At 70.3% G+C, this 230686-nt stretch carries 183 protein-coding genes and 5 pseudogenes (2 of these 188 only partly in view); 94 read left to right on the top strand and 94 right to left on the bottom strand.

Annotated features, from left to right (window positions below; genetic code table 11):
* Nucleotides 1–1692, top strand: the 3' portion of a protein-coding gene (locus LBW94_RS04965) for an ArnT family glycosyltransferase (RefSeq protein ID WP_225058694.1). It extends 324 nt beyond the left edge of the window; the window shows 1692 of its 2016 coding nt (coding positions 325–2016); its start codon lies off the left edge, out of view; the stop codon is at nucleotides 1690–1692.
* 49 nt (nucleotides 1693–1741) lie between these two features.
* Here the strand turns inward: LBW94_RS04965 and lexA are convergent, their stop codons facing one another.
* Nucleotides 1742–2404, bottom strand: a complete 663-nt coding sequence (gene lexA / locus LBW94_RS04960) for a transcriptional repressor LexA (protein WP_225058693.1) — start codon at nucleotides 2402–2404, stop codon at nucleotides 1742–1744.
* A gap of 234 nt (nucleotides 2405–2638) precedes the next feature.
* Between lexA and LBW94_RS04955 the strand changes: the two genes are divergently transcribed.
* From LBW94_RS04955 to ligD, 3 genes are all read left to right on the top strand, one after another.
* The gene (locus LBW94_RS04955) at nucleotides 2639–3349 is read left to right on the top strand and encodes a TetR/AcrR family transcriptional regulator (protein ID WP_225058692.1); all 711 of its coding nucleotides are present in this window, start codon (nucleotides 2639–2641) and stop codon (nucleotides 3347–3349) included.
* Nucleotides 3350–3458: 109 nt separating this feature from the next.
* On the top strand, nucleotides 3459–5297 hold the full coding sequence (locus LBW94_RS04950; protein ID WP_225058691.1) for an LCP family protein: 1839 nt from the start codon (nucleotides 3459–3461) through the stop codon (nucleotides 5295–5297).
* A gap of 32 nt (nucleotides 5298–5329) precedes the next feature.
* A complete protein-coding gene (gene ligD / locus LBW94_RS04945; RefSeq protein WP_225058690.1) occupies nucleotides 5330–6289 on the top strand; it encodes a non-homologous end-joining DNA ligase in 960 nt (319 codons plus the stop codon).
* 281 nt (nucleotides 6290–6570) lie between these two features.
* Here the strand turns inward: ligD and LBW94_RS04940 are convergent, their stop codons facing one another.
* On the bottom strand, nucleotides 6571–7455 hold the full coding sequence (locus LBW94_RS04940) for an alpha/beta hydrolase (RefSeq protein WP_225058689.1): 885 nt from the start codon (nucleotides 7453–7455) through the stop codon (nucleotides 6571–6573).
* Nucleotides 7456–7556: 101 nt separating this feature from the next.
* Here LBW94_RS04940 and LBW94_RS04935 point away from each other — a divergent pair, with 101 nt between their 5' ends.
* The 3 genes from LBW94_RS04935 to LBW94_RS04925 all read left to right on the top strand — a co-directional run bounded on the left by LBW94_RS04935 (nucleotide 7557) and on the right by LBW94_RS04925 (nucleotide 9442).
* On the top strand, nucleotides 7557–7907 hold the full coding sequence (locus tag LBW94_RS04935; RefSeq protein WP_225058688.1) for a winged helix-turn-helix transcriptional regulator: 351 nt from the start codon (nucleotides 7557–7559) through the stop codon (nucleotides 7905–7907).
* 153 nt (nucleotides 7908–8060) lie between these two features.
* Nucleotides 8061–9089, top strand: a complete 1029-nt coding sequence (locus LBW94_RS04930; protein ID WP_225058687.1) for an LLM class flavin-dependent oxidoreductase — start codon at nucleotides 8061–8063, stop codon at nucleotides 9087–9089.
* A 62-nt stretch (nucleotides 9090–9151) separates the two neighbouring features.
* On the top strand, nucleotides 9152–9442 hold the full coding sequence (locus LBW94_RS04925; protein WP_225058686.1) for a DUF1330 domain-containing protein: 291 nt from the start codon (nucleotides 9152–9154) through the stop codon (nucleotides 9440–9442).
* Between the two features lie 46 nt (nucleotides 9443–9488).
* On the opposite strand, the gene LBW94_RS04920 is transcribed toward LBW94_RS04925, so the two are convergent.
* The gene (locus LBW94_RS04920) at nucleotides 9489–10067 is read right to left on the bottom strand and encodes a TetR/AcrR family transcriptional regulator (RefSeq protein WP_225058685.1); all 579 of its coding nucleotides are present in this window, start codon (nucleotides 10065–10067) and stop codon (nucleotides 9489–9491) included.
* Nucleotides 10068–10181: 114 nt separating this feature from the next.
* Here LBW94_RS04920 and LBW94_RS04915 point away from each other — a divergent pair, with 114 nt between their 5' ends.
* Together LBW94_RS04915 and LBW94_RS04910 are read left to right on the top strand one after the other, a co-directional pair.
* Entirely contained in the window at nucleotides 10182–10778 is a 597-nt protein-coding gene (locus LBW94_RS04915; protein ID WP_225058684.1) for a class I SAM-dependent methyltransferase, read from the top strand.
* 6 nt (nucleotides 10779–10784) lie between these two features.
* Nucleotides 10785–11156 (top strand): DUF2218 domain-containing protein, encoded by a 372-nt coding sequence (locus LBW94_RS04910; RefSeq protein WP_225058683.1) that lies wholly within the window; start codon nucleotides 10785–10787, stop codon nucleotides 11154–11156.
* A gap of 50 nt (nucleotides 11157–11206) precedes the next feature.
* Here LBW94_RS04910 and LBW94_RS04905 read toward each other — a convergent pair whose 3' ends face one another.
* The 4 genes from LBW94_RS04905 to LBW94_RS04890 form a co-directional block, all read right to left on the bottom strand.
* On the bottom strand, nucleotides 11207–11416 hold the full coding sequence (locus LBW94_RS04905; RefSeq protein WP_225058682.1) for a hypothetical protein: 210 nt from the start codon (nucleotides 11414–11416) through the stop codon (nucleotides 11207–11209).
* Between the two features lie 204 nt (nucleotides 11417–11620).
* Entirely contained in the window at nucleotides 11621–12946 is a 1326-nt protein-coding gene (locus LBW94_RS04900) for a delta-60 repeat domain-containing protein (protein ID WP_225058681.1), read from the bottom strand.
* A 206-nt stretch (nucleotides 12947–13152) separates the two neighbouring features.
* Entirely contained in the window at nucleotides 13153–13596 is a 444-nt protein-coding gene (locus LBW94_RS04895) for a hypothetical protein (RefSeq protein ID WP_225058680.1), read from the bottom strand.
* A 234-nt stretch (nucleotides 13597–13830) separates the two neighbouring features.
* A complete protein-coding gene (locus tag LBW94_RS04890; RefSeq protein ID WP_225058679.1) occupies nucleotides 13831–14919 on the bottom strand; it encodes a TerD family protein in 1089 nt (362 codons plus the stop codon).
* A gap of 229 nt (nucleotides 14920–15148) precedes the next feature.
* Between LBW94_RS04890 and LBW94_RS04885 the strand changes: the two genes are divergently transcribed.
* The gene (locus LBW94_RS04885) at nucleotides 15149–15637 is read left to right on the top strand and encodes a DUF2599 domain-containing protein (RefSeq protein ID WP_266269888.1); all 489 of its coding nucleotides are present in this window, start codon (nucleotides 15149–15151) and stop codon (nucleotides 15635–15637) included.
* Nucleotides 15638–15844: 207 nt separating this feature from the next.
* Here the strand turns inward: LBW94_RS04885 and LBW94_RS04880 are convergent, their stop codons facing one another.
* Entirely contained in the window at nucleotides 15845–16957 is a 1113-nt protein-coding gene (locus LBW94_RS04880) for a hypothetical protein (protein ID WP_225058677.1), read from the bottom strand.
* A gap of 376 nt (nucleotides 16958–17333) precedes the next feature.
* Between LBW94_RS04880 and LBW94_RS04875 the strand changes: the two genes are divergently transcribed.
* The 5 genes from LBW94_RS04875 (at nucleotide 17334) to LBW94_RS04855 (ending at nucleotide 23840) form a co-directional block, all read left to right on the top strand.
* Nucleotides 17334–18593, top strand: a complete 1260-nt coding sequence (locus LBW94_RS04875) for an aminotransferase class V-fold PLP-dependent enzyme (protein ID WP_225058676.1) — start codon at nucleotides 17334–17336, stop codon at nucleotides 18591–18593.
* The gene (locus LBW94_RS04870) at nucleotides 18590–19957 is read left to right on the top strand and encodes a heavy-metal-associated domain-containing protein (RefSeq protein WP_225058675.1); all 1368 of its coding nucleotides are present in this window, start codon (nucleotides 18590–18592) and stop codon (nucleotides 19955–19957) included. Before LBW94_RS04875 ends, LBW94_RS04870 begins: the two co-directional genes overlap by 4 nt.
* Nucleotides 19954–21420, top strand: a complete 1467-nt coding sequence (locus LBW94_RS04865; protein WP_225058674.1) for an alanine racemase — start codon at nucleotides 19954–19956, stop codon at nucleotides 21418–21420. The genes LBW94_RS04870 and LBW94_RS04865 overlap by 4 nt, the downstream gene beginning before the upstream one ends.
* Nucleotides 21420–22748 (top strand): pyridoxal-phosphate dependent enzyme, encoded by a 1329-nt coding sequence (locus LBW94_RS04860; protein WP_225058673.1) that lies wholly within the window; start codon nucleotides 21420–21422, stop codon nucleotides 22746–22748. The genes LBW94_RS04865 and LBW94_RS04860 overlap by 1 nt, the downstream gene beginning before the upstream one ends.
* A 240-nt stretch (nucleotides 22749–22988) precedes the next feature.
* Nucleotides 22989–23840, top strand: coding sequence for a hypothetical protein (locus LBW94_RS04855; RefSeq protein ID WP_225058672.1), 852 nt, complete (start codon nucleotides 22989–22991; stop codon nucleotides 23838–23840).
* A 26-nt stretch (nucleotides 23841–23866) separates the two neighbouring features.
* Here LBW94_RS04855 and LBW94_RS04850 read toward each other — a convergent pair whose 3' ends face one another.
* The 4 genes from LBW94_RS04850 to LBW94_RS04835 form a co-directional block, all read right to left on the bottom strand.
* Entirely contained in the window at nucleotides 23867–25198 is a 1332-nt protein-coding gene (locus tag LBW94_RS04850) for a nitrate/sulfonate/bicarbonate ABC transporter ATP-binding protein (protein ID WP_225058671.1), read from the bottom strand.
* Nucleotides 25199–25216: 18 nt separating this feature from the next.
* Nucleotides 25217–26953 (bottom strand): ABC transporter permease, encoded by a 1737-nt coding sequence (locus LBW94_RS04845; protein ID WP_225058670.1) that lies wholly within the window; start codon nucleotides 26951–26953, stop codon nucleotides 25217–25219.
* 154 nt (nucleotides 26954–27107) lie between these two features.
* A complete protein-coding gene (locus tag LBW94_RS04840) occupies nucleotides 27108–27821 on the bottom strand; it encodes an MgtC/SapB family protein (protein WP_225058669.1) in 714 nt (237 codons plus the stop codon).
* 591 nt (nucleotides 27822–28412) lie between these two features.
* On the bottom strand, nucleotides 28413–29102 hold the full coding sequence (locus LBW94_RS04835) for a TetR/AcrR family transcriptional regulator (protein WP_225058668.1): 690 nt from the start codon (nucleotides 29100–29102) through the stop codon (nucleotides 28413–28415).
* Between the two features lie 956 nt (nucleotides 29103–30058).
* Here LBW94_RS04835 and LBW94_RS04830 point away from each other — a divergent pair.
* Entirely contained in the window at nucleotides 30059–31423 is a 1365-nt protein-coding gene (locus LBW94_RS04830; protein WP_225058667.1) for a condensation domain-containing protein, read from the top strand.
* 18 nt (nucleotides 31424–31441) lie between these two features.
* On the opposite strand, the gene LBW94_RS04825 is transcribed toward LBW94_RS04830, so the two are convergent.
* Entirely contained in the window at nucleotides 31442–33310 is a 1869-nt protein-coding gene (locus LBW94_RS04825) for a Na+/H+ antiporter (protein WP_266269883.1), read from the bottom strand.
* Between the two features lie 141 nt (nucleotides 33311–33451).
* Here LBW94_RS04825 and LBW94_RS04820 point away from each other — a divergent pair, with 141 nt between their 5' ends.
* Both LBW94_RS04820 and LBW94_RS04815 read left to right on the top strand, forming a co-directional pair.
* Nucleotides 33452–33970, top strand: a complete 519-nt coding sequence (locus tag LBW94_RS04820) for a hemolysin XhlA family protein (protein ID WP_225058666.1) — start codon at nucleotides 33452–33454, stop codon at nucleotides 33968–33970.
* A gap of 169 nt (nucleotides 33971–34139) precedes the next feature.
* Nucleotides 34140–35597 carry an FtsW/RodA/SpoVE family cell cycle protein gene (locus LBW94_RS04815; RefSeq protein WP_225058665.1) on the top strand — a complete coding sequence of 486 codons (1458 nt, stop codon included), beginning with the start codon at nucleotides 34140–34142 and terminating at the stop codon, nucleotides 35595–35597.
* A gap of 8 nt (nucleotides 35598–35605) precedes the next feature.
* Here the strand turns inward: LBW94_RS04815 and LBW94_RS04810 are convergent, their stop codons facing one another.
* Both LBW94_RS04810 and LBW94_RS04805 read right to left on the bottom strand, forming a co-directional pair.
* On the bottom strand, nucleotides 35606–35914 hold the full coding sequence (locus tag LBW94_RS04810; RefSeq protein ID WP_225058664.1) for a hypothetical protein: 309 nt from the start codon (nucleotides 35912–35914) through the stop codon (nucleotides 35606–35608).
* A gap of 168 nt (nucleotides 35915–36082) precedes the next feature.
* Nucleotides 36083–36814, bottom strand: coding sequence for a TetR/AcrR family transcriptional regulator C-terminal domain-containing protein (locus tag LBW94_RS04805; protein WP_225058663.1), 732 nt, complete (start codon nucleotides 36812–36814; stop codon nucleotides 36083–36085).
* Nucleotides 36815–36869: 55 nt separating this feature from the next.
* On the opposite strand from LBW94_RS04805, the gene LBW94_RS04800 reads away from it, so the two are divergent.
* On the top strand, nucleotides 36870–38342 hold the full coding sequence (locus LBW94_RS04800; protein ID WP_225058662.1) for an MFS transporter: 1473 nt from the start codon (nucleotides 36870–36872) through the stop codon (nucleotides 38340–38342).
* A 111-nt stretch (nucleotides 38343–38453) separates the two neighbouring features.
* Here LBW94_RS04800 and LBW94_RS04795 read toward each other — a convergent pair whose 3' ends face one another.
* A complete protein-coding gene (locus LBW94_RS04795) occupies nucleotides 38454–39992 on the bottom strand; it encodes a DHA2 family efflux MFS transporter permease subunit (protein WP_225058661.1) in 1539 nt (512 codons plus the stop codon).
* Nucleotides 39993–40165: 173 nt separating this feature from the next.
* Between LBW94_RS04795 and LBW94_RS04790 the strand changes: the two genes are divergently transcribed.
* From LBW94_RS04790 to LBW94_RS04770, 5 genes are all read left to right on the top strand, one after another.
* Nucleotides 40166–40414, top strand: a complete 249-nt coding sequence (locus tag LBW94_RS04790) for an NfeD family protein (protein ID WP_225058660.1) — start codon at nucleotides 40166–40168, stop codon at nucleotides 40412–40414.
* A 20-nt stretch (nucleotides 40415–40434) separates the two neighbouring features.
* Nucleotides 40435–41535, top strand: a complete 1101-nt coding sequence (locus tag LBW94_RS04785) for an SPFH domain-containing protein (protein WP_225058659.1) — start codon at nucleotides 40435–40437, stop codon at nucleotides 41533–41535.
* A 37-nt stretch (nucleotides 41536–41572) separates the two neighbouring features.
* Nucleotides 41573–41965, top strand: coding sequence for a cold-shock protein (locus LBW94_RS04780; protein ID WP_225058658.1), 393 nt, complete (start codon nucleotides 41573–41575; stop codon nucleotides 41963–41965).
* Nucleotides 41966–42084: 119 nt separating this feature from the next.
* Nucleotides 42085–43167: an ATP-dependent DNA ligase gene (locus LBW94_RS04775; RefSeq protein ID WP_225058657.1), complete on the top strand. Its 1083-nt coding sequence runs from the start codon at nucleotides 42085–42087 to the stop codon at nucleotides 43165–43167.
* Entirely contained in the window at nucleotides 43164–44225 is a 1062-nt protein-coding gene (locus tag LBW94_RS04770) for a DNA polymerase domain-containing protein (protein WP_225058656.1), read from the top strand. The genes LBW94_RS04775 and LBW94_RS04770 overlap by 4 nt, the downstream gene beginning before the upstream one ends.
* A 234-nt stretch (nucleotides 44226–44459) precedes the next feature.
* On the opposite strand, the gene LBW94_RS04765 is transcribed toward LBW94_RS04770, so the two are convergent.
* The 3 genes and pseudogenes from LBW94_RS04765 to LBW94_RS04755 form a co-directional block, all read right to left on the bottom strand.
* Complete coding sequence (locus tag LBW94_RS04765; protein WP_225058655.1) at nucleotides 44460–45086, bottom strand: TetR/AcrR family transcriptional regulator; 627 nt, start codon at nucleotides 45084–45086, stop codon at nucleotides 44460–44462.
* 28 nt (nucleotides 45087–45114) lie between these two features.
* A pseudogene (locus LBW94_RS04760) lies at nucleotides 45115–45904 on the bottom strand (acyl-CoA dehydrogenase family protein).
* A gap of 88 nt (nucleotides 45905–45992) precedes the next feature.
* Nucleotides 45993–46670, bottom strand: coding sequence for a TetR/AcrR family transcriptional regulator (locus tag LBW94_RS04755; protein WP_225058654.1), 678 nt, complete (start codon nucleotides 46668–46670; stop codon nucleotides 45993–45995).
* Nucleotides 46671–47068: 398 nt separating this feature from the next.
* Here LBW94_RS04755 and LBW94_RS04750 point away from each other — a divergent pair, with 398 nt between their 5' ends.
* The 3 genes from LBW94_RS04750 to LBW94_RS04740 all read left to right on the top strand — a co-directional run bounded on the left by LBW94_RS04750 (nucleotide 47069) and on the right by LBW94_RS04740 (nucleotide 50082).
* Nucleotides 47069–48529 carry an SDR family NAD(P)-dependent oxidoreductase gene (locus LBW94_RS04750; protein WP_225058653.1) on the top strand — a complete coding sequence of 487 codons (1461 nt, stop codon included), beginning with the start codon at nucleotides 47069–47071 and terminating at the stop codon, nucleotides 48527–48529.
* Nucleotides 48530–49041: 512 nt separating this feature from the next.
* Nucleotides 49042–49689: an HAD family hydrolase gene (locus LBW94_RS04745; protein WP_225058652.1), complete on the top strand. Its 648-nt coding sequence runs from the start codon at nucleotides 49042–49044 to the stop codon at nucleotides 49687–49689.
* An 18-nt stretch (nucleotides 49690–49707) separates the two neighbouring features.
* Complete coding sequence (locus tag LBW94_RS04740) at nucleotides 49708–50082, top strand: DUF2784 domain-containing protein (RefSeq protein WP_225058651.1); 375 nt, start codon at nucleotides 49708–49710, stop codon at nucleotides 50080–50082.
* On the opposite strand, the gene LBW94_RS04735 is transcribed toward LBW94_RS04740, so the two are convergent.
* Together LBW94_RS04735 and LBW94_RS04730 are read right to left on the bottom strand one after the other, a co-directional pair.
* Nucleotides 50067–50240, bottom strand: a complete 174-nt coding sequence (locus tag LBW94_RS04735) for a hypothetical protein (RefSeq protein ID WP_416276848.1) — start codon at nucleotides 50238–50240, stop codon at nucleotides 50067–50069. The two genes, LBW94_RS04740 and LBW94_RS04735, sit on opposite strands and share 16 nt — an antisense overlap.
* A 132-nt stretch (nucleotides 50241–50372) precedes the next feature.
* On the bottom strand, nucleotides 50373–51344 hold the full coding sequence (locus LBW94_RS04730) for a squalene cyclase (RefSeq protein ID WP_225058650.1): 972 nt from the start codon (nucleotides 51342–51344) through the stop codon (nucleotides 50373–50375).
* A gap of 198 nt (nucleotides 51345–51542) precedes the next feature.
* Between LBW94_RS04730 and LBW94_RS04725 the strand changes: the two genes are divergently transcribed.
* From LBW94_RS04725 to LBW94_RS04710, 4 genes are read left to right on the top strand one after another with little or no spacing between them, the layout of a single operon-like run.
* Nucleotides 51543–52415 (top strand): DUF2306 domain-containing protein, encoded by an 873-nt coding sequence (locus LBW94_RS04725; protein ID WP_225058649.1) that lies wholly within the window; start codon nucleotides 51543–51545, stop codon nucleotides 52413–52415.
* Nucleotides 52416–52443: 28 nt separating this feature from the next.
* A complete protein-coding gene (locus LBW94_RS04720; protein ID WP_225058648.1) occupies nucleotides 52444–55461 on the top strand; it encodes a non-ribosomal peptide synthetase in 3018 nt (1005 codons plus the stop codon).
* A gap of 15 nt (nucleotides 55462–55476) precedes the next feature.
* Nucleotides 55477–56700: a cytochrome P450 gene (locus LBW94_RS04715; RefSeq protein ID WP_225058647.1), complete on the top strand. Its 1224-nt coding sequence runs from the start codon at nucleotides 55477–55479 to the stop codon at nucleotides 56698–56700.
* A 58-nt stretch (nucleotides 56701–56758) separates the two neighbouring features.
* Nucleotides 56759–60064, top strand: a complete 3306-nt coding sequence (locus LBW94_RS04710; protein WP_225058646.1) for a condensation domain-containing protein — start codon at nucleotides 56759–56761, stop codon at nucleotides 60062–60064.
* 98 nt (nucleotides 60065–60162) lie between these two features.
* Here the strand turns inward: LBW94_RS04710 and LBW94_RS04705 are convergent, their stop codons facing one another.
* The 5 genes from LBW94_RS04705 to LBW94_RS04685 are packed head-to-tail and all read right to left on the bottom strand — an operon-like array spanning nucleotide 60163 to nucleotide 68961.
* A complete protein-coding gene (locus LBW94_RS04705; RefSeq protein ID WP_225058645.1) occupies nucleotides 60163–61314 on the bottom strand; it encodes an alpha/beta fold hydrolase in 1152 nt (383 codons plus the stop codon).
* Complete coding sequence (locus LBW94_RS04700) at nucleotides 61311–61541, bottom strand: acyl carrier protein (protein WP_225058644.1); 231 nt, start codon at nucleotides 61539–61541, stop codon at nucleotides 61311–61313. Before LBW94_RS04700 ends, LBW94_RS04705 begins: the two co-directional genes overlap by 4 nt.
* The gene (locus LBW94_RS04695) at nucleotides 61538–66781 is read right to left on the bottom strand and encodes a non-ribosomal peptide synthetase (RefSeq protein WP_225058643.1); all 5244 of its coding nucleotides are present in this window, start codon (nucleotides 66779–66781) and stop codon (nucleotides 61538–61540) included. Before LBW94_RS04695 ends, LBW94_RS04700 begins: the two co-directional genes overlap by 4 nt.
* Nucleotides 66781–68697 carry a non-ribosomal peptide synthetase gene (locus LBW94_RS04690; protein ID WP_225058642.1) on the bottom strand — a complete coding sequence of 639 codons (1917 nt, stop codon included), beginning with the start codon at nucleotides 68695–68697 and terminating at the stop codon, nucleotides 66781–66783. The genes LBW94_RS04695 and LBW94_RS04690 overlap by 1 nt, the downstream gene beginning before the upstream one ends.
* A gap of 54 nt (nucleotides 68698–68751) precedes the next feature.
* Complete coding sequence (locus LBW94_RS04685; protein ID WP_266269870.1) at nucleotides 68752–68961, bottom strand: MbtH family protein; 210 nt, start codon at nucleotides 68959–68961, stop codon at nucleotides 68752–68754.
* A gap of 129 nt (nucleotides 68962–69090) precedes the next feature.
* On the opposite strand from LBW94_RS04685, the gene LBW94_RS04680 reads away from it, so the two are divergent.
* From LBW94_RS04680 to LBW94_RS04645, 8 genes are all read left to right on the top strand, one after another.
* Nucleotides 69091–69492, top strand: a complete 402-nt coding sequence (locus LBW94_RS04680; protein ID WP_225058641.1) for a type II toxin-antitoxin system VapC family toxin — start codon at nucleotides 69091–69093, stop codon at nucleotides 69490–69492.
* 19 nt (nucleotides 69493–69511) lie between these two features.
* Entirely contained in the window at nucleotides 69512–70675 is a 1164-nt protein-coding gene (locus LBW94_RS04675) for an aminotransferase (RefSeq protein ID WP_225058640.1), read from the top strand.
* 55 nt (nucleotides 70676–70730) lie between these two features.
* Nucleotides 70731–72356: an amino acid adenylation domain-containing protein gene (locus LBW94_RS04670; RefSeq protein WP_225058639.1), complete on the top strand. Its 1626-nt coding sequence runs from the start codon at nucleotides 70731–70733 to the stop codon at nucleotides 72354–72356.
* Nucleotides 72292–72567 carry an acyl carrier protein gene (locus LBW94_RS04665; RefSeq protein ID WP_225058638.1) on the top strand — a complete coding sequence of 92 codons (276 nt, stop codon included), beginning with the start codon at nucleotides 72292–72294 and terminating at the stop codon, nucleotides 72565–72567. The genes LBW94_RS04670 and LBW94_RS04665 overlap by 65 nt, the downstream gene beginning before the upstream one ends.
* Before the next feature lie 44 nt (nucleotides 72568–72611).
* The gene (locus tag LBW94_RS04660) at nucleotides 72612–73574 is read left to right on the top strand and encodes a chlorinating enzyme (RefSeq protein ID WP_225058637.1); all 963 of its coding nucleotides are present in this window, start codon (nucleotides 72612–72614) and stop codon (nucleotides 73572–73574) included.
* Entirely contained in the window at nucleotides 73571–74806 is a 1236-nt protein-coding gene (locus tag LBW94_RS04655) for an alpha/beta fold hydrolase (RefSeq protein ID WP_225058636.1), read from the top strand. Before LBW94_RS04660 ends, LBW94_RS04655 begins: the two co-directional genes overlap by 4 nt.
* Nucleotides 74807–74868: 62 nt before the next feature.
* The gene (locus tag LBW94_RS04650; RefSeq protein WP_225058635.1) at nucleotides 74869–75624 is read left to right on the top strand and encodes a thioesterase II family protein; all 756 of its coding nucleotides are present in this window, start codon (nucleotides 74869–74871) and stop codon (nucleotides 75622–75624) included.
* Nucleotides 75625–75643: 19 nt separating this feature from the next.
* Entirely contained in the window at nucleotides 75644–84994 is a 9351-nt protein-coding gene (locus LBW94_RS04645) for a non-ribosomal peptide synthetase (RefSeq protein WP_225058634.1), read from the top strand.
* A gap of 130 nt (nucleotides 84995–85124) precedes the next feature.
* On the opposite strand, the gene LBW94_RS04640 is transcribed toward LBW94_RS04645, so the two are convergent.
* From LBW94_RS04640 to vioC, 3 genes are all read right to left on the bottom strand, one after another.
* Nucleotides 85125–86465 carry an MFS transporter gene (locus tag LBW94_RS04640; protein WP_225058633.1) on the bottom strand — a complete coding sequence of 447 codons (1341 nt, stop codon included), beginning with the start codon at nucleotides 86463–86465 and terminating at the stop codon, nucleotides 85125–85127.
* A gap of 10 nt (nucleotides 86466–86475) precedes the next feature.
* Nucleotides 86476–87822 (bottom strand): MFS transporter, encoded by a 1347-nt coding sequence (locus LBW94_RS04635; RefSeq protein ID WP_225058632.1) that lies wholly within the window; start codon nucleotides 87820–87822, stop codon nucleotides 86476–86478.
* 82 nt (nucleotides 87823–87904) lie between these two features.
* Nucleotides 87905–88933, bottom strand: a complete 1029-nt coding sequence (vioC, locus tag LBW94_RS04630) for an arginine beta-hydroxylase, Fe(II)/alpha-ketoglutarate-dependent (RefSeq protein ID WP_225058631.1) — start codon at nucleotides 88931–88933, stop codon at nucleotides 87905–87907.
* A gap of 185 nt (nucleotides 88934–89118) precedes the next feature.
* Here vioC and LBW94_RS04625 point away from each other — a divergent pair, with 185 nt between their 5' ends.
* From LBW94_RS04625 to LBW94_RS04615, 3 genes are all read left to right on the top strand, one after another.
* Nucleotides 89119–90249 (top strand): aminotransferase class I/II-fold pyridoxal phosphate-dependent enzyme, encoded by a 1131-nt coding sequence (locus LBW94_RS04625; RefSeq protein WP_225058630.1) that lies wholly within the window; start codon nucleotides 89119–89121, stop codon nucleotides 90247–90249.
* 18 nt (nucleotides 90250–90267) lie between these two features.
* A complete protein-coding gene (locus LBW94_RS04620; protein WP_225058629.1) occupies nucleotides 90268–91500 on the top strand; it encodes a cytochrome P450 in 1233 nt (410 codons plus the stop codon).
* A gap of 220 nt (nucleotides 91501–91720) precedes the next feature.
* Entirely contained in the window at nucleotides 91721–92104 is a 384-nt protein-coding gene (locus tag LBW94_RS04615; RefSeq protein WP_225058628.1) for a hypothetical protein, read from the top strand.
* 4 nt (nucleotides 92105–92108) lie between these two features.
* On the opposite strand, the gene LBW94_RS04610 is transcribed toward LBW94_RS04615, so the two are convergent.
* The 11 genes from LBW94_RS04610 to LBW94_RS04560 are packed head-to-tail and all read right to left on the bottom strand — an operon-like array spanning nucleotide 92109 to nucleotide 108095.
* A complete protein-coding gene (locus LBW94_RS04610; RefSeq protein WP_225058627.1) occupies nucleotides 92109–93137 on the bottom strand; it encodes a MupA/Atu3671 family FMN-dependent luciferase-like monooxygenase in 1029 nt (342 codons plus the stop codon).
* Between the two features lie 10 nt (nucleotides 93138–93147).
* Nucleotides 93148–97845 (bottom strand): non-ribosomal peptide synthetase, encoded by a 4698-nt coding sequence (locus LBW94_RS04605; protein WP_225058626.1) that lies wholly within the window; start codon nucleotides 97843–97845, stop codon nucleotides 93148–93150.
* Entirely contained in the window at nucleotides 97842–98975 is a 1134-nt protein-coding gene (gene vioD, locus LBW94_RS04600) for a capreomycidine synthase (RefSeq protein ID WP_225058625.1), read from the bottom strand. The genes LBW94_RS04605 and vioD overlap by 4 nt, the downstream gene beginning before the upstream one ends.
* 38 nt (nucleotides 98976–99013) lie before the next feature.
* Nucleotides 99014–99772 carry a thioesterase II family protein gene (locus LBW94_RS04595; RefSeq protein WP_225058624.1) on the bottom strand — a complete coding sequence of 253 codons (759 nt, stop codon included), beginning with the start codon at nucleotides 99770–99772 and terminating at the stop codon, nucleotides 99014–99016.
* Nucleotides 99769–101049, bottom strand: a complete 1281-nt coding sequence (locus tag LBW94_RS04590) for a cation:proton antiporter (RefSeq protein ID WP_225058623.1) — start codon at nucleotides 101047–101049, stop codon at nucleotides 99769–99771. The genes LBW94_RS04595 and LBW94_RS04590 overlap by 4 nt, the downstream gene beginning before the upstream one ends.
* Nucleotides 101046–101837, bottom strand: a complete 792-nt coding sequence (locus LBW94_RS04585; RefSeq protein WP_225058622.1) for a PhzF family phenazine biosynthesis protein — start codon at nucleotides 101835–101837, stop codon at nucleotides 101046–101048. Before LBW94_RS04585 ends, LBW94_RS04590 begins: the two co-directional genes overlap by 4 nt.
* Nucleotides 101818–102936 (bottom strand): fatty acid desaturase, encoded by a 1119-nt coding sequence (locus LBW94_RS04580; RefSeq protein ID WP_225058621.1) that lies wholly within the window; start codon nucleotides 102934–102936, stop codon nucleotides 101818–101820. The genes LBW94_RS04585 and LBW94_RS04580 overlap by 20 nt, the downstream gene beginning before the upstream one ends.
* 11 nt (nucleotides 102937–102947) lie before the next feature.
* Entirely contained in the window at nucleotides 102948–103628 is a 681-nt protein-coding gene (locus tag LBW94_RS04575; protein WP_225058620.1) for a TenA family transcriptional regulator, read from the bottom strand.
* A gap of 4 nt (nucleotides 103629–103632) precedes the next feature.
* Nucleotides 103633–104499: an aspartyl/asparaginyl beta-hydroxylase domain-containing protein gene (locus tag LBW94_RS04570; RefSeq protein WP_225058619.1), complete on the bottom strand. Its 867-nt coding sequence runs from the start codon at nucleotides 104497–104499 to the stop codon at nucleotides 103633–103635.
* Between the two features lie 4 nt (nucleotides 104500–104503).
* Nucleotides 104504–105391 carry a chlorinating enzyme gene (locus LBW94_RS04565; protein WP_225058618.1) on the bottom strand — a complete coding sequence of 296 codons (888 nt, stop codon included), beginning with the start codon at nucleotides 105389–105391 and terminating at the stop codon, nucleotides 104504–104506.
* Nucleotides 105375–108095 (bottom strand): amino acid adenylation domain-containing protein, encoded by a 2721-nt coding sequence (locus LBW94_RS04560; RefSeq protein WP_225058617.1) that lies wholly within the window; start codon nucleotides 108093–108095, stop codon nucleotides 105375–105377. Before LBW94_RS04560 ends, LBW94_RS04565 begins: the two co-directional genes overlap by 17 nt.
* 195 nt (nucleotides 108096–108290) lie before the next feature.
* On the opposite strand from LBW94_RS04560, the gene LBW94_RS04555 reads away from it, so the two are divergent.
* Nucleotides 108291–110543, top strand: coding sequence for an amino acid adenylation domain-containing protein (locus tag LBW94_RS04555; protein ID WP_225058616.1), 2253 nt, complete (start codon nucleotides 108291–108293; stop codon nucleotides 110541–110543).
* Here the strand turns inward: LBW94_RS04555 and LBW94_RS04550 are convergent.
* Complete coding sequence (locus tag LBW94_RS04550) at nucleotides 110527–111309, bottom strand: phytanoyl-CoA dioxygenase family protein (RefSeq protein ID WP_225058615.1); 783 nt, start codon at nucleotides 111307–111309, stop codon at nucleotides 110527–110529. The two genes, LBW94_RS04555 and LBW94_RS04550, sit on opposite strands and share 17 nt — an antisense overlap.
* Before the next feature lie 678 nt (nucleotides 111310–111987).
* Between LBW94_RS04550 and LBW94_RS04545 the strand changes: the two genes are divergently transcribed.
* Nucleotides 111988–112677: a response regulator transcription factor gene (locus LBW94_RS04545; protein WP_225058614.1), complete on the top strand. Its 690-nt coding sequence runs from the start codon at nucleotides 111988–111990 to the stop codon at nucleotides 112675–112677.
* Nucleotides 112678–112882: 205 nt separating this feature from the next.
* On the opposite strand, the pseudogene LBW94_RS04540 reads toward LBW94_RS04545, so the two are convergent.
* Nucleotides 112883–114016 (bottom strand): annotated as a pseudogene (locus LBW94_RS04540) (IS701 family transposase); the annotation flags it as partial.
* A gap of 112 nt (nucleotides 114017–114128) precedes the next feature.
* Here LBW94_RS04540 and LBW94_RS04535 point away from each other — a divergent pair.
* Nucleotides 114129–115438, top strand: a pseudogene (locus tag LBW94_RS04535) (IS701 family transposase).
* Here the strand turns inward: LBW94_RS04535 and LBW94_RS04530 are convergent.
* A pseudogene (locus LBW94_RS04530) lies at nucleotides 115409–116777 on the bottom strand (IS701 family transposase). The pseudogenes LBW94_RS04535 and LBW94_RS04530 sit on opposite strands and share 30 nt — an antisense overlap.
* 114 nt (nucleotides 116778–116891) lie before the next feature.
* Nucleotides 116892–122546: a non-ribosomal peptide synthetase gene (locus LBW94_RS04525; RefSeq protein ID WP_225061737.1), complete on the bottom strand. Its 5655-nt coding sequence runs from the start codon at nucleotides 122544–122546 to the stop codon at nucleotides 116892–116894.
* Between the two features lie 174 nt (nucleotides 122547–122720).
* On the opposite strand from LBW94_RS04525, the gene LBW94_RS04520 reads away from it, so the two are divergent.
* A complete protein-coding gene (locus tag LBW94_RS04520) occupies nucleotides 122721–123587 on the top strand; it encodes an ATP-grasp domain-containing protein (RefSeq protein ID WP_225061736.1) in 867 nt (288 codons plus the stop codon).
* A 48-nt stretch (nucleotides 123588–123635) separates the two neighbouring features.
* On the opposite strand, the gene LBW94_RS04515 is transcribed toward LBW94_RS04520, so the two are convergent.
* Nucleotides 123636–124682, bottom strand: coding sequence for a lipocalin family protein (locus LBW94_RS04515; RefSeq protein WP_225061735.1), 1047 nt, complete (start codon nucleotides 124680–124682; stop codon nucleotides 123636–123638).
* A gap of 394 nt (nucleotides 124683–125076) precedes the next feature.
* Between LBW94_RS04515 and LBW94_RS04510 the strand changes: the two genes are divergently transcribed.
* On the top strand, nucleotides 125077–126090 hold the full coding sequence (locus tag LBW94_RS04510; RefSeq protein ID WP_225061734.1) for an alcohol dehydrogenase catalytic domain-containing protein: 1014 nt from the start codon (nucleotides 125077–125079) through the stop codon (nucleotides 126088–126090).
* 216 nt (nucleotides 126091–126306) lie between these two features.
* Here the strand turns inward: LBW94_RS04510 and LBW94_RS04505 are convergent, their stop codons facing one another.
* Together LBW94_RS04505 and LBW94_RS04500 are read right to left on the bottom strand one after the other, a co-directional pair.
* Entirely contained in the window at nucleotides 126307–127221 is a 915-nt protein-coding gene (locus LBW94_RS04505) for a LysR family transcriptional regulator (protein ID WP_225061733.1), read from the bottom strand.
* 69 nt (nucleotides 127222–127290) lie between these two features.
* Nucleotides 127291–128223 carry a fumarylacetoacetate hydrolase family protein gene (locus LBW94_RS04500; protein ID WP_225061732.1) on the bottom strand — a complete coding sequence of 311 codons (933 nt, stop codon included), beginning with the start codon at nucleotides 128221–128223 and terminating at the stop codon, nucleotides 127291–127293.
* A gap of 309 nt (nucleotides 128224–128532) precedes the next feature.
* On the opposite strand from LBW94_RS04500, the gene LBW94_RS04495 reads away from it, so the two are divergent.
* The 5 genes from LBW94_RS04495 to LBW94_RS04475 are packed head-to-tail and all read left to right on the top strand — an operon-like array spanning nucleotide 128533 to nucleotide 133698.
* The gene (locus tag LBW94_RS04495) at nucleotides 128533–129519 is read left to right on the top strand and encodes a cyclase family protein (RefSeq protein WP_225061731.1); all 987 of its coding nucleotides are present in this window, start codon (nucleotides 128533–128535) and stop codon (nucleotides 129517–129519) included.
* A 52-nt stretch (nucleotides 129520–129571) separates the two neighbouring features.
* The gene (locus LBW94_RS04490) at nucleotides 129572–130702 is read left to right on the top strand and encodes an FAD-dependent monooxygenase (RefSeq protein ID WP_225061730.1); all 1131 of its coding nucleotides are present in this window, start codon (nucleotides 129572–129574) and stop codon (nucleotides 130700–130702) included.
* A 39-nt stretch (nucleotides 130703–130741) separates the two neighbouring features.
* Nucleotides 130742–131710, top strand: coding sequence for a VOC family protein (locus LBW94_RS04485; protein ID WP_225061729.1), 969 nt, complete (start codon nucleotides 130742–130744; stop codon nucleotides 131708–131710).
* Nucleotides 131711–131713: 3 nt separating this feature from the next.
* Nucleotides 131714–132496, top strand: a complete 783-nt coding sequence (locus LBW94_RS04480) for an SDR family NAD(P)-dependent oxidoreductase (RefSeq protein WP_225061728.1) — start codon at nucleotides 131714–131716, stop codon at nucleotides 132494–132496.
* A gap of 35 nt (nucleotides 132497–132531) precedes the next feature.
* Nucleotides 132532–133698 (top strand): alpha/beta hydrolase family protein, encoded by a 1167-nt coding sequence (locus LBW94_RS04475; RefSeq protein ID WP_225061727.1) that lies wholly within the window; start codon nucleotides 132532–132534, stop codon nucleotides 133696–133698.
* A gap of 162 nt (nucleotides 133699–133860) precedes the next feature.
* Here the strand turns inward: LBW94_RS04475 and LBW94_RS04470 are convergent, their stop codons facing one another.
* The 6 genes from LBW94_RS04470 to LBW94_RS04445 form a co-directional block, all read right to left on the bottom strand.
* Nucleotides 133861–135117 (bottom strand): hypothetical protein, encoded by a 1257-nt coding sequence (locus tag LBW94_RS04470; protein ID WP_225061726.1) that lies wholly within the window; start codon nucleotides 135115–135117, stop codon nucleotides 133861–133863.
* 117 nt (nucleotides 135118–135234) lie between these two features.
* A complete protein-coding gene (locus tag LBW94_RS04465; RefSeq protein WP_225061725.1) occupies nucleotides 135235–136038 on the bottom strand; it encodes an SDR family oxidoreductase in 804 nt (267 codons plus the stop codon).
* A 15-nt stretch (nucleotides 136039–136053) separates the two neighbouring features.
* Nucleotides 136054–137409: a cytochrome P450 gene (locus LBW94_RS04460; RefSeq protein WP_225061724.1), complete on the bottom strand. Its 1356-nt coding sequence runs from the start codon at nucleotides 137407–137409 to the stop codon at nucleotides 136054–136056.
* 186 nt (nucleotides 137410–137595) lie between these two features.
* The gene (locus LBW94_RS04455; protein ID WP_225061723.1) at nucleotides 137596–138489 is read right to left on the bottom strand and encodes an amidohydrolase family protein; all 894 of its coding nucleotides are present in this window, start codon (nucleotides 138487–138489) and stop codon (nucleotides 137596–137598) included.
* A 17-nt stretch (nucleotides 138490–138506) separates the two neighbouring features.
* Nucleotides 138507–139154, bottom strand: coding sequence for a TetR/AcrR family transcriptional regulator (locus LBW94_RS04450; protein ID WP_225061722.1), 648 nt, complete (start codon nucleotides 139152–139154; stop codon nucleotides 138507–138509).
* Entirely contained in the window at nucleotides 139147–139515 is a 369-nt protein-coding gene (locus LBW94_RS04445) for a hypothetical protein (protein ID WP_225061721.1), read from the bottom strand. Before LBW94_RS04445 ends, LBW94_RS04450 begins: the two co-directional genes overlap by 8 nt.
* 155 nt (nucleotides 139516–139670) lie before the next feature.
* On the opposite strand from LBW94_RS04445, the gene LBW94_RS04440 reads away from it, so the two are divergent.
* Nucleotides 139671–140318 carry a TetR/AcrR family transcriptional regulator gene (locus LBW94_RS04440; protein ID WP_225061720.1) on the top strand — a complete coding sequence of 216 codons (648 nt, stop codon included), beginning with the start codon at nucleotides 139671–139673 and terminating at the stop codon, nucleotides 140316–140318.
* Here LBW94_RS04440 and LBW94_RS04435 read toward each other — a convergent pair whose 3' ends face one another.
* Entirely contained in the window at nucleotides 140319–141509 is a 1191-nt protein-coding gene (locus tag LBW94_RS04435) for an amidohydrolase family protein (RefSeq protein WP_225061719.1), read from the bottom strand.
* A 506-nt stretch (nucleotides 141510–142015) separates the two neighbouring features.
* Here LBW94_RS04435 and LBW94_RS04430 point away from each other — a divergent pair.
* The gene (locus tag LBW94_RS04430) at nucleotides 142016–142438 is read left to right on the top strand and encodes an SRPBCC family protein (RefSeq protein ID WP_225061718.1); all 423 of its coding nucleotides are present in this window, start codon (nucleotides 142016–142018) and stop codon (nucleotides 142436–142438) included.
* A 96-nt stretch (nucleotides 142439–142534) separates the two neighbouring features.
* The gene (locus tag LBW94_RS04425; RefSeq protein ID WP_225061717.1) at nucleotides 142535–143854 is read left to right on the top strand and encodes an LLM class flavin-dependent oxidoreductase; all 1320 of its coding nucleotides are present in this window, start codon (nucleotides 142535–142537) and stop codon (nucleotides 143852–143854) included.
* A gap of 191 nt (nucleotides 143855–144045) precedes the next feature.
* Here the strand turns inward: LBW94_RS04425 and LBW94_RS04420 are convergent, their stop codons facing one another.
* Genes LBW94_RS04420 through LBW94_RS04410 form a run of 3 tightly spaced genes read right to left on the bottom strand, consistent with a single transcriptional unit; the run spans nucleotide 144046 to nucleotide 147829 of the window.
* A complete protein-coding gene (locus tag LBW94_RS04420) occupies nucleotides 144046–145374 on the bottom strand; it encodes an FAD-dependent oxidoreductase (protein WP_225061716.1) in 1329 nt (442 codons plus the stop codon).
* Nucleotides 145371–146594 (bottom strand): cytochrome P450, encoded by a 1224-nt coding sequence (locus LBW94_RS04415; protein ID WP_225061715.1) that lies wholly within the window; start codon nucleotides 146592–146594, stop codon nucleotides 145371–145373. Before LBW94_RS04415 ends, LBW94_RS04420 begins: the two co-directional genes overlap by 4 nt.
* Complete coding sequence (locus tag LBW94_RS04410; RefSeq protein WP_225061714.1) at nucleotides 146591–147829, bottom strand: cytochrome P450; 1239 nt, start codon at nucleotides 147827–147829, stop codon at nucleotides 146591–146593. The genes LBW94_RS04415 and LBW94_RS04410 overlap by 4 nt, the downstream gene beginning before the upstream one ends.
* A 259-nt stretch (nucleotides 147830–148088) precedes the next feature.
* Between LBW94_RS04410 and LBW94_RS04405 the strand changes: the two genes are divergently transcribed.
* From LBW94_RS04405 to LBW94_RS04380, 6 genes are all read left to right on the top strand, one after another.
* Complete coding sequence (locus tag LBW94_RS04405) at nucleotides 148089–149756, top strand: AMP-binding protein (protein WP_225061713.1); 1668 nt, start codon at nucleotides 148089–148091, stop codon at nucleotides 149754–149756.
* 34 nt (nucleotides 149757–149790) lie between these two features.
* Nucleotides 149791–150579: a ferritin-like domain-containing protein gene (locus LBW94_RS04400; RefSeq protein WP_225061712.1), complete on the top strand. Its 789-nt coding sequence runs from the start codon at nucleotides 149791–149793 to the stop codon at nucleotides 150577–150579.
* Nucleotides 150580–150583: 4 nt separating this feature from the next.
* Nucleotides 150584–151120 carry a PaaI family thioesterase gene (locus tag LBW94_RS04395; RefSeq protein ID WP_225061711.1) on the top strand — a complete coding sequence of 179 codons (537 nt, stop codon included), beginning with the start codon at nucleotides 150584–150586 and terminating at the stop codon, nucleotides 151118–151120.
* Nucleotides 151117–151374, top strand: coding sequence for an acyl carrier protein (locus LBW94_RS04390; RefSeq protein WP_225061710.1), 258 nt, complete (start codon nucleotides 151117–151119; stop codon nucleotides 151372–151374). The genes LBW94_RS04395 and LBW94_RS04390 overlap by 4 nt, the downstream gene beginning before the upstream one ends.
* 77 nt (nucleotides 151375–151451) lie before the next feature.
* On the top strand, nucleotides 151452–152276 hold the full coding sequence (locus tag LBW94_RS04385) for an SAM-dependent methyltransferase (protein ID WP_225061709.1): 825 nt from the start codon (nucleotides 151452–151454) through the stop codon (nucleotides 152274–152276).
* A gap of 21 nt (nucleotides 152277–152297) precedes the next feature.
* Complete coding sequence (locus LBW94_RS04380) at nucleotides 152298–153140, top strand: acyl-ACP desaturase (RefSeq protein WP_225061708.1); 843 nt, start codon at nucleotides 152298–152300, stop codon at nucleotides 153138–153140.
* Nucleotides 153141–153285: 145 nt separating this feature from the next.
* Here LBW94_RS04380 and LBW94_RS04375 read toward each other — a convergent pair whose 3' ends face one another.
* Nucleotides 153286–153531 carry a hypothetical protein gene (locus LBW94_RS04375; RefSeq protein ID WP_225061707.1) on the bottom strand — a complete coding sequence of 82 codons (246 nt, stop codon included), beginning with the start codon at nucleotides 153529–153531 and terminating at the stop codon, nucleotides 153286–153288.
* Between the two features lie 93 nt (nucleotides 153532–153624).
* On the opposite strand from LBW94_RS04375, the gene LBW94_RS04370 reads away from it, so the two are divergent.
* Nucleotides 153625–153771, top strand: coding sequence for a hypothetical protein (locus LBW94_RS04370; RefSeq protein ID WP_225061706.1), 147 nt, complete (start codon nucleotides 153625–153627; stop codon nucleotides 153769–153771).
* A gap of 134 nt (nucleotides 153772–153905) precedes the next feature.
* Here LBW94_RS04370 and LBW94_RS04365 read toward each other — a convergent pair whose 3' ends face one another.
* The 3 genes from LBW94_RS04365 to LBW94_RS04355 form a co-directional block, all read right to left on the bottom strand.
* Entirely contained in the window at nucleotides 153906–154919 is a 1014-nt protein-coding gene (locus tag LBW94_RS04365; RefSeq protein WP_225061705.1) for an Rpn family recombination-promoting nuclease/putative transposase, read from the bottom strand.
* A 147-nt stretch (nucleotides 154920–155066) separates the two neighbouring features.
* Nucleotides 155067–156755 (bottom strand): cytochrome P450, encoded by a 1689-nt coding sequence (locus tag LBW94_RS04360; protein ID WP_225061704.1) that lies wholly within the window; start codon nucleotides 156753–156755, stop codon nucleotides 155067–155069.
* 68 nt (nucleotides 156756–156823) lie between these two features.
* On the bottom strand, nucleotides 156824–158035 hold the full coding sequence (locus LBW94_RS04355; protein WP_225061703.1) for a cytochrome P450: 1212 nt from the start codon (nucleotides 158033–158035) through the stop codon (nucleotides 156824–156826).
* A gap of 154 nt (nucleotides 158036–158189) precedes the next feature.
* On the opposite strand from LBW94_RS04355, the gene LBW94_RS04350 reads away from it, so the two are divergent.
* Together LBW94_RS04350 and LBW94_RS04345 are read left to right on the top strand one after the other, a co-directional pair.
* Entirely contained in the window at nucleotides 158190–158978 is a 789-nt protein-coding gene (locus tag LBW94_RS04350) for a methyltransferase domain-containing protein (RefSeq protein WP_225061702.1), read from the top strand.
* Between the two features lie 179 nt (nucleotides 158979–159157).
* The gene (locus LBW94_RS04345; protein ID WP_225061701.1) at nucleotides 159158–159742 is read left to right on the top strand and encodes a dihydrofolate reductase family protein; all 585 of its coding nucleotides are present in this window, start codon (nucleotides 159158–159160) and stop codon (nucleotides 159740–159742) included.
* Here LBW94_RS04345 and LBW94_RS04340 read toward each other — a convergent pair.
* Nucleotides 159727–159984, bottom strand: a complete 258-nt coding sequence (locus LBW94_RS04340) for a hypothetical protein (RefSeq protein WP_225061700.1) — start codon at nucleotides 159982–159984, stop codon at nucleotides 159727–159729. The two genes, LBW94_RS04345 and LBW94_RS04340, sit on opposite strands and share 16 nt — an antisense overlap.
* Before the next feature lie 150 nt (nucleotides 159985–160134).
* Here LBW94_RS04340 and LBW94_RS04335 point away from each other — a divergent pair, with 150 nt between their 5' ends.
* From LBW94_RS04335 to LBW94_RS04300, 8 genes are all read left to right on the top strand, one after another.
* A complete protein-coding gene (locus LBW94_RS04335) occupies nucleotides 160135–161091 on the top strand; it encodes an acyl-CoA desaturase (RefSeq protein ID WP_225061699.1) in 957 nt (318 codons plus the stop codon).
* Nucleotides 161092–161102: 11 nt separating this feature from the next.
* Nucleotides 161103–161357: an acyl carrier protein gene (locus LBW94_RS04330; protein WP_225061698.1), complete on the top strand. Its 255-nt coding sequence runs from the start codon at nucleotides 161103–161105 to the stop codon at nucleotides 161355–161357.
* 1 nt (nucleotide 161358) lies between these two features.
* On the top strand, nucleotides 161359–162255 hold the full coding sequence (locus LBW94_RS04325) for an SAM-dependent methyltransferase (RefSeq protein ID WP_225061697.1): 897 nt from the start codon (nucleotides 161359–161361) through the stop codon (nucleotides 162253–162255).
* Entirely contained in the window at nucleotides 162252–163502 is a 1251-nt protein-coding gene (locus tag LBW94_RS04320) for a cytochrome P450 (RefSeq protein ID WP_225061696.1), read from the top strand. The genes LBW94_RS04325 and LBW94_RS04320 overlap by 4 nt, the downstream gene beginning before the upstream one ends.
* A complete protein-coding gene (locus LBW94_RS04315) occupies nucleotides 163499–165730 on the top strand; it encodes an AMP-binding protein (RefSeq protein WP_225061695.1) in 2232 nt (743 codons plus the stop codon). Before LBW94_RS04320 ends, LBW94_RS04315 begins: the two co-directional genes overlap by 4 nt.
* Nucleotides 165731–165748: 18 nt before the next feature.
* Entirely contained in the window at nucleotides 165749–166957 is a 1209-nt protein-coding gene (locus LBW94_RS04310; protein WP_225061694.1) for a cytochrome P450, read from the top strand.
* Nucleotides 166958–167003: 46 nt separating this feature from the next.
* Entirely contained in the window at nucleotides 167004–167864 is an 861-nt protein-coding gene (locus LBW94_RS04305; RefSeq protein WP_225061693.1) for an alpha/beta fold hydrolase, read from the top strand.
* Nucleotides 167865–168133: 269 nt separating this feature from the next.
* The gene (locus LBW94_RS04300) at nucleotides 168134–168493 is read left to right on the top strand and encodes a hypothetical protein (RefSeq protein WP_225061692.1); all 360 of its coding nucleotides are present in this window, start codon (nucleotides 168134–168136) and stop codon (nucleotides 168491–168493) included.
* Nucleotides 168494–168706: 213 nt separating this feature from the next.
* On the opposite strand, the pseudogene LBW94_RS04295 reads toward LBW94_RS04300, so the two are convergent.
* A pseudogene (locus LBW94_RS04295) lies at nucleotides 168707–168958 on the bottom strand (dihydrodipicolinate reductase); the annotation flags it as partial.
* A 100-nt stretch (nucleotides 168959–169058) separates the two neighbouring features.
* Here LBW94_RS04295 and LBW94_RS04290 point away from each other — a divergent pair.
* The gene (locus tag LBW94_RS04290; RefSeq protein WP_225061691.1) at nucleotides 169059–169508 is read left to right on the top strand and encodes a nuclear transport factor 2 family protein; all 450 of its coding nucleotides are present in this window, start codon (nucleotides 169059–169061) and stop codon (nucleotides 169506–169508) included.
* Between the two features lie 161 nt (nucleotides 169509–169669).
* A complete protein-coding gene (locus tag LBW94_RS04285; RefSeq protein WP_225061690.1) occupies nucleotides 169670–170707 on the top strand; it encodes an NAD-dependent epimerase/dehydratase family protein in 1038 nt (345 codons plus the stop codon).
* Between the two features lie 58 nt (nucleotides 170708–170765).
* On the opposite strand, the gene LBW94_RS04280 is transcribed toward LBW94_RS04285, so the two are convergent.
* From LBW94_RS04280 to LBW94_RS04265, 4 genes are read right to left on the bottom strand one after another with little or no spacing between them, the layout of a single operon-like run.
* A complete protein-coding gene (locus LBW94_RS04280) occupies nucleotides 170766–172556 on the bottom strand; it encodes an acetyl/propionyl/methylcrotonyl-CoA carboxylase subunit alpha (protein WP_266269825.1) in 1791 nt (596 codons plus the stop codon).
* Nucleotides 172553–172741, bottom strand: coding sequence for an acyl-CoA carboxylase epsilon subunit (locus LBW94_RS04275; protein WP_225061167.1), 189 nt, complete (start codon nucleotides 172739–172741; stop codon nucleotides 172553–172555). The genes LBW94_RS04280 and LBW94_RS04275 overlap by 4 nt, the downstream gene beginning before the upstream one ends.
* A 34-nt stretch (nucleotides 172742–172775) precedes the next feature.
* Nucleotides 172776–174320 (bottom strand): acyl-CoA carboxylase subunit beta, encoded by a 1545-nt coding sequence (locus LBW94_RS04270; RefSeq protein WP_225061166.1) that lies wholly within the window; start codon nucleotides 174318–174320, stop codon nucleotides 172776–172778.
* A gap of 28 nt (nucleotides 174321–174348) precedes the next feature.
* Nucleotides 174349–175296, bottom strand: coding sequence for a PDR/VanB family oxidoreductase (locus LBW94_RS04265; protein WP_225061165.1), 948 nt, complete (start codon nucleotides 175294–175296; stop codon nucleotides 174349–174351).
* 189 nt (nucleotides 175297–175485) lie between these two features.
* Between LBW94_RS04265 and LBW94_RS04260 the strand changes: the two genes are divergently transcribed.
* Entirely contained in the window at nucleotides 175486–176016 is a 531-nt protein-coding gene (locus LBW94_RS04260; RefSeq protein WP_225061164.1) for a PaaI family thioesterase, read from the top strand.
* Nucleotides 176017–176030: 14 nt separating this feature from the next.
* Nucleotides 176031–176948: an alpha/beta fold hydrolase gene (locus LBW94_RS04255; protein ID WP_225061163.1), complete on the top strand. Its 918-nt coding sequence runs from the start codon at nucleotides 176031–176033 to the stop codon at nucleotides 176946–176948.
* Nucleotides 176949–177128: 180 nt separating this feature from the next.
* Here the strand turns inward: LBW94_RS04255 and LBW94_RS04250 are convergent, their stop codons facing one another.
* From LBW94_RS04250 to LBW94_RS04235, 4 genes are all read right to left on the bottom strand, one after another.
* The gene (locus LBW94_RS04250) at nucleotides 177129–179678 is read right to left on the bottom strand and encodes a beta-hydroxydecanoyl-ACP dehydratase (protein ID WP_225061162.1); all 2550 of its coding nucleotides are present in this window, start codon (nucleotides 179676–179678) and stop codon (nucleotides 177129–177131) included.
* Nucleotides 179679–179710: 32 nt separating this feature from the next.
* Nucleotides 179711–186628 carry a type I polyketide synthase gene (locus LBW94_RS04245; protein ID WP_225061161.1) on the bottom strand — a complete coding sequence of 2306 codons (6918 nt, stop codon included), beginning with the start codon at nucleotides 186626–186628 and terminating at the stop codon, nucleotides 179711–179713.
* A gap of 83 nt (nucleotides 186629–186711) precedes the next feature.
* Complete coding sequence (locus LBW94_RS04240) at nucleotides 186712–187326, bottom strand: GDSL-type esterase/lipase family protein (protein WP_225061160.1); 615 nt, start codon at nucleotides 187324–187326, stop codon at nucleotides 186712–186714.
* Nucleotides 187327–187342: 16 nt separating this feature from the next.
* Nucleotides 187343–188551, bottom strand: coding sequence for an NAD(P)/FAD-dependent oxidoreductase (locus LBW94_RS04235; RefSeq protein WP_225061159.1), 1209 nt, complete (start codon nucleotides 188549–188551; stop codon nucleotides 187343–187345).
* 313 nt (nucleotides 188552–188864) lie between these two features.
* Here LBW94_RS04235 and LBW94_RS04230 point away from each other — a divergent pair, with 313 nt between their 5' ends.
* Complete coding sequence (locus LBW94_RS04230) at nucleotides 188865–189341, top strand: PaaI family thioesterase (RefSeq protein ID WP_225061158.1); 477 nt, start codon at nucleotides 188865–188867, stop codon at nucleotides 189339–189341.
* Nucleotides 189342–189363: 22 nt separating this feature from the next.
* On the opposite strand, the gene LBW94_RS04225 is transcribed toward LBW94_RS04230, so the two are convergent.
* The 3 genes from LBW94_RS04225 to LBW94_RS04215 all read right to left on the bottom strand — a co-directional run bounded on the left by LBW94_RS04225 (nucleotide 189364) and on the right by LBW94_RS04215 (nucleotide 193987).
* On the bottom strand, nucleotides 189364–191112 hold the full coding sequence (locus LBW94_RS04225; RefSeq protein WP_323137791.1) for an AMP-dependent synthetase/ligase: 1749 nt from the start codon (nucleotides 191110–191112) through the stop codon (nucleotides 189364–189366).
* Nucleotides 191109–192683, bottom strand: coding sequence for a PfaD family polyunsaturated fatty acid/polyketide biosynthesis protein (locus LBW94_RS04220; protein ID WP_225061157.1), 1575 nt, complete (start codon nucleotides 192681–192683; stop codon nucleotides 191109–191111). The genes LBW94_RS04225 and LBW94_RS04220 overlap by 4 nt, the downstream gene beginning before the upstream one ends.
* 176 nt (nucleotides 192684–192859) lie before the next feature.
* Nucleotides 192860–193987, bottom strand: coding sequence for a LysR family transcriptional regulator (locus tag LBW94_RS04215; RefSeq protein WP_225061156.1), 1128 nt, complete (start codon nucleotides 193985–193987; stop codon nucleotides 192860–192862).
* A gap of 162 nt (nucleotides 193988–194149) precedes the next feature.
* Between LBW94_RS04215 and LBW94_RS04210 the strand changes: the two genes are divergently transcribed.
* From LBW94_RS04210 to LBW94_RS04195, 4 genes are read left to right on the top strand one after another with little or no spacing between them, the layout of a single operon-like run.
* Complete coding sequence (locus LBW94_RS04210) at nucleotides 194150–195274, top strand: ABC transporter ATP-binding protein (RefSeq protein ID WP_225061155.1); 1125 nt, start codon at nucleotides 194150–194152, stop codon at nucleotides 195272–195274.
* A 34-nt stretch (nucleotides 195275–195308) separates the two neighbouring features.
* Nucleotides 195309–196685 carry an ABC transporter substrate-binding protein gene (locus LBW94_RS04205; protein ID WP_225061154.1) on the top strand — a complete coding sequence of 459 codons (1377 nt, stop codon included), beginning with the start codon at nucleotides 195309–195311 and terminating at the stop codon, nucleotides 196683–196685.
* Nucleotides 196682–197644, top strand: coding sequence for a carbohydrate ABC transporter permease (locus tag LBW94_RS04200; protein WP_225061153.1), 963 nt, complete (start codon nucleotides 196682–196684; stop codon nucleotides 197642–197644). Before LBW94_RS04205 ends, LBW94_RS04200 begins: the two co-directional genes overlap by 4 nt.
* 29 nt (nucleotides 197645–197673) lie before the next feature.
* On the top strand, nucleotides 197674–198492 hold the full coding sequence (locus LBW94_RS04195) for a carbohydrate ABC transporter permease (RefSeq protein WP_225061152.1): 819 nt from the start codon (nucleotides 197674–197676) through the stop codon (nucleotides 198490–198492).
* Between the two features lie 46 nt (nucleotides 198493–198538).
* Here the strand turns inward: LBW94_RS04195 and LBW94_RS04190 are convergent, their stop codons facing one another.
* From LBW94_RS04190 to LBW94_RS04180, 3 genes are all read right to left on the bottom strand, one after another.
* Nucleotides 198539–199384, bottom strand: coding sequence for an MBL fold metallo-hydrolase (locus LBW94_RS04190; protein WP_225061151.1), 846 nt, complete (start codon nucleotides 199382–199384; stop codon nucleotides 198539–198541).
* Nucleotides 199385–199756: 372 nt separating this feature from the next.
* The gene (locus LBW94_RS04185) at nucleotides 199757–200509 is read right to left on the bottom strand and encodes a thioesterase II family protein (RefSeq protein WP_225061150.1); all 753 of its coding nucleotides are present in this window, start codon (nucleotides 200507–200509) and stop codon (nucleotides 199757–199759) included.
* A 62-nt stretch (nucleotides 200510–200571) separates the two neighbouring features.
* A complete protein-coding gene (locus tag LBW94_RS04180; protein ID WP_225061149.1) occupies nucleotides 200572–201138 on the bottom strand; it encodes a TetR/AcrR family transcriptional regulator in 567 nt (188 codons plus the stop codon).
* Nucleotides 201139–201241: 103 nt separating this feature from the next.
* On the opposite strand from LBW94_RS04180, the gene LBW94_RS04175 reads away from it, so the two are divergent.
* The 3 genes from LBW94_RS04175 (at nucleotide 201242) to LBW94_RS04165 (ending at nucleotide 204589) form a co-directional block, all read left to right on the top strand.
* Entirely contained in the window at nucleotides 201242–202444 is a 1203-nt protein-coding gene (locus LBW94_RS04175; RefSeq protein WP_225061148.1) for an FAD-dependent monooxygenase, read from the top strand.
* Nucleotides 202445–202656: 212 nt separating this feature from the next.
* Complete coding sequence (locus tag LBW94_RS04170; protein WP_225061147.1) at nucleotides 202657–203697, top strand: nucleoside hydrolase; 1041 nt, start codon at nucleotides 202657–202659, stop codon at nucleotides 203695–203697.
* A 10-nt stretch (nucleotides 203698–203707) separates the two neighbouring features.
* Entirely contained in the window at nucleotides 203708–204589 is an 882-nt protein-coding gene (locus LBW94_RS04165; RefSeq protein ID WP_225061146.1) for an amidohydrolase family protein, read from the top strand.
* 27 nt (nucleotides 204590–204616) lie between these two features.
* On the opposite strand, the gene LBW94_RS04160 is transcribed toward LBW94_RS04165, so the two are convergent.
* From LBW94_RS04160 to LBW94_RS04145, 4 genes are all read right to left on the bottom strand, one after another.
* A complete protein-coding gene (locus tag LBW94_RS04160) occupies nucleotides 204617–204766 on the bottom strand; it encodes a hypothetical protein (RefSeq protein WP_225061145.1) in 150 nt (49 codons plus the stop codon).
* Between the two features lie 9 nt (nucleotides 204767–204775).
* On the bottom strand, nucleotides 204776–205798 hold the full coding sequence (gene meaB / locus LBW94_RS04155; protein WP_225061170.1) for a methylmalonyl Co-A mutase-associated GTPase MeaB: 1023 nt from the start codon (nucleotides 205796–205798) through the stop codon (nucleotides 204776–204778).
* Nucleotides 205799–206391: 593 nt separating this feature from the next.
* Complete coding sequence (gene scpA / locus LBW94_RS04150; RefSeq protein WP_225061144.1) at nucleotides 206392–208659, bottom strand: methylmalonyl-CoA mutase; 2268 nt, start codon at nucleotides 208657–208659, stop codon at nucleotides 206392–206394.
* A 2-nt stretch (nucleotides 208660–208661) separates the two neighbouring features.
* Nucleotides 208662–210521, bottom strand: coding sequence for a methylmalonyl-CoA mutase family protein (locus LBW94_RS04145; RefSeq protein WP_225061143.1), 1860 nt, complete (start codon nucleotides 210519–210521; stop codon nucleotides 208662–208664).
* 401 nt (nucleotides 210522–210922) lie between these two features.
* Between LBW94_RS04145 and LBW94_RS04140 the strand changes: the two genes are divergently transcribed.
* Nucleotides 210923–211618 (top strand): TVP38/TMEM64 family protein, encoded by a 696-nt coding sequence (locus tag LBW94_RS04140; RefSeq protein ID WP_225061142.1) that lies wholly within the window; start codon nucleotides 210923–210925, stop codon nucleotides 211616–211618.
* Here LBW94_RS04140 and LBW94_RS04135 read toward each other — a convergent pair.
* The 7 genes from LBW94_RS04135 to LBW94_RS04105 form a co-directional block, all read right to left on the bottom strand.
* A complete protein-coding gene (locus LBW94_RS04135) occupies nucleotides 211615–211941 on the bottom strand; it encodes a hypothetical protein (protein WP_225061141.1) in 327 nt (108 codons plus the stop codon). The two genes, LBW94_RS04140 and LBW94_RS04135, sit on opposite strands and share 4 nt — an antisense overlap.
* A gap of 16 nt (nucleotides 211942–211957) precedes the next feature.
* The gene (locus LBW94_RS04130; protein WP_225061140.1) at nucleotides 211958–212188 is read right to left on the bottom strand and encodes a CopG family transcriptional regulator; all 231 of its coding nucleotides are present in this window, start codon (nucleotides 212186–212188) and stop codon (nucleotides 211958–211960) included.
* A gap of 24 nt (nucleotides 212189–212212) precedes the next feature.
* Entirely contained in the window at nucleotides 212213–213259 is a 1047-nt protein-coding gene (locus tag LBW94_RS04125) for an alpha/beta hydrolase (RefSeq protein ID WP_225061139.1), read from the bottom strand.
* 168 nt (nucleotides 213260–213427) lie between these two features.
* Nucleotides 213428–213769, bottom strand: coding sequence for a transglycosylase family protein (locus LBW94_RS04120; RefSeq protein ID WP_225061138.1), 342 nt, complete (start codon nucleotides 213767–213769; stop codon nucleotides 213428–213430).
* Between the two features lie 554 nt (nucleotides 213770–214323).
* On the bottom strand, nucleotides 214324–214575 hold the full coding sequence (locus tag LBW94_RS04115) for a hypothetical protein (protein WP_225061137.1): 252 nt from the start codon (nucleotides 214573–214575) through the stop codon (nucleotides 214324–214326).
* A gap of 505 nt (nucleotides 214576–215080) precedes the next feature.
* Nucleotides 215081–216334 carry an SPFH domain-containing protein gene (locus tag LBW94_RS04110; protein WP_225061136.1) on the bottom strand — a complete coding sequence of 418 codons (1254 nt, stop codon included), beginning with the start codon at nucleotides 216332–216334 and terminating at the stop codon, nucleotides 215081–215083.
* Complete coding sequence (locus LBW94_RS04105; protein ID WP_225061135.1) at nucleotides 216334–216765, bottom strand: NfeD family protein; 432 nt, start codon at nucleotides 216763–216765, stop codon at nucleotides 216334–216336. The genes LBW94_RS04110 and LBW94_RS04105 overlap by 1 nt, the downstream gene beginning before the upstream one ends.
* Nucleotides 216766–216844: 79 nt before the next feature.
* On the opposite strand from LBW94_RS04105, the gene LBW94_RS04100 reads away from it, so the two are divergent.
* Complete coding sequence (locus LBW94_RS04100) at nucleotides 216845–217663, top strand: DUF3097 domain-containing protein (RefSeq protein ID WP_225061134.1); 819 nt, start codon at nucleotides 216845–216847, stop codon at nucleotides 217661–217663.
* Here the strand turns inward: LBW94_RS04100 and LBW94_RS04095 are convergent.
* The 6 genes from LBW94_RS04095 to LBW94_RS04070 form a co-directional block, all read right to left on the bottom strand.
* Nucleotides 217644–219353, bottom strand: coding sequence for an MFS transporter (locus LBW94_RS04095; protein WP_225061133.1), 1710 nt, complete (start codon nucleotides 219351–219353; stop codon nucleotides 217644–217646). The two genes, LBW94_RS04100 and LBW94_RS04095, sit on opposite strands and share 20 nt — an antisense overlap.
* On the bottom strand, nucleotides 219353–219790 hold the full coding sequence (locus tag LBW94_RS04090) for a MarR family winged helix-turn-helix transcriptional regulator (RefSeq protein WP_225061132.1): 438 nt from the start codon (nucleotides 219788–219790) through the stop codon (nucleotides 219353–219355). The genes LBW94_RS04095 and LBW94_RS04090 overlap by 1 nt, the downstream gene beginning before the upstream one ends.
* Before the next feature lie 72 nt (nucleotides 219791–219862).
* Nucleotides 219863–220954, bottom strand: a complete 1092-nt coding sequence (locus tag LBW94_RS04085) for a sucrase ferredoxin (RefSeq protein WP_225061131.1) — start codon at nucleotides 220952–220954, stop codon at nucleotides 219863–219865.
* Complete coding sequence (locus tag LBW94_RS04080) at nucleotides 220951–221898, bottom strand: TIGR03619 family F420-dependent LLM class oxidoreductase (RefSeq protein WP_225061130.1); 948 nt, start codon at nucleotides 221896–221898, stop codon at nucleotides 220951–220953. The genes LBW94_RS04085 and LBW94_RS04080 overlap by 4 nt, the downstream gene beginning before the upstream one ends.
* Complete coding sequence (locus LBW94_RS04075; protein ID WP_225061129.1) at nucleotides 221895–223361, bottom strand: aldehyde dehydrogenase; 1467 nt, start codon at nucleotides 223359–223361, stop codon at nucleotides 221895–221897. Before LBW94_RS04075 ends, LBW94_RS04080 begins: the two co-directional genes overlap by 4 nt.
* Before the next feature lie 42 nt (nucleotides 223362–223403).
* On the bottom strand, nucleotides 223404–224165 hold the full coding sequence (locus LBW94_RS04070; protein WP_225061128.1) for an SDR family NAD(P)-dependent oxidoreductase: 762 nt from the start codon (nucleotides 224163–224165) through the stop codon (nucleotides 223404–223406).
* Nucleotides 224166–224394: 229 nt separating this feature from the next.
* Here LBW94_RS04070 and LBW94_RS04065 point away from each other — a divergent pair, with 229 nt between their 5' ends.
* The 8 genes in view from LBW94_RS04065 to LBW94_RS04030 are tightly spaced (at most 37 nt apart) and all read left to right on the top strand, a layout consistent with a single transcriptional unit that may run on beyond the window.
* Nucleotides 224395–225375 (top strand): thiamine pyrophosphate-dependent dehydrogenase E1 component subunit alpha, encoded by a 981-nt coding sequence (locus tag LBW94_RS04065; RefSeq protein WP_225061127.1) that lies wholly within the window; start codon nucleotides 224395–224397, stop codon nucleotides 225373–225375.
* Between the two features lie 5 nt (nucleotides 225376–225380).
* A complete protein-coding gene (locus LBW94_RS04060) occupies nucleotides 225381–226367 on the top strand; it encodes an alpha-ketoacid dehydrogenase subunit beta (RefSeq protein ID WP_225061169.1) in 987 nt (328 codons plus the stop codon).
* Nucleotides 226364–226630: a biotin/lipoyl-containing protein gene (locus tag LBW94_RS04055; protein ID WP_225061126.1), complete on the top strand. Its 267-nt coding sequence runs from the start codon at nucleotides 226364–226366 to the stop codon at nucleotides 226628–226630. The genes LBW94_RS04060 and LBW94_RS04055 overlap by 4 nt, the downstream gene beginning before the upstream one ends.
* On the top strand, nucleotides 226627–227490 hold the full coding sequence (locus LBW94_RS04050; RefSeq protein WP_225061125.1) for an SDR family NAD(P)-dependent oxidoreductase: 864 nt from the start codon (nucleotides 226627–226629) through the stop codon (nucleotides 227488–227490). The genes LBW94_RS04055 and LBW94_RS04050 overlap by 4 nt, the downstream gene beginning before the upstream one ends.
* The gene (locus LBW94_RS04045) at nucleotides 227487–227837 is read left to right on the top strand and encodes a nuclear transport factor 2 family protein (RefSeq protein ID WP_225061124.1); all 351 of its coding nucleotides are present in this window, start codon (nucleotides 227487–227489) and stop codon (nucleotides 227835–227837) included. The genes LBW94_RS04050 and LBW94_RS04045 overlap by 4 nt, the downstream gene beginning before the upstream one ends.
* Nucleotides 227838–227874: 37 nt before the next feature.
* On the top strand, nucleotides 227875–229323 hold the full coding sequence (locus tag LBW94_RS04040; RefSeq protein WP_225061123.1) for an amidohydrolase family protein: 1449 nt from the start codon (nucleotides 227875–227877) through the stop codon (nucleotides 229321–229323).
* Nucleotides 229320–230480, top strand: a complete 1161-nt coding sequence (locus tag LBW94_RS04035; protein WP_225061122.1) for an aromatic ring-hydroxylating oxygenase subunit alpha — start codon at nucleotides 229320–229322, stop codon at nucleotides 230478–230480. The genes LBW94_RS04040 and LBW94_RS04035 overlap by 4 nt, the downstream gene beginning before the upstream one ends.
* Before the next feature lie 5 nt (nucleotides 230481–230485).
* A protein-coding gene (locus LBW94_RS04030) for an SDR family NAD(P)-dependent oxidoreductase (protein WP_225061121.1) crosses the window boundary here: on the top strand, nucleotides 230486–230686 show its beginning. The gene runs 675 nt beyond the window's last position; only the first 201 of its 876 coding nucleotides appear in the window; its start codon is at nucleotides 230486–230488; the stop codon falls past the right edge of the window.

Here is a 230686-nt window from a genome sequence, read left to right as displayed (position 1 = left end):
GCGAGCATGCTGGTGCCCGAGGCGCTGATGGCCGTGGTGGCCGTCGCGCTGCTGTACTCGTCGGTCACCGGGGTGACCGGCAGCCGCGGCGCCGGGCTGCTGGCCGGGCTCGCGCTCGCGGTGACGCCGGTCGCCGCGCTGATGTTCCGGTTCAACAATCCCGACGCCGCGATGGTGCTCGCGATGACCGCCGCCGCCTGGTGCACCACCAAGGCGCTGCCTAAGGCGAGCGTGCGCTGGCTGATGTGGGCCGGTGTCGCACTGGGTTTCGCCTTCCTGGCCAAGATGCTCGAAGGGCTGATGGTGCTGCCGGCGCTGGCGCTGGCCTATCTGCTGGTCGCGCCGACCACCCTCGGTAAGCGGGTGCTGCACCTGCTGGCCGCCGCCGCGGCGCTGATCGTCTCCTCGGGCTGGTATGTGCTGCTGACGATTCTGTGGCCGTCGTCCTCGCGGCCGTATCTGGCCGGGTCGACCAACGACACGTTCATGGATCTGGTGCTCGGCTACAACGGTTTCGCGCGCTACCTGGGCCACAACCACCACGGCCGCAATCTGTTCCAGGCGCCGCCGGGGTACGAGTTCCCGCGCTTCGGGGGCGGCGGTGGCGGTTTCGGCGGCAACGGGACCGGTCCGACGCGTATGTTCGCCGGGGAGATCGGCTTCGAGATCTCCTGGCTGCTGCCCGCCGCGGTGGTGGCGTTCCTGGTGGTGCTGGTGCTGCGGTGGCGCACGCCGCGCACCGACCTCGTGCGCGGCGCGGCCGTGCTGTTCGGGTTGTGGCTGCTGATCGACGCGGTCGCGTTCTCGGCGATGCAGGGCGGGATGCACGCCTACTACACGCTGGCGATCGCGCCCGCGGTGGCGGGCAGCGTGGCGCTGGGCGCGTTCGAGGCGTGGCGGCGCCGGGGCGACGCGCTCGGCCGCGGCGCCGGCGCGTTGCTCGTGGCCGCCGCGGGCGGCTGGGCGTTCGTGCTGCTGCACCGCAATGCCGACTGGCAGCCGTGGCTGCGCTGGACGATTCTGGCGGTGACGGCAGTGGCGGTGGTCGTACTGCTGGCCACGACGGTGCCGCCGGTGGGCCGGCGGGTGCCCGTGCGGGCCACGGCGGTGCTGCTGGCGCTCGGGCTGGTCGGCGGCCTCGCCGGATCCACCGCGTACGCCGCGGCGACGCTGCCGGAGTCGCACACCGGCGGCGGGCCCTCGGTGGGCCCGGCCCGGCCGGACGCGCAGTCCGGGGTGTTCGCGATGTTCCGCAAGCAGTTGATGGTGATGATGGGCGGCAGCGACTACGACCCGCAACTGGTGTCCCAGTTGCAGGCCACCCGGACCCGCTGGGCGGCGGCCATCGACCGATCCGGCCCGGCCGCCGGTCTGGAACTGGCCGGCCACATCCCGGTGATGGCGATCGGCGGCTTCACCTCCGAGGATCCGACCCCGACCCTGGCCCGGTTCCAGGACCTGGTGCACACCCACCAGATCTCCTACTATCTGGCCGCCGAGGTGAAGCTGCCGGACGCGTGGCGCACCGACAAGAGCGCGGCCGCGAAATCCGATGCGGCGCCGTACAGTCCGGCCGCCGGCTGGTGGCATCCGGTGGGCGACACCGAGATCTACGACTGGGTGTCGGCCCACTACCCGGCCCGGCACCTGGACGGCCTGGTGGTCTACGACCTGACCGCCGACCCGCACTGAACCGGATGGCTCGTGGGTACCGGTGTGTCCCACCGGTACCCACGGCCGGCTACACCCGCCGCATCACCGACACCACCTTGCCGAGCACCTGCGCGCGATCGCCGTCGATGACCGGATAGGCGGGGTTGCGGGGTTCGAGGTGGACGTGACCGTTGCGGCGGCGGTACACCTTCACCGTCGCCTCGCCGTCGATCATGGCCGCGACGATGTCGCCGGAGTGGGCCTCGTGCTGCTGGCGGACCACGACCAGGTCGCCGTCGCAGATGGCGGCGTCGATCATCGAGTCGCCGCGCACCCGCAGCCCGAACACGGTGCCGCGGCCGACCAGGCTGCGGGAGACGGTGAGCAGATCGTCGGTGTGCTCCTCGGCGAGGATCGGGGTGCCGGCGGCGATGTCGCCGACCACGGGGACCGACACCGCCTCGCCGTCGTCCGCGCCGCGGGACCGCTCGGGTGCGGACCGCAGGAACAGCCGCACGTCGATCGGCCGGGTGAGGCTGTCGCTGCGGCGCAGGAAACCCTTGTCCTCCAACGCCTTCAGGTGTCTCGACACGGTGGCCGGCGAGCGCAGCCCGACCGCGTCGGCCAGTTCCCGGGTGCTGGGCGGGTAGCCATGGCGCACCACCCAGTCGCGAATCACGCCGAGGATGCGCTGTTGCCGCGGCGGCAGGATGCTGGTGTCGAGGTGCTCGAACGCGTCGTATCCGGTCACCCGGAAATCCTAGTCACACACGGTGATCGGGTCCGGCGGCGGGACGGCCGGACGAGCGGCGGGTGGGCGGCGGCCAGAGCGGACCGGCCGAGCAGGCGTGAGCCGACAGGCGGCGGGAGAGCGGACCGGCCGCGCGGGCGTGAGGCGGGCGGACAGGCGTCGGGCCGGGAGCGCCCATCCCGAGGAGCGGTGATCACATTTGCACGCAGTGCTCTCGGATGGCACCCTGGGAGGATGGCGACCAGTACACCCCGGGCCCGCGCCCGCGCCCGCACCATGGAAGACATCGTGCGCATCGGCCGCGAGCACCTGGCGGTGCACGGCGCGGCGGCGCTGTCGCTGCGGGCGGTCGCCCGCGACCTCGGGGTGGTGTCCTCGGCGATCTACCGCTATGTCCGCAGCCGCGACGAGTTGCTGACCCTGCTGGTGGTCGACGCCTACACCGAACTCGGCGACGCCGTCGACGCCGCGCTGGCGGCCACGCCCGCGGGGCCGCAGCAACGGCTGCGGGCGCTGGGCCGGGCGGTGCGGGAGTGGGCGCTGGCCGAACCGGCCCGCTACGGCTTGCTGTTCGGTAGCCCGGTGCCCGGTTACGAGGCGCCCGCCGAGCAGACCGTGCCGCCGGGCACCCGGGTGATCGTGGCGCTGCTGGGCATCGTCGAGCAGGCCGCGCGCGACGGGCTGCTGGTCGCGCCCGTCGCGGCGGCGCTGCCGCAGTCGCTGATCGCGGACATGGCCGCGATCAGGGCCGAGATCGGCCTGGACCTGCCGGACTGGGCGCTGGCCCGTGCGCTGCCGGTGTGGTCGGCGCTGTTCGGTGCGGTGAGCTTCGACATATTCGACATGTACGGTGCCGACACCTTCACCGACCGGGCCGCGGTCTTCGAATATCAGCTGGATACGCTGTGCCGGATGCTGGGTTTCGCCGCCGCGACCTCGGGCTGAACGGCCTCGCGGATGTGCATTCCAGGCCGAGATCGGGCAGGATGTCACAATCTGATGACGACAACTCTCAGCATATCCACAGCCCAGTGATGTGAGACTGTACGGCGAGATGAACGACGAAACCCAACCGATACCGGTCGTGGCCGACCCGCGACCGGGAGGTCGCCACACTCGGCCCGAACGGGCGGAGCAGGCGCCGGCCGGTGGTCCGGCCGAGGCGAAGCACGGCGCCCGTGCCGCATCCGCGAGCCGGTCCGGGGCCCGCGCCGAGCGGGCCGCCGGGGCCCGGGGTGAACGGGCATCCGGCACCCGCGGCGAGGCCGCCGCCGATGCCGACAGGCCGACCGACCGGTTCGTTCCGGCGGTGCCGACGTCCCCGCGTCGCGCCGCGCGCCGGGCGAAGCAGCCGTCGCAGCGGCGCGCCCAGCGCCGGGCCCGGCTCAGCGGCCGCATCCTGGCCGCGGCCAGCGCGGTCATCGTCGTCACCGGCACCGGTTTCGCGTACTACACCGAACGCAGCGTCGACGGCGGTTTCACCCGGTCGAAGGCGATCAGCGAGCAGGACGCCGCCGCTCTCGACGGCGATCTGAACATCCTGCTGATCGGCCTGGACACCCGCAAGGACCGCAACGGCAACGATCTGCCCAAGGACATCCTCGACCAGTTGCACGCCGGTGACGGCACCGAGGGCGGCTACAACGCCAATTCGCTGATCCTGGTGCACATTCCGAAGGATCTGAAGCAGATCACCGCCTTCTCGATCCCGCGCGACGACTATGTGCCGGTCACCGGCATTCCAGGCTACGACCACGCCAAGATCAAGGAGGCCTACGGCCTGCGCAAGGCGTACCGGGAACAGCAGCTGATGAACCAGGGCGTGAAGGATCCGATCGAGCTGGAGCAGCAGGGCCGCGAGGCCGGCCGCGAGTCGATCGTGAACACCGTCAAGGCGTTCACCGGGGTGCCGATCAACCGGTTCGCCGAGGTGTCGCTGGTCGGCTTCTACGACATCGCGAATCTGCTCGGCGGCATCGACGTGTGTCTCAACCACGCCGTCGACGACAGCTACTACTCCGGCGCGGTGTTCCCGGCCGGTCCGCAGCACCTGGACGCCTCCGACTCGCTGGCGTTCGTGCGGCAGCGCCACGAACTGGAGAACGGCGACCTCGACCGCACCCATCGGCAGCAGGCGTTCCTGACCGCGGCGGCGAAGAAGCTCAAGGACGGCGGCACGCTCACCAACATCGGCGGGCTGCAACGGCTGATCACGCTGGCGCAGAACGACATCGTGCTGTCGCAGGGCTGGAATCTGGTCGACTTCGCGCAGACGATGGGCCGGGCCGGGTCGATCCCGATCTCGTTCCAGACCCTGCCGGTGCTGCGGTACGACACCGTCGACGACCAGGACGTCAACGTCGTGGATGCGCCCGCGATCAAGCGGATCGTGCGCGCGGCGTTCGGCGTGCAGACCGCGCCGGCCCCGAAGGCCACCCCCACCAGCACCGTCGACGTGGTCAACGCGGGGGCGCCCAGCGGGATGGCCGCGAAGGTGTCGACGTCGTTGTCCGCCAAGGGTTTCCCGCAGGGCAGCACCGGCAACGCCGGGTACGCCGACGGCTCGAGCTCGGTGGTGTACTTCGGTTCCGGCGCCGACACCGACGCCACCCAGGTCGCCGATGCCCTCGGCGGCCTGCCCACCGCGGCCTCCAAGAACGTCGACGCCGGGCATGTGAAGGTGGTCATCGGCACCGATTTCAACCTGCCCGACGAGCTGACCTCGAGCACCTCCGGCAGCACCGCCACCACGGCCACCGGCACGGCCGGTTCCGCCACCGAGGCGGGCAGCACCGGCTCGGCGGCCGCCACCACGACCCCCGCCGACGGACTGCCCGATTCCGGTAAACCGGTCACCACCAGCATCGGCTCCGACATCCCCTGTGTGAACTGACGCACAGTATTTGCTGACGGTATGCTGCCCTGGTGGGGCGCACGCCGGCACCGATGCTGGCGGCCGTGGGACCGCGGCCGCACACGCTGGGCCGCGACTGGGCCGTGGAGATGAAATGGGATGGCGTCCGGGCGATCTCGCACTGCCATCCCGCGAAATGCCGAATCTACAGCCGGAACAGCCGGGAGATCAGCGCCCAGTACCCAGAGTTGGCCGAATCGTTGCTGAATGCCGCGAACGGTCGTGATCTGATCCTCGACGGGGAGATCGTGGCGCCGGGCCCCACCGGCGCCCCGGTCTTCGAACGCCTCCAGCGCCGCATGCATGTCACCCGCGTGAGCCCCGCGCTGATCGCGGCGGTCCCGGTGCGGTATTTCGTGTTCGACCTGCTGACCCTCGACGGCGAGCCGATCCTGCACCACCCCTACCTCGAGCGCCGCCGCCTGCTCGAGGCTCTGCACCTGGACACAGACCTGATCCGCGTGCCCCCGTACTGGCTGGACGCCGACCAGGACCGGATGCTGGCGGCCGCCGCGGAATCCGGTCTGGAGGGCATCGTCCTCAAACGCACCGACGCCGGATACTCCCCCGGCCGCCGCTCCCCGGCCTGGATCAAGGTACCGCTGCGCCGCAGCACCGATGCGGTCGTGATCGGCTTCCAAGCCGGAACCGGCTCCAACACGGCCACTTTCGGCTCCCTGGTGCTGGCCGCACACGATCCGCAGGGCCGGTTGCGTTTCCTCGGCTCGGTCGGCACCGGGTTCACCCGCCCGGCCCGGCAACGCCTGCGCGAAGTCCTCGACCGGTTGCGCCGCGACGATCCGCCCTTGGCCGACCCGCCGAAACTGCCCGCCGCGGTGACCTGGGTGCGGCCGCTGCTGGTGGCCCTGGTCGAATATCGCGAACTGACCGGCGACGGTGTGCTGCGCCAGCCCTCGTTCCTGGGGCTGCACTCGGACCGGTCGGCGGATTCGGTGGTGCTGCCCGAATAGCTCCGGCCTGCACCGGTTTCGGCGACGACCGGTAGGTCAGCGGCGGCTGTGCTCGTGCGGCCGTGGTGCGGCGACCAGATCCGCTCGGCGCGGCGGGCGGCCGCCGCGGTGAAGTAGTCGCCGGTCTCGAGGTCCCGCCACCCGTCCGGCCCTGGTCACCGAGGCACCGAGGCACCGAGGCACCGAGGCACCGACCAACGGTTTACCCGTTGTCAACTCCGAGGTGCACCGTGCGGTGACCTCGCCGGCCGCTTCCCGCCGAGCCCGACGCGGACCGGCTGCTACCGGATCGCTGCGGCGAAGAGTTCCGCGGCGGCATCGGCGGCCGGTTCGATCAGCCGGTGGTCGTCGTAGAAGTCGATCTGCCCGGCCGACTCCAGCCACAGTTGCGACTTCGGCGCGGTCACGGCGGCGTGGAACTGCCGGGCCCACGCGGGTGCGAGGGCATGGTCCGAATGGACGATCAGGACCGGGACCCGCAGCCGGGCGGCGGCCGTCATGGCGTCGAAACCCGCGGTGTGCTCGAAGGATTCGACGGCGAACCGGTTGACGTAGTGCGGGACCGCGCCGCGCGCGGTGCCGTAGTACTCGAACGCCTCGGTCAGTGGCATCGCCACGTCCCCGTTTCCGGCCGCGACCGCCGGGATGGTCTCGACGAAACCGTCGGCGAGCCGGCGTCGCCGGGCCGCGCGACCGCGTTCGAGTGCCGCCGGATCCGGCGGTGCGGCAACAGGATCCGGGTACACCCCCGCCACCCCGGCGAAGGCGCGAATCCGGTCGTCGCCGGCGACCGCGCGGGCCATGTATCCCCCACCGGCGCACACCCCCAGCGCCACCACCGGCAATCCGGCCGTGGCCGGATCGTCGCGCAGCGCCGTGACCGCCGCCCGGATGTCGGCGACCTTGCCCAGGGGATCCTCCAATTGTCGTGGTGTTCCGCCACTCTCGCCGAAGCTCCGGTGGTCGAACGCCAGCGCCGCGAATCCGCGCCGGGCCAACGCGGCCGCGTACACCCCGGACGCCTGCTCCTTGACCGAGGTCAGCGGCCCGGTGGTGACCACCGCCGCGATCGGCGTTCCCGCGGGCAGATGGAGCGTGCCGACCAGTTGATCACCGTCGCGGGTGAAGGTGTAGCGGGTCGATTCCCGCTCGGTCGCACTGATCATGGTGAAACTCCCTCCGATGGTGTGCAATCGACGGTAGGGCCGGGGAACGGCCTGCGACAGAAGGCACTGCGAGGTGCCTTTCGGCATCCGGAGGCACACCGATGACGCTCACGATCCCGGACGTGCTCGAGGAATCGTGCGCGACCCGGCAGGCCCTGGAACGGCTGGCCGCGAAATGGCGGATCCTGCTGATCTACGCGCTGCTGGACGAACCCGCCCGCCCTGCCCGCCTGCGCAAGCGCCTGCCCGGCATCACCCAGAAGGTCCTCACGGAGACGTTGCGCGCCATGGAGGCCGACGGGCTGGTCCACCGGCAGGTCCACAAGCAGACCGCTCCCGCGCACGTCGAATACTCGCTCACCGCACTCGGCCGCTCCCTGGAGACTCCGCTGGCCGCGATCTGCCGGTGGGCCGTGGAGCATCCGGGCGATCCGCACCCCGCGCCGCAGTGAGATCCGCCGGACCCGCGCCGGCGAACGCTGCCGACGAGACTTCTTTTTGGTATTGCGATGCTGTGTGTACGGTGCTGTGGAGGGTGATACGGCCCGGGACGGCAGGAGGCTGCGGGTGACCGCCTCGCGCCGCCGCGGAGCCGGAGTTCACCGGTGGCTGGAGGTCTGGTGGAAAAATTGTCGTTCGGTTATCTCTACGACTTCAGAAATCCCGCGCAATGGTACCGGCCGCCGGCCGACCTCTACGCGGAGATACTGGAGTTCGTCACGTGGAGCGAGGGCGCCGGTTTCGCAGGAGCCTGGATCCCCGAGCACCACGGCGCCGACGACGGCTACATGCCCTCGCCGCTGGTCGCGCTCGCGGCTGTCGCCGCGCGTACCACGACGATGAGGATCGGTTCGGCGATCGCGCTGGCGCCGCTCTATCATCCGGTGCGGTTCGCCGAAGAATGCGCGGTGCTCGACATATTGTCCGGCGGGCGGCTGGAAATGGCGCTGGGAATCGGCTACCGCCGGCGCGAGGCCGACGGTTACGGGGTCGATTTCACCACTCGCGGCCGCCGTACGGACGAGTTCCTGGACATCGTCACGAAACTGTGGTCGGGCGAGCGCGTCTCGTATGCGGGAAAGCATTTCACCGTGGCGAACGCGACCGTCACCCCGCCACCGCCCCGCGGGCACATTCCGCTCTACCTGGGAGGTTTCACCGGCCGGGCGATCGAACGGGTGGCGCGATACGGTGACGGGTATTTCGGCAATCCGGAATTCGTCGGCCTGTACCGGGAGAAATTGGTCGCGGCCGGTAAGGATCCGGACAGTGGGCGGGTGCGAATCCAGGGTCTGTTCACGGTCGTCGCGGATGATCCCGAACAGGCGATGCACGAACTCGCGCCCTACTACCATCACGTGAACAACACCTACGGGCAATGGCATGCCGAGGAACGGGAATCCACCGGCATGAGCGAGGACACCCGGCTCGAACCCATGACCCTGGAAGAATTCGCGACCAGCGGCACGTTGTCGATACTGACCCCCGGCGAGGCCATAGCGATGTTCCAGGACATGCGCGCCGCGGCGCCGGTCGAGCATTTCATGATGATGCTGCCGCCCGGTATGCCGCCGTCGGCGTTCGTGAAATACGCGGAAATCTTCGCGCGGGAAGTGATTCCGGCCTTCCGCTGACCACCCCGCATCCCCGCAACCGGTCTCGCGTCCTCGACGCCCGTTCGAACAGGAACCTCCCCATGCCCAAGGCATATGTCATCGTCACCGAAGCAATCAGCGACCCGGCCGGTATGGAGGCGTACAGTCGCGCGGCCGCACCGTCCTTGGCCGCCGGTGGCGCGAAGGTCCTCGCGGTCGACAGCCGGCCGCAGGTCCTCGAAGGCGGGTGGCACGGCGACAAAACCGTGGTCCTGGAATTCGAGTCGCCGGAGGCGGCACGCGCCTGGTACGACTCGGAGGGCTACAGCCGGGCAAAACCCTTGCGGCACGCCGCGGCCGACAGCAACGCGGTGATCATCTCCGGCTTCTGACCGGCCACGGGTGCGGCGCGGACGGTGGGTGCCCGTGCCGCTCGGGTCACGACCCGGGTGCGCGCAGTCCGGTGCGGGTGAGGTCGATCAGGCGGGTGACGGCGGCGGGGTCGGTGAGGGTGGCGGCGGCGGTGAGGGCGTGCAGGCAGTAGTTGGCCAGTTCGGTGGGGTCGATGTCGGCGCGGAGGTGGCCGGTGCTGGCTCCTTCGGCGATGAGGGTGCGGATCAGTTCGCGCAGGTGTTGCTGGGCATCGACGATCTGCTGGTCGGGGTGCAGGAATTTCACCAGTTCGGTGTCGTGGCTGCGGGTTTGCTGCACGATATGGGCGTAGCTGGTCAGGACGGCGGTCAGGCGCTGGGCCGGGTCGCCGGTGCCGTCACGGACCGCGGTCAACTGCCGGAGGTGCTCGCCGATCTGGCGGCCGTGCCAGGCGTGCAGGATCGCGTCGACGTCGGGGAAGTACTTGTACAGGGTTGCTCGGCCGATGCCGGCGCGCTCGGCGATCTGCGCCATCGTGACCGCCCGCAGGCCCTGCTCGAACACCAGGGCGGCGGTGGTGTCGAGGATCGCGTCACTCACCTGGGAGCGATGCGAGGCGATGGTGTCGTTCCACAGCTTCGGCACCAGCACACGATACACGAGTTCCCTACTCGAGACATTGGGTCTTGCATAGAGACACAGTGTATGGATAAATTCGGCGGCGACAGCTCGACACCGTCCTTCGAGGAGAGATCGCCGATGTCCGCACCTTCCCCGGACCACCGCCCCGACACCCGGTACGCCACCACACCGCCGTGGGACATCGACCGGCCGCAGCCGGTGTTCCTGGCGCTGGCCGAATCCGGCGCGCTCACCGGCCGGGTACTCGACGCCGGGTGTGGCACCGGCGAGCACGCGCTGCTGGCCGCGCGCCTGGGGCTGGACGCCACCGGCGTGGATCTGTCCGCGGAGGCGCTGGCCGGCGCGGCGGCCAAGGCGCGCGAGCGGGGGCTGACGGCCCGGTTCCTGGAGTACGACGCCGGTCGGCTCGGTGAGCTGGGTGAAACCTTCGATACGGTGCTGGACTGCGGGCTGTTCCATCTGTTCACCGGGGCCGCCCGGCAGCGATACGTGCGGGCGCTGGCGGCGGTGATCCCGTCCGGTGGCCGGTTCTTCATGCTGGGGTTCAGCGACGCGCAGCCGGGTTCGTGGGGACCACACCGGTTGAGCCGGGCCGAGATCGACGCGGCCTTCGCGGACGGGTGGCAGGTGGATGCGCTCGAGGCGGCCACGCTCGAGATCGCGGTGGGCGCCGGGGCGGCCGCGGCCTGGTTCGTCCAGCTGACCAGGCGGTGATCGACCATGCCCGTACTGCACGCCCGCATCGCGACCGACCGGGCCGCACGCTATCTGGCACAGTTCTGCCGGCACGCCACCGCCATGGGTGACGGGCGCGGTCACCGCATCCGCCGTCACGGTGGTGCGGGCGCGCGGCCCGCGGCGGTGCGGGTGACCGAATTCGGCGACACCCGTGGTGTGGTCGAGTTCGAGCCGTGGGGACGGGCGGAGTTCACGGCGGAGCCGGCGCTGCTGTCGATCCGTCTCGACGCCGCCGACGCGGCCGCCGCGGCGCGACTGTGCGCCGTGATCGGTGACGATCTCCGCCGGTTCGGCCGCCTGGACGTCGAATGGGTTGCCGCCGAACCGGAGTCGGCACCGGGAGATCCGCGATGAGAACGGGCGGGTGTCCGGGCGGGCAGCAGCGTGGCTGGTGGTGTCGGCCGTCACCGTCCACTTCCTGTGGCGCCACCGCCGATCCGGCAGGCGATCCGGTGGAACAACCGCATCACCTCCATGTCGCCGGGGCTGATCCACCGGCCGTCGTAGAACACCTCGTCGCACACCGGGCACCGCAGCCGCGACCAGCCATGGCGGAAAACGAATACAGGATCTGCGGCAGCAGCGGCACGCATGGCTGCGGCATCGTCGGTCACGAAACCCTCCGTCCTCGGCCCCCGGACAGTCTTCGGAGCAGACGCCGGCAAGGATTCCGACCGCCCGGCTCGCACCGGCCGCCGAAACGGAAGAAGCGGCCCCACCCGCGGTACGGGTTGGGCCGCTTCTCGATTCGCTCCGGCGCTGCCACACCGGCGGTACGGATGCCCGGAATCGGGGCTGCTCGGCGGCGTCGCCGCGGCTCAGGCCCGGTAGCGGACCAGTGCGAAGCTGTCGCCCAGGGCCGGGTCGTGGGTGACACCGGCGATGACGATCCGGCCGTCGGCCTGTACGGCGATCGCCCGGCCCTGATCGGCCTTCTTGCCGAATTCGGTGGTGGCCTGCCCGGCGCGGCCGAAACCGTTGTCGAGGGTGCCGTCGCGGGTGTAGCGGGCCACCGCGATGCGGTCGCTGTCGTCGGCGCCGTGGCTGGTGCCGGCGACCACGATCTTGCCGCCGGATTCGATGCCGACGGCGTTGGCGACGTCGGCGGCGCCGCCGAAGTCGGTGGCGACCACGCCCGACTTGCCGAAGCCGGGGTCGAGCTTCCCGTCGGTGGTGTAGCGGATCAGGACGAAGTTGTCGCCCTGCACCGTGTCGTGGGTGGAGCCGGCGACGAGGATCCGGCCGTCGGGTTGCAGGGCGACGGCGTTGCCGTGGTCGGCTTTGGTGCCCAGATCCGTCGAGACCCGGCCCCCGTCACCGAAACTCGGGTCGGGAGTGCCGTCGGGGTTGTAGCGGGCGACGGCGATGTTGTCGCCGGTGGTGGTGCCGTGGCTGGTGCCGACGGCGAGGATCCGGCCGTCGGGCTGCACCACCACCGCGTTCGCGGTGTCGGCCTTGCCCGCGAAATCGGTGGCCACCACCCCGGCGGAGCCGAAGCCCGGATCCGGTTTCCCGTCGGTGGTGTAGCGGATCAGGACGAAATCGTCGCTGCCGGCCACGTCCCGGGTGGAGCCGGCGACGATCAGCTTGCCGTCGGGCTGCAACGCGGCGGCGTTGCCGTGGTCGGCCTGTGTGCCCAGATCCGTCGAGACCCGGCCGCCGTCACCGAAATTCGGGTCCAGCGTGCCGTCGGAGTTGTAGCGGGCGACGGCGATGTTGTCGCCGGTGGCGGTGCCGTGGCTGGTGCCCACGGCGACGATCCGGCCGTCCGGCTGCACCACCACCGCGGCGGCGACATCCGACTTGCCGTCGAAATCGGTGGACACGATGCCCTTGACACCGAAGGTCGGATCCTCGGTACCGTCCGGCAGATAGCGGACGACCGCGAAATTGTCGCCCTCGACCGCGTCGTGCACGGCGCCCGCGGCGACGATCCGCCCGTCGGGCTGTACCGCGACGGCGCGGGCGCGGCTGTCGGTACCCACCGACGACCACACCTTGCCGTGCGCGCCGAAAGCGTTGTCCAGTGTGCCGGCCGCGGCGGCGTGCGCGGGCGAGCAGGCCGTCAGCGCCGCCAGCGCGGTGACCCCCATCCCCACTCGCCACCGGGGAACCCGGACCGGAACCTGTCGTGCACCCAACATCCGAACTACCTCGATTCAGAAGAAGAAGGGGTAGAGCATTGTTCGGCAAATCCACGAAAAGCCCGGCCAGTATGACGGCATGCGGGCAACCCGGCCGCGAACGGCGCGCGCGGCGGCGGCACCGGAACACGAACCGGCCGTCGTGGCGCGTGTCGACACGCCCCGCGGCGGTGTGTCGTCGTCGCGGGGGTGCGGTGCGGGTGCGGTTACTGTGCGGAGATGTGGGCGAAGCCCATCGGGGAGGTGGGCGGGGGCGCGTTGGTGATCGGGGCCCGGAACTCCTGGAGGTCGGCGAGGACGTCCACGTGCCGGCCGGCGTAGCAGCGCACCTGTGGCAACGCGTGGGCGACCTCGCTGCGTTCCAGCGGTTCGGCGTCGATGTAGCCGACGGCGTCCAGCGGGATGCCCAGGTGGGTGGCGATGCGGGTGATGGCGGCCGATTTCCGGCCCCAGCCGACCTCGACGGTGCCGAAGGCGGCGTGCAGTCCGTGCCGTTGCAGGGTGTCGGCGGTCCAGGACCATTCACCGCGGCTGGCGACCGCGTGCAGGATGCCGCGGCGGGTCAGGGTGCGCAACGCCCGTAAGGCGTCCGGCCGTAGCAGCCCGTTGGTGGAATCGCAGACCACACCGTCCCACAACGTGTTGTCCACTTCCCAGACAAGACATTTCACGGCCGGTGCTGTCATCTCGCCCCTACGGTCGACTCTCCTGCGGGATCCGGCCCACCGCGGGGAGCGCGGTCGGCGGGACACACCGCTACCATCCAGGTACCGCTCGCGGGAGGCAAGCCCCTAATTCCCGGGATGTTCCCGCGAGAGGCCATAGTAGAGTTGGCAGCCGCCGAGCACCAGCCGGGCAATCCTCGGAGCACTCGTCCGCGCAGCTCACAGGTACGGTGTCACATGCGGGACAGCCTCGACCGGATGGCCGGCCTGGATGGGGGCGCCGATGGCGGTCAGCCGCCAGGAGGCGCCGTCGCGGTCGACCTTGGCCACGACCATCCCGGTGTGCGAGCCCCCGGCGCGCAGATTGCCGCGGGCCAGTTCGGCATTGGTGCTGCCGTCGACCATCCGCCAGTAGGCGTTGCGGACCCGTTCGAAGGTGTGCCCGGCGTAGGAGCTGACCACGAACACCACGCTGCTGATCTGCGGTGGCAGCCGGGCCAGGTCCACGGTGATGGTCTCGTCGTCGCCGCGGCCCTCACCGGTGAGGTTGTCGCCGGAGTGCCGCACCGATCCGTCGCGGGACGAGAGTTGCTGGTAGAAGGCCACATCGACGAGGTTCTGGCCGATGAACAGCAGCGCCGACGCGTCCAGGTCGATCTCCAGATCGCGCAGGCCGCGCGGGCCGTGCACCCGCATCGGGTCCCAGCCCAGCGCCATCTTCACCAGGGCCAGGTCGCCCTTGCGGATGTCGGCCAGCGACACCTGCTGCCCCGGATCCAGCACCGCCGGGCCGCGATAGCCGTACTCCACCACGGGCCCGCCGATCGGCACGCCGTGCGCCCGCACCATCTCGGCGAAACCGGCGGGGTAGCCGTAGCCTTGGGTACGGACCTGCCAGCCGCCGCCGACGCGGTCCAGATCGAAGGCGATCACCGTGGATTCGGCGCCGAGCCCGTCGATGACGTACTCGTACACCGGGTTCTGCGCGCTGTCCTCGATGCGGATCTGCGGCGGCGGGTAGTCGCCGAAGTGCCCCTGCGGGTCGGCCAGCGACAGCACCACCCGCACGTGCTCGACCGCGGCGGGCAGCGCCCGCAGCCCGATCTGCAATCCGGGCTGCCCGGACGCCAGCCGCACGCCCGGTCCGGTGGGCTGGTTGTAGAAGACCAGGTCCCCCTGGCCGTTCACCCGCCCACCCGAATTCAGCAGTAACGCCGACACGTCCACGGGCTCGCTGTGCCGGACGGACACCGTGATGTCGTCGACGGCCAGCCGGTCCACTTGTCCCTTGGTCAGTTGAGCGGCCACCTGTCCACTGTACGTGGACCGCGGCGACATGGCGGGCAGGAACGATCCGCCCCCGGTGTCGCGCGGCCACAGCGCTTCCGCGGGAACCGCCACGGGATCACCGCCGCGCGCCGGCGGCGGGGCCGCCGGGTACCGTGTCAGGGTTCGCCCGGCGCCCCGCGGTACCGGGTCATCCGACGGAAGGGGTATCGGGGTGGGGAGACACGGGTCGCGGCGGGCCGGGGGGCCGATGGCATTGCTGCTGGTGGCGGTCGCGGCGAGCGGCTGTGGCGCGGCGGACGAGTCGGCTCCGGTGGCGGTGGGGCCCGCGCCGGCGGCGACCTCCCCGGCTCCGGTTCCGCCGCAACCTGTTTCGATGGCGGCGCCGATCGCCGGCGGCCCGGCCGGCGACCGGTTCGCCGGCCAGCCGCTGATCGATCACACCGAGTGGACACAGGACCCCGACGGCAGCCGCCTGCACGTCTACCCGACCGCCGCCGGCCGCACCGACTGGGTGCCCACGGCTCTGGACCGGGCGTGGGGCGAGGTGCTGACGATGGCCCCCGACGCCGACACCCCCGGCATGTACGACCAGTTCACATGCCATTGGCAGTGGGCGCGCCTGGCGGCCCCGTCGAAGCCGAGCTGGAACCTGGAACCGTGGCGCCCGGCGGTCGGCTACGAGGCCACCGTCGCGGCGAGCTGCAATCCGGGCGGGCCGGATCCGGCCGGTAACTGAGCGGCCGCACATCCTCCGGCCCCGAGGGGGCCGCGCCGGGGGCGAGCGTTCGAGGCGCTGACGCGGCGCCGCCGGATCGAGGCCCGCGATCGGGTCGCCACCGCCGAAAAGGCCGTGTCGGCCCTATCTCCGTGGTGGCCACGGCAATCGAATGCCGGTCGGCGCCGCCGGGGCCGGGGACGGCATCGTGATCGGTGCGGCCCTGGATCAGCGCAGGCCGACGGGGTCCGGATCGTCGGGAGCCAGTGGGCCGGTGACCGGTTCGGGCGAGGCGGCGGGGGCGGGCAGCATCAGCGCGGCCAGCAGCCAGGCCAGGGCGGCGGTGACCACGGGTGCGCCGATCCACATGCCGGGTGTGTCCGGTACCCGTCCGGCGGCCGCCGCGGCGACGCCGATGTACAGCGACCAGGTGAAGAACGCGGCGCCGGTGGCGAAGGCGCGGTAGGCGGCGGGGCGGGCGGCGCAGGGGTCCAGGCACAGGGCCAGCAGGTCCACCACGACCGCGGCGATCGCCAGCGCCACCAGCACACTCAGGTTGCCGCCGCCGGTGCCGGCCGCGGACACCGCGATCGGGGGCGCGGTGGACAGCGTCGCGGCCCCGAACGGGATCCGCCAGCGCCGGGCCAGGTACAGCAGCGGGATCAGCAGCACGGCGGCGCTGATCACCAGCGCCGACGCCAGGCCGCGCACCGCGGGCCCGTCCGGCTGGGACAGCAGGTCCACGATGGTGGCCGCGGGATAGGTGATCGCGTTGGCGTATCCGAGACACAGCAGAACCAGGGCGGTGACCGTGCCGGTCGACAGCAGCGCCGGCCACAGCTGCCGCAGCGGCACCGGCTGCCCGGGCAGCGTGCGCGCGGCCGCGGCGCGCACGGACGCCGAGGCGATCACGAACAGGGCGGTCGCCAGCCCCACGTGCCCTGGTTCGAACAGGGCGGCCAGACCGGTGTCGGTCCCGAATCGGCTCCGCCACAGCACATCCGCGGCCAGGCACACCGGGATCACCGGCAGCGCCGCCAGGGCGCCGCGGTAACCGGCCGGGATCACCGCGGCGCCGGCGCGCCGCCGGGCGACGGCCAGGCCCAGCAGCCACAGCGCGGTGAGCAGGTAGCCGGCGCCGAGCACGGTGTGCCACGGGATGCCCCAGGGGCCCGCGACCGGCTGCCACGGACCCGGTGGCGGTTGCGGCCGGGCCCAACCGGCCAGCCCGGTGATCAGGATCGCCGACACCACGGCGGTGACCGCGTCGGCGGCGGTGCCGGTGTGCGGGCCGGGCGGGGCCGCCGCACCGGCCGCGGCCGGGCGGCGGGAACTGTTCATCGGCGACACCGTACCGATTGCGGGCGCGGCCCGCACCCCCGTGCGGCATCTGCTCGCGACGCATCCGCGCCACCGCGGAGACCTCGAATCGGCGCTCTCACAGCGGGTTTCCGCCCCGCATTGCCGATTTCCGCGAGTGTCGCGCCGCGACCTGGCCGGAAGCTCCGGCTTTCGACACGCCGATGTTGAAACCCGTTGCCCGCGAGAAGCTTCCAACCACCCCGCAAAAGTGCGTATCGTTACCTCATGAGCGGCACCGCCGCGGAGTCGGTGTCCGAGCGTACGACCCGGAGGGAGCGTCGCGATGCGGTCACCTGCACCATGTCCCCCATCGGTACGGCCCGATTTCGCGTCGGCGGCGACCGATCCGCGGGCGGTGGCGACCAGGCGTGGTCCGGTGCGCCCGGAGGCGTTGCGCGCGTTGTTCCCGGCCCTGGCCGAGGCCACCGAGGTGTATCTCGACAGCGCCGCCACCACACAGAAGCCGGTGCCGGTGATCGAGGCATTCGACCTGTATCACCGGTCGCGCACCGCCAATGCCGGGCGGGGTACCTATCCGTGGGCGACGGGGTGGACGCGGGAGCTGGATCGGGTGCGGGAGCGCACCGCGGGGTTCCTGGGCGCGGCTCCCGACGAGATCGTGTTCACCCCCGGGGCCACCGCGGGGCTCAACGCGGTCGCGCTGTCGTGGGGGCTGGCGACGCTCGACGACGGTGACGAGATCCTCTACAGTCCGCGCGATCACGCGTCCACGGTGCATCCGTGGCGGCAGTTGCAGGCGACGCTGGCCCGGTTCGGGCGGCGGCTGCGGCTGGTGCCCTACCGGGTCACCGCGTACGGGGAGGCCGATACCGCCGACATCGCGGCGAAGGTCACCGGCCGTACCCGGCTGATCGCGGTGACCCATCTGCATCACGTGTTCGGTGCGCTGACCACGCTGGAGGAATTGCGGGGGCGGCTGGATCCGCGGATCCTGCTGTGTTTCGACTGTAGTCAGAGCGGCGGGCATCTGCCGGTCGACGTCGGGGAACTGGGTGCGGATTTCGCGGTGCTGGCCGCGCACAAGATGTTCGGGGCGCCCGGCACCGGCGTGCTGTACTGCCGCCGTCGCGTCCACGATCAGCTCACCGCATTCCTGCCGGGTGGGAATTCCGGTGTGGCGGTGACGGATTCGGGTCTGCTGCCCGCGGCGATGCCGGAGCGGATGGAGGGCGGCACCCCCAACATCCCCGGCATCCTCGCCCTCGGCGCGGCGCTGGACGTGCTCGACGACCTCGGCCGCGCAGCCATCGCCGAGCACAACCGGCGGTTGACCCGGCAGCTGATCGAGGGCCTGCGCCCGCTGCCCGGGCTGGAGTTGCTGCCGGGCCCGGCGCACGCTCCCTGCGAGGCGGGCTACGGCATCGTGTCGTTCACCCTGGCCGGAATCGCCGCCACCGACCTGGGTTTCGTCCTGGCCGAGCTGGGTTTCCTGGTCCGCACCGGCACGCACTGCGTCCCGCCGCGCGACGCGGCCGACGAGGATTCGGTGCGGGTCAGCACACACGTCTACACCAGCGCCGAGGACATCGACCGGTTCGTCGGGTGCGTGGCCGCGCTCGCCGCCGAGCTGGCGCCGACCAGGGAGGTCCGATGAGTTCCGACCCGATGCCGCCGTACGATCGGCGCGCGGCCTCCCGGATCCTGGCCGACCTCGCCCGGCCCGGACTGCTCGGTCCGACCACCTCGGCCACCACCGCCGGATCCTCGGCCCGCGCGCGGCCCGGCCTGCTGGACACCGCGCGCGCGACCGCGGCGGCCCCGATCACCTACACCGCCACCGCGATGCGGACCGAGCCCAACAGTCATCTCACGTTGTCGCAGCGGCTGTATCTGGAGCGGTACATGCGCCCGTGCCGCCCGGATCAGGTGACCGGCGCGACCCATCGCATCACCTGGACCGACAGCGACGGCATTCCCAACACCGGTCATGTCCGGGCGGGCGGGCTGGGCCCGATCGTGCCGATCGCGATGCGGGAAACCGTGCTGGCGCTGTGGCATTCGCTGGCCGAGGACACGGCGTTGCAGGACCGGATCGCCGCGCTCGGCGCCGGGGACCGCGCGGTGCTGGCGGGCACCACCACCGACGGCGACCCGAACGACATCTTCCGGGTCGGGATCGAGGCCACCGGCCGCGCACTGGCCCAGCACGCGCTGCTGTCCGGTTCCACGCCGTATCGCAGTCCGGCCGAATTCGCTTGCGGTATGCGCGATTCCGGCATCTTCGCGGCGGTGGCGACCCGCTGGTACTGGGAGTTGCAGGCGTCGAGTTACCGGCGGGGCATGATCCCGGTCGCCTTCGCCGTGCAGCCCGACGGCACCGTCCGCTACACCACCGAGACCATCGCGACGCTGCGCGCGATGAAGGACGCCACCATCGCCGACGCGCACGCGGTGATGCGTCGCGCCACCACCGCCGAGGGCCTGCCGGTGGCGGCGGCGATCGAGAAGTACCACGACGAGCTGGATCTGATCTCCCGGCAGTACGCGATGCTGGCGCCGGGCAGCCGCCCGGCCTGCCTGGCCGCGATGCCGCATCAGGGCGACGGCGGTCATTACACGCTGTTGCCGGTGGTGGTGGACCGGTTCGTGGCGGTGTTCGCCGCGATCACCGGGACGCTCACGGTGGCCGGCAGCCCCGGCGGCGACGATTCCGACGGCGGTGCGCTGACCGCCGACGACCATGTGTTCTATGTGCCGGACATGAACTGCAAGCACTGTGTGCGCACCATCGGCGGGGTGCTGGAGTCGATGCGGATCACCGTCGGCGAGATCGACCTGATCGGTAAGCGGGTGGTGGCCGAGTTCCGCAGTCCCCGCAACCGGCATCGGGCCTTCGAGGCGTTGCGCGACAGCGGGTACAACCCGACGGTGCTGCCGCCGGCGCCGCGGCGTGGCACCGCCGCCACGCTGCCGCCCACCGCCGCCGTGCACACGCGGCTGCCGGAAACCACGCGATGAGCCCGCGGCCACCCGCGCTGCCGGCGAAGCTCCATCCGCTGGTGCGCGGCTTCCTCGACACCCCGGGCGCGGCCGCGGCGGCGGTGCACCGGTTCGGGTCGCCGGCGCATCTGCTGTTCCCGCAGGTGTTCGCCGACAATCTGCAACGGTTACAGGGTGTGCTCGACGCGCAGCTGCGCCGCTATCGGATCTGCTACGCGCACAAGGCCAATCGCTCGCGAGCGTTGCTGCGCCGCGCCGAGCACGCCGGGATCGCCGTCGACGCCGCCTCCCCGCAGGAGCTGGCCGCCGCCGTCGGCGCCGGATTCACCGCCGACCGTATCGAGGTGACCGGCCCCAAGGGGGAGACGTTCCTGCGGCAGCTGGTCGGCAGCGGGGTCACCGTCAACGTCGACAATCTGTGGGAACTGCATCGCATCGCCGAGCTGGCGCGCGGGCACACCCGGGTGCCGGTGCTGTTGCGGGTGTCCGGATTCCCGGCGGCGGCGGTGAGCCGGTTCGGGGTGCCGCTGGCCGAGGTGGAGGCGGCGCTGACGCTGCTGGCCGAGCAGCGGGCGTGGATCGCGTTCCGCGGCTTCGCCTTCCACCTGGACTCCGGGGAGCTCGGGGAGCGGGTGGCGGCGGTGCAGGAATGCCTGGCGCTGGTCGAACGCGCCTACGCGCGGGAGCTGTCGCCGTCGGTGCTCGACATCGGCGGCGGGTTCCGGCAGGTGTTCACCGCCGACGCCGACCTTTTCGACGGGTATGTCGCGGCGTTGCGGGAGTCGCTGCGCGGGCGCGGTGAGCCGATGGCGTGGGGCGGCAACACCTTCGGTTTCCATCTCGACGACACCGGTGTGCACGGCACGCCGGTGTTCCACAAGTACGCCAACACCGTGCCGGCCACCGGCATGCTCGCCGATCTGCTGGCCGCGCCGCTGGACGCGCACGGCAGCCGCACCGTCGCACAGGTGGTCGCCGAGAATCTGCTGGATGTGTGGCTGGAGCCGGGGAAGGCGCTGGTCGATCACGCCGGGATCACCGTGGCCCGGGTCGAATTCGTCAAGCGCGCCGCCGACGGCAGTGTGCTGGTGCATGTCGACCTGTCCCGCGACACGGTCACCCCGGCCGATCAGGAGGTGATGGTCGATCCGCTGCTGCTGCCCGGTCCCGGTGCGCCCGCGTCCGGCGGCGACCCGGTCGGGGTGTTCTTCGCGGGCCGGTTGTGCCTGGAACGCGATCTGATCACCGCGCACAAGGTGTGGCTGCCGTACTGCCCGTGTCCCGGGGATCTGGTGGTGTTCCCCAATACCGCCGCCTACCACATGGATCTGTCGGCAGCGTCGGCATCGATGCATCCACTGCCACCGAAGCTGGCGGTGATCCACCACGACGGCGGCTACCGGGTGTGCCGCGACCTCGACTACGAGCCGGCCGCCGGGATGGCCGAGGCCGACCGCGCCCTGCCCGGCGGGAGGCTGTGATGCGCTACGACCACGTCACCGACCTGATCGGCAACACCCCGCTGCTGCGGCTGGATCCGGCGGTGCACGGACTGCCGCGAGTCGAGTTGTACGCGAAACTGGAGTACTACAACCCGTTCGGCTCGGTGAAGGACCGGGTCGCGTGGGGCATGTTGCGCGATGATCTGGACGGGATCGTCGCGGCGGGGCGGACGCTGATCGAGGCGTCCAGCGGCAACACCGCCAAGGCGCTGCGCATCCTCGGCGCCCTGCACGGGGTGGGGCTGCGCGCGGTCACCAACCGGATCAAGGTCGCCGAGGTGCGGGAGTTGTTGCAGCTGTTCGGCACCGAGATCGAGGAGTTGCCGGGCCTGTCGGAATGCCCGGATCCGACCACCCCCAACGACGTGTACTCGGTGATCGAGGCGACGATGGCCCGCTCCCCGGGCGCGTATCACCATCTGTCGCAGTACACCAACGAGAAGAACATCGAGGCCCACTATCACGGCACGGGCCGGGAGATCCACGAGGATCTCGCCGATGCGGGCGGCGCCGACTATCTCATCGGCGGGCTGGGCACCACCGGCTCCACCCGCGGCACCGCCACATATCTGCGCAAACACAATCCGGAGCTGCGGACGATCGCGGTGGTGTCGGAGCGTTCGGATTTCGTGCCCGGGATCCGCTCGGAGACCGAGTTGTGGGATGTGGGCCTGTTCCAGCCGGATTTCTACGACCGGATCGTGCCGGTGACCGCGGTGCGCGCGGTCGAGGCGACCGTGGAATTGGCCACCGGGCACGGTGTGCTGGCCGGGCCGACCAGCGGCGCCGCGTATGCCGCCGCGCTGGAGGTGCTGGCCGAGGAGACGGCCGCGCGCACCGGGGCGCCGGTGGTGGCGGTGCTGATCGTCTGTGACCGGCTCGAACCGTACCTGTCGTATCTGCGCAAACGCCGCCCGGATCTGTTCGGCCGCACCGCCACCGGGGTGCCGGCGGCCACCGCCGCGGAGCTGGCCGCGGTCCCGGCGCTGTCGCCGGACGAGTTGGAGACCCTGGACGCCACGGCCCGGCCCACCGTGGTCGACACCCGCGGCGCCATGGCGTACCGGATCGGGCACGTCCCGGGGGCGGTGAACATCCGCGACGATCAACTGGACGACATGTTCGCCCAGGGTATCCCGTTCCCGCGGTCGCGGCCGCTGGTGTTCGTGTGCCCGGTCGGCGATACCTCCACCCGGTTCGCCGCCCTGGCCCGCCGCGCCGGTTTCGACGCCGCGAGCCTCGCCGGTGGGGTGGTCGCCTGGCGGGACGCGGGCAAACCGCTGGAGTCGGCGCCGCCGCCCGGGTGAGCCGTGAGCTCCCGGCCGTTGCGGTTGCGCGGGCCGCTCGGACCTTGCCGCGGTTGGGAGGCCGGCGCGGCAGCGAGTGCGCCACAGTCCGGCTCTATCATGTGCTCGGACAGCACGAGCGCGGGCCGACATCGGGGGATTCGCCGGATGCCGCTCGTCGAGTGATGCAGTTGGTGGTCGATCCGGATCGGTTTCGGGCGGAAACGGCAGGTGTTGTTGATCCGCTCGTTCGGGGACGTCATGACTGCGCTCAGGGAACGTCTCACCACCGCCATTGCCAGAACCGGTGAATACCGCGGCGGGCTTCCGCCGGTCACCGGCGAACTCAGGACCGGGCTGGGTGCCCGCGAACTGGCCGACGCCTCCGGGGATTTCACCGAATTCCCGACCGCATCGCCGACGGGGCGGACCGAGACGATCCGGGCGGCACCGGAGTCGACCTACGTCCCGGGACGCGATCTTTCCGGCACCATGGACGTTTCCGATATTCGCAGCAGAATCAGCGGCGATCCGGAGAGTCTCACCGATCCCGCCCTGGGTGAGATCTGCCGGTTGCAGGGCTACGACCGCACGCCCCTGCTGACCGACGCTCAGGGGGTGGATTCGGTTGTCGCAGCCGGAGGTCGCGAGTTCTTCCGCGGCGTCACCGATCCGCGTTTCGCCGAGGAATTCAAGTCCGGCCCCTACTTCCCGGGGCGCGCGAGCTGGGGGATCGCCTCCGGCAACGGCACCTATGTGACCACGGCGCGCGAGGTCGCGCAAGGCTACGCCGACGGCGATCCGGCCGGTGTCATCCGGATGGCGCTGCGCCCCGACGCCCGAATCACTCACTACGACGCTCTGGCCGGCGAGCACGCCGACTGGGTGTCGCGGATGAGCGATGAGTACGAGCAGCTCGAGGCAATGGGGAAGACCCCCGGCGTCGCCGCCCGTCTACAGGAATTGGACGACCAGTGGTGGATCAACGAGGATATCGGCCGGTTCGCGGCGTCGCGCGGCTACGACGCCTACGACACCGGCCGCGGCTACCCCGGTGGAGGCGACCGGCACTGGGTGGTGCTGAACCGCAGCGCTCTGGTGGTCGAACGGTGAGCCCGTGATGCGTGGTGGCCCAGGCGTCACCAGCCGTCGCGGACGTCGGCGAATTCCGCGGCCGCCTCGTCGGCGGTGATCTCGTCGTCGTCGGCGTCGTAGTCGTACAGTTCGGCGTACCGGCCCCAGGCGATGGCGGTGTCCAGTTGCCGCTGGGCGTCCTCGCGGGAGAAGCCGCGCCGCAGCAGGTCCAGGAAGAAGCTCGCGCGCAGGGTGCCGTCGGTGCTGCCGCGCAGGCCTTGGCAGATGGTGCGGACCAGCGGCGCGCGGTGGCGGACCTGTTCGGCGAAGATCTGTTTCGACGCCTGGATGTCGGCGGAGGTGAAGCGGGCGCCGATGTCGGTGAGGGTGACCTCGCCGGAATCGACGGTGAGGAAGCCCAGCAGGGCGGCGGCGTCGACCAGAGGCAGCAGATCGTCGATCTCGAAGTTCAGGTCGTCGGCGACATCGGCCAGGTCCACCCGGCCGCCGGAGGTGTACACCAGTTCCACCAGGCCGGCCAGCCCGCCGACCGACGCGTCGGGCAGCGGGGTCGCCGTCGGGGTGGACTTGTCCGGTTCGGGTGCGGCGCGGGCGGTGTCGCGGCCGGTGAGCAGGCCGTAGATCTGGTCGACCAGCAGTTCGAAACCGGGTGCGCGGCGGTCGCGCGGGCGGTCCATCGGGACCGCGATATCGGCGATGATGCGGCCGGGGTTGGCGCCGAGCACCACCACCCGGTCGGCCAGCAGCACCGCCTCCTCGATGTTGTGGGTCACGATGCACACGCATTTGGTGGGGAAATCGTCGGTCTCCCAGAGGTTCACCAGTTCGGTGCGCAGGTTCTCCGCGGTCAGCACGTCCAGCGCGGAGAACGGCTCGTCCATCAGCAGCAGGTCCGGTTCCAGCACCAGGGCGCGGGCGAATCCGACCCGCTGCCGCATCCCGCCGGACAGTTCCTTGGGATAGGCGGTCTCGAAACCGTCGAGACCGATCAGGTCGATGGCGGCCAGCGCCTGCCGGGACCGCTGCCGCGGCGGCACCCCACGCGCGACCAGTCCCAGTTCGACGTTGTCCTGCACGGTCAGCCACGGCATCAGCGCGAACGACTGGAAGACCAGTGCCGCACCGGGATTGGCGCCGTCGAGTTCGGTGCCGCGGTAGCGGACGTGCCCGGAGGTGGGTGCGATCAGTCCGGCGATGGTGCGCAGCAACGTCGACTTGCCCGAGCCGGACCGTCCGAGCAGCGCCACGAACTCACCGTCGCGCAGGGTCAGGTCGATGGCGTCGAGCACGCGCAGGGTGTCGCCGGCGGCGCCGGTGAACGACATCCCGACCCGGTCGACCTCGAGCAGCACAGCGCCGGTGCCGGTGCTGGTCATGGGTTCTCCCGTCCTCGATCACAGCGAATACCGGCGTCGGGCCAGCGCGTACAGTCGCCGCCAGCACAGGCGGTTGATGCCGACGACGTAACTACTCATCACCACCACGCCGACGAGGAGGCGCGCCCAGTCCCCGTGGGCGGTGGCGTCGGCGATGTAGGCGCCCAGTCCGGCCGCGGTGAGGGTGGTGCCGTGATAGGTGACCACCTCGGCGACGATCGACGCGTTCCAGGCGCCGCCGGCGGCGGTGATGGCGCCGGTGACGTAGCTGGGGAAGATCGCGGGCAGGATCAGCCGCCGCCACCACAGCGACCGGGTCAGCCGCAGATTCGCGGCCGCCTCGCGCAGATCGTTGGGCACCGCGCTGGCGCCGGCGATGACGTTGAACAGGATGTACCACTGCGACCCCAGCGCCATCAGCACGGTGCCCGCCCAGTTCAGGCTCGCACCGGTGGCCACCAGCACCGCTGTCACCAGCGGGAACAGGAAGTTCGCCGGGAAGGAGGCGAGCACCTGCACCACCGGTTGCGCGAAGCGGGACACCGTGGGGTTCAACCCGATCCACACTCCGATCGGCACCCAGACGAGGCTGCACACGACCAGCAGGACCAGCACCCGCAGCAGGGTCAGCGCGCCCAGCCCGAACGCGTGCCCCACCTCCCCGAATCCGCAGGTGTCGCGCACGTAGGCGACGGCCCGGTAGCCGCCCACGCCGATCGCCGCCGCGAGCGCCGCGGCGAAGACGACGTCACCGGCGCGGCGGCGTGCCGCGGGTACCCGCAGCCGATGCTCGGCCAGCCCGAACACCCGCGTCGCCCGGTCCAGCGGGTACACCAGCGGCCCCAGCACCCGGGCGGCCGGTTCGGGAATGTGCGAGCGCCGCAACAGGTCCAGTGTGATGCTGCGTGGCGCCTGCGCCGGTTCGGAATCCTCGAACCGGAAACGTTCGGCGAAGGCGGTCAGCGGCCGCCAGAACACCACGTTCACGCCGATCACCAGCGCGATCATCACTGCGATCGCCGACAGCACCTTGCCGGTGTCGCCGTCGTCGGTGGCCGCCGCGACATAGGAACCGAGGCCCGGCAGCGTGTACCGGTGGTTGTTCACGCTGATCGCCTCGGACGCGACCAGGAAGAACCAGCCCCCGCCGAAACTCATCATCGCATTCCACACCAGCGGCACCATGCCGCTGGGCACGTCCACCCGCCAGAACCGCTGCCACCGCGACAACCGCAGAGTGCGCGCGGCCTCGTCGATCTCCCGCGGCTGCGACACCAGGCTGTGATGGAACGCGAAGGTCATGTTCCACGCCTGCGAGGTGAAGATCGCGAAGATCGACGCGCATTCCAGGCCCAGCGTCGATCCCGGGAACAAGGCGATGAACGCGGTCACCGTCACCGACAGGAACCCCAGGATCGGCACCGACTGCGCGATGTCGAGCACCGGCAGCAATACCGCGCTCGCCCGCCGCAACCGCGCCGCCGCGGTGGCGTAGGCCAGCGCGAACGTCACCGACAACCCCAGCGCCACGAACATCCGCAGCAGCGACCGCGCCGCGTAGGAGGGCAGTCGCGCGGCATCGGTGGGCACCGCCGCCGCGGGCGCGTTCTCCTGGAACTGCCCCGTGAGCCCACCGGAGATCCGCACGATCCCCCAGATCAGCACCGCGGCCCCGGCGAACACCACGACATCGGCGACCCGCGACCGCGGCCGATCCAGCGCCCCGCGCGAGGGATAGGAACGCAGCGCCGTCACCGCGCCCACCCCACTGCGCGTATGTTCCGAATCCTCGTGTCGCAGTGCACCATCGGCAGACTGCGGCCGGTGCTCCACCGTAGCCCGGGGCCACCGCCGCCGACTGCGGCAGTCCCGTTGCCGCAGTTCGCTTCCGGAACCCCGCGGTCGCCGCTCATTCGCGCGACTCCGCGCCGCTGATTTCCGGGGTGCTCCAGCCCACGCTGGTCACCGACGGCTCCAGGCTCAACCGGCTGACCGCGGATTCCATCTGGCGGTCGTCGCGATGGTCGCCGGACAGTTCCGCGCGCACCTCGACCAGTCCGGGTCCGCTGTTGCGGCTGGCGATCGACAGCAGCCGGAAGTCGGTGCGCGACAACGCCTGTACCAGCAGCGCCCGCACGTGCGGTTCGTTCGCGTCGTCGGTGACCGCGGTGAACAGGTAGCTTGCCTGTTGCTCACCACCGGACTCCGGATGCCGGTCGACGGTCCGGCCCACCCAGCGCAACGCGGTGTTGACGGCGACGATCGCCACCGTCCCCGCGACCGCGGTCGGATACATCCCCGCCCCGGCCAGCGCGCCGACGGCCGCCGAGCACCACAGCGTGGCGGCGGTGTTGAGCCCGCGCACGCTCAGCCCCTCCCGCATGATCACACCCGCTCCGAGGAACCCGATCCCGGAGACGATCTGCGCCGCGACCCGCGTCGGATCCGCGGAGCCTCCGTGGAACCCGTTCGCCGACAACAAGACGAACAGGGTCGCGCCGGTGGACACCAGGGCATTGGTGCGCAACCCGGCCATCCGCGCGCGATACTGCCGCTCCAGACCGATCAGCACACCCAGCCCGACCCCGGCGGCCAGCCGGAGCAGCATGTCCACACTCGTCATGACACCCTTCCGGGTTCGCCGCCTCCGCGCCGCAAGCTACCGGAAGACGCCGGGACAGCCGCGCCGGTCACCGCTACCCACAGCGAATTGTTGGCAAATTGGCATGGACGGGCCCTTCGGACACTTCCGGCTCGTGGACACCGCCGGACATATGCCGGGCGAACCGGACCGGTTCCGGGTACCGCGGCCGTGCCGATGTCCGGCCGGTACCGCACCGAGGGCCGGTCCGGGCTCGGCGACCGACGTCTGCGTCACGGCACCGGCTGCGCTGCTGCGGCGGTGGGGTCGCACCGAATCGGCAGCCGCGCCCGGCGCCATCGGCGAGCCGACGCCCGGCCACGGCGCTGGGCGCGAGGGGGGCACGCGCTCGCCGCACCTGCCCCGGCCGACGACCGGAGGCTTCCCGTCCGCGCCGGTCAGCGCCGTGCTCGGGACGAACACTCGGCTCGATGCCGGACAGCCCCCGTTCGCGCGGCGAGCGGCGGCACCGTCGGCATCATGCTGCTCGACGACGGCCGATCGAGACCGTGCTCGGCGGCACGCGCGAACAGGCGCCTCGACGTCCGGGTGGGGTCGGCATCGTGTTCCGGATCAGGCCCGGTACATCGCCCGGTATGCGGCCAGCACGGCCACGATGTGTTCGATGACCTGGGCCCGGGTGGCCTTCAGCGATCCGTTGAGCCAGGCGGAGAACATGCCCGCGTTCCCGGCGGCCATGGTGACCGCGGCCAGCCGCCGCCGTTCCGGGTCGGCGATGTGACCGAACAGGTGATCTTGCAGCAACCGGGTGAAGGCGGGCATCACCGCGATGGTCGTCTGCCCCAGTCCGGTCGACGAATAGGGCTCGACCAGGAACAGCCGGGACTTGCGGGGGTCGTCGAGCACCTTGTCCACCAGGGCCGCGGCGACCCGGCGGTCCCGGTCGGGGTCTTCGCCGGCGGCGAAATCGGTCATGGGGTCGAGGAATTCCTCGGCGACCTGCCGATAGAGCGTGTCGAGCAGATCGTCACGGCCGGTGAAGCTCTCGTAGAAGTACCGGTCGGTCAGCCCCGCTCGCCGGCACACGGCCCGCATCGTGACCGCCGCGGCCCCGGCCTCCCCGATCAGATCCAGCGCCGCCTCCAGCAGCGCCGCGCGCCGCGCCTGCCGCCGCGCCGCCAGCGTGGTCCCGCCCCACAACCGCGACCCGGTCCCGGCTCCAGCACCGTCGACGCCGTCCTCCGGCTCCGCCTCGGCCCTGTCCTCCGGCTCGGTCCCGGCCCTGTCGTGAAGCGCTGCCACTGTCCCGTTCCCGAGACCTGTCCTCATGTCGTTCCCTGCGTCTGATCCGGCCCTGTCGGTAGTGGCTCCGAGGGTGTTCTCGGTGCCGGTGGGATCCTGACCGCTGTGCACCAGCCCACAGTAATGCCCCGGGAACCGGGCTTCCCGCCCCGTCTCGGCAGGCGGGCCGGACGGCGCCGCGCCGGCCGTCGGCGGCCGCCTCCGCGGCGGTGGTTTCCCGGGAAGTGGTCGCGCCGGGTCGGTGGCGCGCGGTGACGGGCTGTTGCGGTGTTCGGCCGCGTGGCTGGGCAGGCCGCCGGGATGGAGCCGTGCTCGCGGTCGGTAGCCGCCTGGCCGGCGGTTGGTCCCAGGCAGTGGGTTCGCGCCGGGCCGGTGTCGCCGGGTGGCCCGGCGGTGCCGGTGTCGGGCCGGATGGGCGCGGAAGTCATCGGTTGGTGGCACCGGCGGGGGCTGCGCGGAGACCGTGGGCCATCGGAGCCGTCCGGCATTACCCGGAACGCGAGTTGCTCGCAGTCTCAGCCACTTCGGAGGCTCCCCGGGAGGCCGGTGACAGGCGTGCGCCGCTGTGGTCGCGGTCCGGGACCTGCCGGTGGTGCGGCGGGGCGCAGCCGGGACGGTCGGCCGGGTGGTGTGGTGCGGTGCGGTGGGCTGGCGCAGCGGGGTTGTGCCGGGACGGTCGGCCGGGTGGCGGTGTCGACTCCAGCTGGGCGGAGGCGGTCGTGTCGCGGCCGTGACCTGCGGCCTGGGTGGATCGGTACCGAACGCGTGCTCTTGATTTGTTTGCGACCAGGTGGTAACCAAAGCGTTATATCGGAAACTTAGCTTCCGGAACGTTGATTGTGGCGTTGTGGCGGGAAGGGATCGGCACTGTGTTCAACCCCAGGACGGGGCTCCGCGCGGGGGTTGCCATGCCGGAGGCGCCCGCGACGGCCCGGCCGGTTGCACCGACTCGGCCCGTGCTGCTCGAACGGCGGCCGCGGCCGGAGCATGTGCCGCTGGCCCCGGCGCAGGAACGCATCTGGGACGATTCGCATCGTGGCCGGTCGATGGACTGGAACATGGTGCGCGCCTACCGGATTCGTGGTCTGGCGATCGATGCGGCGGCGCTGGTGGCGGCGGTCGGGGATGTGGTCGTGCGGCATCTGCCGTTGCGGACGCTGCATCCGCTGACCGAGCGTGGTCCCGCGCAGGTGGTCGTGGACACGCTGCCCGAGGTGCCGGTGACGGCGACGACCGAGGCCGAACTCCCGGCCCGGCTGGCCGCGTTCGCGTGTCACGATTTCGATCTGGCGACCGAGACGCCGATCCGGGCGGAGGTCCATCTGCTCGGCGAGCAGGACGCGGTGCTGGCGCTGGTGGTGCACCACATCGCCCTCGACGGTGCGTCGATCCAGCCGCTGCTGCGGGATCTGGTGACGGCGTATCTGGCGCGGGCGGCCGGGCAGGCGCCGGCCTGGACGCCGCTGCCGGTCGACTATCCCGATTACACGTTGTGGAAGCACGAGTCGCTCGGTGACCTCGCCGATCCGTGGAGCCGGGCCGGGCAGCAGCTGCGGTACTGGTCCAATGCGCTGGCCGGGCGGCCGAGCCGGTTGCCGATGCCCTACGACCGGCCGCGGCCGGTCGACCGCGACATCCGTGGTGACAGTGTCGCGGTCGCGTTCGACGCCGAGACGCACCGGCTGCTGCTGGACCGCGCGCAGCGGGTGCGCGGGAGTCTGTTCATGTTGTTGCAGACCGCGTTCGCGCTGGCGCTGGGTGAGTTCACGGGGTGCGCGGATGTGACGGTGGCGACCGCGGTCGCCGGCCGTGATCAGCGGGCGCTGACCGATCTGGTGGGTAATTTCTCCGACGATGTGCTGATGCGGGTGCGGCTGGATCGCGCCCTCGATGTCGACGATCTGATCGATCAGGTGCGCCGGGTGAGCCTGGCCGGGTTCGCGCATCCGGACACGCCGAATCCCCGGCTGCTGCGCTGCCTGCCCCAGGATGCCGAGCATCCGCTGTTCCAGGCGACGCTGATCCTGCAACGCGGCGCGGCGGAGACCGGTCACGAACCCGACGGGCTGTCGATCACCGAGGTGCCGATCGGGGTGCGTTTCGCCAAACACGATTTCGAGTTCGGCCTGGCCGAGCGCTACGACGCCGCCGGTGCACCCGCCGGGATCGACGGTGGCCTGTTGTATCCGGTCGTGCTGTTCGATCGCGAGACCGTGGCCGGATTCGTGGACCGCTTCGCCGAGTTCGTGCGGCAACTCGCCGACGGCTGCCCGCGCCCGCTGCCGGCGCCGCTCGGCGAGACCGCCGCCCGGCGCCGGTAGCGGCGACCGGCCGGTGGTTCAGCCGAGGATCTCGTCGATGTAGCACCACCGCCACGACTCCCCCGGTTCGACGCTGCGCATCACCGGGTGGCCGGTGCTGTGGAAGTGCCCGGTGGCGTGGTTGCCCGGCGAGGAATCACAGCAGGCGACGTGGCCGCAGGTCAGGCACATCCGCAGATGGACCCAGACCAGCCCGGCGGCAACGCATTCCGAGCACAGGTCGGGGGTGTCGGGGACACGGACCTGCGCGGCCGCGCGCAGATGGTCGCAACCGACGGCCAACGGTGCGGCCAGCAGGTCGGGGACCTCGACCTCGTCGGCCTCGACGACCCGGTCGACGATGGATTCCTCCATGTCCAGCTGGGCCATCACGTATTCCAGCACCTCGTGGTCGACGGCGCCGGAATCGCGTACCTGCAGCACGGTTTCGCGTTCGGCGCGCAGCATCGCCAGTCGTAGCCGCCGGTATTCACCGCTGGGGGTGATGCGCAGCGATTCCGAGCGGCCCAGTTGTTCCCAGGCGGTGTTGGCCCGGCGGGTGACCCGGTCCTTGAGCGCCGTCACGATTTCCGGCGGGGTCTCCGGCACGATCTCGGCCTCGAGCGCGGCCAGTCCGGCGGTGGTGGCCTGTTGCAACAGGTTCGCCTGTTGCAGGGCGTCCTCGGCGCGGCTGGGCCCGCGCAGCCGCAGCAGCCGGATCAGCCACGGCAGCGAGATGCCCTGCAACAGCAGGGTGCCGCCGACGACGACCAGCGCCAGCAGTTTCAGCGTGGCCAGCTGCGGGGTGTCCGACGGCAGCAGCAGGGCGCCGGCGAGGGTCACCACGCCGCGCATGCCCGCCCACGACACCACCGCGGGCGCGGTCCACGCGGGCCGGGGTTTGCCGCGGGGGCGGGATTCGACGAACCAGGCGAAGTAGGTGGAGGGGAAGCACCAGATCGGCCGCACGACGATGACGGTGGCCAGGACCGCCAGGCAGGTGAGCCCCAGGGTGAGGTGCGACAGTCCGCCGTGCCAGGCGTCTTCGAGGATGTGCCGCACCTGCAGGCCCATCACCAGGAATACCGCGTTCTCCAGGATGAACTGGATGGTGCGCCAGTTGGTGCGCTCGGCGATCCGGGAGGCGGCGGTCTGCCACACCGGCGCTCCCTGGCCGAGGATCAGCCCGCACACGACGCCGGCGATGACGCCGGAGGCGTGCACCGCTTCGGCGGGCAGGTAGGCGGCGAACGGGGCCACCAGCGACACGCTGGTGTCCAGCACCGGATCCACGATGCGCAGCCGCAGCACCGCCAGCACCGCGGCCGCGACGCCGCCGATCAGCGCGCCGCCGATGGTGGCCCACAGGAAGTTCGCGCCGGCCTGCCAGATGCTGAACGCCCCGGCGGAGGCGGCGACCGCGGTGCGCAGGGCGACCAGGGCGGTCGCGTCGTTGAACAGGGCCTCGCCCTCGAGCAGGGTCACGATGCGCCGCGGCATGCCGACGCGGCGGGCGATCGCGGTGGCGGCGACCGAATCCGGTGGCGACACCACCGCCCCGATCGCCACCGCGGTCGCGAACGGCACGGCCAGCATCTTCCACACCACCAGCGCGACGGCGAACGTGCTGAACAGCACCAGCCCGACCGACAGCAGAGCGATCGACACCTTCTTGGGCCGGAACTCCACCAGCGAGGTGCCGATGGTGGCGGTGTACACCAGCGGCGGCAGCAGGCCCAGGATCACGATCTCCGGGTTGATGTCGATGCGGGGCACGAACGGCAGGTACGACGCCACCACCCCCGCGACGGTCAGCAACAACGGCTCGGCCACCCCCAGCCGTCGCGCCAGCGCGGCCAACGCCACCGCCACCGCCACCAGCAGCACCAGCCCGACTGCGATCTCCACCTGACGTATCGTGCCAGCGCCAGCGCCCGAGGGCACAATCACGGCCGCCATCACAGACCACCTTCGGTGATCACACATCCCCCATCGCGGGCACGCCGAATCACGGTGCGGCCACGGGACGGTCACGGATAGGATCGCGACATGTCGGCCACCGTCCCCGAGCCAGAGACCCGAATACCCGAGCCGGCGGCCGAGCCGGCCGGTCACGTGGCGGCCACCACGGCACTCGCGTCCACCACCGCCGAACCGGCCACCCGCGGCAGCGAAACCGGCAGCGTCGGCGCCGGTAGCAGCGCCGGGGCGAGCGTTCGGGTGCCGGGCGCTGCCGAGGCGACCCTCGACACCCTGGTGGCCGCCACCGCGAGCATCGGCGCACGGGTGGACGGCCTCGCCGAGCGACTGGATCGGCACGGGAGACGATTCCACGAGATCGAGGCGCGGCCGGCCGGGTCCGGCGCGCACTCCGCCGAGCGTTTCCAGCATCTGATGACGGCGATCAACATCCTCGGCGCGCAGACCCGGGAGCGGCTGGATCGGCAGGAACTGCGCCTCGAGCGCATCGAGCAGAAGGTGCAGGAGACCGACGCCCGCAGCCGTTCGGTGGAGGAGAATCTGGCCGAGATCCGGGACATGCTGCTTCGAGCCCTCGAGCGCGGATGACCGGCCACCGGCCCGTATCGGCACGTGGCGCACACGTGCAGTCACTGCCATTTCCGTCATACCGGTGGTGTGCCCGTCGCCCGCCTCGGGTGGAGATCACGAACATTGCAGTTCGTGCGGGCAGCCGGGGGTCGGCTGCGCATGACACTCATATCGGGCACGCATACTGATGGGCGTGAGCGCGTTTCGGGACAGTTCGTCATCGGGGCCGATCGGGCCCATCTCCGGTCCGATAGGCAGGCCACGGCCCCGGCGCAGTGAATTGGTGCTGTGCGTGGCGGCGGTGGCGCTGGTGGTGCTGGCCGGGCTGGGGATGTCGTCGTCCACCGGGGGCGCCGGATCGCTGCGGTGGGCGCTGGCGGTGTTCGCCGGGCTGGTGCTGCTGGCGCATCTGGCGGTGCGGGTGCTGGCGCCGAAGGCCGATCCGGTGATCCTGCCGTGTGTGGTGCTGCTCAACGGCCTGGGCCTGGTCCTCATCGATCGGCTGGACCGGGCGGAGGCCGCCACGGCGACGGCGATGGGCAAGCCGGTGCCCTCCTCGGACGCGGCCCATCAGCTGGTGTGGACCGCGGCGGGCATCGCGCTGTTCGCGCTGCTGCTGGCGGTGGTGCGCAATCACGGGCAGCCGGCGAAATACGCGTACACCTGCGGGCTGGCGGGTCTGGTGCTGCTGCTGATCCCCGCGGCGCTGCCGTCGCGATTCAGTGAGGTCAACGGCGGCAAGAGCTGGATCATGTTCCACGGCTTCTCGATTCAGCCGGGTGAGTTCGCGAAGGTGCTGCTGCTGATCTTCACCGCGTCCTTCCTGGTGAGCAATCGGGAGTTGTTCACCAGCGCCGGTCGGCGGATGCTGGGCTTCACGGTGCCGCGGCTGCGCGATCTGGGTCCGCTGCTGCTGGTGACGCTGGTGTCGGTGCTGGTGCTGGTGTACGAGAAGAACCTGGGGTTCTCGCTGCTGGTGTTCGGCACCGTGCTGGCCATGGTGTACATCGCCACCGGGCGGGCGTCGTGGCTGCTGATCGGGATCGCGATGTTCGCCGTCGGCGCGGTGATCGCCTATCACCAGTTCGCGCACGTGCGGGTGCGGGTGCAGGTGTGGGAGGACCCGTTCGCCACCTACTACACCAACGGGTATCAGATCGCGCAGGCGTTGTTCGGGCTGGGCACCGGCGGGCTGCTGGGTGCGGGGCTCGGCGGCGGCCGCCCGCAGGAGGTCCCGTTCGCGAAGACCGACTTCATCGTCTCCACCATCGGCGAGGAGCTGGGCCTGGTCGGGCTGACGGCGATCATCCTGCTGTTCGCGATGATCACCTTCCGCGGTTTCACCGCGGCGCTGGCGACCCGGGACGCGTTCGGCAAACTGCTCGGCGGCGGGCTGGCGTTCTCGCTGGGCTGGCAGTTGTTCGTGGTGGTCGGCGGCGTGACGAAGCTGATCCCGCTGACCGGTCTCACCACCCCGTTCATGTCCTACGGCGGGTCGTCGCTGCTGGCGAACTACATCATCATCGCGTTGCTGATGCGGATCTCCCACGATGCCCGCACGGTCGCCGCCCCGGCGTCACCGCCCCCGCCGCCGATCGCGGAGGCGATGACCGAGCACATCAAGCAGTCCTCGCGCCGGAACTGACCACGCGCTCACGGCCACATGTCGCCGCCGGTGAGCAGGTCGCCGGTGGTCAGCGCCACGCAGTCGTCGTGATCGGCGGCGGTGAGCCGGTCGCAGTCGACCAGGCCGTCACTGGGTCCGGCTGTCCGCTGCACGGCGGGGGCCTGGGCCGGGGGTGCGGACGGGGATCCGGAGGTGGCGACGGCGCCGGCGAGCCCGGCCACGGTGAGGATCAGTGCGGTGGCGATCGCCGAGCGGACGCCGGCGCGGTCGAGCCGCTCTCGCAGTGCACCCGGGTGCGCCCAGGTGCCCGGCCGCGGAATGGTGACGACGGCCATGGCAGTACTCCTTCATCAGATGCCGGTCACGCCTCCGGGCATCCGGTCTCGCCCGGGACTGCGGCGGCCGACCGTTCCAGCGTCACCCCCGCCCCGGCATGCCGTCAATCGAGCCGTACGGATTCACTGCCGTTGTTTACGGCCCGGCCACACGAGGTAACCGGGACGCTACGTGGCGGGCTCGCCGGGCAGCCGCACGGGGTTCGGCACCCGCGCGGCGAGGCCGTCGAGGATGCACAGCAGCCCGAAGTCGAAGGCGACCGCGTAGCCGGTGTCGCGGTCGGCGTACTGGACGGCCCGGTAGTCGGCGAGCAGTTCCGGGTAGTCGGCGGCGAGCTGGTCCGCGGAGGCGACGACGTTGTCGACGGTCCAGTCCGTGCCCGCGTCGGCCATCTTGCGCGCGCTGATCTCCGGGCCGACCTGGCCCAGCACGAAACTCATGAGGGTGCCGGCGGCGAGGTAGATGTCGGTGCCGGTGAATCCGGCCTGCACGAACGTCTTGCGCAGCCGTTCCAGCAGGGCGAACGCGTGCGGGCCGACGCTGGGGAACTGCCCGGCCACGGTAGCCACCCACGGGTGTTGCAGCACGGTGGCGCGCATGCTGTAGGCGAAGGTGGTCGCCGCCGCCCGCCAGCTCGCGATGTCGGGTTCGGGGACCTCGACCAGCGCCCAGATCTCGTCGAGGGCCAGTTCCAGCAGGTCGTCCTTGTTCGCGACGTGCCAGTACAGGCTGGTGGCGCCGGCGCCGAGTTTGCTGCCGAGTTTGCGCATGCTCAGCGCGTCCAGGCCCTCGGCGTCGAGCAGCGCGATCGCGGCGGTGACGATCTGCTCGCGGCGCAGCCCGGCGTTTTTGGGCCGGCGTGGTTCGCGGCTCCACACGGAGGAAAACGGCCTGGTCACATCGAGTCACTGTAATTCAATGGCACAGCGTTCGAATTCATCGTACGGTGTGCGAGTGGAATCGAACGCTGTACGAGAGCCCGGCGCAGAGGCGGTCCGCGACCCGCGCCGCTGGTGGATCCTGGTGGTCCTGTGCCTGTCACTGCTGGTGCTGATGATCGACGGCACCGTCCTCAACCTCGCCATCCCGTCGCTGATCCGTGAACTACACGCCACCCCGCAGGACGTGCAGTGGATCCTCGACGCCTACGTCCTCGTCTTCGCCGGGCTGTTGCTGACCGCGGGCAGCCTGTCGGACCGGTTCGGCCGCCGCCGCGCGCTGATCCTCGGCCTGGCCCTGTTCGGCGTGGCCTCGCTGGCCGCGGTCCTCGCCGACGCGCCCTGGCAGGTCGTCGGCGCCCGCGCCCTGATGGGCATCGGCGGCTCCCTGCTGATGCCCTCGACGCTGTCGATCCTGATGACCACCTTCGACGACTCCGAACGGCGGCAGGCGATGGCCGCGTGGTCGACGGTCGCGATGGTCGGCGTCGTCCTCGGCCCCACCCTGGGCGGCCTACTGCTGCAACACTTCTGGTGGGGCTCGGTGTTCCTGCTCAACATCCCGGTGGCCCTGCTGGCCATCCTCGCCGCGATCGCGCTGATGCCCGAGACCCACGGCGAGCAGCGGCCGGTCGACGTGCCCGGGGTCCTGCTGTCGATCGTGACGCTGACGGCCACGGTGTACGTGATCATCCAGCGGCACTGGAACATTCCGATGATCGCGCTGGCGGTCGCGGCCGGCGCGGGGTTCGCCTACCGGGAGTACCGGGCGGCTCATCCGATGCTGCCGCTGGCGGTCTTCCGCAGCCGCGACTTCACCGGCACCTGCCTGACGCTGCTGCTGATGGTGTTCGGCATGGGCGCGGTCCTGCTGATGCTCACCCAGTACCTGCAATTCGTGCTCGGCTACGGCCCGATGAAGGCGGGCCTGGCCCTGCTGCCGTACGCGACGTCGGCCGCGCTGTGCAACGGGCTGGGCGCCACCCTCGGCCGGTCCCTGAGCAACAAGACGCTCATCGTGTCCGGACTGCTGGTGATGAGCGCGGCGTTCGCGGTGCTGGCCCAGGCCGACAACTATCCATGGGTGCTGGCGAGCATGCTGATCATGGGCGTCGGCGGCGGCCTGGCCGGTCCCGCGGCGTACTCGGCGATCATGAGCGCCATCCCGGTCGAGCACGCCGGGGTCGGCTCGGCGATGAACGACACCCTCCAGCAGGTCGGGATGGCGATCAGCATCGCGGTCCTGGGCAGCGTGCTGGCCGGGGTGTTCACCGCGCACATGCCCGCCGACATCCCCGCCGCCGCCCGCGACTCCCTCGGCGCGGCCTTCCAGTTCGGCTACGCGGCGCCCGCGCGCGCCGCCTTCACCGCCGCCATGTCGGCCGGAGCCTGGATCAGCGCCGGATTCAGCCTCGCCGCCGCGGCGCTGGGCCTGGTACTGCTGCGCACCCGCCGCCCCGCGCAACAGCAACCGGCGCCGGCGGCCTGAAACACGCGGACGCCGCCCGGGTCACGGTGGACACCGTGGCCCGGGCGGCGTCCGATCCTGCCGTGTGCCCCGCCGCGGGGTGCACCACCCCGCGATCGAAGGTCGAGAAGGTCAGTGCCCCATCATGACCGGCGCGTCGGTGACATCCGCCGGCGCGATCTTCTTGCGCGGCAGGAAGAACGCCGGAATCAGGGTGAGCGCTATCAGCACCACCGCGACGATGTAGGTGTGCCCGAACGCCCGGGCGGCCTGTTCGAAGCCCTCGGCCAGCTTGCCCGGTGGCAGATGCATCTTGATCGACGGATCGAACCAGGAGGCGATCGCCGGTCGCGCGAACTCCTCGTTCTTCAGCAACGTCGTCAGCACCATCGACATGGTCGCGGTGCCGATCGAGCCGGCGGTCTGGTTCACGATGTTCATCAGCGTCGACCCGCGCGCCACCTGCTGATGGGTCAGCGTCTGGATCGCCGCGGTCATCGTCGGCATCATGGTCCAGCCCATGCCCATACCGACGATGAACAGCACCACGCAGATCTGCCAGAACGGGGTATCCGAGTGCAGCGTGGTGAAGAACGTCATCGCGATCGTGATCACCGCCAGGCCGGTCAGCACGATCCGGCCGGGACCGATCTTGTCGACCAACCGGCCGCCGATCGGCACGGTCAGCATCGCCCCGAGACCCTGCGGGGCCACCAGCAGGCCCGCGTGCAGCGGCGACTCACCACGCACCTGCTGCAGGTAGCTCGGCAGCAGCAACATGCCGCCGAAGAACGCGATCGCGAACAGCAGCATCGTCACCGATGCCGCACGCAGGCTCTTGTTGCGGAACAACCGCAGATCGATCAGCGGATGTTCGGTGCGCATGGCATGGAAGACGAACGCCACCATCAGCACCACGCCGATCACCGCCGGAATCAGCACCCGCGCGGCCAGCACGGTCTGCTTCTCCGGGATCGAGGAGACACCGAACAGGAACAACGCCAGGCCCGGCGACGCCAGCAGCATGCCCAGGAAGTCGAAGGACTCCGACGGCTGCGGGTTGTCCGGCTTGAGCACCAGGAACGCCGAAACCAGCGCGACGACGCCGATCGGCAGGTTGATCAGGAAGATCCAGTGCCAGCTGAAGTTGTCGATCAGCAGGCCACCGAGGATCGGGCCGCCGATCGGGCCCAGCAGCATCGGCACGCCGAGCACCGCCATCACCCGGCCCATCCGCTGCGGCCCCGCCGCGTGGGTCATGATCGTCATGCTCAGCGGCATCAGCATGCCGCCGCCGAGGCCCTGCAGGACGCGGAAACTGATCAGCATGCCGATATTGGCCGCGGTACTGCACAGCAGCGACCCGGCCACGAAGAACACCAGCGCCGCCATGTACAGCCGTTTGGTACCGAAGCGGTCGGCCGCCCACCCCGTGAGCGGGATGACCGTGGCCAGTGCCAGCGTGTAGCCGGTCATCGTCCAGGCGACGATCGCGTAGCTGGCGTTGAATTGATGCTGGAAGGTGGGAAGCGCTACGTTCACCACGGTGACGTCGAGGATCGACATGATCGCGCCGAGCACGACCACGCCGGCCACTTTCAGCACCGCGGCGTCCAGCTTGTCGGACGCCGGGTCCGACTGCGCCGTCTGGTTATCCGGAGGAGGGGTCACCGGTTAAGCCTCCCATGTCCACAGCCGTATGACCAGCTCGTTTCACCCACCATAGAGCTATTGTTCAGCAATCGCCACCGGTCGTCGGCCCCGGCCCACCGGCAACCGGCGTAGGCTGAATTCCCGGGCGATCCGCACCGGATTTTCCCCTGGCCCGCAAGGAGATCCACGCGATGACCGACCCGGTGCGGGGAATGACCGGTACGCTCACATCGCCGATCCGTGGCGCAGGAATGCTCGGGGAGGTCCTGGTCGCGATCCGAGGGGGCACGGAAATCTACATCGCACGCTCCGACGAGCCACTGGCCGCCGGCACCACCGTCCTGGTCGTGCAGGTGAACCCGGGCCGCATCGTCGACGTAGTGCCGTGGATACCCCTCGACCTCGAACCGGGCGGGGAAGCACCGAATCACACGAAATAATAACAGGGAGAAGGACAATCGTGCTGGGCTATCACGTGCCCGAGCCCGACGAGGCCATGCTGGTCAGCGGCGGGCGCGCGCGGGACAATGCACCGTTTCGGGTCGTCATCGGCCGCGGCACCTGGGTCATGCCACTGTTCCGGAAGGTCAGATACCTGTCACTGGCGATGTTCGAAGCCGAGATCGGCGAACGCTGCGTCACCAAACAGGCTGTGCAACTGGACGTCCGGGCCGTCATCGCCTTCAAGGTCGCCAACGACACCCCCTCGATCGTCAATGCCGCCCAGCGATTCCTGTCCGAACAGGAACGGGAGATGTCGGTGCTCACCGGCCGCATCTTCTCCGGGCACCTGCGATCGATCGTGGGCTCCATGACCGTCGAGGAGATCATCCGCGAACGGCAGAAACTCGCCGACGAGGTGCTCATCGCCTCCAAGATCGAGATGAGCAACATCGGCCTGTGGGTCGATTCCTTCCAGATCCAGTCCATCGACGACGGCAACCTGGGCTACATCGCCGCCCTGGCCGCCCCGCACAACGCGGCCGTGCAACGCGACGCCCAGATCGCCCAGGCCGCCGCCGCCCAGGAGTCCGCCGCCGCCGAACAGGAGTCACTGCGCAAACGCGCCGAATACCAGCGCCAGACCGCGATCCTGCAGGCGGAATACCAGCGCGATATCGACAAGGCGAAAGCCGAAGCGGCACAAGCCGGTCCGCTCGCGGAGGCGATCGCGTTGCAGGAGGTCCTCACCGCCCAGGCCGAACGCGCCCGCAAACAGGCCCAGCTGCGCGAACAGCAGTTGCAGACCGAGGTCGTCAAACCCGCCGAGGCCGAGGCCGAACGCGTGCGCATCCTCGCCCAGGCCGAGGCCGACCGCACCCGCATCCAGGCCGAGGCCGCCGCCTCCAACAACCGGATCGCCTTGGACCAGTTGCTGATCGAGCAACTGCCCGAGATCGTGAAACAGGCCGCCGGTGGCCTGTCCGGCGCCAATCTCACCGTCCTCAACGGCCCCGACGGCGTCGGCGAAATCATCAACGGGATGGTGGGCCAGGGACTGACGGTGTTCAATTCGCTGCAGAAGGCACTTTCCCCGGTCAACGACCACGACGGCGGATAAAGTGGCGGCAAGGGACGGCTACGAGGAGCAGGTGTAGGTGGCTATCGGGAAATTGGTGTCCTTCGATAGTTCGCGGGGGTTCGGATTCATCCGCCCGGACGACGGCGGGCCCGACGTGTTCGTACATGTGAACGACATCGGACTGGACGAGGACGAACTGCGGCAGGGGCGGGTGTTCGAATTCGAGGTGACCGAGGGCGACCGCGGCCCCAAGGCGGTCAACCTCACCCTGGCCGCGGGACAGCCGCCCGCACCGCCGCGGCACCGGGGCCGCGGCGGCCCCGCCGGTCAACTGTCCGCCGCCGAGCACAAACGGCTCATCACCGAATTGCTGCTCGACGCCAGCCCCGCTCTCACCGCCGGGGAAATACTCACCATCCGCGACCGGCTGACGGCATTCGCCGAACAGCACGGGTGGCTGGAGAATTAGCGAGGATACGATCTCGGTCGGATGCCGCGGGCGATGATTCCCGTTCGCCCGCGTCGTCTGCCGTGTGAGCCGCGGTGACCGCCGCGGCCGGTACACGGAAACGACCCGAGGAGGATCGCGTGGACCTGCCCGTCATGCCTCCGGTGAAACCGATGCTGTCGAAATCGGCCTCGGATCTGCCGGACGACCCGGATCTCTACTACGAACCGAAATGGGACGGCTTCCGCTGCGTCGTCTTCCGCGACGGCCCGGAAATCGAACTCGGCTCCCGCAACGACCGCCCGCTCACCCGCTACTTCCCGGAACTGGTCGAACTGCTCGCCACCGCATTGCCCGGCAAATGCGTCGTCGACGGCGAGATCGTCGTCGTCACCGACCGCGGCCTGGATTTCGACACCCTCCAGAACCGCCTGCACCCGGCCGCCTCCCGCGTCGCGAAACTCGCCGCTGAGACCCCGGCCAGCTTCGTCGCCTTCGACCTGCTCGCCCTCGGCGACCGCGACCTCACCGCCGAACCCTTCCACGAACGCCGCCGCATCCTCGAGACCCTGCTCGAGTCCAGCCCCGGCCGCACCCACCTCACCCCGATCACCTCCGATCCCGGCACCGCCCGCGACTGGTTCACCCGCTTCGAGGGCGCCGGCTTCGACGGCGTCATGGTCAAGGCCAAGGACCTGCCCTACCTCCAGGACAAACGCGCCATGATCAAGGTGAAACACGAACGCACCGCCGACTGCGTCGTCGCCGGATTCCGCCGGCACAAAGACGGCCAGGGCATCGGCTCGCTGCTGCTGGGCCTCTACGACGACGAAGGCCGCCTGCACCACGTCGGCGTCGCCGCCAGCTTCACCGCCGCCCGCCGCAAGGAACTGGTCACCGAACTGGAACCCCTGCGCGCCGGCGCCCTGGAGAACCACCCCTGGCGGGAATGGGCCGACGCCGCCGCCGCGGCCCGCGCCGACGGCCGGATGCCCGGCGGCATCAGCCGCTGGACCGGCACCAAGGACCTGTCCTGGGAACCGCTGCGCGCCGAACTGGTCGCCGAGGTCCGCTACGAACACGTCCAAGCCGGGCGATTACGCCACGGCGGCCGCCTGGTCCGCTTCCGCGACGACCGCACCCCCGAATCCTGCACCTACGCCCAGCTCGACGAGGTCGCCCCCGCCGAACTCGCCGACATCTTCGCCGAGGCCGCCTCGTGAGCGCCGACAAACTCGACCTCGAGGTCGACGGCCGCACCCTCACCGTCAGCAATCCCGGCAAGATCTACTTCGGCACCCGCGGCGAAACCAAACTCGACCTCGTGCGCTACTACCAGGCCGTCGCCGAACCCCTGCTGCGCACCACCGGCGACCGGCCGGTCCTGCTCGAGCGCTACCCCGACGGCGCCGGCGGCAAATCCTGGTTCCAGAAACGCGTCCCGAAATCGGTGCCCGACTGGTTGCAGACCACCGTCGTGTCCACCCCCAACGGCACCACCAGCGACGCTCTCGTCGCCGCCGACCTCGCCCACCTGCTGTGGGCAGTGAACCTGGGCTGCTTGGGCTTTCACGTCTGGCCCACCCACGCCGGCGCCGACACCCGCAGCACCGCCGCGCCGGTCCACGACGCCGCCGGCGCCGTCCTGCCACCCACCGGCGTCACCGACGAACTGCGCATCGACCTCGACCCGTCGCCGGGCATCGACTTCGACGACCTGCGCGCGGCCGCCTACGCCACCCGCGACCTGTGCCGCGACCTCGGCATCGACGCCCGCGTCAAGACCTCCGGCTCCCGCGGCCTGCACATCTACGCGCTGCTGCTCCCACAGTGGGACGGCTACCAGGTCCGCGCCGCCGCCGTGGCCCTGGCCCGCGAACTCGAACGCCGCCACCCCGACCTCATCACCGCCGCCTGGTGGAAGGAGGAACGCGGCCGCCGCGTCTTCGTCGACTACAACCAGAACGCACCGCACAGAACGGTTTTCGGCGCCTGGTGCGTCCGCCCCCGGCTCGACGGCCGGGTCTCCACACCCGTGTCCTGGGACGACCTCGCCGGCATCGATCCCGCCGAACTCACCCTCGCCACCGTGCCCGCCCGGCTCGCCGCCCTCGGCGATCCGTGGGCCGACCGCACCCCACAATCACTGGAACCATTGCTGGAGATGTCGCGCGCGGATCTCGCGGCCGGACTGCGGGACGCCCCCTGGCCACCGGTCTATCCGAAGATGCCCGACGAGCCCCCGCGCGTCGCCCCCAGCCGCGCCCGCAAAGAGGACTGAACCTTCCGCACCTGAACTGTTGACCGACGCCGAGCCGGGAGTAAACTGACAGTTACACCGGAACACCGGATCACGCTTCGTACCTCCGCAGAGACGTCTGCGAACGTCGACGAGACGTGATCGCAGGCTCCGGCCAGGCCCCCGGCAAGCCAACCGCACAACCGGAATCGACAGCGACGACTGAGGTTCACGGATACGGCGAAGGCTACCGGGGACTGCGCTGTCCGGGGCCGGTCACTGCTCCGGGCGCGGACCCTCGATCCGCGGGAACGATTCGGTGATCACCGCCATCAAGGTGTCCGCCAGCAGGTACTGCACCTGCTCCCGGCTCAGGCTGCCACGCGAGATCCATTCCCGCCCAGCCGCTTTCACCAGACCGCCGTAGGCCCGCACCAGCCCGCGCAACTGCTCGCCGTGCGGCGAACCCTCCAGCCCGACACTGCGCAGCACCCGTTCCGCGGCCGCGTCGTCGGCCTCGTCCAGGATGCGCTGCACATCCGGATCGTCACCGATCCCCTCGTGCCCGGTCACCTTCACCCAGGTACTGCCGTGCGCGCCGATGGTGTCCAGCAGCCAGGAGACACTCGCCTCCACCCGCTCCCGCATCGACCCCGACGGCGCCATCATCGACTCCTCGCGCGGCAACGTCACCATCCGCCGCACCACCGCGAGATACAGGTCCCGCTTGTTGCCGAAGTAGTGGTTGATCAGCCCGCGCGCCACCCCGGCCCGCTGCGCCAGCTCCGCCGTCGACACCGCCGCGTACGGGCGCTCACCGAACATCTCGATCGCGCACTCCAGAATCTGCGCGCGCCGGGCATCCGGCTCCAACCGCCGGCGTGCGGGCGGTTCGGTGGCCATCGCGAGCACCGCGGGCCAGGCTGGGCTTTCAGAGCGACCGGGCGACAAGGTTCTTCATCACTTCGTTGGCGCCGGCGAGGATACGCAGCACCCGCGCCCCCGTGTACAGCTGGGAGATCGGGTACTCCGTCATGTATCCATAACCGCCGAACAGTTGCAGACAACGGTCCACCACGATACCCAATTGATCGGTGAGCCAGTATTTCGCCATTGCGGCAGTGGGAATGTCGAGCTCACCACGCAGATGCCGGACGAGGCAGTCGTCCAGGAAGGTCCGGCTCACCACCCTGCTCCGGATCGGTCTTGGCCGCGATCACGATCCCGTCGCACAGCCAGCCGTTGGAGATGAAGATCTTCGACCCGGTGATCACGTATTCGTCGCCCTCGCGCACCGCGCGGGTCGCGATGTTCTGGAGATCCGACCCGGTACCCGGTTCGGTCATCCCGATCGACAGCACCATCTCACCACTCGCCGCCCGCGGCAGCACCCGCCGCTTCAGCTCGTCGGACCCGAAGTGGTACAGGTACGGCGCGATGATCGAGGAGTGCACCGGCATGCCCATCGCACCGTCGCCGGCCTTCACCTGCTCCTCGACGATGGCCGCCTCGTGCGCGAAAGTCCCTCCGCCACCGCCGTATTCGACCGGCAGCGCCGAGCACAACAACCCCAGCTCCCCGGCGCGCCGATACAGCGCGCGATCGGGATGACCCTGTGCGACGAACTTCTCCTCGTGCGGGACGACCTCCTTGTCGAAGAACGCCCGCGCCAGCTCCCGGACGGCCTCGACCTCGTCGTCGCTCCATGGGGCGCGCGCCATCGCTGCCACCTCATCACTCGCACCGGCCCGATACCGGCGATCCGGCACCAGCCTGAACTTCTGTTGGCAAGATGTCAACAAGTCAGGGTCAGTCCGCCTCCCGCGGCCGGTTCCGCTCCGCCAGCGTCGCGAAGATCGGCACCCGCGGATCGGCCTCGACACCCTGCCGCCGCAGGAACCCGTCGATCAATCCCCACACCAGTTCCGTTGTCCGGCGCACGAATTGGTCCACCGAATGCTCGGGCCCGGACAACCACAGATCCGTCACCGCCAGCACCGCACCCACCATCGCGCGGGCCAGATAGTCGATGCCGGCGGTCTCGATCCCCACCGCCTCCGCGACCGCCCGGGCCAGCTTCTCGAACCGCTGCGCCACGTCCCGGCCCAGCTCGAACGGCACCACCGGCCCCTCCGCACCGGCCGGCACCTGTGTCTGCACCAGGAACCGGAAGACGTTGGGATGCGCCAGAATTCCCGACGCATACGCGCCCAGCACCCGGCTCAGCGCGGCCCGCGGCGGCTGCAACAACACCGTCATGTCCTCACCGGTAGCGGCAAAAGCGTTGCGCGACATACGATCGGCTATCTCGGTGTAGAGATCCGCCTTGTCCGCGAACTGCCGATACAGTCGCGGCTTGGTGATCCCGGCCTCCCGGGCGATGTCGTCCATGCTCGGCCGCGGACCGGCACGGTCGATCACCCGGACCGCCGCGTCGACGATCTCGGCACGAGTGATGCGAGGCGATCCGGATCGGATGCTGGACACGATGCTCGACTTCCATGAAGACACCAAATATTCCCATTGGAAGCATATACGTACCCCCGGTACGTGACGCCGCGGCGGCGGATTCCCGACCTCCCGCAGTCCGGCCATGCCCGCACCCAGCCACATGTGAGCGACCGCATACCAGGAAATAGCCGTACCAGGCCCGAGAAACCGGCGGTATCGACTAACGTACCGACGGTACGACTCGGCGTGAACAGCGGCCCAACCGCCCTCGTCCGGTCGCGCGCACACCGCGCGCAGGGCTCGAAGTCCGAGGGGTCGGGCCCTGCGCGGTGGAAGCGGGAACCACCGGGTGCCGGACCATCCGGGTGCCGGTGCGACAATGGTGCGGCCTCGCCCTCATCCGACCGCCGCACGAAGGACCGACCCGCACCACGATGGCCGACCACGACTCGATCCCCAGCGACACCGCTGCCCCGGCCATCGACCCCGCGGATCTCGCGGTCTGCCTGCGCGTCCTCGACCAGGCGGCGCAACTGGACAAGACCCACCCCGACTCCCTCGCCGTGCAGCGCGCGGTCGGCTACATGTTCAAGACGCTGAAGCAGCGCCGCCGGACCGAGGCCCGCGACCGGGTCGCCACCGCCGACAAGGCCGTGCTGGCCGCCACCGCCACCGCCTCACCCCACCGCATCGACGACGAGACCGCGGGCATCCAGATCTCCACCACGACCACCGGTGCCAGCGCCGGCACCCTGCTGCGCCCGCGGCCCTGCTACATCTGCAAACAGCGCTACACCCGCGTCGACGCCTTCTACCACCAGCTGTGCCCCGACTGCGCCGCCAAGAGCCACGCCAAGCGCGACGCCCGCACCGACCTCGGCGGCCGCCGCGCGCTGCTCACCGGCGGCCGCGCCAAGATCGGCATGTACATCGCGCTGCGCCTGCTGCGCGACGGCGCCCACACGACGATCACCACCCGGTTCCCCAACGACGCGATCCGCCGGTTCAAGGCCCAGCCCGACAGCGCCGACTGGATCCACCGGCTGCGCATCGTCGGCATCGACCTGCGCGACCCCGCTCAGGTGGTCGCGCTCGCCGACGATGTCGCCGCGCGCGGCCCGCTCGACATCCTCATCAACAACGCCGCCCAGACCGTCCGCCGCTCGGCCGGCGCCTACAGCGCGCTCGCCGACGCCGAATCCGGCCCGCTGCCCGCCGGTGAACTGCCCGACCACTTCAGCTTCGGCAAGACCACCCAGGCCCACCCGACCGCGCTGACCGCCTCGCTGACCCCCACCCTGTCCGCCGCCGCCATCACCGAACTCGCCCTGGTCGCGGGTTCCGCGACCCCGGAACGGATCTCGGCCGGCATCGCCATCGACGCCGGCGGCCTGGTACCCGACCTCGCGCACACCAACAGCTGGGTGCAGACCGTCGCCGAGGTCGACCCGACCGAGCTGCTGGAAGTGCAGCTGTGCAACTCGGTGGCGCCGTTCATCCTCGTCTCGCGACTGCGCCCGGCCCTCGCCGCCGCACCTGCCCGCCGCAAGTACGTCGTCAACGTCTCCGCGATGGAGGGCCAGTTCTCCCGCGGCTACAAGGGCCCCGGCCATCCGCACACCAATATGGCCAAGGCCGCGCTGAACATGCTCACCCGCACGAGTGCCCGCGACATGTACGAGACCGACCGCATCCTGATGACCGCCGTCGACACCGGCTGGATCACCGACGAACGGCCGCACTACACCAAGATCCGCCTCGCCGACGAAGGCTTCCACGCCCCCTTGGACCTGGTCGACGGCGCCGCTCGCGTCTACGACCCGATCGTCCGTGGCGAAGACGGCCACGACCTCTTCGGCTGCTTCCTCAAGGACTACGAACCGTCCGACTGGTGAGCCCTTTTTCTCTGGGCGTTCTTTGATGAGTAGGTGAGATTCTTCGGATCCCTTCCCGACTCGCTTCGGCGTGACTCATAGTTAGATGCGCATATTTCTGTACCACTATTTCGAATATTCGATTCTGCACCCACCCAGACCTGGATGTTCACCGGACGGGTTGCGATCCGCCGGCCACCGGAGGTCGGCGCCCGGACCGCACTCCCCCCACTCCGGCCCGATGTTCGGGCCCTCCGGTGATCCGCAAAGACACTGTTACGCAAGCCGATTCGCTGACGGTCCACTCCCCTGTCACTGCACGACACGCCGATCGGTCGACAGATCGCCGAATGCGCATATCCGAGTATCGAAATTCGAAGAATCAGAGCTGGTCTCCGGCCTTTCCGGCATCGCCCACAGCCCTCGAAACACTGGTCGACACAACGGCTCTCACGACCTCACCGCGGCACGAGTCAACCGGAAGCTACCGATCGGGTTACGGCAGAGCAAGGTTCGCGCCTAGGGTGGAGATCATGATCGAAGCCGTGGTTTTCGATGTCGGGGAGACACTGGTCGACGAGACCCGCCGGTACCAGGATTGGGCGGATTGGATCGGCGTGCCACGTCTCACGCTGATGGCAACCCTCGGCGCCGCCATCGCGCGCGGCCGGGAGTGGACCGATGCGATGCGACTGTTCCGGCCCGACTTCGACATTCGCCGAGATGCCGAATTGATGTCCGCCGCAGGCTATCCCGACGGCTTCACCGAGGCCGACCTGTACCCCGACGTCCGGCGCGCACTCGACCGCCTGCGCGACCGCGGCCTGTGGATCGGCATCGTCGGTAACCAGCCGGTCCGCACCACCCCGATCCTGCACGCGATGGACCTGCCCGTCGACTACATCGCCACCTCCGACGAATGGGGTCTGCGCAAGCCCGATCCGGCCTTCTTCGACCGCGTCGCGGCCATCGCCCCCTGCCCCCGCGACCGCCTGGTGTACGTCGGCGACCGGGTGGACAACGACGTGGTGCCGGCCAAGGACACCGGCCTGCGCTCCGCATTCCTGCTGCGGGGCCCCTGGGCCTGGATCCAGCAGGACTCCCCCGCCGCCGCCCGCGCCGACTGGCGTATCTCGGCGTTGACCGAACTACCCGAGCTGATCGACGCCGACGCCGCCTGACCCGCCTACCCTGGAAGGGTGATGTACCGCCTGCTCGCGGACGCCACCGCCGGGGTGCATTTCCTGTTCGTCGCCTACCTCGTGGTGGGCGGCTTCCTCGCATGCCGCTGGCGCCGGACCATCTGGACCCACCTCGCCGCCGTGATCTGGGGCTTCGGCACCGTCCTGTTCGACCTCACCTGCCCCCTGACGAATCTGGAGAACTGGGCCCGCCGGCGCGCCGGCGAAGCCGGACTGCCACCGAGCGGCTTCATCGACCACTACCTCACCGGTGTGTTGTACCCGCGTAGTGCACTGGAGCTGGTGCGGGTGTTGGTGGTGCTCGTGGTGGTCACGTCCTGGGTGCTCTACCTGCGGTTTTATCGTCGCCGGAGCGCTCAGGTCGTCAGATGAGCCTCGCCGCGGGCGGCGGCGCGATGAGCCCACCGCGCACCATCGGCACGCAACAGCCGCACCCGCACCGCAGCGAGTACGACCAGCCGCGCGCATTCGGACTCGAGCGCAGCCACCCGCTCCTCGCCGACGAGCCCGGCCCGCACATCCGGATGCACCGCAATGGTTTACACACCCGCCGACCGCCGGATCGAGGACATGCCCGAGTCCGGTGATCGGGATCGTTCGGTCCATCGTGGTGTGCGATCGAAGTCGGCCTGGCAACGGGAAACCACGAATGCTCCGGATCGCTATGCGGTGGCCGTGTCCCACCAGTCCAGGACGCGAGCGGCGTGGAAGGTGAGCCATGAGGAGGGTTGGCCTTCGGGGGCGTCGGTATCGAACCAGACCCGGCCGGGGTGGGGGGTGCCCTGGAGCCAGGTGCCGTCGGGCTGCCGGGCGGCGCGGATGTGGGTGATGGCGTCGGTCATGCGGGGGTCCGGTGGGGTGCCGTCGTGGCGGGCGGCGGACCGGAAGTAGTCGGCGGCGTTGAGGATGCTGTAGGTCCAGCGGGGTGGGTGGATGAAGCGGTCGACCCAGTCGCCGACGGGTTGGCCGGTGGTCAGGCGGCGGAACAGGTTGCGCTGCAACAGATATTCCTCGCCGGCGTGGCGGGCCGCGTGGGTGGCGTCGGTGCCGCCGGTGGCGATCTCGTGGGCGAGCAGGCCTTTGAGGGAGTTGAGGGTGGAGTGGAAGGAGGAGCGGGTGGAGCCCTCGACCCATTCGCAGTTCCAGCCGCCGTCGGGCAGACGGTGTTCGACGAACCAGTCGGCGAGGCCCGTGACGTCGGCGCCGAGCCAGACGCCGTTGGCGAGGGTCCAGCCGTTGATGCAGCAGTCGACCTCACCGTCCCAGTAGGGCAGGTTCTCGTATTCCCAGCGGCTGTGCTCGGCGAGCAGTTCGGCGGTGTGGTTCTGCTGGAGCACCGAGGCGTCGAGTCCCCATTCGCGCAGGGTGTTGAGGGTCCAGGTGGTGGCGGTCCAGGGCTGGCCGCTGGTTTCGCGGGTGTGGAAGTCGAAGTCGGCGGGGAAGAAGGCGCCGCCTGCCCATTGGCCGTCGGGGTCCTGGAGCGCCAGCAGTCGTGCGCCGTAGCCCTCGGTGGCGATACGGGCGCGGGTGGCGGTCCAGACCTCGGGGGGCGCGTGGAGCAGGTCGCGTTCGACCTGCCAGCGCAATGTGGGGTCGGAGTCGGTCAGCCAGGCGATCGGCACGTCGGGCGTCATGACCGCCGACTCTAGCGAGTCCGGCCGTTCGGCGCAGGACCGCACGGCGTGTCGGTGATCCCGCGTTTCGCGCCAATAGCACGGCGCCACAAGGTGTCACGCGAAAAGGGGACCACCTCACGGCGGCGCGGGGGGCCATTCTCGGACACGTGCGGCGGTGTGCGATCGTTCGGCCGCCCAGGCTCCCAGGAGACCGAGATGAACGGCCAGAGCAGCACGACAGCACGGCGCAAACCGCGGGGGCGATTCTCGTTCCCGCTGACCGTGTTCGGCATCGCGGCCGCGGTGTCGGTCATCTTGTTGTGGACGTACTTCCGGGTCTGGGATCCGAGTACGGCTCGATTCTCGATGCGGTTGCATCCGGTGTTCTTCCCCCTGCTGCTGGTGCACATCACCGGCGCATCGGTGGCGATGGCGACCTGCGTCGCGCAGTTGTCACCCTGGTTGCGGCGGCGGCATCCACGGATTCATCGGTATGTCGGGTGGGTCTATGTCTTCGGCGGGGCCGGGATGGCCTCCGGCGCCGGGCTGATCCTGCTGTCCGTCTGGCCGGAGCCGCCGCTGAACGAGTTCAGTGACATCATCACCGGCGCGATCTGGTTCGGCGCCACCGCCGCGGCCTATCGGTTCGCCCGGCAGCGGCGCTACGCCGATCACCGGCGGTGGATGCTGCGCAGTTTCGCGATCACGGCGTCGTTCCCCATCACCTTGATCTTCTTCATCCCGCTCGGCTGGATCCTGCGCGCGGACGCGCATTCGCAGTTCTCCGCGAGCCGGCTCGCGTTCTCCGAGATGCGATCCGGGCTGAACACCTGGCTGAGCTGGATCGTGCCGTTCCTGGCGGTGGAGTGGTGGATGGATCGGGATCTGCTGCGCCGGTCACGCGCGGCGCGCGACGCCGCGGCCGAATCACGCCGGCCCGCGGCGGGTTCCGTGCGGCCGGTCGAAACACGGGTTCCGGCACGCGAATCCGCCGAGGCGCCGGTGGTCGTCGCCGAATCCGCCGACTTCACGGCCGAATCGACCGTGCCGGTGCCCGAGCCGGTGGCGGGCTCGGCGCCGGCCGTCTGAGGCGAACCGTGACCGATCAGGAGCGTCCGTGAGCGGCATACACCCAGACCCCGGCCACGACGACTCGGCCACCGTGCCGGATCTGATCCGCGCTCGTGCGCAGCGGTCGCCGGACGCGGTGGCGGTGGAGTCCGCGGGACAGCTGCTGACCTACCGGCAGTTGACCGCCGAGGCCGACGCGGTGGCCGCGCGCCTGCGCGCGATCGGCGTCGGGCCCGGTGATCTGGTGGCCGTGGCGGTCCCGCGCGGGGCGGATCTGATCACGGCCCTGCTCGGGGTGCAGTTCTCCGGTGCGGCCTACATTCCGCTGGATCCCGCGCATCCGGCCGACCGGCTCGCGTACATCGTCGCCGACTCCGCGGCGTCGGTCCTGCTCGCCCCGGACGCCGCCGGATCGCCGGAGCTGTCGGACATCGCGCGAATCCACCTGAACGACATCGACGTTCGCCGCGACACCGGAGGCGTCGCGGCGCTGCGTCCGGACTCCGCCGCCTACGTCGTGTACACCTCGGGGTCGACGGGCCGGCCGAAAGGCGTGCTGGTGACCCATCGCGCCTTCGCCAACTTCGTGCGATCCATGCGGGACCGGCCCGGACTGCCGGACGGTCTGGTGCTGCCGGCGGTGACCACGGTGTCCTTCGACATCGCCGGTCTGGAGCTGTTCGGTCCGCTGGTCGCCGGGGGCCGGGTGGTCGTGGCGGATCAGGCCGAGATCCGCGACCCGCAGCGGCTGGCCGGGCTGCTGGCCGGCACCGGCGCGCGCACGATGCAGGCCACGCCGATCACGTGGCGGTTGCTGCTGGAGACCGGCTGGACGCCGCCACCGGGTTTCACGGTGCTCTGTGGTGGTGAGCGGCTGCCGGCCGAGCTGGCCGATCGGCTGCTCGGCGAGGAGGTCGTGCTCTGGGATCTGTACGGCCCCACCGAGACGACCGTATGGTCGTCGGCCACCCGATATCAGCGGGGGGTGCCGCCGGAGTTCCGGGCCGTCCGGGACACCACATTGCATCTGCTCGACGAGTCGTTGCGGCCGGTGCCGGCCGGGGAGAACGGTGAGCTGTACATCGGCGGGGCGGGGCTGGCCGCGGGGTATCTGCATCGTCCGGGCCGGACCGCGGCGCGATTCGTCGCGGACCCGTACGGCCGGCCCGGCGCGCGGCTGTACCACACCGGCGACATCGCGCGCCGGCACGGGGACGGCCGGATCGAGATCCTCGGTCGCAGCGACGATCAGATCAAGATCCACGGCTTCCGGATCGAGCCCGGTGAGATCGAGTATGTGCTGGAGCAGCATCCCGAGGTGGCCGAGGCGGCGGTGCTGGCGGTGGACGACGGCGGGACCGCCGCGCTGGTCGGCTATGTGCGGCCCGCCGACCCGGCGGCGCCGCCGGAGACCGGCCGCCTGCACCGGCATCTGGCGAGATCCCTTCCCGCGCATATGGTTCCGGCTCGGTATGTCGTTCTGGGCGAGTTCCCCCGGACCCCGAATCGCAAGCTCGATCGTGCCGCGTTGCCGGCAGGCGCCGGCACGCCCGGCGAGACGGCCGCGGCGACCGGGAGCGCTACCGAGCAGCTGATCACCGCGATCGTGGCGGAGGTGTTGCGGCAGCCCACGATCGGCGCGCACGACGACTTCTTCGCGCTCGGCGGTGATTCGCTGCGGGCCGTGCAGATCGTCCTGCGGCTGAACGAGGAACTGCGGACCGAGGTCCCGATCAACGCGCTGTTCGAGACCCGGACCGTCGCCGGGCTGGCCGCCGTGCTGGACGGCGACGCCGGACCGGAACCCCGGGCCCTGGCGGACGGCCGGGCCGCCCGGCTGTCGGCGGCGCAATGGCGGCTGTGGCTGTATCAGTCGTCGCAGCCGCACAGCGTCGTCGACAATGCGGTGATCGTCGTGCGCCTGCCCGGGCCGCTGGATCCCGCGGCCCTGGAGAAGGCGCTGACCGGCCTGTTCGAGCGGCATGCCGTGCTGCGCACCCGATATCCGGCCGACCCCGTCGGACTGCCGAATCCGGTGTCGGCGCAAGCGGATTCGATACCGGTCCGCGAGGTGGACGGCGATCCGCGCGCGATCCTCGGCGCGGCCGCGGCCCGGCCGTTCGATCTGGCCACGGAGTTGCCGCTGCGGCTGTACACACTGTGCCACACGGACGCCACCGTGCTGCTCGTGGTCGTGCACCGGATCGCGGCCGACGATCGGTCCCTCGCACTGATCGCGCACGAGGTCCGGACCGCCTATCGGGGCCGCTCGGTGCCGGCGCCGCCGCTGAGTTACGGCGACTACGCCGAGTGGCAGCGCGACTACGCCACCGGACCGGCCGCGCAACAGCACCTGGACTTCTGGCGCGGCACGCTGGCCGGACTCCGCCCGGCCGAACTGGTTTCGGATCGGCCGCGACCGGAGATTCGCGATCGCCGCTGCGGCACCGTACATTTCGACGTGCCGGCCGGGGTGACGCGCGCGCTGACGGCCGATCGTGATGCGACGCTGTTCACCGTACTGTTGACCGGCCTGTTCACACTGCTGGCGCAGGCGGCCACCGGATCCGATCTCGCCGTGGGTATTCCGGCGGCGGGACGGGGCCGGGCCGAGTGGGAATCACTGGTCGGCATGTTCGAGGAGACGGCGGTGATCCGGGTCCGCGTCGGCGAGCGGCCCGGCTTCACGGAATTGCTCGGCAAGGTCGAAGCCGCGGTACGCGGCGCGGTCGAGCACGCGGTGCTGCCGTTCGAAGATGTCGTCGCGGCCTCGGACGCGATCACCGAGCCCGGCCGTCACCCGTTGTTCGACGTGTTCTTCGCGCTGGAACCGATTCCGGCCGACCGGGCCGATTTCGGGCTGCCGGACGCGCCGGAGACGCGATTCGATCTCGCCTGCCGGCTGACCGAACGGCCGGACGGCGGGGTCGACGGCCGATTCGAGTACGCCACACAGCTTTTCGACGCGACGACGGTCGTCGCGCTCGCCGGTGACTACACCGCGCTGCTCGCCACCGCGGCGGCTGTCCCCGAAAGCGGGGAAGTGTCTCGCGCGCCACGCTGACGCACGATGATCGGCATGAGTGTCGGGATACCCCTGGACCCGGTCGTCGACCGCACCGATCCGATTCCGGACATCGATCTGGCCGACCCCGATCCGGTACGGCTGCTCGCGGCCGACCGGGTGCTGGCCGGATTGCGACCGGAGCATCGGGTCTTCTGGCACGGCGCCAAGAGCCGTCCCGGGTTCTGGGCCGTGATCGGGTACGCCGAGACGCTGAAGGTGTACCGGGATGCCGCCACGTTCTCCGCCACCCACGGCATGACCCTCGACAGTCTACGGCCGGAACCGGATCCGGCCAGCGGGATGATGGTCGAGGTGACCGACCCGCCGGAACATCGCCGGCTGCGCCGCAGCATCGGCGCGTTCTTCGCCGACGGCGTCGTCGGCACGCTGTCCGACGACATCGGCGAATATGTCCGCGATCTGCTGATCGGGGTGCGCGAGCACGGCGGCACCGTCGATTTCGTCGCGGCGGTCGCGGCGCGGATCCCGACCTACGCCGCGGCCCGGCTGCTCGGCCTGCCGAAGGACGATCTGGACTGGATCACGGCCCGGACCTCCCGGGTGTTCCTGTCCGGGCCGGACCAGCGCGCGGCGGCCGAACAGGCCAACAGCGAACTGCTCGGCTACTTCGCCACACTGCTGCGCACGCGCGCCGGCGCCGGCATCGTGCAACGGCTGGCGGCGGGCACCGCCAACCGGGACGCGCTGACCACCGGCGAGGTCGTCCTCAACGCGCTCAACCTGGCCATCGGCGGCACCACGACGGTCCGCAGCCTGCTGAGCAATCTCACGTCGGCGCTGATCGAACATCCGGAGATCTTCCCGGCGCTGCGCGCGCACCCGGAGGCGATCGCGGTGGCGGTCGAGGAGGCCGTGCGCTGGGCCAATCCGGTGCGGCATCTGGCGCGGGTGGCGACCACCGACGTGGAACTGGCCGGGATGCGCATCCGGGCCGGAGATCCGGTGGTGGTGTGGCCGCGCTCGGCCAATCGCGATGCGGCCGTGTTCGATCGGCCGGACGAGTTCGACATGCGCCGACATCCGAACTCGCACATCGGCTTCGCCGCCGGTCCGCACAGTTGTCCCGGCTCCGGGCTGGGCCGGGTGCAGTTGCGGTCGATGCTGCGCCACACGGTGGAACTGTTCGACGGGATCCAGGCGAGCGAGCCGGGAGAACTGTTGCGCTCCAACTTCATGCACGGTTACGCCACGCTGCCGGTACGGGTGCTCCGGTGACCTCCTCCCCGCTTTATGTGACATCCGCGGCGGCCGGGCCCGGCCGTACTGTGCTGCTATGGCACGTCCTTCGGTGACCTCCTCCCCCGCTGATCCCGACCCGGACACTTCTCCCGGCGAGCGGTCGCTGCCACCGCGCACGCCGTACGAGGACGCGATCATCGACATCCTCCGGGAAGTGCTGGGGCACTCCGACATCGACGTCGGCGACGGCCTGCTCGCACTGGGCGACCTGTCCCGGGTCCCGCAGGTGGTGGCGCAGATCCGCCGGACCATGGGGGTGGATGTCCCGGTCACCGACTATGTCGAGGCCCGGACCGTCGCCGGGCTGGCGACGGTCGTGGCGGCGAAGTCGGTGGCGGCCCGCGCCACGGCCCGGCCGCACGCACTGGGCCGGCGGCCGGCGCGGGCCCGGCCGGTGCTGTCCTTCGATCAGCAGCGGCTGTGGCTGGAGAATCAGCTGCTACCCGGCGTGATCTACAACGTGCACGGCCGCCGGCGGATCCTCGGCGCGCTGGATGTGCCGGTCCTGCAGGAGAGTATCCGGACGATCATCACCCGGCACGAGACGCTGCGCACCCGCTTCCCGGATACCGGGACCGAGCCGGAGCAGGTGGTCGACGAACCGGATCCGGCGTGGCGCATGCGGCTCGTCGACGTGTCGGAATCCCCGGACCGCGCGGCGGAGGTGCGGCGGCTGCTGGACGAGGAGCTCACCACGCCGTTCGACCTGTCGACCGGTCCACTGATCCGGTGCCTGCTGATCCGGGCCGGTGACACCGAGCACGTGCTCGGCGTCACCATGCACCACATCGTCTCCGACGCCTGGTCGATCGGCCTGTTCATCCGGGAGCTGACCGCGCTGTATCGGGCCGGCGGCGATCCCGGCCGGGCCGGCCTGTCGGCGCTGCCGGTGCAGTACCGGGATTACGCTGTGTGGCAACGTGACTGGTTGTCCGGGGCGGCCCTCGAATCCCGGCTCGAGCACTGGCGGCGGCATCTGCGCGAGGCGCCGCGGGTGCTGTCCATGCCGACCGTGCAGCGGCGCACCAGCGCACTGCGCGCGGAGGCCGGGCAGGTCACCGCCGAACTCCCGGCGGCGGAGACCGCCGCGCTGCACGAGCTGTGCCGGGCCCACGGCGTCACCTCGTTCATGGTGTTGTACGCGGTGCTGGCCACCGTGTTCGGCCGCTGGTCCGGGCAGTCGGACATCGTCGTCGGGGTGCCGGTCGCCGGTCGCAATGCCAGCCTCACCGACCGGATCATCGGATTCTTCGTGAATCTGCTGCCGTTGCGGGTCGACCTGACCGGCAATCCGCGTTTCGGCGATCTGCTGCAACAGGTCCGGGCCTCGGCCCTGGACGGATACGCGCACGCGGACGCGCCGATGGACGAACTGGTCCGCGACCTGAACGTGGCGCGCGACCCACGCCGCACCCCGTTGTTCGAGGTGGTGCTGAACGTGGTCGCCAGTCCGGAGGCCGAGGAGGTCAGCACCCTCACCATCGAGCCGATCGAGACACCGTCGCTGTTCAGCCGGTACGACCTGACCCTGACCGCGCAGGAATCCGGTGGCGTGCTGCGCTTCACGATGGATTTCCCGGCCGACCGCTGCGATCCGCCGACCGGGCTGGCGTTACTGGCGCAAGTGCGGACGCTGCTCGCCGCCGCGGTCGCCGATCCGAGTGTGCGGCTGCTCGAGGCGCCGGCCGAGACCGTCGCGGCGGTCGTCGCGGCGGCGGAGGACTTCCCGGCGCCCGGTGCGAGTATCGCGTACCACGCGGCCTTCCCGGATCGGATCGCCGTCGTCGTCGGAGCGCGGACCCGTGGCTACCGCTGGCTGGACGCGACCGTGCGGCAGGTGGCCGGGCTGTTCGCCGACCACGGGGTGACCGCCGGTGAGCGGGTCGGGGTGGTGCGCCGGCCGTCGGCGGCCTTCCTCGCCGCACTGCTCGGCGCGGCCGCGGCGGGGGTGATCCCGGATGTGATCGACACCGACGACCCGGCCTTGACCGGGCCGCTGGAGCTGACGACGGTGCTGGATCCGGAACCCGCCGGCGTCTGGGCCGCGGGCACCATCCGGCTCACCGAGCTACCGGAAACCGTTGCGGCCGTGCCGGAGGCTGTTGCGGTGATACCGGGCACCGGTGCGGCGCCGGTGGATTGGGCCGCCGCGCGGTTCGGGTTCGGTCCCGGGGATCGGATCGTCGTGCTCACCAATCGGCCCGGTTATCTCACCTCGGCGATGTGTACCGCGTTCGCCGCCGGTGCCGCGCTGGTGATCCCGGATCGTTCGTTCGACGGTGACGTCCTCGCGCTGACCGCCTGGTTGCGCGACAGCGGCGTCAGCGTGGCGTATCTCGATCCGCCGATCCTGCGCGGGCTCGCCGGGCAGGCGACGGTGCCGGAGTTGCCCGCGCTGCGCTGTGTGGTCGTCGACAACCCCGGGGATCTGCTGCCGCACGACATCGAGGCGATGCGGCGGATGTCTCCGGGGTGCCGCTGTGTGGCGGTGCATCGGATGGGGATCGACGGACGACCGCTGACCTGCTACGAGGTACCTCGCGCGCTGACGGTGCGGGATGCGCCGCTGCGGGTGCGGCTCGGCGCGCCCCTGCCGGGGCGGCCGGTGACGTTGCGCACCCCGGCAGGCGCGCCGGCCGCGATCGGTGAACTCGCCGAACTCTGGGACGGCGCGGCGCGCACGGGTGACCTCGCGCGGCGGTGGCCGGACGGGACGCTGGAGTACGCGGGGCCGGTGGGGTCGAATCCGGGATTCGACCCGATGGAGACGGTGTCGACGCTGCGCGACGCACCCGGTGTTCGCGACGCGTTGATCGTCGAGCAGCCCGGGGCCGACGGGACTCCGGTGTTGTTCGCGTACGTCGCCGGGCCGAGCGGCAGCCAGAGTTCGATCACGATCCACAACTATCTGCGGGCCCGCCTGCCCGATTATCTACTGCCGCAGGAACTCTTCGTGCTGGATGCGCTGCCGCGCACACCGTGGGGCGAGTATCAGCTGTCGGCGTTGCCGCGGCCGACCGGCGAGGGCAGTGGCGCCGGTGACTACGCCGCGCCGCGCACACCGATGGAGGAGGAGCTCATCGTCATCCTGCGCAGCCTGCTCGGCCTCGAGCGCGTGGGGATCTACGACAGCTTCTTCGAACTCGGCGGGTTCTCGATGCTCGCGACGCGGCTGGTCACCCGGGTGCGGGAATCGTTCGCGATCGAGCTGGCGGTCAAGGACATCTTCGAGTCGCCGACCGTGGACGAGCTGGCGCGGCTGATCGTCCGGACACAGGGCGAGCAGACCGGACTCGATTTCTTCGAGGCGCTGCTGGCGGACATCGAGCAGGCCGAGTAGTCGCTCGTCGCACCGGATGTGCCGCGAGCAGTCGCGGACTCCCCACGTTCCCGCGCGGTTCGGCGAACTCGCCGGTGGATACCGGATCCTGCTGGCGCTCAGGCGTTCAGGACCGTGGTGAGGGCGGCGACCTGGTCGGGGGTGGCGCGGAACGCGTCGAGGTGATGGCCGTGGTCGGCGATCAGCAGGCGGGCTCCCGGGATCGTGTCCGCGACCCAGCGGGAACCGGCGGGGTGGGCCAGTTCGTCGTCGGCGCTGGTGGCGACCAGGCACGGCTGCCGGATCGTCGCGACGGCGGCGCGGGAGTCGTGATGCATGGTCGCGCCGGTCAGTGTCGCGTAGCGGTAGAACAGTTCCGGCGTGGCGTAGGGCTTGGCCACCAGGGGGCCGATCCGCTCCGGGATGCCGGTCATCGGGCCGCTGGTGAGGCGGTCGCGGATCCAGGCCGCGGTGTCGCGGGACTCGGCCGCCACGTCCAGCATGGCGCGCAGGTTGATCTGGTGTTCGGATTTCGGTGCCGCCGAACCCAATTCGAGGTCGGCGTACCAGAGGCTGAGCGAGCCGACCCGGTCCGGGTGCTGTGCGGCGGTCGCCAGCGCGACGGCCGCGCCACCGCAGAGGCCCATCAGGTGCACCGGCCCGGTGCCGAGGTGCTCGATCACCGCGAGCACGTCCGCGACCTGGTCGGCCACGGCGTAGCCGCGGCGGTCGAACAGCTCCGGCTCGGTGATGAATTCGGTGGTGCCGCGGGTCTGTACGACGATGCAGCGGTAGGCCGGTCGCAGCGCGTGCAGCCAGGGTAGCGACAGCCGGTAGCCGATCGCGCACGGCGCCGACAGTACGACGGCGGCACCGTCACGGGGTCCGGCTTCGACGGCCGACACCACCGTGCCGTCGGGGCGAGGCACGGCATGCGTACGGATTTCGGCCCGCTCGCCGGCGGCGCGCTGCCGGGCCACCGCAGCCGCGTCGGCGGCGGTGAGTCCGGCCAGTTCGGGTGCGCGCTGGGTGCGCCGGATCTCCGCCGCCAGTGCGACCGTGGCGAAATCCTTGCGTTCCGACGCGTCGAAACGCAAGGGTACCTGCAACTCCCGGCACACCGCCGCGATCAGGTCCGGGGTTCGGTCGGCGGTGTCGGCCGGCAGAGTGAAGGGACCGACCTGCCCGGTGAGTCCCGCCAACTGCCGCACCGCGTCGACGAGATCGGCGAGCGCTCGCGTCGTCACCGGGCTCGGATGTTCGCCGATCATGGTGTCTCCCGGCCTATGTCGGCCAGATTGCGGACGGTGACCGTGCCGTCGAGTTCCCGGGGGTCGATGTCCAGGTGGAGGGTGCGCGCGGCCTCGGCGAGGATACGGATCATCGCCAGCGACGTGACACCGCGCTCGGCGAGATCGTCGTCCGCCCCTATCTCGTTCTCTGACAGAATATTTCGTGCGATAGTCAGCAGGCCGGCGGCCCGTTCCCCGGGGTTCACGAGGCGGGCAGGCCGGCGGCGGCCGGGTCGGGCAGCGCGGACAGGTCGTGCTCGCCGGTGGAGGTGAGCGGCAGCCGGTCCATCGTCAGCACTCGCTGCGGGACGAGATGCTCGGGGAGCCGGGCGATCAGGTGCCGCCGCAGCTGCGTCCGGTCGAGAATCGCACCGCGACAAGCGATCCAGGCCGTGAGACCGGCCCGATCGGCATCGGCGGCGGTGGCACCGCCGAGGTCGCCGGTGCGTCCGGCAACAGCCTCATCCCGGCCGGGCCCGGCAGCCCCGTCCTCGAATCGGACGACGGCGTCGTCGATGCCGGGTAGGTCGCGGAGGAACGCGACCGTCTCCAGCAGGTCCGCGTGGGGTGGCCCGGCGAATTCCAGCAGGCCGTCGGGGCGGCGGCGGACCGGGTCCGGGACGCGGGCCGGGCCGATCCCGAGCCGGGCCACCTCGCCGATGCCTGCCGGTCGGCCGGCCGCGTTGCGTAGTGGGATCGTCCGGTGTTCGCGGCCGATCGGTACCCGCAGCGGGGCCGTGTCCGGGTGCCAGTCCGCGGGGACCTCGTAGTCGGCCAGCGGGGCCGCACCCGGCAGCGGCCGGTAGCGGGCGACCACCCGGCAGCCGGGGGCGAGGCGGCGGGCCAGTTCCACATCGTGTGCGAGCAGATCGCCGCGGTTGACGAGGTAGACGTAGCGCAGCCGGGACAGGACCGGGTCTCCGGCGTGCCGGGCCAGCGTTCGCAGTAGCGGTGCGGTGAGTTCGACCGCGGTCACCGCCGACCGGCGCAACCAGGTCAGGACGGTTTCCGGGGTACCGGCGGGGACCTCCGGCACCGTCCGGGCCGGGGATTGCGCGACTACCGGCGGGGTCGGATCGGCCAGGTCGTAGTGCAGGATTCCTCGCGCCGGATCGGCGGCGGCCGCGGTGAGGACGGTGCGGACCTGGTCGAGCAGGGTACGCACGGCGTCCTCGGCATAGCGGTCGGCGTGGTGGCGCAACTCCAGCCGGTAGCGGCCGGCGCGGTGGCGTACGTCGAGTTCGAGGTCGACCTTGCTCGGCTGCGGTGGCAGCGGCGGTGTGGTGACCGTGAGGCCCGGCAGCCGCCAGTCGTCGTCGGCTTCCTCGATCAGGTTCAGCAGCACCTGGAACACGGGGGTGCGCGCGGGGTCGCGCACGGGCCGCAGGTCGCCGATGAGCCGTTCGAACGGGATCCGGCCGTGGGCCACGTAGCCGTCGAGGGCCGTGCGGCGCACCCGGGCCAGGACCTCGGTGAAGGCCGGGTCGCCGGTGAGCCGGACCCGCAGCGCCACCGTGTTGACGAACAGCCCGACCAGCAGGTCGGCGCCGCCGGCGGCGCGAGTGTTCACCGGTACGCCGATCACGATGTCGTCCTGGCCGGACCAGCGGTGCAGCACGGTGGCCCAGACCGCGAGCAGGGTCATGAACGGCGTCACGCCGTGTGCGCCGCACAGGGCGTGCAGGGCGGCCGCCTCGGCGCCGGTGAGGTCGGCGCAGACCGTGGCGCCGACCCGGCCCTGCGCCGGCAGCCGGCGACGGGCCGTGGGCAGTGTGAGGGCAGCGGGGGCGCCGGCCAATTGGCGTCGCCAGTAGGCCAGCGGCGCCGAAAGTCGTTCGGCGGTCAGCACTTCGCGCTGCCGGACCGCGTAATCGCGGTACTGCACGGGTAGCGGCGGCAGCCCGGCGCGGGCCGGATCGCCGCCGGCGCGGTACAGCGCGGACAGTTCCCGCAACAGCAGTCCGATGGACCAGGCGTCGGAGACCAGATGATGCATCGTCACCGACAGCAGATGCTCGGTGTCGCCGCACCGCACCAGCAGGCAGCGGAACAGCGGTCCGGCGACCAGATCGAACGGCGCGGCGGCCGCCTCGTCGGCCAGCTGTTCGGCCGCCGCGACCGAGTCGGCGGCCGTAACCGGCAGCGGCAGCGCAGGATCCGGGTCGGCGACCCGTTGCGTGGCGACTCCGCGCGCGATCGGGAAGGTCGTCCGCAGACTCTCGTGGCGCGCGACGATCGCGCGGACGGCCCGTTCCAGCGCAGGCACGTCCAGCGGGCCGCGCAGCCACTGCCGGCCGTGGATCGTGTACGCCGTGCCCGGCCGCAGCTGGGATTCCAGCCACACCTGCTGCTGTTCGTGGGACAGCACCGGCGGCGCGTCCGGCGGTCGCACCGGGACCGCGGCCAGCAGAGGCGAGTTCGACGCCGCGGCAAGGGCTTCCGCGAGGTCGGCCAGCCGCGCGCCGTCGAATACGGCGCGCAGCGGCAGGTCGACGCCGGCGCGGGTGCGCAACCGGCCCAGCACTTCACCGGCCCGCAGCGAATCACCGCCGAGATCGAAGAAGTCGTCGTCGCGGCCGACCGCGTCGATGCCGAGCACCTCCCGCCACACCTCGGCCACGAGTTCCTCGGCGGCCCCGCGCGGCGGCGTCTCGGCCGCGGCCGCGCCGGTGGCCGCCGGTTGCGGCAGTGCGCGGCGATCGATCTTGCCGTTGGGGGTGCGCGGCAATTCGTCCAGGACTTGCAGGCTGTTCGGCACCATGACCACCGGCAGTTGCCGCCGCAGCGCGCGGCGTACGTCCTCGATGTCGAGGTCGCCGGAGCCGCGGGCCGTCAGATACCCGGCCAGCCGGTCACCGTGCAGCACCACGACCGCCTCGGCGACCCGGGGATGGCGCTGGAGGGTGGTCTCGATCTCGCCGAGTTCGATGCGCTGACCGCGGATCTTGATCTGGAAGTCGTCCCGGCCCAGGTACAGCAGCGCGCCGTCGGGGCGGCGGCGGGCCAGATCGCCGGTGCGGTACATGCGTTCGCCGGGGACCCGGGGGTCGGCGATGTATCGCGCGGCGGTGGCGCCGGGCCGGTGCAGGTAGCCGACGGTCAGGCCGCGACCGGCGAGATACAGTTCGCCGACCGCACCCGGCGGGACCGGCCGCAGCGCGGCGTCGAGCACGTAGCAGCGGCCGTGCGGCAACGGGAATCCGATCGGTACCGGCTGCTCCCCCGGCCGCAGCACGATGTGCGTCGAATAGGTGGTGTCCTCAGTCGGCCCGTACAGGTCGGCCACCACCTCGACGTGCCCGGTGGCGTAGAGATCGTCGACGACGGTGGCGGCGACCGCCTCCCCCGCCAGGGCGACGGCCCGCACGCTGCGCGGCAGCGCGTCCGATTCGACCAGTGCGCGCGCGGCCGACTGGACCATGCAGACGAGCGTCACCTCGGGCGGGTCGGTCAGCAGCGACAGCGCGTTGTCCACGACCACCACGGTCCCGCCGGCGCACAGCGGTGCGAAGAACTCGAAGACCGAGACATCGAAACACACCGAGGTCGAGGCCAGCACCCGGCGCAGGTGCGGCCCGAAAGCGGTGGCGCCCCAGCGCATCGTGGGCACGGCGTTGCGGTGGGTGACCACCACGCCCTTGGGCCGTCCGGTGGAACCGGAGGTGTACAGCACGTAGGCGATCCGGTCCGGCGACCCCGGCGGCAGACCGTCGGCCGAGAACGGCTGCCCGGCAAGCGCTTCGAAGTCCGCTTCGGTGACGACCCGCTGGGAGTGGCTGTCGCGCAGCATGTATTCGGTGCGCTCGCCGGGATAGGCGGGGTCCAGCGGCAGGTAGGCCGCACCGGCCTTCATGATCCCGAGCATGGCCGCGGCCAGGTCGGCGGTCCGGCCGAGCCGGATCCCGACGACATCCCCCGCGCGCACGCCGCGGCCGCGCAGGTGATGCGCGAGCCGGTTGGCCCGCCGATCGAGGTCGCGATAGGTCAGCGCGCGGTGCGCGTCGGTGATCGCGACCGCGTCCGGGGTGCGCGCGGCCCGGGCCGAGAACAGTTCGGCGAGACCGGCATCCGGCTCCGCGGTGATCGGTCCGTGCTCCCAGCGGGTCAGCGCGGCCCGGTCGGCGTCGGTGAGCGGGTCGAGCCGATCGATCGGGAGGTCCGGCTCGGTCAGGCCCCGCGCCAGCAGCACCGGCAGCCGGGCGGCGAGCGCGGCCGCGGTGGCGGGTTCGAAGGTGTCGGCCCGATAGTCCCAGGTGCCCCACAGTCCGCCGTCGGCCCGCCACAGGTGCAGGTCGACGTCGTAGCGCAGCGCGGGCCGCGGCAGTGTCACCTGTCGCAGCGGCACGTCCGCCAGAGTCGGTGTGCCCCAATCACCTTGGAAGGCCAGGCCCGCGCGGATCAGCGCGCCGTGCACGTGCCGGCCCGGCGCCAGGGCCGCGACCAGGTCCTCGAACGGCACCCCGGTGTGCGCCAGCGCGGCGATACCGGCCGCGCCGGCCCGGCGCACCAGCTCCCGGAAGGACGGCCCGCCGCCGAGGTCGGCGCGCAGCACCAGCAGATCCGACAGCAGGCCGACCGCGCCGTGCCGGCCCGGTCCCGAGCGGCCCGCCTCCGGTACGCCGACCGCGAAATCGGTTTGCCCGCTGTACTGTCCGAGCAGCAGCCAGAACGCGGCGAGCACGACCGCGAACAGGGTGGCGCCCTCCGCGCGCGCCAGCGCTTCGGCGGCGGCGGTCAGCTCGGCGGGAATCGTCACCGGGACCGATCCGGCCGCGAACGTCGGCCGCGCCGCGCGAGGCCGGTCGGCCGGCAGGTCCAGTTCCGGCAGCCCGGCCAGCCGGTCCAGCCAGTACTCCCGCGCGGCCGGATCGACCGGCAGCGGACCGGGATCGGTGGCCGCGCCGGATAATTCGCCGCGATAGGCGGGGTCCAGCTCAGCCAGCAGCACGCGCATCGAGCCGCCGTCGCAGACCAGGTGGTGCGCGGTGCACAGCAGCAGGCGCTCGTCGTCGGCGACGCGGCAGCAGTGCACCCGGACCAGCGGGCCGCGCGCGAGGTCGAACGGTTCGGCCGCGAGCCGTGTGGCGTGCGCGAGTGCCGCGGTCCGGCGCTCGGCGGCGGGCAGTTCGCGCAGATCCAGCCAGTGGATCGGCAGCGATCCGGCGGCGCCGACCCGCCGTTGCGGGCCGTCGGCGCCATCGGCGAAGGTCGCGCGCAGCGCCGGATGCCGCCGGTACAGCGCCGAAATCGCCTGCTGTAGCCGGTCTTCGGACAGCGGCCCGGTGTGCCAGGCGGCGAAGTGCAGGTTGAACACGGCCGTGCCGGGACTGAGCCGTTCGAAGGCCAGGACGCCGCGCTGTTCCCGGGTGATCGGCGCCGGTCCCACCGGGTCGGTCGCACCGGCCCGCCACTGCCGGACGAGCCCGCGGCCCACCGCGAGATCCATCACCGGACTCCGGTGCCGCCGGCCGCGCCGAGCACCCGATCCCGCAGCAGCCCGGCCGGTCTGCCCTCGGTCAGCCAGCCGGTCACCAGGGTCTCGGCCGCCTCCTTCGGCGTCGGCCTCGCGAGCAGGGCCACCAGCGGGACCCGCAGGCCGAGGGCCCGCTCGAGCACCGCCGCGGCCTCTCCGGCCCGCACCGAGTCGACCCCGAGGTCCACCAGCCGGTCGGCCGGCCGGCAGCTGTCGAGATCGCCGATGCCGGCGACGACGCCACAGATCAGCGTGGTCAGTTCGGCGGTGGCGACGGCCGCCGCGCGCAGGTCGGCCAGCGCCGCCAGCGCGGCCTCGTCGCCGCTGAGGATCTCGTCGAATGCGCCGCGCAGGAACAACTTCCGCGCGGCGGACCGGCGGACCTTACCGCTCGAGGTGCGCGGCAGGGAATGCGCCGGGAGGAGGACGGCCAGCGCCGGTTGCAGGCCCGTCGCGGCCAGCACGGCGGCGCGCACGGCGGTGGCCGCGGCCTCGGTGCGGGTGTCGTGCACCTCCACCGCGAGCACCGGCAGCGGCTCGGTGTCGCCGCTGCCCGGCGTCCCGGATTCGATCAGGAACGCCGCGGCCGTGCGACCGGCCCGGCCGACCGCGTCCAGCGCGGCCGCCTCGACGTCGACGGCGTGGTGGTTGACCCCGCGATACACCAGCACGTCCTTGGCCCGGCCGCTGACGTGCAGTTCACCATCGCGGAGGTAGCCGAGATCGCCGGTGCGCAGATGCCGGCGGCCGTCCAGCTCGCCGAACAGGTCGTCGGAATCGCCGGTCAGATATCCCGGCGTGACGTTCGGCCCGGCGATCCAGATCTCCCCCTCGGCGCCGTCCGCGACGGCCGTGCCGCGTTCGGGATCGACGATCGCCAGGTCCTGGCCGCGCACCGCGGCGCCGCAACTCACCGGACCGGTGGACTGCGCCGACGGACCGGACCAGTGACCCGCGCTCACGATCAGCGTCGCCTCGGCCAGGCCGTAGCAGGGCAGCAGCGCCTCGGGCCGGAAACCGTTCGGCGCGAACGCCTTCGAGAATTCGGTCAGGGTCCGGCGCCGGACCGTCTCGCCACCGCTGAAGGCCACCCGCCACCGCGACAGATCGAGGTCCGCCACCGCCGCGTCGCCGGACAGCCGGCGCAGGCACAGGTCGTACCCGAAGTTCGGGCCGCCGGAGTGGGTGGCGCCGGTCTCGCCGATCTGCCGCAGCCACCACAGCGGGTCCTTGAGGAAGTCGACCGGCTCGATGATGCGGACCGGGATACCCGCGGCCATCGGGGTCAGCAGGCCGCCGACCAGGCCCATGTCGTGGTAGGGCGGCAGCCAGGTCACCGAGCGCGAGTCGGCGTCCACCCGGAACCGTTCCACGATGGCGGCGATGTTGGCGTTCAGATTGTCGTGCCGGACCAGTACCCCGCGCGGCCGGCTGGTGCTGCCCGAGGTGTACTGGACGACGGCGAGTTCCGCGCCGCCACGACGCGGGCCCGGTGCCGCACCGTCCGCGTCCGGCACGGAAAGCACGGTGGGAACCTCGATCTCGTCGAAGCGCCGCGGCGCGACGACCACCGGCGGCGCGGCGTCGGCGACGATGCCGGCCAGCCGGGTGCGGTCCGCGCGCGGCGACAGCCCCGGCGGGAAGGCCGGGATGATCGCGCGGCCGGCCAGGAATCCGGCGTAGATCGCCACCACGTAGTCCAGCCCGGCCGGATAGGCCAGCAGCACCGGGCCGTCGCCGACGGCGTCCAGCCGCCGCGCCAGCAGCAGGGCCCGGCTCGCCAGTTGCGCACAGGTCAGCGTCGTCACGACGCCGAACGGATCGACGGCCTCGTAGGCGACGGCGCCGGGTGTCCGCTCGGCGCGGTCCAGCAGCGTTTCGGTCAGCACGTCGGGCCTCCTCGATGGACGGCGGTCCGGCGGATACGCGCGCCGGATCCGGAATCAGCTCTGCGGGACCGTCCGCCGGGTGCTCAGCGGCCGGATGTCCGTCCAGTTCCGCTCCACGTAGTCCAGGCACTCCTGCCGGCCGGCCGCGCCGAAGACCTGCCGCCAACCGGCCGGCACCTCCAGCTTCACCGGCCACAGGGAGTGCTGGTCCTCGTCGTTGACCAATACGACGAAGATGCCGTCGGGATTGTCGAACGGGTTCACAGCGACCTCCGAAGTCGATAACCACCTCGATGGAACGGTATCCAGCCCGCGCGCGCCGGCGTTGTCACGTGAATCGAGGACAGTTGTGGCGCATCGGGAATCGCCGCGGTCCGTGCGAAGGTACTTCGTATGACCCGATTCGTCATCGACGCACCGGTAGCCGTCCATCTCGCCACCCTCGGCGCGGCGATTCCGGCCCACCATCGGCTGGTCGCCCCCACGCTGCTGCGGTCCCAGGCGCTGGCGCTGGTGTACGGCGCGGTCCGCCGCGGCGACACCGAGCAGAAGGCGGCCCGGAAGATCCTCGACGGCGTCCGCGGGCTGAACATCCGGCTGCTCGGCGACCGCTCGATGCAGGACAACGCCTGGAAGATCGCCGAGTCGTTCGGCTGGCCGGACACCTACCGGGCCGAATATATCGCGCTGACCCGGTTGCAGGCCGATGCGCTCGTCACCTTCGACACCGAATTATCCACCGCGGCAGCGACTCTGGTTGGCATCGCCACCCCGGAGGAGCTGCTGCGCCCCTGACCCGAGCACGGAGTTCCGCATGCTTCTCAACCCCCGGACCGTCGCCGCCGTCGACTCCCCGATCGGCCTCGCCTACGACCTGCTCGACCGGCGCGCGGGCACCCGCGAGCTGCTGGACCTGGCGCAGGCCGCGCCGCAGTATCCACCGGCCCCGGAGGTGGTGGAGGCCGTGGTCGCCGCCGCCCGGCACCCGCGCGGCGGGGAATACTGCGAGATCGCCGGATTGCCCGGCCTGCGTGCGGCTTTCGCCGCGGAGATCGCCGCGGCGTACGCCGGCGAGGTGCAACCGGGCCAGGTCGTCGTAACGGCCGGCTGCAACCAGGCGTTCTGCCTGGTGGCATCGGCGCTGGCCGGTCCCGGCGACGAGATCGTGGTCGTCCTGCCGTACTACTTCAACCACGACATGTGGTTACGGATGTCGGGCATCGTGCCGGTCTATCTGGAACCGGGTCCCGATCTGATCCCCGACCCGGAGGCGGCGGCCGCGCTGATCACCCCGCGCACGCGGGCCGTGCTCCTGGTGACACCGGGCAATCCGACCGGCGTGACCGTGCCGCCGGCGCGGATCGCGGCGCTGGCCGAGGTAGCGGCCCGGCACGGGGTGGCGTTGATCGTCGACGAGACCTACCGCTCGTTCCGCGATACCGACGCGCCGCCGCACCGGCTGTTCGCCGATCCGGACTGGCCGCGCACGGTCGTCAGCCTGCACAGCTTCTCCAAGGATCTGGCGATTCCCGGCTATCGGGTCGGCGCGGTGATCGCGTCGGCCGAACTCGGCCGCGAGGTCACCAAACTGCTGGACTGCGTGGCGATCTGCGCGCCGCGCATCGGCCAGGAGGCCGCGCTGGCCGGTCTCACCGCGGCCGGTGCGTGGCGGCGCGCGCGGGCCGCCGACATGGCCGACCGGCGGCGCTGGTTCACCGCGGCCCTGGCCGGTCGGCCCGGCGGCTACGAAATGCTCTCCGCCGGTGGGTTCTTCGGGTGGATACGGCATCCCTTCGGAGCGCGGCCCACCGAGGACGTGGTCCGCGAACTGGTGCTCACCCACGACACGCTGCTCATCCCCGGCACGGCCTTCCTGCCGCAGGATCGCGGCACCCTCCGGGTCAGTCTCAGCAATGCGGACGAGGCCGCGCTGACCGGCCTCGCGGACCGGCTGGCCGCCTCCGCCGCAGGTCGCTGACCCGAGGTCGCCGATTCATGTGACTGCGTCCCGGACCGCGGCCTCCCTAGCGTGAGTGGACGTAGCGTCGGCCCTCGGTGAAGGGAAATCCGTGGTGTTCCGCGGCAGCAATCTGCACACCATCTTCCGGGAGCGGGTCCGGCTGCATCCGGAGCGGATCGCACTGTCGACGCGGCAGGAGTCGATCAGCTACGCCGAACTCGCGGCCCGCGCCGATCGGCTGGCCCACCGGCTGATCGGACTCGGGGTGGGGCCGGACGTGCCGGTGGGACTGTGCGCGCGCCGCGGCCCGGAGGCGATCGCCGGCATGCTGGGCATTCTCGCGGCCGGCGGAGGCTATGTGCCGATCGATCCCGCCTACCCCGCCGAGCGCGTCGGCCATCTGCTGACCGACTGCGCGCCACCGCTGGTCGTCGCCACCCGCGACACCGCGGACGTGCTGACCGGCCGGCACCCCGCGATCGTGTGGCTCGACGGTGACGAGACCGGCGACGGCCGGCCGGTACCGGAACCGCGCGGACCGGCCTCGGACCGCGACCTGGCCTATGTGATCTACACGTCGGGGTCGACCGGAAAACCCAAGGGGGTCATGGTCGAACACCGCAATGTGGTGCGGCTGTTCGAGCAGACCCGGCCGTGGTTCCGGTTCGGCGAGCACGACACCTGGGCCCTGTTCCACTCGATCAGCTTCGACTTCTCGGTGTGGGAGATCTGGGGTGCGCTGCTGTTCGGCGGCCGCCTGGTGCTGTTGCCCGAAACCGTCACCCGCTCACCGGAATTGCTGGTATCGCTGCTGCGCGCGCACCGCGTCACGGTGCTGAACCAGACGCCGTCGGCGTTCCAGCAGTCGATCACCGCGCTGCCGGTCGGCGAACGCGACGACCACCCCTTCGGCCCGGATCTGCGGCTGGTGATCTTCGGCGGCGAACGGCTGGACCCCCGGACGCTCGCGGCCTGGCTGGACCGGCACGGCGACCGGCGGCCCGCGCTGATCAACATGTACGGCATCACCGAGACGACCGTGCACTGCACCCATCGGCCGATCACGGCCGCCGACGCGCGGACCGGGGGACGCAGTCCGATCGGCGCCGGCATTCCCGATCTGCGCGTGGACGTCCTGGACGACGACCTGCGGCCGGTCCCGGACGGGGTACCGGGCGAGTTGTACGTCGCCGGACCCGGATTGGCCCGCGGATACCTGAACCGGCCGGCGCTGACCGCGCAGCGATTCGTCGCCGGCGCCGACGGTGCACGCCTGTATCGCACCGGCGATCGCGCGCAGCGCGAGCACGGCGAGCTGATCTATCTGGGCCGGGCCGACGGCCAGCTGAAGATCCGCGGCTACCGGATCGAACCCGGCGAGGTGGAGGCGTGTCTGTGCCGGGCCGGCACGATCGCGCGCGCGGTCGTCACGTCCCGTGTCAGCCGCGACGGCGAGGTGGTGCTGGCCGCCTACCTGGTGCCGTCCGGGACGAATGCCGGCCGGCTCACCGACGCGGAGCTCATCGCCGCTGCCCAGCGGCATGCGCGCGCCGCGCTGCCCCGGCATCTCCGTCCGTCCTATTACAAAGTCGTCTCGGAGATTCCGATGACGCCGCAGGGAAAGGTGAATCACGATGCCCTTCGGGAGGACGACCACGCCGGCGCGGGATCTGGCCGGCATACGGCAGTGGATCGGTGACACGGTCCGGACCGTCACCGAACGCGACGACCTCGACCCGGTCGTCGACATGTTCGATCAGGGCGTGACCTCGCTCGCGTTCATCCGGGCGGTCGCACTGATCAACGAGCAGTACGGGGTCACCGTGGACGTCGAGCAACTCGACGACGCCACCGTCGACTCGCTCGCGGCGCTGGTGCTGGAACTGCTCGGTGCGCCGGCGCCGGAATGACCGATCCCCGAACAGCTTTCCGCACACGGAGTGGAGAACCGACGATGACACATGCGACCCAGCAGAGTTTCACCCCGAGCCCGGAGGAGGTGGCCCGCTTCCACGAACAGGGCTATCTGGGCCCGTTCCAGGTGTACGAGCCCGACGAGATGCGGCGGCTGTGGCGCCGCGAGCGGCTGCGCCTGATGGATCGCAGCGCCGCCGTCTACGACGAGGGTGACGCGCAGGCCGGCAACACCAATATCGCGAACTACGACCGCCACCTGGATTCGGCGTTCCTCGCCGATCACATCTGCCGGCCGCAGATCGTGGACCGGCTCACCGCCGTGCTCGGCCCCGACGTGCTCTGCTGGCGTTCGGAGTTCTTCCCGAAGTACCCCGGCGACGAGGGCACCGACTGGCATCAGGCCGACACCTTCGCGTTCGCGTCCGGCAAACCGCAGATCCTCTGGCCCGCCGCGGAGAAGGAGTTCGGTGGCACCCTCACGGTCTGGACCGCGTTCACCGAGGCCGCCGAGGACACCGGCTGCCTGCAGTTCATCCCCGGCACCCAGCGGACGATGTACTACGACGAATCCAAGGAGATGCACTACCAGCCGGACAAGATCAACCAGCAGAACAAGGACGGCATCAACCGCGGCTTCTACGGATACGACTACCGGGAGTTGCAGAAGGATCCGGACTGGCGGCCGCCGATCGAGCGGGCCGTCTCCATCGTGATGCAGCCCGGCGAGGCGGTCATGTTCTGGTCCACCATGATGCATTCGTCCAAACCGCACAGCGCGGCGGACAAGCCGATGCGGCTGGGCTTCGCCGGCCGGTACGTGCCGACCGCGGTGGAGGTCTATCCGGACACCGACGACGTCGACGAGTACGGGGGCCGGGTCAGCCTGCGGGACTACGGCACGGTGCTGGTGGCCGGTGTCGACCGCTACACCCACAACCGCAAGGTCACCCACACCACCAAGGGCCACGAGTTCCCGGCCCGGCGGCGCGACCGGCCGTGACGCGCGCCGCGGACCGCGCCGTCGCGCGGCTCACCGCGGCGGTCCTCGCGGTGAAGCCGCTGGCCGCGGAGCTGGCCGGGCCGATCCGCGTGACGGCGGCCGAATCCGGCACCGCCGCAACGGCATTGCTCGAGTCCGGGACGAGATCGACCGGCGGCGGCATGCGGGCCGAACTGGCCGGTCTGCTGGCCCGGGTGGCCCGGCACGCCGGGGTCACGGGCCTCACGCTGGTCCCGGATACCGGCGAGCTCGGCGCCTTCGAACAGGTGATCAGCGATCGGCTCGGGCTGGCCGGGATCGCCGCGGATCTCGCCGGGCCGGAGGCAGTCTCGTGGCTACGACCTGCCGACGTGGACCGGGTGGCGGCCGCGGCGGTGGCGGCGGGCTTCGACACGATGTATGCCAAACGGACCATCGCCGCCGCCGACGGGGTACCGCTGAACGTGTACCGCGCCGGGACCGGGAACGAACACGAGCCCGTCGTGCTGATTCCGGCCTGCGGCATGCCGGCCGCGCTGATCGAATCGTGGCTGCGCCTGCTCGCCCGCGATCGCCACGTGCTGACCTGGGAGAGCCGGGGACTGTTCGATGCCTCCGGCCACGCCGGCGATTTCGCAGTGGACATCGACACCCAGGCCGCCGACCTGTTCACCGTGCTCGATCACGCGGGCCTCACCGGCGCGCACCTGGTCGCGCAGTGCGGCGGCGCGGTGATCGCGCTGGCCGCCGCCGCGGCGCGGCCCGAGCGGATCGCGTCGCTGAGCCTGTGGCACGGCGCCTACGGGTTCGCCGAGAACTGCCCGACGACCAACCATCAGCAGGACCTGATCGAGCTGATGACCATGGCGGCGTCCGGCCGCTCGACCGCCGCCGCCATCCAGGCCATGTTCTACCGGACCGCGCTCAACGGCACCCCCCGCGAACTCGCGCACCTGGTGCTGTACCCGTTCGCGAATCCCGAACTGTTCTACCGGTACTGCCGGGTCAACACCGGCCTCACCGGCGCCGACGTCGAACGCTACCTGGATCGGGTGAAACAACCCGTGCTGGTGGTCACCAGCACCGACGACGTGACCGCGGCGCCGGAGGGCTCCCGGCGGGTGGCCGCGGGCCTGCCGAACGCGCGGCTGCGGGTCCGGCCGCACGGCGACCACATCGCGCTGTTCCAGGCGGACGACGCGCTGGTACGGGTCGCGATCGACTTCATCGCCGACTGTCCTGGATTCCTGTGACAACCTCACGAATCGGTCTGTCGATACCGTCAGGCACAACCGGTGCGTAGACGGGGGTGTCGATGAACGGGAATGCGCGGGACCTGGATCGCCGCTGGTTCAAGCGATTCGGCCGCACCGACGATCGGGCCCGGATCCGAGTGTTCTGCTGGCATCACGCCGGCGGCACCGCGGCGCAGTACCGGGCCTGGCCGCGACTGCTGCCGCCGGAGGTGGAGCCGATCGCGGTGCAACTGCCCGGCCGCGCCGATCGCTTCGCCGAACCGGCGATCGACCGGATGACGCTGCTGGTGGACGAATTCGCCGAGGTGGTCGAACCGGCGCTGGACCGGCCGTACGCCTTGTTCGGCACCAGCATGGGTGCGCGGGTGGCGCGCGCGGTGGCGTACGAGTTGCGCGAGCGCGGACTGCCGCCGCCGCAACGGCTCTACGTGGCCTGCGATCCCGCGCCGGACACCGATCGCGGCGACTGGCCGTGGGAGAACCGCGACGACGGCCTGATCGGCTATCTGCGCGAAATGGGCGGCACCCCACCGGAAGTGCTGGACCAGCCGGAGCTGCTGCGGGCCCTGCTGCCGCCGCTGCGCGCCGACCTCACGGTGATCAGCACCGACGACTTCCGGCCGGATCAACCGCTGGACCTGCCGATCGTCGGCTTCGCCGGCGTGGCGGACCCGGTCGGCACCCCCGAACTGATGGCCCGCTGGAGCACCGAGACCACCGCCGGTTTCGAGCTGCACCGGCTGCCGTGCGGGCATTTCCTGGCCGCCGACGCCGAGGCCCAGGTCATCCGGACCATCGTGCGCGAACTTCTCTGATCGAGCGAAGGGACTACCGGTGCACAACGGCGACGTCGAGGACATCTACGAGCTCACACCGCTGCAACAGGGCATGCTCCTGCACAGCATGTACGACGGCGCCGCCGACATGTACCTGAGCCAGCACACCTACGCGATCGACGGACCGCTGGACACCGCGGCGCTGGTCCGCGGCTGGCAGTCGGTGCTGACGGCGCATCCGGTGCTGCGCACCTCGTTCCACTGGGCAGGTCTGGACAAGCCGCTACAGGTGGTGCACCGCGATGTCGAACTGCCGGTGCGGCACCACGATTGGTCCGGTGACGACGACGACCGGCAGCGGGAACGCTTGGCGCACTTGCAGACCGAGGATCGCGCTGCCGGTATCGATCCGGAAGTGGTCCCGCTGCAACGGTTGCAGGTGATCCGGCTCGGCGACGACCGGCACGCGTTGCTGTGGACCTACCATCACGTGCTGCTGGACGGCTGGTCGATCCCGAACTTCCTCGACGAGGTGATGACCCGGTACCGCAGCGAAACCCTCGGCACCCCACCGCCACCGCCGGTGCCGGCCTACCGGGACTACATCGCATGGTTGCAGCGCCAGGATCCGGTTCGCGCACAGGCGTTCTGGACCACGGCGCTGGCCGGCGTCCGGCCCAGCCGGGTCACCTACGCCGGACCGGCGGATCCGGCGGCCGGCACCGGCGCGGTGCAGCGGCGGATCGTCGCACTGCCGCCGGAGCTGACCGAGGGGCTGCGGCGGGCCGCCGCGCGGCACCGGGTCACCTTCAACACCGTGATCCAGGCGGTGTGGTCGGTGGTGTTGCCGGTCTACACCGGTCACGCCGAACTGGTCTTCGGCTGCGCCACATCCGGCCGGCCGCCGGAGCTGCCGCAGGTCGACCGGATGATCGGCCTGTTCGCCAACACGCTGCCGATGCGCGTGACCGTCCCGGCCGCCGGTGCGCTCGGTGCGTGGTTGCACGAACTGCAACGCACCTATGCCGCGATGCGCCGCTACGAGTACACCCCGCTGGCCGACATCAAGAAGTGGGCCGGCGCGCCGGGACAGCCGCTGTTCGACAGTCTGCTGGTGCTGGAGAACTATTCGCTGGTCATCGACGGTGTCACCGACGGCGGCCCGCAGGCGGCGCCGTCGCCGCTGTCCTTCCAGGTCGACACCCTGTACGACAAGATCGATGTGCCGCTGACCCTGACCGTGGCGCCGCAGCCGGTGTCGGAGATGCAGTTGCTGATCCACCGCAACCGTTTCGAGCCCGGCTTCGCCGACGACATCCTGGCGCGCCTGCACCGCACGCTGGCGGCGATCGTCGAGGCCGACCTCGTCGAGACGGTGGTGGCCGCCGCCGGTCCCCGGCCGGAGCGGGCCGCGGCGCCGGAAGTGCCGGTGGCCCGGGAGATTCCGGCCGTGCCGACCCCGCCGGCCACTCCCGCGGAGGCCGCGATCGCGGCGGTGTTCGCGGAGATCCTCGGGATCCCCGACATCGACGTCACGGTGGGCTTCTTCGATCTCGGCGGCGACTCCTTCGCGGCGGTGCGGGTCGCCGGCCGCATCGAGGGGGCGAGCATCGGCCTGCTCGCCGAACATCCCAGCGTGCGCGAACTGGCCGCGGCGCTGGCCCCGGCCGATTCGGCCGAGACCGGCGAACTCGACGAACTCGACGACGAGATCGCCGAACTGGAACGCCGTCTGGCCGCGAAGCGCGCCGCCCGTGAACGCCGGGGCGAGGCGAATTCCCGGCCTGTCCCGGCGGCTGGTGAATCGGATTCACGGCCCGTGCCGACGGCTGGTGGGTCGAACTCACCACCGGTCGCGATCGCCGATGATCAGGTTCCCGTCGCACGCGACGGCGCACTCCCCTGCACCCGGCAGCAGGAGGGCCTGTGGTTCCTGCACCGGCTCGACCCGGCGTCGACGGTTTACCACGTCCCGTTCGCGCTGCGGCTGCGCGGCCCGCTGGACCGGCCGGATCTGGAACGAGCCCTGCTCGCCCTGGTGACCCGGCACGAGGCGCTGCGCACCCGATTCACCGAGCACGACGGCCGCCCCCGGCAGATCATCGATCCGGCCCCGGCCGAATTCACGCTGCCGGTGCACGCGGTGGATCCGGCCCGGCTCGGATCGTGGGTCGCCGCCGCAGCGCACCGGCCCTTCGACCTGGCCACCGGGCCGCTGTTCCGGGCCGCGCTGGCCCGGCTCGCCGACGACGACCACGCGCTGGTGCTGGTGGTGCACCACATCGTCGCCGACGGCTGGTCGGCCGCGATCCTCGCCGGGGAACTTCCCCTGCTGTACGGCGGCGCGCACCTGCCGCCGCCGGCCTTGCAACCCGCCGATCACGCTGTCCGGCAACATGATCGGCTCGACGAGGCCGAACTCGCACGGCAGACCGGCTACTGGCGAGCGGCGCTGGCGGACCTGCCGACCGTCGACTTCCCGGCCGACCGGCCCCGGCCGGCCGAACCCACCGGCGCCGGCGCGGCGACCGCGCGACTGCTGTCCGCCGAGGCGACGGCCGCGGCCCGCGCCTACGCGCGCACCGCCAAGGTGTCCTTCCTCGCGGTCCTGCACGCGGGATTGCTGACCGTGCTGCACCACTACACCGGTCAGCGGGATCTCACGATCGGGTCGATCTTCACCGGCCGCACCCGGCCCGAATTCGAATCCGTCGTCGGATTCTTCGCCAACACCCTGGTGCTGCGCACCGACCTCGGCGGCGACCCCACCTTCGCCGAGCTGATCGGCCGCTGTCAGGTCACCGTGCGGGAGGCCTCGGCCCATCAGGACATCCCGTTCGGCGTGGTCGTCGACGCGGTCCAGCCCGAACGGGTGACCGGCCGCAACCCGCTGTTCCAGATCGGCCTGACCCTGCAACCGGGCAGCACCGGCACCGAACTCGCGCTCGGCGCGGTACGTGCGACGCCGATCGAGATCGCCGACGACTACGCGCGATTCGACATCCTCGTCAACGCCGCCGACGCCGGGGACCGCCTGGAGCTGTCGGTCGAGTACTCGACCGAACTGTTCGACGCCGACCGCATCGAACGACTGCTCGACCACTACACCGCCGCCCTGGCCCGCGGCCTGGCCGCCCCCGGGACGACCGTCGCGGATCTGGACATCCTGCCGGCCGGCGAGCGGGCGGAGGTGTTGCGGGCCTTCAACGACACCGGCGACCCGCGGCCCGCGCGGCCGATCCACCATCTCGTGGCGGCCGCCGCCGCGGCCGCGCCGGACGCCACCGCCGTCCTCGATCACGACGGCACCACCTGGACCTACCGCGACCTGGACGCTGCGGCCAACCGGCTCGCACACCGATTGCGCCGGCACGGGATCGGTGGCGGCGAACCCGTCGGGGTGTGCCTGGAACGCGGCGCCGACATGGTCGTCGCGCTGCTCGCCGCGCTGAAGGCCGGCGGCGCCTACCTGCCGCTGGAACCGGACCTGCCGCCGGACCGGCTGGCATACATGCTAGCCGACGCCGCGCCGCCGATCGTGGTGACGCACAGCCGATTCGCCGCCGCGATCACCGCGCCGACGCTCGAGCTGGACCGCGAACGCGCGGCGCTGGCCGCCGGATCCGCGATGGATCCGGCCGCCGAGGTCCCGCTGGACGGTCCCGCCTACGTGCTCTACACATCGGGTTCGACCGGCACCCCCAAGGGGGTGGTGGTGCCGCATCGCGGCGTGCACAAACAGCTGGCGTGGATGCAGGACACGTTCCGGCTCGGCCCGGCCGACCGGGTACTACAGAAGACCCCGTACTCCTTCGACGTGTCGGTGTGGGAGTTCTTCTGGCCCTTGGCAACCGGGGCGACCCTGGTGGTCGCCGCCCCCGGCGGTCACCGTGACCCCGGCTATCTGCACGGCCTGATCGCGACCACCGGGGTCACCGTCGCACATTTCGTGCCCTCGATGTTGCAGGTGTTCCTGGACGCCGTCGCCGCGGGCCTCGATCCTGGCGAATTGCGGTGCCTGCGTGTCATTTTCGCCAGTGGTGAGGCGCTGCCGCCGCTGGTCGCGAACCGTTTCCCGGACCTGCTGCCGACCGTCGAACTGCACAATCTCTACGGCCCCACCGAGGCCTCGATCGACGTCACCGCGTGGCAGTGTCAGCCCGGCGCGGCCACCGTGCCGATCGGCCCGCCGATCACCGGCATGCGGACCTACATCCTGGACCACCGGCTGCGGCCGGTGCCCGTCGGCGTCGCGGGCCAGCTGTACATCGGCGGCCCGGTGGCCACCGGCTATCTCGGCCGCACCCGCCTGACCGCGGAGCGCTTCCTCCCCGATCCGTACGCCGGTGTCCCGGGCCGGCGGATGTACGCCAGCGGCGACCTCACCCGGTGGCGGCCCGACGGGGTGATCGAATATCTCGGCCGCGCCGATCGTCAGGTCAAACTGCGCGGCCAGCGCATCGAACTCGGTGAGATCGAGTACGTGCTCGGCGGCCACCCCGCGGTGGGACACTGCGCGGTGCTGGTCCGCGACGACAACCTGGTCGCCTACTACGCCGGCGGCGACACCGATCCGGACGAGTTGCGCGAGCACCTGGCCCGGCGGCTGCCGGTCTACATGATTCCCGTCGCGTTCACCGCGCTGCCGGCGCTGCCGGTGACCGCCAACGGGAAGCTCGACACCGCGGCCCTGCCGGTTCCGGCGGCGCAGTCCGGTGGATACGTCGCGCCGCGAACGGATATCGAGAATTGGCTCGCCGCGCAGTGGGAGCAACTGCTCGGTGTCGTGCGGGCCGGCGTCCACGACAACTTCTTCGATCTCGGCGGCAACTCCCTGCACGGCACGCAGCTCATCGCGCGCGTCCGCGAGCAGTGGGGGCTCGAGCTGGATCTGCGCCACCTCTTCAACAGCCGGACGCTCGCGCAACTGGCGACGCGGATCGCCGAATCCGCCGGCGAGTCCCGGCGGACCGCGATCGTCGCGCTGCCACGCGACGGCTCCCCGCTGCCGTGCACCCCCGCGCAGGAGGGGCTGTGGTTCCTGCATCGGATGGACCCGCGCTCGCCCGTCTACCACATCCCCTTCGCGCTGCGGTTGCGCGGACCACTCGACGTCACCGCGCTCGGCGACGCGATCCACACACTGATCGAGCGCCACGAGGCGCTGCGCACCCGATTCCTCGAGATCGACGGCGTACCCCGGCAGGTCGTCGGCCCACCGCCCCCGGCGACCGGCCTGCCCGTCATCGATCTGCCACCGGCCGAGCTCGAGCCCTGGGCCACCGGCGTGATCGCGCAGCCGTTCGACCTCGCCGCCGGGCCGTTGTTCCGCGCGGTCCTGGCCCGGCTGGGGTCCGCGGATCACGCGCTGGTGCTCGTCGTGCATCACATCGTCGCCGACGGCTGGTCGGCGGCGCTGCTCGGCGACGAACTCACCGCGCTGTACCGCGGCGAGTCGCCGGCCGCGCCGACGATCCAACCGGCCGATCACGCGGTGTGGCAACGCGACCATCTGGACCGCGGCGAACTCGACCGTCAGATCGACTACTGGCGCCGCGCACTGGCCGACCCGGTCCCGATCGACTTCCCGGCGGACCGGCCCCGGCCCGCCGCGCCGACCGGTGCCGGCGCGGGCCTGGAGCGTCCGCTCGCACCCGAGATATTCGCCGCGGCAACGGCTTACGCACGCACGCAGCGAGTCTCGCTGCTGGCGGTGCTACAGGCCGCACTGCTGGCGGTACTGCATCGCTACACCGGCGGCACCGACCTGGCGATCGGATCGGTCTTCTCCGGCCGTACCCGGCCCGAGATCGAACCGACGGTCGGCCTGTTCTCCAACACCCTGGTGCTGCGCACCGACCTCGGCGGCGACCCCGCCTTCGCCGCGCTCGTGCGGCGCTGCCACGACACCGTGCTGAACGCCACCGACCATCAGGACGTGCCGTTCGGGCTGGTCGTCGACGCCGTGCAGCCCGAACGGGTCGCGGGCCGCAATCCGCTGTTCCAGATCAGCCTCACCCTCCAGCCGGCCGATCTCCGCGCGGAACTCGACCTCGGCGCGGTGACCGCCGAGCCGATCGACCTCACCGGCGGCTTCGCCCGCTTCGACATCGTGATCGACGTCAGCGAGACCCGCGACGGCGCACAGCTGTCGATGGAGTACTCCACCGAACTGTTCGACGCCGACCGGATGCGGCGCTTCCTCGACCACTACACCGCCGCGCTCACCCAGGGCCTCGCCGCGCCGCAGACCCCGGTCGGCGGCCTGGCCGTCCTGTCCGCCACCGAGCGCGAACAGGTACTCCGGCAATGGAATCCGCCGTCGACCGGGCATCCGGCGGGCCTGCTGCACCGGATCGCGGCCGGACACGATCCGAGCGGCGTCGCGATGCGATACCGCGGCGACACGCTGACCTACGGTGAGCTGGAGCAGCGATCGAACCGGCTGGCGCACGCCCTGCGCGCGCACGGCGTCGACCTCGGCGATGTCGTGGCCGTCCTGCTCGACCGCGGACCGCACCTGATCGTCGCCGAACTCGCGATCATGAAGGCTGGCGCCACCTGGATGCCGCTGGATGCCCGGCATCCGGTGTCGCGCTCGGCCTTCCAGATCGCCGACGTCGCGGCCCCGGTGGTGCTGACCACCGCCGGGCACCTCGGCACGGCCCGCGCGGCCGCCGGACCGGCCCCGGTGTGGCAACTGGACGACCTCGACCTCACCGGACATCCGGACACCCCACCGGAGTTGGAGGTACCGGTCGACGCCGGCGCCTACCTGGTCTACACCTCGGGCTCGACCGGCGCGCCGAAGGGCGTGCTGGTCTCCCACCGCGCGGCGTACGGCTACTGCCACAACGCCGTCGGCCAATTGCGCCTCACCGCGGCCGACCGCATACCGCAGATCGCGAATCCGGCCTTCGACATGACCGTCTTCGACTGCTACGCCACCCTTTTCGCCGGCGCGACCATCGTCGGGGCACCCGCCGAGGTGGTCAACGATCCGGCCGCGCTGACCGAACTGCTGCTCGGCGAACGGGTCACCGTCGCCTACATCCCGCCGGCGATCCTGGCCCTGCTCGATCCGCGGCGTTTCACGAATTCCGCACTGCGGGCTGTGTTCTCGGCCGGGGCCACGCTCCCCACCGAACTCGCCGCCCGCTGGATCCGGCCGGGACTGGCGGTGCACAACTCGTACGGCCCGACCGAGACCACGGTGATCTGCACCGACTACCCCTGCGTCGGTGACCTGCCGGACGGCCCACTGCCGATCGGCACGGCGATGCCCGGCCACGACGCCTACGTCCTCGACGAGCGGCTGGAACCGGTCCCGGTCGGGGTGCCGGGCCAGCTCTACATCGCGGGTTCCGGTGTGGCGCTAGGCTACCTGAACCGGCCGGCGCTCACCGCGGCGCAATTCCTGCCGGACCGCTTCGGCGACCGGCCCGGCCGGCGGATGTACGCCACCGGCGACCTCACCCGGTGGCGCTCCGACGGCGTGCTGGAATTCCTCGGCCGCATCGACCGGCAGGTCCAGCTCCGCGGCCTGCGCATCGAACTCGGTGAGATCGAGTACCAGCTGAGCACCCATCCCGGGGTCCGGCAGGCGGTGGTACTGCTGCGCGACGATCACCTCACCGCCTATGTCGTCGGCGGCGCCGACCCCCGCGACGTGCGCGAATATCTCGGCGCGAAACTGCCCGGCCACATGATTCCCACCGCATTCGTGGCGGTGCCGGAGATCGCGCTGACCCACAACGGGAAACTGGACCTCGCCGCGCTCCCGGACCCCGTGCGGCGCACCGAGATCCATGTCGCGCCGCGCACGGCCACCGAGATCTGGCTCGCCACCCAGTGGCAGGACCTGCTCGGCGTGGACCGGGTCGGCGTGGCGGACAACTTCTTCGATCTCGGCGCCAATTCCCTGCACGGCACCCAGCTGATCGCCCGCATCCGCGAACATCTGCACGTCGAACTGGATCTGGTGCACCTGTTCACCGGCCCCACCCTCGGCGAGATCGCGGATCGGCTCGACGGTGCCGAGACCGTCTCCGGCCGCGCTCCCATCGAGCGGGTCCTCGGCCGCGACCGGCTGCCCTGCACCTATCAGCAGGAGAGCCTGTGGTTCCTGCACCGGCTGGACCCGACCGCGCCGACCTATCACCTCTCGTATTCGATGCGGTTGCACGGCTGGCTGGACGTCGCCGCGCTCGGCCGCGCCGTCCTCGGCCTGCTCCGGCGGCACGAGGCGCTGCGCACCCGCTTCGTCGACCACGACGGCCTCCCCCGTCAGGTGGTCGACCCCGCACCCGAGGAGTTCGCGCTCCCGATCACCGACCTCACCTCCGACGAGGTCGTGGACTGGGCCAAGCGCGAATCGTATCGGCCGTTCGACCTCGCCACCGGACCGCTGTTCCGCGCCGCCGTGGCCCGGACCGCACCAGACGAGTTCGCGCTGGTGCTGGTGGTGCACCACATCATCGCCGACGGCTGGTCGGCGGCGATCCTCGCCGACGAACTCACCGCCCTGTACGCCGGTGTGGAACTGCCTCCGGTGCCGGTCCAGCCCGCCGATCACGCTGTCTGGCAACGCAATCAGCTCGGCTCGGCCGAAATGGACCGGCAACTGGACTACTGGCGGCATGCCCTCGCCGACCTGCCGACCGTCGAATTCCCGACGGACCGCCCGCGACCGGCCGAACCGACCGGCGCCGGCGCCGCCTTCGACCGGCCGCTCCCCGACGACCTGGTCACGGCGGCCCGCGCCTACGCGCGGCAGCACCGGGTGTCGTTCCTCGCGGTCCTCCAGGCCCCGCTGCTGATCGTGCTCCAGCGCTACACCGGCCAGGACGACCTGGCCGTCGGCTCGATCTTCTCCGGCCGCACCCAACCGGCGATCGAACCGGTGGTCGGCTACTTCACCAACACCCTGGTGCTGCGCACCGACCTGAGCGACGACCCGACCTTCGCCGAGGTGATCCAGCGCGGCCACCGCGTGGTCCTCGACGGCGCCGACCACCAGGACGTCCCCTTCGGCATGGTCGTGGACGCCCTGCAACCGGAACGTGTCGGCGGCCGCAACCCGTTGTTCCAGATCAGTTTCACCCTCCAGCCCGCCGACACGCAGGCCGGTGCGCTGCATCTCGGCGGCGTCACCGCCTCGGCGATCGAATCCGAGGACGACTTCGCCCGTTTCGACATCCTGATCAACGCCTCCGACACCGGCGACCACCTGGAACTGACCCTCGAATACTCCACCGAACTCTTCGACGCCGACCGCATGCACCGCCTGGCCGACCACTACACCGCCGCCCTCACCGCGGGCCTGGCCGACCCGGACACCCTCGCCGAGGACATCGAGATCATGTCGGCCGGGGAACGAGAAACAGTGCTGCACAGCTGGAATCGGTGAGCTGCACGGACCGGATGGCGAGCAGTGACACTCGCGGTCACGATGCCGTCCGGCGAGGGACTGCCGATATCGTCATTGTCGGTGCGCGCCACGATCCGCGCGTCCGGCGCACGGATGTCGCCGACCGGAATCAGTTCTGCGCCACGGCCGGATCGGCGAGGTCTGCCGTGGTGACATCCGGCAGTTCGTGCTCGAGCCGGCGCAGTCGCGGGTATTGCCACGCGGCGGTGACACACACGGCGAGCAGGATGCCGATCACCATGAGCAGCAACGCATATCCGCGATCGGGGCCGTGGCCGACCAGGACCGACAGCAGCGGGGAGCGGACCTGCCGCCGGCCCGCCAACGGCAGGAACAGGTTTCCGGAGACCCAGCCCGCCAGCGCGAAGGCGATCAGTTGCGGGACCGAGGCCACCATGCCCTGTAGCGCCATCGCGCGGCCGAGGAGCTGGGGTTCCACCTTCGTCTGCCAGATGGCGCGGTTGCAGGCGATGACGACGGCGAGGCCGCCGAGGAAGATCACGGCGGCCAGCGCCACCAGGGGCAGGCTCGGACGCAGCGAGCCGAGCACCGTTGCGGCCGCGAGCAGCATCGAGAATCCCAGCAGGGCCCGGACCCGGCGGCGCGGGCCGCTCCACACGGTCATCGCTACGCTCGCCGCGATCATGCCGGCGCCGCCGATCGACAGGACGGCGCCGAGGGCCCCGGAAGAGGCGAAGGCGAGGACGAGCGGGTTGATCAGCAGGTCGACGAAGCCCGCGCAGAATTCCAGGGCCGCCATGAAGGCGAGCAGTGCCACCAGTCCGCGGCGGGCCGCGATGTAGCGCCAGGCCAGGCGGAAATCCGCGAGGAGCGTGGCCAATCCGGCCGCGGTCGCGGTGTCGCGCGGCCGGACCCGGGGGATCACCACGAACAGCAGGGACACGATGCCGCAGCCGAACGACACGCAGTCGATCAGCACGATGCCGTCGATGCCGAGGGCCAGCAACAGGAATCCGGCGATCACCGGCCCCAGGCCCTGGCTGGTCGCCAACGCCACCAGGCGCATTCCGTTGGCGCGGCCGATCTGGTCCTTCGGGACCAGCAGGGGGACGGCCGCGTCGAACGCGGGAGCGGTCAGCGCGGACACCATCGACAACGCGGCCACGATGACGATCATCTGCCACGGCGCGAACGCACCGGTGTGCAGCAGCGCGGCCAGCGTCAACATCACCAGCAGCGCACCCGAATTCCCCACCAGCAGTGCACGTCTGGCTCCCCAGCGATCGACCAGCGCACCGGCGAAGGGGGCGGCCAGCAGGAACGGGAGTGCGGCCAGCGCGAAGATCAGGCCGAGAGTCGCCGCGGAGCCGGTGATCTGGTACACGTACACCCCCAGCGCGAAGCCGGACAGCCCGGATCCGATCAGCGACAGGAACTGTCCGCACCACAGGATCACGAAGGCGCGGAAACCGTTCGGCGGCGGTGTCACGGCGAACTCCTCAGCGTTCGGGCCGCGCGGCGAGATCCTCGGGGGTGACATCCGGGAGATCCGCCTCCAGCGTGCGCAGCCGCCGGGAGCGGTAGGCGGCGATCACGAAGAGCGCGACCAGGATTCCGGTCACCATCAGCACCAGCGCGAAACCCCGGGCCGGGCCGCCGCCGATCAGCGGCGTCAGCGCACCGGAGTTCACCCGGTCGTGACCGACCAGCGGATCGAACACGCCACCACCGAAGCCGGCCAGCGTGTTACCGGCCATCAGCGCCACGCCGTAGACGGCGTTCTTCAGCCCCATCACCCGGCCCTGGAACTCCGGTTCCACCTTCACATTCAGCAGGGTCTGCACATTGCCGAGGATGACCGAGGTACAGGACAGGAAGACGAAGGCGGCCACCGCGATCAAGGCGACATCCGGCCGCACCGAGCCGACGACCATCGCCGCCGCCAGCAGCAGCGAGAACTCGAACAGGCCCCGGACCCGGCGGCGCGGCCCGCCCCAGATCGTCACGGCCACACCGCTGATGAGCATCCCGGCGGTGGCGACCAGGAGCACGGCCCGCAGTTCGGCGGAGGTGCCGAAGCCGACCACCAGCCGCGGCAGCAGTACCTCGACGAAGCCGATGCCGAAACTCACCACCGCGAAGAAGGCCAGCAGGTCGACCAGTCCGCCCCGGGCCCGCACCCGATCCCAGGCGACCCGGAATTCGGCGAACAGCGCGGCCGGCCCGGATCCGGTCGAATCCGGTTGCGGCGCGGCGGGAATCGTCGCGAACCAGACGGTGGCCAGGCCGAGACCGACCGTCGCCGCCGCGATCAGGCCGACGCCGGTCATCCCGACGGCGTCCAGCGCCGGTCCGGCGGCGATCGGGCCCAGCGCGGCGCCGAATCCGTTCATGAACATCCGCATTCCGTTGGCGCGGCCGATGTGTCGCTTGGGCACCAGGAACGGCACGGACGCCTCGTAGGCCGGCAGCAGCAGCGCCTTCAGCAGTGGCACGCTGACGATGATGATCAGCCCGTGCCAGGCGGGGACGGTGTGCTCGATCGGCAGCAGCACCAGCGTCGCCACCAGCGCCAGCCCGCCGGCATTGCTGACCAGCAGGGCGCGCCGGGTCCCCCAGCGGTCCACCAGCGCACCGGTCAGCGGCGAGGCCAGCACCAGGATCACGAACGGCATCGCGTAGATGATCCCCAGTACCAGTAGCGAATACGTCCGGTAGACCGAGAAGGCCGCCGCGAAGTTCAGCAGCGTGACCCCGCAGATCGCGGCGAACTGCCCGATCGACAGGATCGCGAATGTGCGAACCCCGTGCGGCAGCACCGCGGGCTCGGTGTCGACCGTGCTCATGGTCGCTCCTCTCGGTCCGGCGCCGTCGGCTTCATGATGGTCGCGCGCGCGGCCGCCCGCGCCTCCCCGATTTACAGGACAGTCAGTAGATGACGCGGTCGTCGGGGGCCCGCCGCCACCCGCGCGACCCGCGCAGATTGCGAGTCACGTTGAGGCGCTTGAGCCATCGGTCGGAACCGTCGTAGCGGGGCCGGAACGACCTGCGGCCGTGCACCGCCCGGAAGTTGTCGATGAAGACCGTGTCCCCCGGCCGCAGGCGCACGTTGCGCAGATTCCCCTCGATCTGCGCGCACAACGCCTCGAACGCCTGCAACGACCGCTCGGGCCAGCCGTCCAGCTTCATGTGGTACGGGTCCAGCGCCATGTACGGGTCGTCCCGCGCGCCGGACAGGATCGGCCGCTTGACCGGCCGGTCGTTCCAGGACCGGATCAGGTCGAAACTGCGCGTCCGCAGCCGGTCCACGGTCGCGTCCCCGCTGGGGCCGTCCATCGACGGCAGATGCGAATTGTCCGGCATCTGGGTGAATTCCGGCTCGAACAACGCGTCCACATCCAGCGCCGACCAGTCCAGATCCGCGGCGTCGCACACCGTGGTCGCCACCTCGTCCGGATTCTTCAGGCACATCAGCGCCACGTAGTCGCCACGGCAGGGATGGAACGAGTCCTCGGTGTGCCAGGACAGGTGTTGCACACTGTTGGAACCGATTTCGTAGTTCTCGTGCCCCTTGATCGGCAGCACGTCGTGCATGATGCGACCGGCCTGCTGGGTCGACCAGCCGAACACGTCGCCGAGCACCGACGCGCACAGCAGGAAGAAGATCTCCTGCGCGAAGACCGGCGAACGCTGTTCGCCGACGTCGTGCCAGTGCCGCGGCGTCGGGCCCAGCCGCTGCTGATCGATGTCCAGGCCGGAGATCAGGCACAGCGCCGACGGTTCGCCGACCCGGAACCGCTCCAGGAATTCCAGGATGTGCTCCGGCAGCGCGCGAGCCAATACCGGTGCCCGCCGGATCAATTCGGGATCCTCGATCCGCTCGTAGGCGGCGGCCGACGCGGCGACGACGGCGAGCACCGCCTCGTTGTCGTCCGGTGTCAGTGCCAGATGATGCACGCTCTCGCTCCTTTCACCCGGGAACATCCGGAGCATACGAGCGCGGGCCACACCTGCATCGGTCCCCGATAGAAGGGACAAGTGCCCGGCCGGGGCTCCGCCTACCGTTCCAGGCAGGCGGGCTCTCCATGCCCGCCACCGGGCCGCCCAGCTGTAGGCAGGCAACGTACGAGGGACGTGTTCTCATGACCGAACTTCCCAATCTGACCATCATGGAGGTCGACGCGCTGACCGATCCGGGCGCGGGCCTCAACCTCACCGACGGACACGCCAGACTCGGCCTGTCCGCGCAACAGGCCGGCATCGTCGCGGAGCTTCCCGGCATGTTCGCCACGGCGACGCGCCGGCCGTTCCGGGACATCGAGCGGGAGGCGCACGCCGCCTTCCTCGCCGCGATCGGCCAGCACAGCGCGCCGGTCGGCACCGGCCGCATCCTGAGCTGCTACTCCTCCACCCTGGCCACCGACATCGTGGCGCGCGCGTTGCCGCACGGCGCGCGGATCGCGATCCTGCACCCGACCTTCGACAACATCGCGGACCTGTTCGCCACCCGCGGCCTGGTGTTGCAGCCGATGTCGGAAGAGCAGCTGCTGCACCAGGATTGGCCGCTGCCACCGGTGCGCGCGATCGTGGTGACCCATCCGAACAACCCGACCGGCCTGATCACTCCCGAGGCGCATCTGCGATCGCTGGCCGCGCACGCGGCCCGGCACGGGCAGATCGTCATCATCGACGCCAGCTTCCGCGGTCAGGTCCGCGCGGCCCAGTACGACAGTTACGCGATCCTGGATGCCGCGGGCGCCGAGTGGATCACCATCGAGGACACCGGAAAGCTGTGGCCGGTGCACGAACTCAAGATCGGCATGCTGGCCTACAGCGAGCGGAACCGGCTGCCGATCGAGCGGGCCTTCTCCGAATCCCTGCTCGCCGCGTCGCCGGTCGTGCTGCAACTGGTCACCGCGCTGGCCGCCGACTGGATCGCCGGCGGCTACGAGCGGGCCCGGGATCTGGTGCAGCGCAACCGGGCAACGGTCCGGGAGGCGATCGAACCGGTGGGGCTGCGGCTGGCCGACCCGCGTTCGGAGATCAGCGTGGCCCGCATCGCGCTGCCCGAGGACGGCCCCGACTCGTCGCTGCTCTACAAGGACATCCTGACCCGCGGCGTGCACGTCCTGCCGTGCGCACCGTTCCACTGGGCCGCTCCCGACGAGGGCCTGCGGTTCATCCGGCTGTCGCTGGCCCGGCCCTTCGACGTGATCGAGGCCGGGGCCGCGGCACTGGCCGCGTCGTACCGCGACCTGCGTGTGGTCGCCTGAACCGGTTCGGAGAATCCCATGGGCACACCCGTCGTCCCCGACTCGGACGTGGCAGCGCGCGGATACGACCCGTTCGACTACCGCATCCACGAGGACCCGTATCCCACCTACGCCTGGATGCGCGCGCACGCACCGCTGTACTACAATGAGCGGCGCGATTTCTACGCACTGTCCCGGCACGCCGATATCGTTGCGGCGCTGCGCAATCCGAAGTTGTTCTCGAACACCAACGGCATCTCGCTGGAGCAGGAGCTCTGGGGTCCGCACGCGGTGAAGACGAGCTTCTTCCTGGCCATGGACCCACCCGACCACACCGTGTACCGCGGTCCGGTCGGCGCCGCGTTCGGGCCGCGCAAGGTGGCGGGCCTGGAGCAGCGGATCCGCGAACTGGCCCGGGACCGGCTGGAACCGCTGCGCGGCCAGAACCGGTTCGACTTCGCCGCCGACTACGCCGCGGGCCTGCCCAACGACGTGGTGTGCGAGATGCTCGGCGTACCGGCGGAGGACTGGGACCAGATCCGCGCCGACACCGATCAGCTCAACCAGCGCGAGGACGGCTCGGAGGAGCGCGGCCCCAACGCGGTGGCGGCGGCGCTGCGCCTGGCGGACTACTTCGTCGGCCTGGTGCGGGAGTTGCGCCGGCGGCCCGGCGACGACCTGACCTCGCTGATGTTGCAGGCCGAGGTGCACGGGGTCAGGCACACCGACACCCAGATCGTGGCGTTCCTGTTCCTCGTGATCAGCGCCGGCAACGAATCCACCGGCAAGACCATCGGCAACGCGTGGTATCACGGCGCGCGGCTGCCGGAGGTGCAGCGCGCGGGTCTGCACGGCCGGGCCGGCGACTGGACGCAGGAAACCCTGCGCTACGACTCGGCCAGCCAGATGACCGCGCGCGCGGTCACCACCGACACCGTACTGCACGGTATCGAGCTGAAACAGGGTGCGCGGGTGGCGATCCTGCCCGCGTCCGGCAATCACGACGAGCGGGTCTTCGACGATCCCGAGGTGTTCGACCTCGACCGCGACACCAGCGATCTGATCAGCTTCGGCCACGGCCCGCACCACTGCCTCGGCTCCGCGCTCGCGCGGCTGGAGATGCGCATCGCGCTGGAGGAGATGGGATCGCTGGTCTCCTCCTACGAGATCGACATGGGCGGCATCCGCCGGGTGCACTCCCCGCATCAGCGCGGCTTCGCCTCCCTGCCCAGCGAGGTGGTCTTCCGGCCGCGGCGGCTCGAGGTGGGCTGAGCCGCGCCGGCGCACGGCGTGCATCGGCCTCGCGAAAATCGTTCCGGGTGCGACCGGTTCGTTTTCGCGGGGCCGATTCTCGTGTTCGTTCCGGCCGGGGCATGTTCGATTTCCGATTCGCCGCCGTGCCGGTGAAATTGCTGTTGTAATGAATACTGCTGCGGCGCAGTGCAATTGCGTCGCCAAAAATTCCTACCGGCCTGTTCGAAAGGAAATCATCATGCCGATCACCGTGGCGCCCAACGGAGTGTTCAAGGGCAGGTTGCCGGGCGTTCAGCAAGGGGGTAATCAGGCGGCGCCGACCGCGACCGTCGTCGTACAGCCGGGTGGCGGCACTGCGACGCCGAATTTCCTGGTGGAACTGCGATTCGGCACGCCCCGGCCCAGCACGAACCTGAAGGACCTGCACCAGCGCGAGGTGACCGGGAAGACCGTGATCCTCGTCGACTGGTACAACACCACCGTGTGGAGTTATCCGCCGCAATTCGGGATGGCGGGAGTGTGGAACGGGACGCGGGTCTTCGATCTCGGCGGCACCGATCCCGGCGATCACTTCGAGATCGAGAACAAGGGGACGACCGATATCCAGGTGACCGTCGCCTGATCGGTCAGGCAACCCGATCGCGCAGTGCCACCAGATATTTCAGCGAGTCCAGGACCTCGTCGTGCGGCACGCCGAAATCGATGAGGCAGGCGATCTCGTCGACCCCGATCGCGCGCAACGCCTCGACGGTCACCACCGCGTCCTCGACGGTGCCGAACAGGCCCGCGGTGCTGAAGTACCGCTCGAAGGCGTGCCGGATCAGGAAGTCCCGGTCGCGCTGCGGCAGTTTGGTGATGTCGACGTCCGGTGGCAGCAGCGTGGCCGCGGCGCGCAGGATCAGATCGGCGGAGCTGCGCAGATAGTCACCGAACGGTTCGCGGACCTGGTCGCGGATCCGGTCGCGGTCCGGACCGAGCATGGTGTGCAGCATCAGTGCCACCTGCCCGCGCTCGCCGTCGGGCAGCGCCTGCCGGTAGGCGGCGATGTTCGTGGCGAGCGCGACCGGATCCTGGCCGAGCAGATGGGTGAGCAGTCCCGTGCGCAGACCGCCGGCGGCCCGGAAGGTCTCCGGCGATCCGGCGCTGGTGAGCCACACCGGCAGTTCGGGCTGCACCGGCGCCGGGAAGATCCGGGTCGGCCGCAGTTCCCCTGCGCCGTCGGTGAATTCGACCTCCTCGCCACGCCACAGCCGCCGGACGGTGCCGACCGTCTCCGCCGTCAGCGCCTTGCGGTCGGCGTAGTTCTCCGGCCGCAGCACGAAATCGGCGGCGTGCCAGCCCGAGGCGAACGACAGCCCGGCCCGGCCGCCGGACAGATTGTCCACCACCGACCATTCCTCGGCGATCCGCAGCGGATGATGCAGCGGCGCAACGACACTGCCGGCGCGGACGGCGATCCGCTCGGTGACCGCCGCCACCGCGGCGCCGGTGACCGCCGGATTCGGATAGCGGCCGCCGAAGGCGTGGAAATGCCGTTCGGGAGTCCACACCGCCGACAACCCGTGCGCGTCGGCGAACCGCGCGCTCTCCAGCAGCAGCCGGTAGTTGTCGCCGCCGGAGGCGTTGTCGGCGAAGAAGAACAGGCTGAACTCCACGGCGATCTCCCTAGAACCGGCCGAGCAGATTGTCGAGCTGACGCTGATCCACCCGGGCCAGCGGGAAGTCGGACGGCGTGCGGGCCGCGGCCGGGCCGTCGCGCAGATCGATCAGCGCGCGCAGTTCGGCGAGATGCCGCTCGGCGAGTTCCTCGACAGTCTCCCGGCGGCAGCGGCGCTGGTCGTAGTGCCAGCGCACGACCAGCTCGTCCCCGCTCAGTACCGCCTGCACCGCCATCGGGTACGGCCGATACACCGACAGCCCCGACTCGTCCGGAACCGGCAGCACCGCAGTACCTTTCGCGGCGGCGGTCTCCTCGAGGAAATCGAATCCGAACTCGACCACCGGCGCCGGCACGGCGCCGTCGCGGCGCAGCAACTGCCAGCCGAGGCCCGCCGTCGGCACCGCGCGCAGCGCCTCCTTGACCTGTTTCAGCGTCGTCTCCGGCGCGGCGTCCGGTGTGCCGGTGAGCGCGACGGGATGCGTCGAGGACAGCAGGCCGATCGTGCGGCCCAGGTCGACATCGTCGAAAACGGTGGCGCGCTCGTGATTCTCGAGGTCGACCAGGTGCCGGTCCGCACCGGTCCAGCCGGACAGGGTCCGGCCCAGCGCGGTCAGCAGCAGTTCGTCGGCGCGAGCGGCGAGCGCCTCGCACGCGGCCCGCAACGGCCCGGCCGCCACCGACACGCTCACCGTGCCACCGGTATCCACGGTGCGACTGCCACTGCCCACCGTATCGAACTCCGCCGCAACGTGTTCGGGCCTGGCGTGACCGTCTCCGGCACCGGGTGCCGGCGCCGGACCCGCATCGGCGGGAAGGTCCAGCGGCAGCACACCCGCCGGTGCGGTCACCACTTCCGTCCAGTACGCGCGCTGCCCCTGGATCTGGTCGCTGCCGGTGTGCGCGACCAGCCGCCGGATCCACGACTGCCAGGAGGTCGACTTGGCCGGCAGCGCCGCGTCCGCACCGGCGGCCAGCAGCATGGCCAGGTCACCGCGCAGGATCCGCAGCGAGGTCGCATCGGCGACCAGCCGATGCACGATCAGCAGCAACCGGTCGGGCCGCCGGCCGAGCCGGAACAACCCGATGCGCAGCATCGGCCCGACCGCCAGATCCAGCTCGGACCGCAGTTCCCCGGTCAGTTCGGCCATCCGCAGATCCTGTGCGGCATCGTCGAATTCGCTCAGGTCGTGCACCGTGAACGGAGTCCGGTCGCCACGCTGTGCGATCCGGACCCGGGTCCGCTCCCCCGCGAGCAGGAACCGCTGCCGCAGTCCGTCGTGGTGAGCGAGCAGCCGCTCCGCGGCCGCGCGGACCGTCTCGGCCGCGACCGGGTCCGGCAGCTCCCACAGCATCGCGGTGTTCCAGCGCTGCGGCGAGTCCGGCCGCGCCAGGCAGAACGCACGCTGCACCGGAGCCAGCGGCACCGGCCCGGTCACATCGCCCTGATCCGCGTCGATCATCGGCTGCGAACTCGCGACCTCCGCCAGCGCGGCGATCGTCGGACGTTCGAACAGGTCGTACGGGGACAGCCGCAGATTCGACTCCTGGGCCCGCGCCACCACCTGGATCGCCAGGATGGAGTCGCCGCCGATCTCGAAGAAGTTGTCGTGGACGCCGACCTCGCCGAGGCCGACCACCGCCGCCACGATCTCGGCCAGTCGCTGTTCCACCGGCGTCCGCGGCGCGACGTACTCCTCCCCCGGCTCCACCCGGATCTCGGCCGGCAGCGGCAGTTTCGCGCGATCGACCTTGCCGTTGGCGTTCAGCGGCAACGCGTCCATCGGCACGAACGCCGCAGGGACCATGTAGGGCGGAAGTTCACGTTCCAGGTGGCCACGCAGCGTGGCGGCGGACGGTTCGGCACCGGGCCGGGCCACCACGTAGGCGATCAGCCGCCGATCGCCGGGGGCCGGTTCGAACAGGGTCACCACGGATTCGGCGATCTCGGGATGCCGGCTCAGCGTCGACTCGATCTCGGTGGGCTCGACCCGGAAACCGCGGATCTTGATCTGGGTGTCCGCGCGCGCGTGGAATTCCAGATTGCCGTCGGGCCGCCGGCGCACCAGGTCACCGGTGCGGTACAGCCGCCGTCCCGGCCGGGCCGGATCCGGATCGGCGACGAATCGGTGCGCGGTCAGCCCCGGTCGGCCGGCGTACCCGCGGGCCAGGCTGATCCCGCCGAGGTAGAGCTCACCGGTGGCGCCGGCCGGGACCGGCCGCAGCCGGTCGTCCAGGATGCGCAGCTCGGCCGACGGCAGCGGGGTGCCGATCGGCAGATTCGGCCAGTCGTGCACCGGATCGGCGGGATCGAGCCGGAAGAAGGTGGAGCTGACCGTGGTCTCGGTCAGGCCGTACACGTGCAGCAGCGGCACCGGCTGCCGCCGCCACGCGGTCACCCGGTCGGGCAGCACCCGTTCGCCGCCGATGATCACCAGCCGGAGATGTTCCGGCAGTACGCGTTCCGCGCGGTCGAGCTGGCGGACCCATTCGTGCCAGTACGCGGTCGGCAGTTCCATCACGGTCAACCGCTCGCGCTCGACCAGATCGGCCAGATCCACACCGCCGCTGATGATGTGCTGCGCCGGGATCACCACCGCGCCACCGGCCAGCCAGGTCGGGAACAGCTCCTCGACGAGCACATCGAAACCGGCGGAGGCGAATTGCAGGAACCGGTCCCCGGAGCCGAGCCCGAGGCGGTCCACCGCGTCGCGCGCGAACACGGCCAGCGACCGATGTTCGATCACCGTGCCCTTGGGCCGGCCGGTCGAGCCGGAGGTGTAGACGACATAGGCGGCCCACGCGGGATCGGGTGTGCCGGAGAGGTTCTCGGCGGAATGTTGCGGCGCGGCCGGCGGCAGCACCGTATCCGGCAGGGCCACACCGGCTGCGGTCAGCGTGGCGGCGAGTTCGTCCTCGGCGATCAGGACCCGCGCGCCGGCGTCGCCGAGCATGTAGGCGATGCGTTCCGGCGGATAGCCGGGGTCCAGCGGCACGTAGACACCGCCGGCCTTCAGCACGGCGAGGATCGCGATCGGCAATCGCACCGAACGGCCCACCAGGATGCCGACCCGCGTCTCCGCGCCGACCCCGCACTCCCGCAAGCGATGTGCCAGCCGGTTCGCCTCGGCGTTCAGCTCCCGGTAGCCGGTCGCGACGCCGTCCCGGATCACCGCGGGTGCGTGCGGCGCCACCGCCACCCGGCGCTGGAACAATTCCACGAATGTCGCGGTGTCACCGGCATTCTCGGCGGCGACCGGCGGGGTGGCCACTGCCAGCGCGGTGGCGCCGACGGTGCGCTGCGGGTCGGTGACCAGCTGCCGCAGCACGCGTTCGAACTGATCCGCCAGCACCACCACGGTGTCCGTGTCGAACATCTCGGTCATGTGGACCCACTGGAGCCGGATCCGTTCCCGGTTCGGGTCGGCGTCGAGGGTGAGCGGGGCCGCCGACATGGTGACCTCGATCGGCTCCGGGGTGATCCGCAGGCCCGGGATGGCCAGTTCGCTCTCCGGGGTGCGCACGTCCAGCCACATGTGGCTCAGCGAGGTCTGCGACGCCTCCCGGCCCAGGTTCAGCTCGTCGATGAGGCGCTCGATCGGCAGATCCTGATGGTCGTACGCGGTGAGCACGGTGTGCTGCGCCGCCGCCACCACCTCGCGCAGGGTCATGTCGTCGGACACCTGGACGCGCAACGGCAGCGCGGTGACGAAACAGCCGATCAGCGGTTCCACTTGGGCTCGGCTGCGGCCGGAGACGATCTCGCCGATGACCAGGTCCTCGCGGCCGAGATACCGGTACAGCAGCACCGACAGCGCGGCCAGGAACACCACCACCGGCGACGCCTTCTCGCGCTCGATGAACGCGCGTACCGCCGCCGACGATTCGGCCGACAGGTCCACCACGTGCGCGGCGCCGGCGAACATCGGCCGGGCCGGATAGGGCCGATCGCTGGGCAGGGTCAGCACACCGGAGACGCCGTCGAGGATGCCGCGCCAGTGCTCGACCTCCTCGGTGACCCGCTTGGCGTGGAATTCCCGCTGCCAGGCCGCGAAGTCGGCGTACTGCACCTCCAGCGGCGGCAGTTGGTCCCGGGATCCGTTGCGGCGCAGCGCGTACAGTGTCGCCACCTCGCGGACCAGGATGGCCATCGACACCAGATCGGCGGCGGTGTGGTCGGTGGTGATCAGCACGACGTGATCCCGCGGGCCCATCCGCAGGATCGTGGTGCGCAGCCGCTGCGGCCGTTTCGGGTCGAACGGTTGCAGCACCTCGATCGTCCAGCGCCGCAACACTTCCGCGCGCTGCTGTGCCGGCGTGCGATCGGACAGGTCGACGACCGGCGCGGGCACCGGGGTCAGCGGATGCGTCCGCTGGACCCGGGTGCCATCGGCGCGCAACTCGACGGTGCAGCGCAGCACCTCGTGCCGGTCGCTGACCTCGGTCAGCACCCGGCCGAACAGTTCCGGATCGAGATCGCCGTCGACCCGGAAGGCGCCGGGAATGTTGTTGGCGGGCCGGAACTGCGCGATGGCCCACTCCCGCTCCTGCTGGAAGGCGAGCGGTGTGGGCTCGTCCGGATCGCGCGGCGTGATCCGTTCCTCCGGCGCCGGACCGCGGGTGCGGGCCAGTTCGGCGACACGCTGTTCGAGCAGGGCTCGCTGTTGCGGGGACAGGGCCGCGATACGGCCTCGCAGGTCGGTCATCTGTTCACCACCATCCCCGCGTCCGAACGCAGGACTTGTTCCAGCAGAGAGAGTCCCGCGGTCAGCTCCGCGGCGGTGCCGCCGAAGCCGAGCCGCGCGTGGTTGCGGTATTCCGGGCCGAAGCAGGCGCCGGGGACGAGCAACACCCGGTGCTGTTCGGCCAGCCGCCGGCAGGACCGGACCACATCCGGCTGACCGTGGAACTCCACGAACGCGGCCACCCCGCCGGCCGGCGGGGTGAACCGCACCAGTTCGGGCACGCTCGCGGCCCAGTCCGACAGCAGCCGGAGATTGCGGCCGGCGTGTTCGCGTTGCAGTGCCACGATGCGGTCGGCGTTGCGGACCGCTTGTGTGGCGAAGAATTCGAGGATCGGCGAGACGTACAGCGCGATGTAGTCCCGCAGCACCGCCATCCGGGCCAGTAGCTGCGGCGGCGCCACGCACCAGCCCACCCGCAGCCCGGCCAGGCCGTAGCTCTTGGAGAAGGTGCCGAAGGCGATGCACCGGTCGTACCAGAGCGGCAGCGGCAGCGGGTCCGCGGTGTAGGTCAGTTCACCGAACGCGTGGTCCCACACCAGGATCGCGCCGGCCTCGGCCGCGATCGCGACCAGTTCCCGCTGTTCGCCGGCGGTGATCGAGATACCCGTCGGATTGTGCGGGAAGTTCACCACGATCATCTTCGGCCCCGACGCGGCCAGCCGGCGCAGCTCGGCCAGGTCGGCGGCGAAGCCGTCGCGCGACCGCAGCGGCCAGCGGGTGACGCGCGCGCCGGCGGCGGCGGCGATATCGTGCAACTGCTGATAGGCCGGGGTCGGCACGATGATCTCGTCCCCCGGGGCCAGCGCCAGCTGCATCACCAGGTAGATCGCCTCGCTGGAACCGTGGGTGACCATCATGCGATCCCGGTCGCCGCCGGTCCAGCGATCGGCGAGCGCGCCGCGCAGCACGCTGCCGCCGTAGCTCTCGCTGTCGTGGAAGACCATCGAGTCCAGTTCGGACATCTCGAATCCGCACAACTGCCGGAATTCCGCCATGGTCAGGTCCCGGACCCCGCTGCTCCCGATGTCGTGGTCGACCTTGTGGTAGTAGTCGCGCATCCACGCCTCGAGCAATGCGATTTCGATGTCCACCCTTGCCACGCTAGGAGTCACACGGGCCTCCCGTGATGTCACGTAAAGCCGGGACCGTCGCCTCGACCTGGGGATTTCATGGTGTGGCACAACAGGTTCAGCAGTTCGTCCGGTGCGTCGACGAACCGGTGGTGCCGGCCGGGGAAGCGCGCGAAATCGGTGTCGCCGCACACCGGCCAGCCCGCCATCCGTGCGGGGGCCACATCCTCGTCCTCGGTCCAGCCGATCGCCACGATCGGGCACTCGAGCCGCCGCGGCTCGGGAACGACGTAGCGGCGGCTCATCTCGACATCGGCGCGCAGCACCTTCAGGTAGATCGCCACCAGTTCCGGATGCGGGGTGTTGCCCTGCTCGCGGATCATCGCCTCGAGTTCGGTGGTCAGCTCCGCGTCGTCCATGCCGAGCATCTTGCCGACCGGCCCGTCCTGTGGCGCCAGCTGCGAGGACACGTACAACCGCCGCGGCGGCGGTCCGCCGGACCGTTCGAGTTGCGCGGTCGCCTCGTACGCGACCAGTGCCGACCAGCAGTGACCGAAGAAGGCGTACGGCACCCCGAGATACGGCCGCAGCCCGGCGGTCAGGTCGGCCGCCAGTTCCTCGAAGGTCGCGGGCATCGTCTCGCCGAAGCGGGCCAGCCGGCCGGGCAGTTCGATCGGCAGGAATTCGACCCCGGCCCGGACGGCGGGCCAGTTGCCGAAAACCCCGGCGCCGCAACCGGCGTGCGGCAGGCAGAAGACCCGCGCGGTAGCGGTGACCGCCGGTTCGCGTGGCAGCCAACTGCCCCGGACGGCGGTCACGGCACGGCCTCCGGCCGGGGATCGGCGATCCGCGGCGCGAGGTCGGCGCGGGCCCGCGACTCGGGATAGACGATCGAGAGCAGGATTGCGGTCATCGTGGTCGTCACCAGCGCCATCACCACCATCAGCGAGTACAGCGGGGTGTCGAGCAGATGCAGTTGCAGGCCGACGACCAGGACGATCAGTTCGGTCAGCCCGCGGGTGTTGGCCAGGATCGCGAGCACCACCGAATGCCGGGTGCGGGCCCCGTTCAGCCGGGCTCCGGCGAAGGCGCCGATGCCCTTGCCGCCGATGGCGACCAGCAGGATCAGCGCCAGCTCACCGAGTGCGGCGCCGTCGACCGTCGACAGGTCGACCTCGAGTCCGGCGATCATGAAGAAGATCGGCAGCAGCAGCCACCCGTTGATCCGGTGCACCCACGGCAGCACCCGTTCGGCCAGCGGCCCCCGGGTGCGCGGCACCGCCACCCCGAACAGGAAGGCGCCGAAGATCAGGTGCAGGCCCATCCACCGGGTGGCCTCGGCGCACACCCACAGCCCGGCCGCGCCGGCGAGCACCGCGACGAGCGCGCCGAACCGTCCGGCCGGCGAACCGGGTGCGCGAGCACCGCCGCCACGCGCGGCCAGCCGGGTCAGCAGCGGTCCCACCACCAGCAGCAGCACCGCGACGAAGGGGACGATGAGCAGGAGTTGCCACAGACCGGCGCTGTGCCCGGCCAGCGCGGTCACCACCGCGAGCAGCGTCCACGCCAGGATGTCCGCCAGCGACGCGCTGGCCACCGACAGCGCGCCGATCGGCGTGCGCAGCAGGTTGCGGCCGGTCAGGATGCGGGCCAGCACCGGGAAGGCGGTCACGGCCATCGCGGTGCCGAAGAACAGCACGAACGCCGTCGGCTGGGTGCTGGGATGCCGGCCGAGCAGATGCCACGCCAGCAGCACGCCGAACCCGAACGGCACCAGCGTCGAGCCGAGGGCCACGCTGGTGGCGATGCGGCCCTGGCCGCGCAACATCGACCGGTCCAGTTCCAGGCCGACGAAGAACATGAAGACGGCGATGCCGATATTCGCCAGATTCGTCAGCGCCGGCTGCACCGCCGCCGGGAACAGCGCGTGGGTCACCGCGCCGTGGAACAGGGTGGGGCCCAGCAGGATTCCGCCGAGGATCTCACCGATCACGGCCGGCTGTCCCAGCCGCTGCGCCAGCAGCCCGAGCAGCCGGGCCGACACCGCGATCACCACGAGATCCCCGACCAGCAGCACCGTCGTGTGCGCGGTCATCGTCTCTCCTCGAGCAGTTCGGGCACTTCGTCGTAGGCGCCGCGCAGGACGGCCGAACCGAGTACGTGGACCCGGTCCCCCGCGTCCCGCAGCGCCAGGCGGCCGCCACGCCGGGACAGCTGGGTCGCGGTGAGCCGGTCCCGGCCCAGCCGTCGCCCCCAGTACGGGGTGAGCTTGCAGTGCGCGGTCACGCACACCTGGTCCTCGTCGACGCCGAGCGCCGGAAAGAAAGTGCGAGAGGTGAAATCGACCCCGTCCGCCCCGCGCGCGGTCACGATGTGACCGCGATACGGCTGCCGGGCCAGCGCCGCGAAATCGGGCCGGATCGCGGCCACCACCGTCGCCGATTCGACCTCGATCAGGATGTCGTCGCTGGACACCACGCAGGCCACGGCCCGCACGCCGAGCGCGGCGAGCAGCTCCGGCGGCGGATCGCACGCGGTCAGCGCCGCCGCCGGCAGATCGATCGACACCAGGTCGCCGCTGCGTTCGGCATGCAGCACACCGTTGTCGGAGACGAAGGTCAGCCGGGTCCGGTCGCCGAGCAGCACCCGGGTGGCGGCGATCGTCGCGTGCCCGCAGAGGTTCAGTTCCTTGTACGGGGTGAACCAGCGCACCCGGTACTCCCCGGCGCCGGCGGCCACCACGAACGCGGTGGTCGGCAGGCCGATCCGGTGCGCGCTGTCCTGCATCCCGGCCGTCGGCGCGAATTCCGGCAGCTCGACGACCGCGGCCGGATTACCGAGATGCGTTGCGTCGGCGAAGGTGTCAACGATGTGATGCCGCATCCCCGAGGTTCTCCTCCCGTTGGGCCAGACTGCGGAACATCCGGTCGACCGCCGCTCCCATTCCCCACACCTCGCGGTACGCCGGCCCCTCGGGGCCGGTGTCGATGTCGCGCTGCCGGGCATAGGCGGCGGTGGTCCACTCCGGCGTGGCCGGGTACCGGTGATGGTGGTCGTGGCTGGGCAGGTCGCCGACCACCACCAGCAGCCGCGAGGGCAGGTGGTAGCACAGCGTCGCCGCGGTCCAGCCGAGCCAGGCCGGCACCCCGGCGCCGCGCGCGGGCACCGGCGAGCCGCAGTAGCGCGCGGAGGTGTTGGCGGCGGTGTAGAAGCGGTGTCCGAGCGCGGGATCGCGGGGTGCGAGCCATTCGTGTTCGCCGAGCCGGTCCAGCAGCGCGCTCAGTTGCGCGAACAGGATGACCGGCACGACGAGGGCCAGCAGCAGCACCAGCGTGCCGTGCGGCAGCCAGAACGGCAGCGACAGCCACCAGCCGGCCCACAGCGCGGCGGCGGGGATCCGCCAGCCCCGGCTGCGCAGATTGCTGCGCAACCGGCCGGTGAAGCCGTGCCAGTAGAACATCGGCGAGAAGAAGACGAACCATGCTCGCCGCCACAGCCTTTCGCGGCTCATCCCGGGCCGGAACCCGAGCTCGACCAGATTCTGCACCGGCGGATCGGTCGGGGTGGCGAACACCTCGCGGCGGTGGTGGTTGTGGAAGTGTTCCGCCTCGAAATCGCCGAAGGTGTGGAACATCGACAGCACGGTGACGGCCTCCCCCCAGAACGCGTCCCACCGCCGGCTCCCGCTGAACCGCCGGTGCAGCGCCTGATGCGCGATCACCAGCACCATCACCCGCTCGCCGTGCACGGTGAGCAGCCACCCGGCGAGCAGGGCGAGATACCAGTACGGGAACATCAGGGCCACCGCGAGGGTGGACACGGTCAGGCCGAGGAGGAACCAGGTCAGCGTCAGCGCGAGGTAACCGGCCCAGGTGTGCCGGATCAGCGGCCGCTGACCCGGCAGGGCCCGGCCGGTCTGCCAGGTCCAGAAGTGCTGGGTCCAGCCCGGGAAGCGCAGATAGGTGGCCCGTACGTCGTCCACGGCCGCCTGCCTCAGCGGCCGGCGCCGACACCGGACTCGGCCGCGAGCCGATCGAAGAACGCCGTCCACAGCCGCCACATCTCGTCGGCCGCCGTCAGCACGGAATCCTCCTGCTCGGGGCTGAACCCGGTGAGCAGTGCGTTGTCGGCCTCCTCGATGTGATCGGGCTCCTGCTCGACGTGGATGGCCACCCACTGGTTGCCGGTGTAGCCGGTGGTGCGCTCGATCGCCCGGCCGATGCTGGACACCATCAGCAGATCGGTGTTCTCGGTGGCGAAGATGAATCCGAGGCCGGTCTCCGGTCCCTCGGAGGCCCGGCGGTAACCCTCGACCAGTTCCGCGGTCTCGGGGAACGGCCGGGTCCCGACGACCCGCTGCCGATCGAAGCCGCACTCCTGCATCGAGTCGGCGTAGATCACCTCGTGGGCCTTCGACACCTCGCCACCGCCGGTCTCCTGGTTCAGGATTCGGGTGACGGCGCTCTTGGCGGCGATGTCCGGCAGGACGGACACGCAGCGTGCCAGGAAGGTCGGGAAGTAGTGCAGCGGGTGCCACCACTGTTCGATCAGGGTGGCGGCCTGCTCCTTGGTCAGCTCGGCGGAATCCACGGCCCGGAAGAACGGGTGGTCGCGGAAAGCCCCGTATACCGGGCTGGCCGCCAGCCGGTCGTTCACCGTGAGCCTCGTGGTCATGTCGTTACTCCTTACTGCCGGTGCGGTCGAGCGTGTAGTACTGGAACAGTTCGCGGGTGTGCGGCAGGACGTCCTGGTCCGGGCACGCGCGGGCGAGCGCGAACATGGTGTCCCAGGCGAAGTCCTCGCCGCCGTCCCAGCGGAAATGGGTCTTGATGACGATGCTGAACACCTCACGGAAGGTGTCCATCGTGAGCAGATCCGCCAGTCGCCGCAGTTCGTCGCGACGGCTGTCCGGCAGTGCGGGCCGCCGCACGGCCGAGCGGTCGGGGATGCGGTCGCCGACCGGCTCCCGGTCCGGGACGATCAGCGGCCGGTCGCCGGGCCGGTCGGTGAAATCGAAGATCAGGTGGATGCGTGGCGCGGCGACCAGCGAGGCCACGGCATGGATGCGCGCGGCGTCGAAGTACCAGATCTCGCCGGCCCGCATCCGGTACACCGTGTTGTCCTCGCTGAAGAAGCATTCCTCGTGGGTGATCAGCGGAATGTGCACCCGGTGCGCCGAGCGCGCGTCCTCGGGCAGGTCGGTCAGCTCCAGGAAGTCGCGATGCGGGACGATCACGCTGTCGGAGAACACGGCCAGCCGCACGAACTGCAACCGGCTCACGTCGACGGTGTTGGTGACCAGTTCCCGCAGATACGGCAGCCGGCGGCCGTATTCGGTGAAATCCGCCGCGCGGTCGTAGGCGTAGGTGGTCAGCAGTCCGGTGCCGCTGTCGCCGCCGGTGGCCCACAGCATCGCGCTCTTCCACGGGCCGCCGATCAGGTAGTTGCTGTAGGCCTCGGAGTAGTGGAACTCCTCCGCCCGGGCCAGATCCTCGGCCAGCCGGTCCCGGTCCAGGTCGACGGCCGCCACGTACTGGGTGCGCATCGGATCACACGGTCCTTTCCACGGGAACGAAGGGCTCACCCCAGGCGTTGGTGGCCGCCATCCGGTTGAGCCCGTACCGGTCCTGTCCGGCCACCAGTACGCAGCCGTGCCGGTCGAGGTCGAAATGGTGGCCGAACTCGTCGAATTCGGTCATGCCGCCGTAGACCCGCACGTGGGTGGGCACGACCCGGATCGCGAATCCCATCCGCTGCCGGCGGCCGATGTTCGGATTCGAGCCGTGGATCGTCCGCGCGGTGAAGAGGAAGAACTGACCGGCGCGCATCTCGAGGTGCCGGACGTTCTCCTGCTCCGGATCCCAGTCCTTGTCGATCTTGATGTCGGCGTAGTTGTAGCCGAAGAACGAGTTGTCCGCGGCGGCGTCGTTCCAGCGCATCGGCGCGTGCTCGTCGTAGCGCCACTGCCGGTGACTGCCGGGAATCAGCTTCATGCAGGCGTTCTCGCGGGAGGCCTCGGTGAACGCGACCCAGCAGGTCAACTCCATCGGGATACCCGGGGAGTGCTCGGTCGCCTCGAGCATCCCCTGGCTGGTCTCACCGATGGCATAGGTCTCGACCTGATGCCAGCCGGTGCCGGAGTCGCCGGGATTCTTCGGGAAGAACTCGGTGCGCCAGCACAAGACGTCCGGCCCGATGATCGCCTGCATGCGCCGCACGATCTCCGGCTCGGTCACGAGTCTGCTCAGTCCCGGGATGTCCAGGTGCCGGTCGTAGTTCACCGGATTGCCGAAGACCCGGCGGGCGGTGTTCTCCGGATCCAGCAGGGCCCGGCGCTGCCGTTTCCACCACGCGGTCATCTCGTCGGGTTCCCAGAGGGTGAACGGCCCGATGTACCCCTGTTCGGCGAAGGTCTCCGCATCAGTCGCGAGTGCCACGGTTCGTGCTCCCTTCCGCACCGACCTGTGCCAGGACGGCGTCCCATTGCGCCGCCGCCGTGGTGACGTGCTGTCCTCGGATGAAGGTCCGGTGCTCGCCGGGCAGCGGCACGATCCGCAGCGGCCCGGCGCACAGTCGCCGGGTGGCCGCGAGCACCGCGGCGCCGATGTCCGGATCGGCCCCGGTCGGCCGGAAGAAGTGCACCGGCCCGGAATACGGGTCGGGCCGGTACCGCATCGCGGCGTTCATACAGGTCCGCGCGGTCTCGAGCACCTTGCGCAGATATCCGGTCGAGGCGCCGGCCGCGACCGGCGCCCCCATCAGCTGCAACCAGGTCGGCCCGGAGGTCAGCGCGCGCAGTTCGGCGTCGGTGGTCGCCGGATCGTCCAGGCGCGCCACCACCGTGTCCAGCAGGTCCAGGAACGGGGTGTCCGCCATCGGCAGCCCGGTGATCGGATCGATGATCGGGTTGGCGTCGAACAGTCCGAGGAATTCGACGACAGCGCCGGCGGCACGCAACTGCTGGGCCATCTCGTAGGCCAGCACCCCGCCGAAGGACCAGCCGGCCAGCCGGTAGGGCCCGTCCGGTTCGATCGTGCGCAGCTGCGCCACATGACCACGCGCGAGTTCGGGCAGCGTGCGGCCGAACGGCGGTGGGTCGCCGGTCCAGCCGATCCCCAGCAGCCGCACCGGCGCGGTCGAGGCGTGGGCCAGTTCCCGATAGGCCGGCAGCTCACCGCCGAGCGGATGCACGAAGTAGACGCTGCGCGCCGACGGTCCGCGCCGCAGCGTCACGATCTGTGACGACCGTTGCGGCACAACGGCGGTCGCGCCACCGGAGCCGAGCGCGGCGGCCAGTTCGTCGACGGTGCCGTACTCCAGCAACAACGACAGCTCCACCGGCCGCCGCAGTGCCTGCGCCAGCTCGGCCACCACCCAGGTGGCCAGCAGCGAGTCGCCGCCGACATCGAAAAAGTCCTCGTCCCCGTCGAATTCGCCGTGCCCGAGCACCCGCGTCCAGACCGCGGTCACGATCTCGGTCAACGACGCCGGTTGTTGCGGTGTCGCCGAAACCGCCGGTGCACCAAGGAGATCCGCCGCCACCGGTGGATCGGCGACAACCGGCGCCGCCGGCTCGCCGGATACGACCCGTCCCGCCGACCCCGGCGCGGCCGGGCCCGAGACCTCCGGCAGTGCCGAGCCTGCCAGCGCACGCCGGTCGAGTTTGCCGGTGGACGTCCGCGGCAGGGTCGCCACGGAGACGTATCGGGTGGGAATCATATACGCGGGCAACAGTTCTCGCAGATATTCGGTGAGTTCCCGGTGCGGGAGCGGTCCGTCGGTCTGGAGATAGCCGACCAGCACCGGCACCCCGTCGCCGACGGCACGCAGGCCGACCGCGGCCGCATCGACCCGCGGATGGCTCGACAGCGCGTGCTCCACCTCGGCCGGTTCCACCCGGAAACCGCGCACCTTGAGCTGTTCGTCCGCGCGGCCGGCGAAGTCGTAGCCGTCGGCGGTCGCGGTGACCACGTCCCCGGTCCGGTACAGGCGGCGGCCCGGCCGGAACGGATCGGCCACGAATCGTTCCGCGGTCCGCGCCGGATCACCGAGATAGCCACGGGCCACCCCGGTTCCGCCGACGTACAGCTCCCCGCTCGCACCGTCCGGCACAGGGCTCAGCTTCTCGTCCAGGACATGGCAGCGCACCCCGCCGACCGCCGGGCCGATCCCCGGCACCTCCGGCCACGCGGCCCGATCCGCGCCGAGGGTGGCGCTGGTCACCAGATGCGCCTCGGTCGGCCCGTAGTGGTTGTCCAACCGGCACCGCGGCAGCGCGGCGAAGAACGCGCGGATCGCCGGGGTGACGATGAGCCGTTCGCCGGCGGTCACCACGTGCCGCAGCGCATCCGGCACCGTACCGGTCCGCGCGCTCGCCACGGCCAGCAGCTGCAATCCGACGTACGGCAGGAATATCCGTTGCACTCGTTGCCGGACAATGGTTTCGAGCAGCGCCTCCGGATCGCGCCGGGCCGATTCCGGCGCCACCACCAGGCAGCCGCCACCGGCCAGCGTCGACAACACCTCCTGGAAGGTCACATCGAAGGAGGTCGCGGTGAATTGCAGTGTCCGCAGCCCCGTCTCACCGCTGTCGAGCTGCCAGGAGATCAGCCGCGCCAGCCCCCGCCGGGTCATCGCGACCGCCTTCGGCACCCCGGTCGAACCGGAGGTGTGCATCACGTAGGCGAGCGTGTCCGGTGGCACCGCAACGAGTTCGAACGGACCGCCGGGCCCGGCGGGCTCGACCACGACGATCCCGGCGGGCAACCGGCTCGCCCCGGCCTCGTCCGTGATCGCGATCCGGCAACCGGCGCGGGCCACGATCCCCGCGGTCCGCGCGGCGGGTGCGCTCGCGTCGAGCGGACAGTACGCACCACCCACGGCCAGCACGGCCAGCATCGCGACCACGGTCTCGGCGGAGCGGTCGAGCAGCACCGCCACGGGCCGTTCCGGTCCCGCTCCGGCGGCCCGCAGCCGCCGCGCCAGCCCGCCGACGCGATCGGCCAGCGCGGCGTAGGTGACGGTGTCGCCGCGATCGATGAGCGCCGCCCGGTCACCGGCCGTGCGCGTCAGCGCGCGGATCGGTTCCATCGGGAACAGCGAGCCCGACTCGGCGGTCACCGGCCGCGCCACCATGTCCATGCCTCGCCTCCGGGTCGCACGCCGCCACGGCGGCCCTGCACTTCCTGCCTCGACGCTAGAATCCGGCGCCCTCGTCCGGACGTCACGTGAATCGGCGACGGCCGGCGACGGTGTCGGGTAAACGGGGGACACGACCGCGCGACCGCGACCTGGTTGGGTGAGAAACCGGACATAGCACCGAGAATCGGGATGTCGATGCCATCGGAATCCGCAGGTCCCCTCACGATCCCGGACTCGCTGACGCGCACGCTGCACGCGCTCGCGGCGGCGGCCGGGACCAACGACTTCGTACCGCTGTCGGTCGCCGCGATGGTGCTGGCGGGCCGGCTGGCCCGCCGGGTCCGGTTCGTGCGGGGTCCGCGCGAGGCCCTGTCGCCGGGCCGGGTCGACCCGGCCGAGAGCTTCCGCGCCGCGCTCGACTGGATCGGTGAGCTGCGGGTCGCGCCGAGCCCCGAGGCGGCCGCGGACCGGCAGGTCGACGCCACGATCATCGTCTCCGGCGACGGCCGGCGGGTATACGCGGAGTGCGCGGGCGACGCGGCCGACGCACCGACCGCGCTGTGCTGGGCCCGTTCCTACGTGAGCCTGCTGCACGGTCTGGCCGGCGCCCCCGACGCGCCGATGACCGCCGCGCCGCTGCTGGACACCGCCGAACGCGATCGAATCCTGTACGGCCTCAACCCCGGTCGCCGGCCCGAGATCCGGCACCGCGGCCTGGCCGGGCCGTTCGAGGAGCAGGTGGCCCGCACCCCCGACGCGGTGGCCCTGCTGGACGAGCAGGACACGCGAGTCACCTACCGCGAGCTGAACATCCGCGCCGGCCGCCTGGCCCGAGCGCTGCTCGAACGCGGAGCCGGCCCCGGCACCCGCGTCGGCATCTGCCTGCCGCGCGGCATCCCGCTCGTCGTCGCGATCCACGCGGTGGTGCGGACCGGCGCGGCCTACGTACCACTGGACGCCGATCTGCCGGATGCGCAGCTGGCCTACCGGCTCGCCGACGCGGCGCCGGGCCACGTGCTGGCCGACGAAACCTCCCGGGACCGTCTCGGTGCCGGTCCGTGGCAGTTCGTCGACGTCGCCGCCGAACCCGCCGAACCCGGCGGCCGCGCGGTCGAATTCCCGGCCACCGCGGACGGATTGCTGCACATCCTGTACACCTCCGGCACGACGGGCCGGCCCAAGGGTGTCGCCTATCCGGTCGCCGGCGCGCTGGCGCATCTGGAGTGGATGCAGAGCAGGTATCCGTTCGCCGCCGGCGACTGCGCGGTGTTCAAGACCTCCCCCGGATTCGACGTCTCGATCTGGGAGCTCTTCTGGCCGCTGTATCACGGTGCCTGCCTGGTGATCTGCGCGCCGGGCGGGCATCGGGACCCGCGCCACCTGGCCCGGCTGGTCGAGCGCCACCCGGTGTCGGCGATCTTCCTGCCGCCGACGGTGATGGCCCCGTTCCTGGAACAGGTGACCGCCGAGCGCGCCGGCCGGCTGCGCTGGGCCCTGTGCGGCGGCGAGCCGGTCACGGCCCGGATCCGGGACACGTTCCACACCCGGCTACCCGCCGCCGCCCTGGTGAACTGCTACGGCCCCACCGAGGCGGGCAACGTCACCGACATGCCGCTGCCCGCGCAGTCCGGCGCGCCGGTGCCGCTGGGCCGGCCGGCGGCGAACTTCCGGCTCGCGGTCCTGGACGAGACGCTCGAACCGGTGCCGGTCGGCCTGGCCGGTGAGGCCTACGTCGCCGCCGATATCGGTCTGGCCCACGGGTATTGGCGCGCTCCGGCGGCCACCGCGGAGCGATTCGTGGCCGATCCGCACGGATCCCCCGGCGCGCGCATGTACCGCACCGGTGATCTGTGCCGATACCGCGACGACGGCGTACTGGACCATCTCGGCCGCATCGACCGGCAGGTCAAGATCGGCGGTCTGCGCGTCGAGCCCGGCGAGATCGAGTCGGTCCTGGTGGCGCATCCGGCGATCGCGGACTGCGCGGTGCTCGTGCACGGTGATCCGGCCCGGTTGTACGCCTTCGTGGTTCCCGCCGGCGGGAGCCCGGACGAGGTGGACCCGGCCGCGATCGGCGACCACGCGGCCCGCCTCCTGCCGGCCCATCTGCGACCCGCGCGGATCGTGCCCGTGCCCGGCATCCCGGCCACGGTGAACGGCAAGGTCGACCGGTCCGCGCTGCTCGCGACGCTGCCCTCGTCCGACGACCGCGAGATCGTGCCGCCCGCAGACGAATTGGAGGCGGCCCTCGTCGACATCTACCGCCGGGTGCTCGACACCGGCCCGGTCAGCGTCCTGGACAGCTTCGCGCGGCTCGGCGGTCAGTCCGTCCTCGCCTTCCGGCTGCTGGACGAGTGCCTGGCGACGCTGCGCGAGAAGCCCGACGCGACCGAGGTGCTGACCGGCACCATCCGCGAGGTGGCCGCCTCGATCAGAACTCGCCGATGAGCGGTTCCAAGGCGGTGGGGTCGGGTTCGCACAGGAAGTCCGGCCGCCGATTCGGCACCGCCACCGGCACATTGTCGACGCTGTTGTAGGTGATGATCACCAACTGCCGATCCACCGGTGACATGTTGGCGCCGGAGCCGTGGATCAGGCGCGGATCGAACAGCAGCGCACTACCTTCGGGACCGGTGGCGGCCCGGATGCCGAGGCGCTCGATCAGCGGCGTCAGCTGTGCGGCGGTCGGCGCGTAGTCGAGGTCGGCGGCGAGGTTGGATTTCCACCCCTCGCCGCGGCGACCCGACGCGACGGTACCCAGCCGGTGCGAGCCCGGCACGAACAGCAGCGGCCCGTTGTGCGAGGTGGCGTCGTCGAGGAACACCGCGATGTTCGTCGCGCGCGGCGCGGGCATACCGTCCTCCCGCTCCCAGAAGACGAAGTCCTGATGCCACGGCCAGATGTCGCCGCGCAGAGCGCGTTTGGCATTCACCTTGCTCTGGTGGACGTACACCTTGCCGTCCAGGATCCGCTCGGCGGACCCCAGCAGGAACGGTGAGCGGACCAGGCGGGAGAACACCGGACTGGTCCGATGGCAGCCGTGGACCGCCCGGACGGTCCGGCCGTCCTTCTCCAGTACCCGGCCGGGATGGTCCACGGTGTAGAGCCGTTCGACCTCCGCGCGCAGCCGTATCCGCTGCGCCGGCCCGAGAACCTCGGGAACGACGACGAACCCGTCCTCGTAATAGGTATCCAGCTGGGCATCACTGAGCACGGCACACCCTCTTCTCACGAGCATTTGTCGCTCACCATCGTTCTCGTCCGGCGGGCCGGCGGCTCCTCCCCGCTTTCTGGGACGCGCCACCGCGAATAATTCGGCCCGGACAGGGTATCGGTGGATTACCCGAAGGTGATTAGAAAGAAAATTCTGCCCGATCCACTTGGCCACGAGATGACCATGCGGAATAATCGGACAAGCGACCTTAATACTTTCGAAATCCAACCGGGATCGCTGTGCGTGGGCACTCACCCGGGAAGACGGTTCAGGCGTCACATTCCGTCCTCCGCCACCGAGCACCTACCGGAGATGAACAAACCGGTCGCCGGCACAGGGAGGGCGCATGCCGGATCTGCATTTTCATCTGCACAGAAGTGCAGCCGAACGGTCGGTATGCGGCAATCGGACGCGGGCCGGACCGTAGCCGGGCACGGCAGGCAGGGGTGCCGCTCGCTCGAAATTTTTCCGGCTCGTTTCGAGCCCGGTCGGCAATACGCCGATCTCGACATTTCATTTATCGAATTTTGATTGTCCCGCACCACGGGATGCCTTCGCACTTCTGCGTGCAGGGGAAGCCACAACGATGTGACGCTCCACATCTCGGGCTCGCGGCCGCGCGGTCGCACGCTGCCGAACACAGGGACAACCGCGACGAAAGCGCTGGGGAGCTTACTTGTGATTCGGACCGATCTGCTCATCAAATCGCCCTTGTTTCTCATGGGGTTGTGCCAGACCCTGACCACCGCCGGGATCAAAGTGGTCGCCGTGCGTTCCTCGGCGCGCGAGGACCCGTTCTGGCTGGCAGATGCCGCGCTGATCGACGCCGCGGCCATCCCGCGCGAAGAGCTGGACTCGGTCACCGCGGCGGCGAAGTCGACCGCGGTGCTGATCCTGAACAACGAGGCCGCCACCGACGACGAGATCTACCTGCGTGCCGGCGCCTCCGCGGTGATCAGCAAGTCGGAATCGGGCGACAGCATCATCCGCGCGGTGCAACACGTGGCATCGGGCACCACGATCGGAGCCGTCGATTCGCTGCGGGTGGCCTTCGATCCCGCCGAGAACGCCGCGCGGTTGTCCCGGCGGGAGGAGCAGGTGCTGCGTCAGATCGCCCACGGCCTGACCCATGGACAGGTCGCCGCGCGACTGGGTATCAGCCCGCACACCGTGGACACCTATGTGAAGCGGATCCGGGTGAAGCTCGGCGTCGGCAACAAGGCCGAGCTCACCCGCGCCGCACTGCTCGGCCAGCTCATCGCACCGGCGGAGGACACCGGCGTCACGACGTATCCGCAGGACCCGGGCATCTCCGCGGGCCGCGAAGCGACCGCACCCGCCTGGCTCGATCATCCGCCTGCCGACTAGCACGACAGTTGTATTTCGTTGTTTTGTAATCGTTTCTGTTGGTGGCGGAGTTGTCGGGCGTGTGCTTGGTGGCGGCGGCGCCAGTGGCAGGTGGCGAGTGCGTGGGTGAGGGTGCGGGCGGGGTGGAGCACTATCGCCAGGAGACGGCGGATGTCGGCGACTGTGATTCGGCCCAGCCCGCGTGGGCTTTTGGGTCGGTGGCGGCGGTGACGGCGAGGAAGGCGTGGGCGAGCATGGCGAGGGTGATGTGCCGGTACCAGGGATGCCATTTGCGGACTTGGTAGTGGTCGAGGCCGCACTGGTCCTTGGCGGCCTGGAAGCACTCTTCGACCGCCCATCGGGCGCCGGCCACGGCCACGACCTGTTCCCGCTCGATGGTGGCGGGGTGGAAGCACAGGTAATAGGCGATATCGGCAGGGTTGTCGAGGGATCGGCGGGCCAGCAGGGTTCTGGTGTATCCGGCGGGGAGGTCACCGAAATTGGGGAGGGTGGCCCAGGCCCAGTCGTATTCGCGTTCGCCGCGTTCACCGAGTCCTGCCGAGACGCGGTGCCAGGCTTGTGCGGGTGCTCGGGCGACGAGGGTGTCGACGCGGCGGCGGCCGTCGAGGTCGGGCACGGTGTGCCGGACCGGCACCTCGAGGACGTAGGACAGGCGGCGGGTCTCGCAGAAGGCCCGGAACCGGCCGTCGCGGCCGTAGGCAGAGTCCGCGGCCACCCATCCTGCGGGCACTCCGGCGTCCAGGGTCCGGGCGATCATCATCTCCGCGAGCCTGGGCTTCGTCAGAAGACCTGTACTGCAACGTGTTTCGGGTATGCCTGCTTCGATACAGCGATCGCGGTCACCGATCCACGACTCGGGCAGGTAGAGCTCTCGGTCGATCAGCGCCCGGCCCGAGCGCCCGGCGTAGGCGAGGAACACCCCGAGCTGAGAATTCTCCACACGCCCGGCCGTCCCGGAGTACTGGCGTTGCACACCCGCGGACTTCACCCCCTTCTTCAAGAACCCGGTCTCGTCCGGAACCAGGACTCCATCAGGGCAGGCCAGCGCCTCGGCGACGTACGCCCGCAGGCAATCGCGCAACTCGTCGGCGTCCCACCGCGACCGATTCAAGAAATGTTGTAACCGGCCCGGATCCTCCTCTCCCGCAGCCTCGGACAACTGCCACGTATTCTTCCGCTCCACCGGCGCCAGCAACCCCGTCAGATACGACCGCGCCCACCGCCGCGGCTCCGCCCGATAGAACACCCCCGCCACCCGCGCGAACACCTCATCGAAACTCACTCGCCACGCCGAAACATCCTCTGCGGCAACATCACCCAGCACGAGACGACAAGGTATCCCACCATCGGTCCGACTGCAAAACAACGAAATACAACTGTCGTGCTAGTACTCCAGCATCACTTCGTGATGTGATTGGGTAGCATGTGTTTTCGTGGTGGTTGGTGAGGATCTGGCTGCGTGGTCGGCTGGGCTGGAGGAGTTGTTCGGTCGGGTGGCGGGCCGGTTTCATCGGGCCGAGCCGCGGTTGCGGGCCAGGATGTATGTGCGGGGGTTGCTGGCGCCGCTGGCGGGGAAGAACGGCTGGACGCTGGCCGAGGCGGCGGGTGATCTGACGCCGATCGGGATGCAGCGGCTGTTGAACGCGGCGGCGTGGGATGTCGACGGGGTGCGTGACGACGCGCGTGCCTATGCCGTCGAGCACCTGGGCGACGTGGACGGTGTGCTCGTGGTCGACGAGACCGGGTTCCTGAAGAAGGGCGTGAAATCCGCTGGCGTGCAACGGCAATACTCGGGAACGGCCGGTCGTATCGAGAACTGTCAGCTCGGTGTGTTCTGTGCCTATACGAGCGTGAAGGGCCGGACGCTGATCGATCGGGAGTTGTATCTGCCCAAGTCGTGGACCACCGATCGGGACCGCTGCCGGGCCGCCGGGGTGCCGGACGAAGTGGAGTTCGAGACGAAACAGGTTCTGGCGCAACGAATGCTGGAGCGGGCGCTGGATGCGGGTGTGCCGGCGCGGTGGGTCACCGCCGACGAGGCCTACGGGGGTGATTCGAAATTCCGCCGCTGGCTGGAGCGGCGCCGGATCGGATACGTGGTGGCCGTGCCCAGCAGCGCACCGGTCGTGGTGTCACTGAGAGGCAGCCGGCGCGCCGACCAGATCGTCGCTGGCGCACCACCGGACGCGTGGAAGCGCCGTAGCTGCGGCGACGGCGCGAAAGGCCTTCGGATCTTCGATTGGGCCGTGGCCACCGTGCCGACCGAGAGCGAGGCCGGGCCCGGCTGGCGGCGCTGGCTGCTGTCCCGGCGGTCGCTGACCCCGAATGCCAAGGGCGAGCTCGAGATTGCCTACTACCTGTGCGGTGCCCCGATCGGCACCAGCGACGACGACCTCGTCCGGGTCGCCGGTGCCCGCTGGGCGGTCGAGGACTGCTTCCAGACCGCGAAAACCGAAGTAGGCCTCGACCAATACCAGGTCCGCCGCTACGACGCCTGGTACCGGCACATCACCCTCGCGATGCTCGCCCACACCTACCTCGCCGTCACCGCAGCGATCGCCCCAAAAGTGTTGGCAGCGGCCTCATTCCACTCACCCTCGGAGAAATCAAACGTCTCCTGGCGCACCTGATCACCCCGATCCCGGACCTCACCGCGGCACTGCACTGGTCGGCCTGGCGCAGACGACACCAGTACCATGCCAAACAAGCCCACCACCAGCGGCGACGCCGATTACATCACGAAGTGATGCTGGAGTACTAGCACGACAGTTGTATTTCGTTGTTTTGTAATCGTTTCTGTTGGTGGCGGAGTTGTCGGGCGTGTGCTTGGTGGCGGCGGCGCCAGTGGCAGGTGGCGAGTGCGTGGGTGAGGGTGCGGGCGGGGTGGAGCACTATCGCCAGGAGACGGCGGATGTCGGCGACTGTGATTCGGCCCAGCCCGCGTGGGCTTTTGGGTCGGTGGCGGCGGTGACGGCGAGGAAGGCGTGGGCGAGCATGGCGAGGGTGATGTGCCGGTACCAGGGATGCCATTTGCGGACTTGGTAGTGGTCGAGGCCGCACTGGTCCTTGGCGGCCTGGAAGCACTCTTCGACCGCCCATCGGGCGCCGGCCACGGCCACGACCTGTTCCCGCTCGATGGTGGCGGGGTGGAAGCACAGGTAATAGGCGATATCGGCAGGGTTGTCGAGGGATCGGCGGGCCAGCAGGGTTCTGGTGTATCCGGCGGGGAGGTCACCGAAATTGGGGAGGGTGGCCCAGGCCCAGTCGTATTCGCGTTCGCCGCGTTCACCGAGTCCTGCCGAGACGCGGTGCCAGGCTTGTGCGGGTGCTCGGGCGACGAGGGTGTCGACGCGGCGGCGGCCGTCGAGGTCGGGCACGGTGTGCCGGACCGGCACCTCGAGGACGTAGGACAGGCGGCGGGTCTCGCAGAAGGCCCGGAACCGGCCGTCGCGGCCGTAGGCAGAGTCCGCGGCCACCCATCCTGCGGGCACTCCGGCGTCCAGGGTCCGGGCGATCATCATCTCCGCGAGCCTGGGCTTCGTCAGAAGACCTGTACTGCAACGTGTTTCGGGTATGCCTGCTTCGATACAGCGATCGCGGTCACCGATCCACGACTCGGGCAGGTAGAGCTCTCGGTCGATCAGCGCCCGGCCCGAGCGCCCGGCGTAGGCGAGGAACACCCCGAGCTGAGAATTCTCCACACGCCCGGCCGTCCCGGAGTACTGGCGTTGCACACCCGCGGACTTCACCCCCTTCTTCAAGAACCCGGTCTCGTCCGGAACCAGGACTCCATCAGGGCAGGCCAGCGCCTCGGCGACGTACGCCCGCAGGCAATCGCGCAACTCGTCGGCGTCCCACCGCGACCGATTCAAGAAATGTTGTAACCGGCCCGGATCCTCCTCTCCCGCAGCCTCGGACAACTGCCACGTATTCTTCCGCTCCACCGGCGCCAGCAACCCCGTCAGATACGACCGCGCCCACCGCCGCGGCTCCGCCCGATAGAACACCCCCGCCACCCGCGCGAACACCTCATCGAAACTCACTCGCCACGCCGAAACATCCTCTGCGGCAACATCACCCAGCACGAGACGACAAGGTATCCCACCATCGGTCCGACTGCAAAACAACGAAATACAACTGTCGTGCTAGGACCCGGCTGCGGGCCGGACGGAACCGGCCCGCAGCCGGCGGATCGCGCCACCCGGCGGGCCGGGTCAGGGCAACAGCCGGTCCAGCAGACGGCCGACCTCGCGCATCGGCGCCGGATTCATGAAATCATAATGCGCACAGTCTATTCCGAAGACGCGCAGTTCGCCCTCGACGTGCCGCCGCCAGAATGTCCGGAAGGTGTCGGCGACCCCGTCGATCGGATCGCCGCCGGCGTCCACGGTCGCGGCGAATATCGTGGCGGCGCCGGAAAATACCGGCGCCCAGTAGTTCTCCAGCAATCGCACATTGTTGAGCGCCACCCGCCGCACCCGCTGAACCAGATCCTCCAGTTGCGGACTGTCGACATCGTGTCCGACGCGGTCGTTGATCCGCTCCTCGATTCGCTCCTCGGCGACGATCCCGCGACCACCGGTATCGACCTCGGATTCGAATTCGGGTGCGGCATCGATGATGCCGAGAAATTCGACGACATGACCGCGCCGCACCAGTTCGCAGGCCACCGCGTGCGCCGCCGTGCCGCCGTGCGACCAGCCCAGCAGCAGGAAAGGACCATGCTGCTGGCGGCCGAGAATACACTCCAGATAATCCTCGATCAGCGCCGGAAACGATGTCACCACCGAATCGCCGTCGATACCCCGGGATTGCACGGCGTACACGGGCCGATCGGCCAGGTACTCGCCGAGCCACTGATAACACCAGCCCAGGCCGCCACCGGGTGGCAGGCACCACAGCGGCTCCCGTGATCCGGTGTCCTTCAGCACCAGTATCCGATCGAAATCCGACTCCCGGCCGCCGTCGTCGAGGCGGGTCGCGAGTTCGGCCACCGTCGAGGCTTCCAGGACGGTCCGGATCGGTACCTCGGCACCCAGTTCCGACCGTATACGGCCGACCAGTCGTGCGGCCTGCAACGAATTTCCGCCGAGTTCGAAGAATCCGTCGTCGACACCGACCCGTTCGATCGCGAGCACCTCGGCGAACAATGCGGCAAGTCGCCGCTCGCGTTCGGTGCGGGCGGCCCGATATCCCGCCTCGGCGGCGAAAGCCGGTTCCGGCAGCGCCTTCCGATCCAGTTTTCCGCTCGGTGTCGTCGGCAACTGTTCGACAACCAGAATCGACGCGGGAACCAGGTATTCCGGCAATCGGGTGAGCAGGTAGGAGCGCAGCGCGCCGCCGCCGACGTCGTGGCCGCCGCCGGTGAGGACCGCGTAGCCGGCCAGCCGGGTGCCGGTGGCCCCGGATCGCGCGACCACCGCCGCTTCGGCCACCGCCGGATGCCGGACCAGTGCCCGTTCCACCTCGCCGGGCTCCACCCGGAACCCGCGGATCTTCACCTGATCGTCGACCCGGCCGAGGAACACCAGTTCACCGGTGGCGTTCCAGCGCACCAGATCCCCGGTCCGATACAGCCTGCCCCCGGGCCCGCCGAACGGGTCGGCCACGAACCGCGCGGCCGTGCCACCCGGTTGCCCGGCATAGCCGCGGGCCAGTTGCGCACCGCCGACATAGAGCTCACCGACCACACCGATCGGTACCGGCCGCAGCCCGGAATCCAGCGCGTGCAGCCGGGTGTTCCACACCGGCGCGCCGATCGGCACCACGAACCGATCGGCGGCGCCGCAGCGATGATCGGTGACCGCCACCGTCGTCTCGGTCGGGCCGTACAGATTGTGGACCTCGATACCCGGCAGCGACCGCGCCTCGGCCGCCAGATCCGGCGACAACGCCTCACCCACCGACAGGATCCGGCGCAGCGACCGCAGTTCGCCGGCGTCGGCCTGCCCCGCGAACACCGACAGCATCGACGGCACGAAATCGGTGACGGTCACGCCGTTCTCGGCGATGGTGCGCGCGAGGTACCTCGGATCCCGGTGGCCGTCCGGGCTCGCCAGCACCAGCGTGGCGCCCGCCGCCGGCGGCACGAGGAAACCCCACAGCGAGACGTCGAACACGGTCGCGGTCTTCTGCAGATAGACGTCGCCCGGCCCGATCCGGAAGTGCGCCAGCATCCATGCGATCTGATTGGCGATCGCGACGTGCGGGACCACGACTCCCTTCGGCCGGCCGGTCGATCCCGACGTGAACAGCACGTAGGCCGGGTGGTCCGGCCGCAGCGGGCCGGGCCGTTCCCCGTCGGCCCAGTCCCTATCCGGGAATTCGGACAGTGCGAGTCCGTCGATGTCGATCACGGGCACCCCGTCGACCACGACGGCGTCGATGGTCGTGCTCAGCACGAGCAGCGGACGGGCCGACGACACCATCGCCGCGACGCGCTGCGCGGGATGGCCGGGATCGATCGGCAGGTAGGCCGCACCCGCCTCCAGGATCGCGTACATCGCGACGACGAGATCGACCGAACGCCGAATCGCCAAGCCCACCACCGTTTCCGGCGCCACCCCCCGGGCCGTCAGCCAGCGCGCCAGTCGCAGCACCCGGCCCCGCAGGTCCGCGTAGGTGAGCCGGACATCCCCGGACACCACCGCGATCGCCGCCGGATGTGCGGCGGCGGCGCGGCGCAAGCGGTCCGGTAGCAGTCGCGACGTGGTGTCGTGGCCGGTGCTGTTCCACGCCGCCAGCAGTCGCCGCTCTCCGTCGGAAAGCAATGCGAGAGAATCGATCCCACGTTCCGGGGTGGCGAGCCCGCCGGCCAGTGCGGTGAGCAGGTGGCCGAGCAGGCGTTCGATCCGATCCGCGTCGAACAGTTCGGTCGCATACTCCGCGGAGAGCTCGAGACCGCCGTCGGGGCTGTCCGCCACATCCAGTGCGAGGTCGAAACGAGCGGAGTTCTCGAAGACATCGATCGTCTCCACGGCCGCGGCCCCGAGCGCCATGTCCCCGCCGCGGCCGCGAGCCGGTTGCAGGCTCAGGCTGATCTGGAACAGCGGATTGCGTCCGGGCACCCGCTCCGGCTGCAACGCGTCGACGATCAGGCCGAAGGGAATGTCCTGACGCTCGGTGGCGACGAGCACGGTGTCGTGACAGCGCCGCACGAGTTCCGCGAAACTCGGATCACCACCGGCATCGGTCCGCAGCACCACCGTGTTGGCGAAGAACCCCACCACCGGCTCGAACTCGGCGCGGGTGCGGCCGGAGAAGATCGATCCGAGGGTGAGATCCCGCTGCCCGGTGTACCGGTTCAGCACGATCAGCAGCGCGGCCTGCAACACGGCCAGGAACGACACCCGGCGGTCCCGGGCATAGCCACGGGCCGCCGCGGTCACCTCGTCCGGGAACCGGCGCAGCAGCGCGGCGCCGGCGCCGGTGTGCCGCAGCGACCGCGGCCGATCGACCGGGAATTCGACGGTCTGCACGCCTGCCAGCGCATCCCGCCAGTACTCCACCTGCCGCTTCGTCTCGGCCGCGTCGAACCGGCGGCGTTGCCACACCGCGTGATCGGCCGGCTGTACCCGCAGCTCGGGCAACTCGATCACCTCGCCACGGCAGGCCGCCTCGTACAGCGCGGACAGCTCCCCGGTCAGGATTCGCATCGACCAGCCGTCGGCGATGAGGTGGTGCACCACGAGTACCAGCACGTGGCGCTCCGGCGCCTGCCGCGCCACGGCGACGCGGAACAGCGACCCGGCCGCCGGATCGAAGGACCGTTCCACCTGCGCCGCGGCCCATTGCCGGACCCGCGCGCCGTCGACCTCGGCCACCGGCAGCGGGTGCGGCCGCGGCGGATCGATCACCTGCCGCGGCCGTCCGGCGACCTCGACGAATCGCGTCCGCAACGCCTCGTGCCGGACCACCAGCTCGTCCACCGCCCGCGCCAGCGCGGCGACCTCGAGCGGACCGGCCAGGCGCAGCGCGACCGACATGTGATAGGCCGACGACGCCGGGTCCATCCGATGCAGGAACCACAGACCCTCCTGCTGATGCGTGCACGGCAGCGACTCACCCCGCGCCACCGCGGTCACGCCGGCGGCGACGGGTGCGGCCTCGGCCGCGTCCAGCAGTGCCGCCAGCTCACCGAGCACCGGCGTCCCGAACAGCTGCCGGGGACCGAGCTCGATCCGCAACTGCTCACCGATACGGGCGATGAGCTGCGTCCCGTGCAACGAGTTGCCGCCGAGGGCGAAGAAATTGTCACCGGCGCCGACGTCGTCGACCCCCAGCAGCTCCCGCCAGGTCCGCGCGAGCCAGCGTTCGGTGTCGGTGCGCGGCGGAACATGTCCGGCGGCAACAGCTTCCGGGTCCGGTAGCGCGGCGGAGTCGAGTTTGCCGTTCGAGGTCAGCGGTAGCGCCGCGAGCACCACGAACACCGTGGGAACCATGTAGGCCGGCAGCCGGGCCGCCAGATGGTCGCGCAATCCCGCGGCATCGGGTTCGTCCCCGCCGGGGACCCCGGCCACATAGGCCGCCAGATAGGTGTCGTCGCGCAGCAGCACCGCACACTGCCGCACGGCCGGATGCCGGGCCAGCGCGTGCTCGATCTCGCCGAGCTCGATCCGGTAACCGCGCAGTTTCACCTGACGGTCGGCCCGGCCCAGGAATTCGACGACACCGTCGGAGCGCCACCGGCCTCGATCGCCGCTGGCGTACATGCGCTGCCCCGGCCGCGCCGCGAAGGGGTCCGGCAGGAACCGCGTCGCCGTCAGCGCCGATCGATTCGCATACCCCAGCGCGACTCCGCTTCCGGCGATGTACAACTCACCCGCCGCGCCGATCGGCACCGGCCGTAGCCGCTTGTCCAGCACGTAGATTCGATGACCGGGCAACGGCGTGCCGATCGGCACCGGACCGTCCAGCGGCGTTCCGGGCAGCCGATGGCTCGTGCAGATCACGGTGGTCTCGGTCGGGCCGTAGGCATTGTGGATCGCCAGACCGGGCCGGGCCCAGCGATCGGCCACCTCGGTGCTCAACACCGCGCCGGCGCAGAACAGCGCGCGCAACCGGCCGCCGGCCAGCCGCCGCGGATCCAGCACACCGAGAATCGCCGGCGGGACGTAGGCGACGGTGATCTGCTCCTCGCACAGCAGGTCGGTGAGCGCCGCCGGATCGGTGAAGGTGTCGTGTCCGGCGGCGACCAGGGTCGCGCCGGCCAGCAGCGTGGCGTAGCAGTCGAAGACGGTGACGTCGAACGCCGGGTTGGCGATCTGCGGAATCCGGTCGGCCGCCGTCAGTTCCAGCTGTTCGACGGCGTTGCGGCAGTAGGCGTACGCCGAACGATGGGAAACCAGCACCCCTTTCGGCGTACCGGTCGATCCGGAGGTGTACATCAGATACGCGCCGTCGTCCGGGAGCACATCGACTTCCGGTGGCGTATCCGGATATTCGACAGCACGGGCCCGCTGCGCGGGATCGTCGAGCCGCCACATAGGAACCGCCGGCGCCGCCGCGGCGAGGTCGGCGGTGGTCAGCAGCAATCCGGCCGCGGCATCCGCGAGCTGGAACTCCAGCCGGGCCACCGGATGCCGCGGATCCAGCGGCATCCACGCGGCCCCCGCCTTCATGATCGCCAGTTCGGCGACGAGCAACTCCGGCCCGCGTTCCACCAGCACGGCGATGATCCGGCCCGGCCCGATCCCGGCCGCACCGAGCATGTGCGCCAACCGATTCGAACGGCGCTCCAACTCCCCGTAGGTCAACTCGCTCCCGGAGCCGCCGCGGAACCGAACCGCGACCCGGCTCGGGTCGTGCCCGGCCGTCACCTGATACAGCAGTCCCGAGATGTCGACCGCCCCCGCGACGGCAGCGCGCATGGCTCGCGTATCTCACTTTCCCACCGGTCACACGAGCAGGCGGTACTCGGCTCCACCACCGGCCGGACGCGGCCGTTCCGACGCTATCGGGCGCGGCCCCGCCGGTGCTGTCACGTGAATCGAGGACGGACCCGCCGCACCGGCGGCCCGGCGCCGACTGGATATCGTGACCACATGATCGAACGGCTCGCATGGGTGACAACCCGGGACGCTCGGGGATTCGACGACGACGAACCGCTGGCCGTGGCGGCGCTGCGCCGCAACGGCGTCACGGTCGACGTGCTCGACTGGGACGACCCCCGGGTGGACTGGTCGCGTTTCGAACGCGTCGTCCTGCGATCGACCTGGGACTACCAGGACCGCCTGCCCGAATTCCTGACCTGGCTCGACCATGTCGACCAGGTCAGCGACCTGGTGAACACGCCGGCGGCCGTCCGCTGGAACCTCAGCAAGCAGTACCTCACCGAACTGGACTGCGCGGGCGTCCCGGTCACCCCGACCACCTTCGTCCACCCCGGCTCGACCGCCACCTTCCCCACCGGCGAATTCGTGGTGAAACCCGCCGTCGGGGCCGGCAGTCGCGACGCCGCCGCGTACGGGCCCGACCAGACCGCAGCCGCCGTCGAGCACATCACCCGGCTGCACGCCACCGGCCGCATCGCCCTGGTGCAGCCGCTCCTGAAATCCGTTGCCACGGAAGGTGAATGGCCACTGATCTTCTTCGGCGGCCGATTCAGCCACGCCGCCGTGAAGCGCGTCGAGCTACCACGCGCGCGCACGATCGACGACATGTTCGCCCCGGAGACCAACACCCCGCACACCGCCGCCGAGGCGCAGATCGAAACGGCCCAAGCCGCAGTCGATCTCGTCTCCCGCCGGGTCGGGACACCCACCTACGCCCGCGTCGACCTGGTCCGCGACGACACCGGCCGATTCTGCGTCCTCGAGGTCGAACTGATCGAACCGTCCCTGTTCCTGCCGTACGCCGGCCCGACCGCGACGGACAGATTCGTCGAAACCTTGACCGGCGCCACGCCGTGAGCGGGCCCTCCGCCGCACCCCGTGAGGCAGGTCCCGGATTCGCCTGCGCTACATCGTCGGCGGGAGGATCTCGGTGAAACTGCGACCGGTGACCGGCCGGCCGTCGATGGTCCCGGTCACCGAGCAGACGCCCTCCCACAATTGCGGCATGCGATAGGACGCCGGGGGTGTGAGCAGTTGCGCGGATTCCTGATTCGGTTGCCGGGCAGTGATGGTGAACGTCCCGCCGGGGACCGAGACCTGCCACCCGCTGGAATACGTCTTTCCGGTGTCCGGGCTGGTCCAGCTGCCCAACGCGTGCACCGCGAGTCCGGCCGGATCGAGTGGGACCGACCTGCCGCCGGGCCGGATGAGATTGCCCGCCGGATTCACTATCGGCCCACCGTGATCGCGGGTCAGATAGATCATGTACTGCCTGCCATCGGTCAACTGCACGGCGAACCAGTCCCACGACAGCCGGGCCATACCCCCGGGGTCCGGATCGAACCACTGGTGATCGGACCAACCGGCGCCGCTGACGGTGAAAGTCCGGCCGTCGTGACGCACGGTTCCGTTCATCCGGAGATCGGTCCACGAGTAGTAGGAGGTGCTGCCGACCGTCCCGTAGGGCCGAATCACGCCGTCTCGGCCTTCGAGCGCGGCCGGCTCGGCGCTACTGGTCTCGAGAGTGATGGCGTCGGCCCCGCTCTGCGAGGCGCCCCGGAGTTCGTAGGATCCGCCGACGCCGTGCACGCCCCAGTCTCCGTCATCGATCCGGAATCCACCACCCGGCAGCGCTGCTTCCGACGGCGCGGCGGCGTGCCCCTCGGAATAGTGCGCTCCGGTCGTCAGATCGGTCAGTTCGAAATCGGATACGGTGACACCGGCCACGCGCGAGAACGTCAGCAGGGTGCCGAATTCCTCGGTGTCACCGGTGGCGTCGGTACCGGTGAGATCACCGACGAAATACCACCATTCGACCGCGGAGGAATGTGGCCCCTCGTCTGCGGGCAGGGACAGCGGTGGCGCTTCGGCGGCGACGCGGGCGACCGGAATACCCCATGCCGCGACACCGGCGGTCACCATGACGAGCAACATCGACAAAGATCTGCGCATCGCTAGCCCGAACATGTCGGGGTTCGGGCGATCCGGCTGGTGTGACTCACGCTGGAATTTCCTCGGGGCAATCGGTGATCGAATGCGGGAATTACAGCTCCGGGCGACCGGCGCCGTCATCGTTCCCGGACAGACCTGGACAAAGCTGGACACCCCGACTGTGGCCGCACCGCATCCGAGGATCAGCCCGACGAGTGCCGGCGACTCGATGTGGTCTCGACACCGCGGTGAACCGATCGGTGTGGGTCCCGACGGCGGATAATCGGCCGGGAACAATCGTCACCCGCATTGCCGAGCAGTACCACGTCCTTCGGGAGGCCCCGCTCCGTGATCCGGTCCTCCGCCGACGCCCGCGGCTGCTCGAAGGCCCACTCCCGAGGAAGAGAGGATGCCGATGGCCACTCATCAGGCCGTGCAGGTGCAGTCCGCCGGTGAGGCACTGAAACTGGTCGACGCCGATACCGTGCCGCCGCCCCGCGACCACGTGCGTATCCAGGTCTCGGCGTGCGGGGTCTGCGGCACCGACCGGGCGTTCGTCGGCGGTGGGTTCCCGGGCATGTCCTGGCCGCTGACACCGGGTCACGAGATCGCCGGGACCATCGCCGAACTCGGCGCGGGTGTCGACGATCATGCCGTCGGCGACCGCGTCGCGGTGGGCTGGTTCGGCGGGAACTGCGCGAAATGCATTCCGTGCCGCACGGGCGACTTCATCCACTGCGCGAACATGCAGGTCCCCAGCTGGCACTATCCCGGCGGATATGCCGAGTCGGTGACCGTCCCGGTGACGGCGCTGGCGCGCATCCCGGACGGGCTGTCCCTGGCGGAGGCCGCGCCGATGGGATGCGCCGGCGTCACCACGTTCCACGCGCTGCGCGAGAGTCGCGCGACGCCCGGCGACCGCGTCGCGATCCTGGGGATCGGTGGGCTCGGCCACCTCGGTGTACAGTTCGCCCGCGCGATGGGCTTCGAGACGATCGCGATCGCCCGGGGAGCGGGTAAGGCGGAGGACGCGCGTGCCCTCGGCGCCCACCACTACATCGATTCGACCGCCGGTGATGTCGGCGAGGCGTTGCGCCGGCTCGGTGGCGCCGCCGTCGTCCTGGGCACGGCGGCCAGTTCCGCGGCCATGGGAGCGACGATCGGCGGGCTCGCACCGCGGGGCGAACTGATCACCATCGGCGTCACCGCGGATCCGCTGCCCATCAGCCCGATGCAGCTGATCGGGCCCGGACTCGCCGTCGTCGGTCACCCCTCGGGAACCGCGCGCGACATCGAGGACACCCTACACTTCGCCGTCCAATCCGGTGTGCGCGCCCGGGCACAGGAACTCCCGCTGGATCGGGCCGCCGAGGCGTACGCGGACATGGAGCAGGGTCGCGCCCGGTACCGCATGGTCCTCACCATCTGACCCGGCGGCCGTGCGGCTCAGGGGTGCGCCGACGCCTCCCGGGTCCGGGCCGGCCAGTCCGAGAGATTCCGCTTCGGCGACCGGATCACCGTGTTGTCACCGGTACCCGGGCACAACGCGTTCGCGACCCGTTGCCCGAACTGCCGGCGGGTGACGGGCGAAGGTCGTCGACACCTCATCGGCCCAGGTGCCGCCGCAGGGGCGAGCGGCGGTGACCTACACGCTGGCCGGCAGCCCGAGGTCCGTGACCGCGCGGACCACGACCTCCCGCAGGTAGCGGTGTTCCGGATCCTCGTCGTGCAGCGGATGCCACCACATCGCCTCCAGCAGCGGACCCACCGGAAAGGGGCAAGGCAGCGCGCGCACCCGCACCGACTCGGGAATGAGGTCGACGAGCAACTGCTGATAGAGCGCGACGCGGCCGGTGCCGGCGATCAGCGCCGGGACGGTCAGGAAGTTCTCGGTGACGACCTGCACGTGCGGTTCGATCCCGAGCAGGCGCATGTGCCGCGCCGCCGGGGTGGATGCCGTCGGCGAATGGTATGTGGCGACCCACGGCATCGTCTCGAGTTGACGCACCGTGAGTTCGTCGCCCACCTCGGCATTGTCGGCGGACACCAGGCACACCCATTCGTCCCGGTAGAGGTCGCGATACGACAGGTTGTCGAGGAAACCCCGGGGCATGAGCACCAGGTCGATACCGACGAGGACCTGCTCGACCATGTCGATCAATCGGGGCGTGTTGGCGGCCAGCCGCAGCCGGCAACCGGGCGCCTCGGCGGCCAGGATCGCGCCGATCCGGCTGCCGAGCACCGCGACGCTGTAATCGCTGACCAGCATGGAGAATTCGCGAGTGGTCGACGACGGGTCGAAGCCGGGCTCGGCGGCGAAGATCCGCTCGACCCCGCCGAGGGTGATCCGGAGCTGATCCCTGAGCTGGAGCGCGAGCGGGGTCAGCCGGTACTGGTTGCCCGTTCTGGCCAGCAGTTCGTCCTGGAAGTGCCGGCGCAGCCGGGCGGATACCGCGGGCTGGCTCAGGCCGAGTTTGGCGGCGGCGTTGGTCGCGCTGCGCTCCTGCAACAGGACGTCCAGGGATACGAGCAGGTTCAGGTCCAGGCGAACCAGGTTCACCCCGCGATTGTATCCAGGTGATGGATATCGCTGTCGAGTAGATCCGCCTGCACGATGTCCGGGGGCCGGTTACTCGGCGCGCGCCCGCCAGGGGCGGATGTCGTGCGCCGCCGGGCCCGCGACGATCCGGTTGCGGGTCTCACCCAGCAGTTCGACCTCGGTGCGCACCTCGTCGCCCGGTCGCAGCGGCGGGTGGAAGTCCAGGCCGTGCCGCCCCCACAGTTCGGCGAGGCAGCCGCCCTGGCAGGTGCCCGAGCCGAGCAGATCGCCGGGCCGGATCCAGGTGGCGCGGGAGGCGTAGGCGGCCAGCGCGCCGAAGCTCCACGCCATGTGGTGCAGCCAATCCTCGCCCAGCTGTTCACCGTTCACCGACACCCGCATGCGCAGATCGAAGGACGACCCGTGGCGGCGGGCGGCGAGTTCGTCCGCGGTGACGAACACGGTGCCCAGCGCGGTGGCGGTGTCCTTGCCCTTGGCCGGTCCGAGGCGCAGTCGCATCTCGTGGAATTGGACGTCCCGCGCCGAGAAGTCGTTGAGGATCACGTATCCCGCGATGTGCTCCTCGGCCTCGTCCACCGACAGGTCGCGTCCGGCACGCCCGACCACCGCCGCTACCTCCAGCTCGTAGTCGAACAGCCCGCAGTTCGGCGGAACCGGGATGTCGTCGCAGGGGCCGGTGATCGCGTACGGATTGGAGAAGTAGAAGGTCGGGATCTCCCAGAACTCCTCGGGCACACCGGCATTCGGATCGACCAGCTTCGCGATACCCGCGGTGTGCTCAGGGAAGGTCGAGAAGTCGCGCACCGTCGGCGGATCCAGGGGGGCCAGCCGGCGGGCCGCGCCGGCGGGGGTGACCGCGGTCCGTCGCCGCAGTGCGCTCTCACCCGTCTCGGCCAACAGCCCGTCCTCGGCCAGCAACTGCGGCAGTGGCAGATCGGTGGCGAGGTCGGCGAGGTCGCCCGCATCGTCGACGACGGCGGTCCGGGGACCGTTCGCAGTCATGTGCCGCGCGAATCTCACACCGTGCTCCTTTTCCGGTGGGCGTGTGCCGTCGCGGAGGCGAGGTCGGCGCTCTGCGCGCGAGGTCGCGGCACGGGCATCGTCGGCACGGGGACGCCGTTCACTATGACGCCTCGCACATGATCTGAGAAACAAATTTCCCTGATACCTCCGATCGACGGCATTGATGGGCGGCATCGACCGTCGATACTCGCTCGCCACTATCCATGTCATGGATACCGCGCATCAGCAGATTCGTATTCCCTGATGGCGTGCCGCTGGGGAGAGTGGTGTGCGTCTCAAGGAGGAACTGTGACCTACTTCTCTCCCGAAGCCCTGGATCCGAAGGATCCGGAGGGCGCCGTCGCGGCCGCCGCGAAGCGCTGCTCCAATTGGGGGCGCTGGGGTGCCGGCGATGTGCTGGGCACCCTGAACTTTCTCGACGACGACCACCGGCGCGCGGGCGCGGCGCTGGTTCGCCGGGGTGCGAGCTTCTCGCTGGCGCAGTCGTTCGACATGAACGGCCCGCAGCGCGGCTGGCGCCGGCGCACCAACCCGGTGCACACCATGCTGGACACCGGCGTCGACGCCGAGCGCGGCAATCAGGGCTTCCCGCACGGCATCGGCGGCGCCGACGACGTGATCTTCATGCCGTTGCAGGCCTCGACGCAATGGGACGGCCTGGGCCACATCTTCGACCACGGCTTCGCCTACAACGGCCGCCGCGCCGGCGACGTCGTCACCAGTGCGGGTGACGGCGTCACCGGTATCGAGACGACGGCCGGGCTGATCGCCGGCCGCGGCGTCCTGCTCGACGTCGGCCGCGCGATCGGCTCCGACGGTGAACTGCCCGACGGTTTCGCGATCACCGCCGCACATCTGGACGCCACCATCGCCGCCCAGGGCGACACCGCCCGCGTCGGTCGCGGCGATCTCGTGCTGGTTCGCACCGGGCAGCTGTCCCGGGCCCGGCGCGACGGCTGGGGCGAGTACGCCGGTGGCGCGGCACCCGGGCTGTCGTTCACCACCGCCGAGTGGCTGTACGGCACCGAGATCGCCGCAATCGCCACCGACACCTGGGGTTTCGAGGTGCGGCCGAACGAGTTCGAGAACGCCTTCCAGCCGCTGCACCAGGTCGCGATCCCGCACATCGGACTGTTCCTCGGCGAGATGTGGGATCTCGACGCCCTGGCCGCGGATTGCGCCGCCGACGGGGTTTACGAGTTCTGGCTCACCGCCGCTCCGCTGCCGGTCACCGGCGCGGTCGGCGCCCCGGTCGCCCCCATCGCCGTCAAATAGCTTTTCCGCCTTCACTTTTCCACACAATCGTTTCAGGACAAAGGAGTCCCCTGTGACTGCCGTCGACAAGGTTCTCGTGGTCGGCGCCGGCGTGGCCGGAACCGCCGCGGCGATCGCGCTCGCGACCGGTGGGGTCGACGTCGAGCTGATCGAGTCGAACACCGACGTGACCGCGATCGGATCGGGAATCACCTTGCAGGGCAACGCCCTGCGCGAACTGCGCACGCTCGGCGTCTGGCCCGAGGTGTCCGCGCACGGATACGCCTTCGACAGCCTCGGCCTGCGGGCACCGGACCCGGCGGGCACGCTGCTGGTCGAACTGCCCGACGACCGGACCGGCGGCCCGGACCTGCCCGCGACCCTCGGCATGCCGCGACCGGCGCTGGCCCGCATCCTGCACGACCGCGCCGCCGCCGTCGGCGTCGCCGTCCGATTCGGCTGCACCGCAACGACACTCACCCAGGACGGCGACGGTGTCGACGTCACCTTCACCGACGGCGCCACCGGCCGATACGATCTGGTGATCGGCGCGGACGGCCTCCGCTCGACGACCCGGCGACTGGTCGGCATCGACCTGGAACCCCGGGAGACCGGGATGGGTATCTGGCGGACGTTCGGACCCCGCCCGGCCTCGGTGACCCGCACCGACCTCTACTACGGCGGCCCCAGCTACATCGCCGGATACTGCCCCACCGGGGAGAATTCGCTCTACGCCTACATCGTCGACAAGGCCACGGACCGTAGCGGATCGGACCCCGGGCAGCGCCTGGCGATCATGCGCGAGCTGTCGGCGCCCTATCACGGTCCGTGGGACGACATCCGCGACACCCTCACCGACCCGGACACGGTGCACTACACCCGCTTCGAAACCCATGTGCTGCCCCCGCCGTGGAATCGCGGCCGCGTGGTCCTGATCGGCGACGCCGCCCACTCCTGCCCGCCGACCCTCGCCCAGGGCGGCGCGCAGGCCCTCGAGGACGCCGCGGTCCTCAGCGAATTGCTGCTGGCGGCAACCACTCTCGACAACCGACTGTGGTCGGCGTTCACCGCCCGCCGCTTCCTGCGAGCCAAGGCCGTGGTGGACGCCTCCAACCAGCTCGGCCGCTGGTTGCTCGACCACGAACCCGGTGACGTGCCGGGCCTGATGGCCGGTGTCGCCATCGTCTGCACCCCACCCGCCTGATCCGCTCGCGACATCCGCTCGCGCACCGAGGAGTACATCATGCCCGAACTCGCCACCCCGACCCCGTACACCACCGAACGGCTCATCACCCATCTGCGGCACGTCGACCTGGCCGTGCCCGACCTCGGCCGTCAGCTCGACTTCTTCACCGGCACCTGGGGTCTGGTCTCCGAACACACCGACACGGGGATCGCCTTCCTGGCGGCCGCCGGGTCACCCGAGCAGTACGTGGTGCGGGTGCGGCAGTCCGAGGACAAGCGCATCGACCTGATCGCCTTCGGCGCCGCCACCCCCGCCGACGTGGACACCCTCGCGGCCCGGCTGGCCACCGACGGCGTCCGCCTGATCAGCGAACCGGGCACGCTCACCACCCCCGGCGGCGGCTACGGCTTCCGGTTCTTCGACAACGAGGGCCGCACCGTCGAGGTCAGCGCCGATGTCGCGATCCGCGCGCACCGCCCCGTGGAAGCGGGCGAGTCGATTCCGGTGCGGCTGTCCCACGTGGTCATCAACTCGCCGGCGCCCGAGCAGACCCGCGCGTTCTACGAACGCCACCTCGGCTTCCGGCTCTCCGACATCCTCATGCACCCGCACATGGGCGAGATGATGTACTTCCTGCGCATCAACGCCTGGCACCACAGCCTGGCCATCGCCCGCGGCCCGCACGCCTCGCTGCACCACGCCTCCTTCGAGATGCGCGGCATCGACGAATACATGCGCGGCACCGGCCGCGCGCTGCGCGCCGGCGTGGAGAAGGTCTGGGGCCCGGGCCGGCACCTGGCCGGCGACAACACCTTCAGCTACTTCCTCGACCCGCACGGCAACACCGTCGAATACACCACCGAACTCGAACTCGTCGACGAGGACACCTGGCATCCCCACCTGCACGACTTCTCCGCGCCGGAGGTCAGCGACCAGTGGGGCACCGCCAACGCGATGAACGAATTCGTCGCCCGCCAGTCGTTCAACGACCCCGACAAGGGTCTGTTCATCGCCCCGCCGGTGTAAGTCATGACAGCACAGGCACTGTCGGGAAGCCCATGGCAGCTCACCGGGAAGGTGGTGGTCGTGACCGGCGCCGGGCGCGGCATGGGCGCGGCCGAGGCGCGATTGCTGCGCGACCACGGCGCCGCGGTCGTCGCCGTCGACCGCACCCCCGAACCGGCCGAGCCGCTCGACGGGATCGACTACCGGCAGCTGGATGTCACCGACGAGGCGGGCTGGGCCACCCTGGCCGCCGGACTCGCCGGCACTCACGGCCGGGTGAACGGACTGGTCGCCAACGCGGGCATCACCTGGCGAGCCCGGCTGGGCGAGCTGCGGGCCGAGGATCTGGACCGGGTGCACGCGGTGAACGTGCGCGGCACCCTGCTGGCTGTCCAGGCCGTCGCACCGCTCATGCGAGGAACCGGCGGCTCGATCGTGGTGGTCGGCTCGGCCGCCGCGCTGACCGGCCACTTCCCGCTCGCCTACACCGCCAGCAAGTGGGCGCTGCGGGGCCTGGCCAAGACCGCCTGTCTGGAGCTGGGTCCGCACGGCATCTGCGTCAACACCGTGCACCCCGGTTACATCGACACCGCCATGACCCGATCGGCCGACCCGGCGTTCCGGGCCGCCAACATCGCCGAGACACCGCTGGGCCGCGGCGGCACGCCCGCGGAGGTGGCGCCACTGGTCGCGTTCCTGCTCGGTGACGCCGCGTCGTTCATCTCCGGCGCGGAGATCCCCGTCGACGGCGGGATGACCGCGCACGGCGGCGTCAAATCCGTCAGCGACGCGCTGCGCGGATCGTAACGCCCCCTTCACTTCTCCCACCGAAAGGAATACCGATGTTCGAATACTTCCCCGGGAACTACGTCTGGAATCTCAGCGTCGTCGCCACTCTCAACAGCGGCGGGACCATCGACGAGATCGACCGCGCCTGCCGGCCGATCCGCGAGGCCGCCACCCGCGGCGAGGACGCGGGGACAGTGGATTTCCTGCGCGCCTGGACCGATCTCACCGACCTGCTCGTCGCCCAGGCCGAGGCGGCGGAGAAGGCCGGGCACCACCGCACCGCAGGGCAGTTGTATCGCCGCGCCACCAACTACCTGTGCCAGGCCGAGCGCATGCAGAGTGCCTCGGCCCCGCAGCGACTCGACACCTACCGTCGCGTACTCGCGTTGCAGCAGAAGGCATTCGACAACGACGACCCGCGCACCAGCCGAGTCGAGATCCCCTTCGAGGGGACCACGCTGCCGGGCTATTTCACCCAGGCGCCCGCCGCCGACCACGCCCCCGCGCCGGTGATGATCCTGTGGAACGGCCTGGACAGCACCAAGGAACACGGCTACGCCGCCGGTGTCCAGGACGAGCTCGCCGCGCGCGGCATCTCGACCCTCATCGTCGACACCCCCGGCAGCGGTGAGGCGCTGCGGCTGCGCGGGCTGACCGCGCGGATCGAGACCGAGGGCTGGGCCACCGCCTGCGTCGACTACCTCGAGACCCGCGACGATGTCGACGCCACGCGGATCGGCCTGGCCGGATGGTCACTGGGCGGCTACTACGCACCCCGCGCCGCCGCCTTCGAGAAGCGCCTGGCCCTGGTCGTCGCCTGGGGCGCCAACCACAACTGGGGCGCCGTGCAACGCCGCCGCCTCGAACGCGAGGGTGAACGTCCCGTGCCGCACTACTGGGAACACGTGCGGTGGGTCTGGGGATTCGACGATCTGGACGCCTTCATCGCCTACGCCGACGGCGTCCACCTCGACGGTGTCGTCGAGCAGATCACCGTCCCGTTCCTGATCTGCCACGGCGAAGGAGACCGGCAGATCCCGGTCGAATACGCCCACCGCTCCTACGATCAGGCGGTCAACAGCCCGAAACGGGAGCTGCGGATCTTCACCGCCGAAGAAGGCGGCACCGAACACATCGGCCTGGACCACCTCCCCCACGTCCGGGACTTCATCGCCGACTGGGTCGCGGACACGTTCACCGACCTCGGCACGGCACACTGAGCGACCATTCGACCCGATTTTCTCGACGAGGAGAAAAGTTGTGAATGCCCCTGTGACACGGCGTGGCCGAGTGGCCGTCGTCGGCGCGGGCCCGGCCGGCATGGCCACCGAGGACGGCTACTCCGACTCCCCGGGACCATTCCGAGGTCCCGGGGCCCGCGTTCAGTGCGGATCGCCGGTCGCGCGCCCACCGCGTCTCCCGGGGCGCGCCACCCGACTCCCCCACTGCGTCAACCGCTTCCAGCCGCGGCGGCTACCGTTCTCGGCCGTGGTCGCGGTCTGCGGCGGCCGGGAGGCGGTGTCCGGTGCCGGAGTGACGTCCGGAGCGAGGCCGGCTTCCGGCTTCCGGGAGACAGGGTCTGCGGAAGCGTCGGTATCCGCAATCGCAGACACCTCGTCCGGCGAGAGCACGGCATCCGGCGACGGCGAGTCCGGGTCGGGCGACGGGGAGGCCGTGCCCGGCGAGGAGACGGTGACATCCTGCGTCCCGGCGCTCGGTGCGGTCTCGTCGTCGTGGACATCGAGCAACGCCCAGACGGCCGCACGTTCCGCGGCGAGGTCGACCGGTTCACCGGCGAGGGTGTCCACCAGCGGCTGTAGGGGCCACCGGTGCAGCGTCCCGTAGCGGGCGGAGTACACCCCCACCTCGGTCAGCCGGTACCGGTCCGCGGTGTCGAACAGGGCACAGCCGAGCACCTGGTAGATGTCGTTGCGCGGCAACGAATCCGAGCGCAGGCCCGATTTCTTGTTCCGGCTTCCCAACCGGGTCCGCAACTCGATCAACGTGCCGTCGACGACGATGTCCGCCTCGGCGGCACACAGCCGCGACGCCTCGAACGCCGCACCCGGCACCACCTCGTCGTGCTCGGCGGTGAGGATGCCGGCCAGCCCGGTGGCCGCCGCCGTGTACAGCGACGACACCAGCTCGACCACGTCGTCCGGCGCCAGCGCCAGCAACGACGCGGTGGTGAAGTCACCGCTGCGGATCAGCTCGGCCGGCGCCGATCCCACCACGAGCAGTGGGTTGCGGTACAGCTCGGTCGTGAGAGCCAGCGCCCAGCACGCCCGGACCGCCACGGTCGGCGCCTCCCCGCTCGCCGCGGAATGCACGGCGGCGACGGCCGCCGCCGCCACGTCGTACACCGTGGCAACATGCTCGGGCACCTCCGCGATGGACGCGGCCGCGGCCGCCACCCGCGGACGATATCCGGCATCGAGACGGAATCGCAGCAGGAAATCGAATGCGGCGCCGACGGTTCCGGCGTTCGCGGTGACAGTGTCCACCACCAGCGGTCCCGAAGCTTGCCGGTAGCCGTCCTGCACCGGTCGCACGTTCGGGAACCGGCGATGGAAGTACTCGCGCAACGGGCTGTCAGGGTCCTCGATGGCGTGGGTCAGATTCCGATACCGATAGCTCACGCCCACGACTGTGTCAGAGCAACCGGCGTTTCGCCCAGCGATGTCGTCGTCGAATTGACGCGCGGACCCCGGCGACACGACCGTTCCGGACCGGAACATCGTGGCCGCGAACCGATTTCAGAACTCGGTGCCGCCGTCGATATTGACGACCGCTCCACTGAGATAGCCGGCGCGGGGTGAGAGCAGGAATGCGAACAGCTCGCCGACCTCGTCGGGCCGGCCCGGGCGGCCCAGCGCCACATTCATGTGCCACTGCTCCGTCATCAGGTCCTCGAGCAGGCCGTCCGGAGGCACGCCGCGGTCGCGGGCCAATTGCGCGCGCAGCGCGGCGAGCGAGCCCGTCTCGATCACTCCGGGGCAGACGCAATTGGCGCGGACACCCACGGGGCCGTACTCGCGGGCGATCGTCTTGGTGAACGCGGCGACACCCGATTTCAGCGTGACGTACGGCAGCCGGGCCGGATGGTAGGAGCGGATCGAGTAGGCGGCCGTGGTGACGATCGTGGCGTCGCCGGTGGCCACCAGATGTGGCAGCGCCGCGCGCACCACCCGCACGGTGCCCATCAGGATGTCCTCGAAGGCGGCCGACCAGTCGGCGTCGGTGGCGTTGCGGGAATCCCGGTGCGCCTCCAGGCCGGTGCCGGTGGTGACGGCGAGGCCGGACAGACCGCCGAGCAGGTCCACCGCCTCGTTCACCATCCGGGTGGCGGCATGCTCGCCGGAGACGTCGCCGACCACCGCCGAGACCTTCGTATCATGCTGCGCAGCCAGTTCTTTCACGGCGGCTTCGGCGCGCTCGCGGTTGCGGCCGGCCACGGCGATCCGGGCGCCGTCGGCGGCCAGCGCGTGCGCGGTGGCCAGTCCCATTCCGGCCGTGCCACCGACGATGAGATAGCCGCGATCGCGTACTCGCAGATCCACGTCGACCCCCGTGCCTCAGCTGTCCGACCGGACGACGGGGGCGGCCGGCCGTTGCTCGTCGCACACTGTCTGGAGTGCGTCCAGGGTCTCGTCCAGCCCGGGGCCGAGGCGGGGGCCGGGCGTGAAATCCGCTGGGAGATGCTTCATTCCGTTGATCACGCCGACCGTGTCATAGTGGACCGCCCCGGCGGCGTCGCAGTGGAAATCCGGCATCCGATCGAAGACGGCGAGCAGCATGCGCTTGAACACGTTCCGGGCGACGTTCGACCCGATGCACCGATGGATGCCGAGACCGAAGCTGAAATGGCGGTTGCCGCGCCGGCCCAGATCGACGGTATCGGGGTCGGGGAACAGCGACGGGTCACGATTGGCCATCGCCCACGACAACCACAGCCGCTCTCCCTCCCGGAAGTCGACGCCCGCGATGGTGCAATCGGCGGCGATCGTGCGGCCGTCGCCGGGGGCCGGGGTGAAGTAGCGGAGGAACTCCTCCGTCGCCGAATCCAGCAGCACCTCCCGATCCCCGCTCAGCGCCGCCCGCTCCGCGGGATGCTCTGACAACCATTCCAGCGAATGCGCGGTGAGGGCGGTGGTGGTGTCGAAACCGCCGCCGATGATGAGGTTCAGCGCACCCACCAGTTCGATGTCCGGCGCCGGCTGTCCGTCGATGCGGAGGTTGTTGAGCGCGTCGATCAGACCCGGCCGCGGCGTCTCGCGGATCTCCAGCATGGTGGTGTAGAGGTCGGCGCCCATCGCCATGGCGGCCCGCCACACCCGCTTGCTGTCCGGTGAGGCCGGCGGCGTGTAGATCAGGGCGTGCGCCGGCTCGCAGTAGACCGACCACTTCCGCAGCGGGATGCCCATCAGCGCCAGCGTGAACACCGCCGGAACGATGTTGGCGAGGTCGTCCACGAAATCGATACGGCCCGTGTCGATCTTCTCGTCGAGGCAGGCGCGGGCCACCTCGTCGAGGAACGGGATCCAGCGGTTGATCGCCGCGGGCGACAGGTAGGGATTGAGCGCCTGCCGATAGGCCTGCTGCTCCGGCGGATCCATCTCCAGGAATCCGCCACGCACCACCGGAGCCTTCGGATTCATCGGCGGCGTGGGCACGTAAACCCCTTCGTAGCCCCGCCTTTCACCATGCACGTCCCGATCGTTGGACAGGTGCGGCGACCGCGCCAGATCGAAGACCTCCCGATTGCCCGCGGCCACCCAGTGCCCGCCGTAGGTGTCCGACCACGCCACCGGACACGTGCGGTGCATCTCCCGGGTGATCGCCTCGAAGTTCGGCCGATACTCCGGCGCGTGGCGTTCGAATTCGAACTGCCGGACCGATTTCCGCTCGTCGATGACCTCTTCGGCGCTCATGACGATCCCTTCCGCAGCGCGCGTCCACGCTCGCCGAAACCTTTACCGGTAGTGTTACAGTACTATACATCACAGGCCGGATGACGCCTTGCGGGTGGTACCCGAAGGTGAACTCCTCCAGGAGATCCGGAAGCGACTGTGGCCGGCCTGCCGTGCGGGCGTCCGCCGAGCGGACGCCCTCGCGGATCAGCTGGCCGATGCGGGGTGGCTGCCCGTGGGCTGATCCAGCTTCAGCAGCCGGCGGGCGGTGCCGCCGAGGAATTTCGGCCAGACCTCGTCCTTGAAGGCGACGTGGGGCATGTCCCGGAAAATTCGTTCCAGCGACAGGCCCATCGGGAAGTAGCCGCCGTAGAGGATCTTGTCGGCGCCGCGCGAATTGGCGTAGTCGACGATGGATTTCGGATAGTACTTCGGGGCGAAGGCCGAGGTCGAGTAGTAGAGGTTCGGCCATTTCAGCATGAGCTTCACCGCGAGGTCCTCCCACGGCTCGCAGCCGTGCCGGGTGACGAAGACCAGTTCGGGGAAGTCGTACATCACCACGTCGATGCGGGAGACCTCCTGCACCGCGTATTTCAGGCGGGGCCCCGGAATTCCGGCGGTGCAGAAGATCGGGATGCCGAGGTCCACACAGGTCTGGTAGACCGGGTACATCTTCGGATCGTCGATGGCGACCTGTGGGAACGTCCCGGCGGGAAACACACCCGCGGCCCGGACGCCGAATTCCTCGTATTCCCGGCGCAACCGGCGCACGCTGCCGGTCACGTCGTTGGGATCGTCGATGCTGCTGCTGGCGACGAAGCGATCCGGATGACGTTTCAACGCCAGCTGCGAGGTCTGGTCGGCGACGCCGATCATGCCCACCTCGATGCCGAACCGGTCCATCTCGTGCAGTGTGACCGACACCGGGTCGTCGGTGGGCAATTGCTTCGGCACATTCTTGAACATGTATTCGGCCGGGAATTCCATCTTTGCCGAACCCTGATCCCGGGTCTGCTTGCGAATGAAGTCGTACTGCGCGGATCCCTCGTGCGGGAAGCCGATCATGGTGTCCACGATCGGCACACCGGTCGGCATGGCCATGGCTGTCTCCTTCACTGTCACTGTTGATCCCGGAGCACCTGATCGGCCCGGAGCAGCTCCCGCAGGTGCGGTTCCACCAGGTCGATGAAACTGTCGGCCACCCGGTACACATCGGCCATGGTCCGCCCCCGATGAATGATCGCGTCGGTCAGCATCGCCGCGATGACGGCCCACAACATCGCCGCGGTATCCGCGGCGCGGGCCGGTCCCAGTGCCGCGAAATCCGCGATGAGCCAGCTCCGGCTGTACCGGGCGAATTCGGTGAGCAGTTCCTTCGCCTGCGGGTCCACGGCGCTGTGCAGCGACACCTGCATCTTGTACAACCGCGGCTGTCGCTCGAAGGCGCGGACCACCCGCCGGATCCGGACCCGGATCCGTTCCACCGCATCGAATTCCGCCGATCCGTCGTCGAGCGACCGCCCCGCGGGTTCCGCCCAGGACAGCAGCACCGCGCTGTACAGATGTTCCTTCGAGGAGAAGTACCGGTACAGAGTGCCCAGCGCGACCCCCGCCGCCTGCGCCACATCACGGATCTGGATCTGCTCGTAATCCAGTTCGTCCAGTGCGGCCAGCGCCGCGGCGACGATGCGCTCCCGGCGCGCCGACTGCCATTGCGGCAGCCGCTGCGGCGCCGCACTCACCTCGTCCCGGACCTGCTCACCCATGCGGCCGCACCCGCACCCCCGCCGACCGCAGGTCCACGATTTCGGCGACCCTGGCCCGGAACTCCGGATCATCGACCGCGATATCGATCGACGCGTCCCGGCGGCCGTCGAGCGCGGCCGCGCCGACCTCGGCCGGCCACGCCTCCGTCGACCCGGTCCGGGCCTGAATGCTCAGCGCCCGGCGCCAATACAGATGAACGTCGTGCTCCCAGGTGAACCCGATACCGCCGAACAGGGTGATCGCTTCCAGCGCCGCGTCCGCGTCCCGGCCCAGCGCCACCACGGCCGCGGCGCCGACCGCCGGCGCCTGCTGATCGGCAGGCTGGAGGTCCTGCTGTACTTCGGTGAGAGCGAGGGACACTGCCGCCGACTCCAATCCTTCGGTCCGAACGAGACATGCCCGGCGACTGCCACCGAGATTAATAGAACTAGATTTCAGATGCAAGAGATAGCCAGTCGGTAGCTATAGTGGGGTGGTCTAAAATTGGATTTCCACTTCGGCCAGGAGGAGAGACGGTGGCGCGCACCACGGAGGAACCCGTTTCCGTCGACGAGATTCCCGAGTGGCAGCAGGCCCGCCGACAGCGGATCATCGACGCCGCGACCGAATTGCTCTACCAGCAGCCCTACGACCAGATCCAGATCCGCGACATCGCCAAGGCCGCCAATGTCGCACTCGGTACGTTGTATCGGTATTTCACCTCGAAGGAACATCTGTACGCGGTCACGCTCGGCAGCTGGTCCGCCCCCTCACAGGCGCCGTCGCCGGCCCGGCGCGCGACCGCGGAACGCCGATTGCGCGCGAAGATCCATCTGATCGTGGCCGCATTCCAGAAGTATCCGCACTTCTTCACGATGCAACTGACCCTCCAGGCCAGCACCGATCCGCTGGTGAAACAGCTACTGACCGAACATCAGACCGCGCAATCCCGGTGGATGGTCAGTGATCTGGAAATCCTGGGACCGAAGCGAGCCGCGGAACTCGCCGACATGATTTTCGCGATAACGCATGCCGTCCTGCTGCGTGCCGCCTATCTGGACAGGCCGATCAATGCCAAGTCCTTCATCGGTGACAAGTTCGTCGACCTGATCGCACCCGAACTGGCCGCGGCGGAAGCGCGGGCACGCGTCGAGCGCGGCCGGGCGGCGGCGAAAGGCGACTGATCACCGCACCGGCCGCCGGACCGTCAGCGCCAGTCCGTTGTCCCGCATCACGGCGCGGCACTGTTCGGCCGTGTAGTCGAAATTCTCCAGATCCTTGATGTAGGTCGACGGATCGGCCAGCCCCTCGACATGCGGATAGTCCGAACCCATCAGGATCCGGTCCACGCCGACCAGTTTCAGCAGGCCGGCCAGTTCGTCCTCGTAATACGGCGAGACGAACAGGTGCTTGCGGAACGTCTCCCGCGGATCCTCCGGATACAGGTGCGGGACCTGCCCGTAGGACTTCGTCAGCTTCTCGAACAGGTGGAACACCCACGCCGAGCCCAGTTCGATGCTCGCGATCCGCAGGTTCGGGAAGCGGTGGAACAGCCCCAGCGCCAGGTGGCTGGCGATGGTGTCGTGGATCGGGTCCGGCGACGACAGACCACGGAAGGCGTTGGCGCGGAACGCTTCCGTGAAATCGTTCTCACCCCAGTAACTCTGGATGCGGGTATAGGCGGTCTCACCACCGTGATAGATCACGGTGATCCCCGAATCGTCGGCCAGCTGCCAGAACCCGTCGAACATCGGATCACCCGGCGCCCGGTCGCCGACCGCGGTATGCACCGGACCGCCGACCATCACCACGAACCGGGCATCCCGCTCGAGTACCCACTCCAGTTCGCGCACCGCGCCGGCGGGGTCGGAGAGGGTGATGTACGGGGCGGCGAAGATCCGCTCCCGGTAGGCGAATCCCCAGTCCTCGTCCAGCCAGCGGTTGAAGGCGCGGAAGGTCGCCGTCAGGGCCGGAATGTCGTGGGTCAGATACTGTTCCATCCCGACGCCGAGGGTCGGCAGGAAGATCGCACCGTCCATACCCTGCCGATCCATCAGCGCCAGCCGCGCGTCCCGGTCGCGGTACTCCGGCCGGATCGGCTCCAGTTGCCCGAACAGCTGCCGCGGATCGGCGCTCTTGGGATTGCGGCCACGGAAGTACTCGTCCATCACACCGGGGGCCGCGACCGGATCGAAGGTCGGGTTCGGAATGAACTTGTTGACCTTGCCCGCGACCAGCAGGCGGGTCTTGCCGTCGATCTCTGCCCACTGGATCCCTCGCTTGCGGTACTCGGGTTCGAGGTAGCGGGTGAACGCGTCCAGCGCCTCGTAATAGTGGTTGTCGCAATCGAAGTAGCGGAACGGCAGTTCGGCCATGCTCGGTCGTCCTGTCTCGTGAGTCGGGTCGATGTCACCGCAGGCCCGGTGTCGGGTGCCGTCGCAGCGTGCATCAGCTGCCCTAAAAGTAGAATAGGGTTTCTATTTTTTCAAGCAGGTGGCCCTGGTGGACAGCGGCCGGCCCAGGTCGGTGCGATCTGCATCCGATGTCCCAGCGCATTTCTCGGCCACTGGCGAAACACGCGGCCACGGCCGACGCACTCGACGCGGACGGCTGGTACCCGGACCGGCGACTACGGGCGGATCGTCGACGGCATGCTCCAGCTGGAGAGCCGGTTGCGCGACCTGATCATTGGCGGCGGCGCTTTGATCGGCGGGTGGCCGCCGCGGCCGCGCACAGCGCCCGACCTGTTCGGCGCTGCTGCGTATACGCGAGATCGGTTACCCCGGAGGACATTTCGGCGGCATACGTGCTTTCGCCGGAGCCGGGCGGCGCGGGCGTGCTCCTAGTATGCTCGCTGTGCGCTCGAGTAAGGAGATCCGTCATGGCAAGTACCACGATCGATACCGTCGTCCCCGCGCCTCGTGACGTCGTGTATCAGCTGTTCGCCGTGCGTGACAGCCTCAACGCCCACCTGCCCATCACATTCACCCTGCGCGAGCCCGGCAGCGGCGAACCCAACGGGGTGGGTGCGGTGTACGCGGTCGGCCGGGCCGGCGTCACCATCATCGAGGAGACCACGCAGCTGGTGCCCGGCGAGCGCATGGAGTACAAGGTCGTGCGGGGCGGCGTGGTGAAGAACCACCTCGGCACCATCACCTTCGCCGACGCGCCCGACGGCACCCTGGTCAGCTACACCATGCGGGCCGACCTCAAGATTCCGGCGCCGGACCGGCTCACGGTCGCGCTGCTGCGCAGCATGATCAACCCCTTCCTCGTGGCCGCGCGCAAGGCCGTCGCGAACTAGCCCCGCCCGCGCGTCCCGACCGTCGCGGCGGGTGCGGGCAGGCTGCCCGGCCGGGCGCGAGATTCCCGAACAGACACGGATCCTGGAAGTGACGAATTGAAGATTTCGCTGTTCTACGAGTTCCCGCTGCCGCGTCCCTGGACGACGGACGACGAACTGCTGCTGTTCCAGGACGGTCTGGACGAGGTGGAGGCGGCCGACAAGGCCGGCTTCTCGACGGTCTGGCTCACCGAGCACCACTTTCTCGAGGAGTACTCGCACGGCTCGGCGCCGGAGATCTTCCTGGCGGCCGCCAGCCAGCGCACCCGCGACATCCGCCTGGGGTTCGGGGTCATGCACCTCCCGCCCGCGATCAACCACCCCGCCCGGGTGGCCGAGCGGGTCTCGACCCTGGATCTGATCTCGCGCGGCCGGGTGGAATTCGGTTCCGGCGAGAGCTCCTCGGTCGGCGAACTCGGCGGCTTCGAGATCGACCCGGCCGACAAGCGCGAACAGTGGGAAGAAGCCCTCGACGTCGCGGTGCGCTGCATGGTCGAAGAACCCTTCACCGGCTTCGACGGCAAGCACATCCGGATGCCCGCCCGCAACGTCGTCCCGAAGCCGTTGCAGAAGGCGCATCCGCCCCTGTGGGTGGCCTGCACGCGCCCGGCCACGGTGGAACTGGCCGCGCACAAGGGAATCGGCGCGATGAGCATGGCCTACTCCGGGCCCGCACCGCTGGCCAAGCGGGTCGCGGGTTACTACACCGAGTTCGAGGAGCGGTGTGTGCCGACCTTCCCGATGCTCAACCCCAACATCCTGGCCGTCGGCGGTGACCTGTCGATGATGGTCGCCCCGACCGACGACCAGGCGCTCGAGCGGCTGGGCATCGGCGGTGGCTTCTTCGGGTTCGGGATCATGCACTACTACGCCACCGGACAGCACACCCCCGGCCGGACCGGGGTGTGGGACATCTACAAGAGCGTCGTCGGCGGCGACGCGGGGCTCGGTGGCGGGCTCGGCCGCGGCGCGATCGGCTCGCCGGAGACCGTGCGGGAGTTCCTGCGCACCTACGAGCAGACCGGCGTGGACGAGCTGATCCTGCTGCTCACCCCGCGCAGCCACGAGACCACGATGGAATCCATCGAGCTCATGGGCAAGCATGTGCTGCCGGAATTCATCGAACGCGACGCGAAGGCGGTGGCCGCCAAGGCCGCTCGGATGGAGCCGATCCTCGAGAAGGTCGAGCAGCGGCGGCGCCCGATGGACGCGCCGCCCTTCGACGAGAACTACTCCTTCGGTGGTCTGCCGACCGGCCGCGGCGGCGCCTTCACCGCCACCGAGATGACCGACGCGATGGAGGCGCTGGCCGCCGACGCGCAGGAGAACGCCGAGCAGATCGCCAAGTTGAAAGCCGCTGCGGCACAGGACAAGTGACCTACCGGTCACGATTCCGGCCGGCCCGGCGTACCCGCGTGTCGAGCGCGGTACGCCGGGCCGAACTCGGTCCCACCTACTTCGGCCCCGGCGGTCACAGGTCCGGCAGCCATGATCACCGGCCGCGATCGGCTTGCGGACGTGATCACTGGCAGCGCGGTCGGCGGCAGGCGCGATCGCTTGCAGCACGGTCACTTACGGGAGCGGGCCTCGCGAGTGTGGGAAGTGCCGCCGCAGCGCATGATTCGATGGGCCAGGCGCGGACGCAGCAGGGCCGCGGGCGGATCGACGAGGTTGACCACACGGAGGAAGGTGCGGGCCACCTGCGGGTCGATGTGCGCCGCTCGGTGTGCCCGAGCGGTATAGGCGTTGGTCAATCGGGTGCGGAGCGTGCGCGAGCCGGGCACCCCGGCGTGCGCGAGGTCGGCGGTCGAAGCCAGTTGCCAAGCGGCCGTGACGCATTCGGTGGCCGCCGCGTAGAACCGGGACGGCAGGTCGATGTCGTCGGCGGGCAGGCAGTCGCGCAGGGCCAGCGCCTGCTGGGCGGCGACGGTCATGCCCTGTGCGTACAACGGATTGAAACTGCACAGCGCGTCACCGGCGACCAGGAATCCGGCCGGTGCGGTCAGCCGGTCGAAGCGCCGCCGCACCGAACTGCGGAACCGGTGCGGGACCGCATCCTCCAGCGGCTCACCGGCGGCGATGATGTCCGACAGGTCCGGCGTCGGCAGGCTCGCGGCGAATTCCGCGAAACCGCGCGAATCCGTGGGCGGATGGTCGCCCAGCATGCCGGTCAGGGTCAGCTGCCAGCGGTCGCCCTCCACCCGGATCGCGCCGCCACCACGGCCGTCGGCCCCGGTGGCCACCACGACCGCGTTGTGCCCGCCCAGTTGGCCGGGCCGGTGCCGGTAGAGCCGGGAGGTGTAGCCGAGATCGACCTCGCGGCGTTCCTCGTGGGGCGGCCGGGCCCCGAGGTCGAGCAGCCATTCCGGAGCGCGGGAGGCGCGGCCGGTCGCGTCGACCACCAGATCGGCCGGGACGGTGACGGTTTCGCCGCCGACGCCGACTCGCACCCCCGTCACCCGGCGGGCGTCGCCGAGCAGGCCGCGGGCGGCGGCGCACTCCCGCAACCGGATTCCTGGGCGGGCCAGGACGCGTTGGCGCAGGACCGATTCCAGCACCGGCCGAGTGGCCAGCACCGAGGTGACGCCGGTGGCGGTCGGCGCGACCCGCAGACCACCGGCGTACCACCGGGTTTCGACCAGCACCTCAGAGATCGTGGCGCCACGGGTGGCCATATCGGCGGTGAAGCCGGGGAGCAGCTGCTCGATACTGGTCCGGCCGCGATCGAGCAGACCGTGGATATGGCGGGCCTGCGGCACCCCGCGGCGCGGGCCCACACCGTGCACGGTGTCCCGATCCAGCACGGTCACCCGCGAAAAGCGCTCCGACAGTACGCGTGCCATCAGTAACCCGGCGACGCCGGCGCCGAGCACGACCGCATGGCGGTCGCCCGTCACAGGCTCACCGGCAGCGACACGATGCCGCGGTGGATGAGGCTGGGCTGGTACTCGACGGTCTCGGTGGCGAGCTCCAGCCGGGGCGCGCGCTCGAGCAGCGCCTGGATCGCGGTCTCGGCCTCGAGCCGCGCCAGCGGGGCCCCGACGCAGAAGTGGATGCCGAGGCTGAAGCCCAGATGCTTACGCGCGGGCTGGTTTCCGGCGTAGCGGGTGACGTCGAAGGTGTCGGCCTCGGCGAACACGCGGTCGTCGCGACCGGCGGATCCGGTGAGGATCACGACGCCGTCCCCACGCCGGAACTGCTTGCCGCCCAGCTCGGTATCGGCCAGCGCCACCCGGATGGTGAACTGGGTCGGCGCGTCGTAGCGCAACATCTCGTCCAGCGCGGGGGCGATCAGTTCGGGCCGGCGCCGCAACAGGTCCCACTGATCCGGATTGCGCAGCAGCGCGAGCATGCCGTTGCCGATCAGGTTGATCGAGGTCTCCATCCCCGCCACCAGCAGCAACAGCGACAGGCCGATGATCTCGGGGGCGGTCAGGCCCGCACCGTCCACCCCGGCGGCGATCAGCTCGCTGAGCAGGTCCGCGGTGGGCTCGGCGCGCTTGCGTGCCACCAGTTCCCCGAAATAGGTCATGCAGGCACCGGCCGCCGCCGTACGTGCGGCGACCTCCGCGGCGCCGAGCAGCCAGTCCGGATCGCTGCCGCGGGCGATGGCCAGCTGCCACTGCCGGAAGTCCGCGCCCAGGCCCGGATCCGCGCCGAGCAGGCGCACCGGGATCATCGCCACGGCCAGCGGAACCGCGAGATCCGCGAGGATGTCCAGCCCGCCGCGGCGCAGCGCCGCGGACACCAGATCGTCGACGACCCGGCCCGCCAGCGGGGTCAGATCGCCGATCGTCCTGGGCGTGAACGCCTTCGACACCAGCTTCCGGTAGCGGCCGTGCTGCGGCGGATCCATCCGCACGAACGAGCCCGGAATGGCCGCCGTGGCATCGCGGAACGGGCTGATCCCCGCGGAATACCCGTGGCCCCACTCGGATCCGGTCAGCACCGCCGCGCATTCCTCGTAGCGGGTGACCAGCGTGACCGGCACGTCCCCGAACTGGTACGGCAGCAGCGCCGCCGCGTCCCGTACCCGCCGATAGGCCGGATACGGGTCGGCGCGCATACCGGGGTCGAACGCGTCGAAGGTGACCTCGGACGGGGTTGCGATACTCATCGGGATCTGACCTCCACCAGCAGCCGGGACATGCCGCGCACCACCACGTTCGGGCGATACGGGGGTTCTTCGCACAGGGTCAGCGACGCGACACGGTCGCCGAGACAGCCGAGCACGGCCTGCATCTCGAGCCGGGCCAGCGGCGCACCCAGGCAGTAGTGCAGGCCCAGCCCGAACGACAGGTGCCGCTGGGCGCCGCGGCCGGGCAGATAGCGGGTGATGTCGAACCGGTCCGGATCGTCGAAGGCCGCCGGATCCCGGTTCGCCGAACCCATCAGCACGATCACCGCGTCACCGGGGGCGAATGTCGTTCCGCCGACCGTGATTTCGTCATGTGCGGTGCGGGTGGTCAGATGGACCGGCGGGTCGTAGCGCAGGATCTCGTCCACCGCCGGCGCCCCGAGGGTGGCGGGATCGGCGCGCAGCCGGTCGAATTCGGCGGGGTGCCGGATCAGCGCGAGCACCCCGTTGGCGATCAGGTTCACCGTCGTCTCGTGCCCGGCCACCACCAGGATGAGCAGGGTGCCGAGCAGTTCGGCCGGGGTCAGCCGAGCGCCCTCCGCCTCGGCGCGCACCAGTGCGGTGATCAGGTCCTCGCGGGGACTGCGGGCGCGCTGCCCCAGCAGCTCGCCGAAGAATTCCTCGAAATCCCGGACCGCGCGGGAGCGAGCCGCCAATTCCTCCGGCGCCAGCAGGAAATCGGGGTCCAGGCCGCGCGATATCGCCGCCGACATGTCCCGGACCCGGTCGTGGGATTCCGCCGGGACGCCGAGCAATTCGCAGATCATGGTGAGCGGCAGCGGATAGGCCAATTCCTCGATCAGATCGGCCCGGTCGCGGGAGCGGATTCCGTCCACGAACCCGGCCGCCAATTCCTCGGCGCGCTCGCGCAGCCCGGCGACAGTGCGCGCGGTGAAGGCCTGCCCGACCAGCCCGCGCAGCCGGGTGTGCTCCGGCGGCTCCTGCCAGAGGAAGGAGCCGGGCAGCTCCACGTCGCTGTCGCCGTGCAGCAGCTGGGGTTCCTCCGCGTGGCTCCAGCGCGCGTCCTGGAGGATCGCGCGGGCCTCCGCGAACCCGGGGACCAGCCGGGCATCGTGCGGACCCGGGACGAACGGCCCGGCCGCGCGCAGGATCCGGTAACTGTCGTAGGGGTTGTGCCGGGTGTGGGGCGCGACGCTCTCCAGCACCGCCGTCTGCACCGTGCCGGTCTCCATCGTGGCACCGTCGGAACTCACCGGGGCGACTCCTGCCGAGAACATGGGATGAAATACCGGACGAATTCCAATTCGCCGGCGCGTTTCACGGCAGCCGTGCCGCCGACGACCATCGTGCGGCACACCCGGTGCGCCGGCGGGCCGCGATCGGAGATCTCTATCGCGTCATCGCGGTGTCCTTTATCGCGCACCGGAATTGGCCGATCGACATCGATTATCGCCGGACACAATTAACAATCCGTTCAGGGCGCGGTCATCCGGCGCTGTTGTCGTGAGCACCATGAATTCGTCGGAATCGGACGGGACGCTACCGGGCCGGCTCGCCGGAATCGCGGCGCGGCATCCGGAGGTATCGGCCACGTTCTGGTCGACACGTCAATCGCTGAGCTACGCCGACCTGTACGCGCGGGCCGCCGACGCGGCGGGGACCCTGGTCCGGCACGGGGTACGCCGCGGCGAGCCGGTCGGCATCCTGAGCCCGAACGCGCCGGAATTCCTCATCGGCCTGTTCGCGGTGACCGCCGCCGGGGCCGCGGCGGCGCCGCTGCCGCTGCCCAGCGGTGCGCAGCAATTGCGTTCCTACCCACAGCGTCTGGCGGCGATCGCGGCCGCGGCGGGGATGCGGTCGGTGCTGGTGTCGCCGCGGCTGGCCGGGGCGGTGGCCCCGCTCGCCGGTGCGGTGGACGTCGAATTCATCGACACCACAACGCTGTTCGAAGATCGCGAGCCGGTGACGCTGCCCACGGTCGACCCCGGCGATCCGGCGATCGTGCAGTTCACCTCCGGCAGCACCGCCGCCCCGAAAGGCGTCCTGCTGACCCATCGCAACGCGCTGGCGGGCCTGGCCGCGATCCGGACGGGCATCGCACTCGACCACACCGATCAGGGCGGGTTCTGGCTGCCGCTGTTCCACGACATGGGCCTGTTCGGCACGCTGTCGGCGATCCTGCGCGGCATACCGGCGCACCTGTGGTCGCCGACGGCGTTCGTCAAGGATCCGGCGCGCTGGCTGCGGGAATTCGCCGAGGCGCGGGTCAGCATCACCGCGATGCCCAACTTCGGCTACCAGGCGCTGCTGGACGCGGTGCCGCCGGAACGGGCCGCCGACTGCGACCTGTCGCACTGGCGGATCGCCTTCAACGGCGCGGAACCGATCTCGCAGCCGGTGGTGCACGAGTTCTGTCGGCGCTTCGGACCGGCCGGATTCACGCCGTCGGCGATGTTCGGCGTCTACGGCATGGCCGAGGCCACCCTCGCGGTGACCTTCCCCCCGCTGCACCGGGAACCGCACTTCGAATGGGTGGATCGCGAGCCGCTGAGCCGGTCCGGGCGCGCGGCGGCGGTGCCGCCGGAATCGCCGGGGGCCCGGCCGGTCGCCGGTGTCGGCCGGCCGGTGGCCGGAATGCGTTTGCGCATCGTCGATCTCGGATCCGGGCAGGACCTCGCCGACGGCGAGGTCGGCGAGATCCTGCTGCGCGGCGATGCCGTCACCGGCGGCTATCTCACCGCCGACCCGGACACCGCCGCGGGGCTGTTCACCGACGGCTGGTTGCGCACCGGCGATCTCGGATACCGCAGGGACGGTGAGCTTTTCATCACCGGACGGCACAAGGAGATGATCACCGTCCGGGGCGTGAACCACTACGCCCTCGATGTGGAGGCCGCCGTCGCGGATCTCGTCGGCATCTATCGCGGCCGCTGCACCGCCGTCGCCGATCCCGAAATCGACGCCATGGCCGTCATCGTCGAGACCGACCGCACCGGCAGCGCGGCCGACGCGCTGGCCGACGCCGTCCGGGCCCGCATCGCCGGGGAACTCGGACTGGCGGACGTGCGGGTGTACCCGGTGCCGCCGCGCACCATCCCGCGCACCTCGAGCGGCAAGCTGCAACGCCTGGCCGCCCGCGAACTCATCACCGAAGGCAGCGCCGCCCAACCCCTTTCGTAGCAGCACCATCCGCAGCAGAAACCGGAGTGTCCCCGTGCACAGCTTCGACGTCTTCCGCCACTACGAGCGGCTGCATTGGAACGTCGCCGATCTCACCCTCGACACCGTCGACCCCACCCTGGTGAAGCCCGAGTACGTCACGCTCGCCAAGAGCGCGGCGATGGGCGAATCGAATGTGATCGCCGCCGTGCACGGATTCCTCGACGAATTCGTCGACGACTACGACTTCTCCACCTTCGCGGTGGTGTGGGGCTACCAGGAGGTGCAGCACCACTACGCGTTCCGCTCCTGGCTGGCCGCGATCGGGGAGAGTGTGGACGACGCCGCCGTCGGCGCCATGCGCGCCCCCTACGCGCCGGGCACCACCCCGTCGGCGACCCTGGCCACCAACATCATCTCCGAACTCACCGTCAACCACGTGTACCGCGCGGTGTCGCAGTGGGTGCACGAGCCGGTGCTGAAGACGTTGCTGCTCAACGCCAGTCGCGACGAGTCCGGGCACGCGCGGGAATTCATCCATTACACCACCGCGCGGCTGGCCCGCCGCCCCGAGGAGCTGCCGTCGGTGCTGGAGACGCTGTACGTCTACAGCTCCGAGGCCCGGATCAAACATCCGGTGAGCACGTTCAAGAGCGGTATCGCCGAACTCGGCGACCACGAGACCATCGACACCGGGTTCGAGCTGTTCCTGGAGCAGATCGCCGCGGCGGGTGAGCTGGAGGTGCTGCACGACAAGGTGCGCCGCACCTTCGCGGGCATGACCGGCCTGGATCTGTCCAGCAACGCCAAGGTGCGCCGCGCGCTGGCCGACGCGATCGCCTGAGCCGATGGACGAATCCGTGCACGTCCCGTGGTCGGTGATCCCGGACTACCGCTGCTTCGGTTGCTCACCGCACAATCCGGCCGGGCTGAACCTGACCTTCGCCCCGCATCCGGACGGCCTCCAGTCCCGCCTCCGGCTCGGCCGCGCCTTCGAATCGTATCCGGGCGTGGTGCACGGCGGACTGATCGGCGTGATCTGTGACGAGGTGATGGGCAACCTGATCGTGCTGGCCCGCGGCGTGCCCGCCTTCACCGTGAGCCAGCGCACCAGGTTCCTCACCCCGCTGCTGATCGATCACGACTATGTCTGTGTCGCAATGCTTCCCGATCCGGAGCAGCCGTCGCGCACGGGCATCATCGCCGCGGCCGCGGAGATCCGGGACGCCGACGGCGCCGTGTGCGCCACCTCCACCGCCGGATACCGGCCGTTCGCCCTGGGCGAGGTCCGGCACCTGCTGACCCTCGGCGACACCGATGTCGACCGCCTCACCGAAGCCCTGTCCGCACCGAACACCTTCTCCCAGAACGGACTTCACCGATGAGCGTGCTCACCGACGACATCCTGGCCACCGTCACCGACATCGCCGCCGCCGAAACCGGCCTCCCCACCGCCGAACTGGGTCCGCAGGTCGACCTGCGCGGCCTGGCCGGCGTGGACTCGGTGCGGGTGCTGCGCATGATCGCGCGTATCGAGCGCACCTACGACATCGAACTCGAGGACGAGGACGTGTTCGGCATGTCCACCCTCGCCGACGTGGTCACCGTGGTGGAGCGGGCCCGCGGGGTGCGGGCGTGAGCGGCCGGGCGCCGGAGGCGGCAGCGGAGCGTCACCACGCAGGCGCCCCGCTCACGCCCGATGCATACAGCGTGAGCGTGGCCGACACCAATCAGCACTACGACCTCGATCCCGATCTGTTCGGTGAATTCCTGGATCCGCTGCGGAAGTACAGTTCCGGGCTGTACCTGTCGGACGCCGACACCCTGGAGCAGGCGCAGCGGCAGAAGCTGACCTTCGTCGCGGGCCGGCTGGCCCTGCGCGGCGGCGAACGGCTGCTCGACGCCGGCTGCGGCTGGGGTTCGCTGCTGCTGTTCATGGCCACCGAATTCGCTTGCGACACACTGGGCATCAGCCCCGCACCACGGCAGCACGAGTACATCGCGAGCCAGGCCGCCGCCCGCGGACTCACCGACCGCGTGCACACCCGAGTAGGCCACTTCGAGCGGATCGAGTTGCCGCAGCGGCACTTCGACGCCGTCACCATGCTCGGCTCGATCGTGCACATGCCGGACGCACCGGGGGTGCTGCGCCGAGCCAAGGCCGCACTGCGCCGCGGCGGGATGCTGTACGTGTCGGAGAGCTGCTTCCGCAACGAGAAGGCGCGCAACGCCTTCGACGACCGCGACGGCACCCGCTTCATCCGCGGCGACATCTTCGGCTTCGGTGAGCTGCGCCCGCTGTCGGAACTGGTGGCCGCAGCCGAGGACGCCGGCTTCTCGATCGTCGCCGTCGACGATCTCACCGACCACTACCGCCGCACCATCGACGACTGGATTGCCAACGTGGACGCCGCCGCCGACCGGATCGAGGCGCACGGCGCCGGATCCACCGCACGCCTGCGGCGCTACCTGGAGATCGCCAACGCCGGCTGGGGCTACACCACCAAGCATTACGCGCTGACCTGCCGCAACGGCCGCTGACGCCGAAAGGACGGTATCACTGTGACTTTCGACGACATCCTGCTCCCGGTCGACCAGGTCGCCACGGCCGTGGACGACTTCCTCGCGGCCTCCCCCGCGGCCCGCGCGTGGGACGTGGAGACCGCGTTCGACTGGTCCGCCGCCGACGCCGAGCTGCTCACCGCGGGCCAGCGCTCCGCGGTCCGGTTCATCACCCTCATCGAGGATCATCTACCCGGCTATTTCGATGTCTACCAACGATATTTCCCGGTCGACGACACCGTCGCGCCGGCGACGTTCGTCCACAACCGCGAGCTCTACCACTTCACCGTCCGCTGGGCGCTGGAAGAGGACACCCACGCGCGAGCCCTGACCCGATACCAGGAGGCCGCCGGAATAGCCGAACGCGCCACTCTGCGTGCAGAACTGGCGATCGAGGGCCGCAAACGCTTCGACCTCCCCTACGACCATCCGGTGCAGTTCTTCGCCTATGCCCTGGTCCAGGAGAAGGCCACCCAGATGTACTACCAGCAACTGCGGGACGTGGTAGGCGACCCGGTACTGGCCGCCGTCCTGACCCGACTGTCACGCGACGAGGCACGCCATTTCACCTTCATGGCCGACATCGTGACCCGCTACCTGCGCACCCAGGGCGACACCGCAGTAGACCCGATCCGCGACGTAGTAGCGAATTTCCGTATGCCCCTGGCCGATACGATGCGCGGCTACTGGCGCTGGGCCCTGAAGATCGCCGACGTCGCCGCTTACGACCACACCGCCGCCTACGACCACCTGCTGAAGGTCATCGACCGAGCCGTCGACGCCCCCACCGACCGAGTCGACGAACTCCTCACCTTCATCGGCAACTGCCGCGCCGTATCCTGACCGATTCCGCCCCGGCCCACCCATCGGCCGGGGCGGAGTTCCGTATCGGCAGGGCACACCGCCACCCCCTCCGACCAGTGCCCACACCGCCCACACCCGGTCGACCGCCCCTGCCGGCTATCCGCCGAGGTCGAGTTGGAACGTCTCAGCCGAAGACACCCTCGAGCGTGTCCGCGGTGAGCACACGCTCGGTCCAGGCACGCAGTTGCGCGACATCGGCCGCCCGCACGGTATCGACCACCTCGGCGGGTACCGATCGGAACTTCACCCGCAGCAGATCGAGCAACGACTCCGCACGCCCCTGAGCACGGCCCCGGGCTTCCCCGCGAGCTTCACCCCGCGCCTCACCCCGGGCCTCACCCCGGGCCTCGAACATTTCGGCAAGTGTCATCGTAATATCCCTCGCTTTCGAGTCGTGCAGGTCGTACTGCGATAGAGGAACGACTCGGTTCCGTCGACCAGCCGGGTCTTCAGCATCAACGGTGTGTCGCTGTCTCAGTTCCGGGCGCACGAAGCTGCCCGGATGCGGTGTCAGATGGCGCCGATCTATCTGTGCCGCAGCCTCTTCCCGCAGTACCGGGCGCAACTCTGCGACGGCATCACCTTCGCGGCCCAGCAGCTGTTCGAATAAGGAATCGCATGGTGTGAGCGGCCGCCGACACCCGGTGGATGCCGGTACCTAGAACACGAGTCGGCCGCTTCCTATTCGAGTCGTCGCCGGGCCGCGCCGAACAGCAGTGCCACGCCGTCGCCGGGGCGAAGGTGTCAGCCGAAGACACTCTCGAGCGTGTCCGCGGTGAGCACACGCTCGGTCCAGGCACGCAGTTGCGCGACATCGGCCGCCCGCACGGTATCGACCACCTCGGCGGGTACCGATCGGAACTTCACCCGCAGCAGATCGAGCAACGACTCCGCACGCCCCTGAGCACGGCCCCGGGCTTCCCCGCGAGCCTCCCCGCGCGCCTCACCCCGGGCCTCGAACATTTCGGCAAGTGTCATCGTAATATCCCTCGCTTTCGGGCCGAGCAGGTCGTACAACGGTTCCAGATCACCCTCGCCGATCGGGCCGGTGGTCACGGTCAAAATATAGCGCATGATGTACTCGAACAGCTCGTCCCCACCTGCGGTGTTGAACGAAGCCTGCAGGTCGGAGCCATAGTCCTTGGTGATCAGGTCGATCAGGGACGAGTTGCCCGGCCCGAACCGCAACAGCACCTTCAGGATCCGCAACTCCGGTGGCTGACGCAATGCCAGCATGGCCGGTGCGTCCAACCGGTTCACATCGTCGAGCAGATACCGTGCCCGCGGCACCAATTGCCCGAGAGCCGCACGAGTATCCTGGTCGATATCGATCAGGTCGGCCAGGTCCAGCGGGGCGTGCCAGCGGCGGCCGTCGGGGCTGCAATGCATCACCAGCGGGATCACCATCGGTAATTTCTTCGCATTCGGATTGCGGTCCAGCCAGGTGCTCCAGAAACGCAGCCGGTATTCCTCCAGCCGGTAGGCCATCAGTGGATCCGGACTGCTCTGATGTTCGACCAGGCAGTAGAGGAACGCCTCGGTCCCGCCGATCAGCCGGGTCTCCAGCATCAGATCGGTGTGTCGCTGTCTCAGGTCCGGGCGCACGAAGCTGCCCGGATACGGTCTCAGGTGGCGCCAATCTATCCGCGCCGCAGCCGCTGCCGACAGCGCCGGACGCAACTCGGCGGCGGCGTTGCCCGACCGGCCCAGCAACTTCTTGAACAAGGAATCGTATGGTGTGAGCGGCGTTTCGGCCATGGGACCGCAATCTACGGCCGATTGGGCTCGAATCAAAAAGTGGTCGACGGCATTTCGCTGCGACACGCCGCAGATACCGCATCTTTTCGGAATACGCGCCCCGTGCGCCGGCGAATGCCGGGGCACGGGACGAGAATCGGTCGTGATTTATTCGAAAAGGACAGTGAGCTTTTCGATTCCGCGCAAAACGATATTGCGGCGATATGGTATCTCGTCGGTGGTCAGGGTCATCGTCAGTCCACGCCGGACCAGTTCCCGCAACAGGATCTCCATCTCCAGGCGGGCCAGCGGTGCGCCCAGGCAGTAATGGATGCCCAGGCTGAACGTCAGATGCCGCTTCACCGGATCGGATCCCGCGTACCGGGTGATGTCGAACTTGTCCGGGTCCGGGAACGCCGCCGGATCGCGGTTGGCCGAACCGAACAGCAGCGCGACGCCCTCGCCGGCGGCGAACGTACGCCCGGCGATCTCCGTCCGCTCGTGCGCCAGCCGGGTGGTCATGTGGACCGGCGAGTCGTAGCGCAGCATCTCCTCGACCGCCGGGCCCGCGAGTTCCGGGTCCGCGCAGAGCAATTCGTACTGGTCGGGGTTGCGGATCAGGGCGAGGATGCCGTTGCCGACGAGGTTGACGCTGGTCTCGTGCCCGGCGACCAGCAGCGTGACACAGGTCGCCAGCACCTCGTCCAGGGTGAGGGCGTCGCCCTGCTCCTCGACCAGGGCCAGGTCGCTGATCAGATCACCGGCCGGTTCGGCGCGGCGGCGCTCGATGAGGTCACGGAAGTAGGCCACGAACTCCTTGGCGGCCCGGGTGCGCGCCTCGCGCTCCTCCGCGTACAGCAGGCGGTCGGGGTCGAAGCCGCGGGCCAGGGCGTGCGACCAGCGCTGGAGGTCCGGATGGTCCGCGGCCGGCGCGCCGAGCAATTCGGCGATGATCGTCAGCGGCAGGGGGTAGGCCAGCGCGGTGATCACGTCGACCTCACCGGCGGCGACGACCGCGTCGACCAGTTCCGTCACCAGTTGTTCGATGCGGGGCCGCAGGCGGCTGATGGTCCGCGCGGTGAACGCCTTGCTCACCAGGCCGCGCAGGCGGGTGTGGTCCGGCGGGTCCATCCACAGGAACGAGGTCGGCAGGTCGACGTGCTCGACGCCGGGGTGGAACAGGTCGGCCTCGTGGGCGTGACTCCAGGTGTTGTCCTCGAGGATGGCGACGCAGTCCGCGTAGCGGGTCACCAGGTGCACGCCGAGCGGGGTCGTCACCAGCGGGGCGGATTCCCGCGCGGCGGCGTAGCGCGGGTAGGGATCGGGCCAGTGCTGCGGATCGAACGCGTCCAGGGCCGCACCCGGATTCGGCGGTGCGGGCGTCTCCTCCACGGCCGGGGCGGTGGGTGCGTACACCAGGCAGGTCGTCGTGCCGTGTGCGACGAGCCGGCCCTTCGAATCGGTGACCCGGCCCTCGGCGGTGGCCGTGCGCCGACCCGCGTGCAGCACCCGCGCCTCACAGGTCAGCACGTCGTCCTGGAGACCCACCGAGCGGATGAAGTTGACCTTCAATTCCAGTGTCGTATAGAGGGATCCGTCCTCGATCGCCGTGTACACGGCGCTGCCCATCGCGGTGTCCAGCAGCGTGGCGATCACCCCGCCGTGCACCGTGTACAGCGCGTTCGCGGCTGCGGGGGAAGGCTCGAGCGTCCACACGGTACGACCCTCCTCCAGGGTCTCCAGCAGCACACCCAGCGAGTGGCCGACACCGATCCCGGCCTCGACTCCGTAGTCCACCAAGGATTTCAGGTCGCGCAGCCGGCGTTGCAGTGTCGTCTCGCCCTGGTCCACGGTCATCGTGTCCTCGTTCCCTTCGTGCCGCTCTGATCGACTGTTCGACGGATCCGGTTGCCGCGCCGGACTTCTCAGGCCCGCAGCCGGACCGGCAGTGCGTCCAGCCCGTGGAATGCGGCGGTGTCGCGCCACACCGGTGCACCGGCCAGCGCCAGCTCCGGCGCGCGGCGCAGCAGCGTGTCCACCGCGAGCCGCACCTCGAGCTTGCCCAGAGTGGAACCGAGGCAGAAGTGCACGCCGCCACCGAAGGACAGCGGGCGCGGCGGCGGCGTACCGCTCTCGAAGCGGGTGATGTCGAGCCGATCGGGATCGGTGTACACGGCCGGATCCCGGTTGGCGCCGGCCATGGCGACCACGACCCCGGAGCCGCGCGGGAAGGTCCGCCCGGCCAACTGCCGCTCGGTCAGCGCGACCCGATGGGTGAACTGGACCGGCGGCTCGTAGCGCAACAGTTCCTCGACACCCGAGCGGGCCAGCTCGGGCCGTTCCCGCCACAGCGCGAGCTGATCGGGATTGCGCAGCAGGGCAACGATACCGGTGCCGATCACATCGGCGGCCGTCTCGTACCCGCCGACCATCAATGCCGTACAGAGCCCGGCCAATTCGCTGTCGGTCGCGGTTCCGGCATCGCGCGCCGCGGCCATATCGGTGAACATGTCGTCGCGAGGTTCCTTGTGCCGCATGGCGATCAGCTCGACGAAGTAGGCGTCGAACTCGACCCGCGCCGCATCCCGGCGCGCCAGCTGGGCCGGCGTCTGGAGGATGTCCGGATCGGTGCCGTGCACGAGCGCCAGCGACCACGCCATCACCTCGCGGTAGTCCTCGACCGGCACGCCGAGCATCTCCGCGATGATCGCGAACGGCGCGGGCCGCGCGTAGGTCTCGACCAGGTCCACCTCGCCCGCCGGGATCGCCGCGTCCAGCAACTCGTCGACGCGCTGCTCCACCCGCGCCGTGATCTCCTCGACCCGGCGGGGCGTGAAAGCCCTACTCACGATCGCGCGCACCCGGGTGTGCTGCGGCGGGTCCATCCGCACGATGCCGCCCGGCACCTCCTCGGGAGCCACCCCCGGCCGCAGCGGATTGATGCCGTCGTCGTAGCCGTGTCCCCAGTCCGGATCCGTCAGCACCGCCGAGACCTCCGCGTACCGGGTGGCCAGGTGGACATCGGGCCGCAACGCGTACAGCGGCGTGACCTCGCGGACGATCGCGTAGCGCGGATAGGGGTTGGCACGGAACGCGGGGTGGAAGCCGTCGAATACGACCTCCGTTTCAGCCGACATGCTCGCGGTCCTCTCGTCGACCCGGCTCACACGCCCCATTCCTATCGAGGAACACCGCCGACCGCCCACCGGAATCGACACTGCCAATCCCGCCATTGGAACCGGCCCCCGGCTCTTGCCCGCGCGGGAAAACTCCTGATAGACATCTGAATCCATGGACTCGACCGGCTATGTCCTGAACCAGAACTTCCCCAGCGAGCGGGCCCGCCTGTCGGCGCTGGCGCAGCTGTGGGACGCCGGCACGCTGCGCCTCGTCGAGGACACGGGCCTCGGCGCCGGGGATCGCTGCCTCGAGGCAGGGGCCGGCACCGGCTCGATCGCGGCGGCCCTCGCCGCGATCGTCGGCACCGCGGGACGCGTGCTCGCGGTCGACCGCGACATCCGCTTCCTGGACGACCTGCCCCCACAGGTCGAGGTCCGCTGCGCCGACGTGATGACCGACGACCTGCCGCCCGCGCAATTCGACCTCGTCCACGCCCGGCTGCTGGTGGCGCACCTGCACCCGCACCGCGAGGCGCTGCGGCGGCTCGCGGCCGCCGTCGCGCCGGGCGGATGGCTGCTGGTGGAGGAGGTGGACTGGACGTACGCGGACCGGATCGAACCGGAGGAACCGCTGTACACCGCGATGATCGCCGCGCTGACCGAGATCATGGGCGACGGCGGTTTCGACGCCCGCTACGGCCGCCGCCTGCTCGGCGATGTGCTCGGCCTCGGCCTCACCGAGGTGTCGGCTCAGTACCGCGGCCTGCAATCGGAACACGACAACGCCTGGCTCGCTTGGCAATTGCTGGTGGAACAGTTCCACGACCGGATCGTGGCACGCGGTCTGCTGTCACGCGACGACGTGGACCGGTGGTGGGCACTCAGCCGCGCCGGAACCAGCATCCTCACCGGCCCGGCGGTCTTCGCCGTGCGTGCGCGCCGGCCGCTGCCCGTCGACTGAGCATCGGATGCGATGAATCCACGATGCGGCGTGGCCCCGAAGCGTCGAGGAGTCCCGGCATCGGCGCTGTGACACTGCTGGGAGAAAATTCGGCGCAGGTGTCGATTTCACCGGTGGCTCTTCGTGTAGGGGGTGGACGGGCCGCGCACGAGCGGTCCCAGGAGCAAGGGAGCTTGATCATGCGCAAGGTCAACGCCACGTTGTCCGTCACCCTCGACGGAGTCGTCCAGGGCCTCGGCCGCCCCGACGAGGACACCCGCGGTGGCTTCACCCACGGCGGCTGGGGCGGCAAGTACAACGACCAGGTCATGGGCCACGAGATGGGCAAGGGCATGGCCGGCCCCACCGACATGCTGTTCGGACACCGGACCTGGAACGACTTCATCACCGCCTGGAGCACCCGCACCGACGGCAACCCGTTCACCACGCACATGAACGCGGCCACCAAGTACGTCGCCTCCAGGACCCTGGAGAACGCGGACGCCTGGCAGAACTCGATCCTGCTGTCGGGCGACGCCGCCGAGACGGTGGCGAAACTCAAGGCCGAGCCGGGCAGGGACCTGACGATCATCGGCAGCGCCGCACTGGTCCGCGACCTGCACGCCGCCGGCCTCGTCGACACCTACACGCTGCTGATCCACCCGCTCACGCTGGGCGCCGGCACGCGGCTGTTCCAGGGCCCCGCCCCATTGACCGAGTTCGACCTCACCAGCAGCGTCACCACCACCAAGGGCGTGATCATCGCCCACTACACGCGCAAATAGGAACTCCTGTCGACGTGCCCGCTCTCGATCCACCAGCCCGAAGGCGAGCCGAACCCCGTGGCCATGGCCCGTTCCAGGGTCCACAGGGCGGGGCCGGCCGGCCCGTCGATCATCCGCCGCAGGCGCGTGCGCGGTTCCTCGCGCGACAGCGATTCCATCCGCCGGTGCTCCGCGTCCCGCCGGCCCGCCCACGAGGTGACCAGCGCCTCGTGGAACGCCAGGGGCTCGCGCACGTCCGGCACCCACCCGAATTCTGCGATAGCGCATTCCATTCGCGCGATAGGCGATAATCCGTTCTTTCCGACGTACGATCGAAGCCGCCGCTCTCGCAGCGGCCCCGGAATTTCTAATCTTTTGTTCCCAGCTCGGTTCTCGTGAGGTATTCGAGTCATATGATCGAAGATGCCGCTCCCCGCAAGAAAACGATCAGCAATCCCTATATCCACCGCTTGCAGCGCCGGCATTTCCTGCTGTTCGACATCCTGCCGATCATCGGCACCGCGGGCGCTTTCGCGTTCCTGACCGTGCGCCCGTTCGGATTCACCGAACTGGGCCTGATCTTCGGGATGTGGCTGCTCACAGGCCTGGGCATCACCGTCGGATATCACCGGCTGTTCACCCATCGCACATTCAAGACGACCCCGGCGGTCGCCGCGGTGCTGGCCGTATTCGGGTCGATGGCCGGACAGGGCGCGGTGGTGTCCTGGGTGGCCCTGCACCGGCGCCATCACGAATGCAGCGATCAGGACGGAGATCCGCACTCTCCCAATCTGTCCGGGACCGGGTGGCGCGGCCGTATCCGCGGACTGGCCCATTCGCACTTCCTGTGGATGCACCGCCACGACTACCCCAACGTCGTGCACTACGCGCCCGATCTGATCCGTGACCGCGGCCTGGTGCGGGTCGCCCGGCTCTACTACTGGTGGGTGGCGCTGGGGCTGCTGCTCCCGGCGCTGATCGGCGGCCTGGTGACGCTGAGCTGGACCGGCGCGGTCAGCGGGCTGCTGTGGGGCGGATTCGCGCGGATGTTCCTGCTCGAGCACATCGTCTGGGCGATCAACTCGTTCCTGCACATGTTCGGCACCCGGCCCTACGACTCCCGCGAGAACAGCCGCAACGGCGCGATCTTCGCACTGGTGTCACTCGGCGAGTCGTGGCACAACAATCACCACGCCTTTCCCGAATCACCGTCGTTCGGATTGGACTGGTACCGGCTCGATCCCGGCTACTGGCTGATCAAGGCGCTCGCTGTCACCGGCCTCGCCCGCGACCTGAAAGTCCCCACCCCGGCCCGCCGGGAATCGAAGCGAACCTCCGGGACGCCCGCCGTCTCGCCCAGCGCAGCATGAACGGACACATCGTGGATACCAGCAAGGACGCAATCGTCGAATGGTGCCAGACCTACCTGGCCGACCTGCTCGAGGTGCCGGCGCAGTCGATCGACCCCACCGCCGATTTCGACCGCATCGGCGTGGATTCGGCGCTGGCCGTCTCACTGCTGATCGAGGTCGAGGAGCGCTACGGCATCGATCTGTCGCCGGAGGAGTTGTACCGGCACCCGAACCTGAACTCGATGGCCACCTATCTGCACGAGCAGAGCCGGAGCGTCGCCTGACATGTCCGTGCCGACCACCGACCGGATGGGCACCGCGGCCGCGGCCGTCCGGCACCACTACGACGTCGGGAACGAATTCTACCGGCTGTGGCTGGACGAGACCCTGACCTACTCCTGCGCACTGCGCGAAAATCCGGACGACACACTGGAACTCGCGCAGCAGCGGAAGCTGCGGTTCCACCTCGACGCGATCGGCGCGGCGCGAGCGGAGACGGTGCTCGACATCGGCTGTGGCTGGGGCTCGGTCCTGCGGGAACTGTCGCAGCGGCACAGCGTTCCACGCTCGGTGGGCCTCACGCTCAGCCCGGCGCAGGCCGAATACGTCACCGCGCAGGGCTTTCCGGGTGTCGAGGTGCACACCGCGAACTGGCTGGAGTACCGGCCGGACACCCGCTTCGACGGCATCGTCTCCCTCGGCGCCTTCGAGCATTTCGCCCGGCCGTCGGACAGCCCGGACGAGAAGATCGCGGTGTACCGGGATTTCCTGACCCGGTGCCGGGACTGGCTCACCGATCGCGGCGCACTGTCGTTGCAGACCATCGCCTACGCGAACATGTCACGCGAGCAGGCGAGTTCGTTCATGCAGCAGGAGATCTTCCCGGACGCCGACCTGCCCACCCCGGCCGAGATCGTCGCGGCGGCGGAGGGGATCTTCGAGATCGTCACCCTGCGCAACGACCGGCTGGACTACGCCTGGACCTGCGAGCAGTGGGCGCGGCGGCTGCGGGCCCGGCGCGCGGAGGCCGTCGCCGTCGTCGGCGACGAGGTGGTGGCCCGCTACGAGCGCTACCTGAAGCTGTCCGCGCTCGGCTTCCGGATGGGCAAGCTCGGCCTGCTGCGAATCGTGTTGCGGCCGTACCCGAACCGGTTCTTCGGCGGCGAGGACACCCGCGGATGACCGGTCCGGCAGCTCCGGGCGCGGGGGCGCCGGTCCGGTTCAACCCGTTCGGCGCGGCCTTCCGCCGCGACCCCTACCCGCAGTACGCGCAGTTGCGAACCACCCGGCCCGTGCACCGCACGCTGGGCATGTGGGTGGTCACCCGGCACGCCGACGTCCGGGACGTCCTGCACGACCGGTCGTTCAGCGCCGGCCTGATCCCGAGCCAGGTCGCCGACCAGGCCGCCCGGCTCGGCCAGGGTGACGTCGACCGGATCGTGCGGCTGGGCCGCACCTCCCTGGTGTTCACCGACAATCCGGCACACGCGCGGCTGCGCGGGCTGGTGAACCGCGCGTTCACCGCGCCCGCGGTCGCCCGGCTGCGGTCCACGGCGGTCGAGATCGCCACGAAGCTGATCCAACCAGCTTGGGCGGCAGGCAGTTTCGATGTAATCGAGGATTTCGCCGGGCCGCTGCCGATCGCGGTGCTGTGCGCCTGGCTGGACCTGCCCGCGCACCTGCACGGGCTGGTCGGGCCCTGGACCCACGACATCCGCTTCCTGCTCGAGCCCGGTCTGATGAAGGCCGCCGACCTGGCCCGCGTCCGCGAGGTCGTCGAGGAGTTCGGTGACGCGCTGCGGCCGGTCCTCGCCGATCGCCGCGTCCGGCCCGGCGACGATCTGATCAGCGGACTGCTCGCGGCCCGGACCGCCGGCGGCGATTCGCTCAGCGAGGAGGAAGTGATCTTCCTGTGCATCATGTGTTTCGTGGCGGGCACCGAGACCACCAAATCACTGATCGGCAACGCCGTCCTCGCGCTGGTACGGCACCCGGAGCAGCAGGCACTGCTGCGAGCGCGCCCGGAACTGTTGCGGGCCGCGGTGATCGAGACCCTGCGCTACGACTGCCCGCTGCAACTGACCAAGCGCCTGGCCACCCGCGAGGTGGAGATCGGCGGCGAACGCGTCGCCGCCGGTGATCAGGTGCTGGTGTGCCTGGGCGCGGCCAATCGCGATCCCGAGATCTTCGACCGGCCGGACGAATTCGATCTCACCCGCGACGGCGGCGCCCATCTGGCCTTCGGCCACGGCATCCACGGCTGCCTCGGCGGGATACTCGCCGAACTGCAAACCGAGATCGCGCTCGAGCGACTGTACCGCGACTCCACCGAACTCACCCCCCTCGGCGACGAATTCGACTGGCAGGACCACAGTTTCATCCTCCGGGGGGTGCGGACCCTGCCTGCCTCGATACGGAGGGCACGATGACGACCACCGCCGAACCCGGGCAACTGACCCTGCTGACGGATGTGCTGCGGCGCCGCGCCGTCGAACAACCGGACCGGACCGCCTACACGTTCCTCGACGACGAGGGCGCCGAAACCGGCAGCGTCTGTTACCGCGAACTGTACGCGCGGTCGATGGCGGTGGCCGAGCGGCTGCGATCGTGTTGTGCGCCAGGGGATCGCGCGCTGCTGGTGTTCCCGCAGAGCGTCGATTTCATCGTCGCGTACTTCGGCTGTCTCTATGCGCACGTGCTCGCGGTGCCCGTGAATCCCCCGCGCCGCAACCAGGTTCAGGACGCCACCCGGTCCATCGTGACGGATTGCCGGGCCGCGGCGGTGCTCACCGTGCGCTCGATGTCCGGTGTGCTGCGGCAGGCGCTGGAGCCGTTGTGCCCCACCGCGCAGTGGCTCGACGTGGACGAGATCGGCGCGGAGGTGCGCCCGGATGCCGTCTCGGCGCCGATCGATCCGGATGCCGTCGCCTTCCTCCAGTACACCTCCGGTTCGACCGCGGCGCCCAAGGGCGTGCGGGTGACCCACCGCAACGTGGCCGCCAACCAGGAGATGATCCGGCTGGCCTTCGGCCACGACCACAACTCGACGGTGGTCGGCTGGGCGCCGTTCTTCCACGACCAGGGCCTGATCGGCAATGTGCTGCAACCGATCCACGTCGGCGCGCGGGCGATCCTCATGTCACCGGCGGCGTTCATCCGCCGCCCGCTGCTGTGGCTGTCGACCATCTCCCGGTATCGCGCGCACACCAGCGGCGGGCCGAATTTCGCCTTCGACGCCTGCGTCGCGCGGGCCGTCGGCGGCAAGGTGCCGACCGACCTCGACCTCAGCAGCTGGCGGGTCGCCTTCGACGGTGCGGAACCGATCCGCGCCGAGACGCTGTACCGGTTCGCCGCGGTCTTCGCCCCGCACGGATTCGACGCGCGAGCCCTGTATCCCTGCTACGGGCAGGCCGAGGCGACGCTGCTGGTCACCGGCAGCGCGAAGGGCCGTGGGCCGCGCACGGCCGACGTCGACGCCGAGGCGCTCGCGCAACGCCGCTGGGCCCCGGCCGGCGGCGGCCGGACCCGCACCCTGGTCGGCTCCGGCCGGGTACTGCCGGGCCAGCATCTGCGCATCGTGGATCCCGACACCGGCGCGCCCTGCCCGCCGGATCGGGCCGGCGAGATCTGGGTATCGGGAGACCATGTCGCACAGGGCTATTGGGAACGCCCCACCCAGACCGAGCAGACCTTCGGCGCCCGCTGCGCCGACCGGCCCGAGCGCACCTATCTGCGCACCGGCGATCTCGGTGTGCTCGCCGACGGCGAACTGTACGTGGTCGGCCGGCTGAAGGATCTGATCATCATCCGCGGCCGCAACATCTATCCGCAGGACATCGAGAACACCGTGCAGGGCGCGCATCCCGCGCTGCGGGCCGGCCGCTGCGCGGCGTTCGCGGTGCCCGCCGACGCCGCCGATCCGGACGCGGTCGCGAAACTCGTGGTGGTGCAGGAGATGCGCCGCGATCCCCACCTCGACGCCGATCCCGCCGAGGTGGCGGGCTGCGTCCGGGCGGCCGTACTGGCCGAACACGAGCTGGCCATCGGGGATCTCGTGCTGGCCCGCGCCGAGCAGTTGCGGAAAACCAGCAGCGGCAAGATCATGCGAACCGCGGCACGGCAGCAGTATCTCGACGGGGGCTTCGCGCTCTGGTCCCCGCGGCCGGCGGCCGCGCCCGAACCGACCGACGACAACGGAGGAACCGTGGCAACGCAGACCTGGCCCGTCCAGAATCCCGACTACGCGGAGCTGGTCCCCGCGGTGGTGCTGAGCATGCCCGCCGCGAAGCACCTGGGCTTCGACTTCGCCCGGATCGCGCCGGGTGAGGCGGACATCGTCCAGCCGCACCGCGCGGAACTCACCCAGCACGACGGATTCTTCCAGGGTGGCGTCCTCGGCTCGCTGGCCGATTTCGCGGCGGGTTCCGCAGCCGGCACCCTGCTCCCGCCCGGCTGGGCCAACATGACCATCGACTACACGGTGAAGATCGTGGCGCCGGCCAAGGGCAGCCGGGTGGTCGCCCGCGGCCGGGTGATCAAGCCGGGCGCACTGCTCACCATCGCGGCGGCCGAGGTGTACTCCGTCGACGACGACAACGAAACCCTCTGTGCGACAGCGCTGGTCACGCTGCGCAACATCAAACTGGCGCAGTCCTGAAGCGGGGGGAGCGAATTCGTGTCCGCCGATTCCATCGTCTTCGACCCGTTCGCTCCCGGCTTCGCCGAGGATCCCTATCCCCAGTACCGCCGCTTGCGGGAGCTGGCGCCGGTACACGAACATCCGCTGGGCTTCTGGATCGTCTCCCGCCACACGGACGTGGCCGCGCTGCAACGTTCGGCGCAATCGGTCGACGAACGGCACCTGACCCGCCTGCCGACCTGGAAGAGCGACAGCGGCACACTCGGCAAACGCAACCGCATCATGGGCGGACTGTCACTGCTGGACCAGGATCCTCCCGACCACACCCGGCTGCGGCGGCTGGTCGCGAAGGCGTTCGGCCCGCGGGCGATCCAGGCGCTGCAACCGCGCATCGAGCACCACGTCCACGCCGCCCTGGACCGGATCGCCGCCGCCGGTGGCGCGGATGTGCTGGCGGAGTTCGCCTTTCCGCTCCCCTTCGCCGTGATCTCGGAACTGCTGGGCATTCCGCTGCTCGACGGCGCCCGGCTGCGGGAACTGGTCGGCGTCCTGGCACTGGCGCTGGAACCGCTGCCGGATCCGGAGCTCCAGGCCCGGATCCGGGCCGCGGACGCCGAGGTGCTCGCCCTCGTCGGCGACCTGATCGCCTGGAAGCGGGCACATCTCGCCGACGACGTGCTCACCAGTCTGATCGCCGCCGAACACGACGGTGACGTCCTGGACGCGAACGAGCTTGCCGCCCAGGTGGTCCTGCTCTACATCGCCGGTCACGAGACCACGGTGAATCTGCTCGCGAACGGCATCCTCGCGCTGCTGCGCCATCCCGGCGAGGCCCACCGGCTGCGGACCGATCCGGAGCTGGCCGCCAATGCCGTCGAGGAACTGCTGCGCTACGACACCCCGGTCCAGCTGATGCGCCGGGTGGCGGTGACGCCGTTCGTCGCGGCCGGCGCCGAGATCCCCGCGGGCAGTTGGGTGGTGGCCTGCCTGGGGGCGGCCGCGCGCGATCCGGCGTTCTGGGGCGAGGACGCCGACCGGCTGCGGCTGGACCGTCCGGACGCGGGCCGCCATCTGTGTTTCGGCGCCGGCATCCACCACTGCCTCGGCGCGACGCTGGCCCGGCTGGAGGCGCGGATCGCCTTCACCGCCTTCGTCAGCCGCTTCCCCGGCGCCGAGCTGCTCGAACTGGAGCGCAACGGCCGCATCAACGTCCGCGGGCCCGCCCGCCTGACCATCTCGGTGTGAATCCAGCTGCGCCAGTTCTCATCTCATCACCAGGAACGAGGATCCCGTGCCCACCGTGACCATCGACGGCAGCCCGATCGCCTACACCGACACCGGCGCCCCCACCGGCCGACCGGACGCCCCGGCCGTCGTGTTCGGGCACGGACTGCTGTTCGGCGGCTGGATGTTCCGCGCGCAGATCGAGGCCCTGCGGCACGACTACCGCTGTGTCACCATCGATTGGCGCGGGCAGGGCGAAACCCCGCCCACCGCAACCGGTTACGACATGGACACCCTCACCGGCGACGCCCGCGGCGTCATCGAGTCGCTCGGCCTCGGCCCGGTGCACTGGGTGGGCCTGTCCATGGGCGGCTTCGTCGGCCAGCGGCTCGCGGCCCGGCACGGCGACCTGCTGCGCTCCCTGACCCTGCTCGACACCAGCGCCGACGCCGAAAGATCCGACAAGGGCGGCGAATACAAGACGATGGCCTGGGTGCTGCGCCATTTCGGCCTGCGCCCCATCAAGAGCCGGGTCGCCCGGCACCTGTTCGGCCCGCACTTCCTGGCCACCGCCACCGGACGCGCCACCGTCGACGAATGGGCCACCCGGCTGCGCGCCCTCGACCACGCCGCGATCCGCCGGGCCCTGTTCGGCGTCGCCGACCGCGCACCCACGGCCCACGAGATCCCCGCGATCACCGTCCCCACCCTGGTCGTGGTCGGCGCGGACGACCGTGCCACCCCGCCCGCCGAATCGCACCGCCTGGCAGCCCTCATCCCCGGCGCCGAACTGCACACCCTTCCCGCCTGCGGCCACAGCAGCTCGCTGGAACAACCCGACGCGATCACCGAACTGCTGCGGCAGTTCCTCGACCGCGTCGACCGGACCGCACCGGATGTTCGGTCCTCACGTCCGGTGCACGGCTGAGGTCCGGCGGGCCCACCGCGCCTGCCGGACCTCGGTCCCACTGTGAGCCGCCGCAGTACTTCTCGAGGCACTCGACGGTTGTCGCAAGTCTGTGCCCCGGCGGGACTCCTCGAGGGTGGTCCGGTGACGACCGGCGTCTTTCGTCAGATATTCACCGATACCGTATTTCCACCGGACTGTTTCGCCCGGTACATCGCCGAATCCGAACTCAGCAGCAAGGCGGTCGGGTCCCGCGCTGATCGGCCCGAGCACCGCCTCGACGAGATCTGTTGCAGCCCGGACTGATCACCGTGCAGCGCCGCGACGGCCGCTATCCGGGGCATTGTCCGGTGATGGAGGTTCGTGGTTCAATCGTCGTGGTGCTCGGGATGGCACTGGAGTACACCATGAAGCACATCGTGCTGCGCATCGCGACAGCCGTCGCTACGATCACCGTCGCCCTCGGCCTGTCCACCGGTCTCGCCGCCGCCGGCGTTCCCTTGACGCCGGCCGACGACCAGCCGGTCACCGATCAGGTGACCACCGACCAGGTGCCGACACCCGTCAGCCTGCTGCTGTTCGGCAAACCGGACCCCGCCACCTGCCTGCCTCCCACCGGCTCCTTCTTCTCCACGCCCTGCCTGGCCTGATCCGCGATTCGCCCGACCGGCCGGGCACTCCGGCCGGAAAGGCACGGCGGCTCAGTGGGTTCAGTGCGGAGTTCCGCCGGTGGCGGGGTGCGTCCGCGGCGCATGACGATCGCGGTGATCAGGGCGATCACCGCCCCGGCGGCGCCGGCGGCGAAACCGAGATCGCGGATCTGCTGGAATCCACGGTGCCGCAACTGCTCCGATGACGTCTCGGCGGCGAGCGAATCCGCCATGGCTGTGGATCAGGGGAAGTGTTGCGGCCGTGGCGAATCCGGGCGGAGCGTCACAGACCGCAGGAACCGCGTTGAGGATCTGCATCGCGGTGGCGACACTGGCCGAGCGCGCGTGCTCGGCCGGGGAGGTGGGGCGGGAGAAGCCGGCCAGGGCGAAGAAGTGGGTGCGCATCGACGGGTCGCCCTCGATGGTCAGCGTCCAGCCGTCCGCCGGTTTCGGCCAGCGCGACGGCACCGGATCGGGATGCCGGGCCGGCCCTCCGATCGTCATTCGCGCCGAGAATTTTGACCAACGTCTAGACACGTGTCCAATTCAAGGTCATCGTCAGTACATGACCTCGAACCCCACCGCACCCGGCCCCGTCGATCGTGATAGGCGGACCGATCGCGACGACATCGGTGCGGTGCTGATCCGATACGCCACCGCCATCGACACGAAGGACTGGAAGCTGTTGCGGACCTGTTTCACCGCCGACGCGCAGACCGACTACGGCGAGATCGGCCGGTGGGCGGACGCCGCCGGGCTCACGGAGTTCATGATCGCCGCGCATGCGGGCATGGCGTCCACGAAGCACATGCTCACGAACATGGTGGTGGAACCGGACGGTGACCTCGCCACCGCCACCACCTACGTCCACACGATCCAGGTCCTGACCGGCGAGCGGAAGGACTGGATCGACGGCGTCGGCCACTACGAGGACCGGCTCGTCCGCACCCGCGACGGCTGGCGCATCAGCCGTCGCACCTTCCGATCCACCCGGCTCATCACCAGCTTCGACTGACGCAGCCCATGTCGGCCCACCGTCCCACTCTCCTCGAACACCACTGCCCCACAATAGTATTCAGATCGGAGATCCATGGTCGTCACCGACAATGCCGCCCCTTGTCGACGCGAACGGCGCTGCGGCGGAACGGCCGTGGACGACCGGCGTGAGGTGCGCGCGTGAGCGCCCGGCATCTGGTGATCGGCGCCAGCGGCTTCCTCGGATCGCATGTCACGCGGTTACTGGTCGAGCAGGGCGAGCAGGTCCGGGTCATGGTGCGGGCGACGAGTTCTCGTCGCGCGCTCGATGACCTGGATGTCGAGTACGTCGTCGGTGACCTCGAGGATCGGGAAGCGCTGCGGGCGGCGATGGCGGGTTGTGCGGTCGTCTACTATTGCGTCGTCGATGCCCGGCCCTGGCTGCGTGACGCCGATCGGCTGTTCCACACCAATGTGCGCTGCCTGCGGACGGTGCTCGACGTCGCGGCCGACGCCGGGTTGGCGCGGTTCGTGTTCACCAGTTCGGTGGCGACGCTGCCGATCGGGGACGGCCTGGTCCGCGAGGACTCGGGGCCGCACAACTGGGCGCGCCGCGGCGGCGCCTACGTCCGTTCCCGCATCGAGGCCGAGGACCTGGTGCTCGGCTACTTCCGTGACCGCGGTCTGCCGGCGGTCGCGATGTGCGTCGCCAACACCTACGGTGACCGCGACTTCCTACCCACGCCGCACGGCGGCTTCGTCGCCGCGGCCGCGCGCGGCAAGCTGCCCTTCTACATGCGCGGCGCCGCGGCCGAAGTGGTCGGAATCCGTGATGCGGCACAGGCACTGGTACTGGCGGGCGAACGCGGGAGACCCGGCGAGCGCTACATCGTCTCGGCGGGGTATCGCAGCGTGCGGGAACTACTGGATCTCGCCGCGTCGGTGACCGGCGCCGCGCCCCCGAGACACGGCATACCCCGGCCCGTGGCGGCCGCCGCCGGGCTCCTCGGTGAGCTGGTCGCCCGGGTCACCGGCAAGGACGTTCGCATCACCCGCACGACGATGCGGCTGATATACATCATGACCCCGCTGGATCATTCGAAAGCCGAACGCGAACTCGGCTGGGAACCCCGCCCGATCGAGGCGGCGATCACCGAGGCGGCGCTGTTCTTCACCAGGCGCCGCGAAACACCCCACCCGGCAGACGATCTCACCATCGACGAACCGGAGAGACCGTGAATCACCAACTCCGAGGACGGAACCGATCCGAAACCATGCGCGCGAGAGCCGCCGCGACTCACTCGAGTTCGGTCAGCACACTGCCCTGGGTGATCGCCGACCCGACCGCCACGGACAGGCCGGTCACCACACCGGCCTTGTGGGCGTTGATCGGGTTCTCCATCTTCATCGCCTCCAGGACCGCGATCAGATCGCCCGCGGCCACCGAATCGCCCTCCGCCACGGCTACTTTCACTACCGTGCCCTGCATCGGCGCCGTCACCGCGTCACCGGAGGCGCCGGCGGCGGACCCGCCGGCGCGCTTGCGCTGTTTCTTCCGCGGCGCCGTGATCCCGTTGCCGCCGTTCGTGGCCGGGGCGGCCACCTCGAAGCGGGACGGCAGCGACACCTCGAGGCGGCGGCCGGCGACCTCGACGAGGACCGTGCGGCGGGCCTCGTCCGCTTCCTCGAGCGGGTCGGTATCGGTGTGCGGCGCAACGATATTCGTCCAATCGGTCTCGATCCACCGGGTGTAGACCTCGAACGAGGAGCCGTCCCCGACGAAGGCGGGATGCTCCACGATGTGCCGGTGGAACGGCAGCACGGTGGCCAGACCCTCGATCCGGTACTCCGCCAGCGCACGGCGCGACCGCTGCAACGCCTGTTCCCGGGTCTCACCCCAGACGATCAGCTTGGCGAGCATCGAGTCGAATCGGCCGCTGATCGAACTACCCTGGACCACGCCGGAATCCACGCGCACACCCGGACCCGACGGTTCGCGGTACACCCGCACCGGGCCCGGTGACGGCAGGAAGTTGCGGCCGGCGTCCTCACCGTTGATCCGGAACTCGATGGCGTGCCCGCGCGGGGTCGGGTCTTCCTTGATCTCCAGCTCCTCGCCGTTGGCGATCCGGAACTGCTGCCGCACCAGGTCGATGCCCGCGGTCTCCTCGGTGACCGGGTGCTCCACCTGGAGGCGGGTGTTGACCTCGAGGAACGACACCGTCTCGCCCTGCACCAGATATTCCACGGTGCCCGCGCCGTAATAACCGGCCTCCCGGCAGATCCGCTTCGCCGACTCGTGGATCTCGGCCCGGACCTCATCGCTCAGGAACGGCGCGGGCGCCTCCTCGACCAGCTTCTGGAACCGGCGCTGCAACGAGCAGTCCCGAGTACCGACCACGATCACGTTGCCGTGCTGATCGGCCAGCACCTGCGCCTCCACATGGCGGGCCTTGTCCAGATACTGCTCCACGAAACACTCACCCCGGCCGAACGCCGCGGTCGCCTCACGCGTCGCCGACTCGAACAACTCCGGAATCTCCTCGATGGTATGCGCGACCTTCATGCCACGACCACCACCACCGAACGCCGCCTTGATCGCCACCGGAACACCGAATTCCTCCGCGAACTCGACCACCTCGGTCGCATCCTTCACCGGATCCTTGGTACCCGCCGCCATCGGCGCGCTCGCCCGCTCGGCGATGTGCCGCGCGGTCACCTTGTCACCCAGATCCCGAATCGACTGCGGCGACGGGCCGATCCAGATCAGACCCGCATCGAGCACCGCCTGCGCGAAATCCGCGTTCTCCGACAGAAACCCGTACCCCGGATGGATCGCGTCCGCACCCGACTTCGCCGCCGCCTGGAGAATCTTGTCGAACACCAGATACGACTCCGCCGAGGTCTGCCCACCGAGCGCGAACGCCTCGTCGGCCAGACGCACGAACGGCGCCTCGGCATCGGGCTCGGCATACACCGCGACGCTGGCGATCCCGGCATCCTTCGCTGCCCGGATCACACGCACCGCGATCTCACCCCGATTCGCGATGAGCACCTTCGTGATCCGCGCCGCCGCTCCCCCGCTCATGCCGCGGCCCAGCTGTGCGAGGCGACGAAGGCGGTACGGCGTTCCCGGCGCAGCCAGCGCACCGGGGCGGGCTGGTCGTCGCCGGCGGCGGGCCGGGCCGCCACCGCCGCGAGTGCGATCAGCACCGCGGCCAGTTCGAGGTCGTCGGGGTTGCCCCGCTCGATGCGTACGATGGGTTCGTTCATCACTGTCTCGCTCGAATTCTGTTGGCGGAGAGGCTTACTGCGGCGGGTTGCCGTGCTTCCGCATGGGCAGGTCGGCATGTTTGGTGCGCAGCATCGCCAGCGAGCGGATCAGTACCCGGCGGGTGTCGGCGGGGTCGATCACGTCGTCGATCAGCCCGCGCTCGGCCGCGTAGTACGGATGGATGAGCTCGCTGCGGTATTGCTTGATCTTCAACTGCCGCATGGCCTCCGGATCGTCGGCGGCATTGATCTCACGCTTGAAGATCACGTTGGCCGCCCCCTCCGGACCCATCACGGCGATCTCGTTGCTCGGCCACGCCAGCGCCAGATCCGCGCCGATCGACCGGGAATCCATCACGATGTAGGCGCCGCCGTAGGACTTGCGCAACACCACCGACACCCGCGGTACGGTCGCATTGCAGTAGGCGTACAACAACTTCGCGCCGTGCCGGATGATGCCGCCGTGCTCCTGCGCCACCCCCGGCAGGAAGCCGGGCACGTCGATCAGCGTCACCAGCGGGATGTTGAAGGCGTCGCAGGTCTGCACGAAGCGGGCCGCCTTCTCCGAGGCGGTGATGTCCAGCACCCCGGCCAGCATGCTCGGCTGGTTGGCGACGATGCCGACCACCTGCCCGCCCAGCCGCGCCAGCGCACAGACCACATTCGTGGCCCAGTGCTCGTGTACCTCGAAGATCTCGCCGTCGTCGACGATCTCCTCGATCACCGCGCGCATGGGGTACGGGCGGTTGCCGTCGACGGGCACCAGGTCGTACAGCTGTTCGCTGCGCCGGTCCTCCGGATCGGTGCACGGCACCGCCGGCGGCTGCTCCCGGTTGTTGGCCGGCAGCAGCGACAGCAGGTGTCGCACATCGTGCAGGCAGCTCGGCTCGTCGTCGTAGGTGAAGTGGGTGACGCCGGTGTCGTGCGCATGGATGTCCGCGCCGCCGAGACCGTTCATCGTCACCTGCTCGCCGGTGACGGCCGCCACCACGTCCGGGCCGGTGATGAAGATCTGCGCGGTCTCGCGCACCATGAACACGAAATCGGTGAGCGCCGGGCTGTAGGCGGCGCCGCCGGCGCACGGGCCGAGGATCACGCTGATCTGCGGGATCACCCCGGAGGCGCGGGTGTTGCGGGCGAAGATGCCGCCGAATCCGGCCAGCGCGCCGACACCTTCCTGGATGCGGGCGCCCGCGCCGTCGTAGAGGCCGACCAGCGGAGCGCCGGCGGACAGCGCCAGATCCATGATCTTGTGGATCTTCTGCGCGTGCGCCTCCCCCAGCGCGCCGCCGAGGATCCGGAAGTCCTGGGCGAAGACGAAGACCGTGCGGCCCTCGACGGTGCCCCAGCCGGTCACCACGCCGTCGGTGTAGATGCGGCGCTCCTCGAGCCCGAAGCCGGTGGCCAGATGCCGGCGCAGGCCCTCGATCTCCTGGAACGAGCCCGGGTCGAGCAGCAGGTCGATCCGCTCGCGGGCGGTCAGTTTGCCCTTGTCGTGCTGGCGCTGGGTGGCGGCCGGGTCCGGCCCCTCCAGCACCGAGAGTTTGATCCTGCCGAGTTCCTCGACACGGTCCCGCATCACGATCCTTCCTGTCGCACCGCGGATTTCACAGGTCCAGGACCAGCCGCGGTGAGCGGGCTCGGGACACGCACAGCATCATCGTGCGGCCGGCCGCCCGCTCCTGCTCGTTCAGCACCGAGTCGCGGTGATCCACCTCGCCCTCGAGCACGGTGGTCTCGCAACTCCCGCAGGTGCCCTCCTCACACGAGGACGGCACGTCCACACCGGCCCGGTGCAGGGCCGACAGCACCGATTGCCCCGCGGCCACCCCGATGGTGCGGCCGCTGTCGCGCAGTTCCACCTCGAAGGCGCCGTCGGCGGCCGGGTCGGCGTCGAGCTCGGCGGGCTGGAAGCGTTCCAGGTGCAGCGATCCGGAGCCACGGGCCAGCTGCTGCCGTTCCGCGGCCTGTAGCAACGGTTCCGGCCCGCAGCAGTACACCGCGGCGTCGTCGGCACCGAAGACCTCGGGCAGCGGAATCAGGCCGCAACGGTCCTGCGGGTACAGCCGCACCCGATCACCGAAGACGGCCAGTTCACCGACGAACGCCATCCCGGCGCGGGTGCGGCCGCCGTAGTGCAGCGTCCACGGCGCACCGGCGGCGTGCACCGCGGCGATCATCGGCAGCAGCGGGGTGATCCCGATACCGCCCGCCACGAACCGGTACCGCGGCGCCGCCGCGAGCGGAAAGTTGTTGCGCGGCACACCGACTCGCAGAGTCGAGGCCGTCGTCACCGCCTCGTGCAGATAACGCGAACCACCGCGTCCGGCGGGCTCGCGCAGGACCGCGATGCGCCAGTAGCGGCGGTCACCGGGATCGCCGCACAGCGAGTACTGCCGGGTCAGCCCGCCGGGCAGATGCAGATCGATATGCGCTCCGGGACCCCACTGCGGGAGTTCGGCGCCGGACTCGGCGGCCAGTACGAACGAGCGCACCTCGGCGGTCTCGGCGGTGACGCGAACCACGCGGAGGTCGGTCTCGGAACGCGGGCTCACAGGGGGCACGATGTCGCCTCTTTCGAATTTCGTCGGCCGCGTTGATTTCCCGCGCTGGAATACGCCGCCGAATCGAAGACTACCGGCGGCGCCGAATCGGCTGAAGCAGTGTTCGGCAACCCGGACAGCGGCGATCGGATCTGCCTATGGGCGCGTTTTACGGTGTGATACAACGGAATACTGCGTACTGTGACGCACACTCCGACCTTCGACCGCGCGTTCGCAGCGTTCGCCCGGTTCGCCACCGAAACCCCCGACTACGACAAGCTCCGGGAAATCGCCGACGCGGCGGTGCCGTTCGGCGTCTTCGCGGGCATGCGCACCACGGAACTCGACGCCGACCACGCGGTCACGGAGATTCCGAACAGCCCGGACCTGCGCAACCATCTCCAGACCGTGCACGCCGCCGCGCTCTACCTGGCCGCCGACATCGCCTGTGCGCTGGCCTTCGTCGGCGCCGCCGCCCCGCAGATCGGTCAGGTCGAGTGGACGGTGGTCCGCGACTCGCGGTCGGTCTACTTCAAGCCGGCCGTCGGGCGCATCCGCGCGGTCGGCACCGTCGACGAGCGGGCGATCCGGTCCATCCTCACCCGCACCGATCAGCGCCGCTTCGATGTGGACGCCAAGGCGATGCTCTACGACGACAACGACGTGCTGGTCGCGAAGATGTCCTTCGACTACGTGGCCCAGTTCGCCGCGCTGCCCGCCGAATCCGTCTGAGCGCGAGGAGCATGATGTCCACTCCCAGCGATACCTCGGTATCCGGCGGCGAGCGCACACCCGACTTCACCGGGCTGGAGGCGCTACCGGTCACGATCGAACCGTCCGCCACGAGCGCGGCGGCGAGCTTCGTCGTGCGCGTGCTGCCCGCCGGGGATCCGGAAGCGCCGGTACTGCTGATGCTTCCGGCGATGGCGATGAAGGCCAAGTTCTATCTGCCGATGCTCGCCGCGCTGGCGCAGCGGGAGTTCAACGCGGCCGCGGTCGATCTGCGGGCCCAGGGTGAGAGCCTGCCGCCGCTGGGCGAGGCGCGCAACTTCGGCTACCGGGAGATGCTGGAGACCGATCTCCCGGCGATCGTCGCGGCCGTGCGGGAACGCTTCCCGCGGGCGCCGCTGTACCTGTTCGGGCACAGCCTCGGCGGCCAGCTGGCGCTGCTGTACTCGGCGTCCGCCCCGGGCAGCCTGGCCGGGGTGATCACCATCGGGACCGGCAGCGTGTACTGGCGGTCGTTCCCCGGACCGCGGCGGTTGCCGGTGCTGCTGGGCAGCCCGTACGTGTGGGCGGTGTCACGGCTGCGCGGGCACTGGGCCGGCAACAAGCTGATGGCCGGGCCGATGGCCGGCGGTGTCATGGCCGACTGGTCACGGCACGCGCTGACCGGGCGGTACCGGCCGCGCGGCAGCCGGCTGCGATACGACCGGCTGCTGCGGGAGAATCCGGCGCGGGTGCTGATGTTGTCGCTGAAAGGCGATCCGCTGGGCCCGAAGTCGACGGTGGAGTTCCTGGCCGGGCGGCAGCGCGCGGCGACGGTCACCCACCGGCATCTGGACGCGCAGTCCGGCGTGCTGAACCTCGACCACTTCACCTGGGTGAAGGACAGTCCGGTCCTGAGCGCGCTGATCGCGGACTGGATCCGCGACTCCCACTGATACGTAGCCAGTTTCAGACGACAGCCGAGCCCCCGTCGACGCGTTGCGCGGCGGGGGATTTCGCTGTGCGCGCCGGGCCTGGCGGCTGCGACTCGGCCGGACCATCCCGGCCGGGCCGCGCTCCGCCGACCACACAGGTCGGGCGCCCGGTGGCACCGGGCGCCCGAATACTGCTCTGTGTCACCAGGGTTCGGCGTTGCGCCCGCGCAACTCGATGGCGACGTCGGAGAGTTCGTAGATGCGCATCGTGGGCTTCCAGACGCTCGCGTCACCGATCACCCGGACCCGGCCGCCGCGCCGCTCGACGCTCTTGATGTGCACCTCGAGCGACATCTCCTTCTCGTCGGCGAGGATCTGCCCGCGGTACCGCCACGACATCGGAACACCCACGGGCAACACGAATTCCGGGTCCACCAGGTCCGCGGCCAGGCCGTTGTCCACCGCCCACTCCTGCATCGCCTGGATCACCGCCTCCACGCCGAGCGATCCCGGCATCACCGGATCCAGATAGAAGTGGTACGAGAAGAACCAGTCGTCGGGGCGGACCGGGCGCGCGGCCCGGAGGTAGCCCAGGCCGAAGGTCCCGGCGGCGTCGACCACCTCGATCTCGTCGAGCATGGCCAGATGTCCGGTCGCACACCGCGGTCCGAGGCCGGCCGCACGGCGCGCGGCGACATCGATCACGCGCACGGCGGGCCGGTGCGGCTGAGCGTCCAGCCACGCCGGCACGAATTCGCCGTTGTCCAGGCCGTTCTGGTTCGCCAGCGCGGGCGCGTTGAAGAATCCGAACAGCGACTCGCCCTCGTAGAAGGGTTCGCCGTCCACCGACAGCTCGTAGGAGAAGGTCTGGAGGACCGCACCCACCAGCACGGTGGTGTTCAGCAGCGTGCTGGTCTGCTGAATCGTCTTGTCCCGCAGATCGACCTCGCGCAACACGGTCGCCGTGCCGTCGAGGTTGCGCAGGCTGTAGTCCTCTTGCGGCGCGGTGAGCGTGGCGCCGAGGAAGTAGCCGAGCAACAGCGCCGATTGCAGCGACGTCTCCATGTACACCACATTGGGCATGGACGCGTTCGCCGATTCGGCGTAGTACCAGGAGTCGGCGGGGGAATCGTATTCGGTGTGCCCGACTCCCCCGGTGAGCCGGCCGCGCTCGCCCTCGACCGACATCACCCGATCACACAGTTGCAGACCGTGATTGGGCATGCGGGTGGCGCGACGACCCGCGCACCGCGCGAACTCCGGCCCGAGCGCGATGTCCAGATCACCGCGCGCGCTGTGCGTCATGTGGAACTCGCCCAGCAGCGCGCGCTGCCCGAAGGCGTTGCGGCGCCCGAAGAATCGCGGGATCACCCCGCCGGCCGCGGGCCCGACCGGCAGGCCCGGCGCTTCCCGGACCTCCAGCGTCAGGCCGCGAATCCGTGCCACCACCGTAGCGTCCCGGCGGAATTCGACATCGACCCGCAGCCGGGGCCGCGGGATCAGGTCCAGCTCGGCCACCTCGGCGACCACCTCGACCGGGCCCGCGGTCGCCGCGTGCAGGTCCACCTCGAACGGCGTTCCCGCCTGGAACCGGGCCTCCGCCAGGCACAGGTGCAGGCCGACCTGCATCGCGAACACCTGCGCGGCCTGCCAGGCGACCGCCACGACGGCGGCGACCGGATCCGGGCCGTCGATCCGCCCGGCCGCCACCAACCGTCCACGCCGCCAGGGTCCGGCGTGCCGGGCGATGTCCGACACCTCGGTGAGGGTGCCGCCGAGGCCCTCGGACAGCCGGATCGCCGGGTTGACGCCCTCCTGATCGTAGGCGGCGCCGAACACGGCGGCGATCTCGCCGCGGACCAGCGCCGCGAGCGCGGCCCCGTCCAGCGCGGTGACCGGCGTGCGTGCGAGCGCCTTGAACGCGCTCATGCTCGTCGCGGGCGCCGGAGAGTCGAGAACCAGTGGCTCCCGGCCGGATTCGGCCGAGATCGTGTGACCGGCCTCCGGCGTGTAGTCGATCACGACCGTGTACATCTGCTGTTCGATCGTGGCCGCCGGGAGCGGATACGGCTGCCGCACCGGCCCGGACACCGCCGCCGATCCGGGCCGGGACACCGCCCCCCGATCGGGCTGCGGCACGGCGGGCCGGCCGGGCCGGGAGACCACCGCCGGGCCGGGCAGGCCCAGCGCGCCGAGCGCTCGCCGCTGCAATGCGGTCTGTACGGCCATCGCCGACAGGTGCGCGGTGACCAGTTCGGCCCGGACATCGTGCAGCAGTGAGGAAACCGGATCACCGCCGCGCGAACCCGCGCCGGATGCCGGCGGCCGGTCGGCACCCTGCCGCAGGGCGACCTCCGCGGCCCCTGCGGGCGAGGCGGCCGCACTCCACTGCGCCGCCTCGGACCCGGCCGCCACGCCGGATCCGGCAGCGACCCCGTGCCCGCCTGCCACGCCGTGCCCGGCCGCCACGTCATGCCTGCCCACTACCCCGGACCCGGCCACCATTCCGGCTCCGGCCACCACCCCAGGCCCGGCGGCATTTCCAGCCCCGGCCACCGCCATGGCCCCGGCTGCCGCTCCGGTCCCGGTCACCGTCCCCGGCCCGGCCACCGCCCGGTGCCCGGCCGCGGGGAAGACCGCCGCGGCCGGAATCGGCTGAGCTGCTGCCGGTGCCACCGGTCCCGCGATCGCCCATTCCAGGGCGTCGAACGGCTCGCCGTCGAAATCGAGTGCGTCCAGCTGTGTCGTCATCGGATCTCCTCTCCAGGCGTCGATGGTCGTCATCAGCGCTGCTCCCGCAGACGCACGGCCTCGGCGAACTTCTCGGTCATCTCCGGCGTCGCGACCACGAAGAGGTCGGTGTACCGCTGGAGCACCCGGCCGGCCGGGTCGCAGGCGGTCGCCGTCACCGTCACCGCGGTCCCGGTGGGGTCGGTGCGCAGGTCGTCGACGATGACGACGAACGGTTCGGCATCGGGCAGCGCGGCGAAGTACTCGATGCGGCCGATCGCCAGCGGCAGGCAGCCCGAGTTCATGAACCACACCCCGAGCAGCGCGCCCGCCTGGACCACGACGTCGGCGAGCACCGGACTGTGCAGGGCCCCGGCGTAATTGCCCGCGCCGATCGGCGTGTCCGCCAGCGTGCATTCCACGACCGAGCGCCGATCCGACCGCTCGAGAATCCGGCGGACACCTTGCAGCAGCGGACCGTGGAACAGGTGGGCGTGATGGTAGACGTCGAGCCCGTTCTCCGGCCCTTCGCCGATCCGGTAGCCCGGCCAACCCGAAACCACCGGGGCAGCGGGCGATTCCGGAGCGAGGACGAAGGTGCCCGCGAAATGGGCGGGGGCGATGGTCTTCCCGGGTTCGATGCCGCTGATCCTGGCCTTCACCGTCAGCCGGTCGCCGGTGACCTCGCCGGCCGTGACCTCGAGCCGGCAGTCCCGCGCGGTGGCGGAGCCGTCGTACACGATGCCCTTGAGCACCTCGAAGCCCGAGCATTCGACCACGCGCAGACCGGGATTCGCCCGCTCCAGCACGTTGATCGCCCAGCCCAGCCCGGCCGCCGCCGGGAACACCGGGAACTGCCCGACACGATGGTCGAGGATCACCGGATCCGTGGCCAGCGCCAGCGGATCCCGGTGCGCGGCATACGCAGCGGCGGTGACGGGCCGCGCGGCCGCGGCCAGCGGAGCCGCCGGGCCGATCAGCACCGATACGTCGCCGGCACGGCCGGTCGTGAACTGTTCGGCGAACATCCGGGCCCCGGCGTCCTTGCCCAGTAGCGCGACGCCCCTGGCGAGGAACACCTCCCGCAGTTCCGGGGTGACCATGCCACCGTCCCAGGCGCCCCAGTTGACGGCAGTGACGTGCTCGGCGAAGCCGTGCCGCCGCCAGCTCAGCGCCGCGCGGTTGAGCGCCTCGTTGGCGACCGCGTAGTCCGCCTGGCCCGGGTTGCCGTACACGCCTGCCACCGAACCGAAGAGGACGATGTGGCGCAGCGGGGTGGCCGGCAGTGCGGCGACGACGTTGTGCAGCCCGTCGAGTTTGGTGGCCAGGACCGCGCGGATGTCGTCGACGGATTTGGCGGGCAGCAGAGCGTCGGCGAGCGCACCGGCCCCGTGCACGATCCCGGTGACGCGCCCGGCGTCGGCGGCGAGCGCCTGCCGGGTGGCCTCGGGGTCGGTGATGTCGACCGCGAGGTAGCGCACCCGTGCCCCGGTGGCGGCCACCGCCGCGACCGTGTCCCGGATCTCGCGCTGCGCCAGCTGATTCCGGGCCATCCGGTCGATCTGCCTGGGGGTCGGCTGCTCCCCCGCGGCACGGACGGCCGCGATCGCCGCGGACTTCAGGGCGTCGTCCGCGACACCCACCGCCCATGCCGGTTCGTCGTCGAGATCGGTCCGGCCGAGCAGCAGGAATTCGCACGGCCGCCGGGTGGCCAGTTCGCGCACACACCAGGCGGTCACGCCGCGAGCTCCGCCGGTGACCACCAGCACGTCCTCGGTGGTGACGGTGAGTTCCGTGGTGGCTCCGGAGGTTTCCACCGGGTTCAGGCGGAGCGTCCGACGGCCGTGGTCGGCGTCGATGCCGACCTCGCGGGCATCGACCGCGACATCGTCCAGTTCGTTCAGCACGGTGTCGACCAGTGCGTCACCGGTCAGCTCCGGCGCGAGATCCAGTGCCCGGCAGAACAGTTCCGGTGTCTCCTGGGCGAGGGTCTTGACCAGTCCCCCGACACCGCCGACCAGGGCCGCGGCGGCCGGACGGTCACCGCGGTGGCCCAGCGCGCCGTCGATCCGGGTGACGGTGACGAACGCCGCCCGGGTCCCGGCGGCCGCGGTCCGCGAAAGACGGTCGTGGACCTGCCTGGCGGTGAGCAGGGTGTCGGCCAGCCGCTGCCCACCCGCATGCCACTGCCCGTCGGCGGGCAGGACGGTCAGGCAGAGGTCGAGCCGGGCCGCGGGTTCCAGCGCCGCGGTGAGCGCCGCGGTCAGTGCGGCGCCGTCCCATCCGGCGACACCGGAATCGACGGCGGCGACGGTCGCGGTGTGCACGGTCCACCCGTGCCGGGCGAGTCCGGCGGCAAGCACACCCGCCGTCTCGTCACCGTGATCGACGATCAGGGCGACCCGGTCGGCGGCATAGGGCGCGTCGAGACGATCCACGGCGGGCAACCGCACCGGTTCGATCCGCAGCAGCACCGGATCGGCGCCGGGCTCCACGCCGTCGGCGAGCCGGATCGGTTCGGGCTCCGCGTATCCGCTCACGGTCGGCGCGCCACCGGCCACACCGGTGGCGATCGGTGCCACAGCGGGTGTGGTGGGTGCCGCGTCCCCCGCGACGAAGCCCACGATGTCGCTCAGGGTCCGCAGTTCGGCGACCTGCTCGGGACCGACCGCCGGCACGCCGTCGACACGCTCACCGAGCGCACCCATGATCTGGACCCGCTTGATCGAATCGACCCCGAGATCCGCTTCCAGATCCATCGACAGCGCCAGCATCTCCGGCGGATAACCCGTCTTCTCGGAGACCACCTCCACCAGCACCGACCACACCGCATCCGCGCCTGCCGCGGTCGCCTGCGCGCCGGCCGGGGCGCCTGTCGCCTCGGCGACGAAACCGACGATGTCGCTCAGGGTCCGCAGTTCGGCGACCTGCTCGGGACCGACGGCGGGCACACCGTCGACACGCTCACCCAGGGCACCCATGATCTGCACGCGCTTGATCGAATCGACGCCCAGATCCGCTTCCAGATCCATGGACAACGCCAGCATCTCCGGCGGATAACCCGTCTTCTCGGACACGACCTCCACCAGCACCGACCACACCGCATCCGCGCTCGGCGTCGCGGTACCGGTCGCCGGGGCGCCGGCGGCGGTGGCGACGAAGCCGACGATGTCGTGCAGCGTCCGTAGCTCCGCGACCTGTTCCGGGCCGACCACGGGCACACCGTCGACACGCTCACCGAGCGCACCCATGATCTGCACGCGCTTGATCGAGTCCACCCCGAGATCCGCTTCCAGATCCATCGACAACGCCAGCATCTCCGGCGGATAACCGGTCTTCTCGGAGACCACCTCCACCAGCACCGACCACACCGCGTCGGCACCGAGCATCGTGGCGCCGTCCACCGGCGCCGCCGTGGCGCTGCCGTTCACCGGCGCGGTGGCGGCGGGAGCGGCCGGCGGGGTCGAATTCCGTTGCGGAGCGGCGGGTTCCGGTCGGCTCACCGGCGCATCGACGCGCGGGGCAGCCGGGCTCTCGGACAGCGCCGTCGGCGAGACGGGCGCACCGTGACCGTTGCCGTTGCCGTTGCCTACGGGCAGATCGGTGTGGAGGCCGTTCGTGCCGTTGGGCCGCGGCGCCACCGGTGCGGAAGTGGCAGCGCCACCACCGAATTCGAGTTCGGTGAGCGAGGCGAGGATCTCGTTCACCCGGGTGTGCGTCTGCCCGATGGCCAGGCTCTGTTCCTTGATGGCCTGCACGGTCGCGTAGAGCCGCTCGTCGGCGCCGCCGGACTGCTGCGCTTCCCGTAGCACCGAGACCAGCCCTTCGGCGACCTCCAACTGCCCTTCGGTGTACCGGCTGTGGATCGCGAGGTGCTGTTGCGTCACCACATCCAATCCCGGTCCCGCGTAGGCGGTTTCCGGTTCACGGTCCGCCGGCCAGGTCGGCGCTTCGCGTCGGCCGGACACGGCGACGACATGATTCGCGGACACGGCAACCGCGTGCTGCGCAGGCGCAACGGCCACGCTCTGCACCGGCTCCGAAACCGCTGCGGGAGCCGAGGATCCGGCCAGCTCCGCGGCCATGGCCGCCGCTTCGGCGACCGCGCTCGACACGGCCTCGAGCACGGTGGGCTCGTTGATCGCCGCGCTGTAGAGCTTCCGGCGGGAGTCCGGCACGTAGTCGCGGCCGGTGAGCTGGACGACCATGCCCGCCGCCGCGATCTCGGCGAACGGCTCGGCGTCGTGCCGGTGCACGTCGGCGATCGGCGCACCGAGCACGGCCAGGTGCAGCGCCGCCTTTTTCAGCGCCATATCGCTGTCACCGGTGGGCCCCGCATCGGTGGCGATGGCGACCACGTCGGCGCCGAGGGTGCGGCGGACGAACTGGGTCAGCGTGCCCTTGGGGCCGAATTCGACGAAGACGTTGCACCCGTCGGCGCGCATGGCCTCCAGGCCGCGCACGAACTCCACGGACTCGAGCAGCTGGCCGGTCAGCACGCGGCGGTTGGCCGCGATGTCCGAACCATACTGCGCACCCGCGGAATTCGCGTAGACCGGATGTTCCGGCTCGCGGATGTCGATCTGCTCCACGGCCGCCGCGAAGGGCTCGACCGCATGGGCGACGTAGCTGGTGTGGAAGGCGCCCGCCACGGGCAGCTCCCGGACGGTCAGTCCGCGCTCGCGGCAGTCCGCGACCAGGGCGGCGACCACCTCGGTACCGCCGCCGACCACGACCTGTTCCGGCGCATTGTGATTGCAGACGTTCACCTCCGGGTGCGCGCCGAGGATCTCGGTCACCACCTCGCGGGTGGCCTGGACCGCGGCCATCGCGCCGGCGTCGGCGTCGGCGGCATCGATGGCCATCGCCGCGCCCCGGGCCTTGGCGAGAGTGAAGAAATCACGGGAATCGAGGGAACCCGCGGCCCACAGGGCCGTCAGCTCACCGAAGCTGTGCCCCATGAATCCGGCGCACTCCAGTCCGCGTTCGGTCAGGAAACGGTACTGGCCCACCGACAGCGCCGCGATCGCCGGCTGCGCGAACTCGGTGCGCCGCAGCGTCGTCTCCTGCGCGTTGCGCACCTGCGGGTCGAACACCGGCGGCGGGAACACCACGGCAGCCACAGGCCGCGGCGCATCGGCGAAGACCGCGTTGGCCTCGTCGAAAGCCGTTGCGACAGTGGGGTTGTTCAGCACGGCCGCCAGGCCCATGTCCACGTACTGGCTACCCTGACCGGCGAACAGCGCGCCCACCTTCAGCTGCGCCACGGCGCGGCGGCGGAAGAAGACGCCCTTCGGGTGCGTCCAGTCCTCGGCGTCGGCGGCGCGGGTCAGCTCGGTCACCGCCAGTTCGCGCAGCGCCGTCGCCTCCTGCTCGTCCCGCGCGACGAATCCGACGCGGGCATGCTCGGCGGGAAAAGCGTTGTCGCCGTTGGGAACCGCACCGGCAGCCAGCAGACTCACCAGATCGGCGGTGGTCGCGGCGTGCCACAGGTGCACCCGCGCGGTGCGGTGCATGGTGCGCAACTGCTCACGGCCGGGGGTGGTCTCCTGGAGCACCGCGTGGAAGTTGGTGCCGCCGAACCCCATCGCCGACGCGGCGGCCCGGCGCTGCGGGCGGTGCGGGTCGCGGATCCACGGCCGGGTCCGCGTGTTGACGTACAGCGGCGAGGTGTCGTCGAGCGCGTTGTTCGGCGTGGTGACGTTGATCGTCGGCGGCAGCACCTTGTGATGCAGCGCCAGCGCGAGTTTCATCAGACTGGCCGCACCGGCGGCCCCCTTGGTGTGACCGATCTGGGACTTCACGCTGCCGATGGCCGCGTAGCCGGTCTCGTCGGTCTCCGCGCGCAGCACCGCGTTCAGCGCGGTGAGCTCGGTCTGATCGCCGACCCGGGTACCGGTGGCGTGCGCCTCGAACAGCCCGATCGAGGCGGGCGAGCAGTCGGCGTCCACGTAGGCCCGCCGCAGCGCGGCCTGCTGGCCCTCGGCGCGCGGCGCGTAGATGCTCTTGAACCGGCCGTCGCTGGAGGATCCGATGCCGCGGATCACCGCGTACACCCGGTCGCCGTCGCGCTCGGCATCCGCCAGCCGCTTGAGCGCGAGCATGCCGATGCCCTCGCCGACCAGCGTGCCGTCGGCACCGTCGTCGAGGGGTTTGATGGTGCCGGAGCGGGACAGCGCCCCGACCTTGCTGAAGCACATGTAGCCGAAGACCGAGTTCTCGGTGTCGCAGCCACCGGTGATCATCATGTCGGCCCGGCCGGAGACCAGCTCGCTGATCGCCATGTGCACCGCCGACAGCGAACTCGCGCACGCGGCGTCGACGGTGCAGTTCATCCCGCCGAGGTCGAGCCGGTTGGCGACGCGACCGGCGATCACGTTGCCCAGCAGACCGGGGAAGGAGTTCTCCTCCCACGGCGCGAACGCCGCCGCGTACTTCGCCGCGATCTGCTCGGCGTCGGCCGCGGTGAGCCCGCAGCTGCGGACGACCTCCTTCAGCACCGGGGTGGACAGGCGAGCGGCCAGCGGGTGCGACAACGTCGTGGGCCCGGCGACACCCAGCACCACGCCGGTGCGCTCCGGCCGGTACCACGGCGACCCGGTGGCGCCCGCGTCGGCGAGCACATTGCGCGCGACGACCAGACTCAGCAACTGCACGACCGTGGTGACCTCGAGCTGATTCGGCGGCAATCCGAACTCGGTGACGCTGAACGGCATCTCCGGCACGAATCCGCCACGCCGGCAATAGGTCTTGTCGGGGGCGGTCGGGTCGGGATCGTAATAGTCGTCGAGATTCCAGCGCGAGGGCGGAACATCGGACATGCAGTCGGCCGCGTCGACGACGTTCTGCCAGAAATCCCGGAAGTTCCGTGCCATCGGGAACAGGCCGCTCATTCCGACGATCGCGATCGGGTTGTCCGCGAGTCGCCACGCCGTGACGGGCTCGTCCCGCTGCGGGGTCTGGTCGTTCATGTGCTACCTCTGTCTGGAGCTGCCGATCCGGGCAATGCGAAATGTCTGCTCTGATCGCCGTTGATCAGCGAGGATGTTCTGAACTATCGAGGCTGCGTGACGCGTTCGGCGCGGACCTCGTCGATGAGGTCCGCCAGCGCGGTGCCGATGAGCCGATGCCCGGCCGGGCTCGGGTGCATCCCGTCCGCGCACCACATGACGGGGTCCGCGCAGATCGGCGCGTTCACCAGGTCCAGGCACACGAGATCGAACTCGTCGACGAGGGTGTCGAGGAAGTCGTTCGCCTCCGCGAACCGGGCCCGGAGCACGGCCCGGAACGATTCCTCCAGACCGGGCAGCTTGTCCGGGATGTCCGGCCAGTTCGTGGTGAACACCAGCCGTCCGGGGCTCGCCAGGCTGGTATGGATGTGCCGCAGGTTGCGCTGGAAACGGGCCCGGTCGTAACTCGTCACCAGGTCGTTCCCGCCGACGATCACACCCGTCAGCGGCGCCGGATTCGCCAGCGCCCGCGGTAATTGCCGGTCCACCACGTCCTGCGTCGTGGCTCCGAACGATCCGAGGTTCAACGTCCCCCCGGAAATGCCGAGAACTTCCGCGATCTGCACCACGAATCCGGCAAAGGAGCCGTCGGCGCGCACCGTGCCGCCGCGGCCCTCTGCACAACTGTCCCCGACGACTGTCAGATTCATTTCCGACATCGGTTCGAGCTCCTCGCTACGCCGACGCACCGGCGCCGAGGAGTTTCGCGATCCGCTCGGGCGCGAAGAATTCTTCCCCGGTCATGCCGCCACCGATCATCGCGAAGAAGTCCTTGGCGTGATCGGCATTCGATCCGAGCGCCTGGAAAACTGCCAGCAACTGCGGCGTCAGTTCCAGGGTGGAGATCGAGGTGGTGAATTCGAAGCTCGAATGCGACTTCTCGTCGCGGACCCGCTGGTAGTCCGCCAGCGCCTCGGCCGGCGGCCGGTCGCCGGCCAGGCCCTCGTGCACGCGATCGGCGAGCAACTCCGCGTACTCGAAGGCGTCGGAGATGCCCAGTCCGGTCAGCGGATCCTTGTGGTAGCCCGCGTCACCCACCAGCGCCCAGCCGTCGCCGTGCGACTGCCGGTAGTAGTTGTCCAGGTAGCGCATCGGCTGGAACCGGTGCTCGCGGGTGCCCTTGGTGGTGAGTTCCTCGGCGAACTCGGGGACGATGTCGCGCGCGATGCTCACGAAGTTGCCCTCGACGTCGGCGCGGAAGTCCTGGTACGCGTCCAGCTTTCGCATCACGGCGACCAGCGTCAGATCGTCGTGGGTGGGCCAGATGCCGATCTGCTGCCGATCGCCGATGCGGCTGTGGAAGTCCTCGATCCCCAGCCCGCTGTAATACGTGTAGTAGACGAAACATTCGGCCGGCACCCGGGTGTAGATCTCGGCGCCGACGGCGTTCGCGACGACCGAGTTGGTGCCGTCCGCGCCGATCACGATGCGGGCCCGCTCTTCCCGGACCTCGCCGCCGGCCTGCGAGCCGCGGATGCCGACGACCGTGCCGTCCTCGATGATCAACTCGTGCACGGTGTAGCCCTCGCGCACCTCGGCGCCGGCCGCGCGAGCGCCCTCGAGCAGCAGCGGGTCCAGGACGGTCCGCCGCGGCGCGTAGGTGGCGTCGACCCCGCCGATGGCGTCGGCGAAGCCCGCGATCACGATGTCCTTGTAGGACACCGTCATCCGCTTGATCGCCGGCACGCCGGTGGCGACCAGCTCGTCGAGCAGGCCCCAGGCGGCGAGCCGGGCCAGGCCGCGCTGCTGGATGTAGTGGGTCGAGACGGTGTCGCTGGGGAAGGTCGCGCGGTCCACCACCAGCACCCGGTGTCCGCGCCTGGACAGCAGCATCCCGACCGGTGAACCCGCGCAGCGCGCACCTACCACGATCGCGTCATACATCCGGGCGCCTCCTAGGAAATCAATCACTTCTGCGGTCGATCGCTATGAAAGTGCGGTGGCCGGGATGCCGTATGTCCCGGCAACCACGCCGAAATCGAGTATATTGACGCGATCGCCCGAACCGGAACCGCAATTCTGAAATCCGATCGGACGACGACCGTAGGCAATGGCAGAGTATTTCAGAAACGGTAGTCCGGCCGAATGTCCGAGTTCAGCCGCCGTTCATCGCGGCGTACAACTGCCGTGCGGTAATCAATACATGCCGACAGGAAATGAACCGGCCTCGAAAATCGCCGCAGCGCAGGCTCGGTTGATGCAGACGGCCGGCGCGGGAATACCGGACTACGAACAGATCCGCCGGACGGTCGACACCCTGGTGCCGTTCGTCAATCTGGTGGGGGTGCGGATGACCGAATTGGGACCGGACTCGGCGGTGGCCGAGGTGCCGGCGCAACCGGACATGCTGAACCATCTCGGCACGGTGCACGCGGGCGCGCTGTTCCTCGCCGCCGAGGTCGCCTGCGCCGGAGCGTTCTCCGGCGCCATCGCACCCCGGATCCTGCATCTGCGCAGTTTCGTACTGCGCGATACCCGGGCCACCTTCCTCCGGGCCGGGCAGGGGCGCATCCGCGCCCACGGCACCGTCGCCTCCCCGGTGCTGGCCGAGGTGGTGGGGCGCCGGACCGAGGAGCAGTTCGAACTCACCGGCAAGGCCCTGCTGCGCGACGACACCGGAGCGCTGGTCGCGAAGGTGGACCTGGAGTACTTCTGCCGGCTCGCCGCCGCGTAGCGATCGGCCCGGGGCATCCCGGTCAACTCCGATAGAGGGCTTCGACGACGGCGTCGAAGTCCTCTTCGATCGCCTTGCGGCGCAGTCGAAGTGACGCGGTCATATGTCCCTGCTGCACGGAGAAGTCCGCGGGCAGGAGGGCGAACCGGCGAATCGACTCCGCCCGCGAGACCAACCGGTTGGCCGCCTCGACACCGGTCGCGATCTCCGCGACCAGGCGGGGATCCTCGGTCGGCACGCCGCCGGTCAGGTCGACCCCGTTGTCCGCGGCCCAGCGCTCCAGGACCGCCGGATCGAGGGTGATCAGCGCGGTCACGTACGAGCGGCCCTCGCCGACGACCATGCAGTTGCTGACCAAGGGGTGCAGGCGAACCCGGTCCTCCAGCGGTGCCGGCGCCACGTTCTTGCCGCCGCTGGTGACGATGATCTCCTTGCGCCGGCCGGTGATGGAGAGGAATCCGTCCTCGTCGAGCCGGCCCAGATCCCCGGTCGCCAGCCACTCGGTCGCCGCGTGCCCGCCGTCGGGCCAGTAGCCGGGGAAGACCTGCGCGCCGCGCACCAGGATCTCGCCGTCGCCGGCGATCGCGATCGTCGTGCCCGGCACCGGCCGGCCGACCGTGTCCGGCCGATTCGCCTTGGGAGCGCTCATGCTGACCGTCGAGGACGCCTCGGTCAGGCCGTACGCGCCGATGATCTCCACACCCAGACCGGCGAAGAAATCGGCGGTCGACGGTTCCAGCGATGCGCCACCGGCGATCACATGGTCGAGCCGGCCGCCGAGCATGGCGCGCAGCTGCCGATGGATGCCCGCGTCGGCGGCGACGCCCGCGGTGCTCGCCTCGCCGTGCCGCTCGGCGCGGCCGGCGGCGATCACCGCCGCCTCCGTCGCCTCGTATCCCGCGCCGCCGAGCGCCTGCCGCGCGGCCTTGCGAATCTTCTCCAGTACGTACGGAACACCGATCAGGAAGGTCGGCCGGAATACCGGCAGGGCGGCCGGCAACTCCGCGGGCGCGGCGACCAGCCCGGTGCGCACACCCGCCCAGACACAGCCGAACAGCGCGACCCGCCCGTACACGTGCGCCAGCGGCAGGAACATCAGGGTGGACGCGGGATCCTCCGGACTGCGCCGGAACACCGGATCCAGCAGCTCCACCACATTGGCCGCGGCGGCGAAGATATTGCGGTGGGTCAGCATGCAGCCCTTGGGCATTCCGGTGGTGCCGCTGGTGTAGACGAGGGTGGCGAGGTCGTCGGCCCGCACCGCCAGCCGCCGCCGCGTGATCTCGTCGTCGTCGACCGTGGCGCCCGCCGCGATCAGCTCCTCGAAGGACGCACCGAGCAGCCAGGACCGCTCACCCGCCGCGCCGACCAGTTCGCGCTGTTCGGCCGAGGCCACGAAACACGCCCGGGGCCGGGAGTCGGCCACGATGTGCCGCACCTGTTCGGCCGAGGACGTCGGGTAGACCGGGACGGTCACCGCGCCCAGGCTCAGCACGGCGAAGTCCGCCGCCGACCATTCCCAGCTCGTCGCACCGAGGATCAGTACCCGATCACCGGCGCCGATGCCGTTGGCGGCCAAGCCTTTCGCCAGACCGTGCACGATGGCGGCGAATCCCTCGCAGGTGAGGTCCCGCCAGCCGCCGGCGGTGAGCCGGCTGAACACGGCGGCGCCGGGGCGCGACGCGGCCGCCTCGTACACCACGTTCGCCAGGCCGTCGGTGTCGGCCATCGTCACCAGCGGCGGCACCCGGTATTCCTGCCGGATCATCATGCTCCCCCGGTCAGCGGGACGGGAATGTAGGTCGAGCAGCGCGACGGCAGCCGCACCCCGGCCGCGCGCAACTGGCCCACCCGCGACGCGAACGCCGTGCCGCGCATGATCTGCGCCGCGAGTTCGGTGACGTGCCGGTGGCCCGGCGCGGCGAGGTAGGTGCCGGCCACCCATTCGTTGAACGCGCCCATCGCCGGGCCGCACCAGATCTGGTAGTCCGCCGCGCGCTCGGGGGCCGCGGACATGGCCCAGCCCGAGGAACGGCCGAGGTACCAGCGGAAGATCAGCGCCATCCGCCGCTTCGGGTTGCCGGCGGCCCGCTCGATCTGCTCCGGATCGCGTGCGCTGAAGTACTGCACGCAGTCGGCCCACACCTCGTCGAAGCCGCGCTGGAGGATCCGCTGCTCGATCTCCGCGCGCTCGGCGGCGGGAATCGCGTCCACGCCGGAATAGGCGCGGTAGGTGTCGTACAGCCGCCGGGCCCGGCTCGCGAACATCGTGCCGCGTTGCAGAACCTGCACATCGACGCCGAGTTCGAACATGTCCGACGACGGCGCCATCACCGTGTCGGCGACCCCGGCCGCGGTCAGCAGCCGCTTGGCCGCCTCGGACTGCGCGGCCTCGACCGACGCGTGATTGATCGAGCCGGTGACCACGTACGCCGCGCCCATGGTGAACGCCGCCACCGCGGCGGCCGGGGTGCCGATGCCACCGGCGGCGCCGACCCGGACCCGGTGGGCGTAACCGCACTCCCGCCGGATCCGGTCGCGCAGCGCGAGCAGCGACGGCAGCAGCACCACCAGCGGGCGGCGGTCGGTGTGGCCGCCGGAGTCGGCCTCGCCGGTGATGTCGTCGGCCATCGGGATCGACGCGGCCAGTTCCGCCTGCTCGGCGGTGATCTCGCCCGCTTCGCGCAGCCCGCGCACCAGCGCCGCCGGGGCCGGTCGCAGGAAAAGCTCCGCGACCTCGCCACGAGAAACCTTGGCGATCAAGCGATTACGCGACACCACCCGGCCACTGGGGTCGCGGTGCAGTCCGGCCAGCCGGTACCGCACGATGTGCGGCGTCAGGTCCATGAACGCCGACGCCTCGACGCACCGGACCTCGTGCCGCAGGCAGGCCTCGACGATGGACCACTCCAGCGCGGGCTCGCTGGGACTGTGGATCACATTGCACGCGAACGGCTTTCCCGGCGCCTCCCGGCGGATCGTGGCCAGCGCGTCGTCGATCCGGGCGGGCAGCACACCACCGGCGCCGAACGAGGCCAGCAGCCCGGCGCGGGCCATCGCGGTCACCAGCGCGGCCGAGGCGATCCCGTTCGCCATCGCGCCGGCGTGATAGGCGTAGCGCACACCGTGCGCCTTGCGGAACTCACTGTCCCCCAATGCTTCCGGTCGCAGCGCGGGTGCCGAGGCGAGCACCCGGAGGCCGCGCGCGGCGTCCGGGTCGGTCGTGACCGCGACACCGCGATCGTCACGCACCACGAACACCGGCCGGTCCAGCACGGACAGCGCCTGATAGATGGAGTCGTCGTCCCTGGCCAGTACGGGTGAGGCAATGGGAATCGTCACGGTCTCAAGTCTTCGGCGAACCCGCAGGCAGGGTCAATACGGCGGATCGGTATCACCATCGCGCGATTCGGTTGCGTGATGGCCGGATCCGAGCGCGGGCCGGGGCCGCCCGCGCACGCCGCGGCCCCGCACCCGCGAGCGGACTCCCGGGTGCGGTGCCCTGGTGTGTCCGGAAGCTACTGCGCCGGTACCTGTGTCGGCTGCGCCGCAGCCGGCGCGGTGTCCGGACGGGGCTGGGTGTCGAGCGGTTTGGCCGACTCGATACAGCCGAGGAAGGACCGCACCAGCGGCCGGTTGTCGTCCGCGCGCCACACCGCGCACAGTTCGACGATGGGTACCGGATCGTGCAGTGCGACGGTGACGGTCTGCGCGTAACCCGGGTTGGCCGAGGCGAATCCGGCGTGCAGCGAGGAGGTGAACCCGACCACCGGCTTCACCGACACCATGATCCCCATCGCGTTCGGATCGTCGAGCAGATGATCGACGCTCAGCTTGATGCCGCTGCGCTCGGCCGCGATGAACAGCGCGTCGTACATCGCCGGACTCTGCTGCCGCTCGAAGAGGATGCAGGACTGACTGGCCAGTTCGCTGAACGAGGTACGGGACCGACGCGCCCAGCTGTGCCCGCGGCCGACGACCGCCACCAACGGCACCTGCAACAGCGGGCGGAACTGGAACGCGGCCGAGGCCGGGCGGCCGTACACCAGGGCGATGTCCAGGTCGCCGTCGGCCAGTGCGGTGAGCTGCGGGCCGGTCCGCTTGTCCACCAGGTTCACGTTGACGTTGGGTAGTATGGTGTTCATCCGGGCCAGTGCCGCGGGCAGAATCCGTTGTCCCGCAGGGAAGTTGTAGCCGATGCGGAGCACCCCGGCCCGGCCGAGCGCGACTTCGCGCACCGCCGTCCGGGCTTCTTCGGTCTGATTGATGATGGTCCGGGCATGCTCGCGCAACACCTCGCCGGCCGGGGTCAGGCCGACCTGATGTGAGGTGCGATCGACGAGACGAACGCCGAGGCTGCGTTCGAGTCGCTGAAGTTGCTGACTGAGTGAGGGTTGAGCCAGGTGCAGGCGTGCCGCGGCACGTCCGAAATGCAGTTCTTCCGCGACGGCGAGGAAGGATACCAACAGTCTGAATTCCATCGTCTGGTCCCGTCCGTGAGGTGAGATCAGCGTATCCGCTTCGACTAACCGACGGTGAACCCCGTTCGCGATCCGGTGGCGCGCAGGTATATATCTGCCGTAGGGAACCGGCTGTTCACCGGTCGTGAACCCGGCCCGGACAATTACGATTTCGCCATCGGCCATTGGCTCCCCGAATAGTGGCAGATCAGCCCGCACGACCGGCCTCCGAGCACCGGAAACCGTTTCGGCCCAGTTCATTTGCAGTACACGGATGAATGCTCGACTGACACGGTCCGCGGCCGCAGCGTATTTCGGCCGACCGCCCTGTCGAAGGTGAGTTCCGGTATGAGCCGTATCCGGTTGCACGGCGTGACGAAGCAATACGGCGATGTCACGGCGGTCGACGGAATCGATCTGGATATCACCGACGGCGAGTTCCTGGTTCTGCTCGGTCCCAGCGGATGTGGCAAATCCACCCTGCTGCGCATGATCGCGGGCCTGGTGGAGCCGAGCGCGGGCCGGTTGCTCATCGACGACCGGGATGTCACCGACGTCCCGCCCGGCGACCGCGATCTGGCGATGGTGTTCCAGAGTTACGCGCTGTACCCGCATCTGTCGGTGGCCCGCAACATCGGCTTCCCGCTGCGGGCCCGGCGCCGGGCGCGCGCGGACATCCAGCGCCGGGTGGAGGAGGTCGCGGCCGGCCTCGACCTCGCCGCGCTGCTGGACCGCAAACCACGCGAACTGTCCGGCGGGCAACGGCAGCGCGTCGCGCTCGGCCGCGCGCTGGTCCGCGATCCGGGCGCGTTCCTGATGGACGAGCCGCTGTCCAACCTGGACGCGCAGTTGCGCACCTCGACCCGGGCGAACCTGTCCGACCTGCACCGGCGGCTCGGCTGCACCTTCGTCTACGTCACCCACGATCAGATCGAGGCGCTGACCATGGCGACCCGCGTCGCGGTGCTCAACGGCGGCAAGCTGGAACAGGTCGGAGCGCCCGCGGAAGTGTACGACCGGCCCGCCTCGGTGTTCGTCGCCGGGTTCCTCGGCTCGCCGGCGATGAACCTGGTCGAGGCCACTGTCGACACCGCCGACGGCCGGCTGCGGGTCCGCGCTCCCGGTCTGGACCTGCCGCTGTGGCCCGGCGAGACACCCACGCGCGAGGTCGTTCTCGGGATCCGGCCCGAAAGCCTGGTCCGCGCCGACGCCACGACCGCGCCGATCCGGGCGACCGTGGAACTGGTCGAGAACATGGGCCACGAGGAGGTCGCCTACCTGGACGCCGGCGGCACCCGGCTGGCCCTGCGCGGGCCGCGGCCGCTGGGCCTGGCGCCCGGCGCGACCACCGGCCTGACCGTCCCGCTCGGCGCGATCCACCTCTTCGACGCCGCCACCGGCCGCCGGCTGGCCTGGCGCGACACCGCGCAAACGGCCCAGCCGGAGCCCGAATTCGATACTGCCCCAGCCTAATTGGATCACCTACACCCTGAGGAGTACCCCCGAGATGATCCGGCACTGGCCGGCCCGCGCCGCCGCGGCCGCCGCGACCCTGCTCACCCTCACCGCCTGTAGCGTGGGCGCGCCGTCGAGCGCCCCGAGCACCAGCGTGGCCACCGTTCCCGAACTGACCCCCGACCAGAAGGTCTCGATCACCTTCGAGAGCTACAACCTGTCCACCGCCGGTCCCTGGACCGACACGTTCAACGAGCTGCTGGACAACTTCCGCAAGCAGCACCCGAACATCGCCGTGACCGCGCAGAAGCCCGGCGGCGCCTCGGCCAACGGCGTCAACAACGCCATGAGCAGCCTCCAGACCGAGGTCGCCGGCGGCAACGCTCCCACCGTGGCCCAGGAGACCTTCGGCGACCTGGATTTCATGGTCGACAAGCTGCACGCGCACGCGCTCGACGATCTGGTCGGCAAGGACGCGGTGCAGGCCAATTTCGGTGGGGCGCACCCGTTCGCCGACACCGCGAAGACGCTCGGCGACTGGAAGGGCAAGACGTACGGGGTGCCCTTCGTCTTCTCCACCCCGGTGCTGTACTACAACGCCTCGATGTTCCGGGCGGCCGGGCTGGATCCCGCCGACCCGCCGGCCACCTGGGACCAGGTGAAGACCGCCGCGCAGGCGATCAAGAGCCACACCGGCAAGGACGGCGTCTACATCGACTGCCTCACCAAGGTTTCCGGTGACTGGTGCTACCAGGCGCTGGTCGCCTCCAACGGCGGCAGCGTGCTCTCCGGCGACGGCAGCACGCTGACCTTCGCCGACGCCCCCGCGGTCGAGGCCGTGGCGATGGCCCGCGATCTGGTCGGCTCGGGCGTGATGCCGCAGCTGACCCAGGTGCAGGCCTTCCCGCAGTTCGCCGCCGGCAATATCGGCATGTTCCTCGAAAGCAGCTCGCTGCAAGGCAATTTCGTCAAGGGCGCGGCCGACGGCCACTGGGATCTGGCCGCCGCGACCATGCCGAAGTTCGGCGACAAGCCCACCGCGCCGACCAATTCCGGTGCGGCGCTGTTCGTCACCGCGGGCGACCCGGCGCAGCAGCGGGCCGGCTGGGAGCTGATCAAGTACCTGACCAGCGACGAGGCGTACTCGATCATCGCCCGTAAGATCGGCTACCTGCCGCTGCGCACCGGGCTGGTCGACGATCCGAACAGCACCCTGGCCTCCTGGGTCGCCCAGAACCCGCTGGTGCGGCCGAATCTCGATCAGCTGAAGCGCCTGCACCCCTGGCTCGCCTTCCCCGGTGACAACTACGTGCAGATCCGCAACGGCATGCTGGAGGCGGTCGAGAAGTCGGTGTTCCAGAACGCCGATCCCGCCGCGACCCTGACCGCGGCCCAGCAGCAGGTCGCGGCGCTGATGCCGGCCAAGTGACTGCCACCGGATTCTTCGTGGAAGTGCCTGCGGTGCAGGCACTTCCGCAAGAGGGCCGGGCGCCTGCGGGACGCCCGGCCCGCCGGCGCCGGGTACTGCGCGCCGTCGCGCCGTACCTCTATCTGCTCCCGGCCCTGGCGTGCGTGATCTTCTGGACGTACCGGCCGCTGGTGCAGACCGTGCAGCTGTCCTTCTATCACTGGGACATGCTGCCCACCAGCCCCGCCGTACCGGCCGGGCCGGACAACTACCGCCGCCTGCTCAGCTCGCCACAGCTGGGCCGGAGTCTGTGGCTGACAGTCGTTTTCATCCTCGGCATGGTGCCGTTCACAGTGATCGTGCCGACGCTGGTGGGGCTGGCGACCCGGCGGTTGCGCGGCCGGACCGCCGGGCTGTACCGGGCGTTGCTGTTCGCGCCGATGCTGGTACCGCCGGTGGCCGGCGCGGTGGTGTGGCAGTGGCTGCTCGATCCCCGCTACGGCGCGATCGACCGGATGCTGGGCACCGATCTGAACTGGTTGCAGCAGACCGGCCCGGCGCAGCTGGCGATCATCGTGATCACCGGCTGGCACGTGCTCGGCTTCGCCGTCCTCATCGTGACCGCCGGCATCGCCGGGATCAACGACGACTACACCGAGGCCGCAGCCCTCGACGGCGCGAGCCGCAGCCAGACCACCCGCTGGATCCTGTTGCCGCTGTTGTCCCCCACGCTGCTGTTCCTGGCGCTGATGACGGTGCTGCTGTCCGCGCAGTGGTCGTTCCCGGTGATCGACAACCTGACCCAGGGCGGGCCGAGCGGGGCCACCACGAATATCTACTACTTCCTGTGGGAGACGGCGTTCCAGGGCTTCGCGGCCGGTAGCGCCGCGGCGGCCGGGGTGCTGTTCTTCCTCGGTTTCGGCGTGCTGGCGCTGGTGCTGGTGCGCCTGTCGGACCGGCTCGGCGTGCACGACAACTGAACCCGCGACATTCCGAAGGACGAGCCGACATGATCGAATCCCGGCGGCCGCGACGGGGATGGGCCGGGCACCTGGTGCTCGGCCTGCTCGGCGTCGCGTGCGTCTTCCCGATCTACTGGATGTATGCCACCTCGTTCCGGCGTCCCGCCGACGTGGGCGACGCCTCCCCGGTGCCGTGGCCGCTGTCGGTCCAGGGCTACCGGGACGCGGCGCACATCATCGACATCGGCGGATTGCTGCTGAACACTTTCGTGGTGGCCGGCCTCACCGCCGCGGGCCAGCTGCTGACCAGTCTGCTGGCCGCCTATGCGTTGACCCGCTGGCAGTTTCGCGGACGGCAGCTGGCCTATCTGCTGTTCGTCGGCACCTGGCTGGTGCCGTTCCAGGTGACGATGCTGCCCAACTACATCGTGATCGTGCAACTGGGCCTGCTCAACACGCTGGCCGGCGTGATCGTACCGACGCTGTGTTCGGCGGTCGGCATCATGATGCTGCGCCAGCACCTGCAGGCGTTCCCACGCGAACTGCTGGAGGCGGCCACGATGGACGGCCGGTCGTCGTGGGCCACGCTGTGGACGGTCGTGGTGCCGAATATTCGTGCCGCACTGGCCTCGCTGGCCATCCTGCTGTTCATCACCTCGTGGAACGAGTACTTCTGGCCGGCCATGGTGCTGCGGCGCAGCCGCTCGGTGATCCAGCTGGGGCTGGAGGGATTCTTCTCCCCGGAGGGCACCGACTGGTCGGCGCTGATGGCCGCGGCCGGCCTGGCCTGCCTGCCGGTGTTCGCGCTGTATCTGGTGTTGCAGCGGCAGATCGTCAGCGCGTTCGTCCGCTCCGGCATCCGCTGACCGCGCCGGTTGCCGCGGGCCCGGCCCCGCGGCAATCGGCGGCGTTTCAGCGCAGCGCCGCCACGACCGGCTCGCCGACCTGGAACACCGCGCTCGGGCGGGCCAGGTGGATCGGGCCCGCGAATTCCGCCGCGGCCTCGGTCAGCCGCGCCTTCAGCCAGTCCTCGTCGGTGGTCGGGAAATGGGTCAGCAGCAGCTGCCCGGCCCGAGCCGCCGCGGCCGCGCGGGCGGCGTCGGCGGCGCACAGATGCCCGTGCGCACCGGGATCGGACACCGCCAGCGTGGCCTCCGACACGAACAGGTCGATATCCGCCGCCAGCCGCACCAGCGCCTCGGTGGGCCCGGTATCGCCGGTGTAGGCCAGCGAGCCGCTCGGCGCGCAGATCCGGACGCCGCAATTGGGCTTGGCGTGCCGCAACTCCACGAATTCCAGCGTGCTGACACCGACGGCGGTGATGTCGTCGGGCTCGTACTCGTGCACCTCGAAGGCGCCGTCGAACACCCGGTCCAGCAGGGGCAGCGTGGTCGTGCTCAGCAGCGCCGACCAGCGTTCCAGCAGGGGGCCGGATCCGGCCGGCAGATACAGCGGCACCCGCGGCATCTCGTGCGGCCCCGGCCCGAACAACGACTCCACACCCGGGAACCCGGACAGCGCGACCGGCGCCAGCAGCGCCTTGCCCAGCGGCAACAGGTCGTACACGTGATCGATGTGCGTGTGACTGATCACGACCGCATCCAGGTCCGCGGGATCCATGACGGCCGACAGCGAGGTCGCGATACCCGGCCCGCAATCCAGCAGGATGCGACTGTCCCCGGTGTCCACCAGGTAGCCAGAACTTGGCTGCCCCTGCGCAGGCACGCCCGCTCGGCAGCCCAGCACTGTGATTTGCATCGTTGTCTCCGTTCCACGATTCCCCAGAAGACCCCGCATTCGCTCGCCTGGCGGGCATACGACACAGGGGGTCACGTCATCCTGAGCGATTCTTGGTGCTCACGGGACGGAAACAGTCCTGAGTGAAAATGTTCCACACACCCGATAGACAACGCCTATCGGACCGCTCGCCACCCGGACGGCTCGGTCCGGCGCGGCCGGCCCGCGGACCTCGGTATCGGCTCAGGTCCGTTGTGCGCGTACGAGATCGACGCGAACGAGCACAGCCCCGCGCGCGGTGATGCTCCAGCCGAACCGCTCCGCCCGGCCGGCTCGGCAGGGCAATGGAACACTGTCGAGCCGGCCGCCGGGTAGGCGCGTTGCGCCGCTGGATCAGCCGAGCCGGGCGGTGAGGAAGCGGGCGAGTTCGGCGGGCCGGTCGTCGAGGTAGAAGTGGCGGCCCGGGAAGGTGGTCAGCTCGAACTCGCCGGTGGTGTGGCCGCGCCAGCGCTGGGCCTGCTCCGCGGTGACGGTGGGATCGTCGTCGCCCAGCAGCACGGAGACGGTGCAGCGCAACGGTTCTCCCGGGCGGTGGACGTAGGTCTCCACGGCCCGGTAGTCGTCGCGGACCGCGGGCAGTACCAGTTCGGCGAGGCCGGGTTCGGTGCGCAGGATCTCCACCGAGGCGGGATCGTCGGCCAGCCTGGCCAATTCGTCGATCAGATCGGAGTCGCTGCCGCGGTGCAGGTCACCGGTGTAGGGCGCGTCCGGGGCGATACGGCCGGAGGCGAACAGGTGGGTTACCGTGCGGCCCTGCGCTTCCAGCCGCCGGGCGGTCTCGAAGGCGAGGGTGGCGCCCATGCTGTGGCCGAACAGGGCCAGCGGGGCGGGTGGCCAGGTGCGGAGGTCCGCGGTGATCGCCTCGGCGGTGGCGGCGAGATCCGGCAGCGCCGGCTCGCCCAGGCGGTCCTGGCGGCCCGGATACTGCACGGCGAAAACAGCGGTGCCGGAGTCGAATTCCCGTGCCAGCGCCCGGAAGGCGCCGACGGACCCACCACCGGGCGGGAAGCAGACCAGCACCGCGCGTGGCTGCGCCGGCGCCCGCAGTTGCCGCAGCCACACGGTTCCACCGATGTGCGCCACCATGATTCACACTCCTTCCGCACCGGTCCCCCCGACGGTGACCCTAGCGGCAGCGCCGCGCGGGCTCAGCGCAGCACGCGGATGGCCCGGGCGAGTTCGGCGCCGGTGAGCAGTGACGTGGTCGGCGCGAGCAGCCACAACAGCGCCACCCCCTGGAAGATCGTGAAGTAGAACTTCGCCACGGCGCGCGCATCGTCCTCGGCCAGGTCCGGGAACGACTCCCGCAGGGTGATCGCCAGGTCCGCGCACGCGTGTTCGGTGGCCTCGGCCATCATGAGCTGCGTTTCGGGAGTTCGAGCGGTGACCATGCCGTTCTCCATGGCCAGGGCCAGCTGATCGCGGTTCTTCGCCAGGATGGCGACCAGTCCGTCCATGGTCGGCACCACCGATTCCGCCGGGCTGCGGCCCGCCGCGCCCTGCCGGATCGCCGCCTCGAAATCGTCGCCGATCCCGGTTCCCATCACCTCCAGCACCGCCTCGGTGATGAGCCGGTCCTTGGAGCCGAAGTGGTAGCCGATGGCGGCGAGGCTCACTCCGGCGGCAGTGGCGATGTCGCGCGCGGTCACCTTGGCCAGTCCGCGCTCGAGGATGGCCTTGCGGGCGCCCGCCAGCAGATCTTCACGGTTTCCCATGCCCGCCACCCTATCAGCGTATTAGACGTTTGTTCTAGACAGGTGTGCCAGACCGTGTTACACATATGTCTAAGACGTTCGAACCAAACAAAGGAACGACATCATGAGCACCACCCACGTCCTGATCTCCGGTGGCGGCATCGCAGGCAATGCCGTTGCGCTGCAACTGCTCCGGGCCGGCGTCCAGGTCACCGTCGTCGAGCGGGCCGAGGCGCCGCGGCCGGGCGGGCAAGCGGTCGATCTGCGCGGGCCCAGCAAGGAGGCAGCCGAGCGGATGGGCCTGCTGGAGGGCATACGGCGCTACCAACTGCGAGAATTCGGCATGGCCTATGTCGACGGGGCCGGTCGCGAATACGCCCGGATGTCGATGGAGGACTTCGACGGCACCGGCCCCGTCGCCGAGATCGAGATCACCCGGGGCGATCTGAACCAGGTACTGCTGGACGAGGTGGCGAAGGCCGGTGGCCAGCCGGACTACCGCTACGGCGACTGGATCGAGGACATCCGCCAGGACGCCGCGGGCGTGGACGTCACCTTCGCCTCCGGTCGCATCGGCCGCTTCGATCTCGTCGTCGGCGCCGACGGCGTGCACTCGGCCACCCGCCGCATCGCCTTCGGCCCGGAGGAGCAGTTCACCACCTTCCTGCACGGCTACTGCGCCTTCTTCACCATGCCCACCCCCGCCGGGATCGAACCCGGCTGGATGACGATGCGCACGGTCCCCAGCGCGGCGGTGGCGATCCGGCCCGACCACGATCCCGCCACCTCGAAGGCCATCCTCACGCTGCGCACCCCGGAGAATCCCGCGCTGCGCCGGGACGTCGCGGCGCAGAAGCAGCTCATCCGCGACATGCTGGGCCGGGCCGAATGGCATGCCCCGGCGGTGCTGGCCACGATGGACCAGACCACCGATTTCTACTTCGACTCACTGACCCGGGTGGACATGCCGTCGCTGTCCGCCGGCCGGGTGGTACTGCTCGGCGACGCCGGCTACTGCGGATCGCCGATGACCGGAATGGGCACCGCGATGGCGATCGTCGGGGCCTACCTCCTCGCCGGTGAGATCGCCACCACCCCGGACGATCTCGCCGGTGCGCTGCGCCGGTACGAGCAGCGGGTGACACCGTTCCTGACCACGGCCAAGGAGCTGCCCGGCGGCGGCATCAAGATGATGCTGCCGACCTCCCGATTCGTCACCGCGCTCGGGCGATTCAACATGCGCGTGCTGACCTCACCGCTGATGCTCCCGCTGACCCGGAAGATCTTCATGCCCAAGGACGACGGCTTCACCCTGCCGGTCTACTGAGCCGCCGGGGCGTGGGCTTCCCAGCCCGGTCACGAATCCGCTCGCAACGTCCTACCAGCCGCGGATCCGCCCCACGCCGGCTCGATCGCGAATCCACCGCAGCACCCCGCTCGGTCTCGGGTACGCCCGCAATGCCCGGCTCGGTCACGGATGCGCTCGCGGCGGTGGTCCCGGTCGCGGGGGCGCCGGGGCCGCGGGCCTAAGCTGTCGGTGTGCGGCAGAAGATCATCCTGGATGTCGACACCGGCATCGACGATTCCCTCGCTCTGCTCTACCTGCTCGCCGACGACGACGCCGAGGTCGTGGGCATCGCGTCGACCGCGGGCAATGTCCCCGCGCCTCAGGTGGCGGCCAACAACCTGGCGTTGCTGGATCTGTGCCGGGCGCCCGGGATCGAGGTGACGCTCGGCGCCGAGACGCCGCTGGCGATCCCGTTGCGCACCACCGAGGACACGCACGGACCGCAGGGCATCGGCTACGCGGAATTCCCGCCGTCACGACGCCCGCTGTCACCGCGCACGGCCGCGCGGATGTGGGTGGATCTGGTCCGGGAGCATCCCGGCGAGATCATCGGCCTGTGCACCGGCCCGCTCACCAATCTGGCGCTCGCGCTGCGGATCGAGCCGCAACTGCCGCTGCTGCTGAAGCGGCTGGTGGTGATGGGCGGCGCGTTCAACCATCCGGGCAACACCACGCCCACCAACGAATGGAACGTGCACGTCGATCCGGAGGCGTGGAAGGAGGTCTTCGACGCATTCGGTGCGGCGCACGCCCATCCGCGGCCGCTGGTGTGCGCACTCGACGTCACCGAGACCATCGAGATGTTCCCCGCGCACCTGACCAGGCTCGCCGACGTCGCGGAAAGCCTGCCCGCCGCGGAGGTTTCGGAGACCGATTCGCCGGGAGCGCGGTCCAAGGCGAGCAATCCGATCGTGCGGTTCCTGACCGACGCGATCCGTTTCTACTTCGAATTCCACCAGCAGTACGACCAGGGCTACCTCGCCCACATGCACGACCCGTTCGCCGCCGCGCTGGCGCTCGACCCGGGACTGGCCGTCACCCGCCCCGCCACCGTCGACGTGGAACTGACCGGCACCCTGACCCGCGCCACCACGGTCGCCGACTGGGCGGGCATGTGGGGCCGGGAACCCAACGCGGACATCGTGATCGGCACCGACCCGGCCGTCTTCTTCGAGCGGCTGATCACCCGGGTCGGCGAATTCGCCCGCCGCACCTATCCGCCTGGGCAGTAGGAGGTCGCGGATGCACGGCGCCGAACCCGGGTATGTCGCGGACTTTCAGCGCCGCGTCGGCCTGCCCGCAATCATCGACGTCCACACGCATTTCATGCCGGAGCCGGTGATGCGGAAGGTGTGGGCGTACTTCGACGCCGCCGGGCCGATGACCGCGCGGCCGTGGCCGATCACCTACCGCGAGGGTGAAGCGCAACGGCTACAGACGTTGCGCGACTTCGGTGTCCGCGCCTTCACCGCCCTGGTGTACGCGCACCGGCCGGGCATGGCGGCCTGGCTGAACGACTGGACCGCCGAATTCGCCGCCGCCACCCCCGACTGCCTGCACACCGCCACCTTCTACCCCGAACCCGGCGCCGCCGAATACGTCGCGGCCGCCCTCGCCGCCGGCGCCAGGGTGTTCAAGGTGCACATCCAGGTCGGCGACTTCTCACCGACGGACCCGCTGCTCACCGACGTCTGGGCCCTGCTCGCCGACACCGGCACCCCGGTGGTGATCCACTGCGGTTCCGGCCCGGTACCCGGCCGCTTCACCGGCCCCGAGCCGATCGCCGAACTGCTCCAACGCTTCCCGGCACTCCGACTGATCATCGCGCACCTCGGCGCCCCGGAATACACCGCCTTCTTCGACCTCGCCGACCGGCACGACCGGCTACGGCTGGACACCACCATGACATTCACCGACTTCTTCGACACCATCGACGCCTTCCCGCCGGACGCCCTCCCCCGCCTCACCGACCTCGGCGACCGCATCCTGTTCGGCAGCGATTTCCCGAACATCCCCTATCGGTACGGCCACGCCCTGTACGCCCTGGAGCGCCTGGACCTGGGCGACAACTGGCTGCGCGCCGTCTGCCACGACAACGCGGCCCGGCTGTTCGGTATCAGGTAGCCCCTCGGCTGCGGGTCGTGGTGCCGATCACGTGACGGTGCCGTCGGCTCGGGCTCTCCAGGGCAGGGTCCGGGCCTCGGCGGTCCCGAGTTTCGTCGATCCGACGACAGCCCCGTGTCGCAGCGACGGATCGTGGCGGCGCATCAGCCACATCGCCTCGTCGCGGTCCCGGGTCATGTCGAACCCCTAACCGTCGAAGGCCCGCAGGATTTGCTCGGCGGCCAGCGCCGGGGTCAGCGAACCGTCCCGGACCTGGTTCTCCACCTGGGGGCGAACGGCTTTCACCGCCGGATTGTCGGCCAGGCGGCGCAGCAGTTGGTCGTGCACCATCGTCCAGGTCCAGTCGACCTGCTGGCGGCGGCGCTTTTCGGCGAACTCTCCCGCTTCGGTGAGTACCCGCCGGTGCTGCAACACCGTGTCCCAGAAGGCGTCCAGGCCGATGCCGTTGAGGCCGCTCATGGTGAGCACCGGGGGCCGCCACAGGCTCTCGCGCGGATGGATCAGCCGCATCGCGCCCTGGAGTTCGCGCGCGGCCGCCTTCGCCTCGATCTCGTGCCGGCCGTCGGCCTTGTTGACCGCGACCAGATCCGCGAGTTCCAGCACGCCTTTCTTGATGCCCTGCAACTGATCTCCGGTGCGCGCCAGGGTCAGGAAGCAGAAGACGTCCACCATGTTGGCGACCGTCACCTCCGACTGGCCGACGCCGACGGTCTCGATCAGGATCACGTCGTATCCGGCGGCCTCCAGCAGCACCACCGTCTCACGGGTCGCCTTCGCCACCCCGCCGAGCGTGCCGGCGGTCGGCGACGGCCGGATGAAAGCATTGCGCTCCACCGACAAGCGCGCCATCCGTGTCTTGTCACCGAGGATCGATCCACCGGTGCGGGTCGACGACGGATCGACGGCCAGCACCGCCACCTTGTGCCCCTGCCCGATCAGGTACATGCCGAGCGCGTCGATGAACGTCGACTTGCCCACTCCGGGAACCCCGGTGATGCCCACCCGATTCGATTCCGCCGCACCGGGATCCGGGCCCAGCTGCAACAGCAACCGCTGCGCCAGCTCCCGATGATCCCCGCGGGTCGACTCGACCAGCGTGATGGCCCGAGCCAGTGCGGGCCGTTCACCCTTGCGCACCGATTCGGCCAGCGCCTCGACATCGATCACCCGGCGCCCGGCCCCGGCCCGGCCTACCCCGGACCCCGCCACCGACGCCCCCACGCCCGCAACCGAACCCAGCCGGGGATGCCCCGCAGGCGTCCACTCGGCACGAATCCCGGCCACACCACCAGTCACCGGTTCGCCGCTGAGCGCCGAACCGCTCCCGGCCGCCGGGTCGCCGCCATGTCCCGCACCGCCACCGAGGACCGCGCGACTGCCGGTGCCAGGAATCCGGCCGCTACCAGGCACCGCACCGCCATCGGCCACCGGACCACCGCCGCTCGCCGAATCATCACCGGACACGACAACATGGCTACCAGCACCAGGAGCTCGGTTGCTGCCGGCCGCCGCACCGCCACCGGCCGGCGAACGGCTGTCGCTCGCGGAATCATCGCCGGACGCCACATCGCTGTCAGCACCAGGAGCTCGGCTACTGCCAGGCTCAGCACGGCCACCTGCGGCCGGACCGCTGCCCGTCGCGGGTGGTACCGAATCCGTGGTGACCACGGATTCGGGCCTCCGGGCGGATTCGGAGGCCGTTGTCGGAGCTGGATCGAACCGGGTCGCGGGTGCGAGCGACGCGCTGTCGCCGCGCGGTGTGCCCGAGGGGTCGGGCACACCGGTGGCCGGTGTGCCCTCGCTCATTCGGCTCCGGCGGAATCGTCGGTGCCCGTGCCGATCTCGTGGCCGAGGTCGGCGGCGAGCTTGCGCAGCAGGTCGATCGCCGCGTCGGCGATGACCGTGCCGGGCGGGAAGATCGCCGCGGCGCCGGCGGCGTACAGCTCGTCGAAGTCGCCGGGCGGGATGACGCCGCCGACGATGACCATGATGTCCGGGCGCCCGACCTCGGCCAGGGCCTGCCGCAGTGCGGGCACCAGCGTGAGGTGGCCGGCCGCCAGCGACGACACACCGACGATGTGCACGTCGTTGTCGGCCGCCTGCTGCGCCACCTCGTCCGGGGTCTGGAACAGCGGGCCCACGTCGACATCCATGCCGAGGTCGGCGAAGGCGGTCGCGATCACCTTCTGGCCGCGGTCGTGGCCGTCCTGGCCCATCTTTGCGACCAGGATGCGGGGGCGACGGCCCTCGGCCTCGGCGAACTCCTCCACCAGGGCGATGGCCTTGCTGATGTTGGTCACCTTGCCGGCCTCCTCGCGGTAGACGCCCGAGAGCGTGCGGATCTCGGCCTGATGCCGTCCGTACACCTTCTCCAGCGCATCGGAGATCTCACCGACCGTGGCCTTCGCGCGGGCGGCGTCGATGGCCAGGGCCAGCAGGTTGTTCTCCATGCCGCCGTCGGAAGAAGCTGCGGCCCGGGTCAGTTCGGCCAGGGCCCGCTCGACCTCGGCCGCATCGCGCTCGGTCCGCAGCCGGATCAGCTTCTCGCCCTGCTCGGCCCGGACCCGGGTGTTGTCGACCTTCAGCACCTCGATCGGGGTGTCCTCGTCGACCTGGTACTTGTTGACGCCGATCACCGGCTGCTGGCCGGTATCGATCCGCGCCTGGGTGCGGGCGGCGGCCTCCTCGATGCGCAGCTTCGGGATGCCCTCCGAAATCGCCTGTGCCATACCGCCGTGCGCCTCCACCTCGGCGATGTGGGCGCGAGCCCGCTCGGCCAGCTGGTGGGTCAGCCACTCGACGTAGTACGAACCGCCCCAGGGGTCGATCGGGCGGGTGGTGCCCGACTCCTGCTGCAACAGCAACTGCGTGTTGCGGGCGATGCGGGCGGAGAAGTCGGTGGGCAGCGCCAGCGCCTCGTCGAGGGCGTTGGTGTGCAGCGACTGGGTGTGGCCCTGGGTGGCGGCCATCGCCTCCACACAGGTGCGGGCCACGTTGTTGAAGACGTCCTGCGCCGTCAGCGACCACCCCGAGGTCTGCGAATGGGTCCGCAGCGAGCGCGATTTCGCGTTCTTCGGCTCGAACTGCGCGACCAGCTCACTCCACAGCAGCCGGCCCGCCCGCAGCTTCGCGACCTCCATGAAGAAGTTCATGCCGATCGCCCAGAAGAACGACAGCCGCGGCGCGAACTGGTCGATCGCCATGCCCGCGTCGAGTCCGGCGCGCAGGTATTCCACACCGTCGGCGAGGGTGTAGGCCAGCTCCAGATCGGCCGTCGCACCGGCCTCCTGGATGTGGTACCCGGAGATCGAGATCGAGTTGAACTTCGGCATCTTCGCGCTGGTGTAGGCGAAGATGTCCGAGATGATCCGCATCGACGGCTTCGGCGGATAGATGTAGGTGTTGCGGACCATGAACTCTTTCAGAATGTCGTTCTGAATGGTTCCGGCCAGCTGTTCCGGCTTGACGCCCTGCTCCTCGGCGGCCACCACATACAGCGCCAGGATCGGCAGCACGGCGCCGTTCATGGTCATCGAGACCGAGACCTGGTCCAGCGGAATGCTGTCGAACAGCTCGCGCATGTCCAGGATCGAGTCGATCGCGACACCGGCCATGCCGACGTCACCGGTCACCCGGGGGTGGTCGGAGTCGTAACCGCGGTGGGTGGCCAGGTCGAACGCGACCGACAGGCCCTTCTGACCGGCGGCCAGGTTGCGGCGGTAGAAGGCGTTCGAGTCGGCGGCGGTGGAGAAGCCGGCGTACTGCCGGATGGTCCACGGCTGGTTGACGTACATGGTCGGATACGGCCCGCGCACGAACGGCGCCACACCCGGCACGCTGTCGAGCGGATACCCCTCGGCCACGATGGCGTCGCGGTCGGCCCGGGTGAACACCGGCGGCACGTCGATACCCTCGGGCGTCGACCACACCAACTGCTCCGGCGTGTAGCCGGTGGCCGTCGCGGTGTCCGCCACGAACGAATCCACCTGTACGGCAGTGACATCCGTCGCGGGCACGGCGCCCAGCGGCACCTCGGCGAAACTGCCGATCACATGTTCGATCTCGCTCATGTCTATGCTCCCAGCTTTTCCAGCAGGCCGGACAGTGCCGCCACCGCGTCGATGCGGGCCGTGAGGAATCCGTCCGGCCGTTGCGCGCCGGTCAGATCGGCCACCGCCTTCTCCGGACCCGCGAGCAGCACCGTGGTGACCCCGGCCGCGCGCAGTTGGTCGACCGCCGCGGCGGCGTCGGTGCCGTACCGGGCATCCGAACTGCACAGCACGGCCACCGTCACCCCGGCCGCGGTAGCCGCGGCGCCGATCGCGGCCCCGGTCAGCGGGCCCGGGTTGACCGCCTCGATACCACCGGAGGCCAGCAGGTTTCCGGTCCAGGTGACCCGCACGTTGTGCTCGGCGACGGTGCCCAGCGGAACCAGCAGCGCCTGCGGGCGGCTGTCGTGCCCGGCCAGATACACATCCGAACGGTCGCGCAGCGCCTCGAACGCGGCGCTGTAGCGGGCCACCGGACTCGGCACCCGGGCCGCCTCGGACAACGGCTTCTCACCGAGGTCGGGGAATTCGTTGACGCCGGTGACGGCCGTCTTGCGGTGCGCCACATCGGATTCGCGCTGCGCCCGCAGCGCCGCGACCCGGTCCGCGAGCAGGCCGGAATCCAGGGCCGCGGTGTAGCCGCCCGCCGCCTCCAGCTCCTGCAGGAAGGCCCAGGCCCGCTCCGCGAGCGCCTCGGTGAGGCTCTCGACGTACCAGGAACCGGCGCCCGGATCCTGCACATGCCCCAGATGCGACTCCTCGAGCAGCAGCAGCTGGGTGTTGCGTGCCATGCGCTGCGAGAATGCCTGCGACACACCGAGTTCCCCGGCGGGCAGAGCGGAGTCGAACGGCTGCACCGTCACCAGGTCGGCGCCACCGACACCGGCGCCGAAAGCGGCCAGGGTGGTGCGCAGCAGGTTCACCCAGGGATCACGCTGGGTCGTCATCGCCGCGGAGGTCACCGCGTGCTGCGGGGCGTTGCCGAAATCCGGCGCGCCCAGCTCCTGCGCGACGCGCGACCACAGCCGGCGACCGGCCCGGAACTTCGCGATCGTCGCGAACTGATCGTCGGTGGCGGCGAACCGGAACACCAACTGCCCCAGCGCATCCGCGATGTCGACCCCCGCGCCGGTGAGCGCACGCAGGTAGTCCAGCCCGGCGGCGATCGCGGCACCCAGTTCCTGGGCATCGGACGCGCCGGCGTTGTGCAGGGCGACACCGCACACGGTGATCGCGCGGACCGTCTCCGGCCGCGCGATCGCCTGCTTCGCCAGGTCGACCGCGGTGTCCAGATCGGCGTGCGTGGTCCCGTTGAACCGACTGGTCAGTGGGGTGACGCCGAGGGCGACCTGCACATCGGCCGGTTCGGCGACCCGAGTCTCGTCGAGGATCGCGAACACCTGCGCGGCGGCGGCCGCGGCATCCGCACCCGCGTCCAGCGACAGCGGGGCCAGATCGAACAACACTCCGCGCAGGGCGGCCGGGATGTCGGCCACCGGCACCCCGCGCTCACCGGCGCCCAGCCACACCGTGCTCACGCCGTTGTCCAGCGCCGAGAGGATCTCGGCGTTCACGGCCGCGGCGTCGGCGCCGCCGAACCGCTGCGCCACCTGCCAGCCGCGCAGCACGTCTCGGGTCGCGTCGCCGCCGCGGACGAACGGGAACCGGCCCGGCAACGCCTGCTCGGGCAGTTCGTCGCGGCGGGTGTACAGCGGCGCGACCGTCAGCCCGTCGTAGGTGGTGACGTCCAGCAACCGCTCCGGCTCGGCGGGGAGTTCCGACACCTCGACCCTGCGAGCCTTCGCCAGTACTCCGGCCACACCCTTACGCCAGGCGGCGTACTCGGGAACCGGATCCGCACTCGGATCTGACGCAATCGCCATCGCTCGCGTACCTCATTCCACTAAAGTTCGACACTTCAGCTCTACCGGATACCGTGGCTCACACTCAAACTTCGCATCGGATTCGCACGCTTGTGTGCGGATCGTTCGCAGTCGAAGCCGCAGGTCCGGTGGCCCGGACCCGGCTGCGGCCCATGCCCCCGATGCTAGCCCGCAGCAGTGTCGAACGGTTCTGCCGCGATGGACTCGCACACGTTGCAAAGTTGCACCCGAGGTCACGTCGCGTGTCGGAGATCACCCGCGCGGCGCCTCGCATCGGCCCGCCGGTCCCGCACACCCGCCCCGGAGGGCATGGCCGCGGTCCGAGGCGGTGGCCGAGCAGTTCGGGGTGCGTGACCGGCTCCGATGATCCGCGGCCCGGCCGAGCCCGGTAACCTGGCGCGGTGCTGAGCAAGTTCCGTGATCCGCGCACCCTGCTGGTGCTGGCGGTGGCCGTGGCGCTGGTCGCGGTCGCGCTGCTGGCGCCGCATCCGGCCCCGCAGCAGATCAGGGACTGGGCGCACGCGGCCGGACCACTGTTCCCGCTGGTCTTCCTGCTGGTGCACACGATCATCACCATCGCGCCCTTCCCGCGCACGGTGTTCACGCTCAGCGCGGGGCTGTTGTTCGGGCCCGTGCTCGGGGTGACCGTGGCCGTCGTCGCCACCACGATCAGCGCGGTGCTGGCGTTGCTGCTGGTGCGGGCGCTGGACCGGGATCAGGTGGCGGCCCGGCTGACTCATCCCGCGGTGCGCGCGGTGGACCGGCGGCTGGCACGCCGTGGCTGGCTCGCGGTCGGTTCCCTGCGCCTGATCGCACCCGTGCCGTTCTCGGTGATCAACTACTGCGCGGGGCTGTCCTCGGTGCGGATGCTCCCCTACGTCCTCGCCACGGTGATCGGCATCGTGCCGGGCACCGTCGGCGTGGTGGTGCTGGGCGACGCGCTGACCGGGCGGACCGATCCCGCGCTGCTGGTGTTGTCGGGAGTGTGCATCGCGATCGGGGTGATCGGGCTGATCGTCGATGCGCGCTGGCGGGTCGACACGGTCGCCGCCGAACCGGCACCGGCCGAATCCGAGCCCGCGCCGACGCAGCCCTAGAGCCCGATACCCGCCCGCAGCCGGGCGTCGAGCGCCTCGGACTCGTCGGCGGTGAGCGCGCCGACCGGGCCGCTGAGCCAGGGCCGGTACACCGGATGCAGTTCGAGGGCGTTCGCCCAGCCGTGCTCGGTGCGAGTGGCCAGCAGATGACCGGGATCGGTATCCGACAAGGGCACCACGTGCAGCCAGCGATAGGGCGAGTCCAGCACCGAGGCGTCGGACACCACGACCACCGCGCGCTGCCGGGGCAGTGCCTCGCCGTCCGGTCGGGTCGGCGCGCAGTTCCAGATCTCACCGCGCAGCATGCGCTGCTCCTCTGCCATCGGCGCCGGTCCGCCGTCAGTGCTCGTCGTAGGCGAATCGGGCCTGTTCGGCCACGGCCGCCGCCGAGGTCAGCGCATCGTCCTCCGGCACGATGGGCATGTGGGCGAGGCTCTCACGGACCAGATCGCGGCGCACGGCCTCGTTGATCACCGCCGACACCGACCGGCCCTCGGCCGCTGCCGCCCTGGTCACCCACTCGTAGACCGTCGCGTCCAGGCTCACCGTCAGCCGCGTCGTCTTCCCCATGCGCCGACAATACGGCCGGGCGGGTCAATTCTCGGGCAACCCGAGCCCGCGAGCCAGCGTCGGCCAGGACTTCTTCAACTCGTCCTGCCAGTACCCCCAGGAATGGGTGCCGGTCGGCTGGAAGTCGTAGGTGGCGGGGATGCCGAGCTGGGTCAGCCGGGTCTGCAAATTGTGTGCGCAGTAGTCGGTGGCGGTCTCCAGCACCCCGCCCACGGCGACCTGATTGGCCAGTCCGCCCGGGCCCGGCAGGCCGTAGGGATTGTTCAGGGTGTCGTACCGGCCCGGTGCGCCGGAGCCGTTGGAGATGAACAGATTCAGCCCGCGCAACTGGTCGGCGTGCACATACGGATCGTTGGCCGCCCACATCGGATCGGTCTGCGGGCCGTACATGTTGTCCGGATCGCCGCCGCCGTCGGCGAGCACCAGGGTCACGAAATCGTGCCCGACATGGTCGCTGATCTGGGCACAGCCGGACAGCGACGCCACCGAGCGGTACAGTCCCGGCGCCGCGATCGGCAGTTGCAGCACCGAGGTCCCCGACATCGAGACCCCCGCGATCGCGTTCACGCCGGTGGCGCCCAGCGACCGGTCGATCAGCGGCGGTAGTTCCTCGGTGAGGAAGGTCTTCCACCTGTTCACGCCCAGTTTCGGATCCGGTGCACGCCAGTCCGTGTAGTAGCTCCACTGGCCGCCGATCGGCTCGACGACGTTGACGTGCGTGCCGCCGAGGAAGCCCAGGGCATCGGTGCGGGCGTTCCAGGTCGCGGTGTCCTCACCGCCGCCGGCGCCGTTGAGCAGGTACAGCGTCGGCGCGGGCGCGGAGGTGTCGGCGGGCCGCTGCACGAAGACCTCGATGTCCTTGTTCATCGCCGCGGAGAACACCTGGAGGGTGAGGCCACCGCCGTCGGCAGCCTGCACACTGTCGATGCGGGAGCCGTCGGCCGAGGTCCCGGCAGGCGGCAGCGTCGCCGGATCGGCGGCCGCGGAACCGGTGACGACCGGCGCCACGGCGAGTACGACCGCCAGGGACACCGACACCGCCAGGCTTGCTCGTGATCTCGACAGGCGCACGCCGTAACTCCTTCGGGAACAGTTGCTTTTCACACATCGACAACGACAGCGGCTACGCTGCCCGACCCGGGTAAGGCAATACTGGCGTGCGGCTGGGGAATTGCTGAGAGCCCGTCCGATACGCGGCAAACGGACGGGTCCCCGGGATATCCTCGCGGTATCGCGGACTCAGTTGTAGAGGTTCGGCCCGCAGACCGGCCAGGCGCCGATGCCCTGGCTGTTCAGCACGTTCTCGGCCACCCGGATCTGCTCCTCCCGGCTGGCGTCGGCGGGATTGCCCTCGCCGCCGTTGGCGTTCCAGGTGCCCTGGGTGAACTGCAGGCCGCCGTAGAATCCGTTACCGGTATTGATGCCCCAGTTGCCGCTGGACTCACACTGCGCGACGGCGTCCCAGTCGTGGCCGTCATCTGCGGAGGCGGTGCCGGCCAGGGCCAGCGGGGCGGCGACCAGCACGCCGGCGACAGCGGCGAGACCGAGGGCACGAGGGGTGAATTTGCGGTTGCGAGTCATGATGATTTCCTGCCTGCACCCAAACCACCCGCACGAATTTGCCAGCGGGTTCCCGTCCCCGGGAATCTCGGGTTGGAACTCGACCGCGGGACGGGATTACCGGTGTTCTGCGATTCGAGTTACGGCCCGGTTGTCCGGGTTGCGGACGACCATAACGAACAAATCTCGGCAGATCACGCGCAGATAACGTCAATATAGTTGACTGTAATCATCGAAATTACGGGTATTTCCGTGGCCGGTGCGGGGGGAAGTCCGGTCGCCACAGCACCGTAGTTACATTGATGTAATGTGACGTAGTTCACTCGTGTCGGACCGGAATCGCCGCCGAATGGGCTGTGCGCTGTGAGCGTTCACCGCGGTCCAGCGGGCCGACCGTCGGCGGCCGAGAGTTGGTTCACCGCTACGCGGCCGCCAGCGGCCCGGCTCCGCATCCGGGAATGCCGTGGTCCGCCGGTGCGGTACCAGGAAACCGCCCCCGTCGGCCACCCAGGAGGCCGCGGCGTTCGGCGCGGCCGAGCCGGGCGGGACCACCTTCGCCGCCCGCGAGCCCGGCATCAGCGGTCATCACCATGACCATCAGCGGTCATCACCATGACGTAGCCGCCGCCGAGGCGAGGGGCGGGCGTACCGGGACCGTTGGCCGGAAACCACATGACGCCCACCGCGTCGGAACGCCGGTGCGCCCGCGCGATCGCGCCGAGCACGATGGGTGCGGCGAAGCCGGGGGCGACGACCATCGCGGCGCGCGGATGCTCGAACACCGCGCGGACCGCGTCCGGGAACTGCGGGGTCAGTGTCGGGCCCACGCCACCGGCGAATACGCCGGGCGCCCCCACAACTCCCCCAGCCGGGTGAACGCCGCCCGGATCTCACCGCTGTCCCCATACCGCCGCCCACCGGTGAGACTGGCTCGCTCGAGGGCTCGATACGATTGTGGCGCTTGGCCGTACAGGACATTCTCGAACATGTCCGCCGGCACCGACCCGTCGGCGGCGCCGAGCGACAGCAGCGCATGCCCGGGCGCCGACCGGCCGCCCAGTCCGGAAAAGCCCAGCGCTGCGGGGCTTCCGGATCATCCGGGGACGCCTCCCGGCCGTACCACACCAGTGATTTCGCGGCGGCCTTGAACGGCACCGCATACGGTGGCTTCCCCTCCGGCCACAGCGACTGCCGCCGGCGCAGCAGAATCGTCCGCCGCGCAGCCATATTCCCCCATCACTGTTTCCCCCCGCACAGTGGTGTCGTTCGTAGGGAAACCCTGGTGGCCGCCACGGACTCGCCTCGGCGGAATGCGAGTTCCATGGCGAACTCTCACCGGGCGGGCGGGTAGTCCGGCGGTTGCCGCCGGAATGCCGGCGGCTCCTGCAACGGCTGCGCCGACGGCGGCATCTGCGCGGGCGGTTGTTGCTGGTAGCGAGCCGGAGTCGAGGGCGACAGCTGCGGCCGGGCCGGCGTCGCCGGGGCGATCGGGTCGACCGGAGTGGCCGCGGCGGCCTCCGCGGCCCGTACCGCGCGCTCGGCGGCCGGGTCGGTCTTCACGTCGAACCAGTCGGCCACTTCGTCGGAATCGTCACCGGGGTGCGCGCTCCCGTCGTCGTCCGGCGCGGACTCGTACCGGAACACGCCGTCGTCGCCCTGGGTGCCGAACTGTTTCGCGAAGCCCTCCAACGCTTTTCCGAAATCGCTGGGAACCACCCAGACCTTGTTGGCATCGCCCTTGGCCACCAGCGGCAGCGTCTGCATGTACTGGTACGCAAGCAGTTCCGGCGTCGGCTTGCCGGATTTGATGGCGGCGAACACCTTCTCGATGGCCTTGGCCTGGCCCTGCGCTTGCAGGTAGGCGGCGGCCCGCTCGCCCTGCGCGCGCAGGATGCGGCTCTGCCGCTCACCCTCCGCGGACAGGATCGCCGACTGCTTGGAGCCCTCGGCGGCGAGGATCTGCGACTGCTTGGCGCCCTCCGCGGTCTTGATCTGCGCCTCGCGCGTACCCTCCGCGGTGAGGATCATGGCCCGCTTCTCGCGGTCGGCCTTCATCTGCTTCTCCATCGACTCCTGGATCGACGGAGGCGGATCGATGGCCTTCAATTCGACCCGCGCGACCCGCAGACCCCACCGGCCGGTCGCCTCGTCCAGTACGCCGCGCAGCTGCGAATTGATCGCGTCACGCGAGGTGAGCGTCTCCTCCAGGGTCATGCCGCCGACCACGTTGCGCAGCGTGGTGATGGTCAACTGCTCGACGGCCGCGATGTAGTTGCTGATCTCGTACACCGCGGCCTGCGGCGTGGTGACCTGGAAATAGACGACGGAGTCGATCTGGACCGTCAGGTTGTCCTGGGTGATCACCGGCTGCGGCGGGAACGAGACGACCCGCTCGCGCAGATCGACCCGCGCGCGCACCCGGTCCGCGAACGGCACCAGGAAGGTCAGCTGCCCCGACACGGTCCGGGAGTACCGGCCCAGCCGCTCGATGACCGCGGCCTCCGCCTGCGGCACCAGCGCGATCGACCGGAACACCACCACCACGACCAACACGACGAGCACTATGGCGACGATCAGTACAGCCATCACGGCCCCTTCCAGACGACGGCATGCGCGCCGTCGATCTTCATCACGTAGACGGTCACTCCCTCGGGGTACTCCTCGGTGGGGTCCAGTGGCCGCGCGCTCCACACGTCCCCGCCGATCTTCACACGGCCGGTGTGCTCGTTGACCGTCTCGATCACCCGCGCCGACTTACCCGGCAGCGCGTGCACATTGGTGAGCGTCGGCGGCGGAGTCGCGAAGCGCCGCAACAACATCGGGCGCACCAGGAACAGCAGCGCCAGCGTGCTCACGCCGAACACGATCGCGTCGCCGATCACCGGCAGATGCACCGCCGCGGCCACACCCGAGGTCACCAGCGCCGCTCCGCCCAGCATGAGCAGCGTGAAATCGCCGGTGAGCATCTCGGCCGCCGCGAGCAGAACTCCCGCGATCAGCCATACGATTGCGGCCACGACTCCACACTAACCGCTCCGGCGGCGGCGACGTGGGCAAGCACGCGCAAATCCTTGCCGAGGCGGTAGTTTCGACGGGGTGCGGGAGTACGGCGATATCTATTCGGGGCACACGCGCAAGCAGCGGCGCGCCGTGCCGGAGGTGGTGGCCGAGCGCGACCTGGTGGTCGAGGACGCGGCCAGCGGATTCTGCGGTGCGGTGGTCGGCTTCGACCGCGGTTACGACGGCGAGTTCGTGAAGCTGGAGGACCGTCACGGCACGGTCCGGCTGTTCGCGCTGCGGGTGGCGGCCTTCCTCATCGACGGGCAGCCGGTGACGCTGGTCCGCCCGAAGGCCGCGGCGCCGGCCGCCCCGGTCCGATCCGCCTCCGGGTCCACCCGGGTCGCGGGCCTGCGGGCGCGGGTGGCCCGCACCAACCGGATCTGGGTGGAGGGCGTGCACGACGCCGCGCTGGTGGAGCGGGTGTGGGGTCACGACCTGCGGGTGGAGGGGGTGGTCGTCGAGCAGTTGGAGGGCCTGGACCACCTCGCCACCCGCCTGACCGAATTCGGGCCCGGAGACGGGCGGCGGGTCGGGGTCCTGGTCGACCACCTGGTCACCGGATCCAAGGAGACCGGCCTGACCACCGGGCTCGGCCCGCACGTGCTGGTCACCGGGCATCCCTACATCGATGTGTGGCAGGCGGTGCGCCCGGCGGCGGTCGGCATCCCGGCCTGGCCCGAGGTGCCGCGCGGCGAGGACTGGAAGACCGGGGTGTGCCGCCGGCTCGGCTGGGGCACACCGCAGGACGGGTGGCGGCGGGTCTACAACGCGGTCGGATCCTTCCGCGATCTGGAGGCGCCGCTGATCGGCGCGGTGGAGCGGCTCATCGACTTCGTCACCGAGGATCCGCGGTAGCCGCACCGGGACGGCGGCCGCGCAGCAGCGAGGCCACCGCCGCGACCAGGCCCAGCGCCGCCGACGCGGTGAACACCACCACCAGGCCGTCGTGGAAGGGCCCGGAGATGAGGTGCGGGAAGAACTCCCGGCCGGTCAGCGTGGCGCGGTCCGCCGCCGACAGCGCGGGCAGCACCCCGTAGGGGGCCAGCAGGTTCCCGATCGGATTCACCCCGAGGATCGCGGCGAACAGCGTCGACACCGGCGGCAGCATGCCCACCCGGGCCGCGACGTCCGGCGGCACCCCCGCGGCCTGCAATCCGCTGGACAGCGAGTGCGACAGGCTACCGGCCAGCCCCGCGATCATCAGCGTGAAGAACACGCCGATCGACAACGAGGTTCCGGAGTTCTGGAAGGTCGAGCGCATACCCGAGGCGGCGCCGCGTGCCCGCGACGGCACACTGCCCATGATCGAGGACGTGTTGGGCGAGCTGAACATTCCGAGCCCGATGCCGTTGACCGCGATCAGCAGGGCGAAAATCCAGTACGGGAAGTCGATGGGCAGCAGCAGCATTCCCACGAAGCTCGCCGAGAACGCGATCATGCCGCCGGTGGCGAAGCCGCGCTGCCCGAACCGGTCCGACAGCGATCCGGAGATCGGTCCCGCGACCAGGAAGCCGGCGGTCAGCGGCAGCAGGAAGATGCCCGCCCACAACGGCGTTCGGTCGTAGTCGTAACCGCGCAAGGGCAGCCAGATGCCCTGCAACCAGATGATCAGCATGAACTGCAACCCGCCCTGGGCGAGCCGCGCGATGAAACCGGCCAGGTTCCCGGCGGTGAACTCCCGGATGCGGAACAGCGCGAGATCGAACATCGGTTCCGCGACGGTGTGCTCGATCCACCCGAACGCCGCCAGTAGCAGCACCCCGCCGATCAGCAGCGCCAGCACCTTCGGGCTGGTCCAGCCCATCAGATGCCCGCCGTACGGTTGCAGGCCCTCGGTGATGCCGATGAGGATCGCACCCAGCCCGACCGCGAAGGTCACGTTGCCCCACCAGTCGATCCGGCCCGCGTGCCGCTCGCCGGTCTCGCGCAACGTCCGGTACGCCCACACCGTCATGAACACACCCACCGGCACGTTCACCCAGAACACCGCCCGCCAGTCCCAGATCGCCAGCACCCCGCCCACGACCAGGCCGATGAACATCCCGGCCAGTCCGGCGACCTGATTGACGCCGAGCGCGAACCCGCGCCGGTCCGCCGGGAACGCGTCGGTGAGGATGGCCGCCGAATTCGCCGTCAGCATCGAACCGCCCAGCGCCTGCAACAGCCGCCACCCGATCAGCCACATCGCGCCGTGCCCGCCGAGGAACGGATCGAAGGACAACAGGATCGAGGCGACGGTGAAGACCGCGAAGCCCGCGTTGTAGATCCGCACCCGCCCGAACATGTCGCCCAACCGGCCCAGCGTCACCACGAACACCGCCTGTACCAGGCGGTACCCCATGATCATCCAGAGCAGGTACCCGACATTGCCCCCGGACAGCGGATCCAGGTGGATACCCCGGAAGATCGCCGGCAGCGAGATGAGCACGATCGACCCGTCCAGGGCCGACATGAACACCGCCGTCGTCGTATTGGCCAGGGCCACCCAGCGATAACCGTCACCGCGCTCCCGACGCGTACCCGGCGTCGCCAATTCCGTTGCCATCAGATGCGTTCCGCCACTTTCTCGATCAACGGCACGGCGGCCGCCAGCAATTCCAGTTCCCCCCGGTCCAATCCGGCGTCCAGGGCCCGCGCCAGCAGCGCCGCCCGCTCGGTCCGCCGCTGCCCCACCAGTTCCCGCGCACCGTCGGTGACGCTGAGCAACACCCGGCGGCCGTCACCCGGATCGGCCCGCCGCTCGACCAGCCCGCGCTCCTCCAGCGCCCGCACGGTCGCCCCCATCGACTGCGGGCTGACCCGCTCCAGCTTCGCCAGGGCGCTCGGGGTCACCGGGCCACCGCGCTCCAGCCGGGACAGCGCGGACCGCTCCGAAAGACTCAGCTCACCGGCCGACGGCGCCTCCCGCAGCCGCCGCGCCAGCAGCCCGACACTCGCCCGCAGGGCAACCGCCAGCTCCTCGACATCCACCTGTTCGGCCATATTGCTAAGACTAAACTGATAAGTCCAGACTTAGCAATATGGGCCGGGTAGTCCCCGGCAGGTGGGCCGGATTCAGTCGCCGAGGCGCAGGGATCGCAGTTCGAGCTCCGGTGCGGCCTTCCGGGCCGCCTCGGGATGCTCGCCGCAGATCAGCACGGGAACATCGCGGACGATGCCGACCTCGGCGCGCGCCGACCCCGCACCGTCCGGTCCGGACCACGCCAGCTCCACCACGGCGGCGCGGCCGCCCGGCTCGATCTCCGTGCGGGCGAGCGTGATTCGCCGGTCCAGCCACGGCCAGCCGAACCGCCGGAACAGTTCGCGTTCGGCCACCTGCCCCCACCGATCCAGGGCGGTGTTGCCGCGATAGTGGCCGTCGTGCAGGGGCGGCGCGCCGGCCCGCCGCACGATGCCGTCGAGCAGGGCGGCGTCCAGGAAACTCCACGCCAGCCCGTCCGGCAGCGTGAGGCCGGTCGGCGCGAATCGGTGCCCACCGGTGTGACTGCAACTGCGCACCCGCACCCCGGCGACGCCCGCGCCGACCTCCAGCGCGAGACGGGCTCCCAGGCGACCGCAGCACTTGTCCCGCACCCCGTGGCCGCACAGCAGCACCTCGGCGGGAGCCGGCCGGCCGGTGAGGTCCGTGCCGTCGCGGCCCGGCGGATCGGCCGCATCCAGGGCGTGGCCCGGCGGTCGAACGGCCACAGCACCGGAGGTCGGACGGTCGGATCCCCGGACCACCTGCTGGCCGGTCCGGTGTGCGGGTGCGTCGGCGGTGGCGTCGAATGCTCGCGCCGCGACCAGTTCGGTGACGGTGTCGGCGAGGTGGTCCGCAGGCAGGACATAGTCGGTACCGGCGCAGCGGCCGTGCCCGGTGCGTCGCCAGATGGTCACCGGCACAGCATTTTCCGTGGCACCGATCGCCGTCACCGCGGGCCCGGTCGCCGATCGGGTCGAGGTGCCCGGCCGGACCGCGAGCAGCCGGGTGCGGTGCGGGCCACGGGCGAGGATGTCGGCGAAGGCGGGGAGCGTGTTCACATCCCGGGGCCAGGGTGGCGGCACCTCGATCAGGACCAGGGTGTCGCAGGTGGGTGCGGAGCCGATCGGGTCGACACCCTGGTCCCGGGTCCAGGCGGCGCACCGATAGTCCGTCGCGGTGGTCATGGCGCACCGGCGATCTCACGGAAGCCGTGCACCCAGGGAGTCAGGTAATCCTCCGCGGCCGCGGCCGCACCGGGGACCGGCAGTTGCAGCCGGACATCGGTGACACCGGCCGCCAGCAGGGCCGGGAGACCGGCGAGCGTGGCCGCGCGGTCCGGATTGCCATCGGGCCCGGGCACATTCGGCAGCTTACCCGCGATGCCGAGTTCCCCCGGGTCGCGGCCGAATTCGGCGACGGCATCGCGCATGCGCGGAATGGTGTCGAGCAGTTCGGCCGCCACATCGGATGCCTTGCCCCAGGGGATCCAGCCCGCGCCGAACCGGGCCAGCCGCCGCATCGCGCCGGGGTTGACGGTGCCGGACACCCAGATCGGAACCCCGCCCGGCTGTGCGGGTTTCGGCATCAGGTGGATGTTCTCGAAGGACAGCTCGGGTGCGCGGTAGGTCGCCCGCTGCTCCCGCCACAGCAGGCAGCACACCTCCAGGGTATGGTCCAGCAATCGGCCCCGCGCCGCGAAATCCAGTCCGGCCGCCTCGTATTCCGCACGCTGCCAGCCGATTCCGACGCCGAGGTCGAGACGGCCACCGGACAGCACGTCCAGGGTCGCCGCGGACTTCGCCAGCACGATCGGCCGCCGCAGCGCCGCCAGCAGGATGCTGTTGGTGAGCCGGATGCGCGTGGTCATCCCGGCCAGGAACGACATCGTCGTCATCGGCTCGAGGAAGTGACCGTCCGGCCCGGTCGGCTGCCGCCCACCGGCGCGGCCACCCAGTTCCGGCCTGGCGTACTCGTCCAGCCGCTCACCGAAGACGACGTGCTCCCCGGACAGCACCACACGATCCACCCCGGCCCGGTCGGCCCCCACCACCTGCCCGAACAACGGCGGCCACGAACCGGGATCCGAGGCCGCCATCACGACACAGCGAATCGAGAATCCGGGCGTCATCCCTGCTCCAGCAGTGCGGCGGGTACGCCGATGCTGCGCGACTCCAGGAAGTTCGCCAGCCCCTCCGGCCCGAGTTCCCGGCCCAGCCCGGACTGTTTGAAGCCGCCGAACGGCACCAGCGGGTACGGCGGGAAGTCGGCGTTGATGTTGATCGAGCCGGTGCGCAGCCGGCGCGCGACGGTCAGGGCCCGCGCCGGGTCGGCGCTCCACACCCCGCCGGACAGCCCGTACGGTGAATCGTTGGCGATCCGGACCGCCTCGTCCTCGTCGGCGAACGGGATGACGCACAACACCGGGCCGAAGATCTCCTCGCGCGCCACCGGCATGCCGTTGTCGACGTCACCGAGGATCGTCGGCTCCACGTACCAGCCGCGCGGCAGGTGCGCGGGCCGCTTACCACCGGTGACGACCCGGGCCCCGTGCGCGACGGCGTCACCGATGTAGCCCTCCACCCGGGCCCGCTGCCGCTGCGCCACCAGCGGCCCGATCACGGTCGCCGGATCGTGCGGATCGCCGACCGGAATGCCGCGCGCGGTGGCCCCGGCCGCGGCCAGCGCTTCGTCGTACCGGTTGCGGTGCACCAGGATTCGGGTCTGGGCCGCACACACCTGGCCGGAGCGGTTCATGCCGATGCCGACCACGGCCGGCACCACGGTCGCCACATCGGCGTCCTCGAGCAGTACGCAGGCCGATTTGCCGCCGAGTTCCAGCGACACCCGCTTCACCTGTTCCCCGCACAGGCTCATGATCCGTTTCCCGGCCGCGGTGGATCCGGTGAACGCGATCTTGTCGACGCCGGGGTGGGTGACCAGGTGTTCGCCGACCTCACGGCCGCCGGGCACCACGTTCACCACCCCGGCGGGTAACCCCGCCTCGTGCAGCGCCTCGGCCAGGACGAACGTGCTCAGCGGCGCTTCCGGTGGCGGCTTGACGACCACCGTGCACCCGGCCGCGAGCGCGGGCGCGATCTTCCACGCCGCCAGCGTGACCGGCGAATTCCACGCAATGATCGCGCCGACGACGCCGACCGGCTCCTGGGTGACGATCCCCGCCCGGGTGCCGTCGAGCACCGCCCGCTCGAATTCGTAGCTGCCCGCCAGCTGTCCGTAGTACTCGAACACCGGGGCCACCAGAGCCGTCTGCGAGCCGGGATTGCCGACGGGACAAGCGATCTCCTCGACGGTCACGGCGGCGATGTCGGCGGCCCGCCGATGCAGCGCCACGGCCGCGCGCCGCAGTACGGCCCCGCGCTCGGCGGGACTGCGCCGCGGCCACGGTCCGGTGTCGAAGGCCGCGCGCGCGGCGGCGACGGCCCGGTCGATATCGGCGCCGGTGGCCACCGGGACCTCGCCGACGACCTCTTCACTCGACGGCGACACCACCGGGAACCGCTGTGCCGTCGCCGGTTCCGCCCACACCCCGCCGATGTAGAAGGCGTCGCGGTACAGCAATCGCTGATTCATGCTCTCTCGCTCACATTTCCGCAGTGTCGTAGCCGGGTCCGGTCAGCCCGGCATGTTGATGCCACCGTCGACGACGAGCACCTGACCGGTCATGTAGCCCGCGCCGGCCGAGCAGAGGAAGCCCACCACCGGCGACACGTCCTCCGGATGGCCGACGCGACCCAGCGGCGCACCCGCGACACCCTTGCGCAACACCTCGGCGGGCACCGCCGCCAGCGTGGCCTCGGTGTCGATCACTCCCGGAGCGACGGCGTTGACGGTGATCCCGAACGGGCCGAGCTCCCGCGCCAGCGTCTTGGTCATCGTCACGACGGCCGCCTTGGACATCGAATAGTGCAGCGAGCCCGGCACGGTCGCGTAGATCGAGGCCGAGCTCTGGTTCACGATGCGGCCGAAGCCCTGGCGCTTCATGTGCGGGATCGCGGCCCGGCACATGTAGTAGGTACCGCTGATGTTGATGTCGATGTTGCGCTGCCACATGTCCAGGCCGATGTTCTCGGCGATGTCGAAGCTGCGGTTGCGGTACAGCGCCGCGTTGTTGATCAGGAAATCGATCGAGCCCTGTCCGGCCACCACCGCGTCCACACCCGCGGCGCACGCCTGCGCGTCGGCGATATCGAATACCGAAGTGCTTGCCGTGCCGCCAGATTCGACGATCTCCTTGGTGACCGCCGCGGCCGCTGCGGCATCGATGTCGGCGACCACGACGTGCGCGCCGCGACCGGCGAAGTGCCGCGCGTACTCCGCGCCGATGCCGTTGCCCGCGCCGGTGACGACGGCGACGCGACCGGTGAAGTCGGACATAGGAATACCTCCCGCGGCCGGACCGCCGCATGACCTCGTTGTCCGCGGGCCCGCGACCGGCCCCGCGCTGCTGCCGGTGACGGCCCGGTGACCACCACCATCGAAATGCAAGACTACCCTTGCATGTAGGCGCGGGCAAGCGCATGATGTGTTCGAGGTCACTACCGCCGCACTCGCCGGCGATCACGCGACAGCGCCGAAATCAGTGATTTCGCAAGGGGTTTCGTCAATGAACAGACAGCAGGAGCTCGACGCGATGCGCCGCATGCTGCGCATCCGCCGGTTCGAGGAAGCCGCGATGGACATCGTGCGCAAGGGCCAGGGCATCGCCGGGTCCGTCCATCTGTGTATCGGCCAGGAGGCCACCGTCGTCGGCGCCTGCCTGGCGCTGCGCGACGACGACTTCATGGTCGGCTACCACCGCTCGCACGGTCATCCGATCGCGAAGGGGGCGCGACTCGGGCCGCTGATGGCCGAGCTGATGGGCCGCAGCACCGGAATCTGCCACGGCAAGGGCGGTTCCATGCATCTGGCCGATTTCCGGGTGGGCAGTCTCGGCGAGACCGCGATCGTCGGGGCGGGCATCCCGCAGGCCGCCGGCGCCGCCTATGCCGCGCGCATCCGCGGCACCGATCAGGTGGCGCTGTCGTTCTTCGGCGACGGCGGCGCCAACATCGGCGCGTTCCACGAGGGCCTGAACCTGGCCGCCGCCTGGCGGCTCGGCGTCGTATTCGTCTGCGAGAACAACCTTTACGCGATGTCCACGGCCCTGTCGGACACCATGGCCGCCGACAGCATCGCCGCCCGCGCCACCGCCTACCGGATGCCCGGGGTGAGCGTCGACGGCCAGGACGTCGCCGCGGTGTACGAGTCCGTCGCCGCCGCCGTGGACCGGGCCCGCAGCGGCGGCGGCCCGACCCTGATCGAGGCCCGCACCTACCGCTATCGCGACCACGCCGAATACGGCGGAATGGAGCTGGGCCACCGCGCGATCGAGGAACTCGAGCAGTGGCGCACCCGCGACCCGCTGGATCTGCTGCGGGCCCGGCTGCTGGCCGGCGGCACGGACGAGCGGGTACTCGACGAGATGGCGGCGGCGGTCGCCGAGGAGGTGCGGGAGGCGGTCCGGTTCGCCCGGCGCAGCCCGCAACCCGAACCCGCCGCGTTGTTCGAGGATCTGTGGGCGACGCCGGTGGAGGCGGCCCGGTGACCACGATGAGCTACCGTGAGGCGATCCGCCGGGCGATGCTCGAGGAGATGCGCCGCGACCGCAACGTGGTGGTGTTCTGTGAGGACGCCCGCTTCTGGACGATGCCCACGCACGGTTTCGTGGACGAGTTCGGTCCGGACCGGGTACCGATCATGCCGATCTCCGAGGAGGGCTTCACCGGCGCGGCGATCGGCGCGGCCATGACCGGCGTGCGGCCGATCGTCGACTACACCATCGCCAACCTCATGTACGTGGCGTGGGACCAGATCGTCAACCACGCCGCGAAGAATCGCTATCTGTTCGGCGGCCAGGCGAGTGTGCCGATCGTGTTCCGCGCGGCCATGAAGTACGCCAACGCCACGGCGGCACAGCATTCGGACCGTCCCTATCCGCAGCTGATGAACGTACCCGGCCTCAAGATCGTCGTGCCGTCCAACCCGGCCGACGCGCTGGGACTGCTGAAATCGGCCATCCGCGACGACGATCCGGTGGTCTACTTCGAACCGCTGCTGCTGTGGTCCGCCAAGGGCGAGGTGCCCGACGGGGAACATCTGGTCCCGATCGGCCGGGCCGCGGTGACCCGGCCGGGTCGCGACGTCACCGTCGTCGCGATCGGCGACGCGGTCCCGGCGGCGATGAAAGCCGCTGCGGCACTGTCGGATCGGGGCATCGAGGCGGAGGTGCTGGATCCGCGCACCCTGGTCCCGCTGGACCGGACCGCGATCCTGGAGTCGGTGGCGCGCACCGGCCGGCTCGTCGTCGCCGATCCGGCGCACAAGACCTGCGGCGCGGCCGCGGAGATCGCGGCGATCGTGGCCGAGGAGGGCTTCGCCAGCCTGCGCGCCCCGATCGCGCGGGTGGTCGCCCCGGACGTGCACCCGCCGTTCAGCCCCGCGCTGGAGCGGCTGATGTACCCCACCCCCGAACGCATCGCGGCCGCCGCCGAAGCGCTGGTGACCGGCGCCCCCCGGAAGGAACTGGTCGGGCCATGAGCGAAACATCCACGCCGCGTGTCGAAGTCAACCTCCCCCAGTTCGGCATGGGCATGACCGAGGGCACCGTCCTGCAATGGTTCAAGCAGGAGGGCGACCCGGTCACCGAGGACGAGGATATCGCCGAGGTCGAGGCGGAGAAGATCACCGTGATGGTGGTCGCACCCGAATCCGGCACGCTGGCACGGATTCTCGTGCCACCCGGGGAAACCGTCCCGGTGTTCACCACCCTCGCGCTCATCGACGAGGGCGACGACCGATGACCGGCACGGAACAGGATCGCCCCGGCGCCGGGCGGGTGGCCGGGAAGGTCGCGATCGTCACCGGCGGCGGTCAGGTCGACGGGCCCGGCGTCGGCACCGGCAAGGCCGCCGCGATCCTGCTGGCCCGGCACGGCGCCGACGTCGTGCTGGTCGACCGCGAACCCGCGCGCGCCGAGGTGACCCGCACGGAGATCGAGCAGGCCGGCGGCAGCGCGGTGGTGGTCGCCGGCGATGTCACCGACGGCGCCGACTGCGCGCGCGCCACGCAGACCGCGCTGGACCGCTTCGGCCGCCTCGACATCCTGATCAACAACGTCGGCGTCTCGCAGCCGGGGAGCATCCTGGACACCGACGAACAGCAGTGGGACCGGATGCTGGAGATCAACCTGAAATCCGTGTATCTGATGTCGCGCCGGGCGATTCCGGCGATGGCAGCGACCGGCGGCGGCTCGATCGTGAACATCTCCTCGATCGGCGCGCTGCGCGCGATCGGCTTCGCGGCCTACTCCACGGCCAAGGGCGGGATGATCTCGCTGTCGCAGGAGATGGCCGCGGCGCACGGACATCAGGGCATCCGCGTCAACGTCGTGGTTCCGGGCTCGGTGCAGACACCGCGCACCGAGGGCGCCGCGGCGAAGCTGGGCCAGGATCTGGACCGCATCCGCGACACCGCGGCGGCCGTGCTGCCGCTCGGCCGCACCACCCACGGCACCGGCTGGGACATCGGCTGGGCCGCACTGTTCTTCGCCACCGACGAAGCGCAGTGGATCACCGGCCAGGTGCTCGCCGTCGACGGCGGGGCGAGTGTCACCCTGCCCGCGGTCGCGCTGGCCGGACTGCGACGTGCGGAGCAGTCGTGACCCCGGCGGAGCTGTTCGCCGCCTGGGGCGCGGCCTGGCTCACCCGCGATCCGGCCGAGCGACTGCGCCGCTTCGAGCAATGCTGCACCGAGGACGTGGAATTCGTGCCGCCGGACGACCGCCCGGTGGTACGCGGCCGGGCCGCGCTGGCCCGGCACGTCACCGAGTACACCCGGACCTGGCCCGCCGGCGTCGGATTCGAGCTGACCCGGCCCCCCGACACCCACCACGACTACAGCCGCGGCGTGGTCCGCTGGACCTTTCCCAGCGCGACCGCGGTGGGCTGCGACATCATCCGCATCGAGCGGGGGCGGATCGCCTCGATGCTGGTCTTCGCCGAGCCCTGACGACCGCCCGCCACCCGCTACGAAAGAAGGTGCACCAGTGACCGGCAACGGCACCCACGACGCCCGGCGCATCCGGGAAGCGCTCGGCCATGTCGTCATCGACGCCGACGCTCACCATGTCGAGATCAGCGTGGCATTCGCCGATTTCGTCCGCGACCACGGCGGCGGCGCACTGCTCGCCGATCCGGCAGTGCGCGCCCTGGGCCTGACCGATTCCGCCGGGGAACAGGTTCCGGCGCTGGACCAGCGCCGGCGCCGGCACATCTCGGCCCGTCCGGTGTGGTGGACCCCGGCCGATACGCTCGACTACGCCAGCGTCACCATGCCCGCGCTCTACCACGAGCGCCTCGGCGAGGCGGGTATCGACTTCGCGGTGGTGTATCCGTCGCGCGGACTGACGCTGCTGTCGCTGGAGAACGAGGACACCCGGGTCGGCCTGGCCCGGCTGTACAACGAGTATGTCGCCGAAATCTATGCGCCGTACCGGGATCGGCTGTCGCCGGTGGCGGTGATCCCGGCGCACACCCCCGCCGAGGGCATCGCGGCGCTGGAGCACGCCACCTCCGTCGGGCTGCGCGCGGCGCTGATGCCGTCGTTCGTGTGGCGGCCGATCCCGGCCTTCGCGGACGCGCCGCCGCAGTACCGGTCCCGGCTGCAACGCATCGACAACTTCGGCCTGGACAGCGAATACGACTACGACCCGTTCTGGGCGAAGGCGGTGGAGCTGGACGTGCCGCTGTCCTGCCACACCTCCGGCTTCACACTGCCGGGTCACTTCACGCCTTCCAACTATTCCTATGCCGCAGGGCATTTCGCCGCCGTCGGTGAGGGCACCGCGAAATCGCTGTTCCTCGGCGGCGTCACCACCCGCTTCCCCGGGCTGCGCATCGCCCTGCTGGAGGGCGGCGTCGCGGTCGGGGTGCGGGTGTACGGAGATCTGGTGTCCCGCTTCGAGAAACGCGGCCGCGCCGGGCTGGACCGGCTGGACCCGACCCATCTGGACGCCGCCGAACTGCACCGGCTGGCCGGTCGCTACGCACCCGGCCTGACCCGCTACGCACCCGAACAACTGGTGCCGGGCACCTCCGCCCCCGACGGTCAGGTCGACGACTTCGCGGCCAGCGGCGTGACCTCGGTGGCCGAGATCCGGGACGCGTTCTGCCGCAACTTCTTCTGGGGCTGCGAGGGTGACGACCCGCTGGTCGGTCTGGCCTGGGACGGCCGGGTGAATCCACTGGGCGCCACGCTACCCGCGATGATGGGCTCCGACCTCGGGCACTGGGACGTGCCGTCCTTCACGCTACCGCTGGTGGAGGCGTACGAACTGGTCGAGGACGGCATTCTCACCCCGGCGCAGTTCGAGGAGTTCGTCTGCACCAACGCCGTGCGCTACTACGCCGGCGCCGGTTCGTCGTTCTTCGCCGGCACCGCGGTGGCCGCCGACGTCGAACGCATCCAATCCGCCACCTGGGAGCGAACGGCGTGACCCCGGAGATGCAACGCGAGCTGGGGCGGCGCACCCTGGCCCTGCTGGACCGCAAGACCACCGACATGGCCGAGCATCTCATGGAGGAGCCGCTGGCGGGCTACCGTTCCGCCGAGCAGTTCGAGCGGGAGCGGCAGCTGATCTTCGGCCGGTATCCGATGTTCGTCGGCCTGAGTTGCGATCTGCCGCAGCCGGGTTCGTGGTTCACCTTCGACGCCACCGGCACCCCGATCCTGATCACCCGCGATTCCGCGGGCCGGGTGCGGGCTCTGCTCAACATGTGCCGCCATCGCGGCGTGCGCGTGGTGGAATCCGGCCGCGGCGCCCGCGCCCGCCGGTTCACCTGCCCGTTCCACGCCTGGTCCTACGATATCGAGGGCGCGCTGGTCGGCGTCACCGGCCCGGAGGGGTTCACCGAATTACGCAGGGCGGAACGGGGACTCGTCGAGCTACCGGCTGAGGAACGGTACGGGATGCTGTTCGTCGCCGCTCATCCCGAGGCCGGCTTCACCGTCGACGATCACTTGGGCGGGCTGGCAGAGCAGTTCGCCTCCTTCGGTTTCGAGAGCTGGCAGTCGATCGCGGCGGCCCATCCGCATCCGGTGCGGGCGAACTGGAAGGTGGCCTGGGGCACCCACCTGGAGACCTATCACTTCGCCTATCTGCACAAGGCCACCGCGGGGCCCCTGGTCTACGGCAACACCTCGATCGCCGACTTCTACGGTGATCACGCGCTGATGACCTCGACCATGCGCACGGTGGACCGGCTGCGCGAACTGCCGGAGGAGCAGTGGCGGCCGGTGGACGACGGCCAGATCAACCTGAACTACCGGCTGTTCCCGAATCTGAGCTTCTCGGTGGTGGCCGACCGGCTGGAGATCTTCACCATCTATCCGGGCGAAACCCGGCACGAGACGGTGGCCTGGCATCACGCCTACCGCCGCACCGCGCCGGCCCCGGAGGAGGCCGACGCGCTGGACAAGGAGGTGCGCTGGGCCTGCCAGACCGTCGTCGACAACGAGGACTACGCGATGGCCGCCCAGGTCGGCGCGGCGATGCGGTCCCCGTACACGCCGGAGACGATGGTGTTCGGCCGCAACGAGCCGGTGATGCAGCACATGGCACTGGCCCTGCGCCGGGCCCTGGAGCGATCGTGACCGGGATGGACGGCGAACCATCTACGGCCACAACGGTTCCGGGTGCGCCCGGCAGCACTGCCCGGGGCGTTGCCGGCACCGCGCCGGACACTGGGGACCGGGCCGCTGTCTGGCACCCCTTACGGAACCGGGTCGCCGTCGTCACCGGTGCGGGCCATGCGGCGGGTCGCGGGTACGCGGTGGCCCTGGCCGCGGCGGGGGCCCGG

The organism is Nocardia sp. alder85J, assembly GCF_020176955.2.
In the GTDB taxonomy this organism is placed as follows: Bacteria; Actinomycetota; Actinomycetes; order Mycobacteriales; family Mycobacteriaceae; genus Nocardia.
This window is presented reverse-complemented; position numbering and strand designations above follow the sequence as displayed.

What these genes read in the sequence shown, in the direction of transcription:
- LBW94_RS04955 (WP_225058692.1), top strand. Translation starts at nt 2,639, where the DNA reads ATGGCGACCAGTACACCCCGGGCCCGCGCCCGCGCCCGCACCATGGAA.
- LBW94_RS04950 (WP_225058691.1), top strand. Translation starts at nt 3,459, where the DNA reads ATGAACGACGAAACCCAACCGATACCGGTCGTGGCCGACCCGCGACCG.
- LBW94_RS04940 (WP_225058689.1), bottom strand. Translation starts at nt 7,455, where the DNA reads ATGATCAGTGCGACCGAGCGGGAATCGACCCGCTACACCTTCACCCGC.
- LBW94_RS04935 (WP_225058688.1), top strand. Translation starts at nt 7,557, where the DNA reads ATGACGCTCACGATCCCGGACGTGCTCGAGGAATCGTGCGCGACCCGG.
- LBW94_RS04925 (WP_225058686.1), top strand. Translation starts at nt 9,152, where the DNA reads ATGCCCAAGGCATATGTCATCGTCACCGAAGCAATCAGCGACCCGGCC.
- LBW94_RS04915 (WP_225058684.1), top strand. Translation starts at nt 10,182, where the DNA reads ATGTCCGCACCTTCCCCGGACCACCGCCCCGACACCCGGTACGCCACC.
- LBW94_RS04910 (WP_225058683.1), top strand. Translation starts at nt 10,785, where the DNA reads ATGCCCGTACTGCACGCCCGCATCGCGACCGACCGGGCCGCACGCTAT.
- LBW94_RS04900 (WP_225058681.1), bottom strand. Translation starts at nt 12,946, where the DNA reads ATGTTGGGTGCACGACAGGTTCCGGTCCGGGTTCCCCGGTGGCGAGTG.
- LBW94_RS04885 (WP_266269888.1), top strand. Translation starts at nt 15,149, where the DNA reads ATGGCATTGCTGCTGGTGGCGGTCGCGGCGAGCGGCTGTGGCGCGGCG.
- LBW94_RS04880 (WP_225058677.1), bottom strand. Translation starts at nt 16,957, where the DNA reads ATGAACAGTTCCCGCCGCCCGGCCGCGGCCGGTGCGGCGGCCCCGCCC.
- LBW94_RS04870 (WP_225058675.1), top strand. Translation starts at nt 18,590, where the DNA reads ATGAGTTCCGACCCGATGCCGCCGTACGATCGGCGCGCGGCCTCCCGG.
- LBW94_RS04865 (WP_225058674.1), top strand. Translation starts at nt 19,954, where the DNA reads ATGAGCCCGCGGCCACCCGCGCTGCCGGCGAAGCTCCATCCGCTGGTG.
- LBW94_RS04860 (WP_225058673.1), top strand. Translation starts at nt 21,420, where the DNA reads ATGCGCTACGACCACGTCACCGACCTGATCGGCAACACCCCGCTGCTG.
- LBW94_RS04855 (WP_225058672.1), top strand. Translation starts at nt 22,989, where the DNA reads ATGACTGCGCTCAGGGAACGTCTCACCACCGCCATTGCCAGAACCGGT.
- LBW94_RS04850 (WP_225058671.1), bottom strand. Translation starts at nt 25,198, where the DNA reads ATGACCAGCACCGGCACCGGCGCTGTGCTGCTCGAGGTCGACCGGGTC.
- LBW94_RS04840 (WP_225058669.1), bottom strand. Translation starts at nt 27,821, where the DNA reads ATGACGAGTGTGGACATGCTGCTCCGGCTGGCCGCCGGGGTCGGGCTG.
- LBW94_RS04820 (WP_225058666.1), top strand. Translation starts at nt 33,452, where the DNA reads ATGTCGGCCACCGTCCCCGAGCCAGAGACCCGAATACCCGAGCCGGCG.
- LBW94_RS04815 (WP_225058665.1), top strand. Translation starts at nt 34,140, where the DNA reads ATGGGCGTGAGCGCGTTTCGGGACAGTTCGTCATCGGGGCCGATCGGG.
- LBW94_RS04810 (WP_225058664.1), bottom strand. Translation starts at nt 35,914, where the DNA reads ATGGCCGTCGTCACCATTCCGCGGCCGGGCACCTGGGCGCACCCGGGT.
- LBW94_RS04790 (WP_225058660.1), top strand. Translation starts at nt 40,166, where the DNA reads ATGACCGACCCGGTGCGGGGAATGACCGGTACGCTCACATCGCCGATC.
- LBW94_RS04765 (WP_225058655.1), bottom strand. Translation starts at nt 45,086, where the DNA reads ATGGCCACCGAACCGCCCGCACGCCGGCGGTTGGAGCCGGATGCCCGG.
- LBW94_RS04750 (WP_225058653.1), top strand. Translation starts at nt 47,069, where the DNA reads ATGGCCGACCACGACTCGATCCCCAGCGACACCGCTGCCCCGGCCATC.
- LBW94_RS04745 (WP_225058652.1), top strand. Translation starts at nt 49,042, where the DNA reads ATGATCGAAGCCGTGGTTTTCGATGTCGGGGAGACACTGGTCGACGAG.
- LBW94_RS04730 (WP_225058650.1), bottom strand. Translation starts at nt 51,344, where the DNA reads ATGACGCCCGACGTGCCGATCGCCTGGCTGACCGACTCCGACCCCACA.
- LBW94_RS04725 (WP_225058649.1), top strand. Translation starts at nt 51,543, where the DNA reads ATGAACGGCCAGAGCAGCACGACAGCACGGCGCAAACCGCGGGGGCGA.
- LBW94_RS04715 (WP_225058647.1), top strand. Translation starts at nt 55,477, where the DNA reads ATGAGTGTCGGGATACCCCTGGACCCGGTCGTCGACCGCACCGATCCG.
- LBW94_RS04710 (WP_225058646.1), top strand. Translation starts at nt 56,759, where the DNA reads ATGGCACGTCCTTCGGTGACCTCCTCCCCCGCTGATCCCGACCCGGAC.
- LBW94_RS04705 (WP_225058645.1), bottom strand. Translation starts at nt 61,314, where the DNA reads ATGATCGGCGAACATCCGAGCCCGGTGACGACGCGAGCGCTCGCCGAT.
- LBW94_RS04695 (WP_225058643.1), bottom strand. Translation starts at nt 66,781, where the DNA reads ATGGATCTCGCGGTGGGCCGCGGGCTCGTCCGGCAGTGGCGGGCCGGT.
- LBW94_RS04680 (WP_225058641.1), top strand. Translation starts at nt 69,091, where the DNA reads ATGACCCGATTCGTCATCGACGCACCGGTAGCCGTCCATCTCGCCACC.
- LBW94_RS04675 (WP_225058640.1), top strand. Translation starts at nt 69,512, where the DNA reads ATGCTTCTCAACCCCCGGACCGTCGCCGCCGTCGACTCCCCGATCGGC.
- LBW94_RS04665 (WP_225058638.1), top strand. Translation starts at nt 72,292, where the DNA reads ATGCCCTTCGGGAGGACGACCACGCCGGCGCGGGATCTGGCCGGCATA.
- LBW94_RS04660 (WP_225058637.1), top strand. Translation starts at nt 72,612, where the DNA reads ATGACACATGCGACCCAGCAGAGTTTCACCCCGAGCCCGGAGGAGGTG.
- LBW94_RS04650 (WP_225058635.1), top strand. Translation starts at nt 74,869, where the DNA reads ATGAACGGGAATGCGCGGGACCTGGATCGCCGCTGGTTCAAGCGATTC.
- LBW94_RS04635 (WP_225058632.1), bottom strand. Translation starts at nt 87,822, where the DNA reads ATGAGCACGGTCGACACCGAGCCCGCGGTGCTGCCGCACGGGGTTCGC.
- LBW94_RS04625 (WP_225058630.1), top strand. Translation starts at nt 89,119, where the DNA reads ATGACCGAACTTCCCAATCTGACCATCATGGAGGTCGACGCGCTGACC.
- LBW94_RS04620 (WP_225058629.1), top strand. Translation starts at nt 90,268, where the DNA reads ATGGGCACACCCGTCGTCCCCGACTCGGACGTGGCAGCGCGCGGATAC.
- LBW94_RS04615 (WP_225058628.1), top strand. Translation starts at nt 91,721, where the DNA reads ATGCCGATCACCGTGGCGCCCAACGGAGTGTTCAAGGGCAGGTTGCCG.
- LBW94_RS04605 (WP_225058626.1), bottom strand. Translation starts at nt 97,845, where the DNA reads ATGACCGACCTGCGAGGCCGTATCGCGGCCCTGTCCCCGCAACAGCGA.
- LBW94_RS04590 (WP_225058623.1), bottom strand. Translation starts at nt 101,049, where the DNA reads ATGACCGCGCACACGACGGTGCTGCTGGTCGGGGATCTCGTGGTGATC.
- LBW94_RS04585 (WP_225058622.1), bottom strand. Translation starts at nt 101,837, where the DNA reads ATGCGGCATCACATCGTTGACACCTTCGCCGACGCAACGCATCTCGGT.
- LBW94_RS04575 (WP_225058620.1), bottom strand. Translation starts at nt 103,628, where the DNA reads ATGACCACGAGGCTCACGGTGAACGACCGGCTGGCGGCCAGCCCGGTA.
- LBW94_RS04570 (WP_225058619.1), bottom strand. Translation starts at nt 104,499, where the DNA reads ATGCGCACCCAGTACGTGGCGGCCGTCGACCTGGACCGGGACCGGCTG.
- LBW94_RS04560 (WP_225058617.1), bottom strand. Translation starts at nt 108,095, where the DNA reads ATGGACATGGTGGCGCGGCCGGTGACCGCCGAGTCGGGCTCGCTGTTC.
- LBW94_RS04555 (WP_225058616.1), top strand. Translation starts at nt 108,291, where the DNA reads ATGCCATCGGAATCCGCAGGTCCCCTCACGATCCCGGACTCGCTGACG.
- LBW94_RS04525 (WP_225061737.1), bottom strand. Translation starts at nt 122,546, where the DNA reads ATGCGCGCTGCCGTCGCGGGGGCGGTCGACATCTCGGGACTGCTGTAT.
- LBW94_RS04520 (WP_225061736.1), top strand. Translation starts at nt 122,721, where the DNA reads ATGATCGAACGGCTCGCATGGGTGACAACCCGGGACGCTCGGGGATTC.
- LBW94_RS04515 (WP_225061735.1), bottom strand. Translation starts at nt 124,682, where the DNA reads ATGCGCAGATCTTTGTCGATGTTGCTCGTCATGGTGACCGCCGGTGTC.
- LBW94_RS04510 (WP_225061734.1), top strand. Translation starts at nt 125,077, where the DNA reads ATGGCCACTCATCAGGCCGTGCAGGTGCAGTCCGCCGGTGAGGCACTG.
- LBW94_RS04500 (WP_225061732.1), bottom strand. Translation starts at nt 128,223, where the DNA reads ATGACTGCGAACGGTCCCCGGACCGCCGTCGTCGACGATGCGGGCGAC.
- LBW94_RS04485 (WP_225061729.1), top strand. Translation starts at nt 130,742, where the DNA reads ATGCCCGAACTCGCCACCCCGACCCCGTACACCACCGAACGGCTCATC.
- LBW94_RS04480 (WP_225061728.1), top strand. Translation starts at nt 131,714, where the DNA reads ATGACAGCACAGGCACTGTCGGGAAGCCCATGGCAGCTCACCGGGAAG.
- LBW94_RS04475 (WP_225061727.1), top strand. Translation starts at nt 132,532, where the DNA reads ATGTTCGAATACTTCCCCGGGAACTACGTCTGGAATCTCAGCGTCGTC.
- LBW94_RS04460 (WP_225061724.1), bottom strand. Translation starts at nt 137,409, where the DNA reads ATGAGCGCCGAAGAGGTCATCGACGAGCGGAAATCGGTCCGGCAGTTC.
- LBW94_RS04455 (WP_225061723.1), bottom strand. Translation starts at nt 138,489, where the DNA reads ATGGCCATGCCGACCGGTGTGCCGATCGTGGACACCATGATCGGCTTC.
- LBW94_RS04450 (WP_225061722.1), bottom strand. Translation starts at nt 139,154, where the DNA reads ATGGGTGAGCAGGTCCGGGACGAGGTGAGTGCGGCGCCGCAGCGGCTG.
- LBW94_RS04435 (WP_225061719.1), bottom strand. Translation starts at nt 141,509, where the DNA reads ATGGCCGAACTGCCGTTCCGCTACTTCGATTGCGACAACCACTATTAC.
- LBW94_RS04430 (WP_225061718.1), top strand. Translation starts at nt 142,016, where the DNA reads ATGGCAAGTACCACGATCGATACCGTCGTCCCCGCGCCTCGTGACGTC.
- LBW94_RS04415 (WP_225061715.1), bottom strand. Translation starts at nt 146,594, where the DNA reads ATGAGTATCGCAACCCCGTCCGAGGTCACCTTCGACGCGTTCGACCCC.
- LBW94_RS04405 (WP_225061713.1), top strand. Translation starts at nt 148,089, where the DNA reads ATGAATTCGTCGGAATCGGACGGGACGCTACCGGGCCGGCTCGCCGGA.
- LBW94_RS04395 (WP_225061711.1), top strand. Translation starts at nt 150,584, where the DNA reads ATGGACGAATCCGTGCACGTCCCGTGGTCGGTGATCCCGGACTACCGC.
- LBW94_RS04390 (WP_225061710.1), top strand. Translation starts at nt 151,117, where the DNA reads ATGAGCGTGCTCACCGACGACATCCTGGCCACCGTCACCGACATCGCC.
- LBW94_RS04375 (WP_225061707.1), bottom strand. Translation starts at nt 153,531, where the DNA reads ATGACACTTGCCGAAATGTTCGAGGCCCGGGGTGAGGCCCGGGGTGAG.
- LBW94_RS04365 (WP_225061705.1), bottom strand. Translation starts at nt 154,919, where the DNA reads ATGGCCGAAACGCCGCTCACACCATACGATTCCTTGTTCAAGAAGTTG.
- LBW94_RS04360 (WP_225061704.1), bottom strand. Translation starts at nt 156,755, where the DNA reads ATGACCGTGGACCAGGGCGAGACGACACTGCAACGCCGGCTGCGCGAC.
- LBW94_RS04355 (WP_225061703.1), bottom strand. Translation starts at nt 158,035, where the DNA reads ATGTCGGCTGAAACGGAGGTCGTATTCGACGGCTTCCACCCCGCGTTC.
- LBW94_RS04350 (WP_225061702.1), top strand. Translation starts at nt 158,190, where the DNA reads ATGGACTCGACCGGCTATGTCCTGAACCAGAACTTCCCCAGCGAGCGG.
- LBW94_RS04345 (WP_225061701.1), top strand. Translation starts at nt 159,158, where the DNA reads ATGCGCAAGGTCAACGCCACGTTGTCCGTCACCCTCGACGGAGTCGTC.
- LBW94_RS04335 (WP_225061699.1), top strand. Translation starts at nt 160,135, where the DNA reads ATGATCGAAGATGCCGCTCCCCGCAAGAAAACGATCAGCAATCCCTAT.
- LBW94_RS04325 (WP_225061697.1), top strand. Translation starts at nt 161,359, where the DNA reads ATGTCCGTGCCGACCACCGACCGGATGGGCACCGCGGCCGCGGCCGTC.
- LBW94_RS04320 (WP_225061696.1), top strand. Translation starts at nt 162,252, where the DNA reads ATGACCGGTCCGGCAGCTCCGGGCGCGGGGGCGCCGGTCCGGTTCAAC.
- LBW94_RS04315 (WP_225061695.1), top strand. Translation starts at nt 163,499, where the DNA reads ATGACGACCACCGCCGAACCCGGGCAACTGACCCTGCTGACGGATGTG.
- LBW94_RS04290 (WP_225061691.1), top strand. Translation starts at nt 169,059, where the DNA reads ATGACCTCGAACCCCACCGCACCCGGCCCCGTCGATCGTGATAGGCGG.
- LBW94_RS04280 (WP_266269825.1), bottom strand. Translation starts at nt 172,556, where the DNA reads ATGAGCGGGGGAGCGGCGGCGCGGATCACGAAGGTGCTCATCGCGAAT.
- LBW94_RS04275 (WP_225061167.1), bottom strand. Translation starts at nt 172,741, where the DNA reads ATGAACGAACCCATCGTACGCATCGAGCGGGGCAACCCCGACGACCTC.
- LBW94_RS04270 (WP_225061166.1), bottom strand. Translation starts at nt 174,320, where the DNA reads ATGCGGGACCGTGTCGAGGAACTCGGCAGGATCAAACTCTCGGTGCTG.
- LBW94_RS04255 (WP_225061163.1), top strand. Translation starts at nt 176,031, where the DNA reads ATGTCCACTCCCAGCGATACCTCGGTATCCGGCGGCGAGCGCACACCC.
- LBW94_RS04250 (WP_225061162.1), bottom strand. Translation starts at nt 179,678, where the DNA reads ATGACGACACAGCTGGACGCACTCGATTTCGACGGCGAGCCGTTCGAC.
- LBW94_RS04245 (WP_225061161.1), bottom strand. Translation starts at nt 186,628, where the DNA reads ATGAACGACCAGACCCCGCAGCGGGACGAGCCCGTCACGGCGTGGCGA.
- LBW94_RS04240 (WP_225061160.1), bottom strand. Translation starts at nt 187,326, where the DNA reads ATGTCGGAAATGAATCTGACAGTCGTCGGGGACAGTTGTGCAGAGGGC.
- LBW94_RS04235 (WP_225061159.1), bottom strand. Translation starts at nt 188,551, where the DNA reads ATGTATGACGCGATCGTGGTAGGTGCGCGCTGCGCGGGTTCACCGGTC.
- LBW94_RS04230 (WP_225061158.1), top strand. Translation starts at nt 188,865, where the DNA reads ATGCAGACGGCCGGCGCGGGAATACCGGACTACGAACAGATCCGCCGG.
- LBW94_RS04225 (WP_323137791.1), bottom strand. Translation starts at nt 191,112, where the DNA reads ATGATGATCCGGCAGGAATACCGGGTGCCGCCGCTGGTGACGATGGCC.
- LBW94_RS04215 (WP_225061156.1), bottom strand. Translation starts at nt 193,987, where the DNA reads ATGGCCGATGGCGAAATCGTAATTGTCCGGGCCGGGTTCACGACCGGT.
- LBW94_RS04210 (WP_225061155.1), top strand. Translation starts at nt 194,150, where the DNA reads ATGAGCCGTATCCGGTTGCACGGCGTGACGAAGCAATACGGCGATGTC.
- LBW94_RS04205 (WP_225061154.1), top strand. Translation starts at nt 195,309, where the DNA reads ATGATCCGGCACTGGCCGGCCCGCGCCGCCGCGGCCGCCGCGACCCTG.
- LBW94_RS04195 (WP_225061152.1), top strand. Translation starts at nt 197,674, where the DNA reads ATGATCGAATCCCGGCGGCCGCGACGGGGATGGGCCGGGCACCTGGTG.
- LBW94_RS04190 (WP_225061151.1), bottom strand. Translation starts at nt 199,384, where the DNA reads ATGCAAATCACAGTGCTGGGCTGCCGAGCGGGCGTGCCTGCGCAGGGG.
- LBW94_RS04185 (WP_225061150.1), bottom strand. Translation starts at nt 200,509, where the DNA reads ATGGTGGCGCACATCGGTGGAACCGTGTGGCTGCGGCAACTGCGGGCG.
- LBW94_RS04180 (WP_225061149.1), bottom strand. Translation starts at nt 201,138, where the DNA reads ATGGGAAACCGTGAAGATCTGCTGGCGGGCGCCCGCAAGGCCATCCTC.
- LBW94_RS04175 (WP_225061148.1), top strand. Translation starts at nt 201,242, where the DNA reads ATGAGCACCACCCACGTCCTGATCTCCGGTGGCGGCATCGCAGGCAAT.
- LBW94_RS04165 (WP_225061146.1), top strand. Translation starts at nt 203,708, where the DNA reads ATGCACGGCGCCGAACCCGGGTATGTCGCGGACTTTCAGCGCCGCGTC.
- LBW94_RS04160 (WP_225061145.1), bottom strand. Translation starts at nt 204,766, where the DNA reads ATGACCCGGGACCGCGACGAGGCGATGTGGCTGATGCGCCGCCACGAT.
- scpA (WP_225061144.1), bottom strand. Translation starts at nt 208,659, where the DNA reads ATGAGCGAGATCGAACATGTGATCGGCAGTTTCGCCGAGGTGCCGCTG.
- LBW94_RS04145 (WP_225061143.1), bottom strand. Translation starts at nt 210,521, where the DNA reads ATGGCGATTGCGTCAGATCCGAGTGCGGATCCGGTTCCCGAGTACGCC.
- LBW94_RS04135 (WP_225061141.1), bottom strand. Translation starts at nt 211,941, where the DNA reads ATGGCAGAGGAGCAGCGCATGCTGCGCGGTGAGATCTGGAACTGCGCG.
- LBW94_RS04130 (WP_225061140.1), bottom strand. Translation starts at nt 212,188, where the DNA reads ATGGGGAAGACGACGCGGCTGACGGTGAGCCTGGACGCGACGGTCTAC.
- LBW94_RS04120 (WP_225061138.1), bottom strand. Translation starts at nt 213,769, where the DNA reads ATGACTCGCAACCGCAAATTCACCCCTCGTGCCCTCGGTCTCGCCGCT.
- LBW94_RS04110 (WP_225061136.1), bottom strand. Translation starts at nt 216,334, where the DNA reads ATGGCTGTACTGATCGTCGCCATAGTGCTCGTCGTGTTGGTCGTGGTG.
- LBW94_RS04095 (WP_225061133.1), bottom strand. Translation starts at nt 219,353, where the DNA reads ATGGCAACGGAATTGGCGACGCCGGGTACGCGTCGGGAGCGCGGTGAC.
- LBW94_RS04090 (WP_225061132.1), bottom strand. Translation starts at nt 219,790, where the DNA reads ATGGCCGAACAGGTGGATGTCGAGGAGCTGGCGGTTGCCCTGCGGGCG.
- LBW94_RS04085 (WP_225061131.1), bottom strand. Translation starts at nt 220,954, where the DNA reads ATGACCACCGCGACGGACTATCGGTGCGCCGCCTGGACCCGGGACCAG.
- LBW94_RS04080 (WP_225061130.1), bottom strand. Translation starts at nt 221,898, where the DNA reads ATGACGCCCGGATTCTCGATTCGCTGTGTCGTGATGGCGGCCTCGGAT.
- LBW94_RS04075 (WP_225061129.1), bottom strand. Translation starts at nt 223,361, where the DNA reads ATGAATCAGCGATTGCTGTACCGCGACGCCTTCTACATCGGCGGGGTG.
- LBW94_RS04070 (WP_225061128.1), bottom strand. Translation starts at nt 224,165, where the DNA reads ATGTCCGACTTCACCGGTCGCGTCGCCGTCGTCACCGGCGCGGGCAAC.
- LBW94_RS04065 (WP_225061127.1), top strand. Translation starts at nt 224,395, where the DNA reads ATGAACAGACAGCAGGAGCTCGACGCGATGCGCCGCATGCTGCGCATC.
- LBW94_RS04060 (WP_225061169.1), top strand. Translation starts at nt 225,381, where the DNA reads ATGAGCTACCGTGAGGCGATCCGCCGGGCGATGCTCGAGGAGATGCGC.
- LBW94_RS04055 (WP_225061126.1), top strand. Translation starts at nt 226,364, where the DNA reads ATGAGCGAAACATCCACGCCGCGTGTCGAAGTCAACCTCCCCCAGTTC.
- LBW94_RS04050 (WP_225061125.1), top strand. Translation starts at nt 226,627, where the DNA reads ATGACCGGCACGGAACAGGATCGCCCCGGCGCCGGGCGGGTGGCCGGG.